Origin of the sequence: Streptomyces sp. S186, assembly GCF_051603415.1 — a bacterium.
GTDB lineage: Bacteria > Actinomycetota > Actinomycetes > Streptomycetales > Streptomycetaceae > Streptomyces.
Genome location: NZ_CP193932.1, coordinates 2,104,873 through 2,335,558, shown reverse-complemented (window position 1 = coordinate 2,335,558; position 230,686 = coordinate 2,104,873). Strand labels below are relative to the sequence as shown.

The following is a 230,686-nucleotide window of genomic DNA, read 5'->3' as shown; positions in this document are numbered from 1 at the left end:
GGCGGCGAACGCGGTCATCAGGACGCCGCCGCTGCCCGGGTGTCCCCGGTGGGCGGCGAGCAGCACCGTGGTGGTGGTCAGCCCGCCGATCCCGACGAACGCCAGACAGGTGGCCGCAGTGATCGCTCGTAGTTCCCGGACGCGGAGTACGGCGGTCAGTCCCGCTGCCGGATCCGACAGTCCCGCTGCTGGACCCGAGCGCGACGCGTCCGGGGCGGGCCCGCGGCGGGGTGGACGGGCGTCGGATCGCCGGTGTCCGGGGAACAGCCCCGGGGCCAGTCCGGCGGCGACCATCGCCACGCTGGCGAGCAGGGCCATCGCCGGCCCTGGCCCCCACAGTCCGGCGACCACGCTGACGACGGCCGGCCCGGTCACGGATGCGGCGTTGTAGACCGCGGCGTCCAGCGCGTAGGCGCGGTCGCGGGGCGGCCCCGCGGGGATCAGGGCGACTATCAGCCCCGACAGTCCTCCGGAGACCACCGGTCCACAGCTGCCGCCGATGACGGCCACGGTCAGCGTCACCGGGGCAGGGGCCCGTCCGGTGAGCAGTGCCAGCGCCGCGATGGCCGCGGCGAAGCCGCCCAGTGCCGCCATGTGGAAGAGCCGGGGGCGCCGTGTCCGCCCGGCGAGGGTGCCCACCAGGGGAGCGGCGAGGACATGCGGCGCCATCCATGCGGTGAGGACGAACGCCCCCTGGGCGGCGCCGCCCGTACGGTCGAGCGCCAGCAGCACCACCGCTACGGCCATACCCTCCTCGGCCAACCGGGCAAGCAGGGCGACGGCCAGATAGCGCAGTAATCCGGCGCGATGGTGATCGGGGTGCACGACCGGTCCCTTCCCGTCCCACGTCTTCTACAGTAACGGCTCATTGCAGTAAGCCGTTACTGTAGACGGAAGCGGGCCCGGGCTGCAGTGGAGCGAACTTGGCTGGGAACGGGTACCAGGAGCGAGAAGGCGGATGGGAATGGGAATCGGGACGGGCGGGGGAAGCGGCCATGCGGACAGCGAGGGCCCCGCGGCCCACGGGTTTCGGCCCGCGGAGCGGATGATCGATCTCGCCAATGCCGTCCGGGCGGCCCCCGAGCTGCCGCGCGAGGCTCTCGTGGCGCTTCTCGTCCGGCACGGGGAGAGTGCCGACGACCTGACCGAGGGGGCGTTCTCGGAGCGCGACGCCGACGAACTGCGTGGTGCCGCGGCCCGGATCGCCGGTCTGCTCGCCGAAACCGACACCGATCGGGCCGCCCATGCGCTCAATGAGGTGATGGCCGCCTGCGGGGCCCGGCCGCGGCTGTCCCGGCACGGTGGTCACCCCTGGCATCTGCACGTCGACCGTGGTGACGACGCGGGCTGGGGCGACTGGTTCCTGGCCTCCAGCGCCGTGGCACTGGCCCAGATCCTGACCGAGTACGGTCGCGTTCCCTGGGGCGAGTGCGCGGCCTCCGGCTGCACCACGCTCTATCTGGGCACCGGTCCGGGGAGTGCCCGTCGCTACTGTTCGACGGCCTGTGCCACCCGGGAGCGGGTCGCGGCCCACCGGCGTCGTAAGAAAGCGGGCGGGTGACGGTGCGACGGGCCGGGCGAACGCCGAAGGGGAGGCGGTTCGTTGCCGCCTCCCCTCCTCATGTGCCGTGGGCTGCATGTGCCGTCGGCTGCCTCGGGTGTCAGGCGCCCATCAGCCTGGCGAATCCTTCCGGGTCGGTGTCGAAGCCGCGCAGTACGGGCTGGAACCGCCATTCGCCCGACGCGTCGCGCGTGAACTCGGCGACCGCCGCCGCCGTCGCGTCCGGCACCCCGGCGAAGTCGTTCCGCGCCAGCTTGGTGTAACCCTCGCGCACCTCGATGAGGGTGTTCGCCACCTCGCCGAAGACCTTGCGGCCGTGTGCCTGCTGGATCACCACACCCACCACGACGCGGGAGTAGTGCTCCGACAGGCGCTCCAGCTCCAGCGTCATGACCTCGTCGTCACCGAATCCCTGGCCGGTGCGGCTGTCGCGGTTGAGGGTGATGGTCCCGTCCGGCGATCGGCTGTCGAAGTGCACCAGATAGGCCGGCTCACCGTGCGGCGCGTCCGCCGGGTATGTCGCCGCGATGAGGTCCAGGTCGATGTCCGGCTCACCGATGGGGCTGGGGTCCCATCCGAGCGCCACCACGACCTTCTCGATCCCCTTGTTGAACGTGTTCACCGGGTCCCCTTCCGTCAGCTCCCGTGGCCCAGCCCGTCCGCGTCTCCGCAGGCAACTCCCCGGGATTTCCCCGTGTTCGACCATCGTGCCACGTGGCCGTGGGCGTCGACCCGGTAAGTCCGCGGCGCTCCACGCGCGTTGACGCGCTCGCTGCAAAGCCGTCATTGCCATCGGCGCAATGTGTTTTACCGTCTCGGTGCAATGAGGTGCATTGCATCGGCCGGGCGTGATGCGGTCGATGTGCTTCCGGTCCCGGGGGCTTCACGTTGTGGATTCGCCCCACAGGTGCGTGAGGTGGTCGTCGAGGACGTCCAGTGCCTCGGTGGGGGAGAGGTGTCCGATCAGGACGTGGGTGGTCAGGCCATCGGTGAGGGCGAGAAGGGCGCGGGCGGCGCGTTGCGGGGTGGCGGTCTCGGTGGCCTCGGCGATCAACCGGGCGAAGAGGTCCTGGAGTTCGGTGTAACTGGCGCGCAGGATGGCGGCCAGGCGCGGGGTGACCGCGGCCTGGGCGGCGAAGGCCAGCCAGACGCGCGCCTCGGCTCGCCGCTGTTCCTGGAGAAGCGCGACCTCGGTCGCCGCATGCCCGAGCGTCGTGCGGGCCGACTGGGCGGGGGAGGAGGCCAGCCGGGTCGTCACACGGGCGGTGATCTGCTCACCGATGTGCGTGAGCGCGAAGACCAGCATCTCCTCCTTGGTGCGGAAGCAGCGCTGAACGGCTCCCATGGACACCTCCGCGCGTGCTGCGACGTCCCTGAGGGTCACTCCTTCCAGGCCGCTCTCGTCGGCGAGTCGGCATACGGCGTCGGCGATCCGCCGCCGCCGGCTCTCGTGGTCGACCTGTCTGGGCATCCGGGCTCCCCACTTTATCCGATGCGTTCGTATCGGTTGCAAGGTTACGATGAGGGCGTAGCGATGCGGATGCATCGGAACGTCGGGGTCGGCGGTGGGCTGTTCGCGGGCGCTCGACGACGGTGCGGCGACGATGCGACGAAATGTGACGACGACGGAACGGTGAGGTCTGACGGAGATGCGTGATGCGCTGTGGAAGATGCCGGCCCGCGCCCAGGCGGCGGCGGTGCGCACCGGGGAGGTGACCGCGGCGGAGCTGGTGGAGGCTCATCTGGCGCGGATCGACGAGGTCAATCCGACGGTCAATGCCGTCACCCAGCTGCTCGCAGACCGGGCGCAGGCCGCTGCCGCGGAGACCGACCGCAGGCGTGCCGCGGGCGTTGCGCTGGGCCCGCTGGCGGGTGTGCCGTTCACGGTCAAGGAGACCACCGCCATCGAGGGTGTGCCGACGACCTTCGGTGTCGAGCGGTTCCGCGACCTCGTGGCCCGGGCCGACGCGCCCCCGGTGGCCCGGTTGCGCGCCGCCGGTGCCATCCCCATCGGGCACAGCAACATGCCGACGATGATCCTTGCCGGAGTGCACACCCGCAGCGCGCTGTACGGGGACACCGTCAACCCCTGGAACCGCGAAGTCACCCCGGGCGGCAGCAGTGGCGGTGACGGCGCGGCGGTGGCCACCGGGATGGCGCCGTTGGGCCTGGGCAACGACTCCGGGGGATCGGTGCGCATCCCGGCGTCCTTCTGTGGTGTCGCGGGGTTGAAGCCGACCTACGGGAGGTTCGCCGCCGATCACCGCATCGGGCCGGACGATCCGTCCTTCGCCGCCCAGGTCCTCGTCACCGACGGACCGCTGGCCCGTACGGTCGGCGATCTGCGACTGGCCTACGAGGTGCTCGCCGGGGCCGACCCGCGCGACCCGAGGGCGGTGCCGGTGCCCCTGTACGGCGAGCCGTTGCCGCGTCCCCTCAAGGTGGCGGTGGTGGCCGACCCGGGCGGGCACGGCGTCCACCCGGTCGTCCGCGCGGCGGTCGAGAGCGCTGCGGGCGCCCTCCGGGACGCCGGCTACGAGGTGTGCGAGGGGATGGACGTCCCGCGGCTGGACGATGCGGTGGAGGTGTACGGGCGGCTCACCCGGAGCGAGTTCGCCACCACCTGGCCGAGGGTCAAGCCGCTGCTCGGCGAGGGCGGGCACCGCTACATCGAGCTGGGGATGGGCGACGAAGGCCCCGCGGAGCTGCCGGAGTACCTGCGGCTGACCGGCGCGCGGCTCGGTGTCCAGCGGGACTGGGCGGCGTTCCTGGACGCCTGGCCGCTGGTGCTGGCGCCGGTGTTCACCGAGCCGCCGTTCCCGCCGGGGGAGGAGTCGCGGGACGCGGAGAGCCACCGGCGGGTGCAGAACGCCATGCGGCTGTGCACCGCGACCAGCTTCGTGGGGGTGCCCGCGGTGGCGGTGCCGACGGGGGTGGTGAACGGGCTCCCCCACGGCGTGCAGTTGATCGGCCGCGCCTACCGGGAGGACCTGTGTCTGGCGGCCGCCGAGGAGGTGGAGCGCCGCCTGGGCGTACCGACGCCCATCGATCCGCTCCCGTAAGGGAGTTCGGGGCGTCGGGAAGCCGGCGCCCAGCGGTACCCGTGGCCACCGGGCCTTACCATGGCGCGGTGCTGGTCAAGTGGATTCGCCTTACCGTCGTGGACCGCCGAGGGTTCGAACGGGGGCAGCGCAAATGGGCCGGGCTCCTGGGGGAGCCCGGTTTCCGGGGACAGGCCGGGGGCTGGAGCCGGTCCCGGCCCGGCGTGGCGCACTTGATCGGCTTCTGGGAGAGCCGGGCCTTCTACGACTCCTTCATGGCGCGCTCGCACGACCGGCTGGCGGCCGCCCAGACCGGCACCTACAAGGACCCGCAAGTCCGGCTGTTCGAGCACGAATTCGACGTGAAGGTCGGCTTCCGGCCGGCCTTCGGGGACGCGGACGTGCTGCGGCTGGCGCACTGCCGGGTGCGCCCGGACCGGGTGGAGCACTTCGTGCTCATGCAGGAGAAGGTCTGGAATCCGGCGATGGCCGGTTCGCCCGGGATGCTGCGGGGGATGGTGGGCCGGGCGCCGGGCGAGGAGTTCCTCGTCCTGTCGATGTGGCAGTCGGCGGCCGAGCGCGGCAAGTACCGCCCGGAGCGGGTGGAGCGGCTGGCGCTGCGGGCCCAGATAGCCGCAGACGTCCAGGCCATCGCGGGCGACGTGGTGCAGCTCGAACCCTCCTGGACGGTGTGACGGTGTGAGCGCCGGGCTCAGTCCGCCTGCTCCGGGCGGCCCGCCGCGGTGCCGGCCGGCCGGCCGCGGGTGAAGACGCCCGCGCGGGCCGCGGCCAGCGCCGCCGCCGCGGCCTGGTCGGCGACCGCGTCGTCGATCGGCTCGCGGGTGACGAAGAGCCGGCAGAGCAGCGGGGCGGGCACGGCCCGGACCAGCGCCCCGGCATCGATGCCGGCGTCCCGGCCGGCCGCCAGTTCGCCGCGCCGCACGGCGCGTTCGACGATGGCCTCGCAGCGCGCGAACCGCTCGGTGTAGTAGGCGCGCAGCGCCGCGGCCGCCCGCTCCGACCGGAAGCCGGCCGCGATCATCGCGGAGACGGAGGCGGCCGCCGCGGTTCCCGTGAACGAGCTGACGACCTCCCGGGCGAGGGCGCGCAGATCGCCCTCCAGCGACCCGGTGTCGGGCGGCAGCCAGCTGTCCTCGCCCGCCAGGTCCAGGGCGTCGGCCACCAGTCCCTCCACGTCCCCCCAGCGGCGGTAGAGCGTCGTCTTGTGCACCCTGGAGCGCTCGGCGACGTACTCGACGGTCAGCCCGGGGTAGCCGAGTTCGGTGAGGCCGGTCAGCACGGCGTCGCGGACGGCGGCCCGGGTGCGGGCCGTGCGTCCACCGGGGCGCCGGGTGCCGGGTGTGGGAGGCGACGCGGGGGCGTCGCTCCCGGCCGGCTGCTTCTTCTCGGCCTCGCCAGTCAATTGCTGCTCCGGCTGCGTCGGGGGAGGGTGCGGCAGATTCATTGTAATGCGACTAGAGTTGCGTTTGGTTGTCCGTAGTTGCGTTTGATGGTCCGTGGTGCTGCTCCTCGATGGGGCGCCCGGCCCGCCTCGCCTGGACAAGCGGCGGTTCGGCCCTCCCGTCCACCCAGCGCTCCCGCCGTGCACGGCATGTACAGGGCAGGCGTTTTACGCTGGCCGCATGGCGCGGCCCCGACGCATCGTCCTGCTCCGCCACGGCGAGTCCGTGGGGAACGTCGACGACACCGTCTACGAGCGCGAGCCGGACCACGCGCTCGCCCTGACGCGGACCGGGCAGCGCCAGGCCGAGGAGGCCGGGCGCGCGCTGCGCGAGATGTTCGGCCACGAACGGATCTCCGCCTATGTCTCGCCGTACCGCCGCACCCACCAGACCTTCCGGAGCCTCGGCCTGGACGCGGGCCGGGTCCGGGTCCGCGAGGAGCCCCGGCTGCGCGAGCAGGACTGGGGGAACTGGCAGGACCGCGACGACGTACGGCGCCAGAAGGCGTACCGCGACGCCTACGGCCACTTCTTCTACCGCTTCGCGCAGGGCGAGTCCGGTGCCGACGTCTACGACCGGGTGGGGGCCTTCCTGGAGAGCCTCTGGCGCAGCTTCGAGGACCCCCGCCACCCGCCCAACGTCCTGATCGTGACGCACGGGCTCACCATGCGGCTGTTCTGCATGCGGTGGTTCCACTGGACGGTCGCCGACTTCGAGTCGCTGTCCAATCCGGGCAACGCCGAGTGGCGCAGCCTGCTCCTCGGCCCGGACGGCCGCTACACCCTCGACCGGCCTTTCGACCGCTGGTGTGAACCCCGGTCTTACGGCGTCACCGGTTAAAGTGCACAGCGATGACGACCCCTGACCCCCGTGACGCGGACCGCCGTACGCGGGCTCTGGCGAGCCTGCGCGGCCTCTCCGTGGGTGACGCCCTCGGATCGCAGTTCTTCGTCCCCGCCCACCACCCCCACCTCAGGCGGCGCGAGCTGCCGCCCGGGCCCTGGCGCTGGACCGACGACACCGAGATGGCCTGCTCCGTCCTCGCCGTCCTCAGTACCCACCACCGCGTCGACCAGGACGCCCTGGCCCGCTCCTTCGCCGACCGCCACGACGACGCCCGCGACTACGGCCCGGCCGTCGACCGCCTCCTGCGGCAGATCCGCGCCGGCGGCGACTGGCGCGAGCTGTCCGCCGCGCTCTTCAACGGCCATGGCTCCTGGGGCAACGGCGCCGCCATGCGCATCGCCCCCCTCGGCGCTTGGTATGCCGACGACCCCGAGCAGGCCACCCATCAGGCGGAGATCTCCGCCTACCCCACCCACCAGCACCGTGAGGCCGTCGTCGGCGCCATGGCCGTGGCCGCCGCGGCCGCCCTGGCCGCCGACCCGGCCCGCACCCCCGGCCCCCAGGAGCTGATCGACGGCGTGCTGGCCCTGATCCCGCGCAGCGCCGTACAGGCCGGCCTGCGCCGGGCCCGCGACATGCTCGACTACGCCGACCCCGGCACCGTCGCCGCCGTCCTCGGCTGCGGCCGCCGCACCACTGCCCACGACACCGTGCCGTTCACCCTCTGGGCGGCGGCCCGCAACCTCGGCGACTTCGAGGGGGCGTTCTGGACCACCGTCCGGGCCGGCGGCGACGTCGACACCACCTGCGGCATCGTCGGCGGCATCGTCGCCGCGGCCCCCGGCGGCACCCCGCCCCGCGAATGGCTCGCCCGCACCGAGCCGCTCCCCGACTGGGCGCCCACCCGCTGACCGGCCACCCCGGGATCGCCCCTCCGCGCACCGCCCGCGCCACCGCCTGCGATCACAACGGGCCGTGTCTGTCTGCCACTTCGCGTCCCGGCGGCGCTCTCCCCGGGCCCGTCCGCACCCCTCCGGCCGGCCTTCGGCGGCCGCCGCGGACCGCCGTGTCCGGCCCTCCGTCGGTGCCCGCGCACACAAGATCCGGATCCGGTGGGGACGCCGGCGCCGAATAGGCGTAATCTGGCTGGCGCCATGCCGTACGAGCCTCCCACCCATACCGTCGAGCGATCACTGCGCGCCACCACGGGCGCCCGGATCGTCGCAGGGATCGACGAGGTCGGGCGCGGAGCCTGGGCCGGCCCCGTCAGCGTCTGCGCCGCCATCACCGGTCTGCGCCGACCGCCGGACGGACTCACCGATTCCAAGCTGCTGACCCCCAAGCGCCGCGCCGAACTCTGCGAGGCGCTGTCCACCTGGGTCACCTCGTACGCCCTGGGGCACTCCTCCCCGGAGGAGATCGACACCCTGGGCATGACCGCGGCACTGCGGCTCGCCGCCGTACGCGCCCTGGAGGCGCTGCCGGTCCGGCCGGACGCGGTCATCCTCGACGGCAAGCACGACTACCTGGGCGCGCCATGGCGGGTCCGTACGGTCATCAAGGGCGACCAGTCCTGTGTCGCGGTCGCCGCGGCGTCCGTGATCGCCAAGGTGCAACGGGACGCCATGATGGCCGAACTCGGCCTGGAGTACGCCGACTTCGACTTCGCGACCAACGCCGGCTACCCCTCGCCGACCCACCGCACCGCCCTGGAGGAGCACGGTCCCACGCCGTACCACCGGGTGTCGTGGTCCTACATGGACGCCCTGCCCCGGTGGCGGCACCTCAAGAAGGTGCGCGTCACCCCTGAAGCAGCCGCTCTGGAGGCCGGTGGCCAACTCGGCTTCGACTTCTGAGCGGAGCGGGCAGGAATTCGGTACCCACTGACACGTCCCGCACCTACGTTTGATAGACATCCTTTTATGCCTCTCATCCCCGAGGAGCCTCAGATTCACGAGAGTGTCCCGGGTCCCCGCGCAACTCCGGCCGCCGGCCGCACCGCGTCGACCCCCCGTCCCGTCCCTGGTCCCGGTCCCCGCCCCGCGCCGCCGCGAGGTGCCCCCGCGTCCAGTGCCCGTCCGGGCAAGCCCGGACCCGCCGCTCCGTCGCGAGGTCAGGTCCCCGCCCCGCCGGCGCAGCGCACCGGCTCCCCGCAGCCTCCGGTCGCCCCGACCGGTGGTGCCGCGGGCGCCCAGCTCCAGCTGATCCCGGCACCCGCTGACGGAGCCATCGACGCCGCCGACGAGGCCGTCGACCTGCTCCTGGACACCGGCCGCGCGCCGGGCGAGATCCTGGTGCTGACCACCGGCGAGAACCACCCGTGGGCGGCCCACGAACTGTCCTTCGGCGAGGCGTCCTACTGGGCGCAGCACGACGCCGGCGACGATGTGTTCTACGCCGACGCCGGCGCCGAACGCCTCGGCGGACGGCCCGTCGTGGTCGTCGCCATGAACGGCGGCGACGACGAGGTCACCACTCGGGCGCTGCCCGCGGCCATGGCCCGTGCCGGGGCGCTGCTGATCGTCTGCGGCGACCCCCAGCGGATCAACGCCCTGCTCGGCGCGAACGCCTGACCGACGCCGGTCCGGCGCGGCCCGCCGGCCGTCATGGCCGAGCGGGCTCGTTCGCGCGCCCGCGTATGGCGCGATGGCCCGGGCCCGGGCCCGGCACGGTCGGCGTGCCGCCCGGTGGCGCCGCGCCTTGACCTGGCGACCGGTCCGGACGGTCCGGCGTGAGGTCGTCGGGGGCGGGCATTCCGCCTGCGGTGTCCGTGACTTGGGCCCTCGCGGGCCCGGTGGGGCCGGCGGTGCCGCCTGTCCCGGTGGCGCCGGTGGTACCGCCCGTCCCGGTGGTGCCGGTGGTCTTCGCGGGCGTGTCATGGCGGGGGCCCGGTCGCGCCGCGTCCGGCCCGCGCTCCGGCCGTCCGGGCGGGGCCGCCGTGGGGCGCCGTCCGCCCCGTCCTTCGCCCAGTACCTGCCAGCGGTCCCGGGTCAGCGCGATGAACGCGCCGCACCGGAGGCCGTGCAGCGTGCAGGCGTCACGCAGCCCCCACATCCACGCCCCGTCCGCCTCCGTCCAACGGGGGTCGCCCTCCCGGCAGTGCAACAGGACCGCCGTCCGGACCGGGACGCGCAGCCGCAGATCGTGCGGGATGATCCGGCGCAGCTGCGTCAGCAGCGCATTGCGGTACTCCCAGCCGTCGGGAGCCGCCGCCGGAGCGGTGAACGACGCGCTGGCGACGATCCGCTCCCGAGGGTCCAGCACTGCCACGACCACCGCGGACGGCCCCGGAAGATGACGGTCGTACAGATCGGCGACGACCACACGGGGATCGCGCAGCAGCGGGATTCCGGCCGACGCCCACTCCGCGAGCTCCAGTAACCGCCCCGGACGGGCCGCGGAGCCGTCCGCATCGGGGGGCGCGTCCTGCGGGGGCCGGGCGAATCCGAAGGTCATCGTCCTCCCTTCGTCTGCGCGTCCGTGCCGCGGGCCACGGCCGGGCGCGCCGGCGCACCACGGCATGACCCCGCCGGGCCGCGAACGGCCGGATACCGGGAAGCACTTGCCATTCTCGCGGGTCGTACAGGCATGCGGCAACGAGCGATTCCCGCCCGCGGCCGGAAACGCCTGGTGCCCTGCCGTTATCTCTGCCCGCCGCGACCGCCTCCGATACCCGGGTGCGCCCCCTCCCTCGCTCGCTCCCGTTCCCGCCGTCGGCGACGGGTCGCCCCCCGGGGCGGAGACCGGCAGGGGCATTCCGTGGGCGGCCCAATGCCCGTCCAGTGCCCGCCCGGTGGCCGCCGGTCCGGCCGGCGAGCGATCCGCGAACCGTTCGCGAGCGCGGGGTCACGCTGAGTGAGTTGGCTGATTGTCAGTGGCATCCGGTTGCATGGAGGCATGGACGAACGGGAGCTGCGCGCCGAAGCCGATGCCATCCTCGCCGAGCTGGTCGGTGACCCGGGGGGCTCGGCGCGGTTGCGGGAGGACCAGTGGCAGGCGGTGTCGGCCCTGGTGAAGGAGGGCCGGCGCGCTCTGGTGGTGCAGCGCACCGGCTGGGGCAAGTCGGCGGTGTACTTCGTCGCCACCGCGCTGCTGCGCCGCCGCGGCGCCGGCCCCACGGTGATCGTCTCGCCACTGCTGGCCCTGATGCGCAACCAGGTCGAGGCGGCCGAGCGGGCAGGTATCCGGGCGCGCACCATCAACTCCGCCAACCCCGAGGAGTGGGCCGCCATCCACGAGGAGGTCGAGCGCGGCGGGACCGACGTCCTCCTCGTCAGCCCGGAGCGCCTCAATTCCGTGGACTTCCGCGATCAGCTGCTGCCCCGGCTCGCGGCGACCACCGGCCTGCTCGTGGTCGACGAGGCACACTGCATCTCCGACTGGGGCCATGACTTCCGCCCGGACTACCGCCGGCTGCGGGCCATGCTCGCCGACCTCCGGCCCGGCGTGCCGGTGCTGGCCACCACCGCGACCGCCAACGCACGGGTCACCGCGGACGTCGCCGAGCAGCTCGGCACCGGCGCCGGCGAGGCCCTGGTGCTGCGCGGACCGCTGGAGCGGGAGAGTCTGCGGCTGGGTGTGGTCCGGCTGCCGGACGCCGCGCACCGCCTGGCCTGGCTCGCCGAGCACCTGGACGAGCTGCCCGGCTCCGGGATCATCTACGCCCTCACCGTGTCCGCGGCCGAGGAGGCCACCGCCTATCTGCGGCAGCGCGGCTTCCCGGTGGCCTCGTACACCGGGCGCACGGAGAACGCCGACCGGCTGCAGGCCGAGGAGGACCTGCTGGCCAACCGCGTCAAGGCACTGGTGGCGACGTCCGCGCTGGGCATGGGGTTCGACAAGCCGGACCTGGGCTTCGTGCTGCATCTCGGCGCGCCGTCCTCGCCGATCGCCTATTACCAGCAGGTCGGCCGGGCGGGCCGCGGGGTGGCCCACGCCGAGGTGCTGCTGCTGCCGGGCGCGGAAGACGAGGCCATCTGGCGCTATTTCGCCGACACCGCCTTCCCGCCCGAGGCGCAGGTCCGGCAGACCCTCGCCGCCCTCGCCGACGCGGGCCGCCCGCTGTCCGTGCCGGCTCTGGAGGCGGTGGTGGACCTCCGGCGCAGCCGCCTGGAGACGATGCTCAAGGTGCTCGACGTCGACGGCGCGGTCCAGCGCGTGAAGGGCGGCTGGACGGCCACCGGCGCCGAGTGGGTCTACGACGCCGAACGCTACGCGTGGGTGGCCCGGCAGCGCGCGGCCGAGCAGCAGGCCATGCGCGACTATGTGGGCACGTCCCGGTGCCGGATGGAGTTCCTGCGCCGGCAGCTGGACGACGAGGGGGCCGAGCCGTGCGGCCGCTGCGACAACTGCGCGGGCCCGTGGGCCGATTCCGCGGTCTCGGCGGAGACGCTGACGGCGGCGGAGAAGGAGCTGGACCGGCCCGGGACGGAGATCGAACCGCGCCGGATGTGGCCGACGGGAATGCCGGCACTGGGCATCGAGCTCAAGGGCCGCATCCCGGCCGACGAGCAGTGCGCCACCGGCCGTGCCCTGGGCCGGCTCTCGGACATCGGCTGGGGCAACCGGCTGCGCCCGCTGCTGGCGGAGAGCGCCCCCGACGCCCCCGTCCCCGACGACGTCCTGCGGGCCGCCGTCGCCGTCCTCGCCGACTGGGCACGCTCCCCGGGAGGCTGGGCGCCGAACGTCCCGGACGCCACCGCCCGCCCGGCCGGAGTCGTCGCCGTACCGTCGCTGGCCCGCCCGCAACTGGTCGGCTCGCTCGCCCAGGGCATCGCCACCGTCGGCCGCCTCCCGTTCCTCGGCACCCTGACGTACAGCGGGCCGGGCGGCGCGCACGCGGCACGCCGCAGCAACTCCGCCCAGCGGCTCCGGGCGCTCTCCGGCGCCTTCACCGTCTCCGAGGAGCTCGCGGACGCCCTGCAGCGCACTCCGGGCCCCGTACTCCTCGTGGACGACTACACCGACTCCGGCTGGACCCTCGCCGTCGCCGCCCGCCTGCTCCGCCGGGCCGGCAGCGAGCGGGTCCTCCCCCTCGTCCTCGCCGCGGCGGGCTGACGGTGCTCCCGGTCACCCGTCGTCGCCTGCCGGAGCCGCCGCGCGGGTCTGCCGGGCCAGCTCGCTGACCCTGGCCAGGGTCGGTTCCCGGACGATCCGGCCCAGGCCGGACATGAAGTCGTCCTCCGCCGCGCTGCCGACCACCTCGCGGGAGACCGCGGCCAGCATGGCCAGCAACAGCACCGAGTTGCCGCCCAGTTGGTAGAAGTCGGCGGTGTCGTCGATCTCGTCCGGCGGCACGCCCAGGGTTTCCGACCAGATGCCGGCTATCGCGGCGGCGTAGGCGTCCCTGGCGGAGCCGGTGACGGTCCGCCGGTCCCGCCGGAACGGGTCCGGCAGCGCGCGCACGTCCACCTTGCCGTTGAGGGTGTACGGGAGGCTCGCCACCACCTCCGTCGCGGCGGGCACCATGTAGGGCGGCAGCAACCGCGCCACATGGGCGTTCAGGTCCGCGACGGACACCCCGGCGGCGCTGATCACATACGCGCAGAGGGCTTTGTGCGCGGCGTCGCCGGGCTGCGCACGAGGCACCACCACGGCGGCGTCCACCGCCGGATGGGACTCCAGGGCCTGGGCGATCTCGGCCGGCTCGACCCGATGGCCGAGCACCTTGACCTGGTCGTCGCTGCGCCCGATGAACTCCAGTTCACCGGTGGGCAGGACCCGGGCGATGTCACCGGTGCGGTAGACGCGGGTGCCGTCGGCCAGCCGCACGAACCGCTCCCGGTTGAGGTCGGCACGGCCGTGGTACCCGCGCGCCAGCTGCACCCCGCCCAGATACATCTCGCCCGGCTCGCCCACCGGCACGAAACGCTGCTGTGCGTCGAGCAGGAACACCGTGCTGTTGTCCGTCGGCGCCCCTATGGGCACGGCGGGGCCGGTGTCGGCCTCGGGGGAGTAGACGTGCCGGGTCAGCACGATGGTGGCCTCGGTCGGGCCGTAGCTGTTGATGATCCGGCACTCCGGGCCGAAGACCTCCTGCGCGCGCTCGGCCACCGAACGGCGCAGCTGCTCGCCGATGACCACCACCGAACGGAACCCCTCCACCGTCAGGTCGAGCCGGCTGATCAGCTCCAGGTGCGACGGCGTCAGGAAGAGCGCGTCGGCCCGGCACCGGACGAGCAGTTCGCGCAGCAGGGTGTGGCTGACCGCGCCCGGACGCAGCACGGCCGTGCCGCCGAACACCAGCGGCAGCAGCACGGTGTTGCCGGACACGTCGAAGGAGAGCGACGACAGCAGCGGCACCCGGCTCTCCGCGCCGATGCCGAACTCCCGGGCCGCCCAGTGCACATAGTTGGTCAGGCCGCGGTGCTCTATCTGCACGCCCTTGGGACGGCCGGTCGAGCCGGAGGTGTAGATCACGTACGCCAGGTCCTCCGGGTGGATGTCGGCCTCCAGGGCCGGCGGTTCGGCGGCGTGGTCCAGCGCCTCGATCACCAGGGGGGCGCACTCCTCCGGCAGGCACTCCCGCGTCTCCTGCGTGCGCTCCATCAGACACACCGGAGCGTCGACGTCGGTGAGCACCTCGCGGATCCGGGCATCCGGGAGGTCGAGGTCCAGCGGCAGATAGGCCGCCCCCGCGCGCAGGACGCCCCAGATCGCGACCAGCGCGGAGACCGAGCGGTCGGCGAGCACCCCGACCACCGACTCCCGGCCGGCACCGAGGGCCCGCAGCTCCGCCGCCACCACCGCGGTCCGCCGGGCGAACTCCTCGTACGTGACCTCGCCTTCAGGGCCGTCCAGTGCGACCCGGCCGGGTGTGGCGGCAGCCTGGCGGAGGAACATCGCCACGATGTCGTCCTCGGACGGCAGCGGACGTGCGGTGCTGTTGCCGGGCCAGTTCCGGTGCGCGGACGGTGAGAGCTCCTCCGCGAGCCGGTCCAGCAGTGCCGCCGTCTGCCCGCCGGTTTCCGGGGCGTCCCACCAGGACAGCGTGATCTCGGTACGGCCGTTCACCTCCAGCACGGCCACGTCGGGCGCGCCGGCGGGGACCGGCCGGGACACGGAGTAGGCGGTGTGCGCGGTGAACTCCGGTGTGTGCAGGTCGGCGAGGGAGACCCGGCCCACATGGGACAGCACGGCGTTGGTCGGGAAGGCGTTCTCGCGGCAGATCTTGTCGTCCAGCGCCGTGATGGCCTCGTTGAGCTCGGCCACGGTGCGGGTGAGCAGGTCGGCGGGGGGTGCCTTGCGCGTGGCCTCCCCTTCGGAGAGCGCGCGCAGCAGCCGTTCGTGCACCGCTTCCCAGCTCTCGCCGGCCTTCACGTCCAGGTGCACGCCGTGCGACATGTTCCCGGTGGTGCGCGCCTCCGGCCGGTGGTGGCGCAGATCGACCGGGACGAAGAACCGGGCGTCGGCCAGTCCGGCAGCCGCCACCAGGGCCGTCGCCAGCTTGGCGACCATGCCCGGGTGGTTGCCCTGGACGCTGCGCCGTCCGGACACCGAGCGCGAGCGGTCGGCCGCGCCGCGCGGCCCCAGGACCGGGGGCCGGTCGTAGGCGGGCAGGGACAGCTCCTCGACGTCGGCCACTTCGGCCAGGACGTCGACGGCGTTGATCGGATCCGGTGCGCCGACGGGCGCTTCGCCACGCAGCGCACGGAACACGTCGAGGGCCCAGAGCAGCAGGCCGTTGGCGTCCATCACCGCATGGTCGGCCCGGAAGGCGAGCGTGGTGACCGGGCCGTGGACCAGCACCACTTCACAGGTCGGGGTGTCCGGGCCGGCGAGCGGGGCCTGGAGTTCGGGCAGCCGCAGCACATCCCCGGCGTCCGCACCGCTCCCGTCCACGACGTGCACGGCCGGAGCCAGGCCGGAGTCCACCCAGGTCAGCCCCTCGCGCACCAGCCGTGCGCCCGGGCAGGCCGCGGAGGCGGTCTCCACCGCCCGGGCCAGCTGCCGCGGTTCGAGACGGCCCACGCCCTCGACGAGGAACTGGATGGTGGCCGACTGGGAGTCCGGGTGGCCGACAAACCACCATTCGATCGGGGAAATCGGCCGGCGGTAGCCGCTCGGTTCGCTTCTCGACGCCGTGTGGTGCTGGGTGCCCTCCGGCATTGTTCTCCGCCTTTCCGGACGTGATGTGCGCAGTGGGGGGATACTCCTCACGGCGGTAGAACTCTGTCAACGCTCGCCAACGCCCGGACAATTCCCGGAAGTTGCCCGGCAGTTGAAAGAAATGCGTTTCCGTCTGTGCCACCGGCCGGGTGCGTGGGAGTGTCTGTGCGGACTGTGGCGGGCGCGGTCACCGGACCGCGCCACACAGCCGCCGTGCGAACTTCCGTTCCAAACTCATCATTCTTCGATGACAAATGTCATGGATGAAGTGATGGGCGATCTCACTGTTGCTCCGCCTACCGGCAAACCATCATGGTCGGCAGGTAAATGCCATCTCCCGACCGAGGCGCCGGAGGCTGGTTTGCTCAAGCTCAGCAGTGCGGTCCGCGCGGTCCGCCGACCGGAACGCGCGGGTTTCCTCAGGGGATATGGCCCCCCGACGGGATGTAGGTGCGCTCAGGTCAATCCCTGTGCGAATTCAAGCCACATTTCGGCGTACTCCTTCGCCAGGACGGCCACGGCTTCCGTACAGTGCGCCGGCACTGCGGCGGCGAGCTTCTGCATGCCCTGCTTGGCATCGGCGTTCCGCGAGAGCAGACGCAGGAGTTGCCGGCCGTCCTCTTTGAGCCGCAGGGACGGATCCCGCAGGAGTTTCTCCAGCGACGGACGCAGATCCGGACGATCCAGCCGGGTTTTTCGGCCATCCTGCGTCTCCGTATCCGGCACGGCGGCGGGGCTTTCCCGGCTCTTTTCCGCCTCCTGGGTGTCCGATTTCCGCTTGGGCACCGGCATTTCCCCCGAGGCCAGCCGCTTCCGTACGTCGCTCACCGTCGCGGCCGATATCCCCGCGAGCCGCGCCACCTCGCGCAGGGATGCCTGGGGATTCTCCAGGATCAGTGCGGCGGCCCGTTCCCGGCCCTCTACATTGCTGAGGGGGTGAACCTTTCCGTCCCTGCCGATGCGTGCCTTCGGCTGCGGTGCCGAGCCGGCCAGCCGCCGCCGGATGACCGCCACGGACTTCGCGTTCAGCCCGGAGGCATGGGCGATGGCCCGGTCGGACATCTGCGGATGGGACTTGATGATGCGCTCGACCGCGGCCCGGCGATCTGCCTGCGACAGGGGAAGGCCATGCTTCACATTGGCTTCGACGGAACGCAGAAACGCTTCCTCGGAGGTACCGTCGAAGAATTCGACATCGATCGCCTCCTGGCCTCTCAGCGAGGCGGCCATCAGGCGGTGCATACCGTCGATCACCCGCATGGTGCGCACATCGACGAGAAGGGGCGGCAGCGGCCCGTCGAATTCCGCGAGCCGCGCGACGTGCTCGGCGTCCTCACCGTTCAGACGAGGAGAATCGCCGGGCAGCAGCGACGTCAGCGGAACGGACATGATCTGTCTTTGCTGACTTCTGCCGGACGCGGCCCGTCTGGCGAAGCTGACGACCTCCCCCTCCCGTTCGGAATCGCCCAGGCGTGCGCTGTGCTGTAATGGCAAATTCATGACCGAAGTCAACTCCCCCGTCACTGGGTCATAAGGCGTGAATTTTTACGCAGACAGTCAGCAACCCTCTTGCGTGTGGGTTACAAGGATATTACCGGTGCGAAGATACTGTGGTTGATCTGGTCAGGATCGGGACGTCAGGGATTTCGCGGTCCTGGTATGCGTGGGCCCGGGCTCACGCCGTCATCACCATGGGACGTACGGCAGCAACCATGCGCGGTGGTCTGGTGTTACTCCGGGTTCGCCCCGGGGGTTTCCCGAGAGCCGTGTCGCCGGATTTGCGGGCCGCGGCCGACATCGATGTCGAGCCGGCGGCACGCGTCGTCGCCCTGGGTCTGCCCGCCGGTCCGGGGTAAGGTCCTCGCGTTCTGCGAAAGCCAGTCCGCTTGGTCACGCCGATCCCCCATTCATTCACCGGCCGCAGCCGTGTCGAGCGCGGTTTCCTCCGGAAGCTCATGACTCACTCACGACACCTGCGTCACATGGTTGCTGATCCTTCCCGGTGATGTCGAGACGTCATATCAGTGGGTTCGGTAAAGAGGAGCGGCAGGTCGGCGGACATCTCTCCGCAATCGCCGAACTCCCCGTGAAATGACTGCCGTTGAACACTGACGGTCCCGCATCGGTCACCATGCGGTTCGCCGGTTCGGTCGCAATGCGGTTCGTCGGCCCTCTCCTCCTGGAGCTAGCCGCTTCTCCTAGAGCCAGCCGCGTTCGTCGGCGACGCGTAACGCTTCCATCCGATTGCGGGTCTGGGTTTTGGTGGTCGCCGCGGACAGGTAGTTGCGCACGGTCCCTTCGGAGAGGTAGAGATTGGCGGCGATCTCGGCCACCGTGGCACCGGAGCGGGCGGCGATGAGCACATCGCGCTCCCGTGCGGTGAGCGGGGATTCCCCCGCCGCCAGCGTCGCCACGGCCAGGGCCGGGTCGACCACCCGCTCTCCCTTCATCACGCGGCGGATGGCGTCGGCGAGCACCTCGACCGGGGCGTCCTTCACCACGAAGCCGACGGCGCCGGCGTCCATGGCCCGACGGAGATAGCCCGCGCGACCGAACGTCGTCAGAATGACCACCTTGCAGGACGGCACCTGTTTGGCGAGCACCGCCGCGGCGGCCAGGCCGTCCAGGCCGGGCATCTCGATGTCCAGCAGCGCCACGTCCGGCTGGGACGTGCGGGCGGCGTCGACGATCTCGTCGCCCCGCCCCACGGAGGCGACGACGTCGAAGTCGTCCTCCAGACCCAGCAGGGCACACAGCGCCTGACGGATCAGTTCCTGGTCGTCGGCGAGCAAAAGACGGATCGTCATGGTGTGGCCACCCTCTCTTCGAGCGATACCCGCAGGCGCCAGCCCCGTGGGCTCATGGGGCCGGCCTCCACCCGGCCGCCGGCGGCCGCGACCCGCTCCCGCAGACCGGAGAGGCCGTTGCCGTCGGAGGCCGGAGCGCCCACGCCGTCATCGCGGACCTCCACCGCGGAAGCGGAGAGCATGACGGTGCACCGGCTGGCGCGGGCGTGCCGGGCGACATTGGTGAGGCCCTCCCGGACCACCCAGCCGAACAGCTCCTGGTGGGCGCCGTCGACCACGTCGGCGGCCGTGGGGAGGTCCGCGGTGACCCCCGACGCCCGGAGCAGCTCCCTGCCGCGCGCCAGCTCCGAGACCAGCGTCACGTCCCGGTACCCCGAGACCGCGGCGCGCACATCGGCGAGCGCCTGGCGGGTGAGGGTCTCCACCTCGGTGATCTCGGGCAGCGCGCGGGAGGACTCGCTCGCGGCGAGGCGCCGGGCGAGACCGCTCTTGACCGTGATGGCGGTGAGGGAGTGGCCGAGCAGATCGTGCAAGTCGCGGGCGATACGGGCCCGTTCGGCCTCCGAGGCCAGGCGGGCGACCTCGGCCCGCGCCTCGACCAGCGAGCGGTTGGCGCGGGCGATCTCGGAGAAGGCGTAGACGGTCAGGGAGGTGAAGACGATGGCGAGCGCCTGGCCCCAGCCGGGCCCCGTCCCCCACGAGCGGACCAGGCACGGGACGACGAGACTGGCCAGTGCGAAGGACGCCACCGTCAGTGCCACATGGCGGCGTACGAAGACCGCGGCCAGCGAGACGATGACCGCGCAGAGGAAGAAGGCGTCGGTCCGGGCGTACGGCAGCGCGGCGACGAACAGCGCGGTCATGATGCCGAGCATCAGCCAGAACGTCGTCCAGGCGAGTCGCGCGGCCGCGGCGCCGGCACAGGCGCAGGCGCAGCAGAAGCCGGCGACGATCGCATATCCGATGGCGGTGTCCGCGCCGCGTGTGTACGTGGGGACCTGAGCCGCCGTCACCAGAGGGAAGGCGAGCATTCCGGCCGCCAGGACCAGCCGTCGCCACCCCCTGGACCATCGCTCCGGGGTGACGGCCGACCAGTCGCCTGGCGGCCTCATGCCTTCGTACATAGCACGCTACCGTCCTCGCATTCGGATGCGCGGCCTACTACCGAGCAGTATGTCCACGGTATCCATCGCCTTTCGGCCCGGTGCCGCGGGCCCATGGGAACGATGAGGGGTCCCGCCCCGGTGCATGAATATCGGCCATGCGTAACTCCGGTGGACCGGAGGTGAGAAACGGGACGGAAAGGCATCACCTTGGTCACATCGCGCACGGGAATCCGGACGCGGGAATCCAGGGTGCGTAAAGCGAGGACGCGGAGGCGCTGACGCACCCGGCCGGCAGGTCCCACAGAGGCTGCGGGGGCAGGACCGGACGATGTCCGTCCGGCGCCGTGGGCAGCCCGAACCGCGCTGCGGCGGCGGGCCGTTCGGGGTCGGCAGCCGCCTGTCGGACCAGGGCGTTCTCCGTTCACGAAGGCCATGGTGGCGGAGCGGGCGAGGGCGGGACAGTGAGGTCCTTCATCGTTCGATCATGACTTTTGTCATGAGTGTGCGCACCGCATTTCGCTGCCGGCGAGTGGCGTGAACCGATCGGTGTACGGTGCACGGCACTTGTGCACGCCGGGCACCCTGCGCTGCTGTCGTGCACGGCGGACCGCGCCGGCAACGGGCCGGTGCGGCAGGCGTGTTCGGGTGCGGACCGCTGCCGCCCGCACAGGTGTTCAACTGCGGCGATCGCGTCAGCTGAACGCCGGCACGGCCGCTACGCACCGCCGCACGAGTCGAGCGCCGGCCCCACGTCAGAAGGACTGCCCACTCCCGCAGTTGAGCAATCCGGATCCGGTTCCTCCCGGGCCGCGGTGGCTTGAACAGCGGGGCCGGCGGTACAAACGTGCTGGATGTCGGCGCACCCGACCCTGGTACCGCCCCGGCGGACGAACACCGCAGCCCGGACAACCGGCCGCGGCGCGTATTCAGGAACGGCGCGTCGGCCCGAGACGGAATCCCCACTCAGAATTTCTGCGGAATGTGAGAGATGGTGCCGGGGGATCGGGCATTCACCTTCCCCCCCGACCATCGCCATTGACACCGTCCGGTGTGGCTCCGTAATGCTTACGGCGATTGCATATGCCCCGCGGAGCCGCCGAGTCCTGCTCTGCGGCGATGACTCGGCATACCACGACGACCCGAATACCAGCGACGTAAATATCCAGACTGGCAAGCGTTGGCGAATCACGGACTGGTGGACAAATGGCGAACGAAGACAGGCTTCGCGATTACCTCAAGCTGGTTACCGCTAATCTGCGGCAGACTCGCCGACGTTTGCGTGTGGTCGAGGAGCGCAGCCAGGAGCCCCTCGCGATCGTGGGTATGGGCTGCCGTTTCCCGGGTGGGGTGGGCACCCCGGACCAGTTGTGGGAGCTGCTGACCGCGGGCACCGACGCCATCTCGGGATTTCCCCAGGACCGGGGCTGGGACGCCGCCGGGCTGTACGACCCGGACCCCGCGGAGAGCCCCTATGCCCGCCAGGGCGGATTCCTGCACGACGTCGCGGAGTTCGACGCCGGCTTCTTCGGGATCAGCCCGCGGGAGGCGCTGGCGATGGACCCGCAGCAGCGGATGATGCTGGAGGTGTCGTGGGAGGCGCTGGAGCGGGCCGGCATCGACCCGGCGGCCCTCCGCGGCACCCAGGCCGGCGTGTTCACCGGCGCCTATTCCTCCGGGTACGGCCCGGGCACGCAGGAGGACTCCGAGAAGGTCGACGGGCATGTCCTGACGGGCACCTTGACCAGCGTCCTCTCCGGGCGGGTGGCCTATGCGCTGGGCGTGGAGGGACCGGCGGTGACGGTGGACACCGCCTGCTCGTCGTCGCTGGTGGCGCTCCATCTGGCCTGCCAGGCGCTGCGCGCCGGGGAGTGCACGATGGCCCTGGCCGGCGGGGTCACGGTGATGGCCACCCCGCAGATGTTCGCCGAGTTCTCCCGGCAGCGGGGGCTCGCCGCCGACGGGCGCTGCAAGCCGTTCTCCGCGGACGCCGACGGCACCGGCTGGGCCGAGGGCGTGGGCGTGCTGGTGGTGGAGCGGCTCTCGGACGCCCGCCGCAACGGGCACGACGTCCTGGCGGTGGTCCGCGGCAGTGCGATCAACCAGGACGGTGCCAGCAACGGCCTCACCGCGCCGAACGGCCCGTCGCAGCGGCGGGTGATCCGCGCCGCGCTGGCCAACGCCCGGGTGCCGGCGGACCAGATCGACGCGGTGGAGGCGCACGGCACCGGCACCACGCTGGGCGACCCCATCGAGGCACAGGCACTGCTCGCGACCTACGGCCAGGACCGGCCCGAGGACCGTCCGCTGTGGCTGGGATCGCTGAAGTCGAACATCGGCCACACCCAGGCGGCGGCGGGCGTCGCCGGCGTGATGAAGATGGTGCTGGCGCTCCGGCACGGTGAACTGCCGCGCACTCTGCACGCCGAGGAGCCGACCCCGCACGTGGACTGGTCGGCGGGCCGGGTGCGGCTGCTGAACGAGACGGTGCCGTGGCTGTCGGGCGACCGGCCGCGCCGGGCCGGTGTGTCGGCGTTCGGGATCAGCGGCACCAACGCCCATGTCATCGTCGAGGAGGCGCCGTCCGCCGAGGTCGCGGTGACCGACGCCGACGCCGAGGACGATCGCGAGGACGCCCGGGACGGCGGCGTCGAGCCGTCCGCCGGGGAGGCGACGGAGCCGGCCGCGGCGCCGGTGCTCTCGGGAGCCGGAGTGTCGGCGTGGCTGGTCTCCGGGCGCACCGCCGAGGCCCTGGCCGAACAGGCGGGCCGGCTCCGCGAGTTCACGCGGACACGGCCCGAGCAGGCCCCCGCGGACGTCGCCTGGTCGCTGGCCACCGGCCGGTCGACCTTCGAGCACCGGTCCGTGCTCACGGGCGCGGACCGCGACGAACTCCTCGCGGGCCTGGCCGCCTTGGCGACCGGTGAGCCTGCCCCCGGTGTGATCACCGGCGCACTGCCGTCAGGTGACGTGGGCCGGACGGTGTTCGTCTTCCCGGGGCAGGGCAGCCAGTGGCTGGGGATGGGACGTGAACTGTGCGCCGTGTCGCCGGTGTTCGCGGCGCGGCTGGCCGAGTGCGCGCAGGCGCTGGCTCCGTATGTGGACTGGTCGCTGGATGACGTACTGGCGGGCGCGGAGGGCGCGCCGGAGCTGGTGGCGGCGGATGTGGTGCAGCCGGCGCTGTGGGCGGTGATGGTGTCGCTGGCGGCGGTGTGGCAGGCGGCCGGTGTCACGCCGGACGCGGTGGTCGGGCACAGCCAGGGGGAGATCGCGGCCTCCTGTGTCGCCGGGGCGCTGTCCCTGGACGACGGTGCGCGGGTGGTGGCGCTGCGCTCGCGCGCCCTGACCGCTCTCGCGGGTCGCGGCGGCATGCTGTCGGTGGCCGAACCCGCCGACCGTGTACGGGAGCGCCTCGCCCCCTGGGGCGACCGCGTGTCGGTGGCCGTGGTCAACGGGCCGGCGGCCACGGTGGTTTCCGGTGCTCCGGAGGCGCTGGAGGAGCTGGCCGCGGTGTGCGAGCAGGAGGGTGTACGGACCCGGCTGATCCCGGTGGACTACGCCTCGCACAGCGCCCAGGTCGATGCCCTGGAGCAGGAGATCCTGGCCGCGCTGGAGGGCGTCACGCCGTCCGAGGCCCGTATCCCGATGATCTCGGCGATGAGCGGCGAGATGCTGGCCGGCCCCGAGATGGGGCCGGAGTACTGGTACGCCAGCCTGCGGGAGCCGGTGGAGTTCGACCGGGCCATCCGGACCCTGGTGGAGAACGGGCACCGGTCGTTCGTCGAGGTGTCGCCGCACCCGGTGCTGACCGCGGCGATCACCGACACCACCGAGGACACCGGTGTGCCCGCGACCGTGATCACCGGGACGCTGCGGCGCGACGACGGCGGTGCGGCCCGGCTGCTGGCGTCGCTCGCCGAGGCCCACGTCCGCGGTGTCGCGGTGGACTGGACGGCCGTGCTGGAGCAGGGACGGCGGGTCGCGCTGCCCACCTATGCCTTCCAGCGGCGGCGGTTCTGGCTCCAGCCGGCGGCGCTCAGCGCGTCCGCCGCAGGCGCCGACGGTGGCCTGGAGAGCGCCGCGGAGGCGGAGTTCTGGGCGGCGGTCGAGGCCGGCGACCCGCGCGAACTGGCGGACGCCCTGGGGCTCGACGACGAGCAACTGGGCGCGCTGCTCCCGGCGTTGGCGTCCTGGCGCCGCCGCCGGCAGGACGACGCGGCGGTGGCCGACTGGCGCTACCGCGTCTCGTGGGTGCCGATGGCCGAGCCGGCGCCGGCGGTGCTGTCGGGGACCTGGCTGGTGGTGGCCCCGGCGGGGCACGCGGAGGCCGAGCCGGTCCGGGAGACGGTGCGGGCGCTGGCCGCACGGGGTGCGCGGACCGCCCTCGTCGAGGCGGGCCCGGCCGAGGTGGACCGCGCGGCCCTGGCCGAGCGGATCACCGCGGCCCTGGCCGACGCCGGGGACACCGCGGTGGCCGGGGTGGTCTCCCTGCTGGCACTGGACGAGACGCCGCTGGCCGGCCGCCCGGTGGTGAACCAGGGCCTGGCCGCGACGCTGGGCCTCGTCCAGGCGCTGGGCGACACCGGCCTGACCGTCCCGCTGTGGGTGCTGACCCGGGGCGCGGTGGCGACCGGCCCCGCCGACGAGCCGGCCGGGCCCGTACAGGCGCAGATCTGGGGCCTGGGCCGGGTCGCCGGTCTGGAACACCCGGACCGCTGGGGCGGGTTGATCGACCTGCCGGCGACGCTCGACGAGCGCTCCGCCGCCCGCCTGTGCGCGGTGCTCGCCGACGGCGCGGAGGACCAGGTCGCGCTGCGTGGCCCGGGCGCGCTGGCGCGGCGCCTGGTGCGGGCCCAGCCCCGTACCGCCCGGCCCACCGCCTGGGAACCGCGCGGCACGGTGCTGGTCACCGGCGGAACCGGCGGGATCGGCCGCCACATCGGCCCCTGGCTGGCCGCACACGGCGCCCCGCGGGTGGTCCTCACCAGCCGCTCCGGCCCGGCCGCGGCGGGCGTCGCGGCGCTGGCCGCGGAACTGGCCGGCAAGGGCACCCGCGTCGAGGTGGTCTCCTGCGACCTCGCCCGGCGCGACGAGGTGGCGGGCCTGCTGGACCGGATCGCCACGGACGGCCCGCCGCTCGGCTCGGTCCTGCACACGGCCACCGCGTTCCATCTGACGCGGCTGGCCGACACCGACGTGGCCGGGCTGGAGCTGTCGCTGGCCGCCAAGGTGGCCGGCGCGGTGTGGCTGGACGAACTCACCACCGAACTCGGCCTGGACCTGGACGCGTTCGTCCTCTTCTCGTCGATCGCCGCGGCCTGGGGCAGCAACGAGCACGGCGCTTACGCCGCCGGCAACGCCTTCCTCGACGCGCTGGCGGAGCGCCGCCGGGCCCGCGGACAGGTCGCCACCTCGGTCGGCTGGGGCGTCTGGGACACCCGCGACTGGGACGCGGTGAACGCCTCGGTGGAGCACACACCGGGCAGCGTCACCCCGGCGCGGCTGCTGCGGCAGGGGACGCGCTTCCTGGAGCCGGGGCGGGCGCTGGCCGCACTGGAGCAGGCCCTGGCGGACGACGAGACGTACCTGGCCGTCGCGGACATGGACTGGGCGCGGTTCGCGCCGGTGTTCAGTGCAGCACGGCCGCGGCCGCTGCTGGAGCGCATCCCCGAGGCCCGGCAGGACCAGGCCGCCGAGGCCGCGGAGACGGCGGCCGCCGGCGGCACGGGAGAGCTCGCACAGCGCCTGTCGGGCCTGCCGCCGGCCGAGCGCGAGCGGGTCGTCACCGACCTCGTCCGCACCCATGCGGCCACGGTCCTCGGCCACACCTCCGCCACCGCGGTCGAGCCCGGACGGGCCTTCAAGGAGCTGGGGTTCGACTCGCTGACCGCGGTGGAGCTGCGGGAGCGGCTCAACACCGCCACCGGACTGCGGCTCCCCGCCACGGTGATCTTCGACTACCCGACGCCGGCCGTACTGGCCGGGCAGATCACCGGCCGGCTGCTCGGCGCCACGGACAGCGACGCGGCGCCCCCGGCACCGGTCCCCGCCGGCGACCCGGACGAGCCGATCGCCATCGTCGGGATGGGCTGCCGCTTCCCCGGCGGCCTGGACACCCCGGAGCGGCTCTGGGAGCTGCTGGCCGCGGGCGAGGAGACCCTCTCCGGCTTCCCCACGGACCGCGGCTGGAACATCGGCGAGCTCTTCGACCCGGACCCCGACAACCCCGGCACCTCCTACACCCGGGCCGGCGGATTCCTGCACGACGGCGCGGCGTTCGACGCGGGCTTCTTCGGCATCAACCCGCGTGAGGCCGCCGCCATGGACCCGCAGCAGCGCCTGCTGCTGGAGGTGTCCTGGGAGGCGATCGAGCGCGCGGGGATCGACCCGGAGGCCCTCCGCGGCTCCCGGACCGGCGTCTTCACCGGCGCCACCCAGACCGGCTACGGGACCGGCCACGCCGACGGCGACGGCGGCGCCGAGGGCTACCTCGTCACCGGCAACGCCGGGAGCGTGATCTCCGGGCGGGTCGCCTACGCCTTCGGCCTGGAAGGCCCCGCGGTCACCGTCGACACCGCCTGCTCCTCGGCACTGGTGGCGCTGCACCAGGCGTGCCAGGCGCTGCGCGGGGGCGACTGCACGATGGCGCTGGCCGGCGGTGTGATGGTGATGGGCACCCCCGGGCAGTTCGTGGGCTTCTCCCGGCAGCGCGGGCTGTCCGTGGACGGACGGTGCCGGGCGTTCTCGGCCGACGCCGACGGCATGGGGCTCTCCGAGGGCGCCGGCGTCCTGGTGGTCGAGCGGCTGTCGGACGCCCGCCGCAACGGGCACCGGGTGCTGGCGGTGATCCGCGGCAGCGCCATGAACCAGGACGGTGCCAGCAACGGCCTCACGGCGCCCAACGGCCCGGCACAGCAGCGGGTGATCCGCGCCGCGCTGGCCAACGCCCGGGTGACCGCCGACGAGGTGGACGCCGTCGAGGCGCACGGCACCGGCACCACGCTGGGCGACCCGATCGAGGCCCAGGCACTGCTCGCCACCTACGGCCAGGACCGGCGCGAGGACCGGCCGGTGTGGCTGGGCTCGCTCAAGTCCAACATCGGCCACACCCAGACCGCCGCCGGTGTGGCGGGCCTGATGAAGATGGTGCTGGCCCTGCGGAACAACCTGCTGCCGCGCACCCTGCACGCCGAGCAGCCGACCCCGCACGTGGACTGGTCGGCGGGCGGGGTGCGGCTGCTGAACGAGGCGGTGCCGTGGCTGCCGGGCGACCGGCCGCGCCGGGCCGGTGTGTCGGCGTTCGGGATGAGCGGCACCAACGTGCACTTCATCCTTGAGGAGGCCCCCAGCCCGGCGGAGCCGGCGGAGCCCGCCGACGTCCACAACGATGGCATTCACGACGGTGACATTCACGACGGCGACATAACGGGCAGTAGTAATAAGTCACTTGACGTCGCGTCACTTCCCATCCTCGCGCCCGGCGTCGACTCCGTGGCCTGGCTGGTGTCCGGGCGGAGCGCGGACGGCCTGGCGGCGCAGGCTGGGCGGCTGCGGGAGTTCGCGCTGGCGCGGCCGGAGCTGGACCCGGCCGACGTGGCCTGGTCGCTGGCGTTCACCCGCGCGACGTTCGAGCACCGCGCCGTGGTGACCGGCACGGGCCGGGAGGAGCTGGCCGCCGGGCTCGCCGCGGCGGCGACCGGCCGGCGCGCCCCCGGCGTGGTGACCGGCACGGCCGCCGCGGGCGGCACCGGCCGGACGGTGTTCGTCTTCCCCGGCCAGGGCACCCAGTGGCTCGGCATGGGCCGTGAACTGCGCGACACCTCACCGGTGTTCGCCGCCCGGCTGGCCGAGTGCGGCCGGGCCCTCGCCCCGTATGTGGACTGGTCCCTGGACGATGTGCTGACCGGCGCGGACGGCGCACCGGGCCTGGACACCGCCGACGTCGTGCAGCCGGTGCTGTGGGCGGTGATGGTGTCGCTGGCCGCGGTCTGGCAGGCCGCCGGCGTCACCCCGGACGCCGTCGTCGGCCACTCGCAGGGCGAGATCGCCGCTGCCTGCGTGGCCGGGATCCTGTCCCTGGACGACGCGGCCCGCGTGGTGGCCCTGCGCTCCCGCGCGCTCACCGGCCTCAACGCCCAGGGCGGCATGCTCTCCGTCGTGATGCCGGAGCCGGCCGTCCGGGAGCTCCTCGCCACCTGGGGCGACCGGCTGTCGGTCGCCGCCGTCAACGGGCCCGCGACCACCGTGGTCTCCGGAGAGCCCGAGGCCCTGACCGCGTTCGAGGCGGAGCTGTCGCGCCGGCGGGTGCTGCGCTGGCGCATCCCCGCCACCGACTTCGTGGCGCACTCGGCCATGGTGGAGGGGCTCGCGCCGGTCCTGGCCGAGTCCCTGGCCGGCATCGCGCCGGCGGCCGGGCAGGTGCCGCTGTACTCCACCGTCGAGGGCCGCTGGATGGACGGGCCCGAACTGGACGCCGGTTACTGGTACGCCAACGTCCGGCGGACCGTCCGCTTCGCCGACGCCGTCCTCGACCTGGCCCGGACCGGCCACCACACCTTCATCGAGGTCTCCGCGCACCCGGTGCTGACCTCCGCGATCGCGGAGACCGCCGAGGACGCGGGCCTGACCGTCCCGGTGACCGTCGGCACGCTGGAGCGGGACAACGGCGGGCCGCGGCGCCTGCTGACCGCCCTGGCCGAGGCCCATGTACGCGGCCTGCGGGTGGACTGGACCGCGGTGCTGGGCGAGGGCCGGCCGGTCGACCTGCCCACCTACGCCTTCCAGCGACAGCGCTACTGGCTGCGCACCACGCGGCCGCTCGCCCCGGCCGACGCCGAGGCGGCCGACGCGGCCCGGGCGGGCACCGAGGCCGAGGCCCGCTTCTGGGCCGCCGTCCAGGACGGCGACCTCCGGGAACTCTCCGACACCCTTGCCCTCGACGACCCCCGGCGCCTGGGCGAGGTGGTGCCGGCGCTGGCGTCCTGGTGGCGCCGGGAACGCGCCGACTCGGCGGTGGCGGACTGGCGTTACCAGGTGACCTGGGCGCCGGTCACCGAACCCGCGCCCACGGCGCTGAGCGGAACCTGGCTGGTCGTCCCGGCGCCCGGCCGGGCCGACGCCCCCCTCACCCAGCGGCATGTGCAGGCGCTGACCGATCGCGGCGCCCAGGTCGCCGTGGCCGCGCTCGACGCCGACGACCTCGACCGGGCGGCGCTCACCGCCCGTATCCGGCAGGCACTGACCGGCACCGACGCCACCCGCCCCGACGGCGACGCGCCGGATGAACTCCCCCCGCTCGCCGGAGTACTGTCCCTGCTGGCACTCGACGAGACACCGCTGGCCGACCACTCGGTGGTGAGCACCGGCCTCGCCGGGACCCTGGCACTCGTCCAGGCACTCGGCGACGCGGACCTCACCGCCCCGCTGTGGGTGCTCACCCAGGGCGCGGTGGCCACCGGCCCCGGCGAGGCGCCGGACGGACCGGTGCAGGCACAGGTGTGGGGCCTGGGCCGGGTCGCCGCCCTGGAACACCCCGACCGCTGGGGCGGACTGCTCGACCTGCCCCCGGTGTGGGACGACCGCACCGCCGCCCGTCTGTGCGCGGTACTGGCCGGCGGCTGCGACGAGGATCAGCTCGCGCTCCGCGCCACCGGCGTCCTGGCCCGGCGCCTCGCCCACGCCCCCCGGCTCCGCCGGACCCGGGCCTGGGCGCCCCGCGGCACCGCGCTGATCACCGGCGGCACCGGCGGCATCGGCCAGCACCTGGCCCACTGGCTGGCCGACGGCGGCGCCCCCCGCGTCGTGCTGACCAGCCGCTCCGGCCCCTCGGTGGCCGGTGCCGCCGGGCTGGCCGCCCGACTGGCCGCGGCCGGCACCCACGTGGAGCTGCTCACCTGCGACTCCGCCCGGCGCGACGACCTCGCCGGGGTACTGCACCGGATCGGCGCCGACGGCCCGCCGCTCACCGACGTGCTGCACGCCGCGGGCGTCGTCGACGACGGCGTGCTGGACCGGCTGAACACCTCCCGGCTGGCCACCACCCTCGGCCCCAAGGCCGCCGGCGCGGTCTGGCTCGACGAACTCACCACCGAACTCGGCCTGGACCTGGACTCGTTCGTCCTGTTCTCCTCGACGTCCGCCACCTTCGGCAGCGGCGGACAGGGCAACTACGCGGCGGCCAACGCCTTCCTGGACGCCCTGGCCGAGGACCGCCGCGCCCGCGGGCTCCCGGCGGTGTCACTGGCCTGGGGCCCCTGGGACGGCGCCGGCCTGGGCCAGGCCAGCGAGGGCGCCCGGCAGCGGCTGCGCCGCAACCGCTGGGAGGTCCTGATGGACCCGCAGCTCGCGGTCCGCGTGGTGGGCCAGGCGCTGCGCGACCCCGACTGCGTCACGCTCACCGTGATGGAGGTCGACTGGCACCAGATGGCCAGCGCCCCCGGCGCCGAAGACCTTCGCAGGAGCCCGTTCATGCGGGACATCCCGGAGGTCCGCAGCCTCGCTGCGGCCGCCGCCACCCCGGCCGGCGGCGAGCGCACCGACGGCGAACTCGCCCGGCAACTGACGGCCCTGCCGCCGGCCGAGCAGTCCCGCCGGCTGACCGAACTCATCCGGACCGAGGCCGCCATGGTGATGGGCTACCCCTCCCTCGACGCCGTCGAGCCGGACCGGGCCTTCAGCGAACTCGGCCTGGACTCCCTCACCTCCGTGGAACTCCGCAACCGGCTGATGACCGGAACCGGCCTGCCGCTGCCCACCACCCTGCTCTTCGACTACCCCGACCCGGTGGTCCTCGCCGCCTACCTGCGCACCCAGCTGCTGGGCGCCCCGGCCGACGAGGCCGCCACCCGCGCCCCGGCCCCCGCCGCTCCGGCGGCCGCGGACGGCGAGCCGATCGCCATCGTCGCCATGGGCTGCCGTTTCCCCGGCGGCGTGCGCAGCCCCGAGGAACTGTGGGAACTGCTCACCGCCGGAACGGACGCGATCTCCGCTTTCCCCGCGGACCGCGGCTGGGACCTGGACACCCTCTACGACCCCGACCCCGACAGCACGGGCACCTCCTACGTCCGGCACGGCGGATTCCTGCACGACGCGGCCGAGTTCGACGCGGCGTTCTTCGGGATCAGCCCCCGCGAGGCGGTGGCGATGGACCCGCAGCAGCGGATGCTGCTGGAGGTCTCCTGGGAGGCCCTGGAGCGGGCCGGCCTCGATCCGGCGGCCCTGCGCGGCTCCTCGACCGGTGTGTTCGTCGGCGGCTACATGTCGGCGTACGAATCCCTCGGCCGGCACGCCGGCGAGGGCCTCGAAGGGCATCTGATGACCGGGACCGCGACCAGCGTCCTCTCCGGCCGGGTGGCGTACACGCTGGGCCTGGAGGGCCCGGCGATGACGGTGGACACCGCGTGCTCCTCCTCGCTGGTGGCGCTGCACCAGGCGTGCCAGGCGCTGCGCGCCGGCGAGTGCGCCATGGCGCTGGCCGGCGGCGTGACGGTCATGTCCACGCCGCGGGACCTGGTGTGGTTCTCCCGCCAGCGCGGACTGGCTCTCGACGGACGCTGCAAGCCCTTCTCGGCCGGCGCCGACGGCATGGGCATGGCCGAGGGCGTGGGCATGGTGGTCGTCGAGCGGCTGTCCGACGCGCAGCGCAACGGCCACCGCATCCTGGCGGTGATCCGCGGCAGCGCCGTCAACCAGGACGGTGCCAGCAACGGCCTGACCGCGCCCAACGGCCCGTCCCAGCAGCGGGTGATCCGCGCCGCGCTGGCCGGCGCGCAGCTGACGGCCACCGAGGTGGACGTGGTCGAGGCGCACGGCACCGGCACCGAACTGGGTGACCCGATCGAGGCTCAGGCACTGCTGGCGACCTACGGCCGGGACCGGGATGCGGACCGGCCGGTGTGGCTGGGCTCGCTCAAGTCCAACATCGGCCACACCCAGGCGGCGGCGGGCGTCGCCGGCGTGATGAAGATGGTGCTGGCGATGCAGCACGGTGAACTCCCGCGCACCCTGCACGCCGACGAACCGACACCCCACGTGGACTGGTCGGCCGGGGCCGTGCGGCTGCTGACCGAGGCACGGCCATGGCTCGCGGACGGGCGTCCGCGGCGGGCCGGGGTCTCCGGATTCGGCATGAGCGGCACCAACGCCCATGTGATCGTGGAGGAGGCGCCGACCGCTGCGCCGGCCACTGCCGGGGCACCCGCCGAGGAGCCGCCGACCCGGCTGCCGGTGCTGTCCGGGGCCGCGGCGCCGGGCGGAGTGGCGGCCTGGGTCGTGTCGGGCCGGTCGGCCGCCGGACTGATGGCCCAGGCGGGCCGGCTGCGGGAGTTCACCCTCGCCCGTCCGCAGCTCGAACCGGCCGATGTGGCCTGGTCGTTGGCGGCCGCACGGTCCGCCTTCGAGCACCGGGCCGTGGTGACCGGAGCCGACCGGGACGCCCTGGCGGCCGGTCTGGCCACGGTGGCCACCGACCAGTCGGCCACCGGTGTCGTGACGGGCACGGCCGCGGCCGGCGGCGCCGCCCGCACGGTGTTCGTCTTCCCGGGACAGGGCAGCCAGTGGCTGGGCATGGGCCGCGAACTGCGCGAGAAGTCCCCGGTGTTCGCGGCCCGACTGGCCGAGTGCGCCGAGGCGCTCGCCCCCTACGTGGACTGGTCGCTGGACGACGTCCTGACGGCGGCCGAGGATACGCCCGCCCTGGAGGCCGCGGACGTCGTGCAACCGGCGCTCTGGGCCGTGATGGTGTCCCTGGCCGCCGTCTGGCAGGCCGCCGGCGTCACCCCCGACGCGGTGCTCGGCCACTCGCAGGGCGAGATCGCCGCCGCCTGTGTCGCCGGGATCCTCTCCCTGGAGGACGCGGCCCGCGCCGTGGCCCTGCGCGCCCGCGCGCTGACCGCGCTCGCCGACCGCGGCGGAATGCTGTCGGTCGCCGAGCCGGTGGACCGGGTGCGGGAGCGGATCGCGGCCTGGGGCGAGCGGCTGTCGGTGGGCGCGGTCAACGGGCCGTCCGCGACGGTCGTCTCCGGCGAACCGGCGGCCCTGGAAGAACTGGCCGCGGCGTGCGAGCAGGACGGCGTACGGGCCCGGACCGTCCGCGTGAACTACGCCGCGCACAGCGCCCAGGTCAGCGCCCTGGAGCAGGAGATCCTGGCTGCGCTGGAGGGCATCGCGCCGTCCGCGGCCCGGATCCCGATGATCTCGTCGATGACCGGCGAAATGCTGGCCGGCCCCGAGATGGGCCCGGACTACTGGTACGCCAGCCTGCGCGCGACCGTCGAGTTCGACCGGGCCGTCCGCGCGCTGATCGCGACCGGCCACCGGGCCTTCGTCGAAGTGTCGCCGCACCCCGTGCTCACCGCCGCACTCACCGACACCGCCGAGGACACCGGGACGTCCGGCACGGTGGTCACGGGCACCCTGCGCCGCGACGACGGCGGCCCGGACCGGCTGCTGGCCTCCCTCGCCGAGGCGTGGGTGCGCGGTGTCGCGGTGGACTGGACGGCCGTTCTGGAACGCGGACGGCGGATCGACCTCCCGACGTACGCCTTCCAACGGCAGCGGTACTGGCCTGAGGCGGCCGAGCCGAAGGCCGTTGCCGAGGGGACGGGTGCCGACGCCGAGTTCTGGGCCGCGGTGGAGAACGGCGAACTGCGGGAACTGGCGCAGACGCTGGAGGTTGACGACGAGCAGCTGGGCGAGGTGCTGCCGGCCCTGGCGTCGTGGCGCCGCCGTCGGCAGGACGACTCGGCCGTCGCGGACTGGCGCTACCGCATCTCGTGGGTGCCGTTGACGGACCCGGGCGCCGCGGTGCTGCAGGGGACGTGGCTGGTGGTGGCCCCGTCCGGCCGGACGGACACCGAACCGGTGCAGGGGTGCGTACGGGCGCTCGGCGAGCGCGGCGCCCGGGTCGTCGTCACCGAGGCCCTCGCGGACAAGGCGGACCGGGTGGCACTGGCCGAGCGGATCACCGCGGCGCTGCCCGACGAGGCACAGGTGACCGGCGTGCTCTCGCTGCTGGCACTGGACGAGACACCGCTGCCGGAGTTCCCGGACATCAACCGGGGCCTCGCCGGGACGCTGGGCCTGGTCCAGGCACTCGGCGACGCGGACCTCGCCGCCCCGCTGTGGGTGCTGACCCAGGGCGCGGTGACCACCGGCCCCGGCGAGGCGCCCACCAGCCCCGCACAGGCGGCGGTCTGGGGCCTGGGCCGGGTCGCCGGCCTGGAACACCCGGACCGCTGGGGCGGGTTGATCGACCTGCCCTCCGGATGGGACGAGCGCACCGCCTCCCGCCTGTGCGCGGTGCTGGCGGATGGGACGGAGGACCAGGTCGCGCTGCGCGGCGCCGGCGCCATGGCGCGGCGGCTGGGCCACGCCCCGCGCCCGTCGGGCGACCGTACGCGGTGGACGCCGCGCGGCACCGCGCTGATCACCGGAGGGACCGGCCCGATCGGCGGGCACGTCGGCCGGTGGCTGGCCGGGCGCGGCGCCGAGCGCGTCGTCCTCGCCGGCCGGAACGGCCCGGCCGCACCCGGCGCCGCGGCGCTGGCCGCGGCGCTGGCGGCGGCCGGCAGCCGAGTTGAGGTCATGGCGTGCCGGACCGCCGAACGCGCCGAGATCGCCGGGCTGTTGGGCCGGATCGCGGCGGACGGACCGGCGCTGACCGCGGTGGTGCACGCGGCGGGCGTCGGGCAGGCCACCGCCGTCGCCGAGACCACGGTGGCCGAGCAGGCCGCGGTGACCGCGGCCAAGGCCGCGGGCGCCCGCTGGCTGGACGAGCTGACCGCCGACCTGGACCTGGACGCGTTCGTACTGTTCTCGTCCATCGCCGCGACCTGGGGCAGCGGTCTGCAGCCCGGCTACGCGGCGGGCAACGCCTTCCTCGACGCGCTGGCCGAGAGCCGCCGCGCCCGCGGACTGGCCGCGACCTCCGTGGCATGGGGTGTCTGGGCAGGCGCCGAAGCGGGACCCGGCCAGGCCGGAGCGCAGTCGCGGCGCCACGGCCTGCGGGCCATGGAACCGGCACGGGCGCTCCAGGCACTGGCCCAGATCCTCGACGGCGGGGAGTCGGCGGTGACCGTCGCGGACGTGGACTGGGAGCGGTTCGCACCGACCTTCACCATGCGCCGGCCGAGCCCGCTCATCGAGTCCCTGCCGGAAGTGCGCCGGGCGCTGGCGGCCGAGGCGACGCCCGAAGACGGCCACGCGTCGGAGAACGGCCTGGTGCAGCGACTGACCGGCCGCACCCCGGCCGAGCAGCACCGCCTGCTGACCGACCTCGTCCGAACCGAGGCCGCCGTGGTCCTGGGGCACGCCTCCGCCAAGGACATCGAACCCGAGCAGTCCTTCGGCAACCTGGGCTTCGACTCCCTGACGTCGGTGGAACTGCGCAACCGGCTCAACCAGGCCACCGGGGCGAAACTCCCCGCGACCCTGGTATTCGACTACCCCACCCCCGTCGCCCTTGCCGGACACCTCCTGACGGTCCTGACCCACAGCGGCACCGAGCAGGATCTGCCGCTACTCGCGGAACTCGACAAGGTGGAATCCCTGCTCTCCGGAGCGGCTGTTCAGGGTGCCGAATCGGCCCGTATCACGGCTAGACTGGAGGCAGTTGTGGCGAAGTGGAAAGAGATCCGGGAAAGTACGGACGAGTTCGCCGTTACCGAGAAGCTCGAATCGTCGAGCGACGATGAGGTCTTCGACTTCATCGGCAAAGAGTTCGGTATCTACTGATTCAACAATTCGACGATTCGTGCTGCGCCCTTCGTGGTTCGCGGTTCGACCAGACCGCCGGCGACTCCTTCCGATGAGGTGACGTAAGTGAGCGAGGAAAAGCTCCGTTACTTTCTCAAGCAGGTAACGGCAAATCTGCACGAGACGCGCCAACGCCTGCAGGAAATCGAGTCGTCGGCGGTCGAGCCGATCGCGGTCGTCGGGATGGCCTGCCGGTACCCGGGCGGGGTGCGCAGCCCCGAGGAACTGTGGGAGCTGCTGGCCGCCGGCACGGACGCGATCGCCGGCTTCCCGCAGGACCGCGGCTGGGAGGCCACGGCCGACGGCGGCACCTCCTATGCGCGGGTGGGCGGATTCGTCTACGACGCCGCGGAGTTCGACGCGGGCTTCTTCGGGATCAGCCCGCGCGAGGCACTGGCAATGGACCCCCAGCAACGCCTCCTCCTGGAGGTCTCCTGGGAGGCCCTGGAGCGCGCGGACATCGACCCGGAGTCGCTGCGCGGGACCCGCACCGGCGTCTTCGCCGGCGCGACCCATTCGGGGTACGACGCTTTCTCGCGTCAGCAGAAGAGCGCGGAAGGACACCTGGTCGCCGGCAGTGCGATCAGTGTGCTGTCCGGCCGGGTGGCGTACACGCTGGGCCTGGAAGGCCCGGCGGTGACCGTGGACACCGCCTGCTCGTCCTCGCTGGTGGCGCTGCACCAGGCATGCCAGTCGCTGCGGGCCGGGGAGAGCACCATGGCCCTGGTCGGCGGGGTGATGGTGATGGCCACCCCCGACATGTTCCCGGAGTTCGCCAGGCAGCAGGGGATGGCCTCGGACGGCCGCTGCAAGGCGTTCTCGGCGCATGCCGACGGCACGGGGTGGGCCGAGGGTGTCGGTGTGCTGGTGGTCGAGCGGCTGTCCGACGCGCGGCGCAACGGGCACCAGGTCCTGGCGGTGGTGCGGGGTAGTGCCGTCAACCAGGACGGTGCGAGCAACGGCCTCACGGCGCCGAACGGTCCGTCCCAGCAGCGGGTGATCCGCGCCGCACTGGCCAACGCCCGACTGGCGGCCGCCGACGTGGACGCGGTGGAGGCGCACGGCACGGGCACCACACTGGGCGACCCGATCGAGGCCCAGGCACTGCTGGCCACCTACGGCCAGGAGCGTCCGGAGGGACGGCCGCTGTGGCTGGGCTCGGTGAAGTCCAACATCGGCCACACCCAGACGGCCGCGGGCGTGGCCGGGGTGATGAAGATGGTGTTGGCCCTCCAGCACGGTGAGTTGCCGCGGACGTTGCATGTGGAGGAGCCGTCGCCGCATGTGGACTGGTCGGCGGGTGCGGTTCAGCTGTTGAACGAGCCGGTGGCCTGGACGGCGGGTGAGCGTCCGCGGCGGGCGGGGGTGTCGGCGTTCGGCGCGAGCGGCACCAATGTCCATCTCATTGTTGAGGAAGCACCTGCGGAGAGGGAGGCGGGGGCGGAGACGGAGGCGCCCGTCGATGCCGACCAGTCGTCGGAGCCGGTGTTGTCGGGTGCCGGGGTGGTGCCGTGGCTGGTGTCCGGGCGTGACGCACAGGGGCTGGCGGCGCAGGCGGGTCGGCTGAGGGAATTCGCCCTCGCCCGTCCGGAGCTTGAACCAGCCGATGTTGCGTGGTCGTTGGCGGCGTCGCGGTCGGTGTTTGAGCATCGGGCTGTGGTGTTGGGTGCGGGGTGTGAGGAGTTTGGTGTGGGGTTGGGTGCGGTGGCGGTGGGGCGTTCGGCGGCTGGGGTTGTCAGTGGTGGGGTGGGTGTGGGTGGTTCGGTGCGGGTGGGGTTTGTGTTTGCGGGTCAGGGTGTGCAGCGGGTGGGGATGGGGCGTGAGTTGTATGAGGTGAGTGGGGTGTTTGCTCGGGTGTTTGATGAGGTGTGTGGGGTGTTGGAGGGGGAGTTGGGGTTGCCGGTGGGGGATGTGGTGTTGGGGCGTGTTGAGGGTGCGGAGGAGTTGGTGGTGCGGACGGTGTTTGCGCAGGCGGGGTTGTTTGCGGTGGAGGTGGGGTTGGTGGCGTTGTTGGGTGCGTGTGGGGTGGTGCCGGATGGGGTGGTGGGGCATTCGGTGGGGGAGTTTGCGGCGGCGTATGTGGCGGGGGTGTTGTCGTTGGAGGATGCGTGTCGGTTGGTGGCGGTGCGGGCGCGGTTGATGGAGGGGTTGGCGGAGGGTGGTGCGATGGCGGCGGTTGCGGTTGGTGAGGTGGAGATGCGTGAGTTTTTGGTGGGGGTTGTTGGGGTGGAGGTTGCGGCGGTGAATGGTCCGGAGTCGGTGGTGGTGTCGGGTGAGGTGGGTGCGGTGGAGCGGGTGGTGCGGGAGTGGGCTGAGCGGGGTCGGCGTGTGCGGCGGTTGAGTGTGAGTCATGCGTTTCATTCGGCGTTGGTGGAGCCGGTGTTGGGGGAGTTGGATCGTGCTGCGTCGGGGGTGGTTCATGGTGTGCCTGAGGTGTTGTGGGCGTGTGGGGTGACGGGTGAGCTGGTGGAGGAGCCGGGGTCGGGGTATTGGGCGGTGCAGGCGCGTGAGGCGGTGCGGTTCGCGGACGCGGTGGGGACGTTGGTGGAGCAGGGGGTATCGCTGTTCCTTGAGATCGGTCCGGATGGGACGTTGTCGGGGATGGGTTCGGCTGCCTTGGCTGACGAGGCGGACTCTGCGGTGTTTGTGCCGATGTTGCGCAAGGGTGTGCCGGCTGGGGAGTCGGTGCTGACGGCGTTGGCTCAGGCGCATGTGCGGGGGGCTGTGGTGGACTGGCCGGCGGTGTTGGGGCGGGGGCAGCGGGTGGAGCTGCCGACGTATGCGTTCCAACGCCAGCGGTACTGGCCCGAGGCTGCGGCGCAGGGTGTTTCGTCGGGTGCGTCTGGCGCTTCCGATGCGGCTGATACGGAGTTCTGGGCCGCTGTGGAGGGTGGTGACCTGGAAGAGCTGGCGGGCACGTTGGCGATTGATGGTGAGCGTCCGTTCAGTGAGGTGTTGCCGGCGTTGGCGTCGTGGCGGCGTCGTCAGCAGGATGATGCGGCGGTGGCGGACTGGCGTTATGGGATTACGTGGGCGCCGGTTTCGGAGCCCGTGACGTCGGTGTTGTCGGGGACGTGGCTGGTGGTGGCGCCGGCCGGGCAGGTGGATGCCGTCCTGGTGCAGGGTTGTGTGCAGGCCCTGACCGACCGGGGCGCCCAGGTGGTCATGGCTGAGGTTGCCGCGGACGAGGTGGACCGGGCCGCACTGGCAAAGCGGATCAGCGGCGTCCTGACCGGCGAGCACCCACAACTGGCCGGGGTCGTCTCGCTGTTGGCGTTGGATGACGAGGACGCGCTCGCGGAGTTCCCTGCGGTGAACCGCGGTGTGGCTGCGACGTTGGCCCTGGCCCAGGCGCTGGGTGATGTGGAGGTTGCCGCACCGCTATGGGTGCTGACCCAGGGCGCGGTGGCCACCGGCCCGGGCGAGGAGCTCGCCAGCCTGACCCAGGCGCAGATCTGGGGTCTGGGTCGGGTTGTGGGTCTTGAGCATCCCGAGCGGTGGGGCGGGCTGATCGACGTGCCCGCGACCTGGGACGACCGCACCGCAGCCCGGCTCTGCGCACTGCTTGCCGGTAGTACGGATGAGGACCAGGTCGCCCTGCGCGGTGCCGGAATCATGGGGCGTCGTCTGGTGCGCGCCCCGCGTCCGACGGGTGGCGGCGAGCAGTGGCAGCCGCGCGGCACGGTGCTGATCACCGGTGGCACGGGCGCACTCGGCGGGCACGTCGGCCGATGGCTGGCCGGACGTGGCGTCGAGCGTGTGGTCCTGACCAGCCGTTCCGGCCCGGCGGCCGCGGAGGTGGCGGCACTGGCCGCCGAACTGGCGGCGGCCGGCAGCCACATCGAGGTCGTGGCAGGCGACATCGCCCAGCGTGCCGAGACCGCGGGCCTGCTGAAACGTATCGCTGCGACCGGCCCGGCGCTGACCGGAGTGGTGCATGCGGCGGGGGTGGGACAGGCAACCCCGTTGATGGACACCACGGTGGCGGAGCAGGCGGCCGTGACGGCGGCCAAGTCGGCGGGCGCGGTATGGCTGGACGAGCTGACCGCAGACCTGGACCTGGACGCGTTCGTCCTCTTCTCCTCCATCGCCGCAACCTGGGGCAGCAGCCAGCAGCCCGGCTACGCGGCCGGCAACGCGTCCCTGGACGCACTGGCAGAACGGCGCCGGGCCCGTGGCCAGGCCGCAACCTCGGTGGCCTGGGGACTCTGGGGAGGCGAGGGCCTGGGTTCAGGCGGCGCCGGCTCACCCGCGATGCGGCATGGGCTGCGGGAGATGGCCCCGGCCCTGGCGGTTCAGGCACTTGCCCAGATCCTCGACGGCGGGGAAGCGGCCGTCACGGTCGCGGATGTGGACTGGGAGCGGTTCGCCCCCACCTTCACCCTCCGCCGCCCGAGCCCGCTGCTCGAGAACCTGCCGGAAGTGCGGCAGGCCCTGGCGGCCGGTACCGGCACAGACACCGTCACCGAAGCCGGTGACGGCGCGACGACCGCCAGCGGTGACACCGCGCTGGGACAGCGGCTCACGGGCTTGTCCCGACCCGAGCAGGACCGCATGCTGACCGACCTGGTCCGCACCGAGGCCGCCGTGGTGCTGGGCTTCCCCTCGTTCGCCCAGGTCGAACCGGGCCGCGCCTTCCGGGACCTGGGCTTCGACTCGCTCACCGCGATGGAGCTGCGCAACCGACTCAATGCGGCTACCGGGCAGCAACTGCCCGCCACCCTGGTCTTCGACTACCCCACTCCCAGCCTGCTCGCCGGATACCTGAGGACCCAGCTGCTGGGCGACGAGACGGGAAGCTCAACAGGCACCGGCACCGGCACAGGCACAGGCACCGGATCGAGTGCTCCGGGCACGGTCGACGATGAGCCGCTGGCGATCGTGGGCATGGGCTGCCGCTTCCCCGGCGGGGTGGACACCCCGGACCGGATGTGGGAGCTGCTGGCCACCGGTACGGACGCGATATCCGGCTTCCCGCAGGACCGCGGCTGGGAGACGGCGGACGACACCGGGGCGTCCTACGCCCGCGTCGGTGGGTTCGTCTACGACGCGGTGGAGTTCGACGCGGGCTTCTTCGGGATCAGTCCGCGGGAGGCGCTTGCGATGGATCCGCAGCAGCGGATGCTGCTGGAGGTGTCCTGGGAGGCTCTGGAGCGCGCCGGAGTCGATCCGTCGTCGCTGCGCGGTACGCAGACCGGAGTGTTCGTCGGCGCGTCGCCCTCCGGGTACGACGTGGGGCCGGGGCAGAAGGAGCAGCTGGCAGGGCATCTGCTGACCGGCAGCGCCATCAGCGTGTTGGCGGGGCGGGTGTCGTACACGCTCGGGCTGGAAGGCCCCTCGATGACGGTGGACACGGCGTGCTCGTCCTCGCTGGTCTCGCTGCATCTGGCCTGTCAGGCGCTGCGCGCCGGGGAGTGCTCGATGGCGCTGGCCGGCGGGGTGATGGTGATGGGCTCACCGGCGGCCTTCCTGGAGTTCGCCAGGCAGCAGGGGCTTGCCGCGGACGGGCGCTGCAAGGCGTTCTCGGCTGATGCGGACGGCACGGGGTGGGCCGAGGGTGTCGGTGTGCTGGTGGTCGAGCGGCTGTCCGACGCGCGGCGCAACGGTCACCAGGTCCTGGCGGTGGTGCGGGGCAGTGCGGTCAACCAGGACGGTGCGAGCAACGGCCTCACGGCGCCGAACGGTCCGTCCCAGCAGCGGGTGATCCGCGCCGCACTGGCCAACGCCCGGCTGGCGGCCGCGGACGTGGACGCGGTGGAGGCGCATGGAACGGGCACCAAGCTGGGTGACCCGATCGAGGCCCAGGCACTGCTGGCGACCTACGGCCAGGACCGGGACGCGGACCGGCCGCTGTGGCTCGGCTCGGTGAAGTCCAACATCGGCCACACCCAGCAGGCGGCCGGCGTGGCCGGAGTCATGAAGATGGTGCTGGCGCTCCAGCACGGCGAGCTGCCAAGGACGCTGCACGCTGACGAGCGGTCGCCGCATGTGGACTGGTCGGCGGGTGAGGTGCGGCTGCTGACCGAGGCCCGGCCGTGGCCCGCGAACGGGCGTCCGCGGCGGGCGGGTGTGTCGGCGTTCGGCGTGAGCGGCACCAATGTGCATGTGATCGTCGAGGAGGCGCCTGCGGTTGAGGAGGCGGCGGTCCCTGAGAGGCAGCTGCCTGTTCTTTCGGGTGCCGGTGCCTCGGCGTGGTTGGTGTCGGGTCGGTCGGCGGAGGGCCTGGCGGCGCAGGCTGGCCGGCTGCGGGAGTTCGCGTTGTCCCTTCCTGAGCTTGAACCGGCTGATGTGGCGTGGTCGTTGGCGACGACGCGGGCGATGTTCGAGCAGCGTGCCGTGGTGACGGGTGCGGACCGTGAGGGTCTGGCTGCCGGGCTGGCGGCGGTGGCCACCGGTCAGCCGGCTGCGGGTGTGGTGACGGGCGTCGCCGCGCCTGGCGGTGTGGGCCGAGTGGCGTTCGTCTTCCCTGGTCAGGGCAGTCAGTGGCTGGGGATGGGGCGTGAGCTGCGCGCTGTCTCGCCGGTGTTCGCGGCGCGACTGGAGGAGTGCGGGCAGGCTCTGGCTCCGTATGTGGACTGGTCGTTGGATGAGGTGTTGGACGGGGCGGAGGGTGCGCCGGAGCTGGTGGCGGCGGATGCGGTGCAGCCTGCGTTGTGGGCGGTGATGGTGTCGCTGGCCGCGGTCTGGCAGGCCACCGGAGTCACGCCGGATGCGGTGGTTGGTCACTCGCAGGGGGAGATCGCGGCGGCGTGTGTCGCCGGGATCCTGTCCTTGGAGGACGCGGCTCGGGTCGTAGCCCTGCGTTCCAAGGCGTTGAAGGCGCTTGCCGGCCGGGGCGGGATGCTCTCGGTCGCCGAGCCCGCCGACCGGGTACGGGAACGGCTTGCTCACTGGGATGAGCGGATCTCCATCGCGGCGGTCAACGGCCCGTCGGCGACCGTCGTTTCCGGCGAGCCGCAGGCCCTGGAGGAGCTGGCGGCTGCCTGTGAGGTCGACGGCGTCCGCGCCCGCCTCATCCCGGTGGACTACGCCTCCCACAGCGCCCAGGTCGATGCCCTGGAGCAGGAGATCCTGGCTGCGCTGGAGGGCATCACGCCGTCCGAGGCCCGTATCCCGATGATCTCGTCGATGAGTGGCGAGATACTGGCGGGCCCGGAGATGGATGCGGCGTACTGGTACGCCAGTCTGCGCGCCACGGTCGAGTTCGACCGGGCGATCCGCACGCTGGCCTCGTCCGGTCACCGTACCTTCATCGAGACCTCCCCCCATCCCGTCCTCACGGCCGCGATCACCGACACGCTTGAGGACGCTGGTGTGTCTGTATCCGCCTCGCTGATCACGGGCACTCTCCGGCGCGATGACGGTGGTGCGGAGCGTCTGCTGGCTTCCCTGGCCGAGGCGCACGTTCATGGCGCCCCCGTGGACTGGACGACCATCCTGGAGCCGCAGCCCGGCCGGAACCACCACCGGATCGACCTGCCCACCTACGCCTTCCAACGCCAGCGCTACTGGCCGGAGTCGGAGGAACGGGCCTGGTCCGCAACCGCCGGGGACGGGGAGACGGGCGCCGAGGCGGAGTTCTGGACCGCGGTCGAGGACGGCAATCTGCGGGAGATCGCCGAGACGCTGGTCGTCGACGAGCGGCAGCCGCTGAGCGAGCTGCTGCCTGCCCTGGCCTCATGGCGGCGTCGTCAGCAGGACGATGCGGCAGTCGCCGACTGGCGGTACCGCATCTCGTGGGTTCCGATCACCGACCCCCGCACGGCGGTGCTGTCCGGCACCTGGCTGCTCGTGGCGCCGTCCGGGCACGCGGACGCCGAGGCGGTGCAGGGCTGCGTACGAGCCCTGACCGATCGGGGAGCGACGGCCGTGCTCGTCGAGACCGCGCCGGGCGAGGTGGACCGCGCGGCGCTCGCCGAGCGGATCGCCGTTCGCCTGGCCGATGACGTCCAACTCAGCGGTGTGGTTTCCCTCTTGGCGCTGGACGAGGCACCGTTGCCGGAGGCCCCGTCGGTGAGCCAGGGGCTGGCGGGAACGTTGGGGCTCGTCCAGGCGCTGGGCGACGCGGGTGTCACCGCACCGCTGTGGACGGTGACGCAGGGCGCCGTGACGACCGGTGCCGCCGAGCCGCTGGGCAGCCCGGTCCAGGCACAGATCTGGGGTCTCGGCCGGGTCGCGGGCATCGAACACCCGGACCGCTGGGGCGGGTTGATCGATCTTCCGGCGACATGGGACGACCGCACCGCCACCCGGCTCTGCGCGCTGCTGGCCGATGCCGGTGCGGAGGACCAGCTCGCACTGCGGCCGGCCGGAGTCCTGGCCCGCCGGCTGGTGCGGGTGCCGGTCGCACCCCGCCGCACCGGCGACGGGCGCTGGGCGCCGTCCGGCACGGTGCTGGTCACCGGTGGTACCGGCGCGATCGGCGGGCGCATCGGCCGGTGGCTGGCCGGGCGCGGCGCCGAGCGCGTGGTGCTGACCAGCCGTTCCGGACCGGTGGCCGCGGGTGTTGCGGCGCTGGCCGCGGACCTGGCCGCGGCCGGCACCGACGTACGCATCGTCTCCTGCGACATCGCCCAACGTGCCGATGTGGAAGGGCTGTTGGACCACATCGCTGCCGAGGGCGGGACCCTGACCGGGGTGGTCCATGCGGCCGGCGTGGGGCAGGGCGGCCCGCTGGCGGACACCACCGTTGCGGAGCTGGCCACGGCAGTCGAGGCCAAGACCGCCGGCGCGCGCTGGCTGGACGAACTGACCACGGCCAAGGGCCTGCGGCTGGACGCGTTCGTGCTGTTCTCCTCGATCTCCGCGACCTGGGGCAGCCGGATGCAGCCGGGCTATGCGGCAGGCAACGCCTTCCTCGACGCGCTGGCCGAGAGCCGCCGCGCCCGCGGACTGGCCGCGACCTCGGTCGCCTGGGGCCTGTGGGGCGGCGGCGGAATGGGCGCCGGGGACACCGGTGAGCAACTGCAGCGCTACGGACTGCGGGTGATGGACCCCCGCCTGGCAATCCAGGCACTGGCACAGGCCGTCGACGGCGGCGAGACGACGGTGACCGTCGCCGCCGTCGACTGGGAGCGGTTCGTACCGACCTTCACCCTGCGTCGGCCCAGCCCGCTGATCACCTCCCTGCCCGAAGTGCGAACCGCACTCGCCGGTGCCGAGGCCCCGGCAGGCGAGACGGCCGCGCCGGAGTCGCGGAACGCCCTGGAGCAGCGGCTGACGGGCAGGTCCCGCGCGGATCAGGAACGTCTGCTGACCGACCTCGTACGTGCCGAGGCCGCCGCGGTCCTCGGCCATTCCTCCGCCAACGCGGTGGAACCCCAACGCGCCTTCCGCGAACTGGGCTTCGACTCCCTCACCGCGGTCGAACTCCGCAACCGGCTCAACACCGCCACCGGACTCCGACTGCCCGCCACCCTCGTCTTCGACTATCCGACCTCGATCGCCCTCGCCGAACACCTTCGCTCCGGGCTTCTGCAGGACGGAACGACCGGGACGGCATCGGCCCTTGCCGAGCTCGACCGGCTCGAATCCGCGCTCTCGGGCGTCCCGGACGACAGCGGTACGCGTACGGACATCACCCTGCGTCTGCAAGCCGTCCTGTCGAAATGGATGGCCAGTCAGGGAACTCAGGGCACTCAGGGAAACCAGGCCGACACCCACGGGCAGGCCGTTTCCGGTCGCCTCGAAACGGCGACCGCCGATGAAGTACTCAGCTTTATCGATAAAGAGCTGGGGCTGTCATGAGGCACATGAGGCATCGCTCACTTCTCCCACTTCTCCATCCGCTTGGTCCGCCCTGTTCGCGGTCCGCCAACTCGTCATCACATCGCCCCGTGTTCGGCATGAGGAGGGTCTCCCATGGCAGATGATCAGCAGCTTCTGAGCTACCTGAAGAAGGTGGCGGCTGATCTGTACGAGACCCGTGAGCGGCTGCGGCAGGTGGAGTCGGGCGAGCCGGAGCCGGTGGCGATCGTCGGCATGGGCTGTCGCTTCCCGGGCGGCGCGGACACCCCCGAGCGGCTGTGGGAATTGCTGGCGGCCGGCACGGACGCCATCGCCGGATTCCCGGAGGACCGCGGCTGGAACGTCTTCGAGGAGTCCTACGACGCACGCCTGGGCGGCACGGGAATTCCCTACGCACGACTGGGCGGATTTGTCTACGACGCGGCCGAGTTCGATGCCGGATTCTTCGGGATCAGCCCGCGTGAGGCATTGGCGATGGATCCGCAGCAGCGCGTACTGCTGGAGGTTTCCTGGGAGGCCCTGGAGCGCGCCGGTATCGACCCGGCGGGACTGCGCGGCTCCGCGACCGGGGTGTTCGTCGGCGCGTCGGCTTCCGGATACGGCGTCGGCACGCACCTGAAGGAGCAGCTGGACGCGCACCTGACCACAGGCACCGCGGTCAGCGTGCTGTCCGGCCGGGTGTCCTACACACTCGGCCTGGAGGGCCCGGCGGTGACGGTGGACACCGCCTGCTCGTCCTCGCTGGTCGCACTGCACCAGGCATGCCAGGCACTGCGCGCCGGAGAATGCACCATGGCGCTGGCCGGCGGAGTGGCCGTGCTGGGCGTCCCGGACGCGTTCATCGAATTCTCCCGGCAGGGCGGACTGGCCGCGGACGGCCGCTGCAAGGCGTTCTCGGCGGATGCGGACGGCATCGGCTGGGGCGAGGGCGCCGGCGTCGTCGTCCTGGAGCGTCTGTCGGACGCCCGTCGCAACGGACACCAGGTGCTCGCCGTCATCCCTGGCAGCGCCGTCAACCAGGACGGCGCCTCCAACGGCCTGTCCGCCCCGAACGGCCCGTCCCAGCAGCGGGTGATCCGCGCCGCACTGGCCAACGCCCGACTGACCGCGGACGATGTGGACGCGGTCGAGGCACACGGAACCGGCACCAAGCTGGGCGACCCCATCGAGGCTCAGGCACTGCTGGCGACGTACGGCCAGGACCGGGACGCGGAGCGCCCGCTGTGGCTCGGCTCGCTCAAGTCCAACATCGGCCACCCCCAGACGGCCGCGGGCGTCGCCGGCGTGATGAAGATGGTGTTGGCCCTGCAGAACGGTGAACTGCCGCGCACCCTGCACGCCGACGAACCGTCCCCGCATGTGGACTGGTCGGCGGGCGAGGTGCGGCTGCTGACCCAGGCACGGCCGTGGCCGGCGGGCGAGCGCCCGCGGCGGGCGGGCGTGTCGGCGTTCGGGATCAGCGGCACCAATGTGCACCTCATCGTCGAGGAGGCGCCTGCCGCCGCGGAAGCGGAGACTGCCGGCGAGAACGGCGCGGCGCCGGAGCCGGCGTCCCTGTCGGAGGCCGCGTCCGAGTCGGCGCCGGTGCCGGTGCTGTCGGGTGCGGCGGCGTCGGCCTGGCTGGTGTCGGGGCGGAGCGCTGAGGGCCTGGCGGCGCAGGCGGGCCGGCTGCGGGAGTTCGCACTGTCCCGGCCTGAGCTTGAACCGGCCGACGTGGCCTGGTCGTTGGCAACGGCACGGACCGCCTTCGAGCACCGGGCCGTGGTGCTGGGCGAGGACCGCGAGGCACTGGCGACGGGACTGGTCGCGGTGGCGACCGGTCAGCCGGCCGCCGGTGTGGTGTCCGGCCTGGCTTCGGCCGGCGGGGCCGGTCGCGCGGTGTTCGTGTTCCCTGGTCAGGGCAGTCAGTGGCTGGGGATGGGGCGTGAACTGCGCGCTTTCTCGCCGGTGTTCGCGGCGCGACTGGAGGAGTGTGGGCGTGCCCTGGCTCCGTATGTGGACTGGTCGTTGGATGACGTTCTGGCGGGGGTGGAGGGTGCGCCGGAGCTGGTGGCGGCGGATGTGGTGCAGCCTGCGTTGTGGGCGGTGATGGTGTCGCTGGCCGCTGTCTGGCAGGCGGCTGGTGTCGTGCCGGATGCGGTGGTCGGTCACTCGCAGGGTGAGATCGCCGCCGCCTGCGTCGCCGGGATCCTGTCCCTGGAGGACGCCGCTCGTGTGGTGGCGCTGCGTTCCAAGGCGTTGAAGGCGCTGGCGGGTCGTGGCGGGATGCTGTCGGTGGCCGAGCCCGCCGACCGGGTGCGGGTCCGGCTTGCTCCCTGGGGTGAGCGGATCTCGATCGCGGCGGTCAACGGCCCGGCGGCGACCGTCGTTTCCGGCGAACCGCAGGCCCTGGAGGAGCTGGCGGCTGCCTGTGAGGTCGACGGCGTCCGTGCCCGCCTCATCCCGGTGGATTACGCCTCGCACAGTGCCCAGGTCGATGCCCTGGAGCAGGAGATCCTGGCCGCGCTGAACGGCATCGCGCCGTCCGAGGCCCGGATCCCGATGATCTCGTCGATGAGCGGCGAGATGTTGTCCGGCCCCGAGATGGGCCCGGGCTACTGGTACGCCAGTCTGCGCGCCACAGTCGAGTTCGACCGTGCCGTCCGGCTCCTGGTCGAGGACGGCCGGCGTTCCTTCATCGAGGTGTCGCCGCACCCGGTGCTGACCGCCGCGATCACCGACACCGTTGAGGACGCCACGCGGAACGCCGGCCAGGACGAGGCCGCAGCGGCGCCCTCCACCGTGATCGGCACCCTGCGGCGCGACGACGGCGGTGCGGACCGGCTGCTGTCCTCGTTGGCCGAAGCCCATGTGCACGGCATCGACGTGGACTGGGCGGCCGTGCTGACACGCGGTCAGCGGATCGACCTGCCGACGTATGCCTTCCAGCGCCAGCGCTTCTGGGCGGAGGCGGCGGAGCGGGAGGCCGCTGCTGGGGAGTCGGGTGCCGAGGCCGAGTTCTGGGATGCGGTCGAGTCCGGCGATCTGCGGGAGCTGGCGCAGACGCTGGCGGTGGACGACGAGCGACTGGGCGAGGTGCTGCCGGCGCTGGCGTCGTGGCGCCGCCGTCGGCAGGACGACTCGACGGTGGCGGACTGGCGCTACCGCATCTCCTGGGCCCCGGTCACCACTCCGGGATCGGTGGCACTCTCGGGGACGTGGCTGCTCGTCGCCCCGGCCGGGCAGGGGGACGCCGAGCTGGTGCAGGGGTGTGTGCGGGCGCTGGCCGACCGTGGTGCCGAGGTGGTCGTTGCCGAGGTTGGTGCGGATGAGGTGGAGCGTGCGGCGCTGGCAGCCCGTATCACCACGTTGCTGACCGAGGGTGCGCAGGTGGCGGGTGTGGTGTCGCTGCTGGCGCTGGATGAGGCGCCGCTGGCGGAGTCCTCGCTGGTGAGTCGGGGTCTGGTGGGGACGTTGGCGCTGGTGCAGGCGTTGGGTGAGGTGGCTGTTGCGGCTCCGTTGTGGGTGGTGACGCGGGGTGCGGTGGTGACTGGCCCGGGTGAGGTGTTGGCCAGTTCGGTTCAGGCGCAGGTGTGGGGTCTGGGTCGGGTGGTTGGTCTTGAGCACCCGGATCGTTGGGGTGGGTTGGTCGATCTGCCGTCGGTGTGGGATGAGCGGGTGGCCGGCCGTTTGTGTGCTGTGGTGGCTGATGGTGCGGAGGACCAGGTGGCGCTGCGTCCGGCCGGCGTGATGGCCCGCCGACTGGTCCGCGCCCTTCCTCGCCGGGGGCGGCGCGATGACTGGGCGCCGCGTGGCACGGTGCTGGTCACCGGTGGTACGGGCTCGGTCGGTCGGTGCGTCGCCTCGTGGGTGGCTGAGCAGGGTGCCGAGCGGGTGGTGCTGACCAGCCGTTCAGGCCCGGCCGCGGCGGGTGTCGGGTCCCTGGCCGCGCGACTGGCGGCCGCCGGTGCCACCGTGGAGGTGGTGGCATGTGACATCGCCCAACGCGCCGAAGTGGCCGCTTTGTTGGACCACATCGCCGCTGACGGTGCGCCACTGCGCGCCGTACTGCACACGGCGAACGCCACCGACCTGGCTCGCTTGGAAAACACCGACGTGGCGGGATTGGAACTGGCCCTGGGTGCGAAGGGTGCCGGTGCGGTCTGGCTGGACGAGTTGACGACTGGCCTGGATCTGGATGCGTTTGTGTTGTTCTCGTCGATTGCGGCGACGTGGGGCAGTAATGAGCATGGTGCGTATGCGGCGGGTAATGCCTTCCTGGATGCCTTGGCGGAGGTTCGTCGTGGGCGTGGGTTGGTGGCGTCGTCGGTTGCGTGGGGTGTGTGGGATACGCGTGACTGGGATGCGGTGAATGCGGTGGTGGAGCACGGGCCGGGGAGTGTGACGCCGGCGCGGTTGTTGCGTCAGGGGATGAATTTCCTTGATCCGGCGCGGGCGTTGGCTGTGTTGGGTCAGGTTGTTGCGGATGGTGAGTCGTTCCTGGCGGTGGCGGATGTGGATTGGGGGCGGTTTGCTCCGGTGTTCGGTGCGGCTCGTCCGCGGCCGTTGCTGGAGCGGATTGCTGAGGCTCACCCGGAGCGGGCGGCGGTGTCCGTTACGGGGGCGGCGGAGGAGGCTGGAGCCGCTGGTGAGCTGGCACAGCGACTCTCGTCGCTTACGTCGGCCGAGCGTGAGCGGCTGGTGACCGAGCTGGTGCGGACCCATGCGGCGGCGGTGTTGGGGCATGGTTCGGTGGCGGAGGTGCCGGCCGGTCGGGCGTTTCGCGACATGGGTTTCGATTCCTTGACCGCGGTGGAGTTGCGCGGGCGTCTGAATGCGGCGACGGGTTTGCAGCTGCCGTCCACGGTGGTGTTCGACTACCCGTCTCCGGCCGCGTTGGCCCGGCAGATCGTCGGGGAAGTGCTGGGTGACGTGGCAGCCGGGGCGGAGACAGTGCCTGCGGTGCCGGTGCCGGCGCAGGTGGTCGACCCGGCCGAGCCCATTGCGATCGTCGGTATGGGCTGCCGCTTCCCGGGCGGGGTGGACAGCCCGGACCGGCTGTGGGAACTGCTCGTGAGTGGCGGTGACGCGATTTCCGGCTTCCCGACGGACAGGGGCTGGGACGTGGACGGCCTGTTCGACCCGGACCCGGACAACCCCGGCACGTCCTACGTCCAGGAGGGCGGCTTCCTGCGTGGTGCAGCCGAGTTCGATCCGCGGTTCTTCGGGATCAGCCCGCGTGAGGCACTCGCCATGGATCCCCAGCAGCGGCTGCTGCTGGAGGTCTCCTGGGAGGCGGTGGAGCGCGCCGGCATCGACCCGGAAACCCTGCGCGGCTCGCTGACCGGCGTCTTTGCCGGCGCCGCGACCTCCGGTTACGGACAGAACGGCGCCGGCCTGGAGGACTCGGAAACGCATATGGCCACCGCGAATGTGGCCAGTGTGATCTCCGGCCGGGTGTCGTACACCCTGGGGCTGGAGGGCCCGGCGGTGACGGTGGACACGGCGTGTTCGTCGTCGCTGGTGGCGCTGCATCTGGCGTGCCAGTCGCTGCGGGCCGGGGAGTGCTCGATGGCGCTGGCCGGTGGCGTGACGGTCATCGCCGAACCGACCGAGTTCGTGGGCTTCTCCCGCCAGCGGGCGCTGGCGGCGGACGGCCGCTGCAAGGCGTTCGCCGCCACGGCCGACGGCATGGGCCTGGCCGAGGGTGCCGGTGTGGTGCTGGTGGAGCGCCTGTCGGACGCGCGGCGCAACGGGCACCAGGTGCTGGCCGTCGTGCGGGGCAGCGCGATGAACCAGGACGGTGCGAGCAACGGCCTCACGGCGCCGAACGGTCCGTCCCAGCAGCGGGTGATCCGCGCCGCACTGGCCAACGCCCGGCTGGCGGCCGCCGACGTGGACGCGGTGGAAGCGCATGGAACGGGCACCAAGCTGGGTGACCCGATCGAGGCCCAGGCACTGCTGGCGACGTATGGCCAGGACCGGGATGCGAATCGTCCGGTACTGCTCGGCTCGGTGAAGTCGAACATCGGTCACACCCAGACGGCGGCTGGTATCGCCGGGGTGATGAAGATGGTGTTGGCGCTTCGGCATGGTGTGTTGCCGCGGACGTTGCATGTGGAGGAGCCGTCGCCGCATGTGGACTGGTCGGCGGGTGCGGTGCGGTTGTTGGACGAGCCGGTGGCTTGGGCGGCGGGTGAGCGTCCGCGGCGGGCGGGTGTGTCGGCGTTCGGGATCAGCGGCACCAACGCACATGTGATCGTCGAGGAGGCCCCCGCTACGGCGGTCGCCGCCGCCGAGGGAGAGCTGGCGCCCGTCGATGCCGACCAGTCGTCGGAGCCGGTGTTGTCGGGTGCGGGGGTGGTGCCGTGGCTGGTGTCGGGTCGCTCGGCCGAGGGGTTGGCGGCGCAGGCGGGTCGGCTGAGGGAATTCGCCCTCGCCCGTCCGGAGCTTGAACCGGTGGATGTTGCTTGGTCGTTGGCGGCGTCGCGGTCGGTGTTTGAGCATCGGGCTGTGGTGTTGGGTGCGGGGTGTGAGGAGTTTGGTGTGGGGTTGGGTGCGGTGGCGGTGGGGCGTTCGGCGGCTGGGGTTGTCAGTGGTGGGGTGGGTGTGGGTGGTTCGGTGCGGGTGGGGTTTGTGTTTGCGGGTCAGGGTGTGCAGCGGGTGGGGATGGGGCGTGAGTTGTATGAGGTGAGTGGGGTGTTTGCTCGGGTGTTTGATGAGGTGTGTGGGGTGTTGGAGGGGGAGTTGGGGTTGCCGGTGGGGGATGTGGTGTTGGGGCGTGTTGAGGGTGCGGAGGAGTTGGTGGTGCGGACGGTGTTTGCGCAGGCGGGGTTGTTTGCGGTGGAGGTGGGGTTGGTGGCGTTGTTGGGTGCGTGTGGGGTGGTGCCGGATGGGGTGGTGGGGCATTCGGTGGGGGAGTTTGCGGCGGCGTATGTGGCGGGGGTGTTGTCGTTGGAGGATGCGTGTCGGTTGGTGGCGGTGCGGGCGCGGTTGATGGAGGGGTTGGCGGAGGGTGGTGCGATGGCGGCGGTTGCGGTTGGTGAGGTGGAGATGCGTGAGTTTTTGGTGGGGGTTGTTGGGGTGGAGGTTGCGGCGGTGAATGGTCCGGAGTCGGTGGTGGTGTCGGGTGAGGTGGGTGCGGTGGAGCGGGTGGTGCGGGAGTGGGCTGAGCGGGGTCGGCGTGTGCGGCGGTTGAGGGTGAGTCATGCGTTTCATTCGGCGTTGGTGGAGCCGGTGTTGGGGGAGTTGGATCGTGCTGCGTCGGGGGTGGTTCATGGTGTGCCTGAGGTGTTGTGGGCGTGTGGGGTGACGGGTGAGCTGGTGGAGGAGCCGGGGTCGGGGTATTGGGCGGTGCAGGCGCGTGAGGCGGTGCGGTTCGCGGACGCGGTGGGGACGTTGGTGGAGCAGGGGGTATCGCTGTTCCTTGAGATCGGTCCGGATGGGACGTTGTCCGGGATGGGTTCGGCTGCCTTGGCTGACGAGGCGGACTCTGCGGTGTTTGTGCCGATGTTGCGCAAGGGTGTGCCGGCTGGGGAGTCGGTGCTGACGGCGTTGGCTCAGGCGCATGTGCGGGGGGCTGTGGTCGACTGGCCGGCGGTGTTGGGGCGGGGGCAGCGGGTGGAGCTGCCGACGTATGCGTTCCAACGCCAGCGGTACTGGCCTGAGTTGGCGGCGCAGTCGGTCGTCCCGGCGGCGAAGGACGTGGTCGGCAGTGAGGCCGATGCGGAGTTCTGGGCCGCTGTGGAGGGCGGTGACCTGCAAGAGCTGGCGGGCACGTTGGCGATTGATGGTGAGCGTCCGTTCAGTGAGGTGTTGCCGGCGTTGGCGTCGTGGCGGCGTCGTCAGCAGGATGATGCGGTGGTGGCGGACTGGCGCTACGGCATTACGTGGGCACCGGTTGCCGAGCCTGTTTCGGGGGTGTTGTCGGGGACGTGGCTGGTGGTGGCGCCGGCCGGGCAGGTGGATGCGGTCCTGGTGCAGGGTTGTGTGCAGGCCCTGACCGACCGGGGCGCCCAGGTGGTCATGGCTGAGGTTGCCGCGGACGAGGTGGACCGGGCCGCACTGGCAAAGCGGATCAGCGGCGTCCTGACCGGCGAGCACCCACAACTGGCCGGGGTCGTCTCGCTGTTGGCGTTGGATGACGAGGACGCGCTCGCGGAGTTCCCTGCGGTGAACCGCGGTGTGGCTGCGACGTTGGGCCTGGCCCAGGCGCTGGGTGATGTGGAGGTTGCCGCACCGCTATGGGTGCTGACCCAGGGCGCGGTGGCCACCGGCCCCGGTGAGGAGCCTGCCAGCCTGACCCAGGCACAGATCTGGGGTCTGGGCCGGGTCGTTGGCCTTGAGCATCCCGAGCGCTGGGGCGGGCTGATCGACGTGCCCGAGAACTGGGACGACCGCACCGCAGCCCGGCTCTGCGCACTGCTTGCCGGTGGTACGGACGAGGACCAGGTCGCCCTGCGTGGCTCTGGGATCGTGGCGCGTCGTCTGGTACGCGCCCCGCGTCCGACGGGTGGCGGCGAGCAGTGGCAGCCGCGCGGCACGGTGCTGATCACCGGTGGCACGGGCGCGATCGGTGGGAACACGGCGCGCTGGCTGGCCGGTCGTGGGGCTCCGCGGCTGGTGTTGACCAGTCGTTCCGGGTCGGCTGTGGCGGGCGTGGCGGAGTTGGTCGCCGAACTGGCAGCCACCGGCAGCCACGTAGAGGTCATCGCCTGCGACAGCGCCCAACGTGCCGAAGTATCCGGCCTGTTGGACCACATTGCCGCGACCGGTCCGGCGCTGACGGGAGTGGTCCACGCGGCAGGCGTGGGGCAGACCACTCCGCTGATGGACACCACGGTGGAAGAGCAGGCCGCAGTGGTGGAGGCCAAGACGGCCGGCGCGAAGTGGCTGGACGAGCTGACCACGGCCAAGGGCGTGGACCTGGAGGCGTTCGTGCTGTTCTCGTCGATCGCGGCGACCTGGGGCAGCGGTCTGCAGCCGGGCTATGCGGCGGCCAACGCGTTCCTCGACGCGCTGGCGGAGCGCCGCCGGGCCCGCGGACTGGCCGCGACCTCGGTTGCCTGGGGAGTGTGGGGCGGCGCCGGTATGGGCGCCGGCGAGGCCGGAACGCATCTGCAACGGCACGGCTTGCGCTCCATGGACCCCGGCCTGGGCATTCAGGCACTGGCACAGGCGGTTGACGGTGGCGATGTGATGGTCGCGGTCGCGGATGTGGACTGGGAGCGGTTCGCCCCCACCTTCACCCTCCGCCGCCCGAGCCCGCTGATCGAGAACCTGCCGGAAGTGCGGCAGGCCCTGGCGGCCGGTACGGACAGCGGCAGCGCGGCCGCGCCGGCGCAAGGCGCGTTGGAGCAGCGGCTGGCCGGCCTGTCCCGGCCGGAGCAGGACCGGCTGTTGACCGATCTGGTCCGGACGGAGGCGGCCGCGGTGCTGGGCTATTCCGGCATTGACGCGGTCGAGCCGGAGCGGGCGTTCAAGGAGTTGGGCTTCGACTCGCTGACCGCGGTCGAACTCCGCAACCGGCTCAATGCCGCAACCGGACGCCAACTCCCCGCCACGCTCATATTCGACTACCCCAACCCAACGGTGTTGGCGGATCTCCTGCGCACAGAAATGAACCAGGACGAGGCAGTGGCGTCGGTTTCCATCTTCGCCGAACTCGACCAGCTCGAACATAATCTGTCGAGCATGGCCTCGGACTCTGATATACGTGAAGATGTCACCAAGCGCCTGCGCGGCATCCTGTCACATTGGACCGAAATCCAGGACGCTGCGGAACCGGAAGGTTCCGACATCGAGTTCCACTCGGCTACGCCCAATGAAGTGTTCAACTTCCTTGACAAAGAGCTTGGGCTGTCTTGATTAACCCGCGGACCGCGGACCTGCTGAACGCCTAATTGATTAAGGGGCCTTTGATGGAGAGCCAAGAAAAACTCTTTGACTACCTCAAGCGGGCATCGGCCGAGCTCCAGGAGACGCGTAAGCGCCTGCGGAAGATGGAGGCGGCTGAGCAGGAGCCGTTGGCGGTGGTGGGGATGGGTTGTCGGTTGCCGGGTGGGGTGGGGAGTCCGGAGGGTTTGTGGGATGTGGTGGTGGGTGGGGTGGATGCGGTGTCGGGGTTTCCGGAGGATCGGGGTTGGGGTGTGGGTGTGGGTGTGGGTGGTGGGGGTTATGCGCGTCGGGGTGGGTTTGTGGTGGGGCGGCGGAGTTTGATGCGGGGTTTTTTGGGATTAGTCCGCGTGAGGCGTTGGCGATGGATCCTCAGCAGCGGTTGTTGTTGGAGGTTTCGTGGGAGGCGTTGGAGCGGGCTGGGGTGGATCCGGGTGGGTTGCGGGGTTCGCGGGCGGGTGTGTTTGTGGGGGCGTCGTCGTCGGGGTATGGGGTGGGGTTGGTTGGTGGGGTGGGGGGTTCTGAGGGTTATGTGTTGACGGGTAATGCGGGGAGTGTGATTTCGGGGCGGGTGGCGTATGCGTTGGGTTTGGAGGGTCCGGCGGTGACGGTGGATACGGCGTGTTCGTCGTCGTTGGTGGCGTTGCATTTGGCGTGTGGGGCGTTGCGGGCGGGGGAGTGTTCGTTGGCGTTGGTGGGTGGGGTGACGGTGATGGCGACGCCGGGGACGTTTGCGGAGTTTTCTCGGCAGGATGGGTTGGCGGCGGATGGGCGGTGTAAGGCGTTTTCGGCGGATGCGGATGGTACGGGGTGGGCTGAGGGTGTGGGTGTGTTGGTGGTGGAGCGGTTGTCGGAGGCGCGGCGTCGTGGTCATCGGGTGTTGGCGGTGGTGCGGGGTAGTGCGGTGAATCAGGACGGTGCGAGTAACGGCCTGACGGCGCCGAATGGTCCGTCGCAGCAGCGGGTGATTCGGGCGGCACTGGCCAACGCGCGGTTGTCGGCGGCGGATGTGGATGTGGTGGAGGCCCACGGTACGGGTACCAGGCTGGGTGATCCGATTGAGGCGCAGGCGCTGCTGGCCACCTATGGGCAGGATCGTGAGCCGGGTCGTCCGTTGTGGTTGGGGTCGGTGAAGTCGAATATCGGGCATACGCAGCAGGCGGCTGGTGTGACCGGTGTGATGAAGATGGTTTTGGCGTTGCGGCATGGGGTGATTCCGCGGACGTTGCATGCGGGGGTGCCGTCGCCGCATGTGGATTGGTCTGCGGGGGATGTGCGGTTGTTGGATGAGGCGGTGGCGTGGCCGGCGGGTGAGCGTCCGCGTCGGGCGGGTGTCTCTGCGTTCGGCATGAGCGGCACCAACGTGCACGTGATTGTGGAAGAAGCGCCTGCGGAGGTGGAGGAGGAGGCTCCCGTCGAGGAGCGTCCGGTGCCGGTGCTGTCGGGTGCGGCGGCGTCGGCCTGGCTGGTGTCGGGGCGGAGTGCTGAGGGTCTGGCGGCGCAGGCGGGCCGGCTGCGGGAGTTCGCACTGTCCCGTTCGGAGCTTGAACCGGCTGATGTGGCGTGGTCGTTGGTGACGACGCGGGCGACGTTCGAGCACCGTGCCGTGGTGACCGGCGCCGACCGTGAGGGTCTGGCCGCCGGGCTGGCGGCGGTGGCCACCGGCCAGCCGTCCGCCGGTGTGGTCTCCGGCGCGGTCCGCCCCGGCGGCCTGGGCCGTACGGCGTTCGTGTTTCCTGGCCAGGGCAGTCAGTGGCTGGGGATGGGGCGTGAACTGCGCGCCTCCTCACCGGTGTTCGCGGCGCGACTGGAGGAGTGTGCCCAGGCACTGGCCCCGTACGTGGACTGGTCGCTCGATGATGTCCTTGCGGGGGCGGAGGGTGCGCCTGCGTTGGAGGCCGCGGATGTGGTGCAGCCTGCGTTGTGGGCGGTGATGGTGTCGCTGGCCGCGGTCTGGCAGGCCGCCGGTGTCACCCCTGACGCCGTGATCGGCCATTCGCAGGGCGAGATCGCCGCCGCCTGCGTCGCCGGGATTCTGTCCCTGGAGGACGCGGCCCGGGTCGTGGCCCTGCGCTCCAAGGCGTTGAAGCCGCTGGCCGGCCACGGTGGCATGCTGTCCGTAGCCGAACCCGCCAGCCGGGTACGGGAACGGCTCGCCACCTGGAGCGACCGCGTATCGATAGCGGCGGTCAACGGCCCGTCGGCGACCGTCGTTTCCGGCGAACCGCAGGCACTGGAGGAATTGGCGGCTGCCTGCGAGGCCGACGGCGTCCGCGCCCGCCTCATCCCGGTGGACTACGCCTCGCACAGTGCCCAGGTCGACGCCCTGAAGCAGGAGATCCTGGCCGCGCTGGAGGGCATCACGCCGTCCGAGGCTCGTATCCCGATGATCTCGTCGATGAGCGGCGAGATGCTGGCCGGCCCTGAGGTGGACCCGGAGTACTGGTACGCCAGTCTGCGCGCCACAGTCGAGTTCGACCATGCGGTCCGCACCCTGGCCGACACCGGTCACCGTGCATTCATCGAGGTCTCCCCGCACCCGGTCCTGACGGCCGCGATCACCGACACCATCGAGGACGCCGGCATCACCTCCGCCCCGTTGATCACGGGGACGCTCCGTCGCGACGACGGCGGTGCCGACCGTCTGCTGGCCTCCCTGGCCGAGGCGCACGTCCATGGCGCCCCCGTGGACTGGACGACCGTCCTGGAGCCGCAGCCTGGCCAGAACCAGCACCGGATCGATCTGCCCACCTACGCCTTCCAGCACGAGCGCTACTGGCTCCAGCCCGCAGCGCCGGGCGCATCCACGGCGGGTGGCGAGGGCGCCGGGAGCGAGGCGGAGGCCAAGTTCTGGGCCGCGGTGGAGGCCGGGCGGCTGCGGGAGTTGGCGGACACGCTTGCCGTTGACGACGAGCGACTGGCCGAGCTGCTGCCGGCCCTGGCGTCGTGGCGTCGCCGGGAGCGGGACGACTCCGCGGTGGCGGACTGGCGCTACGGCATTTCGTGGGTACCGGTGAGCGAGCCCGCGACGGCGGTGCTGTCCGGCACCTGGCTGCTCGCCGTCCCCGCCGGACAGGCCGACTCCGAGCCGGTGCAGGGATGCGTACGGGCGCTGACCGCCCGCGGGGCCGAGGCGGCCGTCATCGAGGTTGCCGCGGACGAACTGGATCGCGCGGCCCTGGCCGAGCGGCTGACCTGCGCAGTGACCGAGGACGTCCGACTCTCCGGTGTGCTGTCCCTGCTGGCGCTGGACGAGGCGCCGACGGCGGAGGCCCCGGCGGTGAGCCGCGGTCTGGCGGGGACGCTGGGCCTGGTCCAGGCGCTGGGCGATGCGGACCTCGCCGCCCCGCTGTGGGTGCTCACCCAGGGTGCGGTGGCGACGGCCGAGGCCGAGGTGCTCACCAGCCCTGTTCAGGCGCAGGCATGGGGTCTGGGCCGGGTCGTCGGTCTGGAACACCCGGAGCGCTGGGGCGGGTTGATCGATCTTCCGCAGGACTGGGACGAGCGCATCGCCGCCCGCCTCTGCGCGGTGCTGGCCGACGGCGCCGAAGACCAGGTAGCGGTGCGCGGCACAGGCGTCCTGGCGCGTCGGCTCGTCCACGCCGCCCGGCCGTCGGACCAGCGCGAGCAGTGGACGCCGGCCGGCACCGTGCTGATCACCGGTGGCACGGGCGCGATCGGCGGGCACGTGGGCCGCTGGCTGGCCGGGCGCGGCGCCGAGCGCGTCGTGCTCACCAGCCGCTCCGGCCCGGCCGCGCCGGATGTTGCGACACTGGCCGCAGAGCTGGCAGCGGCCGGTACCCAGGTGGACGTGGTGGCCTGCGATATAGCCCAACGCGCTGACGTGGCCGGGCTGTTGGAGCGTATTGCCGAGGGCGGGCCGTCGCTGACCGGTGTGGTGCACGCGGCAGGTGTCGGCCATGGTGGCGCGGTGGCGGACACGACGGTGGCCGGACTGGCCACGGCAGTGGAGGCCAAGACCGCGGGTGCGGTGTGGCTGGACGAGCTGACCACAGCCATGGGCCTGGAGCTGGAGGCGTTCGTCCTGTTCTCCTCCGGTGCCGCGATCTGGGGCAGCGGTCTGCTGTCCGGGTACGCGGCTGGCAATGCGTTCCTGGACGCGCTGGCGGAGAACCGACGGGCTCGTGGGCTGGCTGCGACGTCGGTTGCCTGGGGTCTGTGGGGCGGCGGCGGAATGGTCGGCGGCGAGGCCGGCGAGCAGCTGCGGCGTTACGGGATGCGGGTGATCGAACCGGAGCTCGGCATCCGGGCGCTGGCCCAGGCAGTGGACGGCGGTGATACGACGGTCACGGTTGCGGACGTTGACTGGGAGCGGTTCGCTCCCACCTTCACTCTCCGCCGCCCGAGCCGCCTCATCGCCTCCGTCCCCGAGGCCCAGCAGGCACTGACGTCCGGCACCGAAGCGGGTGACGGCCCGTCGGCTGCGGGCGCGGACACCGCACTGGGACAGCAGCTCGCCGGCCTGTCCCGGTCCGAGCAGGACCGACTGCTGACCGAACTGGTGCGTGGCGAGGCCGCCGCCGTACTGGGCCACGCCTCCATCGAGGCAGTCGAACCGGCCCGCGCCTTCCAGGAGTTGGGCTTCGACTCGCTGACCGCGGTCGAGCTGCGCAACCGGCTCAACGCCGCCACCGGACTGCAACTCCCCTCCACCCTGGTCTTCGACTACCCCAGCGCCCTCACGATGGCCGAATTCCTGCGGGACGGGCTGCTGGGCGTCCAGGGCGGTACCGCCGCGCCGGTGGTGACGGCGGCCGCGTACGGCGAGCCCATCGCGGTCGTGGGCATGGGCTGCCGCTTCCCCGGCGGAGTGGAGAGCCCCGAACAGCTCTGGGACCTGCTGGCCGCGGGCACGGACGCGGTGTCCGAATTCCCGCGGGACCGCGGCTGGGAGACGGCGGACGGCACCGGGACCACCGGCACCTCGTACGCCCGCGTCGGCGGGTTCATCTATGACGCGCCGGAGTTCGACGCGGGCTTCTTCGGGATCAGCCCGCGTGAGGCGCTGGCGATGGATCCGCAGCAGCGGATGCTGCTGGAGGTGTCCTGGGAGGCCCTGGAGCGTGCCGGCATCGATCCCTCGTCGGTGCGCGGCTCGCAGACCGGAGTCTTCGCCGGTGCGACGTACTCGGGCTACGGCATGAGCCTCGTCGGCGGTGCCAGTGGCTCCGAGGGCTATCTGCTGACCGGCAGTCTCACCGCGGTGATCTCCGGCCGGGTCGCGTACTCGCTCGGCCTGGAAGGCCCGGCCGTGACGGTGGACACCGCCTGCTCGTCCTCGCTGGTCGCCCTCCACCAGGCATGCCAGTCGCTGCGCGCCGGAGAGTGCACCATGGCCCTGGCCGGCGGCGTCGCAGTGATGGCGACTGCCGGAGCCTTCTCCGAGTTCTCCGAACAGCAGGGCATGGCAGCGGACGGTCGCTGCAAGGCGTTCTCGGCGGATGCGGACGGCATCGGCTGGGGCGAGGGCGCCGGTGTCGTCGTCCTGGAGCGTCTGTCGGACGCGCGGCGCAACGGCCACCAGGTGCTCGCCGTCGTCCCCGGCAGCGCCATGAACCAGGATGGCGCCTCCAACGGTCTGACGGCGCCCAACGGCCCGTCCCAGCAGCGGGTGATCCGCGCCGCACTGGCCAACGCACAGCTGTCCACCGGCGATGTCGATGTCGTCGAGGCCCACGGCACCGGTACCAAACTGGGTGACCCGATCGAGGCTCAGGCACTGCTGGCGACGTACGGCCAGGACCGGGACGCGGAGCGGCCGCTGTGGCTCGGCTCGGTGAAGTCCAACATCGGTCATCCGCAGACGGCCGCCGGGGTCGCCGGCGTCATCAAGATGGTGCTCGCGCTCCAACACGGCCTTCTGCCGAAGACCCTCTACGCGGATGAGCCGTCGCCGCATGTGGACTGGTCGGCGGGTGAGGTGCGGCTGCTGACCGAGGCCCAGCCGTGGCAGGCAGGCGAGCGCCCGCGGCGGGCGGGCGTGTCGGCGTTCGGCGTGAGCGGCACCAATGTGCACCTCATCGTCGAGGAGGCGCCTGAGGCTCTGGAGGTGGAGGCTTCCGCCGAGGAGCGTCCGGTGCCGGTGCCTGTGCGGGTGCTTTCGGGTGCCGGTGCCTCGGCGTGGTTGGTGTCGGGTCGGTCGGCGGAGAGTCTGGCGGCGCAGGCGGGCCGGCTGCGGGAGTTCGCGTTGTCCCGTCCTGAGCTTGAACCGGCTGATGTGGCGTGGTCGTTGGTGACGACGCGGGCGATGTTCGAGCAGCGGGCTGTGGTGACGGGTGCGGACCGTGAGGGTCTGGCTGCCGGGCTGGCGGCGGTGGCCACCGGTCAGCCGGCTGCGGGTGTGGTGACGGGCGTCGCCGCGCCTGGCGGTGTGGGCCGTACGGTGTTCGTCTTCCCTGGTCAGGGCAGTCAGTGGCTGGGGATGGGGCGTGAACTGCGCGCTGTCTCGCCGGTGTTCGCGGCCAGGTTGGAGGAGTGCGGGCAGGCTCTGGCTCCGTATGTGGACTGGTCGTTGGATGACGTTCTGGCGGGGGCGGAGGGTGCGCCGGAGCTGGTGGCGGCGGATGTGGTGCAGCCTGCGTTGTGGGCGGTGATGGTTTCCCTGGCCGCCGTCTGGCAGGCGGCTGGTGTCGTGCCGGATGCGGTGGTCGGTCACTCGCAGGGTGAGATCGCCGCCGCCTGCGTCGCCGGGATCCTGTCCCTGGAGGACGCGGCCCGGGTCGTGGCCCTGCGTTCCAAGGCGTTGAAGGCGCTTGCCGGCCGGGGCGGGATGCTCTCGGTCGCCGAGCCCGCCGACCGGGTGCGGGGCCGACTCGCTCCCTGGGGCGAACGGATCTCGATCGCGGCGGTCAACGGCCCCTCGGCGACCGTCGTTTCCGGCGAGCCGCAGGCTCTGGAGGAGCTGGCGGCTGCCTGTGAGGTCGACGGCGTCCGTGCCCGCCTCATCCCGGTGGATTACGCCTCGCACAGTGCCCAGGTTGATGCCCTGGAGCAGGAGATCCTGGCCGCGCTGGAAGGCATCACGCCGTCCGAGGCCCGGATCCCGATGATCTCGTCGATGAGCGGCGAGATGCTGGCCGGCCCGGAGATGGATGCGGCGTACTGGTATGCCAGTCTGCGTGCCACGGTCGAGTTCGACCGGGCGATCCGCGCGCTGGCCGACACCGGTCACCGTTGCTTCATCGAGGCTTCCCCCCACCCTGTCCTGACGGCCGCGATCACCGACACGCTTGAGGACGCTGGTGTGTCTGTGTCCGCCTCGCTGATCACGGGGACTCTCCGGCGCGATGACGGTGGTGCGGAGCGTCTGCTGGCCTCTCTGGCCGAGGCGCACGTTCATGGCGCCCCCGTGGACTGGACGACCATCCTGGAGTCGCAGCCCGGCCGGAACCACCACCGGATCGACCTGCCCACCTACGCCTTCCAACGCCAGCGCTACTGGCCCGAGGCGGTCGAGCCGAAGGCCGCTGCTGGTGGGACGGGTGCCGAGGCCGAGTTCTGGGACGCGGTCGAGGCCGGCAACCTGGGCGAACTTGCGCAGACGCTGGAGGTTGACGACGAGCGACTGGCCGAGCTGCTGCCGGCGCTGGCGTCGTGGCGTCGCCGCCAGCGGGATGACTCGGCCGTCGCGGACTGGCGCTACGGCATCTCGTGGATCCCGGTGACCGACTCCGGTTCGACGATCCTCTCGGGTACCTGGCTGGTGGTGGTCCCCGTGGGGCACGCTGACGCGCCGCTGACGCGCGGATGCCTGCAGGCGCTGGCCGACCGTGGTGCCGAGGTTGTCATTGCCGAGATCGGTGGGGACGAGGTGGAGCGTGCGGTGCTTGCCGCCCGCATCACCACGTTGCTCCCCGAGGGCGCGCAGCTGGCGGGTGTGGTGTCGCTGCTGGCGCTGGATGAGACGCCACTGGCGGAGTCCTCGCTGGTGAGTCGAGGTCTGGTGGGGACGTTGGCGCTGGTGCAGGCGTTGGGTGAGGTGGCTGTTGCGGCTCCGTTGTGGGTGGTGACGCAGGGTGCGGTGGTGACGGCCGAGGCCGAGGTGCTCACCAGCCCTGTTCAGGCGCAGGTGTGGGGTCTGGGTCGGGTGGTTGGTCTTGAGCACCCGGATCGTTGGGGTGGGTTGGTCGATCTGCCGTCGGTATGGGATGAGCGGGTGGCCGGCCGTTTCTGTGCGGTGCTGGCTGACGGCGCGGAGGACCAGGTGGCGCTGCGTCCGGCCGGCGTCCTGGCCCGCCGACTGGTCCGCAACACCCGTCCGTCGGGCCGCCACGGGCAGTGGACACCGCGCGACACGGTCCTGATCACCGGTGGTACGGGCTCGGTCGGTCGGTGCGTCGCCTCGTGGGTGGCCGAGCAGGGTGCCGAGCGGGTGGTGCTGACCAGCCGCTCCGGCCCGGCCGCCGCAGAGGTGGCGGTGCTGGCCGCGGAGCTGGCCGGTGCGGGCAGCCAGGTGGACATCGTCGCCTGTGACCTGGTGCAACGCGCCGAGGTCGCCGGGCTGCTGGACCGCATCGCCGCGGACGGTGCGCCACTGCGCGCGGTGCTGCACGCTGCCAACGCCGGCCGTCAAGTCACCCTCGATGGCACGGACGTGGAGGATCTGGCGGTGGCGCTGGGTGCGAAGGGTGCCGGTGCGGTGTGGCTGGACGAGTTGACGGCTGGCCTGGATCTGGATGCGTTTGTGTTGTTCTCGTCGATTGCGGCGACGTGGGGCAGTAATGAGCATGGTGCGTATGCGGCGGGTAATGCCTTCCTGGATGCCTTGGCGGAGGTTCGTCGTGGGCGTGGGTTGGTGGCGTCGTCGGTTGCGTGGGGTGTGTGGGATACGCGTGACTGGGACGCGGTGAATGCGGTGGTGGAGCACGGGCCGGGGAGTGTGACGCCGGCGCGGTTGTTGCGTCAGGGGATGAATTTCCTTGATCCGGCGCGGGCGTTGGCTGTGTTGGGTCAGGTCGTTGCGGATGGTGAGTCGTTCCTGGCGGTGGCGGATGTGGATTGGGGGCGGTTTGCTCCGGTGTTCGGTGCGGCTCGTCCGCGGCCGTTGCTGGAGCGGATTGCTGAGGCTCACCCGGAGCGGGCGGCGGCACAGTCTGCTGGTTCGACACCCACTGACGGAGCGGCCGGAGAACTCGTTCAGCGACTCTCGGGCAAGGCCCCGGCCGAGCGTGAGCGGCTGGTGACCGAGTTGGTGCGGACGCATGCGGCGGCGGTGTTGGGTCATGGTTCGGTGGCGGAGGTGCCGGCCGGTCGGGCGTTCCGGGACATGGGTTTCGATTCGTTGACCGCGGTGGAGTTGCGTCGGCGTCTGAATGCGGCGACGGGTTTGCAGTTGCCGTCCACGGTGGTGTTCGACTACCCGTCTCCGGCGGCGCTGGCCCGGCAGATCGTCGGGGAAGTGCTGGGCGTCACGGAGGCGGAGACGGAGACGGAGGCGGCAGGGCACGCGGCGTCCGCATCGGTGCCGACGGGCGATCTGGCCGAACCGATCGCCATTGTTGGCATGGGGTGCCGCTTCCCAGGCGGGGTGGACAGCCCCGAGCGACTGTGGGAGCTGCTGGCCGGCGGCGGCGATGCGATTTCCGGCTTTCCGACGGACCGGGGCTGGGACGTGGATGGCCTGTTCGACCCGGACCCGGACAACCCCGGCACGTCTTATGTCCAGCAGGGTGGCTTCCTGCACGCGGCGGCCGAGTTCGATCCGCGGTTCTTCGGCATCAGCCCGCGGGAGGCACTCGCCATGGATCCGCAGCAGCGGCTGCTGCTGGAGGTGTCCTGGGAGGCGGTGGAGCGTGCCGGTATCGACCCGGAAACCCTGCGCGGCTCCCTGACCGGAGTGTTCGCGGGCGCAGCGCCGTCGGGTTACGGGGCCGGCCTGGCCAACCGCGACAGTGAGTCCGAGGGCTACCTGATCACCGGAAACACCGGCAGTGTGATCTCCGGACGTGTCGCGTACGCCTTCGGCCTGGAGGGCCCGGCCGTGACGATCGACACCGCGTGTTCATCGTCGCTGGTGGCGCTGCACCAGGCATGCCAGGCACTGCGGGCGGGGGAGTGCACCATGGCCCTGGCCGGCGGTGTCATGGTGGTCGCGGACCCCACGGAGTTTGTGAGCTTCTCGCGCCAGCGGGTACTGGCCTCGGACGGGCGCTGCAAGGCGTTCTCGGCCGACGCCGACGGCATGGGCATCGCCGAGGGCGCCGGTGTGGTGCTGGTGGAACGGCTCTCGGACGCACGACGCCACGGCCACCAGGTGCTGGCCGTCATTCGGGGTAGCGCGATCAACCAGGACGGTGCCTCCAACGGGCTGACCGCGCCCAACGGCCCGTCTCAGCAGCGCGTCATCCAGGCAGCACTGGCCAACGCCCGGCTGTCGACCGCCGATGTGGATGTCATCGAGGCCCACGGCACCGGTACGGAACTGGGCGACCCGATCGAGGCCCAGGCACTACTGGCGACCTATGGCCAGGGCCGGGACGCCGACCGACCGGTGTGGCTGGGCTCGCTCAAGTCCAACATCGGCCACACCCAGCAGGCGGCCGGTATCGCCGGGGTGATGAAGATGGTGTTGGCGCTTCGGCATGGTGTGTTGCCGCGGACGTTGCATGTGGAGGAGCCGTCGCCGCATGTGGACTGGTCGGCGGGTGCGGTGCGGTTGTTGGACGAGCCGGTGGCTTGGGCGGCGGGTGAGCGTCCGCGGCGGGCGGGTGTGTCGGCGTTCGGGATCAGCGGCACCAACGCACATGTGATCGTCGAGGAGGCCCCCGCTACGGCGGTCGCCGCCGCCGAGGGAGAGCTGGCGCCCGTCGATGCCGACCAGTCGTCGGAGCCGGTGTTGTCGGGTGCGGGGGTGGTGCCGTGGCTGGTGTCGGGTCGCTCGGCCGAGGGGTTGGCGGCGCAGGCGGGTCGGCTGAGGGAATTCGCCCTCGCCCGTCCGGAGCTTGAACCGGTGGATGTTGCTTGGTCGTTGGCGGCGTCGCGGTCGGTGTTTGAGCATCGGGCTGTGGTGTTGGGTGCGGGGTGTGAGGGAGTTTGGTGTGGGGTGGGGTGCGGTGGCGGTGGGGCGTTCGGCGGCTGGGGTTGTCAGTGGTGGGGTGGGTGTGGGTGGTTCGGTGCGGGTGGGGTTTGTGTTTGCGGGTCAGGGTGTGCAGCGGGTGGGGATGGGGCGTGAGTTGTATGAGGTGAGTGGGGTGTTTGCTCGGGTGTTTGATGAGGTGTGTGGGGTGTTGGAGGGGGAGTTGGGGTTGCCGGTGGGGGATGTGGTGTTGGGGCGTGTTGAGGGTGCGGAGGAGTTGGTGGTGCGGACGGTGTTTGCGCAGGCGGGGTTGTTTGCGGTGGAGGTGGGGTTGGTGGCGTTGTTGGGTGCGTGTGGGGTGGTGCCGGATGGGGTGGTGGGGCATTCGGTGGGGGAGTTTGCGGCGGCGTATGTGGCGGGGGGTGTTGTCGTTGGAGGATGCGTGTCGGTTGGTGGCGGTGCGGGCGCGGTTGATGGAGGGGTTGGCGGAGGGTGGTGCGATGGCGGCGGTTGCGGTTGGTGAGGTGGAGATGCGTGAGTTTTTGGTGGGGGTTGTTGGGGTGGAGGTTGCGGCGGTGAATGGTCCGGAGTCGGTGGTGGTGTCGGGTGAGGTGGGTGCGGTGGAGCGGGTGGTGCGGGAGTGGGCTGAGCGGGGTCGGCGTGTGCGGCGGTTGAGGGTGAGTCATGCGTTTCATTCGGCGTTGGTGGAGCCGGTGTTGGGGGAGTTGGATCGTGTTGCGTCGGGGGTGGTTCATGGTGTGCCTGAGGTGTTGTGGGCGTGTGGGGTGACGGGTGAGTTGGTGGAGGAGTCGGGTTCGGGGTATTGGGCGGTGCAGGCGCGTGAGGCGGTGCGGTTTGCGGATGCGGTGGGGACGTTGGTGGAGCAGGGTGTGTCGGTGTTTATTGAGATTGGTCCGGATGGGACGTTGTCGGGGATGGGTTCGGCCGCGTTGGCTGACAGCGCGGCTGGTGCGGGCGCGGTGTTTGTGCCGATGTTGCGCAAGGGTGTGCCGGCTGGGGAGTCGGTGCTGACGGCGTTGGCTCAGGCGCATGTGCGGGGGGCTGTGGTGGACTGGCCGGCGGTGCTGGGGCGGGGGCAGCGGGTGGAACTGCCGACGTATGCGTTCCAACGCCAGCGGTACTGGCCTGAATTGGAGGCGCAGTCGGTCGTCCCGGCGGCGAAGGACGTGGTCGGCAGTGAGGCCGATGCGGAGTTCTGGGCCGCTGTGGAGGGCGGTGACCTGCAAGAGCTGGCGGGCACGTTGGCGATTGATGGTGAGCGTCCGTTCAGTGAGGTGTTGCCGGCGTTGGCGTCGTGGCGGCGTCGTCAGCAGGATGATGCGGTGGTGGCGGACTGGCGCTACGGCATTTCCTGGGTGCCGGTTGCCGAGCCTGTTTCGGCGGTGTTGTCGGGGACGTGGCTGGTGGTGGCGCCGGCCGGGCAGGTGGATGCGGTCCTGGTGCAGGGTTGTGTGCAGGCCCTGACCGACCGGGGCGCCCAGGTGGTCATGGCTGAGGTTGCCGCGGACGAGGTGGACCGGGCCGCACTGGCAAAGCGGATCAGCGGCGTCCTGACCGGCGAGCACCCACAACTGGCCGGGGTCGTCTCGCTGTTGGCGTTGGATGACGAGGACGCGCTCGCGGAGTTCCCTGCGGTGAACCGCGGTGTGGCTGCGACGTTGGGCCTGGTCCAGGCGCTGGGTGATGTGGAGGTTGCCGCACCGCTATGGGTGCTGACCCAGGGGGCGGTGGCCACCGGCCCGGGCGAGGAGCTCGCCAGCCTGGCTCAGGCGCAGATCTGGGGTCTGGGTCGGGTTGTGGGTCTTGAGCATCCCGAGCGGTGGGGCGGGCTGATCGACGTGCCCGCGACCTGGGACGACCGCACCGCAGCCCGGCTCTGCGCACTGCTTGCCGGTAGTACGGACGAGGACCAGGTCGCCCTGCGCGGTGCCGGAATCATGGGGCGTCGTCTGGTGCGCGCCCCGCGTCCGACGGGTGGCGGTGAGCAGTGGCAGCCGCGGGGCACGGTGCTGATCACCGGTGGTACGGGTGCGATCGGTGGGAACACGGCGCGCTGGTTGGCTGGTCGTGGGGCTCCGCGGCTGGTGTTGACCAGTCGTTCCGGGTCGGCTGCGGCGGGCGTGGCGGAGTTGGTCGCCGAACTGGCAGCCACCGGCAGCCATGTAGAGGTCATCGCCTGCGACATGGCGCTGCGCGATGAGGTCGCCGGGTTGCTGGACCGGATCGCCTCAGGCGGGCCCGCGTTGACCGGAGTTGTGCACAGCGCGGGTCTGGGCGAAGCCATCCCGCTGGCGGACTTCTCGCTCGCGGACCTGGAGCGGGTGTCGGCAGTCAAGACCGCCGGTGCACGCTGGCTGGACGAGCTGACCACGGCCAAGGGTGTGGACCTGGAGGCGTTCGTGCTGTTCTCGTCGATCGCGGCGACCTGGGGCAGCGGTCTGCAGCCGGGCTATGCGGCGGCCAACGCGTTCCTCGACGCGCTGGCGGAGCGCCGCCGGGCCCGCGGACTGGCCGCGACCTCGGTTGCCTGGGGTCTGTGGGGCGGCGCAGGCATGGGCGCCGGCGAGGCAAGTGTGCAGTTGCAGCGGCACGGCCTGCGGGTCATGGACCCCCGACTGGGGATCCAGGCGCTGGCGCAGGCGGTGGACAGCCGCGAGACGGTGGTCGCGGTCGCGGATGTGGACTGGGAGCGGTTCGCCCCCACCTTCACCCTCCGCCGCCCGAGCCCGCTGCTCGACGCCCTGCCCGAGGTCCAGCAGGCCCTCGCCCCGGTTGTCGCAGCAGCTGACGGCCCGTCGGCGTCGGTCGAGGACACCGCCCTGGGGCAGCGGCTGGCCGGCCTGTCCCGGACCGAGCAGGACCAGTTGCTGACCGATCTGGTCCGGACGGAGGCGGCCGCGGTGCTGGGCTATTCCGGTATCGACGCGGTCGAGCCGGAGCGGGCGTTCAAGGAGTTGGGCTTTGACTCGCTGACCGCGGTCGAACTCCGCAACCGACTCAATGCCGCGACCGGACGCCAACTCCCCGCCACGCTCATATTCGACTACCCCAACCCCACTGCGGTCGCTGACTACTTGTGGGCCGAGGAGTTCCAGAACGAGGAAACCCATATTCCTCTCATCGATGAGCTTGATAAGCTCGAAGCCGCGCTCGCGGAGGACACTCCGGATGACGAAACGCGCGAACTGGTCGCCACTCGCCTGACGGCATTCCTCGCCAAGTGGCGTGGTAGTGACGCGCAGTCAACGAGTGAAAATGTCGCGCAGAAGATCGAGTCCGCGACGGATGACGAGATGTTCGAGTTCATTCACAAGGAGCTCGGCAGGTCTTGAGCAGAGCAGGGTGACTGCGGAAATTTCCTGAGATCCCTCTGAGATCCCAAGTAAGTGAGGTTCCGGTGGCGACCGAAGATACGCTGCGCGACTATCTGAAGTGGACGACAACCAATCTGGCCGAGGCTCGGCAACGCGTGCGTGAGCTGGAAGAACGCAGCCATGAGCCGTTGGCGGTGGTGGGGATGGGTTGTCGGTTGCCGGGTGGGGTGGGGAGTCCGGAGGGTTTGTGGGATGTGGTGGTGGGTGGGGTGGATGCGGTGTCGGGGTTTCCGGAGGATCGGGGTTGGGGTGTGGGTGTGGGTGGTGGGGGTTATGCGCGTCGGGGTGGGTTTGTGGTGGGGGCGGCGGAGTTTGATGCGGGGTTTTTTGGGATTAGTCCGCGTGAGGCGTTGGCGATGGATCCTCAGCAGCGGTTGTTGTTGGAGGTTTCGTGGGAGGCGTTGGAGCGGGCTGGGGTGGATCCGGGTGGGTTGCGGGGTTCGCGGGCGGGTGTGTTTGTGGGGGCGTCGTCGTCGGGGTATGGGGTGGGGTTGGTTGGTGGGGGGGGGGGGGTTCTGAGGGTTATGTGTTGACGGGTAATGCGGGGAGTGTGATTTCGGGGCGGGTGGCGTATGCGTTGGGTTTGGAGGGTCCGGCGGTGACGGTGGATACGGCGTGTTCGTCGTCGTTGGTGGCGTTGCATTTGGCGTGTGGGGCGTTGCGGGCGGGGGAGTGTTCGTTGGCGTTGGTGGGTGGGGGGGTGACGGTGATGGCGACGCCGGGGACGTTTGCGGAGTTTTCTCGGCAGGATGGGTTGGCGGCGGATGGGCGGTGTAAGGCGTTTTCGGCGGATGCGGATGGTACGGGGTGGGCTGAGGGTGTGGGTGTGTTGGTGGTGGAGCGGTTGTCGGAGGCGCGGCGTCGTGGTCATCGGGTGTTGGCGGTGGTGCGGGGTAGTGCGGTGAATCAGGATGGTGCGAGTAACGGCCTGACGGCGCCGAATGGTCCGTCGCAGCAGCGGGTGATTCGGGCGGCACTGGCCAACGCGCGGTTGTCGGCGGCGGATGTGGATGTGGTGGAGGCCCACGGTACGGGTACCAGGCTGGGTGATCCGATTGAGGCGCAGGCGCTGCTGGCCACCTATGGGCAGGATCGTGAGCCGGGTCGTCCGTTGTGGTTGGGGTCGGTGAAGTCGAATATCGGGCATACGCAGCAGGCGGCTGGTGTGACCGGTGTGATGAAGATGGTTTTGGCGTTGCGGCATGGGGTGATTCCGCGGACGTTGCATGCGGGGGTGCCGTCGCCGCATGTGGATTGGTCTGCGGGTGAGGTGCGGTTGTTGGATGAGGCGGTGGCGTGGCCGGCGGGTGAGCGTCCGCGTCGGGCGGGTGTCTCCGCGTTCGGCATGAGCGGCACCAATGCGCATGTCATCGTCGAGGAAGCACCATCTGCCGACGAGGACGCAGCCGCCACGGATACGGATGGAGGAGCCGAGGGCACCGCCGCCCAGGCCGCCGGGACTGCCGGGACTGCCGAGGAGCGGATCAGTCCGGTACTGCCGGTACTGTCCGACGCCGGTGTGTCGGCCTGGCTGGTGTCGGGGCGGAGCGCTGAGGGCCTGGCGGCGCAGGCGGGCCGGCTGCGGGAGTTCGCACTGTCCCGTCCGGAGCTTGAACCGGCTGATGTGGCGTGGTCGTTGGCGACGACGCGGGCGACGTTCGAGCACCGTGCCGTGGTGACCGGCGCCGACCGTGAGGGTCTGGCCGCCGGGCTGGCGGCGGTGGCCACCGGCCAGCCGTCCGCCGGTGTGGTCTCCGGCGCGGTCCGCCCCGGCGGCCTGGGCCGCAGCGTCTTCGTCTTCCCGGGCCAGGGCAGCCAATGGGCGGGAATGGGACGGGAGTTGGCGCACCGCTCGCCCGTCTTCGCGGCCCGCCTCGCCGAATGCGGGCAGGCTCTGGCCCCCTATGTGGACTGGAACCTGGACGATGTCCTGGCCGGTGCCGACGGTGCGCCCGCGCTGGAGACGGCGGATGTGGTGCAGCCTGCGCTGTGGGCGGTGATGGTTTCCCTGGCCGCCGTCTGGCAGGCCGCCGGTGTCACCCCTGACGCCGTGATCGGCCATTCGCAGGGTGAGATTGCCGCTGCCTGTGTGGCCGGGATTCTGTCCCTGGAGGATGCGGCCCGGGTCGTGGCCCTGCGTTCCAAGGCGTTGAAGCCGCTGGCCGGCCACGGTGGCATGCTGTCCGTGGCCGAACCCGCCGGCCGGGTACGGGAACGGCTCGCCGCCTGGAGTGACCGCGTATCGATAGCGGCGGTCAATGGCCCGTCGGCGACCGTCGTTTCCGGTGAACCGCAGGCTCTGGAGGAGCTGGCGGCTGCCTGTGAGGCCGACGGCGTCCGCGCCCGCCTCATTCCGGTGGACTACGCCTCGCACAGTGCCCAGGTCGACGCCCTGAAGCAGGAGATCCTGGCCGCGCTGGAGGGCATCGCGCCGTCCGAGGCCCGTATCCCGATGATCTCGTCGATGAGCGGCGAGACGCTGGCCGGCCCGGAGATGGGCCCGGAGTACTGGTACGCCAGTCTGCGCGCCACAGTCGAGTTCGATCGGGCCGTACGCACCTTGGCCGAGGCCGGACACCGTGCGTTCATCGAGGTCTCCCCGCACCCGGTCCTGACGGCCGCGATCACCGACACCATCGAGGACGCCGATGCGACGGCCTCGCTCATCACCGGCACCCTCCGCCGGGACGACGGCGGCTCCGCCCGCCTCCTTTCCTCCCTCTCAGAGGCCCATGTCCATGGCATCGCCGTGGACTGGACGGCGGTGCTGCCACGCGCGCAGTGGGTCGACCTGCCCACCTACGCCTTCCAGCACGAGCGCTACTGGCCGCAGCCCGTGCCGCCGGGCACGAGCACCGCGGAGGGGACGGGCGCGCCGGACGCGGCCGAGGCCGAGTTCTGGGCGGCGGTCGAGGACGGCAAGCTGCGGGAGTTGGCGGACACGCTTGCCGTTGACGACGAGCGACTGGCCGAGCTGCTGCCGGCCCTGGCGTCATGGCGCCGCCGCCGGCACGACGAGTCCGCGGTGGCGGACTGGCGCTACGGGATTACGTGGGTGCCGGTGAGCGAGCCCGCGGCGGCGGTGCTGTCCGGCACCTGGCTGCTCGCCGTCCCCGCCGGACAGACCGACTCCGAGCCGGCGCGGGGTTGCATAGCGGCCATGAGCGACCGGGGCGCCGAGGTCGTCCTCATCGAGGTGGCCGCCGGAGAGGCGTCCCACGCCGGTTTCGGAACGGCGCTGGCCGACCGGATCACCGCGGCTCTCCCCGCTGGCGTCCGGCTCACCGGAGTGGTGTCCCTGCTGGCGCTGGACGAGACGCCGCTCGCGGACGCCCCGGCGGTGAACCAGGGCCTGGCCGCGACGCTCGCACTCGTCCAGGCACTGGACGGCCTCGACGTAGTCGCCCCGCTCTGGGCACTCACTCAGGGAGCGGTGGCGACCAGCGAGGCCGAGGTGCTCACCAGCCCCGTGCAGGCGCAGACATGGGGACTGGGGCGGGTCGTCGGACTCGAACTTCCGGACCGTTGGGGCGGGTTGATCGACCTGCCGCCGACGTGGGACGACCGTACCGCCACCCGCCTGTGCGCGCTGCTGGCCGGCGGTGCTGACGAAGACCAGCTCGCCCTGCGCCCGAGCGGGGTCCAGGCGCGTCGGCTGGTCCATGCCTCGCTGCCCGCCGAGAGCCCTGCACCGTGGAACCCGCGCGGCACCGTGCTGATCACCGGCGGTACGGGTGCGATCGGCGGGCAGGTCGGCCGGTGGCTGGCCGGGCGTGGCGCCGAACGCGTCGTACTGACCAGCCGCTCCGGCCCGGCCGCGGCGGGCGTCGCGACGCTGGCCGCCGAGCTCGCGGCGGCCGGGACCCAGGTGGACGTGACGGCCTGCGATATCGCCCAACTCGCCCACGTGGACGCTCTGTTGCAGCGCATCACAGGGGGTGGCGCGCCGCTGACCGGTGTGGTGCACGCGGCCGGCATCGGACACGGCGGTCCCGTCACCGCCACCACGGTCGCCGAGCTGTCCGCGGCGATGGAGGCCAAGACGGCCGGCGCGCGCTGGCTGGACGAACTGACCACGGCCAGGGGCCTGGAGCTGGAGGCGTTCGTCCTGTTCTCCTCCGGCGCCGCGACCTGGGGCAGCGGTCTGCTGTCGGGCTATGCGGCCGGCAACGCCTACCTCGACGCACTGGCGGAGAACCGGCGCGCCCGTGGACTGGCCGCGACCTCGGTTGCCTGGGGTCTGTGGGGCGGCGGCGGAATGGTCGGCGGCCAGGCCGGGGAAGGGCTGCGCCGACTGGGCATGCGGGAGATCGAACCGGAGCTCGGCATCCGGGCGCTGGCCCAGGCAGTGGACGGCGGCGATGCCACGATCACGGTGGCGGATGTGGACTGGGAGCGCTTCGCCCCCACCTTCACCCTCCGCCGCCCGAGCCCCCTGATCGCCTCCCTTCCCGAGGTACAACAGCTCCGCGCCACCGACACCGCGCCGGCGGACGACTCGGAGCCGCTGAGCGAGCTGGGACGGCGCCTCGCCGGCCTGTCCCGTCCGGAGCAGGACCGAGTGCTCACCGGCCTGGTCCGCGCCGAGGCCGCCGCCGTACTGGGCCACGCCTCCGCAGACCTCGTTGAACCCGAACGCGCCTTCCGGGAGCTGGGCTTCGACTCGTTGACCGCAGTCGAGCTGCGCAACCGGCTCAACGCAGCCACCGGACTGCAACTCCCCTCCACCCTGGTCTTCGACTACCCCAGCGCCGCAGTGCTCGCCGACTATCTGCGTTCCCAACTGCTCGGCGCCGAGGCCGAAACCGCCACACCGGTGGTGACGGCGGCCGCGTACGGCGAGCCCATCGCGGTCGTGGGCATGGGCTGCCGGTTCCCCGGCGGCGTGGAAAGCCCCGAACAGCTCTGGGACCTGCTGGCCGCGGGCACGGACGCGGTGTCCGAATTCCCCCGCGACCGCGGCTGGGACTCCATGGCCGACGAGGGCACCTCGTACGCTCAGGTGGGCGGATTCATCTACGACGCGGGCGAGTTCGACGCGGACTTCTTCGGGATCAGCCCGCGGGAAGCGCTGGCGATGGATCCGCAGCAGCGGATGCTGCTGGAGGTGTCCTGGGAGGCCCTGGAGCGTGCCGGCATCGATCCCTCGTCGGTGCGCGGCTCGCAGACCGGAGTCTTCGCCGGTGCGACGTACTCGGGGTATGCGATGGGCCTGACCGGCGGTTCGACCGGGGCGGAGGGTTATCTGCTGACCGGCAGTCTCACCGCGGTGATCTCCGGCCGGGTCGCGTACTCGCTCGGCCTGGAAGGCCCGGCCGTGACGGTGGACACCGCCTGCTCGTCCTCGCTGGTCGCCCTCCACCAGGCATGCCAGTCGCTGCGCGCCGGAGAGTGCACCATGGCCCTGGCCGGCGGCGTCGCTGTGATGGCGACGCCGGGCGGCTACGTGGAGTTCTCGCGGCAGCAGGGGATGGCCGCCAACGGTCGCTGCAAGCCGTTCTCGGCCGACGCGGACGGCATCGGCTGGGGTGAGGGTGCCGGCATGGTCGTCCTGGAGCGCATGTCGGACGCGCGGCGCAACGGCCACCAGGTACTCGCGGTCATCCCTGGCAGCGCCATGAACCAGGACGGTGCCTCCAACGGTCTGACGGCGCCCAACGGCCCGTCCCAACAGCGCGTCATCCAGGCCGCACTGGCCAACGCACAGCTCTCGACGAGCGACGTGGACGTGGTCGAGGCGCACGGGACCGGCACGACGCTGGGTGACCCGATCGAGGCTCAGGCACTGCTGGCGACGTACGGCCAGGACCGGCCGGAGGAGCGGCCGCTGTGGTTGGGCTCGGTGAAGTCCAACATCGGCCATCCGCAGACGGCCGCGGGCGTCGCCGGCGTCATCAAGATGGTGCTCGCGCTCCAACACGGCCTTCTGCCGAAGACTCTCTACGCGGATGAGCCGTCGCCGCATGTGGACTGGTCGGCGGGTGAGGTGCGGTTGCTGACCGAGGCCCGGCCGTGGCAGGCAGGCGAGCGCCCGCGGCGGGCGGGTGTGTCGGCGTTCGGCGTGAGCGGCACCAATGTGCATCTGATCGTCGAGGAGGCGCCTGCGGTTGAGGAGGCGGCGGTCCCTGAGAGGCAGCTGCCTGTTCTTTCGGGTGCCGGTGCCTCGGCGTGGCTGGTGTCGGGTCGGAGCGCTGAGGGCCTGGCGGCGCAGGCGGGCCGGCTGCGGGAGTTCGCATTGTCCCGTCCGGAGCTTGAACCGGCCGATGTGGCGTGGTCGTTGGCGACGACGCGGGCGACGTTCGAGCAGCGTGCCGTGGTGACGGGTGCGGACCGTGAGGGTCTGGCTGCCGGGCTGGCGGCGGTGGCCACCGGTCAGCCGGCTGCGGGTGTGGTGACGGGCGTCGCCGCGCCTGGCGGTGTGGGCCGAGTGGCGTTCGTCTTCCCTGGTCAGGGCAGTCAGTGGCTGGGGATGGGGCGTGAACTGCGCGCTTCCTCACCGGTGTTCGCGGCCAGGTTGGAGGAGTGCGGGCGTGCCCTGGCTCCGTATGTGGACTGGTCGTTGGATGAGGTGTTGGACGGGGCGGAGGGTGCGCCTGCGTTGGAGACGGCGGATGTGGTGCAGCCTGCGCTGTGGGCGGTGATGGTGTCGCTGGCCGCTGTCTGGCAGGCCGCCGGTGTCACCCCCGACGCCGTGGTCGGTCACTCGCAGGGTGAGATTGCCGCTGCCTGTGTGGCCGGGGTGCTGTCGCTGGACGACGCCGCTCGTGTGGTGGCGCTGCGTTCCAAGGCGTTGAAGGCGCTGGCGGGTCGTGGCGGGATGCTGTCGGTGGCCGAGCCCGCCGACCGGGTGCGGGGCCGACTCGCTCCCTGGGGTGAGCGGATCTCGATCGCGGCGGTCAACGGCCCGGCGGCGACCGTCGTTTCCGGCGAGCCGCAGGCTCTGGAGGAGATGGCGGCTGCCTGTGAGGTCGACGGCGTCCGTGCCCGCCTCATCCCGGTGGATTACGCCTCGCACAGTGCCCAGGTCGATGCCCTGGAGCAGGAGATCCTGGCTGCGCTGGAGGGCGTCACGCCGTCCGAGGCCCGTATCCCGATGATCTCGTCGATGAGCGGCGAGATGCTGGCCGGCCCGGAGATGGATGCGGCGTACTGGTACGCCAGTCTGCGCGCCACGGTCGAGTTCGACCGGGCGATCCGCGCGCTGGCCGACACCGGTCACCGTTGCTTCATCGAGGCTTCCCCCCACCCTGTCCTGACGGCCGCGATCACCGACACGCTTGAGGACGCTGGTGTGTCTGTGTCCGCCTCGCTGATCACAGGCACTCTCCGGCGCGATGACGGTGGCGCGGAGCGTCTGCTGGCTTCCCTGGCCGAGGCGCACGTTCATGGCGCCCCCGTGGACTGGACGACCATCCTGGAGTCGCAGCCCGGCCGGAACCACCACCGGATCGACCTGCCCACCTACGCCTTCCAACGCCAGCGCTACTGGCCCGAGGCGTCGAAGGCGTTCGGTGCGTCTGGTGCGCCCGATGCGTCCGCCGTTTCCCACGGTGCGGCGGACAGCGCGGGCGAGGCGGAGTTCTGGAACGCGGTCGAGGACGGCAATCTGCGGGAGATCACCGAGACGCTGGCCGTCGACGAGCGGCAGCCGCTGAGCGAGCTGCTGCCGGCCCTGGCGTCGTGGCGCCGCCGTCGGCAGGACGATGCGGCCGTCGCCGACTGGCGCTATCGGGTCTCCTGGACGCCGGTGACGAAGCTGGGAGCGGCGGCGCTGTCCGGCACCTGGCTGCTCGTTGTCCCGGCCGGGCACAGGGACGGGGAGTTGGCGAAGGGCTGTGCGCAGGCGCTGGCCGACGGCGGTGCCCAGGTCGTCACGGTGGACGTTGAGGCCCAGGGCGCGGACGCGTGGGACCGGCGAACGCTGGCCGACCGGATCACCCGGGCCATGGACACGGCGCCCGCCGGCGACCGTGCGGCCGGTGTGGTGTCGCTGCTGGCTCTGGACGAGGCTCCGGTGGCGGGCGCCTCGACGGTGACCAACGGTGTGGCCGGCACGCTGGTGCTCGTCCAGGCACTGGGCGACGCGGACGTCTCCGCTCCGCTGTGGGTGGTTACGCGGGGTGCGGTGGCGACCGGTGCGGCCGAGGGGCTGAGCAGCCCGGTCCAGGCAGAGGTCTGGGGTCTGGGCCGGGTTGTGGGGCTGGAACACCCGGAGCGCTGGGGCGGGTTGATCGATCTGCCACCGGTGTGGGACGAGCGCACCGCAACCCGTTTCGGCGCGCTGCTGACCGACGGCCGCGAGGACCAGGTCGCGCTGCGTGGCGCCGGCGTCATGGCGCGACGGCTGGTACGGGCGGTTCCTCGCCGCGGCCAGGACGAACGGTGGGTGCCGCGCGGCACGGTGCTGGTCACCGGCGGCACCGGCCAGGTCGGCCCGTACCTCGCGCGGTGGCTGGCCGAGCGGGGCGCCGAACGCGTGGTGCTGACCAGCCGCTCCGGTCCGGGCGCGGCGTCAGCGGCGACACTGGCCGCGTTGGCCGAGGCCGGAACCGCGGTCAGCATGGTGGCCTGCGACCTGGCGCAACGTGCCGAGGTCGCCGGGATGCTGGACCGGATCGCCGCGGACGGCCCGCCGCTGCGCGCCGTGCTGCACGCCGCCAACGCCGGCCGCCAGGTCTCCCTCGACGGCACGGACCTCGACGACCTGACCGTGGCGCTCGGGGCCAAGGCAGCCGGCGCGGTGTGGCTGGACGAGCTGACCGCCGATCTGGAGCTGGACGCGTTCGTCCTGTTCTCGTCGATCGCGGCGACGTGGGGCAGTGGCGAGCACGCTGCCTATGCGGCGGGGAACGCGTTCCTGGATGCGCTGGCTGTGCACCGCCGCGGCCGCGGACTGCCTGCCACGTCGGTTGCCTGGGGTGTCTGGGACACCCGTGACTGGGACGCGGTGAACGCCCTGGTGGAGCACCGGCCGGGGAGCGTGACTCCGGCGCGGCTGCTGCGGCAGGGGATGCACTTCCTGGAGCCGGGACGGGCATTGACCGCGCTGGAGCAGGTGCTGCTCGACGACGAGACGTTCCTGGCCGTCGCCGACGTGGACTGGGCCAAGTTCGCCCCGGTGTTCAACGCCATGCGGTCCTGGCCCCTGCTGGACCAGATTCCGGAGGGCCGACCGCAGCAGACCGCCGTGCCGGCGGGCACGCCGGCCCCCGAGCCGTCGGAAGGGTTGGCCGCACGGCTGGCCGGTATGACGCCCGGCGAACGGGCCCGGGCCGTCACCGATCTCGTCTGCACGCATGCCGCCGCCGTGCTCGGACACACCCTGCATGGGGCGGTTCCGGCAGGCCGGGCGTTCCGGGAGATGGGCTTCGACTCGCTGACCGCGGTGGAACTCCGCAACCGGCTCAATTCCGCGACCGGACTCCAACTGCCCGCCACCGTCGTCTTCGACTATCCGACCCCCGCCGCAATGGCCGAATTCCTCATGGCGGGAATCTCCGACCAGCAAACAGACCATCCCCAAGACCATTTCCGAGACCACTCCCGAGACCGTCTTCCGGTCATGGAAGAAATCGAAAGGCTGGGCACCATCCTGTCGTCGGAACGCCACGACGACGCAATGCGACGCAGGATCGCTGCCCGGCTGGAAGTGCTCACGCAGGAGTTCCGTAACACCCCTGCGCAGGATGAGTCCTTCGACCGCGAGCTAGCCGCGGCAGAGGACGACGACGAGATGTTCAACCTCATCGAAGACGAGTTGAACACTCCCGATTTTGACTGACAACAGACGTGCACGGCATGGCCAGAGGGTGTGACGGTAGATGGAGAACGAGGAAAAGCTTCGCGATTACCTCAAGCAGATAACCGCCAAGCTGCGCCGGACCCGGCAGGTTCTGCGGGACGAGAAGGAGCGGAACCGGGAACCGATCGCGATTGTCGGCATGGGGTGCCGGTATCCGGGCGGAGTGGACAGCCCGGAGCGTCTGTGGGAGCTGCTGGCCGGCGGTGGGGACGCCATTTCGGGCTTTCCGCAGGACCGCGGCTGGGACATGACGGAGCTGTTCGACCCGGATCCCGACAATCCCGGCACGTCGTACGTCCAAGAGGGTGGCTTTCTGCACGGTGCGGCGGAGTTCGATCCGCGGTTCTTCGGGATCAGCCCGCGTGAGGCGCTGGCGATGGACCCCCAGCAGCGGCTGCTGCTGGAGGTCTCCTGGGAGGCGGTGGAGCGCGCCGGCATCGACCCGGAAACCCTGCGCGGCTCCCTGACCGGCGTGTTCGCGGGGGCCGCCTCGTCGGGGTATCTGCAGAGCAGCGCCGGGCTGCTGGGCTCGGAACCGCATCTGATCACCGGCAATGTGTCCAGTGTGATCTCCGGCCGGGTCTCGTACACGCTCGGCCTGGAGGGCCCGGCCGTCACGCTGGACACCGCGTGTTCGTCGTCGCTGGTGGCGCTGCACCTGGCCTGCCAGGCACTGCGGGCGGGGGAGTGCACCATGGCCCTGGCCGGTGGTGTCATGGTGATGGCGGACCCCGGCGAGTTCATCGGCTTCTCACGGCAGCGGGTGCTGGCCGCGGACGGGCGCTGCAAGGCGTTCTCGGCCGACGCCGACGGTATGGGCATTGCCGAGGGCGCCGGTGTGCTCGTGGTGGAGCGGCTCTCGGACGCGCGGCGCAACGGCCACCAGGTGCTCGCCGTGATCCGTGGCAGCGCCGTCAACCAGGACGGCGCCAGCAATGGCCTGACCGCCCCGAACGGCCCGTCCCAACAGCGGGTGATCCGTGCCGCGTTGGCCAACGCCCGGCTGTCCGCGAGTGATGTGGACGCGGTGGAGGCGCACGGCACCGGTACGGAACTGGGTGACCCCATCGAGGCGCAGGCACTGCTGGCGACCTACGGCCAGGGGCGGCCGGAGGAGCGGCCGCTGTGGTTGGGCTCGGTGAAGTCCAACATCGGTCATCCGCAACAGGCCGCCGGTATCGCCGGCGTCATGAAGATGGTGCTGGCGCTCCGGCATGGCGAGCTGCCGCGGACCTTGCATGTCGGTGAGCCGTCGCCGCATGTGGACTGGTCGGCGGGTGAGGTGCGGTTGCTCAACGAGGCGCGGCCGTGGGCGGCGGGTGAGCACCCGCGGCGGGCGGGTGTGTCGGCGTTCGGTATCAGCGGCACCAACGCCCATGTGATTCTTGAAGAGGCGCCGGCGCCTGGTGTTCAGGCAGATGACGGTGCCGGGACGGACGGCTCCGCGGAGTCGGCGGAGCCGGCGCAGGCTGCGGTGCCGGCGCCGTTGCCCGTGTTGTCCGACACCGGGCTGTCGGCATGGCTGGTCTCCGGACGCACCGCGGACGGCCTGGCGGCACAGGCGGGCCGGCTGCGCGAGTTCGCCCTCGCCCGTCCCGAGCTCGAACCGGCCGATGTGGCCTGGTCCTTGGCCACAACCCGCTCGACGTTCGAACACCGCGCGGTGCTGCAGGGCACCAACCGCGAGGAACTCGCCACAGCACTCGCCGCGTTGGCGACCGGCCGACCCGCTCCCGGCGTGGTCACCGGCGCCCTTCCGGCCGACGGCGCCGGACGCGGCCGGGTGGTGTTCGTCTTCCCTGGTCAGGGCAGTCAGTGGCTGGGGATGGGTCGTGAACTGTGTGCTGTGTCACCGGTGTTCGCGTCCCGGTTGGCTGAGTGTGGGCGGGCTTTGGCCCCGTATGTGGACTGGTCGTTGGATGATGTTCTGGCGGGTGCGGAGGGTGCGCCGGAGCTGGTGACGGCGGATGTGGTGCAGCCTGCGTTGTGGGCGGTGATGGTGTCGTTGGCCGCTGTCTGGCAGGCCGCCGGCGTCACTGCGGATGCGGTGGTCGGCCATTCTCAGGGTGAGATAGCCGCGGCCTGTGTGGCCGGGGCGCTCTCCTTGGACGACGGTGCTCGTGTGGTGGCGTTGCGTTCCCGGGCGCTGACCGCTTTGGCGGGTCGTGGTGGGATGTTGTCGGTGGCCGAGCCGGCTGTTCGCGTGCGGGACCGGATTGCTGCCTGGGGTGAGCGGGTCTCCGTCGCGGCGGTCAACGGGCCGGCGGCCACCGTGGTTTCCGGTGAGCCGGAGGCGCTGGAGGAACTGGCCGCCGCCTGTGAGCAGGACGGTGTCCGCGCCCGCCTGATCCCGGTCGACTACGCCTCCCACAGCGCCCAGGTCGAAACCCTCCACGAGGAGATCCTGACCCTGCTCCAGGGCATCACACCGGGTCCGGTACAGCTCCCGATGATCTCGGCGATGACCGGGGAGATGCTGGCCGGCCCCGAGATGGACCCGGCGTACTGGTACGCCAGTCTCCGGGAGTCGGTGGAGTTCGACCGAGCCATCCGCACTCTTGTGGAGACCGGGCACCGCACCTTCATCGAGGTGTCGCCGCACCCGGTGCTGACCGGGGCGATCACCGACACGACCGAGGACGTCTTCCGGGCGGCGGAGGGCGGCGAGACCGCCGCGTCCACCGTGCCCGCGTCCACCGTGTTCGGCACGCTGCGTCGTGACGACGGCGGCGCGGGCCGCCTGTTGACGTCGCTGGCCGAGGCGCACGTCCAGGGCGCCACCGTGGACTGGACGACGGTCCTGGAACACGGCCGCCAGGTCGAGCTGCCCACCTACGCCTTCCAGCACCAGCGCTACTGGCCGCAGGCCACCGAGGCCGCCGACCCGGCCGTCGCGCGGGACGCCGGTGGTGCCGAGACCGGCGCCGAGGCCCGGTTCTGGGCCGCGGTCGAGGACGGCAATCTGCGGGAGATCACGGATGCGCTGGCCGTTGACGAGCACCAGCCCCTGAACGAGCTGCTCCCGGCGTTGGCGTCGTGGCGGCGTCGGCAGCAGGATGATGCGGCGGTGGCGGACTGGCGTTATGGGATTACGTGGGTGCCGGTTGCCGAGCCTGCTTCGGCGGTGTTGTCGGGGACGTGGCTGGTGGTGGCTCCGTCCGGCCGTGCGGATGACGCGGTGGTGCGGGGTTGTGTGCGGGCGCTGGGTGAGCGTGGTGCCGAGGTGGTGCTGGTCGAGACGGGCCCGGGTGAGGTGGACCGTGTGGCGTTGGCCGGCCGGCTTGCCGAAGCCGCGTCCGGCGAGGGCGGGGTTCGGGCGAGTGGTGTGGTGTCGCTGTTGGCGTTGGACGAGGGGCCGTTGGCGGAGTTCCCGGTGGTGGACCATGGTCTGGCGGGGACGCTGGGCCTGGTTCAGGCACTGGGCGACCGCGGTATCGACGCCCCGCTGTGGGTGCTGACCCAGGGCGCGGTGGCGACGGGTCCGGAAGAGGCACCGGCCAGTCTTCGCCAGGCGCAGGTCTGGGGCCTGGGCCGTACCGTAGGTCTGGAACACCCGGACCGTTGGGGTGGGTTGGTCGACCTGCCGCTGACGTGGGACGACCGTACCGCCACCCGCCTGTGCGCGCTGCTGACCGGCGCCGGCGGCGAGGACCAGGTGGCGCTGCGCCCGGCTGGTGTGCTGGCCCGTCGCCTGATGCGTGCCCCGCTGCCGTCGGAGAGCCGTACGCCGTGGCGCCCGCAGGGCTCGGTGTTGATCACTGGTGGTACGGGTGGGATCGGTGGTCATACGGCGCGGTGGCTGGCAGGCCGGGGTGCGCCTCGTTTGGTGCTGACCAGTCGTTCGGGTCCGGCGGGCTCGGGTGTGGCCGGGCTGGCCGCGGAGTTGGCGGCGTTGGGTTCCCGGGTGGACGTGGTGGCCTGTGACATGGCGGAGCGGTCGCAGGTCGCCGGGGTGGTGGAACGGATCGCCTCCCGGGGACCGGCGTTGTGTGGCGTGGTCCACAGTGCCGGTGTGGGTGAGGCTCTGGCGTTGGCGGACGCATCCGTGGTCGATGTGGCGCGGGTGTGCGCGGTCAAGACGGCCGGCGCGCGGTGGCTGGACGAGCTGACGGCCGGCCTGGAGTTGGACGCGTTCGTGTTGTTCTCCTCCATCGCGGCGACGTGGGGCAGCAGTGCACAGCCGGGCTATGCGGCGGCCAACGCTTACCTGGATGCGTTGGCGGAGAGCCGTCGGGCCCGGGGTTTGGCGGCGACGTCGGTGGCCTGGGGGTTGTGGGGTGGCGGCGGTATGGGTGGTGGTTCGACGGGTGAGGCGTTGCGTCGTCTGGGCCTGCGGGTGATGGAACCCGCCCTCGGCACCCGTGCGTTGGCGCAGGCAGTCGATGGTGGCGACACCGCGATCACCGTGGTGGACGTGGACTGGGAACGTTTCGTCCCTACCTTTACTCTGCGTCGGGACAGCAGGCTGATCGGTTCGCTGCCGGAGGTGCGGCGTGTCCTGGCGGCCGATGCGGCACCGGAAGGCGGGAGTGGCCAGGCGCGGGGTGAGTTGGGGCAGCGGCTCGCAGGTATGCCGCGGGCCGAGCAGGACCGGGTGCTGACGGACCTGGTCCGGGCCGAAGCCGCCGCCGTCCTCGGATACCCCACCACCGACGCCGTCGAACCGGGCCGGGCCTTCAAGGAACTCGGCTTCGACTCGGTGACCGCGGTCGAATTCCGCAACCGCCTCAATACCGCGACGCAGCTGCAACTGCCTGCCACGGTCGTGTTCGACTACCCGGCGTCGGCGGTGCTCGCCGACTACCTCCGGGGCGAACTGCTCGGCGCCCGTGCCGAGTCCGGCGCCGCCACACCCGTCATGACGGCGGCGGCACCCGGCGAACCCATCGCGATCGTGGGCATGGGCTGCCGCCTCCCCGGCGGAGTGGCCACCCCGGAACAGCTCTGGGACCTGGTCGCGGCCGGCACCGACGCGCTCTCCGAATTCCCGCAGGACCGTGGTTGGGAAGCGGCCGGCGACACCGGCAACTACGCCCGGGTGGGCGGTTTCGTCCACGACGCGGGCGAGTTCGACGCCGGGTTCTTCGGCATCAGCCCGCGCGAGGCGCTGGCGATGGACCCGCAACAGCGGATACTGCTGGAGGTCGCCTGGGAGGCCGTGGAACGGGCCGGGATCAACCCGACGGCGCTGCGCGGCTCCCAGACGGGTGTGTTCGTCGGCGCGAACTTCTCCGGCTACGGATCGGGCCTGACCGGAGGGGACACCGGGTCGGAGGGATATCTGCTGACCGGTGGCGTGACCGCTGTGATCTCCGGCCGGGTCTCCTACACGATGGGCCTGGAGGGCCCGGCGGTGACCATGGACACCGCCTGCTCGTCCTCGATGGTGGCACTGCACCAGGCATGCCAGTCACTGCGGTCCGGGGAGAGCACGATGGCCCTGGCCGGCGGCGTCGCCGTCATGGTGACCCCAGGCGCGTATGCCGAGTTCTCCCAGCAGCAGGGGATGGCCGCCAACGGCCGCTGCAAGCCGTTCTCGGCCGACGCGGACGGTATCGGCTGGGCCGAGGGCGCGGGCGTCCTGGTACTGGAGCGGCTGTCGGAGGCGCGCCGCAACGGGCACCAGGTACTCGCCGTGATCCCCGGCAGCGCCATGAACCAGGACGGCGCCAGCAACGGCCTGACCGCGCCGAACGGCCCCTCGCAGCAGCGGGTGATCCGCGCCGCGCTGGCCAATGCCCAGCTGTCGACGCACGATGTCGACGCGGTGGAGGCACACGGCACCGGTACGACCCTCGGTGACCCGATCGAGGCACAGGCACTGCTGGCGACGTACGGGCAGGGGCGTGCCGAGGACCGGCCGCTGTGGCTGGGGTCGCTCAAGTCGAACATCGGTCACGCCCAGGCGGCCTCCGGCATCGTCGGTGTGATCAAGATGGTGCTGGCCCTGCAGCACGGCGAGCTGCCCAGGACGCTGTACGCGGAGGAGCCGTCGCCGCATGTGGACTGGTCGGTGGGCCAGGTGCGGCTGCTGACCGAGGCGCGGCCGTGGCCCGAGGGTGAGCAGCCGCGGCGCGCCGGGGTGTCGGCGTTCGGCGTCAGCGGAACCAATGTGCATGTGATCGTCGAAGAGCCTCCCGCCGACGTGAAGGAAGAGGCTCCCACCGGCGTGGACGAGGGGGCGCCCGCCGCGGAGCGTCAGCGTCCGGAACCGGTGCTGGCGGGCGCCGACGTGTCGGCGTGGCTGGTGTCGGGCCGGTCGGCGGAAAGCCTGGCGGCGCAGGCGGGCCGTCTGCGGGAGTACACGCTCGCCCGCCCGTCCCTCCAACCTGCCGATGTGGCCTGGTCGTTGGCGACGATGCGGGCGACGTTCGAGCAGCGGGCCGTGGTGACCGGCGAGGGTCGGGAGGCGCTCGCGGCCGGACTGGCGGCAGTCGCCACCGGCCAGCCCGCCGCCGGCGTGGTGACGGGCACCGCCGCGGCCGGCGGCGCGGGCCGGGTGGCGTTCGTCTTCCCGGGGCAGGGCAGTCAGTGGCTGGGCATGGGCCGTGAACTGCGCGAGAGCAGCCCGGTGTTCGCGTCCCGGCTGGCCGAGTGCGAGCGCGCACTGGCCCCGTATGTGGACTGGGCGCTCGACGACGTCCTGGCCGGTGCCGACGGTGCGCCCGCGCTGGAGACGGCGGATGTGGTGCAGCCTGCGCTGTGGGCGGTGATGGTTTCCCTGGCCGCCGTCTGGCAGGCCGCCGGTGTCACGCCGGATGCCGTGATCGGTCACTCGCAGGGCGAGATCGCCGCCGCCTGCGTCGCCGGGATCCTGTCCCTGGACGACGCGGCCCGGGTGGTGGCCCTGCGCTCCAAGGCGTTGAAGCCGCTGGCGGGCCGTGGCGGCATGCTCTCGGTGGCCGAACCCGCCGACCGGGTACGGGAACGGCTTGCCCCATGGGGTGAGCGGGTCTCCGTCGCGGCGGTCAACGGCCCGGCGGCCACCGTGGTCTCCGGTGAGCCGGAGGCCCTGGAGGAACTGGCCGCCGTCTGCGAACAGGACGGCGTCCGCGCCCGGCTGATCCCGGTCGACTACGCCTCCCACAGCGCGCAGGTCGACGCCCTGGAGCAGGAGATCCTCAAGGCCCTCCAGGGCATCACCCCCACCGAAGCCCACCTCCCGATGGTCTCCGCCATGACCGGCGAGACGCTGGCCGGCCCCGAGATGGACGCGACGTACTGGTACGCCAGCCTGCGCGCCCCCGTGGAGTTCGACCGGGCCGTGCGCACGCTCGCGCAGGCCGGGCACCGTACCTTCGTCGAGGTGTCGCCGCACCCGGTGCTGACCGCGGCGATCACCGACACCACTGAGGACGCCGGCCTGTCCGCCCCGCTGATCACGGGCACGCTGCGGCGCGACGACGGCGGCGCGGCCCGTCTGCTGCTCTCGTTCGCCGAGGCGCATGTCCAGGGCGCCACGGTGGACTGGACGGCGGTCCTGGAGCACGGCCGACAGGTCGAACTCCCCACCTACGCCTTCCAGCGCCGGCACTTCTGGGCGTTGCCGGCCCCCGACGGGGCGGACGACGCCGCCCCGGCCGACAAGGGCGCCGCGACCGCGGCCGAGGAGCAGTTCTGGGCCGCCGTCGAAGCGGGCGACCTCCGGGAGCTCGCGGACACCCTGGACGTCGACGACCAGCGGCTCGGTGAGGTGCTGCCCGCACTGGCGTCCTGGCGGCGCCGGGAGCGCGACGACTCGACGGTCGCGGACTGGCGGTACCGCGTCTCCTGGACGCCGATGCCCGAACCCGCCTCGGCCGTGCTCTCCGGCACCTGGCTGCTGGCCGTCCCGGCCGGACAGGCCGACACCGAACCGGCCCGGAACTGCGCGCAGGCGCTGGCCGACCGCGGCGCCCGGGTCGTCGTCGCCGAGATCGAGCCGACCGGCGTCGAGCGGCTGGACCGTGCGGCGCTGGCCGACCGGCTCGCCGAGGCCATGGCCGGCGAGGCCCGGGCGACCGGCGTGGTGTCCCTGCTGGCGCTGGACGAGGCACCGCTCACCGACGTGCCGGTGGTGAACCGCAGCGTCGCCGGCACCCTGACCCTCGTCCACGCGCTGGGCGACGCGGGCCTGTCCGCTCCGCTCTGGGTCCTCACGCGGGGCGCGGTGGCGACCGGCGCCGCCGAGGGCCTGAGCAGTCCGGTTCAGGCGCAGGTCTGGGGCCTGGGGCGGGTGGTCGGCCTCGAACTCCCGGAGCGCTGGGGCGGACTGATCGACCTGCCGCCGGTGTGGGACGAGCGCACCGCCACCCGCCTGTGCGCGGTGCTGGCCGACGGCGCCGAGGACCAGGTCGCGGTACGCCCGGCCGGGATCGTCGCCCGGCGCCTGGTCCGTGCCTCCCAGCCCCCGGCCGACCGCCGGCCCTGGCAGCCGCGCGGCACGGCGCTGGTCACCGGCGGCACCGGGCAGGTCGGCCCGTACCTGCTGCGGTGGCTGGCCGAACGCGGCACCGAGCACCTGGTGATGACCAGCCGCTCCGGACCCACCGCGGCCTCCGCGGCGCTGGCCGCCGCACTGGCCGAGGCGGGCGCCCGGGTCACCATGGTGGCCTGCGATGTCGCGGAACGTGCCGAGGTCGCCGGGCTGCTGGACCGGATCGCCGCGGACGGCCCGCCGCTGCGCGCCGTGCTGCACGCCGCCAACGCGGTGGAGCTGACACCCGTGGACGGCACCGGCATGAAGGACCTGACGCTGGCGCTGGGCGCGAAGGTGGCCGGCGCGGTGTGGCTGGACGAGCTGACCGCCGATCTGGAGCTGGATGCGTTCGTCCTGTTCTCGTCGATCGCGGCGACCTGGGGCAGCGGCGAGCACGCCGCATACGCCGCGGGAAACGCGTTCCTGGACGCACTGGCCGTGCACCGCCGCGGCCGCGGACTGCCCGCCACGTCGGTTGCCTGGGGTGTCTGGGACACCCGTGACTGGGATGCGGTGAACGCCGTGGTGCCCGATCTGCCGGGCACCATCACCCCGGCCAGGCTGCTGCGGCAGGGCATGAGCTTCCTCAACCCGGAGCGTGCGCTGACCGCGCTGGACCAGGCCCTGTCCGACGACGAGACCTTCCTGGCCGTCGCCGACGTGGACTGGGCCAAGTTCGCCCCGGTCTTCAACGCCATGCGGGCCTGGCCGCTGCTCGACGGCCTCCCCGAGGTGCGGCAGGAACAGGCGGCCCCCGCGCAGCCCGCCGTCTCCGACGAGGCCGGAGAACTGGCCCGGCGCATGGCCGGTCTGACCGCCGCGGAGCGGGAACGGGCGGTCGTCGACGTGGTCCGCAGCCACGCGGCCGCCGTCCTGGGACACGCCTCCCCGCAGGACCTGCCGGCCGGCCGGGCCTTCCGCGAAGTGGGCTTCGACTCCCTCACCGCGGTCGAACTGCGCAACCGGCTCAACGCCGCCACCGGGCTGCAACTGCCGCCCACCATGATTTTCGACTACCCCACCCCCGCAGCAATGGCCGCGTTCCTGCGGACGGAGATGTCCGCCAGGCAAACCGGCCGACTGCCGGTCATGGAAGAACTGGAGAAGCTCGGCAGCACGCTGTCGTCGGAAACCCTCGATGACGAGATGAGGCACACCATCGCAGCCCGCCTGGAATCCCTCACCAGGGAACTCCGCGCCAAGATCGCCGACGAGCCGTCGGGCGCTCGCGAGCTGGACGCGAAAACGGCCGCGGAGATGTTCGACCTCGTGGACGAAGAACTCAACGACCCCGATTTTGACTGACAACACACGTAACACACGTACCAGGCAGGCCAGAGGGTGTGACGGTAGATGGAGAACGAGGAAAAGCTTCTCGATTACCTCAAGCAGGTAACCGCCAAGCTGCGCCGGACCCGCCAGCTACTCCGCGAGGAGAAGGAACGGGACCGCGAGCCGATCGCGATCGTCGGCATGGGGTGCCGGTATCCGGGCGGGGTGGACGGCCCGGAGCGGCTGTGGGAACTGCTGGCCGCGGGCGGCGATGCGGTTTCCGGCTTCCCGCAGGACCGCGGCTGGGACATGACGGGCCTGTTCGACCCGGATCCCGACAACCCCGGCACGTCGTACGTCCAGGAGGGCGGCTTCCTCCAGGGCGCGGCGGAGTTCGATCCGCGGTTCTTCGGGATCAGCCCGCGTGAGGCGCTGGCGATGGACCCCCAGCAGCGCCTGTTGCTGGAGATCTCCTGGGAGGCGGTCGAGCGCGCCGGCATCGACCCGGAGACCCTGCGCGGCTCCCTCACCGGAGTCTTCGCCGGGGCGACGTACTCGGGCTACGGGGAGGGGCTGATCCAGGCGGACAGCGGGGCAGAGGGGTATCTGCTGACCGGCAACGCGGGCAGTGTGATCTCCGGCCGGGTCTCGTACACGCTGGGACTGGAGGGCCCGGCGGTGACGATCGACACCGCGTGTTCGTCGTCGCTGGTCGCACTGCACCAGGCATGCCTGGCACTGCGGGCGGGGGAGTGCACCATGGCCCTGGCCGGCGGGGTGATGGTGATGTCCTCCCCGGCCGAGTTCGTGGGCTTCTCGCGCCAGCGGGTGCTGGCCGCGGACGGGCGCTGCAAGGCGTTCTCGGCCGACGCCGACGGTATGGGTATTGCCGAGGGTGCCGGCGTGGTGCTGCTGGAGCGGCTCTCGGACGCGCGGCGCAACGGCCACCAGGTGCTCGCCGTGATCCGCGGCAGCGCCGTCAACCAGGACGGCGCCAGCAATGGCCTGACCGCCCCGAACGGCCCGTCCCAACAGCGGGTGATCCGTGCCGCGTTGGCCAACGCCGGACTGTCCGCGAGTGATGTGGACGCGGTGGAGGCGCACGGCACCGGTACGGAACTGGGTGACCCCATCGAGGCGCAGGCACTGCTGGCGACCTACGGCCAGGGGCGGCCGGAGGAGCAGCCGCTGTGGTTGGGCTCGGTGAAGTCCAACATCGGTCATCCGCAACAGGCCGCCGGTATCGCCGGCGTCATCAAGATGGTGCTCGCCCTGCGCAACGGGCTGCTGCCGGCCACCTTGCATGCCGGTGAGCCGTCGCCGCATGTGGACTGGTCGGCGGGTGAGGTGCGGTTGCTCAACGAGGCGCGGCCGTGGGCGGCGGGTGAGCAGCCGCGGCGGGCGGGTGTGTCGGCGTTCGGCATCAGCGGCACCAACGCCCATGTGATTCTTGAAGAGGCGCCGGCGCCTGGTGCCCAGGCAGATGACGACGCCGGGACGGACGGCTCCGCGGAGTCGGCGGAGCCGGCGCAGGCTGCGGTGCCGGCGCTGTCGGGTTCGGCGGCGTCTGCATGGCTGGTGTCGGGCCGGTCGGCGGAGGGCCTGGCGGCGCAAGCGGGCCGGCTGCGCGAGTTCGCCCTCGCCCGTCCCGAGCTCGAACCGTCCGACGTGGCCTGGTCTTTGGCCACAACCCGCTCGGCATTCGAGCACCGTGCCGTGGTCACCGGCACCGACCGGGCGGAACTCGCTGCCGCGCTCGCCGCCGTCGCCACCGGCCGGCCTGCCGCCGGTGTGACAACGGGCGTCAGCGCACCGGACGGCACGGACCGCACGGTGTTCGTCTTCCCGGGGCAGGGCAGTCAGTGGCTGGGCATGGGCCGTGAACTGTGTGCTGTGTCACCGGTGTTCGCGTCCCGGTTGGCTGAGTGTGGGCGGGCTTTGGCCCCGTATGTGGACTGGTCGTTGGATGATGTTCTGGCGGGTGCGGAGGGTGCGCCGGAGCTGGTGACGGCGGATGTGGTGCAGCCTGCGTTGTGGGCGGTGATGGTGTCGTTGGCCGCTGTCTGGCAGGCCGCCGGCGTCACTGCGGATGCGGTGGTCGGCCATTCTCAGGGTGAGATAGCCGCGGCCTGTGTGGCCGGGGCGCTCTCCTTGGACGACGGTGCGCGTGTGGTGGCGTTGCGTTCCCGGGCGCTGACCGCTCTGGCGGGCCGGGGCGGCATGCTCTCCGTCGCCGAACCCGCCGACCGGGTACGGGAACGGCTCGCCCCATGGGGTGAGCGGGTCTCCGTCGCAGCGGTCAACGGCCCGGCGGCCACCGTGGTCTCCGGTGAGCCGGAGGCCCTGGAGGAACTGGCCGCCGCCTGTGAGCAGGACGGTGTCCGCGCCCGCCTGATCCCGGTCGACTACGCCTCCCACAGCGCCCAGGTCGAAACCCTCGAACGGGAGATCCTGGAAGCCCTGGACGGCATCACGCCGGACCAGGCCCGGATCCCGATCATCTCGGCGATGAGCGGTGCCACGCTGACCGGCCCCGAGATGGACCCGAGGTACTGGTACGCCAGCCTGCGCGCACCGGTGGAGTTCGACCGAGCCATCCGCACCCTCGCACAGACCGGGCACCACGCCTTCATCGAAGTGTCGCCGCACCCGGTGCTGACCGGGGCGATCGCCGACACCATCGAGGACACCGGTACGCCCGCGCCGCTGATCACGGGCACCCTCCGACGCGACGACGGCGGCGCGGGCCGCCTGTTGACGTCACTGGCCGAGGCACACGTCCACGGTGTCGCGGTGGACTGGACGGCAGTGCTGCGGCCCGGGCGGCAGATCGGCCTGCCGACGTACGCCTTCCAGCGTCAGCGCTACTGGCCGCAGGCCACGGCGGAGCTCACGCAGCCCGAGGCACCCGCGGGCGCGGGCAGTGCGGCCGAGGCGGAGTTCTGGGCCGCTGTCGAGGACGGCAGGCTCCAGGAGCTCGCTGACACCCTGGCGGTCGACGAGGCGCGGCCGTTCAACGAGGTCGTGCCGGCGTTGGCGTCGTGGCGGCGTCGGCAGCAGGATGATGCGGCGGTGGCGGACTGGCGTTATGGGATTACGTGGGTGCCGGTTGCCGAGCCTGCTTCGGCGGTGTTGTCGGGGACGTGGCTGGTGGTGGCTCCGTCCGACCGTGTGGATGACGCGGTGGTGCGGGGTTGTGTGCGGGCGCTGGGTGAGCGTGGTGCCGAGGTGGTGCTGGTCGAGACGGGCCCGGGTGAGGTGGACCGTGCGGCGTTGGCCGGCCGGCTTGCCGAAGCCGCGTCCGGCGAGGCCCAGGCGACCGGCGTGGTGTCGCTGTTGGCGTTGGACGAGGGGCCGTTGGCGGAGTTCCCGGTGGTGGACCACGGTCTGGCGGGGACGCTGGGCCTGGTTCAGGCACTGGGCGACCGCGGCATCGACGCCCCGCTGTGGGTACTGACCCAGGGCGCGGTGACCACCGGCCCGGGGGACGAGCTGACCAGCTTGCCGCAGGCACAGGTCTGGGCCCTCGGCCGGGTCGCCGGCCTCGAACACCCGGACCGTTGGGGTGGGTTGGTCGACCTGCCGTCGACGTGGGACGACCGTGCCGCCACCCGCTTGTGCGCGCTGCTGACCGGCGCCGGCGGCGAGGACCAGGTGGCGCTGCGCCCGGCAGGAGCGGTAGCCCGTCGCCTGGTGCGTGCTGAGCCCAGGCATACCCCGGAGGGTGAGTGGCGCCCGCAGGGCTCGGTGTTGATCACTGGTGGTACTGGTGGGATCGGTGGTCATACGGCGCGGTGGCTGGCGGGCCGGGGTGCGCCGCGTTTGGTGTTGACCAGTCGCTCGGGCCCGGCGGGCTCGGGTGTGGCCGAACTGGCCGCGGAGCTGGCAGCGCGTGGCTCCCGGGTGGACGTGGTGGCCTGTGACATGGCGGAGCGGTCGCAGGTCGCCGGGGTGGTGGAACGGATCGCGTCCCGGGGACCGGCGTTGTGTGGCGTGGTCCACAGTGCCGGTGTGGGTGAGGCTCTGGCGTTGGTGGACGCATCCGTGGCCGATGTGGCGCGGGTGTGCGCGGTCAAGACTGCCGGCGCGCGGTGGCTGGACGAGCTGACCGCCGACCTGGAGTTGGACGCGTTCGTGTTGTTCTCCTCCATCGCGGCGACGTGGGGCAGCAGCGTGCAGCCGGGCTATGCGGCGGCCAACGCTTACCTGGATGCGTTGGCGGAGAGCCGTCGGGCCCGGGGTTTGGCGGCGACGTCGGTGGCCTGGGGGTTGTGGGGTGGCGGGGGTATGGGTGGTGGTTCGACGGGTGAGGCGTTGCGTCGTCTGGGCCTGCGGGTGATGGAACCCGCCCTCGGCACCCGTGCGTTGGCGCAGGCAGTCGATGGTGGCGACACCGCGATCACCGTGGTGGACGTGGACTGGGAACGTTTCGTCCCTACCTTTACTCTGCGTCGGGACAGCAGGCTGATTGGTTCGCTGCCGGAGGTGCGGCGTGTCCTGGCGGCCGATGCGGCACCGGAAGGCGGAAGTGGCCAGGCGCGGGGTGAGTTGGGGCAGCGGCTCGCAGGTATGCCGCGGGCTGAGCAGGACCGGGTGCTGACGGACCTGGTCCGGGCCGAAGCCGCCGCCGTCCTCGGATACCCCACCACCGACGCCGTGACGCCCGATGTCAGCTTCCTGGAGCTGGGTCTGGACTCGCTGACGGCGGTCGAGTTGCGGAAGCGGCTCAACACCGCCACCGGGCTGCGACTGGCGGGCACCGTGGCGTTCGACTACCCCACACCGGCGATCCTGGCGTCACAGCTGGGCTCGGAGCTGTCCGCGACGGGACTGCTCAACGCCGCCGACGGCCCGCACCACGTGGCCGACGGCGGCTACGACCGGCGTCGCTACCTCACGGCCGCGGACGCGGCGTCGGACGCCGGCGCGCTGCCGGACTCCCTCAGCGGGCTGTTCGTACGGGCCGCCGCCCGGTCCGGCGCGGCGGACGCGGTCATGGGGCAGGTGAAGGACCTGGCTGCGCTCCGTTCGACGTTTACCACCACGGCCGAACTCGCGAAGATACCTCAGCCGGTTCCGGTCTCCCGGGGTGCCGCATCACCTGGTCTGCTCTGTTTCCCGTCGTTCGCCGGGAGTTCGGACGCCCAGGAATTCGCGCGCTTTGCCGCGGGCTTCCGCGGAAGCCGGGAGGTGTCGGTCATTCCCACCCCTGGCTTTGTCGCCGGGGAGCCGCTGGCCGCCACCGCCGAGGCGCTGATCGAACTGCACACCGACAACGTCCGGAAGTCCGGATGCGCCGAACCCTTCGTACTGGTGGGACGTTCCTCGGGCGGAATGGTCGCGCACGAGGTGGCGGCTCGCCTGGCGGAGATCGGCATGCCACCGGCGGGCGTGGTGCTCATCGACACCTACTCGCCCACGGCAGAGGAAATGCCCGACGACATCATGTCCAGGCTTCCCGCAGTGGCCCTCGGCGACAGCGAACAGCAGGGAAACGCGGGCGGCGACGCCTGGTTCACCGCCATGGCGCACTACTACTCACTGGACTGGCGGGCACTGACCGCAACGGACCTGCCGACACTGCTGATCCGGGCCGCGGACGCGGTGACGGATACGCCGGAATCCGGCGAACTCCAGCGCGCCTCCTGGGAATTCTCCAGCCGCGTCACCGCCGTGGACGTGCCGGGGGACCACTTCAGCATGATGGGCGACCACGCGGACAGCACGGCCCGGGCCGTCAACGACTGGCTCACCACGCTGGATCAGCTCAGCTGACCGCACAGGGGCCACCGGGAGCCACCGGTCCGTGCGGGCCGAACACAACGATCCGAATACAACGATCCGACCGAAGCGAAACGAAATGTGATGGCGATGAGCGCTGACTACACGAACCACCGGCTCGCCATTCTGGGCGCCGGTGTCATGGGAACGAATATCGCGGCACTGGCCCTCGGGCACGGCGTCCCGGTCGTGCTGATCGACGTCAGCGCGGATGTGCTGGCCGGGGCCCGCAGGACCATCGCGCAGAAGCTCCGGCACGCCCAGCTGATGGGCTCGCTGCCGGCGGACCGGCCGCAGGGCGAGCTGACGACCGGCCTGTCCCCGCGCGATGCCGCCGATGCGACGACGGTCATCGAGGCGGTGACCGAACTGCCCGGGACCAAGGCCGAAGTGCTCGCCGAGGTATCTGCGGTCGTCCGCCCCGGCACCCTGCTGATTTCCAACACCTCGTGCATTCCGATCGACGAGATGGCCGCCTCGGTGGCTCGCCCCGAAGAGCTCGTCGGTGTTCACTTCATGAATCCCGCCTACCTCATTACGATGGTGGAAATCATCCGCGGTTCCGGCACGAGCGACCGGACGATGGAGGCGGTCACCGAACTCCTGACGGCACTCGGCCGCAAGGGCCTCGTCGTACGCGACGCTCCGGGTTTCGTCATCAACCGGCTGCTGCATCCGCTCATCAACAGCGCCGCCGCACTCGTGGCGGAGGGCGTCGCCTCCGTCGAGGTGGTGGACGGTCTCCTGGAGGGCTGTCTGGGCCACTCGACCGGCCCGCTGCGCACCGCGGACCTGATCGGAATCGACAATCTCGTCGACTCGCTCAACGTCCTTTACGAGCGCACCGGTGACGAACTCTGCAAGCCCAGCGAACTGATGCTGGAAAAAGTAAGGGAAGGAAGTCTGGGCCGTAAGACCGGCCGCGGCTTCTACGACTACGCCAGGGGGGTCTGATGACCACTGACCAGAACACCACGACGGCGCCGCCCACCGCGGAGGAAATCGAGCGCGGACTGCTCGCGTTCCTCTCCGAGCGCCTCAAGACCACGGTGACGGCGGACCAGGACATTTTCAGCGACGGCCTGGTGACGTCGATGTTCGCCATGCAGCTGGTCGTCCACCTGGAAGAGCAGTACGACATAGCCATCGTCGGCCCGGCGCTGAAACTCGACAACTTCCGTACCGTCGAGGCGATGACCGGCCTGGTCGTACAGCTCCGCGAGACCTCGGCAACCACCGATGACGCCTGACCAACTGGCCGACGAGCGCGCCCTCCTCGGCGAACTCGTCGGCGACCGGCCCGCGGCCTGGGACGTGGCCGGTGAACTCCCCCTCGACCTGCTGCGCACCCTCGGCGCCAAGGGCATCCTCTGCGCGGAGGTCCCGGCGTCCCACGGTGGCCTGGGCGCCGGCAGCCGGGCCAACGGCGAACTCACCGCCTACGCGGGCAGCCTGTGCAGTTCCCTGCGCAGCATCATGACGTCACAGGGGATCGCCGCCTCGACGATCCAGCGGTTCGGCGACCGCGAGCAGCGCAAGCGGTACCTCGCGGAGCTGACCACCGGCCGGCTGGCCGCCGTCGGGTTCAGCGAGCCGGGGGCGGGCAGCGACCTGGCGGCCATGCGGACCCGCCTCCTGCCCAGCGGCGACGACTTCGTCCTCGACGGGCAGAAGATGTGGGTGACCGGCGCACGGTACGCCGATCTGCTGCTGGTCCTCGCCCGGTACGGCGACGACGCGGCCGCCGTCGTGGTGCCGGCCGACGCTCCCGGAGTGCGCATCGAGCCGATCGCCGACCCGATGGGCTGCCGTGCCGCCGGCCACTCACAGGTCCGGCTCGACCAGGTGCGGATCCCCGCGTCCGCCGTGCTCGGCGGTGGCGGCCAGTCGCTGGCGCTGTTGTTCACCACGGCGCTGTCGTACGGCCGGATCTCGGTGGCCTGGGGGTGCGTCGGCATTCTGCGCGCCTGTCTGAGCACCGCGGCCGGGCACGCCAGAAGCCGTGAGCAGTCCGGCCGGCCACTCGCCGACCACCAGCTCGTCGCCGGGCACCTCGCCGACCTCCTCGTCGCCGAGCGGGTGTCCGCCCAGACCTGTGCCGAGGCCAGCCGGAGCTGGGAGTCGGCGTCCCCTGACATGGTGGTCGCGGCCGTGCTGGCCAAGCACGTCAGCGCCGGTCACGCGGCCCGCGGCGCCTCCACGGCGGTGCAGATCCTCGCGTCGGCGGGGGCACAGGACGGCCATGTGGTCGCCCGGGCGTACCGGGACGCGAAGCTGATGGAGATCATCGAAGGCAGCAACGAGATCTGCCGGCTGATCCTGTCGCAGCACGCCGTCGACTCCTTCTGACGTATCCCATGCCGGAGCCGTGAGCCGCCGCGGAACGGCGGTTCACGGCCAAAGGAGGCTCTTTTCCCGTGTCCGACCAGCCCACCCTTGTGAAATGCCTCGTCTGGGACCTCGACAACACGCTGTGGCGGGGCACCTTTCTGGAGAACCCGGACGTCGAACTGCCCGACGAGATCCGCGAACTGATCCACACCCTCGATTCCCGCGGCATCCTCCAGTCGATCGCCAGCAAGAACGACCACGACGTGGTGTGGCCGCATCTCGAAAAGCTCGGTATCGCCGAGTACTTCGTCCTCCCACAGATCGGCTGGGGCCCCAAATCCGCCTCGATCCTGGAGATAGCGCGGCAACTGAAATTCGCACCGGGCACCGTCGCCTTCATCGACGACCTGCCCAGCGAACGGGCCGAGGTGGCCTTCCACGCCCCCGACGTCCGCTGCTACACCGCCGAACAGGCACCGACGCTCGCCGGACTCCCCGAGTTCAGCCCCCAGAACGTCACGGTCGACGCCCGGCGCCGCCGCCAGATGTACCAGGCCGGCTTCCACCGCGACGCCGAACGGGAAGCCTTCCCGGGACCCGACGAGGAGTTCCTGCGCTCGCTGGCCCTGGAGATGACCATCAAGCGGGCCGACGAGCAGGAACTCACCCGCGTCGAGGAACTCACCCTGCGCACCAGCCAGATGAACGCCACCGGCGTGCACTACTCCGACGCCGCCCTGCGCGGACTGCTGGCCGACCCGGACCACGACGTCCTCACCGTGACCATGGCCGACCGCTTCGGACCGCACGGCGCGGTCGGCGTCCTCCTCCTCGCCTACCACCCCGGCGTATGGCACCTCAAACTGCTGGCGACCTCCTGCCGGGTGGTGTCGTTCGGGGCCGGTGCCACGATCCTCAACTGGCTGATCGACCAGGCGGCGCAGGCCGGTGTGCATCTGGCCGCCGACTTCCGCCCCACCGACCGCAACCGCATGATGGACGTCGCCTACCGCTTCGCCGGCTTCACCGATGACGCCTGCGCCTGCCTGGCCCAGGCCGGCACCGCCGGCGACCGCGGCGACATCCAGTTCCGTCACCTGGTGCCGACGCCGCGCCCCGCGCCCGTCACCATGACCCTGGAAGCGCCCGAGCCGGCCACCGACCGCGCGGCCGCCGGCCGGTGACGCCCCGCGGTGTTCAGGTGACGCAGCGCCGCAGTTGAACATCCGGCGCCGGCCCGGGCGCTCCCCGAACACCTTTACGCTCTGCGCCGGGCTCTGGAATACTCCGGCGGAATGTGAGGAACGATGCTGTTGATGTGCGGTTGAATTCCTGAATACGGGCGCAGCAGACGGGGAGAGAGAAATGCGCGGCGCCAAGCTGCGTCCGCGACCGACACCAGGCGGCCGCCCTTTCCGGGACCGGCCGCGTTCATCCCGAGCGGCAGATCACCAACGTCCGTTCCTCCGCCGCTGAGCGTTACCCCGATGTGCGGTAAACCGGTCCCCTTTCGCATACCGGCCAGGGCACATCGGGTACGCGTATCAGCCCCACGAGGCGTGGCAAACGCCCCCGCTCTCGTTGCGCGGAGCATTCGCTTACGGATTTGGAGCGAAGGATGAGCGAGTCCGAGAAGACCGGCCCGACCGAGCCGAGCGGAGCCGCCGCGGAGCCCCTGGCGGTCGTCGCCATGAGCTGCCGCTACCCCGGCGGGATCTGCTCACCGGAGGACCTGTGGCAGGTCGTCACCGACGAACGGGACGTCATCTCCGGCTTCCCCGACGACCGGGGCTGGGACCTGGACTCCCTCTACGACCCCGACCCGGCCGTCCCGGGGAAGAGCTACGTCGACCGGGGCGGCTTCCTGGAGCACGCCACCGACTTCGACGCCGAGTTCTTCGGCATCTCGCCCCGCGAGGCACTGGCGATGAACCCCCAGCAGCGCCTGCTGCTCGAAGCGTCCTGGGAGGTTCTGGAGCGGGCCGCCCTCGACCCGACCACCCTCCGGGGCAGCCGCACCGGCGTCTTCGTCGGCGCCGAACCACGCGAGTACGGCCCACGGCTCCAGGACGCCCCCGAGGGCCTGGCGGGACACCTCCTGACGGGCAACACCGCCAGCGTCATGTCGGGACGCATCTCCTACGCGCTCGGGCTGCACGGCCCGGCCGTCACGGTGGACACCTCCGCCTCCAGCTCGCTGGTGGCCATCCACCTCGCCGCCCAGGCCCTGCACGCGGGCGAGTGCGCACTGGCGCTCGCCGGCGGCGTCTCGGTGATGGCCACGCCGGGCAACTTCATCGCCTTCAGCGGGCTGCGGGCCCTGGCACCGGACGGCCGCTGCAAGGCTTTCTCCGCGGCGGCCGACGGAACGGTGTGGTCCGAGGGCGTCGGCATGATCGCCCTGGAGCGGCTGTCCGACGCACGCCGCAACGGACACCCCGTCCTGGCCCTGATCCGCGGATCGGCGGTCAACTCGGACGGAACCAGCGACGGCCTGACCGCCCCCAACGGCCAGGCGCAGGAAGCGGTCATCCGCCAGGCCCTGGCCGCCGCACACCTCACCCCGGACGCCGTCGACGCGGTCGAGGCGCACGGCACGGGCACCCGCCTCGGCGACCTGACCGAGGCCCGCTCCCTGATGGCCACCTATGGCCGGAACCGTCCGCCGGGCCGCCCCCTGCTGGTCGGATCGGTGAAGACGAACATCGGCCACACCCTGGCCGCGGCGGGTGTCGCCGGCGTCATCAAGACGGTCATGGCACTGCGCCGCGGCGTACTGCCCCGGTCGCTGCACAACGACGAACCGAACCCGGCCGTGGACTGGTCGGCGGGCGCGCTGCGGCTGCTGACCGCCCCCGTGCCCTGGCCGGCGGGCGAACGGCCCCGGCGGGCCGGTGTGTCGGGCTTCGGCCTCAGTGGCACCAACGCCCACCTCCTCGTCGAGGAGGCTCCCGCGGCCGAACCCGCCCCCGCCACCGACACCGCCCCGGCACCGGCCTGGGACACGGAACCGGAACCGCTGCCGGTGCTCTCGAACCCGGGGATGTCGGCCTGGCCGGTGTCGGGCCGCAGCGCGGCGGGCCTGGCCGCACAGGCGGGCCGGCTGCGGGAGTTCGCCCTGGCCCGCCCCGAACTCGACGCCACGGACGTGGGATGGTCGCTGGCAACCACCCGGACGCCCTTCGCGCACCGGGCCGTCGTCACCGGCGCGGACCGGGAGGAACTCGCCGCGGGCCTGGCCGCGGTGGCGACCGGCCAGCCCGCCGCCGGCGTGGTGACGGGCACGGCCGCGGCCGGCGGCGCGGGCCGGGTGGCGTTCGTCTTCCCGGGGCAGGGCAGCCAGTGGCTGGGCATGGGCCGTGAACTGCGCGCTGTGTCACCGGTGTTCGCGTCCCGGCTGGCCGAATGCGAGCGCGCGCTGGCCCCGTACGTCGACTGGTCCCTCGACGACGTCCTCGCCGGCGCGGACGGCGCACCCGCCCTGGAGACGGCGGACGTCATACAGCCCGCGCTGTGGGCGGTGATGGTGTCCCTCGCAGCCGTCTGGCAGGCCGCCGGCGTCACCCCCGACGCCGTGATCGGCCACTCGCAGGGCGAGATCGCCGCCGCCTGTGTCGCCGGCATCCTGTCCCTGGACCACGGCGCCCGGGTCGTCGCCCTCCGCGCCCGGGCGTTGAAGGCGCTGGCGGGCCGGGGCGGCATGCTCTCGGTGGCCGAGCCCGCCGACCGGGTACGGGGACGGCTCGCCGTCTGGGACGACCGGCTGTCGGTGGCTGCCGTCAACGGCCCGGTGGCCACGGTGGTCTCCGGTGACCCGGATGCCCTGGAGGAGCTGGCCGCGGCCTGTGAGGCGGACGGTGTCCGCGCCCGCCTGATTCCGGTGGACTACGCCTCGCACAGCCCTCAGGTCGCCGACCTGCGGGACGAGATCCTCCGGGTCCTGGAGGGCATCAGGCCCAACGAGGCCCGGATCCCGATCGTCTCCGCGATGACCGGCCAGATGCTGGCCGGCCCGGAGATGGACCCGGCGTACTGGTACGCCAGCCTGCGCGCCCCGGTGGAGTTCGACCGCGCCGTCCGCACTCTGGTCGCGGACGGACACCGGTCCTTCATCGAGGCATCCCCCCACCCGGTGCTGGTCTCCGCGCTCACCGACACCGTCCGGGACAGCGCGGCCACCCACCCCCGCGGCGCGCCCGCCCCGCTCATCACCGGCACCCTGCGGCGCGACGACGGCGGCCCGGCCCGCCTGCTGGCCACGTTCTCGGAGGCCCACGTCCATGGCGTCGCCGTGGACTGGGCGGCGGTGCTCGGCCACGGCCGGCGGATCGACCTGCCCACCTACGCCTTCCAGCGCCGGCGGTACTGGCTCACCAGCAGCGACCGGCCGGTGAACGGATCCGCTCCGCACCAACCGCTCGACGCCCTGGCCGAGATGCCCCTCGCCCCGGTCGAGACGGGGACGCAGCCCCTGCGGCACCGGATGACGGGCCTCTCGGAGGCCGACCGCGGACGCCTGCTGCTGGACCTGGTCCGCACGCACGCGGCCGCGATCCTCGGACACGCCTCGCCCGAGGCGGTCCAGGAGGACCGGACCTTCAAGGAACTCGGCTTCGACTCGGTGACCGCGGTGGAGCTGCGCAGCCGCCTCAACACCGCCACCGGACTTGAGCTCTCGCCCACCCTCACCTACGACCACCCCACCCCCGACGCGCTTGCCGCACAGCTGCTGGAGCACCTGGCCGAGGGGGAGACCGGCGACCTGTCCGTCCTGGACGAACTGGACCGGCTGGAGCCCGTGCTCCTCGCGGCGGGGCGGAACTCCGACAAACGGTTCAGGATCATGGCGCGCCTGGAAAGCATTGTCGAAGACCTCCGCACCGGAGCCGCGGACGGTTCGGGAATGCACCGCGAGCTCGACGAGGCCAGCGACGACGACATTTTCGCCCTCATCGACAAAGAACTGGGAACCGAACCTGCCTGAGGAATCGCCCCAGACCGGTGTTCAGCTGCCGAAATCCCGCACCTGAACAGAAGGATGAACAGAAGAAGGAACAGAAGAAGCGGACGCGGTTGCGCCGCTCAATGAATGCGGTTAGCGTGCTACGCGATCGAGCACGGTCAGATATCGAGCGCATCAGGTATCTGGCACGTCAGGTATCTGACACAGTCAAGTTCCGGATATTTGCGAGAGATTGGGGTGGCGGGCGGTGGGATACAAGTTTTCGCTGGTTCTCAACCGAGAGATAACTGACGACGAATTGGCAACCCTGAGGGAAGCGGGCTGTGCCGAAGCCGAGTTCGGGAGCGACACCCTTCCGACCAACGCCGACGTGCCCGTGACGAAGATGGACTTCGACGACACGAAGTCCGCCTCGCTGACCGAGGCGATCGAAGCGGCACTCGCGGCGGTGACCACCGTGCCGGAACTCAAGGCCCCCGGCCTCAGCGTCCCGCCCCAGCCGGCCGGCCCCGTGGCCGAGGAAGCCGCCACGGCGGACGCCTAGTTCACCGAATAGTTCACCGGAGACGACGGCCCCTGACCGTCCGTCATTCCGCACCACCCATCGCCCGCAAGGAACCGTCCGATTGGTTCCTTGCGGGCGATGGCGTGTGGCGACGCCCGACGTCACCGGCGGCGGAACCACACACCGGAACACGCCTACGCCGAAACGTCCTCACGCCCTCACGCCCCAACGCCCTCACGCGCCCATACGCACGCACGCCAAAAACGTGCTGGACCGGACGGCCTTTCGATGGCCGAACCGGTCCAGCACGCCGGGGGATACACAGTGGCTATAAGGTCCGCGGAGATCGCGGAGGTTTCCGTCGGGCCGCTACTTGGCGAACACCGACCGGAGTGTCTTGCCGTTGACGCGTGTGACGACACCGAGCAGCAGAATTCCGCACACGGCCTGCTCGATCCGGAGCCACACCGGGAAGGCACCCGGCAGCGCGACGATGACGGCAATCGCCACGACCATAATTCCGGAGGCCAGCCGCAGTCGGAGGAAGGACTTGCTGTGGCCCCGGGACGCCCGGGCGGCGAACGAGGTCATGAGCAGAGAGGTGGCGACGACGATGATCACCCGGACCCAGGCGGCATCGGTGGCGATGTCGGGGTGGTCGCGCAGCAGGATGATGGCGATGAGCGTGAGCACGCTGAGGCCGACGTAGCAGCCGACGAGCCGCTTGGTGCGGCGGAATGCCTGCCGGACGCTCTCGTCGTTCAGGCGATCCTCCGCGATGACCCGGGTTGTCATGGTGGTCCTTTCACTTCTCTGCCGGTTCTGGGGCGAAACCCATGCGGGGCGTGCGGGCCGAGGTGACCGTGAGGTCGCTGCCGCGCACCGCCCGGAATCGCTCCGTGCGATGCCGGGGATTTCCCAGCACTCTGGTCGGCCGTGCACCGTCGTTCACGAGTTCATATGGTGCTCGCCGGCGCCGTGCGCTCGACAGTGAGATCTCCCATTGTTCGCTCATGACATTTGTCATGAATTCCGGAGTGGGATCTGTAGGCGAATACCCGTGCGAGCGGAAGGTGTCCTTCTGCTGACCCTACGTCAACTTCCGTTCGTCGGGCCCCCGGTAGGCCGTAGGCCGGACCCGAACATGTCCCGATGAGGGCCCCGGCCAGGACACACAACGCCCCCCCATGGCCCCCATGGCCCCCGTGATCGGCAGCCGCGCCACCCGTCCCCGTCCCGGCCCCAGTCGGGCCGCCGGCCTCCGCCCCTCCCAGCACCCCACCCCACACCCCAGACCTCCCCCCCACACGCCGCCCCCCCACACACACACCGCTCCCGCGCATCCATCAGGGGAGGGGGCTCGTACGAAGCCGCGAACCTAGGTAAGTTGTGTCCGGGGTGCCAAAGGGGCGCCCGTTGTATGCGGTAGCAGTATTTGCGAGAAGGCGTGGCTGTTGTGTTGATGACCGGGAAGATCCTGCGGTTCGACGAGATTCGCGGTTATGGCTTCATTGCCCCCGACACGGGTGACGAAGACGTTTTCATGCATGCGAACGACCTGGTCGACGAGAAGAATTTCTACCAGGCCGGTTACGAGGTCGAGTTCTTCTTGGAGGCGGGGGAAAAGGGCCCGAAGGCGTCCCAGATCAGGCTCGTCAACAAGCCGGCGAGCCGCCAGCTCGCCCGCGGCTCACTGGCCCCGGGTGCGGTCCGCACCACGCTCGCCCAGGAGCGCCGGGTGGACGACGAACTGTGCGACGTGCTGACCGCCGCCGATCTCCGGAGCGAACTGATCGAGACCCTGGTCGCGACCGACGAGACCCTGACGGCCGCACAGATCCAGCGGATCCGTGCCGGCATCGTCGACCTCGCGCGCCACCACGGATGGGTCGAAGGCTGACCCGCGCCACCGCGCCGGAACCGTACGACCCACGGAACACGCGGACGGTGCCGGAACACCGACGACCGGCGAACTCCGCCATGACCGGCGGACTTTAACGTCTCAGGGGTGCCGCAAGTGCGCCGATGCACTTGCGGCACCCTTGTTCACTGTGTACGCCCCGACTGTTCACTGTGCACGCCCCGACGACAGCCACGGGCGGGGCCGACGAAGGGATCGACGCTCGTGACACAGAGCTCCACCGCAACCGACCCGTGGGTCCGGCGCTACCACCCCGGGCCCGCACCCACCTCCCGGCTGATGTGCTTCCCGCACGCGGGCGGCTCCGCCAGCTTCTACTTCCCGGTGTCCGCCGCACTCTCCGGCACCGTCGAGGTCCTCGCGATGCAGTACCCGGGCCGTCAGGACCGCCACAGCGAGCAGCCGATCGGGACCATATCCGCGATGGCCGACCAACTGGCCGACGCCGTGCGCCCGTGGACCGACGTGCCCTTCGCCTTCTTCGGGCACAGCATGGGCGCGGTGCTTGCCTTCGAGACCGCACTGCGCCTGGAGAAGGACGGCATCAGCCCCACCATGCTGTTCCTCTCCGGCCGCCGGGCTCCCTCGCTCTTCTACGACGAGACCGTCCACCAGCGCGACGACGACGGCCTGATAGCCGAGCTGAAGAAGCTCAGTGGCACGGACGCGCGCGTCCTGGGCGACGAGGAGATCCTGCGCATGGTGCTCCCGGCCATCCGCAGCGACTACCAGGCCATCGAGACCTACCGCTGCGAGCCGGGCGCCAAGGTCGCCTGCCCCGTGACCGTCCTCACCGGCGACAACGACCCCCGCACCACCATCGAGGACGCCCGCGCCTGGCAGGACCACACCGAGGGCCCGTTCGACCTCGCCGTCTACCCCGGAGGCCACTTCTACCTGGCCGACCACCAGGAGGACATCAACAAGCGCCTCGTCGCCCACGCCCGCTCGACCACCTGACGCCGGCCACACCCACCACGACCGCCGAGGCCCGCCTGAGCACCCCCGGGCCTCGGCGAAGCCGTTTCCAGGGGCGACCGGCACGATCGGACGTGCAGCGCAACCCACCGCTCCCGCCTGTGGAAAACCGCTCGCGCGAGTTGTCCACAGGGGTCGCGGAACGCCGCGCCGCCGCGGGATCTTCGAGCCATGAATCCGCACAACGAACCCCACGACCCCACCCCCGACGACCCGCAAACCCACGACACCGAAACCCCCGCGACCCACCCCGACGACACCGCCACGACCCCGGCCCCCGCACCGCCCCACAGCCACCCACCGACCCCCTACGACCCTCCAAGCCCCGCCCTCTTCTGCAACAGCAACACCTCATTCCCCAACGCCAACACCCAACGCCCCAACACCCAACCCCCCGACACCGCGCCCCCCTCCGACCCCGCCGCCGCAGCCGACTCCGCCCCGGCCAACCCTTCCCCGCCTCCGCCCCCACCCACCGATCCCCAAGTCATCCTCCGCGGCCCCGCCGAACTCGCCGACGCGCTGCCCTACCTCCTCGGTTTCTATCCGGACGACAGCATCGTCATGGTCGCCCTGCACGGCGAACGCACCCGCTTCGGCGGCCGGCTCCGACTCGGCATCCCCACCGACCCGTCCCACTGGCCCGACGTCAGCGACCAACTCGCCGACTGCCTGATCTCCGGCGCCCGCAAGCGCTCCGACCGCCTCGTCGGCATCCTCGTCTTCCTCTGCCAGGAGCCGTCACCGGGCGAGAGCGGCCAGGACGTCAAGGAACGCCTCCGCCCCCTGGCACAGCGGCTCCGCACCGCCTGCGGCTCCCTGGATGTGCCGGTCCTGGAAGCCCTGTGCCTCTCCAACGGCCGCTTCTGGTCCTACTGTTGCCCCGACTATCGCTGCTGTCCCGCCGACGGCACCCCGCTGTTCCTGCCCGGTACGTCCGTGATGGCCGCGGCCGCCGCCTACGCGGGCATGCAGGTGCGCGGCTCGCTCAAGGAGATGGAAGCCCGGCTGGCGCCCCGCACCGGCCCACGCGGTGCCGACCAGGAGAAGGCACTGGACGAGGCGGCCTCCGAACTCCTCCCGCGGATGCTCCGCCCGGACGGCGCCGGCACCGTCCGACGGGACACCCTCGAACAGGCCGCCGCGCTGATCCACCGCTTCCGCCGGGACACCCCCTCCGGCAGCACCCGGGCCCGGGACGCCTGCGACGACGCGCTGATCACCGACGCCGAGGCCGCCACCCTCATCCTCGGCCTCCAGGACCGCGCCACCCGGGACCGGGCCGCGGAATGGATGGACGGCCCCGACGCCGCCGCGGCCCTCCGGCTCTGGCGCGCCCTCGCCCGCCGCTGCACCGGCGGCTACGGCGAACACGCCGCGGCGCCCCTGACCCTCGCCGGCTGGGTCTGCTGGTCCACGGCCGACGGCCCCTCCGCACGCGTCGCCCTCAGCCGCGCCCTGACCGCCGACCCCGACTGCGTCTTCGCCCAACTGCTGCACCGCGCCATCAACGAGGGCCTGGACCCCGAGCCACTGCGCCGCTGCCTGCGGCAGCAACGCGAGGAGGCCGAGGCCGCCTCCGCCGGCAGCGAGGCGACCCCAACGGGCCGTCGCCGCACCGCGCAACGGTCAACCGCCCCACCGCGCCCGGGAAACTCCGCCAGGCCCCGCGGACCAAGGGGCGGCACCGGCCCCGGTTCCCGGACGACCGGGGCGCCGGGCACCCGCCGGACCGGACGGGACGGTGACCGAAGCCGGCGGTGACCGCGAGGGGCGAGGTACGGCCGGCGTGACCTGGTCGCCGGCCGCACCGTTCACCTGTATGGCGCAGTCCGTACGGAGCCCCGACCTCACCAGGGAGCACACAGCGTGCCAGGGATTGTCCCCACCACCCAGTCGCCCCACCGCCCCACCGGAGACCGACGCACCACGCCGGTCAGGCCGCCCCAGCCCCAACCCGTCCATGCAGCGCTGGTCTGCATGGCCCTGCCCTCGCTCACCGTGTCGTCCACCACGGGACAGCTCACCGGCCAGGGCCTGGACGGCAGCTACCGCGACGGCCGCCGCATCCTCTCCCGCTGCGAGCTGCGTGCCGCGGGCAGCGAACCGCTCGCCGTCCAGGGGCGGTTGACCGCCGCGGACCGCGCCCGCTTCACCGGAGTGCTGCGCAGAGCGGGTGAGCGCGGTCCCGACCCGGAGATCCGCGTCGAGCGACTGCGGTTCGCCGACGGCACCGAGTGGATCACCTTCCACAGCAGCGCCACCCGGCCCGTCCGCCTGCCCGTCGAAGTCCACCTGGGCACCGATCTCGCGGACCTCGGCGCCGTCGCCGTCGGCCTTCCCGGCCCCGAACTCCGCGCCGCCGTACACGGATCCGGCCTCCGCTGGTCAGGGCGTGGGGCCCATGCTGTGGTGACCGCCGACCCCGCACCCCAGGACGCCCTGGCCTCCGCCGGCCTGCTCCGCTGGGAACTGGAACTGCCGCCCGGGGGCAGGCGCACCATCACCCTCCACCCCCGCCTGGAACACGGCACGGGTGGCTCGCCGACCGCGCCTGGACGCGCCGCCGCGCTGGTCCCCGGCCCGCGCAACGGCCCCGCCGGCCCCCGCCCCCGCAGCGAACGGCCCCCGCGCTCCTGGTCCGACGCCCGCCTGGAGTGCGACGACCCCCGCGCCGACGCCCTCCTGGCCGGCAGCCTCGACGACCTGTACGGCCTTCTGATGCGCGACCCGGCCCTGCCCACGGACGTCTTCGTCGCCGCCGGCTTCCCCTGGCGCTGCGGCCTCGCGCCCGCCGAGGCCCTGTGGGCCGCCCGGATGCTGCTCCCTCTCGGTACCCGCCTCGCCGCCGCCACTCTGCGCACCCTGGCCCGCACCCAACAGGCCACCCCGGGGGCGGATTTCGGCCGAATCCCCGGTCCCCTCCGGGACTCCGGACCGCACGCCCCGCCCGCCTGCACCGGCATCGAAGCCACCCTCCTCTTCCCGGCGGTCCTCGCCGAGGCCCGCCGCTGGGGCTTGCCGGACCAGGAGACCGAGCGCCTGCTGCCCGCCGCCGAACGCTGCCTCCAGTGGCTCCGCACCGCCACCGACCCCCGCGGCGCGGACCGCGGCGGCTACCTCCCCGACCCTGCTCCCCACGGCCCGTACCGCTGCGAGACCCAGGCCCACGCCCACCGCGCCGCCGTCCTCGGCGCCGACCTCCTGGACGCCTGCGGAGCCCCCGGCGCCGCCGCGCTCCGCGACTGGGCAGCGGAACTGCGGGTCCGCTTCCGCACCGACTTCTGGGCCGAGGACCGCACCGGCGGCCGCCCGGCCGCCCTCCTCACCGTCGACGGCCGCCAGGTGCCCCACCTCGGCGCCACCGCCGCCCATCTCCTCGACACCGGCCTGCTCGGCGGCGGAACCTTCGCCCCCGGCCTCCTGGACGCCGCCCAGACCGACCAACTGGCCCGACTTCTCCGAGGCCCTGCCATGGACTCCGGTTGGGGCCTGCGCGGACTCGGCGCCAGGGAGAGCGGCTACAACCCGTTCGGCCACCGCGGCGGAGCGGTCCGCGTCCACGAAACCGCCGTCGCCGCCGCCGGCCTCGCCGCGGCCGGACACGAAGCCGCCGCCGGCACCCTGACCAAGGGCATCCTCGACGCCGCCGAGAGTTTCGGCCATCGCCTGCCCGAGATGTTCGCGGGTGAGCAGCGCACCGCCGGCGGCGTGCCCGTCCCGCACCCGGCGGCCTGCCGCCCCGCGGCCGTCGCGGCGGCCGGCGCGGTGCAGATGCTCATCGCTCTCGCGGGACTGCGCCCCGACGTCCCGGCCGGGACGGTCGCCGTCCGCCCCCTGGGCACCACCCCGCTCGGTGCGATGCAGTTGACCGGACTGACCATTGCCGAGCAGCCCTTCGCCGTACGGATCGGCCGGCTCGGCATGGGCATGGTCGAGGAGGCCGCGGACGGTCTGCAACTGGGGTCGTGAAGCCCGCATGACCTGTTTATCGTCAGGCGGACGACTATGATCGCGACATGCCTCCCTACGACCCGTCGGCCTTCCCGCCCTTCGCCGTCACCGTCGACCTGGTCGTGCTCACCGTGCGCCGCCACGCCCTGTGCGCGCTGGCCGTACGCCGCGGTGAGCCGCCGTTCCAGGGCCGCTGGGCCCTGCCCGGCGGATTCGTCCGCGCCGACGAGGACCTGGCGGAGGCGGCCGGCCGCGAGCTCGCCGAGGAGACCGGCCTGCACGCCTACCCGCCGGAGGGCAGCCCGCCGCCCGCGTACGGAGCGCACCTCGAACAGCTCGCCACCTACGGCGACCCCAAGCGCGACCCCCGCATGCGCGTGGTCAGCGTCGCGCACCTCGTCCTCGCCCCCGACCTGCCGGCCCCCCGGGCCGGCGGCGACGCCCACAGCGCCCGCTGGGCCCCCGTCGAAACCCTCCTGGACCAGGACGCCAACGCCCACACCCGCGAAGGCGACCTGACCGCCCCGCTCGCCTTCGACCATGCGCGCATCCTCGCCGACGGTGTGGAACGCGCCCGCTCGAAGATCGAATACTCCTCGCTCGCCACGGCCTTCTGCCCGCCGGAGTTCACCGTCGGCGAGCTGCGCCGCGTCTACGAGGCGGTCTGGGGCGTCGCCCTCGACCCCCGCAACTTCCACCGCAAGGTCACCGGCACCCCCGGCTTCCTTGTCCCCACCGGCGGCACCACCACCCGCCAGGGCGGTCGCCCCGCCCAGCTCTTCCGCGCCGGCGGCGCCACCCTCCTCAACCCGCCCATGCTGCGCCCAGAGGTCTGACGACCACCCGCGCCCGGGTAACGCCGCACAACGCCACCCGCGCCAGCACCGGCACCGGATCCCGCCCCACCCGTGACCCGCCGCAGCGGCGCGTGGCCACCCAGGGCCCCACACCGGCCACCGCTGCACGACGACCACCCCGTTTACCCCTGCCCACAGCCGCCCGCACCGTCAACATTCCGCCCCGGAACTCACCGTCCCAGGTGACTTCGCGCGCCAGGCGCCGGCAGCGCCCGCCACCCGGCTCCCCCACCAAGGCGGCCTCGCGGACCCAGACGTCCCGAGCGCACTCACCCCCAGCCGACCACCGGACCAACCGCACCCTCACACCGCCATCACACCCCCGCCGAGATCGCGACACGGTGCCCGCCAACTCCTTTGCCCCTCAGAGCAACTGGCGCCCGATCCGGCCACCACCGCGACCGGCGGCCCCACTCCCCACTGCCGCGCCCACTCACCGCACCGGGCCGGCCCTCCACCCGAGGCGCCTCGGCTGCCTTCCGGAAACGACCGAGGTGTTCCGGTCATGGCACCGCCGAGGGCTCAACCAGAAGTCACCGCAGGGGCGTTGCCCCGACGGCCCTGGGCTGCGCTTATGTGTTCAGCGTGCTAACGGGCCGGAGGCCCTGATCGGCCAAAACGTCCGCTTCCGGGCCCCGTTGTTGCGCCCCCTGTCCACAACTCACCGCCGAAAGCGCATTTCTTTCCGATAAAGCGTCAATTGCGAGATAACGGGCGATCACCCTTTCGTGTGCTTTTCACCAAAGACCTCAAGGCCGTTCGGAGTGCCGCCGACAAAGGATGCGTGAGTACCCTTGCGCACACCATGATGACCGCGGCTCGCCCCGGCGACACCGGCCTCGCAGGCCCCGGCGAGCTTGACCGCTACCCCTACGCCAACGCGGCCAACGCGACCGGCCAGGACCGCGCAGAGCGCGTCGCCCCGGTCTGGGAAGGCTCCGAGGCAGACATCGGCCGGGTCGGCCGGCGCGCGGCGGGCAGCCGCGGCCGTGGCCTCCACGGCCAACTCGTCCAGCAGCTCGGCCAGATGATCGTCTCCGGCGATCTCGGCGCCGACCGCCCGCTCGTCCCCGAGGAGATCGGCCAGCGCTTCGAGGTCTCGCGCACCGTCGTCCGCGAGTCACTGCGCGTCCTCGAAGCCAAGGGCCTGGTGAGCGCGCGCCCGAACGTGGGCACCCGAGTGCGCCCGGTCAGCGACTGGAACCTCCTCGACCCCGACATCATCGAATGGCGCGCCTACGGGCCGCAGCGCGACGACCAGCGCCGTGAGCTGTGCGAGCTGCGCTGGACGATCGAGCCGCTCGCCGCCCGGCTCGCCGCCGGCCACGGCCGCGAGGACATCCAGCAACGGCTCGCGGACATGGTCGAGATCATGGGCCACTCCGCGGCCCAGGGCGACACCATGACCTTCAACCGCGCCGACGCCGAGTTCCACACCCTGCTCCTCCAGCTCGCCGGCAACCGCATGCTCGAGCACCTCGCGGGCATCGTCACGTCCGCCCTGCAGGTCTCCGGCGGCTCCGGCGGCGGCTGCGAGCGGCCTGTCGAGACATCCGTGGGCCAGCACATGAGGGTCGTCGACGCCATCGGTTCCGGCGACGCCACCGCCGCCGAGTCCGCGATGCGTCAGCTCCTCGCCGCCCATGGCGAGACCGGCGGCCAGGGGGCCGGGACGCCGGTGGACCATGTCGTCCCCGCGCCGCGCGAGCACTGAAGGCTCGTACCCGACCGCGTGCGGACCGTAAGCACCGCGTGGCCTCGTGCCCCGTACGCCCCTGCCGAGGTCGCGCTACACGTACCGAAGGAGCGCAAGATCGCCGGATCCGGGGCATCGTCCGGATCCGGCGGAAGACTTTGAGAGGATTGCAGGGCATATGACGGGGAAGGGGTCGTTATGGGGTGTGACTCGGGCCACGCAGATTGGGCGTAACGCTCTCCCAGGAAGCGCGATGACGTAAGAGGTGATAGCCGAGGAGGGAATACGAGCGGCGTTCGTGGCGCTGTTCAACTCCCCGGTTGCCCCTGCGCCGTCGGTCCATCCCCACCGGCGGTCGTCGGCTCCGATCCACAGTGGACGGGGTCGGAAGCCGTTTCCATCGTTCCGAGAGGTTGTTCGTGTCGGCCAGCACATCCCGTACGCTCCCGCCGGAGATCGCCGAGTCCGAGTCTGTGATGGCGCTCATCGAGCGGGGAAAGGCAGATGGGCAGATCGCCGGCGATGACGTGCGTCGGGCCTTCGAGGCTGACCAGATTCCGCCAACCCAGTGGAAGAACGTTCTGCGCAGCCTCAACCAGATCCTCGACGAGGAGGGTGTGACGCTGATGGTCAGTGCCGCAGAGGCGCCCAAGCGCACCCGCAAGAGCGTCGCAGCGAAGAGTCCGGCGAAGCGCACCGCCACCAAGACCGTCGCGGCCAAGACCGCCACGGTGAAGAAGACCACCACCGCTTCCGCCACCACCACCGTGGCGGACCCGGTCGTCGGTGAGTCCGAATCCGAGTCCGCGCCTGTCAAGAAGGCCGCGGTGAAGAAGACGGCCGCCAAGAAGACGGTCGCGAAGAAGACCACGGCCAAGAAGGCCACCGCGAAGAAGGCCGCGGCCAAGAAGGACGTCGACGACCTGCTCGACGACGACCTGACCGAGGAGACCCCGGCGCCCGGCAAGGGCGAGCCCACCGACGCCGAGGCCGCAGAGAACGCCGGCTTCGTCCTGTCCGACGAGGACGAGGACGACGCGCCCGCCCAGCAGGTCGCCGCCGCCGGCGCCACCGCCGACCCGGTCAAGGACTACCTCAAGCAGATCGGCAAGGTCCCGCTGCTCAACGCCGAGCAGGAGGTCGAGCTCGCCAAGCGCATCGAGGCGGGTCTGTTCGCCGAGGACAAGCTCGCCAACAGCGACAAGCTCGCACCGAAGCTCAAGCGTGAGCTGGAGATCATCGCCGAGGACGGCCGCCGGGCGAAGAACCACCTCCTGGAGGCCAACCTCCGCTTGGTCGTCTCCCTGGCCAAGCGGTACACCGGCCGCGGCATGCTCTTCCTGGACCTGATCCAGGAGGGCAACCTCGGTCTGATCCGTGCGGTCGAGAAGTTCGACTACACCAAGGGCTACAAGTTCTCGACCTACGCGACGTGGTGGATCCGCCAGGCCATCACCCGCGCCATGGCCGACCAGGCCCGCACGATCCGCATCCCCGTCCACATGGTCGAGGTCATCAACAAGCTGGCCCGCGTCCAGCGCCAGATGCTCCAGGACCTGGGCCGCGAGCCCACCCCGGAGGAGCTGGCCAAGGAACTGGACATGACCCCCGAGAAGGTCATCGAGGTCCAGAAGTACGGCCGCGAGCCGATCTCCCTGCACACCCCGCTGGGTGAGGACGGCGACAGCGAGTTCGGTGACCTCATCGAGGACTCCGAGGCCGTCGTTCCGGCCGACGCGGTCAGCTTCACGCTCCTGCAGGAGCAGCTGCACTCGGTGCTGGACACCCTCTCCGAGCGCGAGGCCGGCGTGGTGTCCATGCGCTTCGGCCTCACGGACGGCCAGCCCAAGACCCTCGACGAGATCGGCAAGGTCTACGGCGTCACCCGTGAGCGGATCCGCCAGATCGAGTCCAAGACCATGTCGAAGCTGCGCCACCCGTCGCGCTCCCAGGTGCTGCGCGACTACCTCGACTAGCCGAAGAGCTCCGACCGCGCCGCGAGCCCGGCCCTCCACCTCTGGTAGGGCCGGGCTCGCGGCCGTCCGGGTGCGGCGCGCCCCCGTTTGGGTCACGCTGGGTGGGCGACCGCTCTCCCAGAGTCAGGAGTCCGTATGCGCCCCACCGTACGCGCCGCCCTCGGGGCCCTGGCGCTGATCCTCGCCGCGCCGGCCCCTGCGGCCGCAGACGACTCGGTGGTCGGGGGAAAGCCCGTCCGCCGCTCCCAGAGCCCCTGGACGGTCGCCCTGGCCTCGCACCAGCGGTTCGGGAACCGGCGCTCCGGACAGTTCTGCGGCGGAGTGCTCGTCGGGCACGCGACGGTGGTGACGGCCGCGCACTGCCTGGGCCGGGAAGTCCTGGGCTTGCCCTGGCAGGAGGTCAAGGACCTGCGGGTCGTCGTGGGACGCAACAACCTCACCGGCAAGGATGGCGAGGAGATAAAAATCGCCAAGGTGTGGATCAATCCGAGCTACAACAGCTGGACCAACGAGGACGACATGGCCGTCATAACCCTCCAGAAGAAGGTCCCGAACGAACCCATCCCGATAGCCGGCCCCGAGGACAGCGTCTACGAAGCCGGCAACGCCGCCACCGTCTACGGGTGGGGCGACATGACGGGGGACGGAAGTTACGCGTCGCGGCTGCGGGCAGCCAAGGTCAACGTCCTGCGTGACTCGGTGTGTGCCCGTGCCTACCCGGGCAGCGCGGATGGGACGTACAACGCGGCGTCGATGCTGTGCGCGGGGGAACCGAAGGGCGGGCGGGACGCCTGCCAGGGGGACAGTGGTGGGCCGCTGGTGGTGCAAGGGCGGCTGGTGGGGCTGGTGTCGTGGGGGACCGGCTGTGGGCGGCCAGGGAGCCCCGGTGTCTATACGAGGGCGTCCGCGCTGCTTCCGGCAGTACTGGCGCACGGCGCCGACTGAATGCGAGCGGGGACGCGGGCGCACCGGAGGGTACGAGTGCGGGCGGCCTCCCCGGTCGTACCGGAAAGACCGCCCGCCGCACGGCGCTGGGCCGCTACTCGCTCGTCGTGGATGCGATGTGTCAGCGTTCCTCGTCGGACGCAGACCTCGGAGTGGCGGTGAGCCGCTCCGTCTCGTCCTGTATTTCCGCGGCGATCTTCTTGAGTTCTGGCTCGAACTTGCGGCCGTGGTGGGCGCAGAAGAGCAGTTCTCCGCCGGACATCAGGACGACGCGCAGGTATGCCTGGGCGCCGCAGCGGTCGCACCGGTCAGCGGCCGTCAGCGGGCTCGCGGGTGTCAGAACAGTAGTCACGTCGCCTCTTCTCTAGCTCGACGAGCTGTCGTACCAGGGTCAACATCCAACCAGGCCGAAAACGTTCCCGCTCGTGCCTTTTCCCCGAAAAAACTTTCCGAGGGGGCCGGGTGTTGCCGGTGGCGGCGAATGAGCCGTATTGCGTGGTGGTCCGATTCACGTTGGTTGCTGGAGTCTGCCCTCCCCGGCTGGCTTGCCGGTTGTTGTTGAGGACGTGCCCGGAGCCTAAATGGTTCATGCCTCGAAGGGAACGTGATGTGCACGTCACTCGGACGTCACCCTATCGAGCTATCGAACGTACGAGCGAAATTCTACTACCATGGTCATGCTCACGGGTGGCGTCACATCGGCTCTACTGGGCCTCGGTACCCTCTCACCGGCGACACCGCCACAACCGAGTCCGCGGAATGCGGACTGCCAGAAATTCAGCGAGGAGCGAACCGCGTGACCGCCGAGATGTCCGTGCCGTCCACCGCAGTGCTGACCGGGGCAGACCGGGACGGTTCCAACTACACCGCGCGGCACCTGCTCGTCCTTGAGGGCCTGGAAGCCGTCCGCAAGCGCCCCGGCATGTACATCGGCTCGACGGACAGTCGCGGCCTGATGCACTGTCTGTGGGAGATCATCGACAATTCCGTCGACGAGGCGCTCGGTGGCTACTGCGACCACATCGAGGTGATCCTGCACGGCGACGGGTCCGTGGAGGTCCAGGACAACGGCCGAGGAATCCCCGTGGACGTCGAGCCCAAGACCGGGCTCAGCGGCGTCGAGGTCGTGATGACCAAGCTGCACGCCGGCGGAAAGTTCGGCGGCGGCTCGTACGCGGCCTCCGGCGGTCTGCACGGCGTCGGCGCCTCGGTGGTCAACGCGCTCTCCGCGCGGCTGGACGTCGAGGTCGACCGCAACAGCAAGACGCATGCGATCAGCTTCCGCCGCGGCGTCCCCGGCGCCTTCACCAAGCCCGGCCCGGAGGCCCCGTTCGAGCCCGCCAACGGGCTGCACAAGGGCAAGCGCATCCCCAAGACCAGGACCGGCACCAGGGTGCGCTACTGGGCCGACCGGCAGATCTTCCTCAAGGACGCCAAGCTCTCCCTGGAGACGCTGCACGCCCGCGCCCGCCAGACCGCCTTCCTGGTGCCCGGCCTGACCATCGTCGTCCGGGACGAGCGCGGCATCGACGGCGCCGGGAAGACGGAGGAGACCTTCCGCTACGACGGCGGGATCAGCGAGTTCTGCGAGTACCTCGCGCAGGACAAGGCCGTCTGCGACGTGCTGCGGCTGACCGGCCACGGCACCTTCAAGGAGACCGTGCCCGTCCTCGACGAGCGTGGCCACATGACACCCACCGAAGTCACCCGTGAACTGGGCGTCGACATCGCCCTCCGGTGGGGCACCGGCTACGACTCGACGATCAAGTCGTTCGTGAACATCATCGCCACCCCCAAGGGCGGCACCCACGTCGCCGGCTTCGAGCGCTCGGTGACCAAGACCGTCAACGAGGCGCTGCGGTCCAGCAAGCTGCTGCGCGTCGCCGAGGACGACGTCGTCAAGGACGACGCCATGGAGGGCCTCACCGCCGTCGTCACGGTGCGGCTCGCGGAGCCGCAGTTCGAGGGTCAGACCAAGGAGGTGCTCGGTACCTCCGCCGCCTCCCGGATCGTCGCCCAGGTGGTCAGCAAGGAACTCAAGGCGTTCCTGACCTCCACCAAGAGGGACGCCAAGCAGCAGGCGCGCTCCGTAATGGAGAAGATCGTCGCCGCGGCCCGTACGCGCATCGCCGCCCGCCAGCACAAGGAGGCCCAGCGTCGGAAGACGGCACTGGAGTCCTCCTCCCTGCCGGCCAAGCTCGCGGACTGCCGCAGCGACGACGTCGACCGCAGCGAGCTGTTCATCGTCGAGGGCGACTCGGCGCTGGGCACCGCCAAGCTGGCGCGGAACTCGGAGTTCCAGGCGCTGCTGCCGATCCGCGGCAAGATCCTCAACGTCCAGAAGTCGTCGGTCTCCGACATGCTCAAGAACGCCGAATGCGGCGCCATCATCCAGGTCATAGGGGCCGGTTCGGGCCGTACGTTCGACATCGACGCGGCCCGCTACGGCAAGGTCATCTTCCTGGCCGACGCCGATGTCGACGGCGCGCACATCCGGATTCTGCTGCTGACCCTCTTCCAGCGGTACATGCGGCCGATGGTCGAGCAGGGCCGGGTCTTCGCCGCCGTGCCGCCGCTGCACCGCATCGAGCTGATCAACCCCAAGAAGGGGCAGGACAAGTACATCTACACCTACTCGGACAACGAGTTGCGTCAGACGCTGCTGGAGCTTCAGCGCAAGAACGTCCGCTACAAGGACAGCATCCAGCGCTACAAGGGCCTGGGTGAGATGGACGCCGACCAGCTCGCCGAGACGACGATGGACCCGCGCCACCGCACCCTGCGCCGGATCAACATCAGCGACCTGGAGACGGCGGAGAAGACCTTCGACCTCCTGATGGGCAACGAAGTCGCCCCCCGCAAGGAGTTCATCACCAACTCCGCGGCCACTCTGGACCGTTCGCGCATCGACACCTGAGCCGGCCCCAGGCCGTTACGGGCGTCTCTCCACCTAGGGGTGGAGAGACGCCCGTCGCCATTTCCACCTGTGGCCCACCCTGGCTCCGATCCGGGCGACCGGGCTCTCTCCGTAGCGTCGGGGGCATCGACATTCCCCTTCCACGGAGGCTCGGGCCATGACCGGCTTGCTCAACATCGCTGTGCTCGTCGCGGTAGTCGCGTTCGTCTTCGGGCGGCAGTTCACCGCGCAGCGCGTCTCGTCGGAGGGCCGGAAGGGGTGGCTGATACCGGTCGTCCTGATCTTCATGGCGCTGCGGCAGCCCGACCTCCTGGATCCCGCCCATCACGCTGCCTCCACGGGCCTGCTGGTCGCGACGATCCTGATCGGCCTGGCCAGCGGCGCGGCATGGGCATGGACCACTCGCCTCTGGACGGACGAGCAGGGCACGGTCTGGACGAAGGGAACCTGGGCGGCGGCCGGCGTGTGGCTGTGCGCCATGGCCCTGCGCCTGGGCCTCATGGGCGTCGCCGCCGCGCTCGGTGTCCACCAGAGCAGTCAGCCGACCCTGCTGTCCGTAGCGGCGATGCTGCTCACCCGTGCCGGTGTGACCGCCTGGCGGGTCCGGGGACTGCAGCCGACGTACCGTGTCCCTGTCGCGGGCTGAGGTCCTGCGCCACGCACCGAAAGGACCCTACGTGCCGCCGAACGCCTTGACGAGTTGGCCGCTGCGGGAGTCGCTCTCCAAGGCGGGCCTCAGCGAGACTCGTCTGCTGATCGGCCGCGGCGTCCGCGTCGTGGTGGTCGGCGGCCTGCTCTGGGCCACCTTCGGGAGCGGGGCCTTCACCGGTTGGGGACTGGCTGCGGCGGGCGCCGTGCTGGTCGTCACCGTGCTGGCGTTCCGGGGCTTCTTCCGCATGACACTGGAACGGCGGCTCTGGCCCTCCATCGGCTTGTTCGCCGTACTGGAGGCCGCTGCCTTCGGCTTCTTCCTGATGGGCGCCCGTATACCGGCGATCGTCCTCTGGTGCGCCTGCGCCCTGACAGCGATGGAGCGACTGCCCCTGGGGGCCGCGGTGCCGTGCTCCGCCCTCGCACTCGGCGGCTTCGTCACGGTGGACAACGGCAATTGGCTGACCACTGCCGTGACTGCCGGAGGTCTTGCCCTCGCCGGCTACGTCGTGCGCCTCGACGCCGAGGCGCGCGGCAACGCACAGCGGCTGCTGGCCCAGGAGCGGGCGGCCCGCAGCGCCGAGGCGGAAACCGCGGCGCTCGCCGAACGGGGCCGGATCGCTCGCGAAGTCCACGATGTTCTCGCCCACAGCCTCAGCGCCCAACTGGTGCATCTGGAGGCGGTTCGCCAGCTGATCCAGCGCAGCAGCGATCTGGAAGCGGATCGCGAACAATTGCTGGAGCGGGTGGTGGCATGCCGTGGAATGGCGCGAGAAGGGCTTGACGGTACGCGTGAGGCTCTTTCCGCCCTGCGTGGGGAGATGGTCCCAGTCGACGACTTCCTGCACCGTCTGACGGCCGCTGAGGGCGCCCAGCTGGAGATCGTGGGAGAACAGCGCGCACTGTCCGCCGAGGCGGGACTCGCGGTCCGGAGGGTTGCCCAGGAGGCACTGACCAACGTACGCAAGCACGCCCCCGGCGCCCAGGTGCGTGTGCGGCTCGAGTACGCCGAGGACAACGTGGGTCTGGAGGTACGCGACTCCGGCGGTCTTGCCACGCCGGGTGAGCTCGCGCAGGGCGGTTCCGGGTACGGTCTCCTCGGGATGCGGGAGCGCGCCGAACTCCTCGGCGGAACGCTGGAGTCCGGCCCCGACGAGGAGGGATTTGTGGTGCGGTTGCGGGTGCCCGTATGACGGCGCGCACCACGACACGTGTGGTCGTGGCCGATGATCAGACGGTGGTGCGCGAGGGGATCGTGATGCTGCTGGGCCTGCTGCCGGGCATCGAGGTGGTCGGTTCGGCAGCCGACGGCGACGAGGCCGTCAGCCTGGTTGCCGAACTCGCTCCCGATGTCGTCCTGATGGACCTGCGGATGCCGCGCTGCGACGGTGTCGAGGCCACACGCCGGATCCGCGCGGATCACCCCGGCACACAGGTCGTGGTGCTCACCACGTATGCCGATGACGACTCGCTCTTTCCTGCCCTGCAGGCAGGCGCTCGCGGGTACCTCACCAAGGATGCCGACGGCGACGAGATCGTCCGCGCCATCGACGACGTGCTCTCGGGCGAGGCCGGGCTGTCACCGAAGATCCAGCGCCGTCTGCTGGAGCGCATCGCCGAGCCCGCAGCGTGCAGCCCTCAACCCCCCGACGGGCCTCCGGACGGGCTCACGGCAAGGGAGGTTGAGGTTCTACGTCTTGTCGCGGAAGGACAGAGCAATCCGGAGATCGCCCGGACGCTGCACGTCTCCACGGCGACGGTGAAGACCCACATCAACAATCTCTTCGCGAAGGCCGGACTACGGGATCGGGCCCAGGCAATCCGCTACGCCTACCGCCACGGGCTCGCGGAGCCTCCTGGCGCATCGGCGCGGTAATCCGGCGAGGTTGAACGGCGCTGGCGTGGAGGTTATCCACAGCCCGCGCGGTGGCGGGTTGTGTCTGCGTAGCCTCGCAGTGTCAGGTCCAAGGCCGGTAGTACGTCCATGTCGGTTGGCGGTTGACGTAGAACGTCGCGCTCGGGCGCGCGAAAAACCGGCCGTTGTGCGCGCAAGGGCAGCGTGCGAAGGGGGAGCGGGCATGTGTGTTGTGGGAGCGGTTGCCGGGGCGTCGTTCGCGGGCGTGCGGAGCAACCGGAGTCGGGCCACCGCGCTGCGAGCTGCGGGACCGGTGTTGAGTCTTGGGTTCGCGGCGACGCTGGGACTGCTGTTGGGGGTTGTGTTGGCTCGCGCCGTGGAGCCAGGCGCGGCACCGGTCGGAGGGGCACGGAACCCCGATCGAAGTGGCAAAGCGGCGGAGCCGGATCCGCCGCCGGTGTCAGAACGGCGGACCAGCGGCCGAGAAAGGCCGTCCAGCCGCAGCGCCGTCCGTGAGCGCGGTGATGGAGGCGACCGCCATTCGCGACGGTGGACCGAGCGGCGCACCACAGCTGGCGGGCGACGGAGCACCGTCGGCCCGCTGATCGACCACCACGCGCCACGCCCGCCCGTCGGCGTGTGCAACGGTGACGGTCCAACTGCGAGCGGCGTCAGCCGTCGGTCCGCCGGCAGGCGACCGTCCGTCCCGGTTCCCCGGTTCGGGCCGCATCGGGTCGGTCCCTACGACGTCGAGTGCGTCCGCGCGCCACTCCCGGATCAGCTCCCGGATCGCCAGGTCGGCGGCTTGGGCCGGGCGGTCCCACGTCGAGCGGCCCCGGCACTGGTCGAGCGTGACGAGTCCATGGCGCGCCGCTTCCACGACATCCTCGACGAGCTGAGCCGAGGCACGTCCGTAGGCGTAGCCGTAGGGGAGGACGAAGAGAGTGGGGGAGAAGCGGTGACCACCGATGTGCGTCACCTCCCAGGCCGTGGTGCTCCCGTCGGCCAGCTGGGCGGCCAGCGGTCGGCCGAGGAGGGCGCAGCAGCGATCCCGTTTGCCGTTGGTGCACACAAGCACCACAGGGTCGCCGGTGTACGGCTCCCAAAGACCGAGGTGGTCTCCGGCTCCCGCGGCGGCGAAATCCAGGTCGAGCACGGCTCCCGGGTCGGTGACGGTGGTGGTGCGGATCCAGGAGTGGCCAGGAGTGGTGTGCGCGAGGAACAGGCGGCGCCGGGGGGTGCCGTGAAGATCGGCATGACGTCCGGGGCGGCGGATGAGAGCGATGCGCACGCCAGTGCCTTCTGCCGCGGCCTCCAGGGCCCGGCCGATGTGCGGGTCGAGGTGACTGTCTGCCAGTGCCTTGGCTCCCCACGGCCCGGCTTGCTCGATCAACAGCCAGGTCCGGGCGGTGGCTGCCGTTCCGGCCAGAGGTTCGGCCGCTTCGAGGGAAGCGCTGGCGCATCTCTTCACGAAGGCGAGCCTAACCCGGAGTGTCATGTCCGGAATGCCGGGAGGGTGGCAAGGCACGCAACGACGAGTGGGGGTGGTCGGTCGTGCCTCCGGTACAGCGGAGTCGGGCCCGGAGGTCGATGGCTGCGGCGCCGTTCAGCTGTGAGGCAGAGGAGCAGGAGGCCGAGGCCGACCGCGCCCGACGTGGGCAGACAGAAGCGATAACACCGGCGCATGGGTATCGCGTGCCCCGGGAGTCGGGCGCGGGGTTTCTCGGCCTCCCGTAGGGCCAGAGCTCCGCGGTCAGCCTTGGTGTGATCTTGGTGTGGTGGGGTCGCTCGATGCGGCGCGGCTGCCAGCGGAGACCGTGGAGTGTTCGGGCTGGGCCACCGGGCCGGGTGGGAAGCGGGTCGGGGCAGGGTACGGGCGGTCCGTTACGATCGACAGCTCGTCCGCCGCTGGGCCGCGCGGCCCGCCACCCGCACCATGGAGGCGTTCTCTCTTGGCCACGCAACAGATCCCGGTCGTCGTGCTCGCGGGCTTCCTGGGGTCGGGCAAGACCACCCTCCTCAACCACCTGCTGCGCGCCGGCGACGGCACTCGCATCGGCGCGATCGTCAATGACTTCGGCAGCATCGAAATCGATGCCATGACTGTCGCCGGGCAGGTCGACTCGATGGTCTCGCTCGGGAACGGGTGTCTGTGCTGCGCCGTCGACACCAGCGAACTGGACACCTATCTGGAGCGGCTGGCCCGCCCCGCGGCCCGTATCGATGTGATCGTCATCGAGGCCAGTGGGCTGGCCGAGCCGCAGGAACTCATCCGGATGATCCTCGCGAGCGAGAACGACCGGATCGTCTACGGCGGGCTGATCGAGGTTGTCGACGCGGCAGAGTTCGAGGACACCCGTGCCCGGCACCCGGAACTGGACCGGCACGTGGGGATCGCCGACCTCGTGGTGCTCAACAAGGCCGACCGCATTGGGGACGAGGCGCGCCAGGTCCTCATCGGAACGCTTGCGGACCTGGCCCCCGGTAGGCCGGTGATCTGCACGGCGTACGGGCAGATCGATCCGGGGATATTCTTCGACCGTGGGCCGGGGGAGGACTGTGAAGCGCCGGTCCGCCAGCTGTCGTTCGAAGACCTGTTGCGGGAGGCTTCCGCCAACGGAGCACCGGGGCGGGGATTCGGCGACGGTGATGGCGACCACGACCACGAGGGCTGTCACGACTGCGATCACGGACACGCCGGTCACCTCCACGCCGGCTACGAGAGCATCGAGTTCACATCCGTCGAGCCGATGCATCCGCGCCGCCTGATGGAGTTCCTGGACAGCCGACCCGGCGGGCTCTATCGCATCAAGGGATTCGTCCACTTCGACGTGCCGGAGAGCCGCCAGAAGTTCACGCTGCACGCGGTCGGCAACTTCCTGCGTTTTTACCCCGAGCCCTGGCAGAAGGGGGAGGAACGCTGCACACAGCTGGTGATGATCGGTAGCGGCATCGATGCTCCGGCGCTGCGCAAGGAGCTGGAGAACTGCCGGCAGACCGCCCCGGCGGAAGCGGATGAGAACAGCATGTGGGGCGTGCTGAGATACGTGCCGTCGCGGGAAGACTGAGGGCGGCCGGGGCGGCAGCAGCGTGCTGAGCGCCTACCGCAAGGTGGACACGTACCCGGACGGCGGCGCCGGGCCCGGGAGTTGATGCCGTGGGCGCCGTCAGCCGCAGGCCGCCCCCCCCGAGCCGTTTCCCGGCGCACACAACAGACGCCGCCGGGGCGGTTGTTCACCACCCCGGCGGCATCGTGCGCGGTCTGTCCTGCCGCCGTCGTTACACGGGGCCGGCCAGTGCTGTCACCGGCTTGGCCAGTGCCACTCCGGAGCCGTCCCGGCGCGGGTCCGGATCCGGCAGCGGGACCGGTGCGCCCTTGGCGTCAGCGGCCCGCACCGGCGCCGGACCGACCCAGGCCATCGTCAGGCAGTCCTCGCCCTTCAGGAACCGCTGACAGCGCACACCACCGGTGGCCCGGCCCTTGCGCGGGTACTGGTCGAACGGGGTGAGCTTGGCCGTCGCCACCGAGTCGTCCAGCGTGCCGTGCGAACCGGCGACCGTGAACACCGCGGCGTCCGTGGCCGGATCGACCGCCGCGAAGGCGATCACCTTCGCGCCCTGGCCCAGCTTGATGCCCGCCATACCGCCCGCCGGCCGTCCCTGCGGCCGTACCTGCGACGCCGGATACCGCAGCAGCTGTGCCTCGTCGGTGATGAAGACCAGGTCCTCCTCGCCCGTACGCAGCTCCGCCGCGCCCACGATGCGATCGCCCTCCTTGAGAGTGATGACCTCCAACTCGTCCTTGTTGGACGGATAGTCGGGCACCACCCGCTTCACGACGCCCTGCTCCGTGCCGAGCGCGAGCCCCGGCGAGGACTCGTCCAGTGTCGTCAGGCACACCAGTTGCTCGCCGTCCTCGAGACTCAGGAACTCCGAGACCGGCGCACCACCGGCGACACTGGGCGTCGCGGAGTCCGGAAGCTGCGGCAGGTCGATCACCGTCAGCCGCAGCAGCCGCCCGAGGGACGTCACCGCGCCCACCTCGCCGCGCGCCGTCGCCGGTACCGCCGAGACGATCACGTCGTGCTTGGCGCGCTTGGCGTCGGCGTCGAACGACGTCTCCGCCGTGGTCGTACGCGCCAGCAGGCCCGTGGAGGACAGCAGCACCCGGCACGGGTCGTCGGAGACCTCCAGCGGCACCGCGGCGACCGAGGTGCCCGCAGACTCCAGCAGGACCGTGCGGCGCGGTGTGCCGTACTTCTTCGCGACCGAGGCCAGCTCACCGGAGACCAGCTTGCGCAGTTCGGCGTCCGACTCCAGGATCCGGGTCAGCTCCGCGATCTCGGCCTCCAGCCGGTCGCGCTCCGCCTCCAGCTCGATCCGGTCGAACTTGGTCAGCCGGCGCAGCGGGGTGTCCAGGATGTACTGCGTCTGCACGTCGCTCAGCGAGAACCGGGCCATCAGGCGCTCCTTGGCCTGGGCGCTGTTCTCGCTGGACCGGATCAGGCGGATGACCTCGTCGATGTCCACCAGGGCCGTCAGCAGGCCCTCGACGAGGTGGAGCCGGTCGCGCCGCTTGGTGCGGCGGAACTCGCTGCGTCGGCGCACCACGTCGAAGCGGTGGTCGACGTAGACCTCCAGCAGCTCCTTGAGGCCGAGCGTCAGCGGCTGGCCGTCCACGAGGGCGACGTTGTTGATGCCGAAGGACTCTTCCATCGGGGTGAGCTTGTAGAGCTGCTCCAGCACGGCCTCCGGATTGAAGCCGTTCTTCACCTCGATCACCAGGCGCAGGCCGTGCTCGCGGTCGGTGAGGTCCTTCACGTCCGCGATGCCCTGGAGTTTCTTGGCCCCCACCAGGTCCTTGATCTTGGAGATGACCTTCTCCGGGCCGACCGTGAAGGGGAGTTCGGTGACGACCAGGCCCTTGCGGCGGGCGGTGACGTTCTCCACCGAGACCGTGGCGCGGATCTTGAACGTGCCGCGGCCCTTCTCGTACGCGTCCCGTACACCGTTCAGGCCCACGATCCGGCCGCCCGTCGGCAGGTCCGGCCCCGGTACGAACCGCATCAGGGAGTCGAGATCGGCGTTCGGGTGCTTGATCAGGTGGCGGGCCGCGGCGATCACCTCGCCGAGGTTGTGCGGCGGCATGTTCGTCGCCATACCGACGGCGATGCCGGACGATCCGTTGACGAGGAGGTTCGGATACGCGGCGGGGAGGGCGACCGGTTCCTGCTCCTGGCCGTCGTAGTTCGGCGTGAAGTCGACGGTGTCCTCGTCGATGGACTCCGTCATCAGGGACGTCGCCGACGCCATCCGGCACTCGGTGTACCGCATCGCGGCGGGCGGGTCGTCGTTGCCCAGGGAGCCGAAGTTGCCGTGGCCGTCCACCAGGGGCAGCCGCATCGAGAACGGCTGCGCCATGCGCACCAGGGCGTCGTAGATCGACGCGTCGCCGTGCGGGTGGAGCTTGCCCATCACCTCGCCGACGACCCGGGCGCACTTCACATAGCTGCGGTCGGGCCGCAGGCTCATCTCGTTCATCTGGTAGAGGATGCGGCGGTGCACGGGCTTGAGACCGTCGCGGGCGTCCGGCAGGGCGCGGGAGTAGATGACCGAATACGCGTACTCGAGGAAGGAACCCTGCATCTCGTCGACGACGTCGATGTCGAGGATCCTCTCCTCGAAGTCGTCCGGCGGCGGGGTCTTCGTGCTGCGGCGGGCCATCGCGGCTGCGGCTCCTTCTGCTGCGTCTACTGCCGATGTGTGATCAACGCTGTTGGGTCAACGCTTCGGGCCAACGCCGGGGACCAACGTTGACCGCCCGGCCGGCGGACCGACCGGCGAGTCCGATGAGTCTGACGCGGACCATTGTGGACCGCCCCACTGACAACGCTCACCACGACTCCCCCCTTCGCGCCCCGCCGCGGACCGCGGCGCACGTTCGGGGCCCTTCCTCACGGGAACTTCGCCAGATGCCGACGCGGTTGCATACAGTGACAGAACTTCCTCGCAAGCGGATCGAAGGGACGTACATGCCCATGGGTCACACGGCCACAGAACAAGCCGGCTCCGGCGGCCTGACAGCGACCGAGCACCGGCTGGCCAACGGCCTGCGCGTGGTGCTCTCCGAAGACCATCTGACGCCGGTGGCGGCCGTCTGCCTGTGGTACGACGTCGGCTCGCGCCACGAGGTCAAGGGCCGTACGGGTCTGGCTCACCTCTTCGAGCACCTGATGTTCCAGGGGTCCGCGCAGGTGAAGGGCAACGGCCACTTCGAGCTCGTCCAGGGCGCCGGTGGCTCGCTCAACGGGACCACCAGTTTCGAGCGCACCAACTACTTCGAGACCATGCCCGCCCACGAGCTGGAGCTCGCCCTCTGGCTGGAGGCGGACCGGATGGGCTCGCTGCTGGTCGCGCTCGACGAGGAGTCCTTGGAGAACCAGCGCGACGTCGTCAAGAACGAGCGCCGCCAGCGCTACGACAACGTCCCCTACGGCACGGCCTTCGAGAAGCTGACGGCCATGGCCTACCCCGAGGGGCACCCGTACCACCACACGCCCATCGGGTCGATGGCCGACCTCGACGCCGCCTCCCTGGAGGACGCGCGGGCCTTCTTCCGCACGTACTACGCGCCCAACAACGCGGTCCTGTCCGTCGTGGGCGACATCGACCCCGAGCAGACGCTGGCCTGGGTGGAGAAGTACTTCGGCTCGATCCCGTCGCACGACGGCAAGCAGCCGCCGCGCGACGGCAGCCTGCCGGAGATCATCGGTGACCAGCTCCGCACCGTCGTCAAGGAGGACGTCCCCTCCCGGGCCCTGATGGCCGCCTACCGCCTCCCGCAGGACGGCTCCCGCGAGGCCGACGCCGCCGACATCGCGCTCACCATCCTGGGCGGCGGTGAGTCCTCGCGCCTGTACAACCGCCTGGTGCGCCGTGACCGGAGCGCGGTCGCCGCCGGCTTCGGCCTGCTGCGGCTGGCCGGTGCGCCCTCGCTGGGCTGGCTGGACGTGAAGACGTCCGGCGGCACGGAGGTGCCCGCCATTGAGGCCGCTGTCGACGAGGAACTGGCCCGTTTCGCCGATGAGGGCCCGACTCCTGAGGAGATGGAGCGGGCCCAGGCCCAGCTGGAGCGCGAATGGCTGGACCGGCTCGCCACGGTCAGCGGCCGCGCCGACGAACTGTGCCGCTTCGCCGTCCTGTTCGGCGACCCGCAGCTCGCGCTGACCGCCGTCCAGCGCGTCCTGGAGATCAGCCCGCTGGAGGTGCAGGCGGTCGCCAAGGCCCGGCTGCGCCCCGACAACCGCGCCGTGCTCGTCTACGAGCCCACCGCGCAGACCGACGCCGCCGGCACCGAGGAAGAGGAGGCGGCCAAGTGACCGACGCCACCACCCCCGCAGACGCCCCCGTGAGCACCATGGAATTCCACCCGCAGCCCCGGGGCGGCGCCCCCAAGCCGTGGGCCTTTCCCGCCCCCGAGCGCAGCCGGCTGGCCAACGGCCTGACCCTCCTGACCAGCCACCGCCCCGGCCAGCAGGTCGTCGCCGTGGAGGTCAACCTCGTCGCGCCCCTGGAGGCCGAGCCCGAGGGCCTCGACGGCGTCGCCACGATCATGGCCCGCGCCCTGTCCGAGGGCACCGACAAGTACACCGCCGAGGAGTTCGCCGCCGAGCTGGAGCGCTGCGGCGCCACCCTGGACGCGCACGCCGACCACCCCGGTGTACGGGTCTCCCTGGAGGTCCCGGCCTCCCGGCTGCCGCGCGCCCTCGGCCTGCTCGCCGACGCGCTGCGCGCCCCCGCCTTCCCGGACAGCGAGATCGAGCGGCTGGTCCGCAACCGCCTCGACGAGATCCCGCACGAGCTGGCCAACCCGGCCCGGCGTGCCGCGATGGCGCTCTCCAAGGAGCTGTTCCCGGCCACCTCCCGGATGTCGCGGCCCCGTCAGGGCACCGAGGAGACCGTGGCGCGGATCGACGCGGCCGCCGTCCGGGCCTTCTACGACGCCCACGTCCGCCCGGCCACCGGCACCGCCGTCATCGTCGGCGACTTCACCGGCGTCGACCTGGACGCGGCGCTGGCCGACACCCTGGGCGCCTGGACGGGCTCCACCGCCGAACCGTGGAAGCCCTCGCCGGTAGTCGCCGACGACACCGGCCGCGTGGTGATCGTCGACCGTCCCGGTGCCGTCCAGACGCAGCTGCTCATCGGGCGGATCGGTGCCGACCGGCACGACCAGGTATGGCCCGCCCAGGTGCTCGGCACGTACTGCCTGGGCGGCACCCTCACGTCCCGTCTGGACCGCGTGCTGCGCGAGGAGAAGGGCTACACCTACGGGGTGCGCTCCTTCGGACAGGTACTGCGCTCCACCGCCCCGTCGTCCCCGGAGGGGGCCACCGGCGCCGCCCTGCTCGCCATCAGCGGGTCGGTGGACACCGCGTCCACCGGGCCGGCCCTCCAGGACCTGTGGACGGTGCTGCGCACCCTCGCGGCAGAGGGGCTGACGGACGCCGAGCGCGATGTCGCGGTGCAGAACCTCGTCGGTGTCGCGCCGCTGAAGTACGAGACCGCCGCGGCGGTCGCCGGCACGCTGGCCGACCAGGTGGAGCAGCAGCTCCCCGACGACTACCAGGCGCAGTTGTACGTCCGGCTCGCGGAGACCGGCACCGTCGAGGCGACCGCCGCGGTCGTCAACGCCTTCCCGGTGGACCGGCTGGTGACGGTCCTGGTGGGTGACGCGGCCCAGATCGCCGAACCGGTCAAGGCGTTGGGCATCGGCGAGGCGACGGTCGTCAGCGGCTGACCCTCGGTGTGACGGGCCCTCACCCGACGGCTCGTCATCTGTCGACAAAGCGGCTCCCGTGGCAGGCACTTGCCACGGGAGCCGCTTCGCGTGTGCGTCATGTCCCGCCGGGTCAGCGGTGAGAATGACCGTGGGAACCGCGCTGCGCGGACGGTCGAGGGTGCCCGGCCGGTTGTGCCGGTTGCCCGATTCGCGTGTGGCGTGGCGCACAAAAATCCGGTTCTGTTTGCCGATCGAAAGTTGTCCCGATTAGCGTCGGTCCGGCTGTTCGTCACAAGTCCGCCACACCAGTGGCACCGGACAGTCATCGCCGAGTCCCCGTATGGCGCGAGCCAGGGGAGCCGGGGACCCACATGTCCCTTGGGGTGAATCGGGCGCCTCCCCGGAGGGGCCCGTAGGAGACCTTCCTGCTCCGAACCCGTCAGCTAACCCGGTAGGCGAGAAGGAAGGAAAGGACCAGCCCCTACATGGCGTTCACCCGTGCCACCGGGAAGCACCGCCGCGCGAGTCGCACCGCTCGCACCACCCGCAACCTCGCCGGCATAGCCACCCTCGCCGCCTCCGGTGTCGTGGCCTCCGTGGCGTCGCCCGCGCTGGCCGCCACGGACGAGCCCGCTCCCCACGACACCGGCCTCCAGCAGGCCGTCGTGATGGGTGACGAACTCGCCGTCCGGATCGAGGCCCAGGCGGACGCGCAGCAGGCCGCCGCCGAGGCCGCGGTGGCCAGGGCGAAGGCCGAGGCGGAGGCCGTTCGGCGCGCCGAGGTGGCGAAGAAGAAGGCCGACGAGGAGCGCGCGGCCAAGGAGCGCGCCGCCCGCGAGGCCGAGCGCAAGCGCCTCAACACCTTCGTCGCCCCTGTGACCGGTTCCTATGTCTCCACGGCGTACAAGGCGTCCAGCGGCCTGTGGTCCTCGGGCAGCCACACCGGCATCGACTTCCACGCCGCCTACGGCACTCCCGTTCACGCGGTCGGTTCGGGCACCGTCGTCGAGGCTGGCTGGGGCGGCGCGTACGGCAACAACGTCGTGATCAAGATGAACGACGGTACGTACACCCAATACGGTCACCTTTCGTCGATCGGGGTGACGGTCGGCCAGGCGGTCACCCCCGGGCAGCAGATCGCCCTCTCCGGCAACACCGGCAACACCACGGGCCCGCACCTCCACTTCGAGGCGCGGACCGGCCCGGACTACGGTTCGGACATCGACCCGGTCGCCTACCTCCGCGCGCACGGCGTCACCGTCTGACCCATCTGGACCTCCGCCGCAACACCGTCCCCCGGAGCCCCGGCCCGCCACCCCGGCAGGCCGGGGCTCCGCCGTATCCCGGGAAAGGCCGGCACAGGGTCCGCGGGAGTGGCCGCGCATCGGCCGAAAAGCTCCGGTGGATTCACGAGATCCCGAGGGAGAATTCCCCATGGTCGAATAGGGTCAGGGAATGTTGTCAGAGGGGCGGCGTTCCCGGGGATTACGGCGGAGGCACGGACGATGCGAGGCCATATTTCCGCGCATGCGGTGTGCACGGCGATTCGCGACGATATTGTCTCCGGCGCGCTGGCGCCGGGCAGTCGGCTGATCGAGGACATTCTCGCCGCGCGGTACGGCGTATCCAGGGTCCCCGTACGGGAAGCGCTGCGCACTCTCCAGTCCGAAGGCTTCGTCACCACCCGCCATCACGCCGGCGCCTGTGTCGCCGAACTGACCGAGCAGGAGGCCGCCGACCTCCTCGATCTGCGCGCCCTCGTGGAGCCGTTGGGCGCCGCCCGCGCTGCCGCCCGCCGCACCTCCGCCCATCTGAAGGTGCTGCGCGGCCTGGTACGGCTCGGCCGCGAGCGGGCCCGGCACGGCCACCCCGCCGACCTGCGCCAACTGGACGGCTGGTTCCACGAAACGCTCGCCCAGGCGGCCGGCAGCCCCAGCCTCACCGCGCTTCTCACCCAGCTGCGACGCAAGATCGAGTGGATGTACGTCATGGAGCCACCGTCCCGAGTCACCGCATCGTGGGACGAGCACGGTGCCGTACTTGACGCGGTGGCCCGGGGTGATGCGGAACGGGCGCGTGCCCTCATGGCGGCGCACATCGAACGGTCGCTTCCCGTGTACCGGCTGCGGCGCGCCGCTCCCGCTGTGAGGGACCCGAAACGCCCCGTCAACACGGCACGCGCCCGGGCTTAACAATGGCCCCGTATACAAAGAGGCGGAAAAGGAATTGCTTGTGTGGGTGAGGATGTCGAGAAGGCGAGGAGATGAAGGTGGAGTGCTCGTACCCGGCCCTTCACGCTCCATAATCTGCACCCGTTCCCCGTTCCTGTTTCCGTAGTCCCCGTGAGAAATGTGCGGGGCGCGGATTCTGGCTGCCGATGCCGGGTTTTCCAGCGCTTCGCCACGCCGGAAACCAGCGATTCGCTACGAGAAAACAGCCGTGCCGGCCTTTCCGGGCTCGTGTCTAATGTCCCGGTGGCCTCTTCTCCTTCTCCCCGCGAGCTTCCGGACGTCAGTGAGACGCCGGCCGTCGAGTCCGCTGCCGGGCGCGACACCGAGGGCGCTCCGGAGGGGCAGGGTCCCCGTGGAGCCGCCCCAGCGAAACGACCCCGCCGCGGCACCCGGTTGTCCCGGTCACCGCGGCGGGGCCGCGTCAGCAGAGGTGGGGGAAGGGGCACCCGGCCCCGGCGCTCCTCAGACGGTCTCGGGGAGCTCCTCAAGTCCCTCCGCGACCAGCTTCGCCAGACGGTCGAGCGCGGCCTCGGCGCCCTCGGCGTCGGAGGCCAGCACGATCTCCTCGCCACCCTGGGCGCCCAGGCCCAGGACCGCGAGCATGGAGGCGGCGTTGACGGGGTTGCCGTCCGCCTTGGAGATCGTCATCGGGACACCGGAGGCGGTGGCCGCTCGGACGAAGATCGACGCGGGGCGGGCGTGCAGGCCCTCGGCCCAACCGACATTGACGCGGCGCTCTGCCATGGTGTTGCCCTTCAAAGTCGTGACTGTTGTCTAGACCATTCTGGCATGCGGTCCGGAGTGGTCCCGAGGCTCTCCGTCCCGGGTTCCCGGCCGGGCCGCCCGGACCTCCTTCCAGGCCCCTGGTCCCGAGGCGAGGCCCGGGAAATCGAGCGTACGCACGTCGAGCCCGTTGTCGGTGCCCCGCCGTACTCTGTCCGCATGCAGACGCCGCCGGATCACGCGTACCCGACCCACTGGGAAGCCGACGTGGTTCTGCGCGACGGCGGCACGGCACGCATCCGGCCCATCACGCCCGACGACGCCGAGCGGCTGGTCTCCTTCTACGAGCAGGTCTCGGACGAATCGAAGTACTACCGCTTCTTCGCCCCGTATCCCCGCCTGTCCGACCGCGACGTCCACCGGTTCACCCACCACGACTACGTCGACCGGGTCGGCCTGGCCGCCACGGTGGGCGGCGAGTTCATCGCCACCGTCCGCTACGACCGCATCGACGACCGCGGACGGCCCGCCAGGAGCCGCGAGCACGACCAGGCCGAAGTCGCCTTCCTCGTCCAGGACGCCCATCAGGGCCGCGGTGTCGCCTCCGCCCTCCTGGAGCACATCGCCGCCGTCGCCCGTGAACGGGGCATCCGCCGGTTCGCCGCCGAGGTGCTGCCCGCCAACACCAAGATGATCAAGGTGTTCACGGACGCCGGCTACACCCAGAAGCGCACCTTCGAGGACGGCGTCGTCCGCCTGGAGTTCGACCTCGAACCAACCGAGCAGTCCATGGCCGTGATGCGCGGCCGTGAGCAGCGCGCCGAGGCCCGCTCCGTCCAGCGGCTGCTCGCCCCCGCCGCGATCGCCGTCATCGGCACCGGCCGCGCCCCCGGCGGCCTCGGCCGCACCGCGTTGCGCAACGTCCTCGACGCCGGCTTCACCGGCCGCGTCCACGCCGTCAACCACGCCTTCCCCGAGGACCTGCGCCGCCTGGAGCCCGAGGGCGTCCCCGCCGTCCGTTCGCTGCGCGAGATCCCCGAGCCCGTCGACCTGGCGGTCATCGCCGTCCCCGCGGCCGGCGTCCCCGACGTCGTCCGCGACTGCGGCGAACACGGCGTCCCGGGAGTGCTGGTCCTCTCCTCCGGATACGCCGAGTCCGGCCCCGAGGGCCGCCAGCGGCAGCGCGCCCTGCTCCGCCAGGTCCGCTCCTACGGCATGCGCCTCATCGGCCCCAACGCCTTCGGTCTGCTCAACACCGCCCCCGAGGTCCGGCTGAACGCCTCGCTCGCCCCCCGGATGCCCGGCGCCGGCCGGATCGGCCTGTTCACCCAGTCCGGCGCGATCGGCATCGCCCTGCTCAGCGGACTGCACGAGCGCGGCCCCGGCGACGGCGGTATCGCCGGCATCTCCACCTTCGTCTCGGCCGGCAACCGCGCCGACGTCTCCGGGAACGACCTCCTCCAGTTCTGGTACGACGACCCGCACACCGACGTCGCCATCCTCTACCTGGAATCCATCGGCAACCCCCGGAAGTTCGCCCGGCTCGCCCGCCGCACCGCCGCCGTCAAGCCCGTGGTCGTCGCCAAGGGGGCCCGGCACCACGGCGCCGCCCCCATGGGCCACGCCGTGCCCACCGTCCGCGTCCCCGACAGCACCGTCGCCGCCCTGATGCGCCAGGCCGGTGTGATCCGCGTCGACACCGTCACCGAACTGATCGACGCCGGACTCCTGCTGGCCTCCCAGCCACTGCCGGCCGGCCCGCGCGTCGCCATCCTGGGCAACTCCGAATCGCTGGCCCTGCTGGCCTACGACACCTGCCTCACCGAGGGGCTGCGCCCGCAGCGCCCGTACGTCCTGCCCTCCGACGCGACCCCGGAGGACTTTCGCGCCGCCCTGGCCGAGGCGCTCGCCGGCGACGGCTGGGACGCCGTCATCGTCACCGCCATCCCGTGGGTGGGGGAGGAGGGCACCGCCACCCCGGGCGGGAGCGAGGGCAACGCGCTGGCCGCCGCCCTGCGCGCCGCGGTCGCCGCCGACCCGGGCAAACCGGTCACCGTCGTCCACCTCGCCATGGACGACCTGGCCGAGACGCTCGCCGCCCCGCCCGAGCCCTACGCGCCGCACGCACCCCAGGAGCCGGCCACCGCGGCCCAGAGCCCCGCCCCCGACACCTCGGGACGCACCCCCGCCGAGCCGCCCCATGGGCCTGCCCCGGGCCGGGCTTCCACCCCGGAGGCCCGCCAGGCCGCCGCCCCCGAGGCCCCGCCCGACCCCCGCCCCGTCCTCATCCCCGCCTACCCCGCCGCCGAGCGCGCCGTCCGCGCCCTCGCCGAGGCCGTCCGGTACGCCGCCTGGCGCCGCACGGCCGCCGAACCAGGCCGGGTGCCCGAATACGACGACATCCAGGAGGCGGCCGCCGGTACCGACATCGAGCGGCTGCTCGACCGGCTCACCCGGGACGTCGCCCCCGGCCGCTCCGTCGCACTGCCGCCCGCCGACGCCGAGGCGCTGCTCGCCCGCTACGGCATCCCCATCCGCCCCGCCCTCCCGGCCCCCGACCCGGACGCCGCCGTCCGCGCCGCCGCCCGGCTCGGCTACCCGGTCGCACTCAAGGCCACCGCCCCCCACCTGCGACACCGCGCCGACCTCGGCGGCGTCCGGCTCGACATCGCCGGCGAGGCCGAACTCCGCCGCACCTACACCGAATTGACCGACTTCCTCGGCTCCCCCGAGGAGCTGTGGCCGGTCGTCCAGGCGATGGTGCCGCGCGGCGTCGACACCGTCGTCCGCGCCGCCATCGACCCCTCGGCCGGCGCGGTCCTCTCCTTCGGGCTGGCCGGTGCGCCCTCCCAGTTGCTCGGCGACATGGCCCACCGTCTGATTCCGGCCACCGACCGCGAGGTCACCGAGCAGATCCGGTCGATCCGCAGCGCCCCGCTCCTCTTCGGCTGGCGCGGCTCCCAGCCCGTGGACACCGCCGCCCTGGAGGAGCTCCTGCTGCGGGTTTCCCGGCTGGTCGACGACCACCCCGAGGTGGTCGCCGTGGACCTCGAACCGGTCGTCGTCGCCCCGCGCGGCCTGGCCGTCCTCGGCGCCTCCGTCCGGCTTGCCAGACCGCCCGCCACCACCGACCTCGGCCCTCGCCGGCTGCCCGTCTACTGAGGCTCTCGCGGCCCGGTACGCCCCGTAAGATGGACCTCATGGCTAAGACCGGTACGACGACCCAGGGGCTGCGCGCGGCGATCGAGCGCAGTGGCTATTACCCGACGCTCGTGGCCGAGGCGGTGCAGGCCGCGGTCGGCGGCGAGCCGGTGGTGTCGTACCTCGTCCACCAGGAGACGACCTTCGACGCCAACGAGGTCCGCCGCCACGTCACGGTCCTGGTACTCACCGACACCCGCTTCATCGTCAGCCACACCGACGAGCAGGCCGCCGACGCCACCTCCCCGTCCCCGTACGCCACCACCTCCACGGAGTCCGTCAAGCTCGGCCGGATCTCGTCCGTGGTGCTCAGTCGCGTCGTCGCCAACCCCGAGTCCTACACCCCCGGCCAGCTGCCCCGCGAGGTCGTCCTCACCATCGGCTGGGGCGCCGTCGCGCGCCTCGACCTGGAGCCCGCCAGCTGTGGCGACCCCAACTGCGACGCCGACCACGGCTACACCGGTTCGTCCACCGCCGACGACCTCTCCCTCCGGGTCAGCGAGGCCGGCGACGGCCCGGACTCGGTGCGCGAGACCCTCGCCTTCGCCCAGGCGCTCTCCGAGGCCACCGCGGCCACCACCAGCACCCGCTGATGGCCCACACCGCACCCGTCTGGCCGGAACCGGAACCGCTCGACCCGCTCACCGCCCCGGTGCCCCGCTACGGCACCGGCTCGCTCGCCGACCTGCTGCCCGCCATCACCACGGGCCAGGGCCTGCCCGGTGTCACGACCGGCATGGAGCTGGCTCCCGCCGACCGTGCCTGCGTCTTCCTGATCGACGGCCTCGGCTGGGAGCTGCTGCGCGCCCACCCGGGGGAGGCACCGTTCCTCACCTCCCTCCTGGACACCTCGTTCAACGGCAGTGGCCTGCCGCTCACCGCCGGCTTCCCCGCCACCACGGCCACCTCCCTCGCCTCGGTCGGCACCGGCCTGCCGCCGGGCGCCCACGGCCTGCCCGGCTACACCTGCCAGGACCCGGCCACCGGCGCGCTGATGAACCAACTGCGCTGGCGCCCCTGGACCGATCCGCACGCCTGGCAGCCCTACCCGACGGTCTTCCGGCTCGCCGAGGCCGCCGGCATCCACACCTGCCAGGTCTCCGCGCCGGACTTCGCCCAGACCCCGCTCACCCGGATCGCGCTCAGCGGCGGCACCTTCCACGGCCGGCTCTCCGGCGAGGAGCGGATGGACCTCGCCGCCGGACAACTCGCCGCTGGCGACCGCTCGCTCGTCTACACCTACTACTCCGAGGTCGACGCCAAGGGCCACCGCTACGGCGTCGACTCCGACGCCTGGCGCGGCCAACTGCTCTACGTGGACCGGCTCGCCCAGCGGCTCGCCGAACAACTCCCGCCGCGCAGCGCCCTGTACATCACCGCCGACCACGGGATGATCGACATCCCCTTCGACCCCGACTCCCGGATCGACTTCGACGAGGACTGGGAACTGCGCGCCGGCGTACGCCTGTTGGGCGGCGAGGGCCGGGCCCGGCACGTGTACGCGCACCCGGGCGCGGCCGCCGACGTGCTTGCCGTGTGGCGCGAGGTGGTCGGCGACCAGATGTGGGTCGCCGGCCGCGAGGAGGCCATCGCCGCGGGCTGGTTCGGGCCGCACGTCGACGACCGCGTCCGCGCCCGGATCGGCGATGTGGTCGCCGCCGCCCATGCCGACATGGCGATCATCGCGAGCGAGCGGGAGCCCGGGGAGTCGCAGATGGTCGGTCTCCACGGTTCCATGACCCCGGTGGAGCAGCTGGTGCCGCTCCTCGAGGTCCGCACCTGACCCGTACCACACCTGTACCGCGCCCCTCCGCACGCCCCGTACTGCCCGACCCGCACGGTCCCTCCCGTACGAGCCCGAAAGGCCCGCCACCCCCCATGCCCGAGCTGGTGTTCTTCTCCGGAACGATGGACTGCGGAAAGTCGACACTGGCACTGCAGATCGAGCACAACCGCTCGGCCCGCGGCCTGCAGGGCCTGATCTACAGTCGCAACGACCGGGCCGGCCGCGGCAAGCTCTCCTCCCGCCTGGGCCTGGTCACCGAGGCCGTCGAGGCGGCGGACGACCTGGACTTCTACGTCCATGTCGTCGACCGCCTCAGTTCCGGCGGCCGGGTCGACTACATCATCGTCGACGAGGCGCAGTTCCTCGGCCCCGGCCAGATAGACCAGCTCGCCCGGGTCGTCGACGACCTCGGGCTGGACGTCTTCGCGTTCGGCATCACCACCGACTTCCGCACCAAGCTCTTCCCCGGCTCCCAGCGGCTGATCGAACTCGCCGACCGCATCGAGGTGCTGAAGGTGGAGGCGCTGTGCTGGTGCGGTGCCCGCGCCACCCACAACGCCCGTACGGTCGACGGCCGGATGGTCGTCGAGGGCGCACAGGTCGTCGTCGGCGATGTGCGCGGCGACGCCTCCGGCGAGGCGCCGGACCGGCCGGCGGAGGTCGGCTACGAGGTGCTGTGCCGGCGCCACCACCGCCGTCGGCAGACCGCGGCGACCGCCCACGCGGCCGCGCTCTCCCCGGACGTCCTGCCGGTCGACGCGCCGCGCTAGCCGCGCCCGCCCGCCACGGCGCGTGGCACGCCTCAGTGCCGCTGGACGAGGGTGAAGACCGCGCCGTCGTTGTCGGCGACCGTCGCCAGCCGGCCGTGCGCCGAGTCCCGCGCCGGCCGCAGTACGTGGCCGCCCAGTTCGACGACCCGGCGGGCGGCGGCGTCGGTGTCGGAGACCGCGAAGTACGTCATCCAGTGCGGCCCGCGGTCGCGCGGCAGCGCGTTGCCGACGCCGTGGATGCCGGCGACCGGCTTGCCCTTGAGGTGCAGCGTCAGGTAGTCGAGGTCGGCGGAGATCACGGCCTCGGACTCGAAGCCGAAGACGTGCTCGTAGAACGGGGCGACGGAGCCCGTCTCCTGGGTGACCAGTTCGTTCCACACCGGGGTGCCGGGCCCGCCGCTGACCGCTGTGCCCAGCATCGTTCTGCCCTGCCAGACGCCGAAGATGGCACCCTGCGGGTCGGAGGCGATCGCCATCCGGCCGGCGTCGTCGGCGTCCAGTGGGCCCACGCCCACGGTGCCGCCGCAGGAGCGGATCTGCTCGGCGGTCACATCCGCGTCGTCGCTGGCCAGATAGGTGGTCCAGGCGACCGGGAGGTGCCGGTCGGCCGCCAGTTCACCGACCCCGGCCACCTCCAGGCCGTCGAGGAAGGCACGGGCGTACGGACCGAAGTGCTGCGGGCCCGGGCGGAACTCCCAGCCGAAGAGCGCGCCGTAGAACTCCTGCGTGGCGGGCAGGTTGTGTGCCAGGAGGCTCACCCAGCAGGGCGCACCGGGCATCCGCCGGGCTGCTGCCTCGGTCGTCATCGTCACACTCTCCTCGGAGCATCGGGGTGCTGGCCATGTGCGGTACGGGCGCGGGTCACGAGCAGATGCTCGCACCCTGTCACCGGGTGCGCGTCCCGGCCGCGCCGTCCATGGCGCGTTCGCGAGGGAGAATGCCCGTTTTGACGTTTCTCTTCTGTTTCGGCGGTGTGACGACGCCGTGCAACTCCGTCATACGGAGGGTGGGCGCCCGCCTTCCGTACGTAGTCATCGCTACGCAAGGATGAGTCCCATGAATGCCATCATCACCGCTACCGAACTCGCGAGCGACTTGGCCGGCCCCGACGCTCCGCTGCTGCTGGACGTGCGCTACCAGCTCGGCGGCCCGCCCGGTCGCCCCCAGTACGAGGCCGGCCACCTGCCCGGCGCGGTCTATGTCGACCTCGACGCCGAACTGGCCGGCCCGCCCGGCGCGGCGGGCCGGCACCCGCTCCCCGACCTCGCCGTCTTCACCGCCGCGATGCGGGCGGCCGGCGTCAGTGCCGGCCGCCCGGTGGTCACCTACGACGGTGGCCAGGGCTGGGCCGCCGCCCGCGCGTGGTGGCTGCTGCGCTGGGCGGGTCACCCGAACGTGCGGGTTCTCGACGGCGGACTTGCCGCCTGGCAGGCTTTCGGCGGCGCCATGAGTGTCGACAAAGCGACTCCGCGGGTCGGTGACTTCACCCCCGTGCCCGGTGCGATGCCGCTGCTCACCGCCGACGACGCGGCCGCCCTGGCCCGCCGCGGCGTCCTCCTGGACGCGCGGGCGGGCGAGCGCTACCGGGGCGAGACCGAACCCATCGACCCGGTGGCAGGTCACATCCCCGGCGCGGTGTCCGCCCCCACGACCGAGAACGTCGCCGCCGGCAGCACGGTCTTCCGTCCCGCCGCCGAACTGGCCAAGCGGTTCACGGCCCTGGGCGCCACCGCCGACACCGAGGTCGGCGTCTACTGCGGCTCCGGCGTCTCCGCCGCCCAGCAGGTCCTCGCCCTCGCCGTCGCCGGGATCCCCGCGGCGCTGTACGTCGGTTCCTGGAGCGAATGGTGCGCCGACCCCTCCCGGCCCATCGCCACCGGCCCACAGCCCGGCTGAGCGGCCGCTGAGGCCCGCGACGGGCCCGCGCAACGGCTCCGCCCGCCCCCTGCGCACAGGGAGCGGGCGGAGCCGTCACGAACAAGCAGGGCCGGAAGACCGGCCGTTCCGGGCTATTCCGGTTTCTTCCTCCGGGTACCGAAGACGATCTCGTCCCAACTGGGCACCGCGGCCCGGCGTCCGGGACGCACCCCGTCAGCCTCGGCCTGCCGGTCCGTCGTCCCGGTCAGCCGGTCGCGGTGGCCGGCGACCGCCCGCGGCATCAGCACATCGGCGTACGCCGAACCCGCGCCCGCGCTCGCCGCCGGGGCCGGCGGCTCCTCGACCTCGGTCTGCTCCGCCTCGTCCTGCTGCGGCGCCTTGGCGCTGTCCGGTACGACCATGTCGCCCCGGAAGCTGGGGACGGCCTCCAGCAGGCTCGTCAGCGAGTCGCGCTCCCGTTCACCGGCGGCCTCCTCGCTGCGCCCCTCCCGCTCCCGGTCGTCGCCGGACCGCTCGGGGGGCTGGCGGTCCAGGGTGCGGTCCAGCGGCCGGTCGCGCGGCAGCCGGGCGATCCGGGGCACGAACGGGAAGCTCGGCTCGGGGGTGTCGTCGGCTTCGCCGATCAGTGCCCGGGCCTCGTCGTCCACCGCCTGCACCAGCCGGCGCGGCGGGTCGTACGTCCAGGTCGCCGACCGGGGCTCACCCGCGACGCGGTAGACAAGCAGCACCTCCCAGGTGCCGTCGTCCCGGCGCCAGGAGTCCCACTGGGCGCTGTCCTTGTCGGCGCCGCGCAACAGCAGCCGCTCGGAGACCGCTTCGCCCAGCTGAGGACCGGTGTTCTCGCCGGGGCGGCGTACGGGGGTCTTGCGGGCCCGCTCGGCCATGAACGCCCGCTCGGCCAGCACCGGTCCTTCGAAGCGGCGCACCCGGTCCACCGGGATGCCGGCGAGTTGGGCGACCTCCTCGGCGGAGGCACCGGCTCGTATCCGCGCCTGGATGTCCCGGGGGCGCAGATGGCTCTCGACCTCGATCTCGATCTGGCCCAGCCGCGCTCTGTCGTTGCGGATGGCGGCGCGCAGCCGCTCGTCGATCGGAAGCGTGTACTCGGTGCTGTCCGCAGCCTTGAGCACCAGCCGTGTGCCGTCGTTGGAGACGGCCACGACACGCAGTTCGGGCATGGGGACCTCCCGGGTGGTGCCTGCCGACGTCACGTGCGTCGCTGCTTCCGCTAGTCGAGTGTGGCCTGCCCGGGTGCAGCCTGCCACAACATTGCCGAGTTGCCCGGCGTGTCGGGACTTGGCCCAACGGCGCCGTTATGACACGGTTACCAGTTCGCAACGCTCAGTGACCATGCCGCTTGCCCTGTCACCGATCACCCGTGCCGAGCGACGGCGCCCCAGGGAGGGTGTCACCTTCAGTGCCCCTCCCGCGGGTCCGGGCAGCCGGACGGGAACCGGGGCCAGGGCTCGCCACAGTACTCCATTCGGGCCACCGAAGTGGACCGCCGCGCCGCGGAAGTTCTTGCCGAACGGTCCGGGCAAGTCACCTTGTCGACCTCTCTACCTGCGACAAGGGTGGCGAGGTTCACAGATTCCACAGATTCGGAACTATTGAACCCACCATTTGGTCACTTCTCCATGCAAGATGGATCGAAGGGGCGATCAAAGGTAGGAGATGGACGAAAAAACCGAAGCCGACACGAAGCAAAAGGAGAAGCGGATCGACCTGAGCGTCGCCCAGGTCGCCGGCAGCGCGCTCGCCGCGGCCGTCGCCGCGTACCTCGCCGGTCAGCTCAGCCTGTACGGAACGATCATCGGCGCCGGTGTCGTCAGTGTCGTCGCCACGACCGGCGGCTCCATATTCCAGCACCTGTTCCGGCGCACCGGTGAGCAGATCAAGGAAGCAGCGGTCACCACCAGACCCAAGCCGCGCCGCGTCTCCACCCGCCGATCCCCATCCACCCCCCGATCCCAGCCCACCCCCCGATCCGAGGCCACCACCGGCACCCAGGGGCCCGCCGGCCCCACGACGGTGCTGCCCACCTTCGACAAGAAGGGCACCGAGGACCCGGTCACCTCCGTAGCGGCCCGTGACCGCGGACCCGCCACCGCCCGCACCCAGCTGATCCCGCGCGCCCAGCAGCAGCCATCCGGCCCCGACCCGGAGGCGACGCAGCTGATGGCGCGGCCCGCCGAGCGGACCATGGCGCCGGGCCGGGTCTCCCGGAGAGGCGACGACGCGACAGCGGTCCTCCCGCAGGCCGGCGCGCCCGGTGCGACGCTCCCCGGGACCGAGGAGGCCAGCGCGACCTACGGCACCCGGCTGCGCGGCTGGAAGCGGCCCGCGCTCGGCGCACTCGCCGTCTTCGTGCTCGCCATGGGCGCGGTCACCGCCACCGAGCTGATCACCGATCAGACGCCGAGCGGCGCCAAGGGCACCACCGTCAGCAACCTCATCAGCGGCAACGTCTCCCCGCACCGGCCCAGCACCCCGCAGACCCCGGACCCCGGCCACTCCACCGGCCACGGCACCGGTCGAGACGGCGGTACGCCGTCGCCCGGCCCCAGCCACTCCGGCGGCAGCGGCACCGACGGCTCCGAGAGCGGTACCGGCCGCGGCGGGCAGAGTCCGACGCCGTCCCCGAGCGACGGCGGCACCAACTCCCCGAGCCCCGGCCCGTCCTCGTCCCCCGACGCGTCGCCGCACCCCTCCGACGGGACCGACGGCGGCAAGGGCGACGGCTCCGGCGCGACCGGCGGCGGCGCCACCCCGGGCCACCAGCAGAGCGACCAGAAGTCCGGCGGCGGCCGGACCCCCGACCCCAACTCCCCCTGAAACCCCTGACGAAGGATCGCCCCCAACGGGCGGACCGCCCACCGGCGGACCACCCACCACCGCGGCCCGGTGCCCCCCACGGGACACCGGGCCGCGGCACATCAGCGGCCGGCCGGCCGCCGCTCACTCACCCAGCACCTGCCGCAGATACCCGTTGGCGAACCGGCGCTCGGGATCCAGCCGGTCGCGCAGCGCCGTGAACTCACCGAACCGCGGATAGACCTCCGCGAGGTACGCCGCGTCGCGCGTGTGCAGCTTGCCCCAGTGGGGCCGCCCCTCGTGCGCCGTCATGATGCGCTCGACGGCGCCGAAATACCCCTGGTACGGAGTTCCCCGGTACATGTGCACCGCGACGTAGACAGTGTCCCGGCCCGACGCCGTGGACAGTGCGATGTCGTCGCCCGGTGCCGTGCGCACCTCCACCGGGAAACTGATCCTGAAGTTCGACCGCTCCACCAGTGCCTTCAGCTCACGCAGCGCCTCGATGGCCGCCGCCCTCGGAAGCGCGTACTCCATCTCCACGAACCGCACTCGCCGCGGCGAGGTGAACACCTTGTAGGGGATGTCGGTGTACGTGCGTGCCGACAGTGCCCGGCTGGAGACCTTCGCGATGCCCGGTATCGCCGCTGGCACCGCCCGGCCGACCGCACACGCCACCTGGAACACCCCGTTGGACAGCAGCTCGTCCTCGATCCAGCCACTCACCCGCCCGGGCGGCGCCGCCGGGCCCTGACTGCGGTTGTTGCGCTTGGTGTTGCAGTTGCCGGTGTGCGGGAACCAGTAGAACTCGAAGTGCTCGTTCTCGGCGGCCAGTTCACCGAAGCGGTCGGTCACCTCGTCGAACGGCATCGGCTCCTCGCGGGCGGTCAGCAGGAACTCCGGCTCCACCGCGAACGTCAGCTCGCTGACCACGCCCAGCGCGCCCAGACCCAGGCGCGCCCCCGCGAACACCTCCGCGTTCTCCCCGACGGAACAGCGCAGTACCGAGCCGTCGGCGGTGACCAGTTCAAGAGCGGTGATCTGCGCGGCGATCGACGCCGAGTCCCGGCCGGTGCCATGAGTGCCCGTACTGGCGGCGCCCGAGACGGTCTGCTCCATGATGTCGCCCATGTTCGTCAGCGACAGCCCGTGCGCGGACAGCGCCCGGTTGAGGTCCTTGAGGGGAGTGCCGGCGGCCACGGTGACGGTCCCTGCCGCGCGGTCGATCCGGCGGATTCCGGTGAGCCGCTCGGGGCGGATCAGCAGCCCGTCGGTGGCGGCGGCCGCGGTGAACGAGTGACCGGTGCCGGCCGCCTTGACCGTCAGTCCGTCCGCGGCGGCGGCCCGCACGGCGGCCGCCAGCTCCTCGGTGCTCGCCGGCGCCACGGTCCGGGCCGGACGGGCGGTCACATTGCCCGCCCAGTTCCGCCAGGGCGCAGCCGAACCGCGCCCTCTCGAGCCGCCTATGACGTCGGTGACTGTCATGGTGACGATCCCTCCCTCCGCGCGGGCCGGCCGCGTGCGACCGCCGTTGGTCAGCGCATGATGCCAGCCGCCGACGCCGCTTCCAGGTGGGGTGACGGGAATCACACGCCCCCGAAAACGGGCGCAATCGCACGGCTCCCGGACATGTCGTACCGCCGGTAACACGGAAATTCGGAGGGTGCCCACAGCTGGCTCCGCCGCCCCGTTCACCGGGCGGGGAAAGCGGAGGCGGTCGACTCGCGGAGTCAACGGCACGCCTGTGAACTCACCTGCGGGGGTGGGGTGGTGGGTGCTGCCCCGTATGCCGACGCAACGGGCCCGCTGTGTGTCACCGGTGTACGGACGCCGACTTGTGCTGGCGGACTCCTGCCGTCGGGCCCCTCCCGGCAGACTCCTGCCGTCGGACTCGTACCGGCGGATTCGTGTCGACGGCGCGGACGGTGCGCAAGACGGAAGCCGACGACGTGGGTGGCGGAGCGGCGACGTGATGGTGATGGCGCAGAGGGGAGGGGTGGCCGTACCGGCGGTGTATACGGGGAGCGTCATCTCGCGGGAGGGTCACGCCGGCCCGCGGCCTCGATGTGGCAACAGCGCGCACGCGGCGCCCAGTTGGTCCCCGTCCCGTGAGGCCGCTCCCGTATGCCCCGGGTCAGCCCGCCCGGGTCTCGTCGTGGCGTTCGGCGGCCGGGGGCTCCGCGGGAGCAGGGAAGCCGGCGGCCGTGGGGGAGAGCGGGGGACGGACGGCGCGGGGGCGCAGCCAGCGGTAGCCGGCGAGCGCCACCAGGGCGGCAAGTACACCCGCGGCGAGCGGCACCAGGTAGCCACGCGCGGCACCCGCCGCGTCCACCGCCCAGCCGGCCGCCGACGAACCCAGCGCCACACCCACCGCGAGACCGGTGCTCGTCCACGTCATGCCCTCGGTCAGCTGCGCCCGCGGCACATGCTCCTCGACCAGCGCCATCGTGGTGACCATCGTCGGCGCGATCGACAGCCCGGCGAGGAACAGCGTGCCGGCCAGCAGCACCAGCGATCCGCTCAGCGACGCCGCCAGCTGCAGCGGCACCATGCTCACCGCCATCGCGGCCACCCCCACCAGCCACCGGCGCGACGGCGGCCCCGCCAGGTGCAGCAGCCCGAACACCGCACCGGCCACGCACGACCCCAGCGCGTACACCGCCAGCACCAGGCTCGCCGCGGCCTTGTGGCCCGCCTCCTGGGCGAACGCCACGGTCACCACGTCGATCGCCCCGAAGATGGCGCCGGTCGCCACGAACGTCCCCACCAGCACCCGCAGCCCCGGCGACCGCAGCGCCGACCCCTTCGTGTGCTGCTCGCGCGGATGCGGCACCGGCTCCGTCGCGCGTTGCGCGGTCAGCCAGAACACCCCCGCCGCCAGGAATACCCCGGCCAGCAGCGGCCCGGCCTCCGGGAACCAAGCCGTCGACAGCCCGATCGACAGGATCGGGCCGAGGATGAAGCACATCTCGTCGACGATCGACTCCCAGGAGTACGCGGTGTGCAGCTCCCGCGGCGCCCCCCGGTACAGCTCCGCCCAGCGCGCCCGCACCATCGAGCCCACGCTCGGCACGCAGCCCGCGCAGGCCGCGAAGGCGAACAGCGTCCAGTCCGGCCAGCGCTGCTGCGCGCTCAGCAGCAGCCCGGCGACCGCCGTCAGCGCCACCAGCGTGGCCGGCCGCAGCACCCGGCGCTGGCCGTGCCGGTCCACCAGACGGGAGATCTGCGGCCCGAGGACCGCCGCGGACAGCGCCAGCGTCGCGGACAGCGCCCCGGCCAGGCCGTACCGCCCGGTCAGCTGGGACACCATCGTGACGATGCCGATGCCCGTCATCGACAGCGGCATCCGCCCCAGCAGCCCTGCGGCGGAGAACGACTTGGTGCCGGGGCGGCCGAAAATGGCGCGGTAGGGACTGGGCAACGGGGGTGCTCCGCCGGGTGAGGAAAACGGTAAGGAATGTCTGTGGCCGATACAGCTTACGGGCGGTGAGGCGCCCGGCGCCTCCCGTTTTCCGCCCGTCTTCCCGCCGCCTCCACCGGGGCCTGCCCCCTGGCCCCGGCCCGGGAGTGGCAGGATCGGAGGCATGCCCGAACAGTGCGACCCCCACCCGTACGACGCCCTTCTCCTGCTGTCCTTCGGCGGTCCCGAAGGCCCCGACGAAGTCGTGCCCTTCCTGGAGAACGTCACCCGCGGCCGCGGCATCCCCCGTGAGCGCCTCAAAGAGGTGGGCCGGCACTACTTCATGTTCGGCGGCGTCAGCCCCATCAACGCCCAGAGCCGGGAACTCCTCGACGCCCTCCGCAAGGACTTCGCCGGACACGGCCTCGATCTGCCCGTCTACTGGGGCAACCGCAACTGGGCGCCCTACCTGACCGACACCCTGCGCACCATGGTCGCCGACGGCCACCGCCGCATCGCCGTCCTGGCCACCAGCGCCTACGCCTCGTACTCCGGCTGCCGCCAGTACCGCGAGAACCTCGCCGATGCGCTCACCGTCCTCCAGGCCGAGGGGCTGCCCGTCCCGCAGGTCGACAAGCTGCGCCACTACTTCAACCACCCCGGCTTCGTCCGCCCCATGGTCGACGGCGTCCTCGCCGCCCTCGCCGAGCTCCCCGAGGAGACCCGCGCCGGCGCCCACATCGCCTTCACCACGCACTCCATCCCCACGGCGGCCGCCGACACCTCCGGCACCCCCGACGACCACACCGACGACGGCACCGGCGGTGCCTACGTCGCCCAGCACCTGGACGTCGCCCGGGTCGTCGCCGACGCGGTACGGGACGTGACCGGCATCGACCACCCCTGGCAGCTCGTCTACCAGTCCCGCAGCGGCGCCCCGCACATCCCCTGGCTGGAGCCCGACATCTGCGACCACCTGGAGGAGCTGCACGGCGCCGGCGTCCCCGCCGTCGTCATGGCCCCCATCGGCTTCGTCTCGGACCACATGGAGGTCAAGTACGACCTCGACACCGAGGCCACCGCCAAGGCCGCGGAACTGGGCCTGCCGGTTGCCCGCTCCGCCACCGTCGGCGCGGACCCCCGGTTCGCCGCCGCCGTCCGCGACCTCCTCCTGGAGCGCGCCGCCACCGAACGCGGCACCACCCCCGAGCGCTGCGCCCTGGGCGCCCTCGGCCCCTCCCACGACCTCTGCCCCGTCGGCTGCTGCCCGGCCCGTACACCCCGCCCGGCCGCGGCCGGCGCCGACTGGACCGGCCCCACCGCCGACACCCCCGCGTAACCGCCCGCCCGAGCCCCGACCACCGCTCGTCCGAGCAAGGAGCACCGTGCCCGATCCCCGGCCCACCGACCCCGTTCACGACGAACTCCTCGCACTGGCCCTGGAGGCGGCCGACCGCGCCGCGGCCCTGCTGCGCGACGGCCGCCCCGCCGACCTGGGCGTGGCCGCCACCAAGACCAGCCCCATCGACGTCGTCACCGAGATGGACCTCGCCTCCGAGAAGCTGATCACCGACTTCATCGGCGAGCACCGCCCCGCCGACGGCTTCCTGGGCGAGGAGGGCGCCGGCAGCACCGGCACCAGCGGCGTCCGCTGGGTCATCGACCCCGTCGACGGCACCGTGAACTACCTCTACGGACTGCCCTCCTGGGCGGTGTCCATCGCGGCCGAGAAGGACGGCGAAACGGTCGTCGGCGTGGTCTCCGCCCCGATGCGCGGCGAGACCTACCAGGCCGTCCGCGGCCGCGGCGCCCACCTCAACGGCGAACCGCTCCGCCACCGGCCCGCCCCGCCGCTCTCCCAGGCCCTGATCGGCACCGGCTTCGGCTACCTCACCGAGCGGCGCGCCGCCCAGGCCGAGGTGGTGCGCACCCTCCTCCCGCAGGTCCGCGACATCCGCCGCGGCGGCTCGGCCGCCATCGACCTGTGCGACGTGGCCTGCGGCCGGCTCGACGGCTACTACGAGCGCGGCCTCAACCCCTGGGACCTGGCCGCCGGCGTGCTGATCGCCTCGGAGGCCGGCGCCCTCACCGGCGGCCGCCCCGGCCGCCCCGCCTCCCACGAACTGACCGTCGCCGCCTCCCCGGGCGTCTTCACCGTCCTCCAGCCCCTCCTGGACGACCTCGGGGCCTGGCACGACTGAGGCGCCCACCGGGCCCGCGGACGGCGTGCGGACACGGCTGCGCCCCGGCACCCTCCCTCGGTACCGGGGCGCAGCCGCTGTCCTGCGGGGCCGGGATCAGGCGTTGACGCCGTAGCGCACGCCGTGCTCGGTCGCCAGGCGCTGCAGGTCCTCGAGCTCCGCCAGCTCGACCTCGGCGAGGAACTCGTCACCCGACTCGCGGGCCCGGACCAGATCGGCTTCGGTGTTCCGTATGCGCTGCAAAATACCTGCGGTGAACGCGTCCATGGTGCGCCCCCTCGTCGTGGGTCGGTGGCACGGGGGTGTGCCGACGGGTGGGTCGATCACGGCGTGGCCCCTGCGGCGGAAAACCAGACGTGGCAAGACGCCGGTACAGGGCGTGATCGCGGGTGTGCAGACGTCCTCCCCACCGTCTCCCTCAGGGAAACCTCAAACACCCCGGAAATCCGGTCCCCGCCGCCCCGGCGCCCGCCCTCCGCCCGTCCACACCCCCCTTACCGCCGGTTTATGACTCTTCGGGGCAGGATGGAAGGGCTCCGATTGTTGTTGTGCCCTGCTCATCGCGGGCCGTAAGGAAGGACTGCGACGTGCGTGTACTCGTCGTCGAGGACGAGCAGCTGCTCGCCGATGCTGTGGCCACCGGACTACGCCGGGAGGCCATGGCCGTCGACGTGGTGTACGACGGCGCCGCCGCGCTGGAGCGGATCGCGGTCAACGACTACGACGTCGTCGTCCTCGACCGCGACCTCCCGCTCGTCCACGGTGACGACGTCTGCCGCAAGCTCGTCGAGCTGGGCATGCCCACCCGCGTCCTGATGCTCACCGCCTCCGGCGACGTCAGCGACCGCGTCGAGGGCCTGGAGATCGGCGCCGACGACTACCTCCCCAAGCCGTTCGCGTTCACCGAGCTGACCGCCCGGGTCCGCGCGCTCGGGCGGCGCACCACGGTGGCCCTGCCGCCCGTCCTGGAGCGCGCCGGCATCAAGCTCGACCCCAACCGCCGCGAGGTCTTCCGCGACGGCCGGGAGGTGCAGCTCGCCCCCAAGGAGTTCGCGGTCCTGGAGGTCCTCATGCGCAGCGAGGGCACCGTCGTCTCCGCCGAGCAGCTCCTGGAGAAGGCGTGGGACGAGAACACCGACCCGTTCACCAACGTCGTCCGGGTCACGGTGATGACGCTGCGCCGCAAGCTCGGCGAGCCCGCGGTGATCGTCACCGTCCCCGGCTCGGGATACCGGATCTGACCGGCGATGCCCTCCCTGCCCTCGTTCTCCAGCTCCAAGGCGGCACCGCCGCCGCCCCCGGTGCCGCCCAAGCCGGCCTGGGACCCGAAACCGGCCAATGTCCGGCCCTTCCCATGGCTGCGGCCCACCATCCGGATACGGCTCACGCTGCTCTACGGCGGCATGTTCCTGATGGCCGGCATCGTGCTGCTCACGATCATTTACATGCTCGCCGCGGCCGCCCTGCACGACGGCAGCGCGCTGCCGCTGAAGATCCTCGGCGGGAAGTTCCAGTCCACCAGCGACATCTGCGACCTGCCCACCGAGACCTCCGGGGCGCTGCTCCAGGAGGCCGTGAACAACTGCCTGATGCACCAGCGGGCGGTCGCCCTCAACAACCTCCTCAACCGTTCGTTGCTGGCGTTGCTGGGTTTGACGATCGTGGCGTTCGCGTTCGGTTATGCGATGGCGGGGCGGGTGTTGTCGCCGTTGGGGCGGATCACGCGGACCGCGCAGCGGGTGGCGGGTTCGGATCTGCATCGGCGGATCGAGTTGGGGGGTCCGGATGATGAGCTGAAGGAGTTGGCGGACACCTTCGACGAGATGTTGGACCGGTTGGACCGGGCGTTTGAGTCGCAGCGGCGGTTCGTCTCGAACGCTTCGCATGAGTTGCGGACGCCGTTGGCGATCAATCGGACGTTGTTGGAGGTGCAGCTGGCCGATCCGCAGGCGTCGCCGGAGGTGCAGCAGCTGGGGCGGACGTTGTTGGCGACCAATGAGCGCAGTGAGCAGTTGGTGGAGGGGTTGTTGCTGCTGGCGCGCAGTGAGAACAAGATCGTGGATCGGCGTCCGGTGGATCTGTCGGAGGTGGCGTCGCAGGCGGTGGATCAGACGCGGGAGGAGGCGCAGGCGAAGGGGGTTGCGTTGCGGGGGGTGCGGCAGCAGGTGTTCGTGCAGGGCAATGGGGTGTTGCTGGAGCGGATCGCGTTGAATCTGGTGCAGAACGCGGTGCGTTACAACGTCCCGGAGGGGGGTTGGGTGGAGGTGAGCACCGAGCCGCAGCCGGGGTGTGCGGTGTTGGTGGTGTCCAATACGGGGCCGGTGGTGCCGGCGTATGAGGTGGAGAACCTCTTCGAGCCGTTCCGTCGGTTGCGTACGGAGCGGACCGGCAGCGACAAGGGGGTGGGCCTGGGGCTGTCCATCGTCCGCTCGGTGGTCCGCGCCCACGACGGCACCATCACCGCCGAACCCCGCGAAGGCGGCGGCCTCGACATGCGCGTCGTCCTGCCCCTTTGACACCGACGACTCTGACACCGGCGACGACGGCCCTGTGCGGCCGCTGGAGGCGTCGTACGCGGCCGCCGGCAGTTCCGGCTACCCGGCGGTACGAGTGCTCGCCCGGCGGCTGTACAGCCGGATTCCGTCGACCCCTGCCCGGCTTTTCGGTTTGACGCGGCGGGGGGTCTCCGGGGATCCTTCGCCGAGTTCGCTTTGCGCGGAATTCGGCGGGTCCGCCCCACCGTCCTGACCGTGTGTGATCCCTCACAGAGGCCCTTTTCCGGCCATCTACCCTCCGTGATCGAATTGTCTGGCGGAAAGCCGGGAAAATCCGGGTTTCCGCAGGCCCAGATCACGGGAAGTACACGTGATGGGCTGCGCGAGGTGCGACTTTCGGACCGTGTACGGTCCTGATCGCCATCCAAACCGATCACCTCTTCAGGGGTGCGGTTGGGTGTCGATTGAGTAACAGACCTTGATGTGAGGCAAAATCTCCGCCTCAGGTCGGGCACAAGTCCGGCCTCTCACGCGTTACGAGCGCTGAGACACCGCAGACACCCAGAGGGGGAGAGCGACAATGGCTACGGATTACGACACTCCACGCAAGACCGATGACGACCTCAACGAGGACAGCATCGAGGAACTGAAGTCGCGGCGGAACGACAAGTCCGCCTCGGCCGTCGACGTCGACGAGTTCGAGCAGGCCGAGGGCCTGGAGCTCCCCGGCGCCGACCTGTCCAACGAGGAACTCGCCGTCCGAGTGCTGCCCAAGCAGCAGGACGAGTTCACGTGCATGAGCTGCTTCCTGGTGCACCACCGCAGCCAGCTGGCAGCCGAGGACAAGAACGGCAACCCGATCTGCCGCGACTGCGCGGCCTGACCGGCCTACGCCGTGCCAGGCGTGCACCCGTTCCGTAAGGGCCGCAAGGGCGGCGACGGTCCGGCGGCCGGCGCACGATCACGCGAGGAAACCGCGCCCGTGCCCGCCGACCCGACCGCCCACCCCGGGGAACGGACCACCGGCGGACTCCAGCGGCGGGGCCGCCCGGCCTCGCTCACGGACGCCGCCGTCCGCGGCGCCAGGAAGGGCCGGGACGGCGTACGGTCCGCGCTCGGCGTGATCGCCGACCGGATCATCGCCACCGCCCCCAGGATCCCGGTACGCGACCTCGCCACCCTGCGTGCGCACTTCCCCGGACTGACCCCCGAGGAACTCGCCGACAAGCTGGTGGCGGGCGCCTGCGCGGGCTCCGCCACCGTGGGCGCGGGCGTCGGCGCGGCCGCCATGCTGCCCGTCCCACCCGCCCTGCCCGCCGAACTCGCCGCGGAGGTCGCGGGCGTCGCCGCCGTCGAGATCAAGCTGATCGCCGAACTCCACGAGGTCTACGGTCTGCGGCCCCCGGGCAACCGCACCCAGCGCGCCACCGCCTACCTCACCTCCTGGACCGAGGAACGCGGCATCGACATCGCCAGACCCGCGTCCCTGAACGTCGCACTCGGCGGGCAGATGAAGCGCGAACTCCGCCAGCGGATCATGAAGCGGACCCTGCGCAACCTTCCCCATCTCACGCCGTTCCTGGTCGGCGCCGCGGTCGGCGCGTTCCTCAACCGCCGTGACACCAGGAAACTCGCCCTCAAGATCCGCGCGGACCTGCGCGGCCGCCAGATCCCCTGGGACGCCCTCCCCGCCGCTCAGCCGCGCGCCGACGCCAGCGCCGCCACCAGGCGCTCCGGCTCCCGCGTCGACACATAGGCGTACGGCGTCGGATCCTCGGGATCGGTGATCTCCACCCGTACCGCCGTCGGCACATAGCCGCGCAGCACCATGAAGGCGCGCGCATCGGCCTTGTACGTCCGCCACGCCAGCGCCTCGGCGCGGTCCAGCGCCTCCGCCTCGCCCAGCGCCGTCACCGGGATCCGCGCATCCCCGACGATCAGTGCCCCGCCGACCACCCGGATCCGCACCGAGCCGTACGCGCTCACCGCCACGGAGGACAGCGCCGCGCCGCCGATCAGCCCGCCGAGCATCGGCAGCGTCCCCAGGGGCAGCAGCATCAGGGCACAGGCCACACCGACGAGCGCGGCGATCAGCCACCAGGAGCGGGGCGCGGTGAGACGTTCTTCGTACGACTGCATGCCACCAGCTTGGCACGGCGGCACCCACCCCCTGGCCGCGCGGGTAGGGTCTGCACTCGTGAGTGGAACTGACCAACCCAGGACGCGCCTGACGCCACCCGAGGGCGCCACGCCCCCGGTACGGCACCCGGACGCGCCGGCCCCCGGAGAACTGCTCGGCGCGCACTACGACCGGTGCTTCGGCTGCGGCACGGGCCAGCCCCACGGGCTGCACCTGGAGGCCCGGGCCGGCGACGGCGTGTGCGTCACCGCCGAATTCACCGTCAAGGAGGCACACCAGGGCGCGCCGGGCCTGGCCCACGGCGGTGTACTGGCCACCGCGCTCGACGAGACGCTCGGCTCGCTGAACTGGCTGCTGCGGGTGATCGCGGTGACCGGCCGGCTGGAGACCGACTTCGTCGCGCCGGTGCCGCTGGGCACCGTGCTGCACCTCGAGGCGCAGGTCACCGCCGTACACGGCCGGAAGATCTACTCCACGGCGGTCGGCCGGATAGGCGCCCCGGACGGCCCGGTGGCGGTCCGCGCCCAGGCCGTCTTCATCGAGGTCAAGGTCGACCACTTCATCGACAACGGAAGGACCGAGGAGATCCGGGCGGCGATGGCCGACCCGGACCAGGTCAAGCGTGCACGTGCCTTCGAGGTGAACCCGTGAGTCAGCAACGGAATCCGGTGGACGTCCTCCTGCGGCGCCTGGACCCGGACGTTCCCCTTCCGTCCTACGCCCACCCCGGGGACGCCGGAGTCGATCTCGTCACCACCGAGGCCGCCGAACTCGCGCCGGGGGAGCGCACCGTGCTGCCCACCGGGGTGTCGATCGCGCTGCCCGACGGCTACGCGGCCTTCGTGCACCCGCGCTCCGGGCTGGCGGCCCGCTGTGGATTGGCGCTGGTGAATGCCCCCGGGACGGTCGATGCCGGGTACCGTGGAGAGATCAAGGTGATCGTGGTCAATCTGGACCCGCGCGAGAGTGTGCGGTTCGAGAAGTACGACCGGATCGCCCAATTGGTCGTCCAGCAGGTCGAGAAGGTGCGTTTCCACGAGGTGGCGGAACTTCCCGGCTCGGCGCGGGCCGAGGGGGGATTCGGGTCCACCGGCGGTCACGCGGCGGTGGACGGCTCCACGGGCGGGAATGAATACGCATCGGTCGGTGGCGACCGGGAAGGACAGTGACGTGTTCGGACGTCGCAAGAAGAACGAGGCTCCGGTGGAGCCGGCCGAGGACACGGCGCTCGCCGACGAGGTGGAGGCGGGCGAGGACGACGCGACGCAAGCGCGGCTCAACCTCCCGCCCGCGCCGCGGCCCGACGGCCCCTGGGACGTGTCGGAGGTCAAGCAGCCCGGCGAGGGCCGGGTCGACCTCGGCGGCCTCTACGTACCCGGCGTCGAGGGCATGGAACTGCGCGTCGAGGTCGCCGGGGACGCGATCGTGGCCGCCACGGTCGTCCTCCAGGACAGCGCCGTGCAGCTCCAGGCGTTCGCCGCCCCCAAGAACGAGGGCATCTGGGGCGAGGTCCGCGAGGAGATCGCCGGCGGCATCACCCAGCAGGGCGGCGTCGTCGACGAGGTCGAGGGCCCCCTGGGCTGGGAACTGCGCGCCCAGGTCCCCGTGCAGCTGCCGGACGGCACCAACGGCGTCCAGGTCGTGCGCTTCGTCGGCGTCGACGGCCCCCGCTGGTTCCTGCGCGGCGTGATCTCCGGCCAGGGCGCGGTGCAGCCGCAGGCCGCGGGCGTCCTGGAGCACATCTTCCGGGACACCGTCATCGTCCGCGGCGAGGGCCCGATGGCCCCCCGCGACCCGATCGTCCTCAAGCTGCCCGACGACGCCCAGATGGTGCCGGACGGTGTGCAGCAGGAGCAGGCCGAGGGGTCGCGCTTCGGCGGCGGCGTGGAGCGCCTGGAGCGCGGGCCGGAGATCACCGAGATCCGCTGATCCGCCGCCGCCGGGCACGGCGCGACAACGCCGCCGCAACGGCTCAATAACGACGGTCACAAGGGGTCGTACTCCCATACGAGGGGTACGGCCCCTTCGCGTTTGCGCAGGTCAGATCGAGAGGCGTAAGAAAACCGTCAACGGAACGCTAATGGCCGTAAGGGAGGCGTCAACGGCGTTCAAGCGGCGGAAGAACGACGGTTTGCTCTAGGGGTCCCATTCCGTCTGCCCATCTAGGAGCACACGATGGCCGACGTGGCCTTCGTCGTCGCCACCCTCGCGGTCTTCGCAGTGGTGGCTCTCGTCGCCAAGGGGGTGACGAAGCTGTGACCATCGAGAACATCGTCGGTCTCATCGTGGCCGTCGCCCTCCTCGGCTACCTGGTCCTCGCCCTCGTTTTCCCGGAGAGGTTCTGAGGTGTCGACAGCTGCCAACGCGGCGGGCCACATGAGCCCCGTACTCGCGGGCGTGCTCCAGCTCACGGCGCTCATCGCGGCGCTCGCCCTGGCGTACCGCCCCCTCGGCGACTACATGGCCGCCGTCTACAACTCCCCTCGCCATCTGCGCGTGGAAAAGGTCATCTACCGCTGCATAGGCGCCAACGCGGACACCCAGATGCGCTGGCCCGCCTATCTCCGCGGCGTCCTGGCCTTCTCCCTGGCCGGGGTGCTCTTCCTCTACCTGATCCAGCGACTCCAGGGACACCTGCCGCTCTCCCTCGGGTTCGCGTCCATCAGCCCCGACCAGGCCTTCAACACCGCCGCGTCCTTCGTCGCCAACACCAACTGGCAGTCGTACAGCGGTGAACAGGCCATGGGCCACGTCGTCCAGACCCTCGGCCTGGCGGTACAGAACTTCGTCTCCGCCGCCACCGGCATGGCCGTCGCCATCGCCCTCGTCCGCGGCTTCGCCCGCTCCCGCACCGGCGAACTCGGCAACTTCTGGGCCGACCTCGTCCGCGGCACCGTCCGCGTCCTGGTCCCCCTCGCGGTCATCGGCGCCGTGATCCTCGTCGCCTGCGGCGCCATCCAGAACTTCTCCGGCATCCACGGCGTCGGCCAGTTCATGGGCGGCACCCAGCAGACCAACGGCGGGGCCGTCGCGTCCCAGGAAGTCATCAAGGAACTCGGCACCAACGGTGGCGGCTACTTCAACGCCAACTCCGCCCACCCGTTCGAGAACCCCAACGCCTTCACCAACCTCTTCGAGATCTTCCTGATCCTCGTCATCCCCTTCGCGCTCACCCGCACCTTCGGCAAGCTCGTCGGGAACGTGAAGCAGGGCTACGCCATCCTCGCCACCATGGGCGTCATCTGGCTCGGCTTCACCGCGCTCATGATGTGGACCGAGTTCGCCCACGGGGGCGCGGCCCTCCAGGCCGCGGGTGCCGCCATGGAAGGCAAGGAGACCCGCTTCGGCGTGGGCAGTTCCGCGATCTTCTCGGTCTCGACCACGCTCACGTCAACCGGAGCCGTCGACTCCTTCCACTCCTCCTTCACCGCATTCGGTGGCGGAATCCAGCTCCTGGGCATGATGCTCGGCGAGATCGCACCCGGCGGCGTCGGCTCCGGCCTCTACGGCATGCTCGTCATGGCCGTCATCGCGGTCTTCATCGCCGGACTCATGGTCGGCCGCACCCCCGAATACCTCGGGAAGAAGATCGGCACCCGCGAAATCAAACTCGCGGCCTGCTACATCCTCATCACGCCGACCCTCGTCCTCGGCTTCTCCGCCGCCTCGATGGTGCTGCCCGACGCGCTCGGCTCGATGCTCAACACCAAGGCGGTCGGCGCCGGACCGCACGGCTTCTCCGAAGTCCTCTACGCGTTCACCTCCGGTGCCAACAACAACGGCTCCGCCTTCGCCGGACTCAACGCCAACACCCCCTGGTACAACACCACGATCGGCCTGGCCATGCTCCTCGGCCGCTTCCTCCCCATGGTGTTCGTGCTCGCCCTCGCCGGCTCGCTCGCCGAACAGCAGCCCGTCCCCGAGACCGCGGGCACCCTCCGTACCGAGAAGCCGCTCTTCGCCGGGCTGCTCGTCGGCACGATCCTGATCATCACCGGTCTGACCTACTTCCCGGCGCTCGCCCTCGGGCCGCTGGCGGAGGGCCTGTCATGACCGCCCCCGTGAAACCGGAGGAGTCCGGCCCCATGTCCACCGCCACTCCGACCCGCGCCCCCCAACAGGACGCCGCCGACGGGCAGCAGCCCGGCGACGGCCGCGTGGGCGGCGGTCTCTTCGACCCCAAGCAGCTGCTCGTCTCACTGCCGGACGCCCTGCGCAAGCTCGACCCGCGCGTGATGGTCAAGTCGCCCGTCATGTTCGTCGTCGAGGTCGGCTCCGTCCTCACCACGATATTCGCCTGCGCCGCACCCACCGACTGGTTCGGCTGGGCCATCGCGGCCTGGCTGTGGCTCACCGTCATCTTCGCCAACCTCGCCGAAGCCGTCGCCGAAGGCCGCGGCAAGGCACAGGCGGACACCCTCCGCAAGGCCAAGACCGACACCGTCGCCCGCCGCCTCAACGGCACCGACGAGGAACGCGTACCCGGCACCGAACTCCGCGTCGGCGACCTCGTCGTCTGCGAAGCCGGCGACATCATCCCCGGAGACGGCGATGTCGTCGAAGGCGTCGCGTCCGTCGACGAATCCGCCATCACCGGCGAATCCGCACCCGTCATCCGCGAATCCGGCGGCGACCGCTGCGCCGTCACCGGCGGCACCAAGGTCCTCTCCGACCGCATCGTCATCAAGATCACGACGAAGCCCGGTGAGACCTTCATCGACCGGATGATCAACCTCGTCGAGGGTGCCGCCCGTCAGAAGACGCCCAACGAGATCGCGCTGAACATCCTCCTCGCGTCCCTCACCATCGTCTTCCTGCTGGCCGTCGTCACCCTCCAGCCCTTCGCGATCTACGCCGGCGCCGAACAGCCCATGATCGTGCTGCTCGCCCTGCTGGTCTGCCTGATCCCGACGACGATCGGCGCCCTGCTCTCGGCGATCGGCATCGCCGGCATGGACCGCCTCGTCCAGCGCAACGTCCTCGCCATGTCCGGACGCGCCGTCGAAGCGGCAGGCGATGTATCGACATTGCTGCTCGACAAGACCGGCACCATCACCTACGGCAACCGCCGCGCCGCCGAGTTCGTCCCCGTCCGCGGCGCCACCGAGGAGGAACTCGCCGGTGCCGCGCGGCTCTCCTCGCTCTCCGACGAGACGCCCGAAGGACGCTCCGTCGTCGAGCTCGCCAAGGAGAAGTACGGCCTGGACGAGGGTGAGTTCAGCGGCGACGCGTTGACGGGCGCCGAATGGATCCCGTTCACCGCACAGACCCGCATGTCCGGCGTCGACGTCGAGGGCCGCAAGGTCCGCAAGGGCGCGACCGGCTCCGTCCTCGCCTGGGTCCGGGAGCGCGGCGGCACGCCCACCGAGGACGCCCAGCAACTCGCCGACACCATCTCCCAGGCCGGCGGCACCCCGCTGCTCGTCGCCCTGGAGGACGAGAGCGGCCCCCGTGTCCTCGGCGTCATCCACCTCAAGGACGTCGTCAAGGACGGCATGCGCGAACGCTTCGAAGAGCTGCGCAAGATGGGCATCAAGACGGTCATGATCACGGGCGACAACCCGCTGACCGCCAAGGCCATCGCCGAGGAGGCCGGCGTCGACGACTTCCTCGCCGAGGCCACGCCCGAGGACAAGATGGCGCTGATCAAGCGCGAGCAGGCCGGCGGCAAGCTCGTCGCCATGACCGGCGACGGCACCAACGACGCCCCCGCACTGGCCCAGGCCGACGTGGGCGTGGCGATGAACACCGGCACGTCGGCCGCCAAGGAGGCCGGCAACATGGTCGACCTCGACTCCAACCCGACCAAGCTCATCGAGATCGTCGAGATCGGCAAGCAACTCCTCATCACCCGAGGCGCCCTGACGACCTTCTCCATCGCCAACGACGTCGCCAAGTACTTCGCGATCATCCCCGCGATGTTCGCCGTGGCCTACCCCGGCCTGGACACCCTCAACATCATGCGGCTGTCCAGCCCCAACTCGGCCATCCTGTCCGCGATCATCTTCAACGCGCTGATCATCGTCGCCCTCGTACCGCTCGCCCTCAAGGGCGTCCGCTACCGGCCCGTCAGCGCCGACAGGATGCTCCGCCGCAACCTCGCGGTGTACGGACTCGGAGGTCTCGTCGCACCGTTCATCGGCATCAAACTCATCGACCTGCTGATCTCCCTGATCCCCGGGCTGCACTGATCGAAAGGCGTGGTGACAGCCATGAACAACTCCGTACTCAACACCGCCCGGTTGCTGACCGCGGGCCTGCGCGCGCTGCTCGTCCTCACCGTGGTCTGCGGCGTGATCTACCCCCTGGTGGTCACCGGAGTCGCCCAGGCCGCCTTCCCCGGCAAGGCCAACGGCTCCGAGGTCAGCTCCCACGGCAAGGTCGTCGGCTCCGCCCTCCTCGGCCAGCGCTACGACAAGGGCACCGACAAGAAGGGCAACCCGGTCCCCGACCTCCGCTACTTCCAGCCCCGCCCCTCGGCCGGGCTGGGCAGCAACCGGACGGCGACGCCGCCCGTCAACCCCCAGTACGACCTCCAGGTCTCCGGCGCCTCCAACCTGGGCGCCACCAACACCGACCTGATCAAGGCCGTCAAGGAACGCAAGCAGTGGGTCGCCACCACCTACGGCGTGCCTGAGTCGCAGGTGCCGGCCGACGCCGTGACCTCCTCCGGCTCCGGCCTCGACCCGGACATCTCGCCCGCGTACGCGCTCCTCCAGGCCAACCGCATCGCCAAGGAGAACCACCGGTCCGCCGGCGAGATCGAGAAGCTCGTCCAGGACCACGTCCAGGGACGTCCGCTGGGGTTCATGGGGGAGCCCCGGGTCAACGTCCTGGAGCTGAACGTGGCGCTCCGGGACCTGGTACAGGGACAGCGGTGACGTTCGGTGCCTTACTGAGACACCGCATGCGACACACCACCGCCGCACACAGGGGCGGCCTCAGGGGCGAACGTCCCCGGGGCCGCCCCTTTCGCGAACGCGACGGCGCGACAGGTGAGTTGAGCGGGTGCGGCCGAGGGTGACTTCCGGTACTGGAGGTTGACGGCCACGGGCCGAGTCCTACGGTCGCGACCCGTCAACGAGAGCGGGGGAAGCCGTCGTCGAGGACCTGCACCGCAGTTACGGACCCCCGGGCCCCGCGGGGCAGCGCCCCTACCAGACGTCCCCCTCCCGCCAATCGCACGTCAGGTCGCCTTCGAGGTCCAGCGGTGCGGATCCGGTATGGACGAAGAGGGTGCCGTCCTCGTCGGGTGTGCGTCGGATGCCGGTCGGGGTGAGGGCGGAGGAGGGGCCGCGCCAGAGCTGCCAGCCGCGGGCGGCGTAGAAGGCGGCGGCGTCGGACGCGCTGAGCGCCCCGAGGTCGTAGGCGTTGCGGATCACTCGTTCCAGGGCGTCCATCATGGCCGCGCCGTGGCCGCGTCCGCGGCGGTCCGCGCGGACGCCGACGCCCTCGACGTAGCCGCAGCGCAGGGCCCGGCCGCTGTGCAGCAGCCGGCGCTGGACGACCGCGGCGTGCCCGATCAGTACGCCGTCCTCATGGACGAGGGCGTGCAGGCCGCCCAGCGAGTGCTCCCAGTCCTCGGCGGTCATGTCGTCGAAGACGTCGTAGAGGAGGATGCGGGCGGCCTTGAGGGTGGCGTCGTCCAGGTCGGCGGTGTGGGCGAGGCGCACCTCGACCGAGCCGGTGGGGCGTTCGGCGGGGCTGGTGGTCATGGGGGGCATCGTCGCAGGGGCCGCTGGCGCGAGCGATGGTTTTGTTTCGGCCAATGGAGTGCGGGGATCGGCCACCTCTCAGAGCCGCCCGCACCCCGTGTGCCCGCCCTCCCCGCACGGGCCGCCCGCCCACGCAGGCCACTTCCCGGGCACCCGTCCACTCCTCCCGTCCACTCCCGTCCACGTCATCCCGCTCACCCCTCCCGGACTGCCCCCTCGCCCTCCACCCAGCCCCCGCACCCCTCGCCCCCACCCCCGATCGGCCCCCACCCGCACCCCGTATCAGAGTCGCGTCAAGACCCTGCGGGAAGCCGCTACCTGGGCGTTTTTTCGGTGGGACGGTCGGTAGGGTCGCTTCAGGTCCAGCCCGGTGGCTGGGCGACCTTCACGTAAGACAATGGGGCCATGGCACGCGGCAAGCTACGGATATATCTCGGCGCGGCACCGGGCGTCGGCAAGACGTACGCGATGCTTTCCGAGGCACACCGGCGTGTGGAGCGCGGGACGGACGTCGTGGTGGCGTTCGTCGAGCACCACGGCCGGCCCCGTACGGAGGTCATGCTGCACGGGCTGGAGCAGATCCAGCGCCGTGAGCTGGAGTACCGCGGTTCGACGTTCACCGAGATGGACGTCGACGCCGTGCTGGAGCGCAGGCCCGCCGTGGCGCTCGTGGACGAGCTGGCGCACACCAACGTTCCCGGGTCCCGCAACGGCAAGCGCTGGCAGGACGTCGAGGAGCTCCTGGAAGCCGGCATCACGGTCATCTCGACGGTGAACATCCAGCACCTGGAGTCGCTCGGGGACGTCGTCGAGTCGATAACGGGTGTGCGGCAGCGGGAGACGGTGCCGGACGAGATCGTCCGGCGGGCCGACCAGATCGAGCTGGTCGACATGTCGCCACAGGCGATCCGGCGGCGGATGGCGCACGGCAACATCTACCAGCCGGACAAGGTCGACGCGGCGCTGTCGAACTACTTCCGGCCGGGCAACCTCACCGCGCTGCGCGAGCTGGCGCTGCTGTGGGTGGCAGACCGGGTGGACGAGTACCTCCAGCAGTACCGGGCGGAGCATTCGATCCGTTCGACCTGGCAGGCGCGCGAGCGGATCGTGGTCGGGCTGACCGGTGGTCCGGAGGGGCGGACGCTGATCCGCCGGGCCGCCCGGATGGCGGCGAAGGGCTCGGGCAGCGAGGTGCTCGCCGTCTACATAGCCCGCAGTGACGGGCTGACCTCGGCCTCCCCGAAGGAGCTCGCCGTTCAGCGGACCCTCGTGGAGGACCTCGGCGGAACGTTCCATCACGTCATCGGTGACGACATACCGGGTGCGCTGCTGGAGTTCGCGCGGGGGGTGAACGCCACCCAGATCGTGCTGGGGTCGAGCCGCCGCAAGGCGTGGCAGTACGTCTTCGGGCCCGGTGTGGGGGCGACGGTGGCCCGGGAGTCCGGTCCTGACCTCGATGTGCACATCGTGACGCACGACGAGGTCGCCAAGGGGCGGGGGCTGCCGGTGGCGCGCGGCGCGCGCCTGGGCCGGTCGCGGATCATCGCCGGCTGGCTGGTCGGCGTCGGCGGCCCGGTGCTGCTGTCGCTGTTGCTGACAAGGTTGTCGAACGGTCCGGGGCTGGCCAATGACGTCCTGCTGTTCCTGTTCCTGACGGTGGTGGCGGCGCTGCTCGGCGGTCGGCTGCCGGCGCTGGCGTCGGCGGCGGCCGGGTCGCTGCTGCTGAACTTCTACTTCACTCCGCCCACGCACACGCTCACGGTCAACGACCCGAAGAACATCGTGGCGATCGCGATCTTCTTCGCGGTGGCGGTGTCGGTGGCGTCGGTGGTGGATCTGGCCGCCCGGCGGACGCATCAGGCGGCCCGGTTGCGGGCCGAGTCGGAGATCCTGTCGTTCCTGGCGGGCAGCGTCCTGCGCGGGGAGACCACGCTGGACGCGCTGCTGGAGCGGGTGCGGGAGACGTTCGCCATGGACACCGTGGCGCTGCTGGAGCGGCGCAGCGATGTCGATCCGTGGACGTGTGCGGGCCGCGCGGGCGGTGACGGCAGTGCGCCGCCGCTGACGCGCCCGGAGGACGCGGACGTGGACATGCCGGTGGGCGACCACATGGCGCTGGCGCTGACCGGCCGGGTGCTGCCGGCGGAGGACCGCCGGGTGCTGGCCGCGTTCGCCGCGCAGGCCGCGGTGGTGCTGGACCGGCAGCGGCTGGTGGGCGAGGCGGAGCGGGCCCAAGAGCTGGCGGAGGGCAACCGCATCCGTACGGCGCTGCTGGCCGCGGTCAGCCATGACCTGCGGACGCCGCTGGCGGGCATCAAGGCGTCGGTGACGTCGTTGCGGTCGGACGACGTGGCGTGGTCGGAGGAGGACGAGGCGGAGCTGCTGGCCGGTATCGAGGCGGGCGCGGACCGGCTCGACCACCTGGTGGGCAATCTGCTGGACATGTCCCGTCTGCAGACCGGCACGGTGACGCCGCTGATCCGGGAGCTCGACCTCGACGAGGTGGTGCCGATGGCGCTGGGCGGGGTCCCGGAGGGCAGCGTCACGCTGGACATCCCGGAGGAGCTGCCGATGGTGGCGGTGGACCCGGGGCTGCTGGAGCGGTCGGTGGCCAATCTGGTGGAGAACGCCGTGAAGTACAGCCCGGACGGGGAGACGGTGCTGGTCGCGGCCAGTGCGCTCGGCGACCGGGTGGAGCTGCGGATCGCGGACCGGGGCCCGGGGGTGCCGGACAGCGCGAAGGACCGGATCTTCGAGCCGTTCCAGCGGTACGGGGACGCGCCGCGGGGTGCCGGGGTGGGGCTGGGGCTGGCCGTGGCGCGGGGTTTCGCGGAGGCGATCGGTGGGACGTTGTCCGCGGAGGACACTCCGGGGGGCGGGATGACGATGGTGCTGACGCTGCCGGTCGCCGAGGGTCTCCCCCCGGTTCGACCTGATCTTCCGGCGCAGGCGACGACATGAGTCGTGGCCACGGCGGAGGTACCTGCGGCGGGACACGGCCGCGTTCCGGTGACGGTACGTGTCCGCCGCGTGGCCCGGGAGGGGGCCAGGACGCCGGCCGGGCGGTACCGGCCGCACTCACGACTTTGCCGGCGGGTGGGGCCCGCCGGCGACCGACACCGCGAGGAGAACGCCAGTGAACCGGGTGCTTGTGGTTGATGACGAGCCGCAGATCGTGCGCGCCCTTGTGATCAACCTGAAGGCGCGCAAGTACGAGGTGGACGCGGCCCCGGACGGGGCCACCGCCTTGAAGCTCGCCGCGGCCCGCCATCCCGATGTCGTGGTCCTGGACCTGGGGCTGCCCGATATGGACGGGGTGGAGGTCATCAAGGGGCTGCGGGGCTGGTCCCGGGTGCCGATCCTGGTGCTGTCCGCGCGGCAGACGTCGGACGAGAAGGTGGAGGCGCTGGACGCGGGGGCGGACGACTATGTGACCAAGCCGTTCGGGATGGACGAGCTGCTGGCGCGGTTGCGGGCGGCGGTGCGCCGGGCGGAGCCGACGGGGCCGGCGGACGACGAGGTGATCGTGGAGACCGAGGGGTTCACGGTCGATCTGGCGGCGAAGAAGGTCAACCGCGGCGGCCGGGACATCCGGCTGACGCCGACGGAGTGGCATCTGCTGGAGGTGCTGGTGCGCAACCAGGGCCGGCTGGTGAGCCAGAAGCAGTTGCTGCAGGAGGTGTGGGGGCCGTCGTACGGGACGGAGACCAACTATCTGCGGGTCTACATGGCGCAGCTGCGGCGGAAGCTGGAGGGCGATCCGTCGCATCCGCGGCACTTCATCACGGAGCCCGGGATGGGGTACCGCTTCGAGGGGTGAACGCGGTGGTGGGGGCGCTGGTGCGGGGTGCGGGGGCGGCCGTGCGGGCCCCGGTACGCTGGGGTTATGACTGCTGGGACCCGACCCGAAAAGCCGGCCGGCCGGTTCCGCCGGATGCTCGACAGGCTGTCGTCCTCCGAGGAGGAGCTGCAGTCCGCCGAGCTGCAGGAGGATGCGCAGGCCACGGGGTGTACCCGCATATGCGACTGCGACGACCGTCAGATAGTGAAGGTCTCCGGCACCCTGCGGCATGTCACGCTGCGACCGCGTGCCGGTGTGCCCGCGCTGGAGGCGGAGCTGTTCGACGGCTCCGCGGCGCTCGACGTGGTGTGGCTGGGTCGCCGTTCCATCGTCGGCATCGAGCCGGGCCGTAAGCTCATCGCCTCGGGCCGGATCTCGTTGAGTCACGGGCGCCGGGTGCTTTTCAATCCCAAGTACGAACTGCGACCGCTCGGACAGGAGTAGCCGGTGACGTCGTACGACCGACCGACCACTGACCCTGAGGCTTCCGCCCTCGCCGATCACCCGGGGGGCGTTTCGGCCGCCACTGGCGCGCGGGTGCCGGACGCGGGCCCGGACACCGCGGGCAGGCAGGTGACGGAGGCGGCGCTGTTCGAGGCGTTCGGTGGCGTGCGCGGCCTGGTGGAGACGGTGCTGCCGGGGCTGCTGTTCGTCGCGATCTTCACGGTCGACAAGGATCTGCACGTCTCGGCGATCGCGGCGCTGGCGGTGTCGCTGGTGCTGTGCGCGGTGCGCCTGGTGCGCAGGGACACCGTCAAGCACGCCTTCAGCGGTGTCTTCGGGGTGGCCTTCGGGGTGGTCTTCGCGATGATGACCGGCAACGCCAAGGACTTCTACCTGCCGGGGATGCTGTACACGCTGGGCCTGGCGCTGGCCTACATCGTCACCACGCTCGCGGGGGTTCCGCTGATCGGGCTGATTCTGGGCCCGGTGTTCAAGGAGAACCTCTCGTGGCGGACCCGCAATCCGGGGCGGAAGACGGCGTACGCGAAGGCCAGCTGGGCGTGGGGGCTGATCCTGCTCGGCAAGTGCCTGATCCTGTTCCCGCTGTACTGGTGGGCGGACACCACGCAGCTGGGATGGGTGCTGGTGGCGCTGAAGATCCCGCCGTTCCTGCTGGCCGTCTATCTGACGTGGGTGTTCCTGGTGAAGGCGCCGGCGCCGATCGACGTGTTCGCGGAGATGGAGGCGCAGGAGAAGGCGGAGGAAGCCCTGCGGGAGGGGCTGGCGACGCCGGGACCGGCCGTCGCGGACCGGCCGCAGGAGGGGCCGCGGCACCGCCGCTGATCCGTATCGCGTGAGACGTGGCGAGGGCCCGGGAGCCGTATGGCTCCCGGGCCCTTTGCCGTGCTTGCCGTGCCGGGGCGGTCAGCTGTCGTCGCGGCGGACCGACAGCAGGTCCTCCAGCTGTTCCTCGCGGGACTGGGCGGCGACGAAGAGGAGTTCGTCGCCGGCTTCGAGGGCGTCGTCCTTGTTGGGGGTCAGGACGCGGGTGCCGCGGATGATGGTCACCAGGGAGGTGTCCTCGGGCCAGGCGACGTCGCCGACGCGGGTGCCGGCGAGGGCGGCCTCCGGGGGGAGGGTGAGTTCGACGAGGTTGGCGTCGCCGTGGCTGAAGCGCAGCAGCCGGACGAGGTCGCCGACGCTGACGGCCTCCTCGACGAGGGCGGACATCAGCCGGGGGGTGGAGACGGCGACGTCAACGCCCCAGGCTTCGTTGAACAGCCACTCGTTCTTGGGGTTGTTGACGCGGGCGACGACGCGCGGGACGCCGTACTCGGTCTTGGCGAGCAGGGAGACGACGAGGTTGACCTTGTCGTCGCCGGTGGCGGCGATCACGACGTTGCAGCGCTGCAGGGCCGCCTCGTCGAGCGAGGTGATCTCACAGGCGTCGGCCAGCAGCCATTCGGCGAGCGGTACCCGTTCGACCGAGATGGCGGTGGGGGCCTTGTCGATGAGCAGGATCTCGTGTCCGTTTTCCAGGAGTTCGCCGGCGATGGAGCGACCCACCGCGCCGGCGCCTGCGATGGCGACCCTCATGCGTGCGCCTCCTCGGGACCCTGGGCGAATGCCGCCTCGACCTTCTCGACTTCGTCGGTGCGCATCATGACGTGCACCAGGTCGCCTTCCTGGAGGACGGTCTGGGAGGTGGGCAGCATGGCCTCGCCCAGGCGGGTGAGGAAGGCGACGCGGACGCCGGTCTCCTCCTGCAGTTTGCTGATCTTGTGGCCGACCCACGAGGGGGCGGTGTGCACCTCGGCGAGCTGGACGCCGCCGCTGGGGTCGCGCCAGAGGGGTTCGGCGCCGGAGGGGAGGAGCCGGCGCAGCATCTGGTCGGCGGTCCAGCGGACGGTGGCGACGGTGGGGATGCCGAGGCGCTGGTAGACCTCTGCGCGGCGCGGGTCGTAGATGCGGGCCGCGACGTTCTCGACACCGAACATCTCGCGGGCCACCCGGGCGGCGATGATGTTGGAGTTGTCGCCGCTGGAGACGGCGGCGAAGGCGCCCGCCTCCTCGATGCCGGCCTCGCGGAGGGTGTCCTGGTCGAAGCCGACGCCGGTGACCCGGCGGCCGCCGAAGGCGGAGCCGAGGCGGCGGAACGCGGTCGGGTCCTGGTCGATCACCGCGATGGTGTGGCCCTGGCCCTCAAGGGTCTGCGCGAGCGCGGAGCCCACGCGACCGCACCCCATGATGACGATGTGCATGCTGATTACCCCGTGCCCTGTACTAGCGCGCTGACCTGCCCAAACACCCTGCTCACTACTTTCTCTTCCGATGTGCCGGCGGCACGGAGCCGCTGTCCGCGACGGCGGCCCGGTGCGTCGGACGGGAGCGCCGGCCGCACCGTGGTCCGGTACAACCGTAGCCGTAACGGCGGCTCCGGTAGGGGGCGCGGTCGGTGCGGGGTTGTGGCGGGCGGCGTGGCGGTGCGGTGCGGATCGTGCGGTGGGCTGCGCGGGGACGGCCCGGTAGGGCACGCTACGGCGTGTGCCACAACTGCCACATCAGCCCCAACAGGGTTCTCTCGCGCCGCACATGGTGGTGTGCGGCGATGACGCGTTGGCCCACCGGCTCGCCGCCGAGCTCCGGGACGTCTACCGCGAACGGGTGACACTGCTCGTGCCGTCCACCCGGGAGCCGCACCGGCCCCGCGTCCCGCCGGCCTCCCGTGGCCTGGGCCGGGCCTCCGCTCTGCTGGGCCGGGTGTCGGCGGCGGTGGCGCGGTCCGGTCCGGGGGCGCTGCCCGGTGTGCCGCCGCCCGCGGTGGCGCGGGAGGACGGCGAGGCGCCGCCGGAGCCGATACGGGTGCAGGTGGCGGCCCAGATCGACGACGCGGCGCTGGTCGAGGCCGGTGTCGCGGAGGCGGGCGCGCTGGCGCTGGTCCATGACGACGACGAGCTGAACATCCATGCCGCGCTGCGGGCCCGCCGCCTCAACCCGCGGCTGCGGCTGGTCATCCGGCTCTACAACCGCAAACTCGGCCAGCATCTTGAGGAGTTGCTGGACCAGTCCGCGGCGGTCGCGGCGAGCGGTGATGCCGACGGTGCCGGGGAGCCGCGGGACGATGCGTCGACCACGGTGCTGTCCGATGCGGACACCGTCGCTCCGGCGCTGGTGGCCACCGCGGTGGCCGGCACCAGCAAGGTCATCGAGGCGGACGGGCTGATGCTGCGCGCCGTGGAGCGCGCGCCGGGGCAGTCCGGTCCGCCGGGGGCGCGGCGGCTGTGCACCCTGGCGCTGCTGTCGCCGTCGCCCGGCGATCCGCCCGGGGGCGCGGCCGGTGCGCCGGGTGCCGCTTCCGGTGACGAGGGCCCGGTGCTGCTGCCGGACGACGCCACCGCCGCGGCGGCCGGCGGCCGCGGCCGGGTCGTCCTGGAGACCGTCGCCTATACGGGCCGGACGCTGCGGCCGAGCCGGCTGCGCGGCCGGGGTGCGCCGCTGGCGTCGCTGTTCTCCCGGCGGCTGCGCTGGTCGCTGGCGGGCATCGTCGGGGCGGTGCTGGCGCTGGCGGTGGCCGCGTCGCTGTCGACGGGGGAGCAGCCGCTGCACGCCGCGTACCTGACGCTGCTGGACCTGTTCGCCATCAACGAGCCGGCGCTCGACGCCCCGTTGGCGCGCAAGCTGCTGCAGCTGCTGTCCGGGCTGGTCGGGCTGTTGCTGCTGCCGGTGCTGGTGGCGGCGGCGTTCGAGGGGCTGGGCACGTTCCGCAGCGCGTCGGCGCTGCGCCGCCCGCCGCGCGGTCTGTCGGGTCATGTGGTGCTGCTGGGCCTGGGGAAGATCGGCACGCGGGTGCTGGCGCGGCTGCACGAGATGCGGGTCCCGGTGGTGTGCATCGAGGCCGATCCGGAGGCGCGCGGGATCGCCCTGGCGCGGCGGTTGCGGGTGCCGACGGTGGTGGGGGACGTGACACAGGAGGGCGTACTGGAGGCGGCGCTGGCCGACCGGGCCCGCACGCTGCTGGCGCTGACGAGCGAGGACACCACCAATCTGGAGGCCGCGCTGTACGCCCGGTCGGTCAATCCGCGGCTGCGGGTGACCCTGCGGCTGTTCGACGACGGGTTCGCCGCCGCCGTGTACCGGACGCTGCGGACGGCGCACCCTGGTGCGCGGACCCGGAGCCGCAGCGTGTCCTTCCTGGCGGCGCCGGCCTTCGCCGGGGCGATGATGGGCCGCGAGATCCTGGGGGCGATCCCGGTGGAGCGGCGGGTGCTGCTGGTCGCCCGGGTCGAGGTGCGGGGCCATGCGGCCCTGGAGGGGCGGTCGGTGGGCGAGGTGCTGCGGCCGGGGCGGCTGCGGGTGCTGGCCGTCGACAACTCCGCGCCCGACGAGCCGCCGGTGGAGCCCGCGGCGGGCGCGCCGCCGACCGGTGACGGGCCGGCGCCGGCGCATCTGGCGGACGAGTTGGACGGCTATGTCCTGCGGCCGCAGGACGTGGTGCTGGTGGCGGCGACCCGGGAGGGGCTGGGCGATCTGCTGTCCCGCCGGCCGCGCCCGGCGGCGCGCGAGGAGTGAGCCCGCGCCCCACGGCACACCGGTGCGCGAGCCGAGTGCCGGGGTGCCCGCGCGCGACACGCCCGGACTCCGTGACATCCGCCACGAAGTCCGGGCCCGCGGGGTTCCCTGCAACGACGGCGCCACCGTGTGCGTACGGTGCAGATGCTGTGGAGGTGCCGCGTAGTTGATGGGTGGCCGGGTCGCTCTGTGCATGGTGGCGCATCCGGGTGGCGATACCCATCCGGGTGGTGGGTGGGCGGGAGCCTTGACGAACCCTTAGCATTCCCGGGTGTCCAAACTGACCGACGTGCCCAAACGGATCTTGATCGGGCGCGCACTGCGCAGCGACAGGCTGGCCGAGACCCTCCTCCCCAAGCGCATCGCACTCCCCGTCTTCGCCTCCGACCCGCTCTCCTCCGTGGCCTACGCGCCCGGCGAGGTGCTGCTGGTCCTGTCCGTGGCGGGAGTCTCCGCGTACAGCTTCAGCCCGTGGATCGCCGTCGCGGTCGTGGTGCTGATGTTCACCGTCGTCGCGTCGTACCGGCAGAACGTCCACGCCTACCCGAGCGGCGGCGGCGACTACGAGGTCGCCACCACCAACCTCGGCCCCAGGGCGGGCCTCACCGTCGCCAGCGCCCTGCTGGTCGACTACGTCCTGACCGTCGCGGTCTCCATCTCCTCCGGCGTGGAGAACCTCGGCTCCGCGATCCCCTTCGTCGTCGAGCACAAGACGTTCTGCGCGATCGCCATCATCGTGCTGCTGACCTTGATGAACCTCCGCGGCGTCAAGGAGTCCGGCAAGCTCTTCGCGATCCCCACCTACGTGTTCGTGGCCGGGGTCTTCATCATGATCCTCTGGGGCGCGATCCGCGGCCTGGTCCTCGGCGACACCATGAAGGCCCCCACCGCCGACTACAGCATCCACGCCGAACAGGGCGGCCTCGCCGGCTTCGCCCTCATCTTCCTTCTCCTGCGCGCCTTCTCCTCCGGATGCGCCGCGCTCACCGGCGTCGAGGCGATCTCCAACGGCGTGCCCGCCTTCCGCAAGCCGAAGTCGAAGAACGCCGCGACCACCCTCGCCCTCATGGGCGGGCTGGCCGTCACCATGTTCTGCGGCATCATCGCGCTGGCCATGACCACCCACGTCCGGATGGCCGAGAACCCGGCCACCGACCTCCTGGACCACGGCCGTCCGCTCGGCTCCGGCTACACCCAGAACCCGGTCATCTCACAGGTCGCCGAGGCGGTCTTCGGCAAGGGCAGCTTCCTGTTCGTCGTGCTGGCCGCGGCCACCGCGCTGGTCCTCTTCCTCGCCGCCAACACCGCCTACAACGGCTTCCCGCTGCTCGGCTCGATCCTCGCCCAGGACCGCTACCTGCCGCGCCAGCTGCACACCCGCGGCGACCGGCTGGCCTTCTCCAACGGCATCGTCCTGCTGGCCGGCGCCGCCACCGTCCTGGTCCACCTCTACGGCGCGGACTCCACCCGCCTGATCCAGCTCTACATCGTCGGCGTCTTCGTCTCCTTCACCCTCAGCCAGATCGGCATGGTCCGGCACTGGAACCGCCATCTGCTCACCGAGAAGGACCCGGCCAAGCGCCGCCGGATGCACCGCTCGCGCGCCATCAACGCCTTCGGCGGCTTCTTCACCGGCCTGGTTCTCGTCGTCGTCCTCCTGACGAAGTTCACCCACGGCGCCTGGGTGGCCCTCCTCGGCATGGTCATCTTCTTCGTGACCATGACCGCGATCCGCCGCCACTACGACCGGGTCGCCGACGAGATCGCCGCCCCGGAGGCCCCCGACGACGACGTGGTCCGGCCCTCCCGCGTCCACGCCATCGTCCTGGTGTCCAAGCTGCACAAGCCCACCCTGCGCGCCCTGAACTACGCCAAGCTGATGCGCTCGGGCACCCTCGAAGCGGTCAGCGTCGACGTCGACCAGGCCGACACCCGGGCCCTGCGCGAGGAGTGGGAACGGCGCGGCATCGACGTCCCGCTGAAGGTCCTCGCCTCCCCGTACCGCGAGATCACCCGGCCGATCATCGACTACGTCAAGTCGCTGCGCCGGGAGAGCCCCCGCGACGCGGTCTCCGTCTACATCCCCGAGTACGTCGTCGGCCACTGGTACGAGCACCTGCTCCACAACCAGTCCGCGCTGCGCCTCAAGGGACGCCTCCTGTTCACCCCCGGCGTCATGGTCACCTCGGTGCCCTGGCAGCTGGACTCCTCCGAGGCCGCCAAGCAGCGCGCCCGCAAGCGCGCCGAGTGGAACGCCCCGGGCTCCGTCCGGCGCGGCCCGGTCACCGCGGCGAAGAAGGAGTCCGCGGCCACCAGGAAGTGACCGCGGCCGGCGCGCGGACCGGCGCATCGCACCGCACCCCGTAAAATGGACGGTCGGCCTTCTCCCGAAGGCCGGCCGTCACGGTCTTGATCCCCCTCTCCCCAGGAGCTCCCCGCCATGCAGCCGGACACGCCGCCGGAATCCAGGAAATCGCTGGTCGGCGAGGAGTACGAGGTCGAGGTCGGCCCGGTCGCGCACGGCGGCCACTGCATCGCCCGCACCGAGGCCGGTCAGGTCCTCTTCGTCCGGCACGCGCTGCCCGGCGAACGGGTCCGCGCCCGCGTCACCGACGGCGAGGAGGGCGCCCGTTTCCTGCGTGTCGACGCCGTCGAGATCCTGGTGGCCTCGAAGGACCGGGTCGAGGCGCCCTGCCCGTTCTCCGGCCCAGGCCGGTGCGGTGGCTGCGACTGGCAGCACGCCGCGCCCGGCGCCCAGCGCCGTCTCAAGGCCGCCGTCGTCACCGAGCAGCTCGCCCGGCTGGCCGGCTTGACCCCCGACGAGGCCGGCTGGGACGGCACCGTCGAACCGGCCCCCGGCGACAAGGTCGCCAAGGGCGAGGTCCCGGCCTGGCGCACCCGCGTCCAGTACGCCGTGGACGCCGAGGGCCGCGCCGGCCTGCGCAAGCACCGCTCGCACGAGGTCGAGCCGGTCACCCACTGCATGATCGCCGCCCCCGGCGTCTCCGAACTCGGCATCGAGCGGCGCACCTGGCCGCAGATCGCCACCGTCGAGGCGATCGCCGCCACCGGCTCCCACGACCGCCAGGTTGTCCTCACCCCCCGCCCCGGCGGCCGCCTCCCGATCGTCGAACTCGACAAGCCGGTCTCGGTCCTCCGCATCGGCGAGAAGGACAAGGCCGTCCACCGCGTCCACGGCCGCCCCTTCGTCCGCGAACGCGCCGCCGGCCGCACCTGGCGGGTCGGCAACGGCGGCTTCTGGCAGGTCCACCCCAAGGCCGCCGACCTCCTCGTCGAGGCCGTCATGCAGGGCCTGATGCCCAAGAAGGGCGACATGGCCCTCGACCTCTACTGCGGCGTCGGCCTCTTCGCCGGCGCCCTCGCCGAGCGCGTCGGCGACCAGGGCGCCGTCCTCGGCATCGAATCCGGCAAGCGCGCCGTCGAGGACGCCCGCCACAACCTCGACGACCTCGACCGCGTCCGCATTGAACACGGCAAGGTCGAGACCGTCCTCCCCCGCACCGGCATCACCGACGTCGACCTCGTCGTCCTCGACCCGCCCCGCGCCGGCGCCGGCAAGGCCACCGTCCACCACCTCGCCACCCTCACCCCCCGCCGCATCGCCTACGTCGCCTGCGACCCGGCCGCCCTCGCCCGCGACCTCGCCTACTTCCGCGAGACGGGCTACACCCCCCGCCGCATGCGCGCGTTCGACCTCTTTCCTATGACCCATCATGTGGAGTGCGTGGTGATTCTGGAACGGGCCGCAAAGGGCATCTGACCTGCGGGTTTATACATGCGCATTATGTGCGGTGTGGGCGTTACGGGCGGTATCTTGACGCTGAAATGACGCTCGTGACGCTCATTTGACGCTCGTCCTGATGGGCTGTCAGGCGCCTTGGGCGCTGCTGGTCGGGTGCCCAGCGTCCAGGTCGCGGAAGCGGACGGTGGGCGCTGGCGCGAAGCGCTGGCCGGCCTCGTCGACCGGCGGGTGTGCGGCTGCAGACCCTGGCTGAGGTCATCGACCATCTCGGCGCGAGCGGGAAGACCGAGATCGTCGACGGCACTGAGGTTCTTTCCGCTGGCTGTCAGTCGGCTGCAAGGACCGGCACACGTTCCTCTCCGGCAAGAGCAAGTAGAACGCCGCCACGTCCTTGGTGATCAGGTGGAGATCCTCGCTGATGCCCGCAACGAGGGCCTGGGCGCGCAGACCGGAGCGCCACGGCCGTTCGAGTGGCGCCCGGGGCAGAGCAGCCAAGATCAGCCTTCGGCGCCAATGCAGTTCTGTAGGGCCGGTGGAGGGCTGTCGGGAATACGAGTCTGCTACGAGATTGACCGGATGAGCGTGGGCTGCAGCCGTCGGCGGTGGCCAACGAGTGGCTGCAGCCGTGGTCGGCCGAGGGGGTTCGCAGCCAGCCGCAGATGCCGAGCCTGTCCGGCACAAGCTCGCCCTCGCCGGCCCGTCCGGCCGGGGTGACCGATGCGCGGTTACGGTCTACCAGGCCAACTGGGTGCAGGATCATTTCGGGGGAGGGCGTGCAGGGCGACGAACTGATCGCGGACATACGGCAGGTATGGCCGCACACTGTGGGCTGGAAAGTGCCACGATGTCTTCCAGCGGTGCCGGGGCCGGGTCAACGGCCATAGGCGCAGATGAGTTTGTTGTCGAAGACGGCCAGGGCGGCGCCGGTGGCCGAGTAGAAGGGGCCGAAGACCTTCCGGTCAGAGGTCCAGGTATTGCCGTCCCAGGTGGTGACCCAGAGGCTGGTGTCGGTACCGCCACCGCGGTGGGCGCAGTACAACCTGTCCTGATAGACGGCGACTCCCTGCGCACCCATGGTTTCGACGTTGGGGATGAGGACAGGTTTGCTCCAGTGCGAACCGTCCCACGTGCGGTACTTCAAAGAGAAATCTGAGCTGTTGTGGAAGCAGAACAGCTTTTGTTGGAAGACGACCAGCGCGGGGGCATGCTCAGAGGCATGGTCGTCCATCAGCGTGTCCTTACTCCAGCCGTTGCCTTCACGAGTCGTGTACCACAGGTGTGAGTCATTACCGCCCCGGTGGACGCAGAACAGCTTGCCGTCGTAGGAGGCGAGGGCAGGACTGAGTCCGTTGTCGACTCCTGGGACGTGTTGGTCTTGCGTCCATTCGTCGCCATTCCAAACCGTGGACCACAGCTCCTTCTTTTCGTGGAAGCCCCGGTGGAGGCAGAAGAGTTTGTTCTCGTGCGCTGCCAGAGCCGGACCGGCTGCCGAGTCAGCACCTGGACGGATCCTTGCGGGGGCACCCCAGCCGTTACCGGACCACGTGACGTACCAGAGCCGCTCGTCATTGCCGGTACCACGGAAAACGCAGTACAGCATGTCGTTGTAGACGGCCAGAGCCGGGCGGTCGCCCGAGGGAACCGGAGCGCAGACGAATTCGGTTCCGAGAATTCCCGCCTCCAGCCGTCCGAAGCGCTTCCCTTGGGCGTCCCGCACTCGGACGGCCGCCTGCTCGTCGAAGAACGTGCCGCCCTCGCCCGGTGTGCGGAGCTCTGCCGTTTGCAGATATCCCTTCTGCACCGTGGATACGGAGGTGACCTGAAGCCTGGGGGCACGCACCTGAACCGTGGTGGTCAGATAGTGGGTGACCGTATGCCCCGAGGTGGTGAACGTGGCCCGGAGATAGAACGTGGTGTCCTTCTCCAGTAGCTGCTTCTCCTTGAGGTCCTTGCTCCTGACCAGCGTGACGTCCTCGCCGCCCGTCGGGCCGCCGTCCCAGAAGAGCTCGTACTTCGCCCCCTCGGAGGCGGTCCAGTGAAGGGTGACGGGGTTTCCGAGTTCGATCACCGGGCTCGGCACCAGCGTGCCGTTTTCGTCCCGCGCCGCGTAGAAGTCCGAGAACCTGAAACCGCTGGGGTATTTGACGATCGGTACCTGCGTAGTGGCGGACGGTGCCTCCGTCGTCTTGGTCTCGCCCGTCCACTCCTCGATCCGCAACGGCGTGACACCCCGCTCGGTGTTGACCACCACTCCATCGAACTCGACCGAGATCGAGGCGTCCTTGACCTTCACCGGCAGGCCGTCCTTGGGACTGACCATGAACGCCTTGTTCACATACTCGACCTGCCACACCCCAGGAGGGTGAGGAACGCTGGGCAGAATCGACCCCAGGTCTTTGGACAACTCGGCCTCACTACGCCCCTCTTTGAAGGTGAAACGCAGTCCCGAGCAGGACAGTTCCTTCCCCGCGTTGGGCGTCACCAGCACGGTGAGATAGGAGGAGACCCCATTCCGGCTGCCCTTGGGGGTGACGCCCAGCGGCGTGGGCACGGTGGTCACGGTGTAGGTGAACTGCGCGTCGCTCATGGTTGCCTGCCGTTCAGCGGTCGAGGGGGCCGCCACGGATCAGGCGGCCGTTCTGGGCGATGGGAGAGGTGGTGGCGGCGTGTCCCTGGGGGGCGAGCGGCAGCGGATCCCCGGCCCCCGCTGGATGCCAGGTCCAACTGCCGTGCCGGGTGCTGGGCCGAGGCACGGCGAGCGCAGGGATATGCGGCCCGGAAGGGTGATCGGGGTCGGTGGCCGGCACCGTACCGGCCAGCAGCGGCCCCGCCCGGAAGGAAACCCGCAACCGCCGCAGGCCGGGCTCGACGAAGACCGCCGGAATGCTGAGGGCGGTGGCCGGCAGCAGATCGGTGACGGCGTGCACCGCCGCCCGGGGGTCGACCAGCAGGGTCACCGTCTGCCGACAGCCCTTGCCCGAGGCGTCCTGGAAGGCCAGCCGGAAGCCCCGATCGATCCGGATCACCCGTTGCGAGGTGGAATCCAGCGGTTGATGCACGGTGTACAGGCGCGAGTAGTCATCGCCTAGGAAGCAGCCGATCAGCCCGTCGTCCTGATCGGCCAGCGAGCCCAGGCGGATATACCAGGGATGAGTGAGGAACTCCGCAGACTCCGGCTCGCCCGCCGGATCATGCCGCCAGGTCTCCTGGCCAGGATTGATCAGCGGCGGTCCTTCCAGTTCGAACCACAGCCTCGCGTGCACCAGGGCCAGCGGACGGCCGGCCAGCACCGCCATCGAGAGGTCGTCCCAGCCGCCCAGTGGGTTGACGGTGAACAAGGTCTCGTCAATGGTGGCGCGCAATGCGGCGAAGTCGGTCTCCGCCGCATACTCATCGAGCATCTCCTGGAGCATCGCGCCCAGTTGCCCGGGGAACTCCTCGTCCGCCGGATCCCGGTACGGTGCGTCAGGCGCCGCGTCCCAGGCCAGCCCACCGCCCGAACCCTTGCCCAGCATCGCCGGGCGCAGCTCGCCCAGCGCCCGCCCGTCCGGGGCGAACACCTGGAGCGCCGAGTCGAGGTGGTTGGGCAGCAGCCAGCCGCAAACCGGGTCGGCGCCCGGTCCGATCGCCGAGCCGTCCGGAGTGAGTGGCTCGAAGCGCAGCCTGGCTCCCTGCACCAGACGGGGACGCAGCTCCGCGAACGTGTGCCGGGTGGTGTGGGGCAGCACCGGCTGCTCGGGGCGCACGCTGTTGGCGAGAATCAGCTCTTTGGCGAGGCTGTCGCTGGGACCGCCGGTGCCCACCGGGTTGATCACATCGCAGACCTGGCCGAAGCGGTCCACGATGGCCAGCCGGTTGAAGCGGAACTGGCCCGCCCGGAGGGGGGAGAAGGAAGCGTCGGGCAGCGGCACGGTCTGGTGCTCATGGCCGATCAGGGCCGCCAGTTCGTTGCCATGCGGCTGGGGGTGGATGCCGATGCCGCGGGCGGCTACCCACTGGGTGAGACCGTCCAGGGACTGGCTGAGCACATCCCAGGTGGCCACCTCTTCGGCGAGCGTGGTCAGTGCCTTGCCCAGCTCGGTGCCGGATGCGGCGGCCGGGTGGACGCGCTGGTACTCGCGGAGCCGGCCGCTGAGGTTGAAGGTGGCGTGCGGGGTGAGGTGGATCCGCCCCCGGCAGGTGCCGAAGTCCAGGGGACCGGGCCCGGACTTGCCGTTCCACTGGTAGCGGGAACCGTTGAACTCCCAGGGGTCACCGTGCTTCTGGTGGTAGGGAATCGCGAAGTAGCGCACCTCATAGAGGAGATATAGAGGCTGCCAGGGCTGCGCCCAGGGCGTCAGCCCGTAGTGCGGTGGGATTCCGTTCGCACCCTGGGAGACCGGTGTGTGACGGAGAGCGTCGAGGTCGTTCGCTGCTGTCGAGCTCACCAGGCTGAACTCGTCAACCAGTTCCCGTAGCGCCTGCGGCTCGGGCAGATGCTCGGTGGGCACCGCGAGGGGCGGCCTGTGGACGGGGCCGGTGGCCTTCAGGGTGTCCGCGGGGAAGCGGCAGGGCAGCGGCGCGCCCGGGGCGGTGGTCTTGGGCGCGCCCGCTCCGCTGAGCAGCACCACCGGGTCCGCCGGGGTGTGGAACTCGGCGAGGGGCACCCGCTTCAGTTGACGGCCCTGCCAGGGCGTGTCGGCGAACCGGCAGAGGTAGTCGGCCGCCCTGGCGGTCAGCTCCGCCGTGGTGGCGCCCCAGGGGATCGCTTCCTGGTGGAGGTGCTCGCCGGCCAGGTCGCGCCGCCTTCCGAGATCCTTCTCCACCGAGCTGATCCGGCCGGCCAAGGAGCCCCGAGCGCGCTCGAAGGCGAGCCGGTCCTGCTGCGAGAGGCCGGCGTCGCGGTTGAGCCACCAGAGGGCATAGAGCCTCCAGCGCAGTTGCGCCAGTTCGCGCATGGCGGCGTCATGGGCTGCCTGGCGGCTGTTGAGTTCCGCCAGCAGCTCGCGCTCGGCCCGGCGTTGCTCCTCGCCGACCACTACCGCCTTCTTGCCCGGGGCGTCCACCGCCTCCCAGGCGTAGCCGCCGGGGCTGGTGCCGAACCAGGAGCGGTGGATGGCGTGGTCCACCGACTCATGCGCGGTGTCGTCCAGGCCGTTGAGCAGCCCATGCTGCAGGGCTTCGAGAAGGGCCGCGTTGCCGTGGTCCATGCCGCCGGCGATCAGCAGGCCGGAGAGCGCGTCCACCGAGCTGTTGCCCACGGCCACCTTCACCTGGGTGCCCCGCGGCCGTTGGGAAGCCGGTGCCGTGCCTTTGGGCTGCCAGGGGAGCCGGAGGACATAGCCGGTGTAGAGCGACCGGGTGGGCCGGTCCGTGGCCTTGCCGTCCGGCGGCACCCAGTTGAGGGCGTGCGGATCGCCCTGGGCGATGGCCAGTGGGTCCACAGCCTTGTCGGAGTGCCAGCCGATCACCTGGTAGGCGAGGACAGCGTCGAGCGTGCCCAGGTCGGCCGCGGTGTCATGCAGCGACAGCACATTCTCGTTGTACGGCTGATAGGCGGAGAAGGTGAGCAGTCCCGGGCCCAGGGCGTCCAGCGCCACCGACTCGCCGGATCCCTCCTCCCGCCAATCGGTGAGCTTGACCCGGCGGCCGATCCGGACCGCCTTCGGGATTCCGCCGTCGTCCCGGAGAAAGGCGCTGCCGCCCGGCTCATCGGCGCCATTGACATGGTCGCTCTCCACCACCCAGGCCACAGGTTCCTCGGCGGTGTCACAGCGGCGGCGGATGACCAGCCAGCGGTTGGGGATCTGAGGGAAGGCGGTCTCCCCGGTGGCGGCGTCATGCTTGCCGTGGCGCAGCGTCTGGGGAAGCTGCCAGTGCAGATAGACGCCATTGGCGTCGGGCTGGCTGTCCCAACGGGCGGCGTCGTTGTTGGTGAACGGCTGCGGTTCGGGTGAGGAGCCGAGGGACAGCCGGTGGTAAACGGCTGTCCACCGTTCGAAGGGGACGCTGTAGCGCACCTCGTCGTTGACGACGAGGGCGTCCACCTCGATCGGCACGATCAGGGGCTCGTCGCTCACGAGGTCCCCTCCTGCTTCTTGAAGGTGATCTGCTGGGCGGACTTGATCATCTGGATCGCCATCCCGGCCGCGCCCAGGGCGGCCTTTCCGGAGTGCTTGCCGAGCTTGCTGCTCAACTCCGCGCGGAGCCCCATGACATCGAGTACGCGCCGGGCGTCGAGGAACCCGGCGAACGGAATGGTGGCCCCGGAGACCGGTTCGCCGATCTCCGTCTCCCTGAGGGAACGCAGCTGGATATAGGGATCCTCGTTCCTGTCCAGCTCATAGCCGAAGTGCAGCCCCTGCGGTGGCTCGGCGATCACCAGCTTGTCGATCACTCCGTCCACCAGCATCAGCAGCAGATCAGGGCCGAGGGCGGCACAGCGCAGCACCTTCAGCTGCCGGTTGCCCTGGTAGCACCGCACTCGTAGCGCGGGCCAGCCGGGGACCAGCGCCGAGCGCACCAGAAAGCCGGAGGCGCTCCCGGTCAGCTGGGGTAGTTTCCGGATGCGCCGGCGGAGGCCCTGGGTGAGCTCGCGGTCCAGGGAGCAGGCCAGGCCGATGCTGAGCGCCCCGTCGAGCAGGGCCAGTTGCCAGTCATGGTCGAGGTGGAAGAAGCGCAGGCTTTCCGGTGGCAGCATCTCCGGGCGCGGCACCAGGTGGTCAAGGGGAACCCGGCGGAGCAGGGCCAGGCCGGAGAGCCACTGCTCCAGCGCGGTGGCTTGGTGGTCGGCTGCGGTATGGATGGCGGCCGTCTGGGCAGCGTCGGCCAGGCGGGCGCGTACGGCCTGGGCCGGCGGCGCATGGCCGGGCGTCGTGGGGGTGCGGTCCGGGTGGGGTTCCTGTTGGAGGGCGGTGGCGAAACCGCCTTGTTTCACCGCCTCTTCGAAGTGGCGGTTGCCCACGGCGGCGCCCAGCACACCGGCCCCGGCGAGGCTGCCGTGTCCGGCCACCGCGCTCTTGCCGTCGTGGGTGCCGCCGCTGAGCCGTCCCGCCGCGCGGCGTACCACCTGCCGCCAGCGCATCAGCGCGGGTCCGAACTCGGGGTCGGCCAGGGCCAGGGCCCTCCCCATGGTCCAGGCGGCCGCATAGCTGATGTCGAAGATCCCGTGCTCCTCAAGGAAGATCATCCGGGCGTCTGCCGCGTACCACACCGGTGCGTCCGTCCCCAGCGGCACCGACTGGTTGGGTACCGCGGTGAGCGGGCCGCGATACCAGGCGAAACTGCTCTCCCCGGTGGGCAGGGCATGGACGACCGGTACGTATCCGGCGTGCAGCCGCTGCCGTGCCGGGTCGGCGGGCTGGTCGCCGTAGTCCTGACCCCAGCGCAAGGTCAGCCGGTCCGGGTGGCCTGCGCCGTGCTGGGCCAGGCCCTCCACCAAGGTGGCGAAGTGCGGGCCCAGATCGGGCAGTGAGCGGAACGACCAGCTGTGCAGGGAGACCATCCGCAGCCTCGTGCCGGACTCGCCGCTGTCCAGGTCTTTCCGGTCTTTGGGCAAGTGGTGCAAGAAGCCTTCCAGGGAGACCAAATGGGCCACATACTGCCCGCCGTGTGGTGAGGGGAAGCGGTTGCCGACCACCACCGCGTGCCGGTCGTCCGGTACGGCGGAGCCGGCCGCCTGGTGAGTACGGGCCGAGTCGGCGGCATCCGCACCGCGCCGTACGTGGGCGAGATAGGAGAGTTCGGTGCGCAGTGGAGCCACCCGGGCGAAGAGATCAGCGGGGATGTCCACCGTTTGGCAGGTCAGCCGCTTCTGGTCGGATGGCAGCCCGTCCAGTTCGGGGTGGATGACGTTCTTCGGTGCGGGCCCGGCCAGCTCGGAGACCGGGCGGGAGGCCGTCTTGCCCACCGCCTCGGGGTCGTCCGGCAGCTCTCCGGCGGTGAACAGCAGCAGCGCCAGCCAGGGGTCGGGAACGGGAGGATGGCTGCTGCCCACTTTGATGTCCCAGGGCAGTGACATCCGGTCCAGGGCGATATGTGGCACCACCTGGTCAAAGGTGCCCGTAGCGCCAGGCACCGGGTAGGCGGCGTGCACGGTGCCCGGCGGCAGGACGAACCGGGGCCCGCGTACCTCCAGCAGCTGGGTCTTGCGCGGGGTGAAGTACTCCTGGTCGGCATAGGCATCGATGGAGTGGGCGACGCTGATCTGATAGGTCCCCTCGGTGAGGGAGGGCTCCTTCGCATCCAGGAATTCCAGGGCCCTTGACATACGACATCAGCCTCCCGCCGGGACGTACAGCGGCTCCGCGGTCAGATAGCGATCGATCTCCATGTCATAGGTGTCGGGGCTGTCGTTGGTGTCCGGTGCGCAGCCCAGTTCGCACAGCGTCTGGTAGAGCTGGACGCGCCTGGCGTCGGTCCGGGGATTCATCGCCTTCTGCTTGATCCGGCAGACCGCCTCATCGGTGCGCAGGGGTACCGGGCCCCACGCGCCGACGGCTGGGTCCAGCGGCCGGGGCCCGTCCTTGATGGAGATGGTGTCCAAGGCGCCGGGAACGGTGGCGAGTTGCTCCCCCTTGCTGCTGGGACCCGGGACCCGCACCTCCATGCCCACATACTGGTCTTTCACCAGTCCGTCGCCCTCGGCGCTGCCTGTCGCGCCACGACCCCAGAGTGCCTGGGGACCGCTTTCCCGTACCGGCTCGATCTCCCACTTGCCGTAGTCGACTTCGGCCCCGACGGTGACCACTCCGGACTTCCGAGTGGCCTGCTTGACCAGGACCGTATGGCAGGCGACATGCCCCTTGGGACCGTTCGGCGCACGGTTGCTCGGATCGGTGATCGGCCGGATGTACAGCTTCTCGGGCGCGTTCTCCGGCGGTGGTTTGTTGGCGCCCTGCTCGCCGAGCGTCAGGACGGTGGCCGGGACCGCGGAACGGCTGGCGAAGGTGAAGCCATGGGTGCCGACGTACCACACGGTGTCATCATCACCGGGCGGCGTTGGCTGCCGACCGCTGACCGCGTTGAGCGTCAGCGACTTCTGCGGCGGCGGCAGTTGCTTCTCGAAGTCCTTCCAGGCCACCGCGCGCTGCGGGGGACCGTCGGAGCCGAAGTGCAGGCTGAAGGAGATGAACCACAGGTGCACTCGGGCCGTGCCGCCCAGCGGCGGGCCGTACATATGGACATCGACGCCCACCTCGACACTGACCGTGATGTGTGCGAACAGCACCTTTACCGAGGCCGATACACCCATGCTGATGCCCAGAGAGACATCGTAGGTTCCCGAGCACCAGTCGATCAGCGTGTCCAGATGCGCGGTCAGCCAGGCTCGCAGCGCTCCGCTGGAGTAGGTGACCGACAGGGAACCGCCGAGCATAAAGGCATGGGGCGTGACGGTCGCATAAGCCTGCGCCCGGAGCATCACCTCATTGCTGATCGCCCAGTCGATCCCGATTCTGGGTACGGCCGGATAGCGGGCTGGTTTGGTGAATCCGGGATGGTAACCGCCCACGCTGAAGACGAAGTCGCCCGCATAGGGGCTGGGAGCCAGCCAGACACAGGCAGCGAGACCGCCGACCGGTTTGCATTCCTTGGTCACCACATAGGAGTTGGAGGTCAGCTGGGCGGTCAGCGACATCAATCCCTGCCGGTGGGAGTACTGGGCCTCGGCCGCGATCTCCACCAGGGTCACCGGGTCCTGGCCTGGACTGCGGACCTTGGGGAAGGTGAAATCCCCTACCCCGAGCAGGGAGACCAGCAGGTCGTCACCGAACTCCACCAGCGCGACCGCCTTGAAGTCGGCGTACTCGAAGGTCGTCCAGTGCAGCCCGGCCGCGAACCAGTTCTCCCCTCGGCGGGGAACGATAAAGGCGTCGAGTGCCTGAAGCGCCTTGGCCGGGTCCGGCGGTGTCCCAGCGCCCAGATCCGACAGCCGTTGTGCCCCCGTCACCAGGGGGAAGCTGGTCACCTGGTCCAATCGGGGAAGTTTCACCTGGGTGTTGTAACCCCCGCCCAGGCTGATTCCCTTCACCCGGAAAGGCGGTGGACCGAATCCGCCCGTGGGCCCTTCCGCGGAGGCGCTGCCGAAAATGAACATCGAGGTGAGCGAGGTGTTGTTCGTGGTCGTCCTGGCGTATCGCCCCATCAGTGACACACTCACCGCCGGGGTGGTCAGCAGGGCCAGACCTTCGTACTTCTCCTTGTCCCCGCCGAACGCACCGGTGTGCAGGAGTGCGCCGTCGAGCGCGATGCCCTTGGCGGGGAGTGCCAACCCCAGACCGATTCCCCGGATATCGATGCCAACATCCGTCGGATCGGCCGGGTTGATCTTCAAACCCAGCCCCATCGCGGTCAGGGTCAGCCCGGAGACGGTCAGACTCACATCCGCTGCCGCCTCGATCCTCCCGCCCTGCAGTGCCAGTCGGATTCCGCCCAGCCTCAGGGGACCGCTGGCCCGCGGGGTGGCCGGCTGCTCGGAGCCGGGGCGTGGCGTGGGGGCGACGGACTCGGGTGGTGCGCCCTTGTTGGCAGGAAGGTTCTGGTTGAATTGCTGCGAGCTCTTCCCCAGCAATATCAGCGCAGACTCCGGTGGCAACGTGCCGAGCTGATACCGCAGCCGCCCATTGACCCCACGTTCCAACCCCTTGCCGGCCAGCGCTTCGCCAAGTCCACCCAGCGGCAGCTTCACCTCCGCGAGCAGGCCGCTCGCGGTGTTCAACTGGGTCGGAGTCATCTTGGCGGTGCAGTACAGCAGCTGTGCCTCGGTGATGGTGAAGTCGAAGCCAGGCGGGACCAGCTCACCGACCAGCGGGATCTCGGTGAGGCTGATTTTGGGATCAACCTGGACCACGAGAATCCGGGCCATGGGCCCTCCTCAAGCACGTCGTTCTTGAGATCGTTTTCCGGGTAATCAAGGAATCCGAGGAGGCAGCCTACCCGGGACGGTCGATAAAGCACTCCTGCGGAATCGATTCAGCAGCAACATTGTCCAAAAATGCCGGGGATCAGGCGCAGGCAGGGACCCGGACAAGATGAATCCGAGCGTGCCCCTCCGGGCGCCGGTGGAATCCGCATGGTTCTTGAGATCCGGCCATCTCTGCTTTGGCCTGAGATGGTCACAACCTGCTGCGTTTCGGCGGAACCCGTAACTCCGCGGCGCGTTACGGACACATCCGGCTGAGGCTTCAATCTTGTACGGTTGACGGGTGGCCCAGAGTGCCTTGAAAGTGCATTCCATGAAGTCCTCGGTCATGGGAATTTCTGCGGCCCTTGTGATGAGTGCGTCCTTGTTGACGGGTGGGGCACCCGAGGCGAATCAGCCGCCCCAGCAAGCCCCGGTCGGTATCGAGGCGAAGAACTGGGCGGGCAGTTACTGGGCGACTGCTAGCCAACAGGATCGGGCCAAGCTGAGTCCAAGGATCCGTATCGCTGAAACGCGGATGTATCGATTCTGGCAGCGCAGGAGCACTATCCAAGACGCCTATGTCTTCCCCCAGGGAGGCCCTCAGGGTATCCGCATACGTCGGCAGTGGTACCAAGCCTGGAACTTCCTCAAAGAACCAGGCAACATCCCGTGGCCGTTCGCGCCGCCAGGGCAGAAGAGCGTTTACCTGTCAATCGGGATGCGCAGTCCCGCAACCAACCACCTGCGACCGGCGGACCCGCAGAAGAGCGGATGGGCTTCGGTTGGTGGTGCGGAGTTCGGGGGAAAGACGGATAGGAACTGCAACACAAGGACAGGGAGCTACGGCAGCACGACCCACAATCCCGGCAACTCCAGCCAGATCTTCACACGCACAACCAACGATTTCCGTGAATATGATGCAGACGCGGAAGCGTATGGGTTGGATCAAAATGTCAATCCGCCTGTATGGAGAGCGCCCCTTCGCGGCTCCCTTCGGATCATCGCAGAACTCCGTCACGGTACCCACCAGTTGGTCCAGGCGTGGTTGACCCGAGACCACTACTGCACCTTCCAGAAGATACCCTAGAAATCATGAAACGCGTGGACGGAGACGACCATGGCTGATCCTCCGGACAAGTTCCGGGTAGCCGACAAGGATGTTCCGCTCGCGGTGGATAAGCTGCCGGACGGGCGGTGGCAGGGCACGGCGAGTTGCCCACCCGCCGTCTACACGGCATTCCCTGCCTGGCTGTCATCGACATATGGGGTGACCATCCCGGACGAGATCTCAAAGCTCACCCTGCAGACCCTGGAAGTCCAGGTCACCGGCTCCCCAAAATCGGATTCCTGGGATGTCGCCTTCGAACTGGGCGTGGAATTTCCCTTGGGCGGCGTGGAAGCCGCGCTCTTCATCGATATCGCCTGCTCGCACCAGAAGGGGTCCCCAGTCAAGAAGGCCGCCACATCCTTCGAAGCGTACGGTCAGCTCACGGTGGAAAGCCCCGATGGCCCAAGCCTCACGCTCCAGCTGACTGCCGCCTACTCCCCCGAGGAGAAGCTGAGCCTCTCCGCCGGCTTGTCGGACAATGAGTCCACGTTCGCCGATATCACCCGTCTCTTCGGGCTCGGCAACGCCCTGAGAGATCTGGGCGACTTCGCCGGGACCGGCGGTTCCGAGAACGTGTCGCTTGGCTTGATCCTGGTCTACCACTCGAAGGACAACGCCTGGGCGGTATCCGCTACCGTCGGCCCCGCGACAGCGGGCATCGCATCGGTTCCCGTGTCCGCTACCGGGGCACGGCCAAGGCACATGTCCAGCACGAGCTGACCGTGATTGTCGTCAACATCGAACGCCTCAGCACGCAGGAACCTGCCCACTCCACCTACCGGCCTTGCCCGTCCATGGCATTCCAGCCGTACCTCGACACCCACGAACTGCCCCGCCCCCGATAGCGGCGCCAAGGCACATGACCTTGAACATCCAAGATCCCCGACAGAGTCATGGCGTCGGCCTTTCCGAGAGGCTCGTCGAGGGTAGGCGCTTAGAAGGCGCCTGCTCTGTTCTGTCGGTTTCGGGCATCCAGGGCAAGTCGTTAGTGGGTGTCGGGCGACTGGAAATGCGTGATGCCCTCGCGGCTCTGGCGGCGTCGTGCTGATTCGCTGACGGCAGACACTTTCAGCCCGGCGCGGGCTGGAATGCAGCGGCGAAGCAAGTCAACCTAGACCGGTCCTGGGAAACGGTGGCAGTTTGGCTCTCTCGGTGTATCGGTGTGGATGCTGTCAGTGAAGGAGGCGGCGAAATATAGCCGACGATCCCCGGTTACCGAAACCGGGGATTCTATGGAGTATTGATCTCGCCAGGGGACGCCACGCGTCTCGATGCCTTGCGTTAGGAGCCGAGTAACTTGTCGCAGTCGGCAATAGATGAATCGTCCTTGCTCTCTGTCGAGCACATCCGTGCCCTACTGGGGTGGGTCCAGGAACACACTGAGGTGCCGGGGGCGGTGTTTCCTTTCCTCGCCTCCATGGTGGGGGCAGCCCTGCTTCCCGGTGAGGCGGCCGCGGTCCGAGTTGACGACGCGGAGCTTCCGGAAGGTGAGTTCGGCGCGCTGCTGGTCCGTGCCGGCGAGGTCCGGAAGGTTCCTGTGACTCCGGAACTTGCCGGTGTGCTACGGGAGTGGATCGGTAAGGCAGGCTTGGAGCCGGGCGACCTGCTATTCCCTGGCGAGCGAGGCGGGTCGTTGTCGTCTTCGGTGTACCGGCGGGTGTGGAAGCAGGCGCGTCAGGCCGTGCTGAGTCCGGGCGATGTGGAGGCGCGTTTGGGGGAGCATGTGACCGGCCTGCGCGATTCCTGCCTGGACCTGTGGCTCAAGAAGGGCGTTCCGGTGTGGGTCGTTGCTGAGTGGGCTGGTGTGAGCGCGAGTTCGCTTGCGCTGCGCTATCCGCATCGCTTTCGCCTCGAAGATGTCGAGCTCGACTGGGGGCACCTGGCCGAGGTCATGGCCCTTCCGGGCTCGTCCAAGCGGGTAGATCCGGGCCCGCGCTCTGCCGCGGCTCAGAGCAGGGGCTAATCCGCCACGCCTCTTGAACTTTGGCGGTCCGCACCTTGACGACGTCATCACATGATCAACCCTTCCGTGATGTGGTCCCACTGCCCTGACGGGGCTGGTTGACCTTCGTCCTAGCCCGCCTGACGGCCCGGCTGAACCGAATCGCCGGCTGCCTCCCCCTCACCTTTCTCAAGGACTCACCCATGCCTGCGCGTTTGCTGTCCATCCCCGTTGTCGCCGCCGCGTTGGACGTCGACCGGCGCACCGTCTACCGCTTCATTGCCGCTGGGGAATTGCCCGTCGTTGACCTGCGCACGGGAACGGGTCGCTCCCGGGTCCGTGTCCCAGCTGCCGGTCTGGAGGAGTTCATCACCAGCAGGTCGGTCGCTTCCCCGCAGATTCGCCGCTGACCTGTTGTCTTCAGTTCGGCCCTCCCGTACCCGCAAAAAGGAGTAGTACCGCGTACCTGCGAAAGTTGAAGTCCGGCAAGTGGCAGGCGACCGTACGCAACCGGACAGGCGACCGGTTCAGCGAGTCGTTTCCCCTCAAGGCCCAGGCGCGTGCCTGGGGCATCGATATGGAGACCCAGTTCGCCCGCGGGGGCATGCGCGACCCGCGGGCCGGCGAAGCGTCCTTCCGTGAATGGCACGACCGATGGTGGAACGCCCGTGTGGTCGAGCCCCACACCCTGCGGGGAGACGCCTCAAGTATCAAGAACCACGTCATGCCCTACTGGGCCGACTGGGAGATGCGGGCCATCACCCGCATGGACGTCCAGAGCTGGATCCGTGCCCTGGTCGAGAAGGGTGCGGGCGCCGCCGCCGTCAAGCGGGCCTACAACCTGACGTCCTCCATCATGCGCGCGGCCGTCGACGACGACGTGATCACGGTGAGCCCTTGCCGCAGCATCGACCTGCCTCAGATCGCGGTCAAACCGCCGCAGTGGTTCACGCTCGATCAGGCGCAGAGCGTGCTGGACGAACTCCCCATTGTGTGGCAGACGATGTGCCTGCTCGGCTTCTACACTGGGCTGCGGTGGGGCGAACTCTCCGGCCTTCACCGTCATCGCATCGACCAGCGTCGCTCACGCCTGTTCGTGGTGGAGGTCAACACCAAGAGCGGCATCAAGGAGTACCCGAAGAGCTCCAAGAGCCGCCGGGAGGTCCCGCTTCCGCCCCATGTCCTGGAGGCACTCGAACGCCACATTCACCGGCTCGACCGCGATGCCGTGGTGTTTACCACCATTACCAAGGGGCGTGCAGGACGCCTCCTGGACGACGGCAACTGGCGTCGGCAGACCTGGTGGCCGGCTGTCGACGGGGCTTACTACTTCGACAGCGACGGTGAGCAGCAGCTCGTCCCGCACTACCCGCCGCACTCCATGCGTCACACCTGTGCGTCGTGGCTGGTCCAGAAGGGAGTCTCGCTCTACGAGGTCCAGCACCTCCTCGGCCACGAGAGCTTCCAGACCACCCAACGTTACGCGCACCTCCAACCGGACGCTCACAAGGCCGTGCTCGGCGCCTGGCAGCGTTTGGATGCTCCGCTGACCATCGCTGCATAAACGTTCCTTCGCCCTGTCTTCCGTGGACAGGGCGAAGGCGTTGTGTGGGCGATGCCAGGGTCACGGGTGCGAGTCTGCCGGAATGCCTTCGGAGTGCGTCCAGCGGCCCTCGGCGTCAAACGGCCACGGGTGGGCGTAGACGTCGACCTTTAACACGTCGCGCAGAGCGTCACGACTGGTCGGAGGGTCCGGCGGCATCCGCAGGGGGCTGCGGAGGGGGTCGAGCTGTGCTGCATACGCCTCGGCCCATCGGAGCCATTCCAGCTCGTCCACCGGAATCGATGCGTCATCGGCTCGTTCACGGGCAGCGTGGCAGAAGGAGCGGATCTCCACAGCCCGATGCCACGCCCGTACCTGCTCGATCAGGACCTTAGCCCGGTGCTGCTCGACCTGTTGCTTGCGTGCCTGCGCAATGGCCACGTACCACCGGCGCCGCTCCTCGGCCTCGCGGAGCTCCTTCTCCCGTTTCCGGCTTTCGGCTTCGGCCGCGAGGTCTTCGAGATCGCGCAGAAGGCGCCCCAGCCGGGACTCGAGCGTCCATCGGGCACCATCACTGTACGAGTAGGAATACTGGCACCAGCTTCCGGCGGGCGCGCCGATCGTGAGCCGTCCGTTGAACTCCTCGTCGTACTTGGGCAGACGTGTCCAGGGGGTGCGCTGCTGCCGGCGGATCTCCTGTGGGGTCGGTTCGTGTGGGACCTTGGCCGTTCGCTCAGTGAGGGCGAGCGGGAAGGTCCGACCCCGGATGACGATGGCCAGAGTGTGCACGGCTTCACCACGATGGAGGTCGGTCCGGGTCTCCACCGTGTAGCCGCGGTTCTCGGCCTCGGTCAGGAGTGCGTGCATGATCCGCAGGGCGCGGTCGACGAGCGGACGTGACAGGTACAGGGGAATGACCCCGGGTCTGCCACGGGTGTCGACCACGCTCTGGGACGTCCCGAGGGCCTTGCGTGTCACGCGGACCAGGCGGTGAGGGCGGTCCACACTCCCAGGTACGTCGATGGCCGGCGCCGGGGGAGGCTGGGCCGCCTTCTCGGCCGCCTCGTCGACCAGCGTGAAGACGCAGTCTCCTCGCTGCCTACCGGACCACCGCAGCTTGTGGCCTTCCGGAACATGGCCGTGGTGGAGTGCGTTGTAGTAGGCAGCCCGCCACCGCCCCCGGGTCTGAGGGGCGGGATCAGAGACGATGATCTTCCCCGAAGCGGATCGCAACCGAGAGATCAGCTCGGTTCCGTCGGCAGGGGCACGCGCGGCTTGCTCGACGTCTCCTTCCAGACGCTCCTTCTCCGCCTGCACCTTCCGAGGGTGTTTGCCGTGCTTGAGGTAGTAGCGGCCGGCCGCGGTGACGACCGCGACGTGCCTGCCCCCGCGCCAGGTCCTCTTGATCAGCCCGCGCTTCTCCAACGCCGAAGCTGTATGAATACCGCGAGGTGGGACGGCCACGGCATCGGACGCAGCCGCGATCTCTCGAAGCATGGCGGCCTGCTTCTCCGTCAACGCGTACTTCACGGCTCCGGCCTCCACTCGACGAGCTGCGGGCGGACGGCCAAGATAGGGCGAGCGAGCATCACCGGCACGGTGCACGTCCGCCGTATGGGTTTCTCCGCCCGACCTGGAGATGCCGAGGACCGCCGTTCTTTGTGGGTGGCGAGCCGTCATGTTCCGGCCGACCGAGGCAGCGCGTGCGTGGACCGTGACGCTCATTTGACGCTCTGGGCCACTGGCAGCCCGCCCGCTGAGCCGAAAAACCCCGCCTGACCTGCAACTTCTCCCGGCCTCGGCCGCCGTGACGTGTTTGCTATGACGCATCATGTGGGGCGCGTGGTGATCCTGGAACGGGCGAGGCAGGGGCGCCCGCGCCCTCGCCCCGCCCAGAGACGCACACCCCGTCGTCAGGCCCCGCCCCCACCGCCGACGCCCGGACGACGCACCTCCGGCCGACGGCACCGCCATGCCCTCGGTGCCGCTCGGCGGGGGCGGACGAGGCATGGGTGGGGTGTGCGTTTCCGGTTCCCGACCTGGTTCGGCGACGGCGTACCGCTCGTCGTTGGCAGGAAGCCCGTTCTCTGAGATCGTTGTCACTGATCGCGGCCCGACGGGCTTCCTGACGAGGACATGCCCCCACCCGCACGAGTCACTCGTGTCCTGGGGGAACCATCTCGTGTCCATGCTCCTGCTGAAGTTGTCGGCGGAGGATCTGCTCACTCTCCATTTCCGTCGTCGCATGGTGCCGCATCTCGCCGCTCGGTGGCGGCATTTCCGGGGAGCGGATGCTTCGGTGACGGAGCGTGCCGCGTGGGCGGAGAGCCTGGTGAGTCTGGCGAACGACCTGGTCGCCGCGGGCCGCGGGAGAGTGGAGATGATCGTCGAGTGCGCCGCCACTCTTGACGAGCACGAGCGCCCCGGTGACCCCCGACTCATAGACGTCGTCCTGGTCGGCCGCCATCCGCAGGGGGGTTGCCCGTCCGTACAGCTCGTCGAGTTGAAGCGCTGGTCGACAGTGACCCGGATCGAACAGGCCACCGCGGAGTTGGTGAGCGTACCTGGTATGGGCAGCAAGAAGCATCCGGCCCTTCAACTACGCGAGTACTACGAGGCGTTCACCGGCGACCGGGGCCCGTTCCAAGGGCTCGACTTCGAATGCGGCGGCTTCGCGTACCTGCACAACGCCACGGACGAATCCGTGCGCCCACTGCTCGAGCTGGATGCGCCGACGGGTGCTTACGCCCGGGTGTACACGAGTGATGGGCGTGCGCAGTTGCTGTCCGACCTCAGGGCGAACTTCGCGGAGGAAGGCGGCGCCTCGGCAGCTGAAACGATGCTGCGCGGCATGGGTCTGCGCAACACGCCTTTGCTCGATGCCATGATCTGGTCCTGCGGGGACGACACCGTCTTCACTCTGCGAGGGCGCCAGAAAGTGGTGGCCGACCAGATCCTGGAGGCGGCCTCCAAGGTTCTTCCGGACCCCCGGTGTCCCGCCCTCATCCCGGACGAGCGGCGTGTCGTCTTCCTGGTCACGGGCGGTGCCGGCACGGGGAAGAGCGCCATCGGCCTGCAGCTCAAGGCGGAACTGGAGGCCCAGGGCCGGACGGTCAAGTACGCCAGCGGCAGCAGGGCCTTCAACGCAGCGATGCAGGAGCATGTCGGCTACGGAGACCGGCAGTTCAGGGAGACCTTCACCTACTTCAGCAACTTCGTCACGCCACCGGTCCCCCCTCTGGACGTGCTCATCTGCGACGAGGCACACCGCCTCCGTGACCGCTCGACGAGCCGGTTCTGGAAGCCCGAGGAGCAGGGCACTCGCCCACAGGTGGACGAGCTCCTCGACGCGTCCCGTCTGACGGTGTTCTTTCTGGACGAGGGGCAGTCCGTGCGGCCGAACGAAGTCGGTACCGTCGACCTCATCGAGGATGCTGCCGCACGCTTCGACGCCCGGCTCGTTCGGTACCGTCTCCGGGAGCAGTTCCGCTGCGGCGGCAGCGACGCGTACATCCGCTGGGTGCGTGCCGTGCTCGGGGTGTCGGACGAAGTGCCCGAGCGGTGGTGCCCCGATGGACTCATGCACATCGAAGTGGCGGACACCCCGAAAGAGCTCGAGCAGATCATCCGTGGCGAAGCCACGGCCGGGGCCTCCGCGCGCATGGTCGCGGGCTACTGCTGGCCTTGGACGGAGCCTCTCGGCAAGGAGAAACGACTCGAGGCCGACGTCCGCATCGGCGACTGGCACCGGCCGTGGAACGCGAAGAGCGACAGCTTCTGCGAGGGCGGTGCACCTCCCTCGGGCATCTGGTCGGTCCACGAGAACGGGGTCGGCCAGATCGGCTGTGTGTACACGGCGCAGGGCCTCGAGTGGGACTGGTGCGGCGTGATCATGGGCGAGGACATGGTGCGTCGCGACGATCGGTGGGTGTTCCGCCGGGGCAAGGAACGCAAGGATGCGGAGTCGAACGTCAAGCGCGTGGCCGAACCCGGGTCGTTCGATCCGAAGGTGAGCGCCGGCAGCGTTGACGACGACGAGTTCGCACGGCTGATCCGGCACGCCTACCACGTGCTGATGACCCGGGCCAGCCGCGCGACGGTGCTCTACTCCACCGATGAGGAGACCCGCTCCTACCTCAGGGAACTCGTCGGCGAGGTCGAGATCCATGGGCTTCGCCCTACGTGGGGAAATCTGCCGAAAGAGGCGCGGATACCTCACCTGCCCCGGCCGGGCAGGGGACGGCGCAGGAACGGGCGACGAAAGACTTCTGGGGCGCAGGGGTCTGACCTGAAGCTGTTCTGACGGGCGCCGTCGCGGTTGTGGTGTGGCGGGCTCTCCGGACCCGCCACACACCTGCGTCAGAAGAGCAGGCTTGCCATCGCGTCCAAGGCCGTTACCACGAGGTGGGAGACGACTCCGGTAGCGATGCCGATCAGGATCTCGCGAATCCAGTCACGACGCGCGGGCTTGTACTCGACAGAGGTCATGTGGCCACTCCTTAGGCAGTGAGATCGGAATGGCAGGGGGCCGCCCTACCGGGCAGCCACGCTCACGTCATGTGTCACCACACGACGGGCACAACCACTCTTCACCCACGACCTGTTGGGCTGCACACATGGACCGCAGCTCGTACCCTCCGGGAAGGTGCGCGGCGGAATGATGGTAACTCCTGCGCCGCTTCCGTGAGTCCGCATGGGGGCGTTCGCTGCGAGGGTGTCCATTTTCCCCGAAGGACACGCCAGGCACGTCGGCGTCTCAAGTTGCCGACGGGACAAGTGAACGGAGTTTTTCGCGGGTTTCGGCATCCGTCGAGTAGACGACCGTTCCGACCATTCCCCGGGTGAGCAGCACTTTGTAGGTGTTGCGGATCAGCAGGTCGACGTCGTCGTCCGGTGTGGTCTTGGTGAAGGAAGGATCCTTCGACGCCGAGCGGTCCACCACCCACCGGTCGGTCCGCCAGACCAGGTCTGGCCCCATGATCACGCCCGACCAGTCGTACTCGAAGCCCTGAGCGGTGTACACGCACCCGACCTGACCGAAGCCCGCGGGGTCGGTCGCCCAGAGCGGGGCCGGCGGCGCGCCGAGAAGCGCGCGGTCCCCATACAGATTCCACGGCTTGGACCAGTCGCCGATCACCACATCGGCGGGGAGAGCGGTCAGCCCCGGAGCGATCTTCTTGGTCCACTTCCAGCAGTAGCCGGCCGTCATACGGGCGCTGTACCTCTGGGCACGCTTGTCACTCAGGAAGTCTTCCAGCTCCCGCGGGTTGTTCACGGTCAGCAACTCCACCTTCCCGTCCGGCTCCCACTCGGTGGGCCCGTTGCCCTCCAACCCCAACAGGCTGGTGACCCAGTGCAGATAGGCGTCACTGCCGCCACAGCGGAATTGGCTGTCCAGTTCCACCAGCGTGCAATCCACGCCCTGTTCGGCCGCAGCGTGACGGATCTGCTCCACCGTCCCCATCTCTCCCGGACGAACCACCTGGTGCTGGTCGAGCAGGAACACCGGTACGCGGGCGGCGTCGATCAGTTCGCTCACCTGCGGGCGACCGGTGCGCAGGGCTGCCCTGGTGTAGCGGTTGGCGGAAGTCCTGCGGAGCCGGTGAGCCTCGTCGCAGACGAGCACGTCGAGGTCGTTGGGCTCCGCCTCCATGAAGCTGTTGAAGTATCGGAAGAGACGTTGGACCTCGGGCTTCCGTGCGCCGGCCACCTTGCGCATCGTCTTGGTGAACGACTGTGAACCTGTGGCGTGGATGGCCGACACGCCGCGTCGGTACAAGTCGCCGAGCAGGGAGAGGGCGATCACGCTCTTGCCGGATCCCGGGCCGCCGGCCACGACGATCACCTGCTTGTGAGGAGACCTTCGTGCCTTTCGGACCGCCGCCATGACCGTCTCGTAGGCGAGCCGCTGCTCGTCCAGGAGCACGAACTGCTCCCGCTCCCTGACCTCTTCCGCGGCGACGGCCATCAACTGCTTCGAGGGGCGCACCTTGGCTTGCAGCAGGTCGTCGGCGGCGCCGGCTCCCGGCTTCGGAGCCAGCCTCGCACGCAGGTAGTCGAGGAACGCGCCGCGCTGGTCTCCGGTGAACATCCGTCCCCGGTCGTCCTCAGTGACTTCACGCAGTCCCGCGACCCCGAACTCAGTCGCGTTGTGGAGGTACGCCACGCCGGTGACGGACCGGGGGTCCCGTTCCAATGCCCCGTTGAACGAGACCAGATAGTCGCAGTAGCCCCGCACCTGCTCGATCGGATTGAGAACGGGCTCCGGATAGGAGGGAACCCGACAGCGCAGTGGATCTCCTTCCTCCGGGTATGCCTCGCTCCACTGCTTGAGTTCCACGACGACGTACGAGGGCGTGCCGGAGGAGGGATGCACGCCGGCCAGTATCACGTCAGCCCGTTTGCTGGTCAGTGGCAGACCGTACTCCAACAGCATCTCCACCCCGCCGAGCCCGGCTTCGACCACCGCGTTCGCGAGCGCCGGAATGCTGCGCTCCCAGGCACGGACTTCCGAGGGGTGCGGCCCATGTCCATGCCTGTGGAAGAAGTTCTCGGTCAGGAGCTCCGCCAGCCGGCCCTCGAGGTGGGTGCGGTTGGCCACGGATGCCGCGGACTCACGGAACAGCAAGAAAACGCCCCCAGGCAGCACGGAGTAGCTCGTGCGGGTGGGGGCATGTCCTTCGATTCCACAGAAGTGGAGCGGAAGCCCGTCGGGCCGCTGAGATGGTCTCCGACATTTTAGGCCAGGACATGGATCATGCCGCAGGGCGTCGCCATCGACGGTGATCCCCAGGGCCCTCGTTCCCGGGCTCGACCGGTGGATGTCAGCGGTACCCTCCACGATGGGGAGTCCGGACTCGCCGAGATGTTGCGGAGAAGCCGGTAGGCGTGCGCAGGGTCCCACCGGAGATGTTCCGGTTCTCCGTGGTGGAGAGGTCCGACCCGTACAGGGCGGTGCTGGACGCGTTCGAGGTGAACGGCAAGCACCTGGAGACAGTGCGCTGGGTTCGCACGACATCGGCTGCGGAACCTCAACCCCCTGTGCGCGCACGCCTGACGGGCCGTCCCGAGACGGCCCGTCAGGTCCAGCTGTCCCCGCTCCTCCTCCCTCAGTTGACCGACGACCACGTCCCCAGTGCCATTTCGGCGGTGATGCCGGGGCCGAAGCCGGCCAGCAGGCCGCGCTGTCCCTCCTCGGCCGATGCCTCGTCGAACATGCGGGCCAGGGCGTCGAGCACCACCGCGCTGGCGATGTTGCCGTACTCGGTCAGCGTCGCCCGGCTGAACCGGAACGCCTCGTGAGGTACGCCCAGGAAGCGACTGAGGTCGTCGAGGATGCGCGGACCGCCCGCGTGGACGATGTAGAAGTCCAGGTTCCCGGCGTCCCATTGGTGCTCCTCCGCGAGGGAGCGGAGCGCCGGTGCGAGCGGTTCCATCGTGCCCGGGACCCGCTTGTCGAGCTGGAAGTGGAATCCCGTGGAACGCACCGCGTAGGAGATCCAGTCCTCCGTGTGCGGTATCAGGTACGAGGCGTTCCGCTCCAGATGGACGCCCCTGCCGCCCTTGCCGCGCATCACGGCCGCCGCCACCGCGTCCCCGAACAGGCCGTTGGACAGCAGCGATCCGACTCCCACGTCCTCGGGCTGGTAGCACAGCGAGCAGAACTCGCAGGCGACGATGAGGACGTTGGCGTCCGGGTACGCCTGGCAGAAGTCGTGCGCGCGATTGATCGCGGCACCGCCCGCGGCGCACCCGAGCTGGGCTATCGGAACCTGCCGGGTGTCCGACCGGAACCCCATGTGGTTGATGAGCCACGCCGTCAGCGACGGCATCATGAAGCCGGTGCACGACACGTAGATGATCAGGTCGATCTCGCGTGGCTCCAACTCCGCCTCGTCGAGGGCCTTGCGCACCACGTCGGGGACGCGTGCCTTGGACTCCTCTTCGTAGATGGCGCTGCGGGCGTCGAATCCGGGGTGTTCCAGCACCTTGTCGATCGGCTGGATCAAATGCCGTCGTACGACGCCCGTATGCTCGATCAGTCGCAGCACGAGATTCAGCTGTGCGTGGTCGGCGTGCAGCTGTCGTGCCAATTCGAGGGTGTCGTCCCTGGTGATGATGTATTCAGGGACCGCGATTGCCGGCTTGCACAAAACGGCCATCGGTGCACTCCTTGCAGACTGTGGTCCGCTCAGTGCCGAATTCGCTCTGCATTTCGCGTCGTTGTCTCTTCCGTTGTCGGCCGGTGGAATCTCCGGCGATTCCGTCGGCCTGATGATACAGACCCTGGAAGGACGCGAGCGGGCCATCCGTCGAAGAATGAACTCTCCCCGTGCAGATGGGTCGTTCTTAGACCGTACGCCAGGGGAGTGAGTTCCGCATGCCGCCGGTCGGGGCCGCGGATTTACCGCGGCCCCGATGACTCACCACACCACCGGCAAAGCCAGCGGATAACGCCAGATCGCCGTCGTGTTCCAGCGAACTTCCTCGGCCGGCTTCGCCAGCCTCAGTTCGGGGAACCGCTTGAGCAGGGTGCTGAGTGCCACCTGCATCTCCGTGAGGGCCAGCGGGGCGCCCAGGCAGTGGTGCCCGCCCCAGCCGAACGTCATGTGGCCCGTGGGCTCACGCGAGAGGTCCAGCTCGTCGGGCCGCTCGAACTTCCCGGCGTCCCGGTTGGCCGTCAGATACGAGACGTGCACGATGTCGCCGGCCCGGATCGTCACCCCGCTCAGCTCGACGTCCTCCAGCGCGACGCGTGGGATGCCAACTCCCTTGCGGAACGGGATGAACCGCAGCATCTCCTCCATCGCCTGTGGCAGCGCCTCGGGGTTCTCGCGCAGCATCGCCAGGTCCTTGGGCCGGGTCAGCAGCGTGTACGAGAGGTTGCCGATCTCGTAGGTGGTGGTGTCCTGGCCGGTGATGAGGAGCACCATCGCCATGACGGTCAGCTCCTTCGGGTCGAGGACCTCGTCCCCGACGCGGGCCGTCGCCAGCGCGCTGATCAGGTCGTCGCCCGGGTCCCGCCGGCGCCGTGCGGTCAGTTCCGCGAAGTACTCCCGCATCTCGGCCTTGGCGCGGATGGCGTTTTCCTTGTTCTCCAGGCTGACGTTCATCATCGTCCGGGCGTGGCCGCGCAGCTGCGCGCGCTCGTCCTCCGGGATGTCCAGCACCTCGCAGATGGTCGTCAGCGGCAGCGGTGACGCGAGGTTCTCCATGAGGTCGCCCGGCGCCCCGTCCTCGAGCATCCGGTCCAGCAACTCGTCCACGACGTGCTGCGTACGCGCCCGCATGCGCTCCACCTGCTTCGGGGCGAACGCCTTGGACACCAGGCTCCGCAGCCGGCTGCTCGCGGGCGGGTCCATGACGTTGATCGCCTCGTCCTGCACGATCGGTTCCGGCGTCATCCGCGGAAAGTCCCGCCCGACGATCGCGTGGCGGCTGAACCGCCGGTCGGTCGTCACCGTTCGCACGTCGTCGTACCGTGTGACCAGCCACGCCCAGCCCTCTCCATAGGGGAGCCGAATACGTGCGACCGGTTCTTCGGTCATGATCCGCCTGAGCGTCGGATCGAACTCCAGCGCCTCGGCGTAATCGAATGGGCAGTTCCAGACGGTGCTGTCGGTTTCCTGTGCCATTCCGAACTCCCGGAGTGAGAAGGACGGGGTGGGTTGGGTGGATGAGGTGGGTGGGGTGGATTTCATCGGAGATTTGAATTGCTGCGAGCGCTGAGCGAATTTCCGCTCGCGGACGCGGGCGGCCGGAAGATGCGCACGCCCTCGCTAACAGGTCAGAAAGGCGCTATTCATCCCGGTTATCGTACGCACCCGACTGCCGCCGCGCGCTCACCATCCGCGTCCGGAACCGGCGGCTGCCAGGCACCACGGACCCGCTTTGCCGGTTACTTTCCGGGCGGTGTACGGCCGGCTGACGGGGAGGGGTTGCTACGCCGAATGGGTGAGTGGGTGGGGGTGGTCCGTCCTGGTCGGCTGGGACGGGGGACGAGAGGCGGGGGCGGGGTCGGAGGTCGGCTGAGGGGGAGGGGCGCCTTGGAGGGGCGGGCTTTGCGCTCCATTCGCTGGGGAAAGGGACGCTGAATCGGCCTTTCCTCAGTCTCTGGAGGGCTCAATCTCTTGAGTCCTAGCTGTTACTCGCCTGGTCGTAGTGGGAATAAGGCGGGCCCCGCCTGGGCTGGGCGCCGTCCGGAGACGGAGTGGAGCGCAATGAACCGGTTGCGGAGCGTCCCCGGTGGCTTGGGGCCTGCAGGGCGGCGGTGGCCTGGTGCTTGGTGGCGTTCCTTGACGGCTGAGTCCGGCACTGCCGCTCTGCGGTTCCCGGTGCTTGGCTGCAGACCGTCTCGGACCCTCCCACAGTCATCCGGCGATCGGGGCGATCGGGGCGATCGGGGCGATCGCGGTGATCGCGGTGATCGCGGAGACGGTGGTGATGTCGTGATTGATTGCGACGGAGGACGGGGTGTTGCGGGTCGCGGACGACTAGAGCAGATCAGTGCCAGGCCGGCTGCCCTAGTCGTGGGGGCCGAACTGCGATGCCGGGTGGCCTTCTATGACCGGCCCCGAAATATCAGCGGTGTCTGGCACGACGTCTGCAGCTGCGGCAACGCCGCCACCAACCTGCGCGTGTACCGAGCACGCCAGCGAGTACAACGCGCCTGGTCTCGGGCAAGGACGGCATACGGCCAAGTCCTCTGGCCCGCCCGTATAGCGCTCACTCCGTCTGGTGTGCGTCCCGGGCTGCGTCCACGAACTGCTCCAGCGTCTTCCAGAAGGTGCTGTATGCGGCGTTGAACTGTTCCTGGCAGTCTGTGCCGTCGGCCAGGCCCGCCCTGAGCGCCTCGTAGAAGGGCCGGGTCGCCTTCTGGAGGGCGAGCGCCGCGGCTGCGGCCGAGGGTGGGCCCTCCAACTCCACGACCCGCGCACAGCGGCGGATCTTTGCGTACTCCGCCACCTCTCGGTCGAGCAGCGCATCGAGCCTGGCGGTCCGTGTTTCCGACGCCGGCTCCCTTAGCTCTGCGGAGACCTCCCAGTACAACTCGCCGATGCGGTGGGTCTGTTCGATGAGATCGAGATAGGCGGCACGCCTGCTCACCCGCAGCCTTTCCGCGCGTTGCGATCGAGCTGCCGTCTCTGCCTGGATCTTGGCGGCCTGCGTACTGCCGCGACTGGTCACCCAGCTGGCCAGTACCGCCGTACCACCGGTCAGCGCCGCGATTGCCAGAGTCCACACCGTGCTGTCGCCCACGCGGCGCCACGATACCCATCTCGTGCCCCACGATCGGCCGCACCGGCGACCTCGACACCGCCTCGCGCACCATCACGTCCCCCGTCATCTTTCGTCCTCCCCGTTTCCTCGGTTCCTTGTGTCTGTATGTGTTGTGCTTCGTTTCCTCGGGCCCTTGGGTTCTCGGATTGCCGTTCCCGGCTCCCTGGACTTCCTTCTCTTCCTTTCCTTCTTTCTCTTCCTGCTTTCTTCGCCTGGCCGCAGCCTCCCGCTTCCTGACTGAACTGTCCCCGCGTCCGCCCTCGCTCACCCCCTCACCAACCCTGATCCGTCCCCGAGACGTCCTTGACCTCAACCCGAACGTCGTCCCCGACTCCCTAACCAGGGTGTGTGGCGCCCAAGCCGCCCGTCGAGTTCCGCCATGGCGGCTCAGAGCGATCTCCTTCCGGCGGCGGCCGTGCGACTGGATGCACCGGTTCGGGTCGCCTGGCTGATGACCCCCGGTTGACTGTCGCCTTCCTGCTGGCCCGGTTCACGCTTCTCCGCTATGCCTTCTTGACGGAGCGTCATGTTCTCTTGTGTGGCGACCGTGCCGGCGATTGTGCTGAGTGCCGTCGGACAGCCGTCCTCAGTAGTGGTTGCCGTAAGCGCCGTCCTGTTGGGCGGCATGTGCGGCGCGCTGCCCACCTTTGCCGCCCCTGAACTAAGCGCATCACCGGCAACTACACCGTCTCCATCGGTGACTTCGCACCGCGGGTTAGCGGAAGACGCTCAGCGCCTGGTCCACAGCCTCGGTCAGGTAATTCCGGTCCGCCGCCTTCTCCATCACCCGCAAACCTTGGGTGAAGGTGACCAGGAACCGCGTCACACGCTGCACATCCGTGCCGGGTGCGAGCTCCCCGTTGGCGCGGGCCCGCAGGAGCAGGGCGGAGTAGGCGTCCTCCATTCCCCGGAGCGCGGCGCGGAGCTGCGCGGTGGCCTCGGGGTCGGCGGGAACGCGTTCCATCACCCCATGGGTGACCAGGCAGTCGTTGCGCTCCGGATCCGTCAGAGCGGCGTCCACGTAGGACAGCAGGAAGGCCCGCAGCGCGGGCAGCGCCGGACCGCCACCGGCCAGGTCGGCCTCCGCCTTGGCCTTCTCGTTCGCGCTGTAGCGCTCCAGGGCCTTCAGGTAGAGGTCGTGTTTGGAACCGAAAGCGGCGTACATACTGGAGCGATTGATTCCGAGCGCGTCCACGAGATCCTGTACGGACGTTCCCTCGTACCCCCGGCGACGGAACGTCTCCATCGCCACTCGGAGCGCCGTGTCCGGATCGAACTCCTTGGGCCACCGGTCCAGCCGCGGGCCAGTACCCCTGGCCGGCCCGCTTCCTCACCCTGCTTTTGCGTTTCACCGCCCTGCCAAGCCTCTCAGTCAGAGCTAAAGTCGACATATGGCCACTGGGGACTTCCCCGACGAGCTGACCGACGTTCTGGCCGGTATCCAGCGGCTGATTCGCCGGCGGCTCCTCCCTGGCCTGCCGGCCCCCCGGCTGCGCGGTGCAGAGGTCGAGCTGCTGCGGCTGGTCGCCGCCCGGCCCGGCATCCGCGTCTCCGTCGCCGCGAGAGAGCTCTACCTGGCGGGCAACTCGGTCTCCACTCTCGTCAACCGGCTCAGCCGGGCCGGCTATCTGGCCCGGGAGACCGACCCGGCCGACCGACGCTCTGCCCAGCTCTTCCCCACCCAGGAGGCCCAGACCCGGCTGCACCACTGGGAGACGCGCCGCAGCGCCCTCGTACGCGAACAGGTCGCGTGCCTCCCCGAGGCCGACCGGACGGCTTTGGAGGCCGCCCTTCCGGCGCTGCGTCGACTGGCCCACAACCTGCACCAGCAGACGGAGGGACCATGACCAGCGAAGACCCAGGCCGACCGGTCCCGGTGACCGCCTCCGACGAGCCCCCGCCTACCGCTGTCCCACCGTCCAATGGCACGGCGGCCCCGGCTCCGGAACGAGCCCCGGCACCGGGTGGAGCCCCGGTTTCCGGCGCGATTCCAGGGCCCGACGCCCTCACCTGCCATGCTCTCCGCTACGCCTTCGGCGAGACCCGGGCGGTGGACGGAGTGGATCTGGCCGTCCGCCCCGGCGAGGTCTTCGGTCTGCTCGGCCCCAACGGCGCGGGCAAGACCACCGCCATCCGCTGCATCACCACCCTCCTGCCCGTCCCCAAGGGCATGGTGCGAGTCTTCGGTCATGACGCGGCGCGGGAACAGATGGCCGTCCGGCGACTCCTCGGCTATGTGCCGCAGCAACTGTCCGCCGACGCCGGCCTGACCGGGCGGGAGAACGTCGCGCTCTTCGCCAGGGTCTTCGACGTCCCCCGCCGCGAGCGCGCCGCCCGCGTCACCCAGGCACTGGAGGCCGTGGGCCTCACCGAGGCCGCCAACCGGCTCGCCAACACGTATTCCGGCGGCATGATCCGCCGCCTGGAACTCGCCCAGGCACTGGTCAGTGCCCCCCGTCTGCTGATGCTCGACGAACCGACCATCGGCCTCGACCCGATCGCCCGCACCACGGTCTGGGAGCACATCAACACCGTCCGCGCCGCCACCGGCATGACCGTCCTCGTCACCACCCACTACATGGACGAGGCGGAGCAGTACTGCGACCGCGTCGCCCTTATGCACCGCGGCCGGATACGCGCGCTCGGTACGCCCGGCGAACTCCGCTCGGCCCTACGCGCCCGTCGCTCACACGCCGCCCGCACCACGACGACCGCGTCCGCGACCCTCGCTTCTCCCTCGCCCGACACGGAGCCGACGCTGGAGGACGTCTTCCGGGACGTCGCCGGCACCGGCCTCGACGAGCAGTCAGGAGGCTTCCGCGATGTCCGAAGCACCCGCCGCACCGCAGCCCGGGTCGGTTGAGAACGCCGCTGCCGCCCGCCACTTGGACCTGCTGCTCAGCCCACCGCGCGCCCGCACCGGCTGGCGGGTGCTGCCCGCCAGAGTCGTCGCGATGTGCGTGGTCGAGTTGCAGAAACTCCGCCACGACCGCACGGAGCTCTACACTCGCGCCGTCCAACCCGCCCTCTGGCTCGTGGTCTTCGGCGAGACCTTTACTCGTATCAAGGCCATTCCCACTGGTGGTACCCCCTATATCGACTATCTGGCGCCCGGAATCATCGCCCAGTCCGCCATGTTCATCGCGATCTTCTACGGCATCATGATCATCTGGGAGCGGGACGCCGGGATCCTCACCAAACTGCTGGTCACCCCCACCCCGCGGTCCGCCCTGATCGCGGGCAAGGCGTTCGCCGCCGGATTGAAGGCGTTGCTCCAAGCCGTCGTGGTGATCGTCATCGCCGCCCTGCTGGGTGTGTCCATGACCTGGAATCCGCTACGCCTGCTGGGTGTGGCCGTCGCCGTGATCCTCGGCTCCGCCTTCTTCTCCTGTCTGTCGATTTCGATCGCCGGCATCGTGCTGACCCGTGACCGCCTCATGGGCATCGGCCAAGCCATCACCATGCCGCTCTTCTTCGCCTCCAACGCCCTCTACCCGGTGGCCGTGATGCCGGGCTGGCTACAGACCGTCAGCAAGATCAACCCCCTCAGCTATCAAGTCGATGCCCTCCGCGGACTGCTCCTCGGCACCCCCTCTCACCTGGCCCTCGACTACCTCGTCCTCACCGCCGCCGCGGTCGCCGGTATCACTGTCGCCTCCTCGCTCCTCGGCCGACTGGCCCGCTGACCGCCCTCGACGGGCACTCTTCGTACTCATGCACCTACCGTACGAGGTGGCACTGACAATGCCTCCGACCAGCGCAAATTCCGGAACTGCCACCTCGGTTGCGGTACTCACGCCGATCGAGGGGCTGTTGGGTCGGCCCCCGTGCGATGGTGGGTTGGATGGGGGCGCCCCGTGACCTACACCTGCGCTGCCGCACCAGACTTGACCCGCACCGGACTTGACCCGTGCCGGGCCGCGGGGCGTGGGTCCCTCGGCTTCGCTGTCCGTCTCGGTCTCGCCCGCAGTCGTGACAAACGCCACGTCACCCGTCTTGGCGTCGCCTGCCGCCCGCCCGTGTGGTCGCGCGCCGCGCGCCCTGTCCGTGGGTAAGAGCGGCTCGCGCGTGCTCAGCGGCGCCGGTCCGCCCGAAGGTGAAGTCCCGTCAGTTAGTTGGCCATCGAGGCCCGGGAGCCCAGCCGGGCCTTCGTCGCAAGAGAGGATGAACAGGCATACAGAAACTCGACCCGGCGGATCTGCCCAGGTGTCTGCACTGGTCAGGGCTATGAGGCAGGATGGGAGCGGCTGCAACGCCGCGTGTGTCGCAGTCGGCGACGTTTGTAGGTTTATCTCTAGAATCGTGCGATGCATATACCGCAGAAAGCCAGCGCTCCTCTGGGTGAGGTGATTCGGTGAACGGCCCCGATGCCACCGACGAGCAGTGGGAAGGGCTCGCCGAAGTCGTACCGCTACGTGGCGGCAGCGAATGGCCCTCGTGGCCCGACCATCGCGCGCTCCCCGACGACGAACCGACGGAGGAGACGCGACGGTTCATCGTCATCCGCGTTCAGACCTTCGCGGACGCCCGGGAGGTGGCCGAGTACCTCATGGCGCAGCTGCCGGTCCTGCTGGACCTCAGTAGCGCGGACGCCGATGTCGCCAAGCGCATCCTGGACTTCGCCAGTGGGGTCGTCTTCGGCCTCGGCAGCGGCATGCATCGCGTGGACACCAATGTGTTCCTGTTGGCGCCGGTCGGCACCGAGGTTGCGGAGCCGGCGGCGGGCGCCGTCCCCCATTCGTAGGAAGAGCAGTCGGGCGTAACGGTTCTCCGTGCGCGCGACTGCATAGCGTCCCCGCATGGATACCGGCAGTGTGCGTCCGGCCGTCATCGAATTACGGCTGTCCGCCTTCAAGACCCATCGCGGCGTCATCTTGCCGCTCGGCCCGTTGACGCTGCTCAGTGGGGACAGCGGAAGCGGCAAGTCCAGTGTGTTGCAGGCGTACGAGATCCTCGCCCGGCTTGGCAGCGGGGACTCTCTCAAGCGGGCGGTGGGGGTGGTGGCGGGCGGGGCCTCCGCTTGCGTGCCGGTTGGCGCGCGCCCCGATGAGCAGGGGCGGCGCGGCTTTCGCATCGGCTGTACGGTCGATGGCCCGGTCGGTCCCGTCGACCTCGATCTCGCGGTCCAGGCCGAGCCCGAACTCCGCATCGTCGGCGAGCGGTTGACGGGGTGCGGGGAGACGCTGCTCACCACCGCCCTAACCGACCCCACCCGATCCGCTGTTCAGGCCGCATGGCACACCGCGGGAGCCGCCCCGGTGACCCGTGCGCCGCTGCCCGACGACCGGCTGGCCACCTCCCTCCTCCCGTTGCGGGTCGCGGGCAAGACGGAGGGGCAGCGCCTTGTCCTGGCCGCCGCGGAACAAGTCGTGGTCGCGCTGCGTTCAGCCTTTGTGTGTGATCCGCGGCCGGAGGTCATGCGAGGCCAGGCGGCGGAGGGCGTCGAGGGTGACGGCGGTACGGAAGGCGGCGCGTCCGGCGGGGGAGGCGCGAGGCGTGCGCGCGGGGGCGGCCGAGGCGGAGGTTCGGGCCGCTCGGGGAAAGGCGAGGGAGCCGGGAGCTCCAGTCGGACGACGGGGGCGCGGGGACGTAAGGACGTCCGGAACGGGGGTGAGGCCAGCGGTTGGGCCCACGACGACGAACGCGACGAGGGGCGACTCCGGTCGTCCTGCGACAACCTCGCTGCTGTGCTGGAGCGCACCAGCCGCGAATGCTCCCGACGGCACGCCGTCCTGGTGGCAGCCGTCCGGGAGGCATGCTCCGGGCCGGTCGAGGGGCTGCGTGCGGTTCCCCGGCAGCCGGATGCGGCGACGGCAGGGGATGCTGGAGGAGGCGTCGGTGGCGCGGTGCCGGGTGGTCAGGCGGCATCGGGCCCGCAGGCCCTGCGAACGGTTCTCGACCGCGGCTCCATGGGGGAGATGCCCGTCGAGCTGCTCGGTGACGGCGAGCTGCGGTTCCTCGCGCTGGCACTGGTGCTCCTGACCGGGCCCGGTGTGCTCGCCATGGACCCGGCCGGGGAGATCCCGTCGGCGCTGCAGCAGATGACGGTGATGGCGGACGGCATGGATCGCTGTATGGACGGGCGGCAGGCCCGGGAGCTGGTCTCGCTGGCCGTACGGATGGCCGAACGTGGACATGTCCGGCTGCTGGGCACGGTACGGGATCCGTCGGTCGCCGAGGGGCTGCCCGACGTACAGGTGCTACACCTAGGGGTATGAGTGAGGATCTTCATGCCCTGCAGCGACGCCTGTCCGACTTCGCGGCCGCCCGGGACTGGCAGCAGTACCACACCCCCAAGAACCTGGCCGCGGCGCTGAGTGTCGAGGCCGCGGAACTGGTCGAGATCTTCCAGTGGTTGACCCCGGAGGAGTCGGCCAAGGTCATGACCGATCCGAAGTCGGCCGGCCGGGTGGAGGACGAGGTCGCGGACGTTCTGGCCTACCTGCTCCAGTTCTGCCAGGCACTAGGGATCGACCCGCTCGGTGCGCTCGCCGCGAAGATCGAGCGCAACGAGACGAGGTTCCCGGCGGTCCGGCAGGCGCCGCCGGACCGGCCGCGGGACGGCGAGTGACGGTCGGACGGGGAAGCGCCGGGCGTCGTGCGGGGGAGTGATGCCGGCGGGGCGGGGCGGGAGCCCTTGCCCCGCCGGCTTTTTGGTGCCGGTCGAGGGGCGCGATTCGGTGGTCGCTGCGCACCGGTTCCGGCGCTGACTTGTCGGCTGTGACTGTGACTGTGGCGGTCGTTGTCGCTCTCGGTGTCGCTGCCGCTCTCGGTGTCACCGTCCCCGCCGTTGGGTGGCGAGCGGCGTGATACATGCGGCTTGAGTGGTGAGCCGAACGGCGCGGATCGCAGTGACTGGTGTGTTGAAAGAGCTTTGAGCGGCGTCTGTGGTGCCATTCATGCTAGGTGGCGGTCGGGGGCGCAGTGACGCACGAGGGAGTCAGTAGGGCCGGGAGCGCTGCCGCAACCGTTCCGAATCCGCCTCTTGTCACTCTATGGAGTCATGGATCTTTCCACAGCGCCTTGGTTGTCCACAGATTTGCGAATTCCTCTGGCGTTTTTGGCTGTTGACCCTCACTCTGGGTAGTGGAAGGAGAGCGGGGTGAATGCGCATGACGAAGGAAGGAGGGACACAGATGGACGCGGTGCGGATCATCGCGGACGGCCGGCGCGGTCTGGCGCAGGCGAACACGGTTCACGGCGTGCTCGTCGAGGCGTGGCAGGCGCAGGCCCTGGCGGAGGCGATAGGCAGCCATCTCGCGATATTCGGTCCGTACGAAGTGCGGTCCAGAGCCCGAGGGTTGGGCGACGCGAGCGGGCGGTTCAGCGGGGGACTGCTGTGCTCGACAGCGACCACCGGCGGGCTGCGGGCGGCTCAGCTGACCGAGATACGTGACGTGAAGGCGGCTTTAATCGGCCTGTGTCAACTGCTCCGAGAGGTGTGTGAGGCGCTCGTGGGAGTGGTGATCTCGGCCGAGGAGGAGGGGATGTACTGGACGTGCGTGGAGGCGATGGACACCGCGGACGAGTCCAGGGACCACGCCGTCGGCATATTGGAGAAACTGGAGGTACGCGACCGGCACCTTGCCTGACGGAGGGCGGGCCGCCACCCGACCTGCCCTCTGCCACCAACGTCGGCCCGGCTGTCACCCCATGCCGGCCGACCGTCTCGACCGGCTTGCTCGGGCAGAGGCACACCACCCCCTGTGCCCCTCGCCCGCGGTCCTCAGGGCTGGTACCCGTCTGTGCCGCTTCCGCCCGTGGTTCCTCTCCTTCCTTCCTCGCTTCGTTCGCCTTCGGCTCTGTTGTGTCGGCTCGCTGGTGAGCGTCTGACGTGTGCCCCGCAGCCGCCCAGACGTGAGACGCCCGGCCGCTGGGCTCCGGCCGGCGTCGTGGGCTCGGCCACCTGTCTGCTTTGGCCGAGCACACAGGCTCACTCACCCCCCCGATGCCGCCTTCGCCGCTCCGACTACGCGCATCCCGCACGAGAGGAACGCCGAGCACGACGCACTTCAGTGCGACGCGCCTCAAGTACTACGCAGCCCGAGCACTACGCACCCAAGCACTATGCGCCCCACGCGCGACCTGGATCGGGTGCAATGCGCGATGCATATGCCGGAACGGGATCGCCCCGTACGGCGGTAGGCACCGGCGGTTGATTCGCCGGAGGCCGTGCAGGATGGAGGTATGGATCTACGCATCTTCACCGAGCCCCAGCAGGGGGCTTCCTACGACACCCTTCTGAAGGTCGCCAAGGCCACCGAGGACCTCGGGTTCGACGCCTTCTTCCGTTCCGATCACTACCTGCGGATGGGGAACGTCGACGGGCTGCCCGGACCGACGGATGCCTGGATCACGCTGGCCGGCCTGGCCCGCGAGACCAAGCGCATCCGGCTCGGCACTCTCATGACGGCCGGTACTTTCCGCTTGCCGGGCGTGCTGGCCATCCAGGTCGCACAGGTCGACCAGATGTCCGGCGGGCGGGTCGAACTCGGCCTCGGCGCAGGGTGGTTCGAGGAGGAACACAAGGCGTACGGCATTCCGTTCCCCAAGGAGAAGTTCGCGCGGCTGGAGGAGCAGCTGGCGATTGTCACCGGCCTGTGGGCCACGGAGGTAGGAAAGGAGTTCTCTTACGACGGGAGGTACTACCAGCTGGAGAAGTCGCCCGCGTTGCCCAAGCCCGCCCAGGGCAAGGTACCGGTGCTGATCGGGGGACACGGTGCGACGCGCACTCCGCGGCTGGCGGCGCAGTACGCCGATGAGTTCAACATTCCCTTCGCCTCGCTCGAAGACAGTGAGCGCCAGTTCGGACGGGTGCGGGCGGCTGCCGAAGCCGCTGGGCGCAAGGGTGGCGACCTGGTGTACTCCAACGCGTTGGTCGCCTGTGTGGGTAAGACCGATGCCGAGGTGGCGCGACGGGCTGCGGCTATCGGTCGTCAGGTGGACGAACTCAAGGCCAACGGCTTGGCGGGCTCGCCGGCGGAGGTCGTGGACAAGCTCGGTCGGTACTCCGCCATCGGCTCGTCCCGGGCCTACCTGCAGATCCTGGATCTTGATGATCTGGATCATCTGGAGTTGATCTCGGCACAGGTGCAGTCGCAGTTGAGTTGATTGTTCGTAGCTGGGCTGCGCTTGGGTGAGCTGAGTTGAGCTGCGCTTGGCTGGGCTGCGCTGGGCTGGGCTGGGCAGGTTGAGCTGGGCTGGGTCAGGTTCTCGGGTGGCCGGGTGGTAGGGGCGTGCTCGGCGTTGGGGTTGCTGCGGCGTCGGGTGGCTGTGGTGGCCCGCCCGGCCGGGGTCCGTTGTCGGGCTGTCGGGCTGTTGAGCTGTCGGGGACCTGGGGCACCGGACCCGAGGTGCGCCGGGTTCCCGGGCCGGGTGCGTCAGGTTCCAGAGTCGGGGTGCGTCAGGTTCACGGGGACCGGGGGCGGCAGGTTTCTGGGATGGGTGTGCCGGGTTTCCGGGCTGGAGTCGGGTGGGGGAGGTGTGGGGGTGGTGGGAGGGCGGGGGCGGGGGAGGGGGGAAACGAGGCGGGGCCTGGGAAAATCGTTAGGAAAAGCGCACCCCGCCCACCGATACTCAAGTCGTGTTTCTCACCATTTCCACCACCGGTACTGCCGACCGTCCCGCGACCGACCTCGGGTTTCTGCTGCACAAGCATCCCGAGAAGGCGCAGCGGTTCTCGACGTCGCACGGCACCGCGCACGTCGTCTACCCGGAGGCCGACGCGGAACGGTGCACGGCGGCGCTGCTGTTGGAGGTCGATCCCGTTGCCCTGGTGCGCCGTGGGAAGGGGAAGGGCCGTGGCGGGGCGCCGGACGCGGCGCTCGGACGGTATGTGAACGACCGGCCGTATGCGGCGTCGTCGCTGCTGGCGGTGGCGTTGCGGAGCGTCTTCGCGAGCGCGATGAGGGGGCAGTGTGCGGCTCGTCCGGAGCTGGCGAAGCAGCCGCTTCCGCTGCGCATCGAGGTGCCTGTGTTGCCCGCGCGGGGTGGTGCGGGGCTGGTGGAGCGGCTGTTCGGGCCGTTGGGCTGGTCGGTGCGGGCGGAGCCGCTTCCGTTGGATGAGACCTTTCCGGAGTGGGGCGACTCGCGTTATGTGCGGCTCGTCCTGGAGGGGGAGTGCGAACTCTCCCGCGCGCTACGGCACTTGTATGTACTTCTGCCGGTACTGGACGACGCCAAGCACTACTGGGTGACACCTGACGAGGTCGACAAGCTGCTGCGAGCCGGCGAGGGCTGGCTGGAGCATCACCCGGAGCAGCGGCTCATCGTCGGTCGCTATCTGGCCCGCCGCTGGTCGCTGGCCCGTGAGGCGATGGCACGGCTGGAACTGGAGCGGCTCGCCGACGTGGACGACGTGGCCGTCGAAGAGATCGACAACGCGGTGGACGAGGAGACCGACACCGAGCAGAAGCCGGTCCCGCTCGCCGTGCGGCGGCGTGCGGCGATCCTCGATGTGCTGCGCTTGTCCGGAGCCACCAGGGTCCTCGATCTGGGCTGTGGACAGGGGCAGTTGGTCGGCGCGCTCCTCAAGGAAGGGCAGTTCACCGAGATCGTCGGCATGGACGTGTCGATGCGGGCGCTCCATGAGGCCGGGCGGCGGCTCCGTCTCGACCGGTTGCCCGAGCGTCAGTCGCGGCGCGTGCGGCTCGTCCAGGGGTCGCTGGCGTACACGGACGACCGGCTCAAGGGTTTCGACGCGGCGGTGCTCAGCGAGGTCGTCGAGCATGTCGATCCGGAGCGGTTGCCGGCGCTGGAGTACGCGGTGTTCGGGGCGGCCAGGCCCCGGACGGTTGTGGTGACCACCCCGAACGTCGAGTACAACGTGCGCTGGGAATCGTTGCCCGCCGGGCGGGTGCGGCATGCGGACCACCGCTTCGAGTGGACGCGGGAGGAGTTCCGGCGCTGGGCGGAGGAGGTCGCGGCGCGGCACGGCTATGCGGTGACGTTCGGCCCGGTGGGGCCGGAGGACCCGGAGGTCGGGCCGCCCACCCAGCTCGCGTGCTTCGCCCAGGAGGGGAATGGCAGTGGTAGTGGCAGCGGCGATGGGCGTCGTGACGCCGACGGTGACGCCGACGGTGGTGCTGGTGCTGGTGCTGGTGCCGGCGGTGGCGGGCGTGGGGAGGGGAAGAAGGGTGTAAACCGTAATAGAGGTGTGAGCGGTGGTAGTGGTGCGCAGATGAGTGTGGATGTGGGTGTGAGTGTGAGTGGCACTGAAGGGTCCGGGAAGGGCCGGGCGCGTGGAAGGAATGGGGCGGCGGCATGAGTGACGTAAGGCCGTCCTCTGTGGCCCCTCGGGCGGCGTGTTCGCTGGCTGTGCCCGATCTGTCGCTGGTGGTGCTGGTCGGAGCGACCGGCTCCGGTAAGTCGACGTTCGCCGCCCGGCATTTCAAGCCGACCGAGGTGGTCTCGTCGGACTTCTGCCGGGGGCTGGTCAGCGACGACGAGAACGATCAGTCCGCCAGTGGGGACGCGTTCGAGGTGCTGCACTTCATCGTGGGCAAGCGGCTCGCGGCCGGGCGGCTGACGGTGGTCGACGCCACCAACGTGCAGGCGGAATCGCGTGCGCAGCTGGTGCGGCTGGCGCGCGAGCACGATGTCCTGCCGGTGGCGATCGTGCTGGACGTGCCCGAGCAGGTTTGCGCCGAGCGCAACGAGGCGCGCTCCGACCGGGCCGGGCTGCCGCGCCGCGTCATCCAGCGGCACCAGCGCGAACTGCGTCGTTCGTTGGGCAGGTTGGAGCGCGAGGGCTTCCGCAAGGTGCACGTCCTGCGCGGCGAGCGGGAGATCGAGGCCGCGGAGATCGTCCGGGAACGGCGGTTCAACGACCTGCGGCACCTCACCGGGCCGTTCGACATCATCGGTGACATCCACGGGTGCCGCTCCGAGCTGGAGACGCTGCTCGGCCGGCTCGGCTACGAACTGACGCGCGACGAGCGGGGGCGGGCCGTGGACGCGGTGCACCCCGCGGGCCGTACGGCGGTCTTCGTCGGCGACCTCGTCGACCGGGGGCCGGACAGCCCCGGTGTACTGCGGTTGGTGACGGGAATGGTGGCCTCTGGTCACGGATTGTGTGTGTCCGGGAATCACGAGAACAAGCTCGGACGTTATCTGAATGGTCGGGCTGTTCAGCACACGCACGGACTCGCCGAGACCGTCGAGCAGTTGGAGAAGGAGGAGGAGGAGACGTTCCGCGCGGGGGTCGCGGAGTTCATTCGGGGACTGGTCAGTCACTACGTCCTGGACGGGGGTGGATTGGTGGTGTGCCATGCCGGGCTGCCGGAGAAGTACCACGGCCGTACGTCGGGCCGGGTGCGGTCGTTCGCGCTGTACGGCGATACGACGGGCGAGACCGATGAGTTCGGCCTGCCGGTGCGGTACCCGTGGGCGGAGGAGTACCGCGGCCGCGCCGCCGTCGTCTACGGCCACACGCCCACCCCGCGTGCCGGCTGGCTCAACAACACCATCTGCCTGGACACCGGCTGTGTCTTCGGCGGAAAGCTGACCGCGCTGCGCTGGCCGGAGCGCGAACTGGTGGACGTCGCGGCGGAGCGCGTCTGGTACGAGCCCACCAGGCCGCTGGCCACGGAGGCGCCGGGCGGGGCGGACGGCCGGCCACTGGATCTGGGCGACGTGGCCGGCCGGCGGGCCGTGGAGACGCGCCACATGGGCCGCCTCGCCGTGCGGGAGGAGAACGCCGCCGCTGCTCTGGAGGTGATGAGCCGCTTCGCGACGGACCCGCGGTTGCTGCCGTATCTCCCGCCGACCATGGCGCCCTGCGCCACCGCCCAGGAGGGCGAGACCGACGCGCGCGGCGAGGGCTTTCTGGAGCATCCGCGGGAGGCGTTCGCCGAGTACCGGGCGGCCGGCGTCCGGGAAGTGGTGTGCGAGGAGAAGCACATGGGTTCCCGGGCGGTGGTGCTGGTCTGCCGGGACGAGGCGGTGGCCCGTGAGCGGTTCGGGGTGACGGAGGGAGGGGTGTCGGGTGCCCTGTACACCCGCACCGGACGGCCGTTCTTCGACGACCGGGAGACGACCGAGCGGATATTGCAGCGGGTCCGCGACTGCGTGGGCGTGGCCGGACTGTGGGCGGAGCTGGACACTGACTGGCTGTTGCTGGACGCCGAGTTGATGCCGTGGTCGCTCAAGGCGACGGGGTTGCTGCGTACGCAGTACGCGGCGGTCGGGGCGGCGTCCCGGGCGGTGTTTCCAGGAGTGCTGGGCGCGCTGGAGGCGGCGGCCGCCCGTGGGGTGGAGGTGGCCGAGCTGCTCGACCGGCAGCGGAGCCGGGCCGCCGACGCCGCGGTGTTCACCGACGCGTACCGGCGCTACTGCTGGCGGGTGGGGGAGCCGGCGCCGTCCGAGGAGCCGGTGTCGGCTGGGGATGCCGCGCAGGGTGGCCGGCCGGGGGACTGGCCGGGTGGGGCGTCCTTGCCGGGGTTCGCCGGGTTGGCCGGGATGCGGCTCGCGCCGTTCCAGATACTCGCCGTCGAGGGCCGCAGCCTGGCCGATCTGCCGCACACCGGGCAACTGGCCCTGATCGACCGGCTGATAGCGGCTGAGCAGGCGCTTCCGGTGGCGGAGGACGGGGCGGCAGCTTGCCGTTCTGCTGCTGAAGGGCCGGAGGTGTCTGAGGCGTCCGAAGTGTCTGGGGTGACTGGGGCATCTGGGGCGCTCGAAGCGTCCGAAATACGGTTGCTGGCGCCGACCCGGCGGCTGGTCGTCGACACCGAGGACGAGGCTTCGGTCGAGGCCGGTGTGGCGTGGTGGCTGGATCTCACCGCCGACGGCGGTGAGGGCATGGTCGTCAAGCCGGTCCAGGCGCTGGTCCGGCAGCCGGACGGCCGGCTCGTCCAGCCGGGCATCAAGTGCCGTGGCCGGGAGTACCTGCGGATCATCTACGGTCCGGAGTACACCCGCCCGGAGAACCTTCGGCGGCTGCGCGTGCGCCACCTCGGTCACAAGCGTTCGCTGGCCCTGCGCGAGTACGCGCTGGGGCTGGAGGCGCTCGACCGGCTGGCGGCCGGGGAACCGCTCTGGCGGGTGCACGAGGCCGTCTTCGCGGTGCTCGCGCTGGAGTCGGAGCCGGTGGATCCGCGGCTGTAGGGGCGGGGCGTGGCGGACGAGAGCGTGGCCCGCGCCGTCGGTTCCGGCGGCGCGGGTGGTGCCGGTCGCGTCAATGGTCCCGAAGGGTCCGACGACTCCGAGGGGGCCGACGGCTCCGATGGTGCTGTTGGTGTCGTCGGCGGCTTCATGCCACCCGTGCCGCCCGGTATGTGCGTCGGTAGTCGACCGGAGGTACGCCCATCGCGCGGGTGAAGTGGCGGCGGAGGTTGGCGGCCGTCCCCAGGCCCGCGATCTCCGCCACCCGGTCCACGGGCAGGTCGGTGCTCTCCAGCAACTCCCGGGCCCGTGCGATCCGTTGGGACTGCAGCCACTGCATCGGCGTGGTTCCGGTCGCGGCGTGGAAGCGCCGTACGAGGGTGCGTGGGCTGGTGTGCGCGTGGCGGGCGAGATCGGCGACGGTCAGCGGCTCGCGGAGCCGTTCGGTGGCCCAGTGCAGGACCGGCGCGAGGGAGTCGTCGCGGCGCTCCGGCAGCGGCGTCTCGATGTACTGTGCCTGGCCGCCGGGGCGGTGCGCGGGTGCGACCAGCTGCCGGGCGAGGGAGTTGGCGACCTCCGTACCGAAGTCCTCCCGGATGAGGTGCAGGCAGACGTCGGTGGAGGCGGTGGCGCCGGCGCCGGTGAGCACGTCGCCGTGGTCGACGTAGAGCACCGCCGGGTCCACGCTCACCGCCGGATAGCGTTCGGCGAGCAGCGCCGCGTACATCCAGTGCGTGGCGGCGGTCCGGCCGTCGAGCAGCCCGGCCGCGGCGAGGGTGAAGGCGCCCGAGCAGAACGAGACCACGCGTGCGCCACGTCGGTGGGCCTCGCGCAGGGCGTCGACGAGTTCGTCCGGCGGGTCGCCGTGGACGTCCGCGGAGGCCGGGACGATGACCGTGTCGGCGGAGACCAACTCCGGGACGCCGTACGGGGTCCGGGCGCTGAACCACGCGCCGGCGAGGTTCGCTTCGCCTTCCCGGCCGCCGACCACGCACACCCGGAGGTCGTACCAGTCCGGGGGCGGCCGGAGGCGGTCGAAGCCGAAGATGTGGCAGGGCACGGCGAGTTCGAAGAACGGCATTCCGGCAGTGACGGCGATCGCGAGCGAAGGCATGGCGTGAGTGTTGCAGAGTGCGTGGCAGAAATGTAGCGGGTGGTGGCAGTGCTGCCACTCGTGGTGGGGGAGCGTCCGGTCGATGCTTGATCGACATGACCACTCCTCATTCGGGCGGCCGGGGGACGAGTACGCCCGCGGGCGCGGGCCCCGCTCCCCACCCCACCGCCACCACGAGCACCACCGCCACCGACGATGCCCCCCACCCCCGTCGCTGGCTGATCCTGGCGATCGCCTCCGCGGCGCAGTTCCTGGCCGTACTCGACCTGATCGCGGTCACCATCGCCTTCCCGGCGATCGGCCAGGACTTCGCGCCGGCGCCGGCCTCCGCGCTCTCCTGGGTGCTCAACGGCTACACCGTCGTGCTCGCCGCGCTCCTGGTGCCCGCCGGCCGGCTGGCCGACGAGGCCGGGCGGCGGCGCTGCTTCCTGATCGGCATGGTGCTCTTCGGCCTCGCCTCGGCTGCCTGCGGCGCGGCCCCCACGCTCGCGCTGCTGGTCGTGGCCCGGGTGGTGCAGGGCGCGGCCGCCGCGGTCCTGATCCCCACTTCGCTCTCCCTCGCGCTGCCCGCCTTCCCGGCCCGCGAGCGGGCCACCGCGGTCGGCGTGTGGACGGCGGTCAGCGCGGTGGCGGCGAGTTCCGGGCCGGTGCTCGGCGGGCTGCTCGCCGCCGTCGACTGGCGGCTGATCTTCCTGATCAACGTTCCCGTGGTGCTGCTCGCGGTCGGCGCGGGAGGCCGGCTGCTGCCCCGGGCGGCGCGCGGACCGCGGCAGGCGCTCGACCTGCCGGGGACGGCGCTGGTGCTGGTGTGCGTCGGCGCGCTGGTCACCGCGTTCGTCGAGGCCCCGGAGTGGGGGTACACGGCTCCCGCCACGCTCGCCGTCCTGGCCGCGGGTGTACTGGCGGGCGTACTGGGCGTCCGCCACGTCCGGCGGGTCGAACAGCCCGTCGTGCACCCGGTGCTCTTCCGTACACCCGGCTTCACCCCGGCCACCCTGGGGCTGCTGAGCTACTTCGTCGCCTACGGGGCGATGATGCTCGCCGCGAGCCTGCTGTTCACCGACGTCTGGCACTACTCGGTGCGGACGGCGGGGCTGGCGATGGCCCCCTGGCCGCTGACCGTACTGGTGGTCTCGGCGGTCTCGGGCCGGATCGTCGGGGCGATCGGCGGCCGGGGGACGGCGGTGATCGGAGCGCTGTGCTTCGTGGCGGCGGCGCTGTGGTGGATCGTGCTGGCCGGCGACGGGAGCGGGGGGACGCACTACGCGGTGCGGTTCCTGCCCGGTTTGATCTTCGCCGGGTTCGGCACCGGGCTCTACCAGCCGGTGATGTTCGCCGCCGCGGGGTCGCTGCCGAGCAGCCAACTCTCCCTCGGCTCGGGTGTGTTGATGGTGTCCCGGCAGGCCGGTACCGCGCTCGGTGTCGCCGTCCTGGTCGCCACCATGGGCGGCCGGCCGCACCCGGATCTGGGGGCGCTGCGCGGCGGCTGGATCATCGCCGTGGTGACCTCGGCGGGCGCGGTGGCGGCGGCGCTGGCCCTGCGGCGGGGCGGGGCGGGGCGCGGGCAGACCGGGGCGGCGGGTGAGAGCTGACGGGTGGAGGTCCCGACATCCCCCCCGAGTCCCGACGTCCGGCCGTCGGAGCCGACAAGATGCCGTCGGAGCCGACAAGATGGGGAGATGGGATTCCATGTCGACTCAGAGGCCGGGCGGCTGCGCCGGGTGATCCTGCACCGCCCCGATCTGGAGCTGAAGCGGCTCACCCCGTCCAACAAGGACACCTTGCTCTTCGACGACGTGCTGTGGGTGCGGCGGGCGCGGGCCGAGCACGACGGGTTCGCGGACGTGCTCCGGGACCGGGGCGTCGAAGTGCACCTCTTCGGGGATCTGCTGGCCGAGAGCCTGCAGGTCCCCGAGGCCCGCACGCTGGTCCTGGACCGGGTCTTCGACGAGAAGGAGTACGGTCCGCTGGCGACCGACCACCTGCGGGCGGCGTTCGACGAGCTGCCGGTGCCCGAACTCGTCGAGGCGCTGGTCGGCGGGATGACCAAGCGCGAGTTCCTGGAACGCCACCCCGAACCCACCTCGGTCCGCTTCCATGTGATGGACCTGGACGACTTCCTGCTGGGCCCGCTGCCCAATCACCTCTTCACCCGCGACACCTCCGCCTGGATCTACGACGGGGTGTCGATCAACTCGATGCGCTGGCCCGCCCGGCAGCGCGAGACCGTGCACTACGAGGCCATCTACCACCACCATCCGCTCTTCCGTGACGAGTCCTTCCATGTCTGGTCGGACGGCCAGGCGGACTTCCCCTCGACGATCGAGGGCGGCGACGTCCTCGTCCTGGGCAACGGCGCGGTGCTGATCGGCATGAGCGAACGCACCACGCCCCAGGCGGTGGAGCTGCTGGCCCGGGGGCTGTTCGCGGCGGGCTCCGCGCAGACGATCGTGGCGCTGGACATGCCCAAGCGACGGGCGTTCATGCACCTGGACACCGTGATGACCATGATCGACGGGGACACCTTCACCCAGTACGAGGGCCTGGGCATGCTCCGCTCGTACACCATCGAACCGGGCGCCGGCGCGCAGGACCTCAAGGTCACCGACCATCCGCCGGAGCACATGCACCGCGCCATAGCGTCCTCCCTCGGCCTCGCCGACATCCGGGTGCTCACGGCGACGCAGGACGTGCACTCGGCCGAGCGCGAGCAGTGGGACGACGGCTGCAACGTGCTGGCCGTGGAGCCGGGCGTCGTGGTCGCCTACGAGCGCAACGTCACCACCAACACCTTTCTGCGCAAGCGCGGCATCGAGGTGATCACGATCCCCGGGAGCGAGCTGGGCCGGGGCCGCGGCGGACCGCGTTGCATGAGCTGCCCGGTGACGAGGGACGCGGTGCCGGGCGTGGGGTGAAACCGGGACGGTCCGGGGCGCGCGGAGCAGAGCCGGCGGGCTCACCCAGGATGTCCGTATAGAGTGGCGGGTTCGTATAGAGATGCGGATGTTCGTATATAATTCCAAGCAGGCGCTGGATGTGCGCCGACTCACCGACCACCGCCACGCAGCCGACCTCCACCACCTCACCGATCCACCCGCCCCCGCACGACCCCCACCCGCCGCGAACGAGGAGCTCACCCCATGGCGATAGACCTCACGGGCCGCCACTTCCTCAAGGAGCTGGACTTCAGCGCCGAGGAGTTCCGTCGACTTGTCGATCTGGCCGCCGAGCTGAAAGCGGCCAAGCGCGCCGGTACCGAGGTCCGCCGCCTGAACGGCCGCAACATCGCCCTGATCTTCGAGAAGACCTCGACCCGGACCCGCTGCTCCTTCGAGGTCGCCGCCGCGGACCAGGGTGCCTCGACCACCTACCTCGACCCGTCCGGCTCGCAGATCGGGCACAAGGAGTCGGTCAAGGACACCGCCCGCGTCCTGGGCCGGATGTTCGACGCCATCGAGTTCCGCGGCAGCCGCCAGGCCGACGTCGAGGAACTCGCAGCGCACGCCGGGGTGCCCGTCTACAACGGGCTCACCGACGACTGGCACCCGACCCAGATGCTCGCCGACGTCCTGACCATGATCGAGCACGGCGGCGGCCGCCCCCTGACGGACACCGCCTTCGCCTACCTCGGCGACGCCCGCAACAACATGGGCAACTCCTACCTCGTCACCGGCGCCCTGCTCGGCATGGACGTACGGATCGTGGCGCCCCGGCAGCTGTGGCCCGAGGACTCCGTCGTCGCCCGGGCGCGGGCGCTCGCGGAGACCAGCGGGGCCCGCATCACCCTCACCGAGGAGGTCGCCGAGGGCGTCCGGGGCGCCGACTTCGTCGCCACCGACGTCTGGGTCTCCATGGGGGAGCCCAAGGAGGTCTGGGACGAGCGGATCGCGCTGCTCGCCCCGTACGCGGTCACGATGGACGTGCTGCGCGCGACCGGTAAGCCCGGCGTGAAGTTCCTGCACTGCCTGCCCGCCTACCACGACCTCGGCACCGCGGTCGGCCGGGAGATCCACGCCCGGCACGGCCTGACGTCGCTGGAGGTCACCGACGAGGTCTTCGAGTCCGCGCACTCCGTGGTCTTCGACGAGGCGGAGAACCGGATGCACACCATCAAGGCGGTGATGGTGGCGACGCTGGGCCGGCGATAGCGTCGGCCGGCCGACGTGGCCCCCGCGCCGCCCGGCCGTCCGCCCCGCACAGCCATACGGGCCGCCGAGCGGCCGGGATCGTGCGAACCGCCGGTTACCATCGAGCCGCACACGGGGCCCGGACCCACCGTCCGGGCCCCGCTCCGCGCCCGGCCCACCCGCGCCGCGCGCCTCGCACCACCAGAGAGAGAACCGCCCCATGCCCCGCCCTGGCGCGTCCGGACTGCGCATCAAGTCCCCCGACCTGCTCATCGCCGAATCCGGAGCGGATCTCCACGGCCACGGCCTGCGGCGCAGTATGGGCCTCTTCCAGCTCATCTGCTTCGGCGTCGGCGCCATCGTCGGCACCGGCATCTTCGTCGGCCTCTCCGACACCGTCGCCCAGTCCGGCCCCGCGGTCGTCGTCTCCTTCGTGCTGGCGGCCGTCACCTGCGTCTTCACCGCCTTCTCCTTCGCGGAGTTGGGCGGCGCGATCCCGGTCTCCGGCAGCTCGTACTCCTACGCCTACGCGACCCTGGGCGAGCGCACCGCCTTCCTCGTCGGCTGGTGCCTGCTGCTCGAATACGGCGTCTCGGTCTCGGCGGTCGCGGTCGGCTGGGGCCAGTACCTCAACCAGCTGCTCGGCAGCCTGACCGGCTGGCAGCTGCCCGCGGCGCTCGCCAACCCGCCCGGCGAGGGCGGCGTCGTCAACCTCCCGGCCGTGGTCGTGGTGGTGCTGGCCGCGGTGCTGCTGGTCCGCGGGGTCCGGGAGAGCGCCCGCGCCACCGCCGCCATGGCGGTGCTCAAGCTGGCGGTGCTGGTGCTGTTCTGTGTGATCGGCTTCGGCGCGTTCCGCAGCGGAAACCTTTCCCCGTTCGCCCCGGAGGGCCTGGCCGGGATCACCTCCGGCGCCTCCGTCGCGTTCTTCTCGTACATCGGCTTCGACTCGATCACCACCGCCGGTGAGGAGGCGCGGAACCCACGCCGGGACGTCCCCGTCGCGATCCTGGTCTGCATCGGGGTGGTCACCGTCCTGTACTGCCTGGTCGCGCTGGCCGCCATCGGCGCGCTCTCCGCCGACCAGGTCGCGGGCCGCCCCGCCGCGCTGTCGCTGATCGTCGACCGGGTCACCCACTCCGCTATCGGCGGCACCGTGATCGCCTTCGGCGCGGTCGTCGCCATCGCCTCCGTCGTCCTGGCCGTGCTGTACGGCCAGACCCGCATCCTGATGTCGATGGCGCGGGACGGGCTGGTCCCCGGGGTCTTCGCACGGGTCTCGCCCCGGACGGCCACGCCCGTCGCCAACACCTGGATCGTCGCCGCCGTCTTCGCCGTTCCGGCCGCGGTCGTCCCGCTGGACATGGTGATGAACCTCAGCAGTGTCGGCACCCTGGCCGTCATGGCGGTGGTCAATGTCAGCGTGCTGGTGCTGCGCCGCACCCGGCCCGCCCTGCCGCGCCGCTTCCGCGTCCCGCTCTTCCCGCTCAGCCCCCTGCTCGGCGTCGCTTTCTGCGGCTACCTCGTCTACGGCACCGGCCCGGCCACCTGGCTCCAGTTCGCCGGCTTCCTCGCCGTCGGGCTGGTGCTCTACGCGGTCTACGGACGCCGGCACTCGCGCCTCGGGGCGGGAGCCGGGGCGGGAGTTGAGGCCGGGGCCACCGGCACGGAAGCACGTTCCACCGAGGCACCCGCCACCGAGGCACCCGCCGTCACGGCAACCGGCGCTCCCTGACCGTCCGCGCCCCGGGCCCCTGACCGTCCGTGCCCCGGGCCCCGGACGGTCACGCCCACCGCGCCCCGCCACCGGTGCCAAATATCGCGCCCTCATGACGACAGTCACAAACGAGTGATAGCTTCGAAGGGCATTTCGCGCGTCCCGCACCGCCACCGCATCCGCGGCCACCGCACGCACCAGCCGTCCGGCTGAAGGGGGCAGGCAGACCGATGAGCCCGTTCGCAGGATCCGCCCGCAGTACCGGCGCATGGCAGCACATCCGGGTCACCAGAGAGGACGGCGTCGCCACCGTCACCCTCGCCCGCCCCGAGAAGCTCAATGCGCTGACCTTCGAGTCCTACGCCGACCTCCGCGACCTGCTCGCCGAACTCTCCCGGGAACGCTCCGTGCGCGCCCTGGTCCTGGCCGGCGAGGGCCGCGGCTTCTGCTCCGGCGGCGACGTCGAGGAGATCATCGGCGTCACCCTCGGCATGGACACCGCCCAGCTCCTGGACTTCAACCGGATGACGGGGCAGGTCGTCCGGGCCATCCGGGAGTGCCCCTTCCCGGTCGTCGCGGCCGTCCACGGCGTGGCCGCCGGCGCCGGCGCGGTGCTCGCCCTGGCCGCCGACTTCCGGGTCGCCGACCCCTCCGCCCGCTTCGCCTTCCTCTTCACCCGGGTCGGCCTCTCCGGCGGCGACATGGGCGCGGCCTACCTCCTGCCCCGCGTCATCGGCCTCGGCCACGCCACCCGGGTGCTGATGCTCGGTGACCCGGTCCGCGCCCCCGAAGCCGAACGCCTCGGCCTGATCAGCGAGTTGGCCGAGGAGGGCCGCGCCGACGAGCGGGCCGCCGCGCTCGCCCGCCGGCTCGCCGACGGCCCGGCCCTCGCCCACGCCCAGACCAAGGCACTGCTCACCGCCGAACTCGACATGCCGCTGGCCGCCGCCGTCGAACTCGACGCCAACACCCAGGCACTGCTGATGAACAGCGCCGACTACGCCGAGTTCCACGCCGCGTTCACGGCGAAGCGGCCGCCCGAGTGGCAGGGGAAGTGACCGCGCCCACGGGCCCCGGCCGGCGTCCGCTGAAGGTCGCCGTCCTCGGCGGCGGCCCCGGCGGGCTCTACGCCGCGGCCCTCCTCAAGCGCCTCGACCCGGACCGCGAGATCACCGTCTGGGAACGCAACGCCCCCGACGACACCTTCGGCTTCGGCGTCGTCCTCTCCGACGAGACCCTCGGCGGCATCGAACACGCCGATCCGGTCGTCTACGGCGCGCTGCAGGCGGAGTTCGTGCGCTGGGACGCGATCGACATCGTGCACCGCGGCCGCACCCTCACCTCCGGCGGCCACGGCTTCGCAGCCCTCGGCCGCCGCCGGCTGCTGGCCGTCCTCCACGACCGCTGCCGCGCGCTGGGCGTCCGGCTGGTCTTCCGCACCGAGGCCCCGCCGGCCGCCGAACTCGCCCGCGACCACGACCTGGTGATCGCCGCCGACGGCGTGCACAGCACCACCCGCACCGCCCACGCCGACATCTTCCGCCCCCGGCTCACCACCCACCGCTGCCGCTACATCTGGCTCTCCGCCGACTTCGCCCTGGACTCCTTCCGCTTCGAAATCGTTGACACGGGTCATGGCATCGCGCAGCTCCACGCCTATCCGTACGCCCGCCCGTCACCCGGCCACCCCGGCGCACCCCGCGGCGGCGCCAGCACCGTCATCGTCGAGATGCGCGAGGAGGTCTGGCGCGCCAACGGCCTGGACGCCCTGGACGAGACCGCCTCGGCCGCCTGGTGCGCCGAACTCTTCGCCGGCACCCTGCGCGGCCGCCCGCTGCGTACCAACAACTCCAGCTGGATCGCCTTCCGCACGGTCGTCAACGAGCGCTGGTCGCACGGCCGGATCGTGCTGCTCGGCGACGCCGCGCACACCGCCCACTTCTCCATCGGCTCCGGCACCAAGCTCGCCGTCGAGGACGCCCTCGCCCTCGCCGCCTGCCTCCGCGAACAGCCCACCGTCCCGGATGCCCTGGCCGCCTACGAGGCCGAGCGCCGCCCCGTCGTCGCCTCCACCCAGCGCGCCGCCCGCGCCAGCCTCGCGTGGTTCGAGGACCTCGCCACCTACACCGGCCAGCCGCCCCACCAGTTCGCCTTCAACCTGCTCACCCGCAGCCGCCGCGTCACCCACGGCAACCTGCGGCTGCGCGACGCGGAGTTCACCGACGCGGTGGCCGCCGAGGCCGGTGTCCCCGACGGGACGCCGCCGATGTTCACACCCTTCCGGCTGCGCGGACTGACCCTGCGCAACCGGGTCGTGGTCTCCCCGATGGACATGTACTCCGCCGCCGACGGCACCCCCGGCGACTTCCACCTCGTCCACCTCGGCTCCCGCGCGCTCGGCGGCGCCGGCTTGGTGATGACGGAGATGGTCTGCGTCAGCCCCGAGGGGCGGATCACCCCGGCCTGCAGCGGCCTGTACACACCCGAGCACGAACGGGCCTGGCGCCGCGTCGCCGACTTCGTCCACACCCAGGCGCCCGGCACCGCCCTCGGCGTCCAGCTCGGCCACTCCGGCCGCAAGGGCTCCACCCGGCGCATGTGGGAGGGCATCGACCAGCCGCTCCCGGACGGCAACTGGCCGCTGGTCGCCCCCTCCGCCCTGCCCTACCGTCCGGGCGTCAACCAGACCCCGCACGCCCTGACCGCCGCCGAACTCCGCGCCGTACGCGAGCAGTTCGCCGCCTCCGCCGCCTCCGCCGCCCGCGCCGGCTTCGACCTCCTCGAACTCCACTGCGCGCACGGCTACCTGCTCTCCGGCTTCCTCTCCCCGCTCACCAACCACCGCACCGACGCCTACGGCGGCGCCCTCGCCGGCCGGCTCCGCTTCCCCCTCGAAGTCTTCGACGCGGTCCGCGAACAATGGCCGGCGGACCGCCCGATGACCGTCCGGATCTCCGCCACCGACTGGGCGGAGGGCGGCACCACCCCGGACGACGCGGTGGCCATCGCGGCCGCCTTCGCCGAGCACGGCGCCGACGCCATCGACGTCTCCACCGGCCAGGTCGTGCCGCACGAACGCCCCGACTTCGGCCGCTCCTACCAGACGCCGTTCGCCGACCGGATCCGCAACACCCTCGGCATACCGGTCATCGCCGTCGGCGCCATCTCCTCCTGGGACGACGTCAACTCCCTGATCCTGGCCGGCCGCGCGGACCTGTGCGCACTGGCCCGCCCCCACCTCTACGACCCGCACTGGACGCTGCACGCCGCCGCCGAACAGGGCTACACGGGCCCGGGCGCCCCCTGGCCCCTCCCTTACCGCGCCGGCAGCCGCACCCCGCCCACCGGCCGCACCGACGCCCCGAAACCCCGCCTCACGCTGAACTGACGGACGCCGCAGTGTTCGGGCGGGGTGCGGGCCGCCCCGTGTCGTGGGGTGGTCAGCCGGCCGGGACCTGGGCCGGTGCCGGGATCCCGGCGGCCGCGACGCTCTCCGAGGCGGCCGGCAGCAGTCCCCACAGTCCGGTGACCGCCTCCGTGTCCCACCAGGTCCGGTCGCTGCCGCCCAGGTGCAGCAGGCCCACCACGATCGACGTCATCAGCTGGGCGGTGCGGCGGGGTTCGGCGTCCGAGGAGTGCGAACCGGGGAGGCCGCCGGCCGGCCCGCCCGTGCCGCAGGTCACCGCCTTGTCGAGGAAGAGCGCGTACCAGCGGTGCTCCAGGGCGCGGATGTCCAGTCCGGGCGCGGTCTCCGGGCGCAGCCGCAGCCCGGCGCGCAGCACCGCGTCCGACTGCACCCGGCCGAAGAGTTCGAGGGCGAAGTCGCGGACGGCGGCGGTCAGCGGCTCGGGGGAGCGCAGGAAGCTCTCCTCGATCTCGTTGAGGGAGGCCGTGGCGGCGTCCCGCACCGCGAGGGTCAGGTCGTCCTTGGACGTGAAGTGGAAGTAGAGGGCGCCCTTGCTGAGTCGGGCCCGCCGGCTGATCTCGACCATGCCCGCGGCGGGCACTCCCTTTTCCAGGAAGGTCTCTGCGGCCGAGCGGATGAGCGCCTGACGGCTCTGGATGGCGCGATGCTGCGTGGGCACGGTGTCCGTCCCGTCTCTCGTACGACTGCAACGTCTTTGCAGTCTACAGAGAAAACCAACCATGCGGTTCGCTTTTGTGCGCGGGAATGGCTGGATCTGCCCTGCCCTGTCGGGAAGTGATCGCTCGTTCCGAGGGCCGTATCCGACCGCCGTCGGGCGCCTCGGCCAGAGCCTGCCTGGTTCCTCGGGGGTCGACGCCGAGTGTCAGGGAGGGGCTAAGGCGCATTGACAAACAGCGCAGGCGGTTTTTAAATCTCCGAAGGCGGTAAACGGGACGATCCCTTCCGAGCCGCCGCCCCGACGGTCGCGCACCGCCCTTGGACAGCGGTGCGCCACGGCGAGACCGCCTCTGCCGCCACAGTCGTCGACCACAGGCCCGCCCGACCAGCTGAGCCCGTCCAGTCACCCGAGCCCCCGCACCCATCGGAACCCGGAAAGGTCCCCAGCCATGCGCGTATCAACGGAAGTCGGCGAACGTCCTGTGAGAGGTGCGCGGAGCGCCGGCGGCGAGGCGCTCAGGGCCGCTGTCTTCGATCTGGACGGCACCCTCGCCAACACCCTGCCCGCGATCAGCAAACTGCTGATCAAGGTGGCCAAGGAGCAGGGCTGCTCGGTGACCTCGCGGCAGGCGGCCGCGGCCATCGGCAAGCCCCCGGCCGCCGCGTTCGGACGCCTGCTGGGCCGGCCCGAGGACGACGGCCGGGTCCAGGCCGCCATCTCCCGCTACCGTGAGCTGTTCTCCTACGAGGTCCTGTGCCAGGGGCCGCAGTTGCTCTATCCCGGTGTGACGGCCGGGCTGTCCGCGCTGCGCGCGCACGGCGTCGAACTCGCCGTCGCCACCTCCAAGACCACCCGCAGCGCCGAGTCCCTGCTCGAGGTGATGGGCATCCGCGACCTGGTCGGCCCGGTCGTCGGCCAGGACATGGTCCGGCGCGGCAAGCCGCACCCGGAGCTGGTGCTGCGCGCGGCCGGCCGGCTGGGGGTCCCGGCCTGGCAGAGCGCCTATGTCGGGGACACCGTGGGGGACATGCGGATGGCGGTGACCGCGCGCATGGAGCCGGTCGCGGTCACCTACGGCAGCGGAACCTTCGGTGAACTCGCCGCGGTGGCCGGGACGCGGATGTGCAGCTCCTTCAAGGACGTGGTGTCGGTGATCGCCGCCGCCCGGCCGCGGCCGTCGACCGCCGCCGGTCCGGTCGTCCGGCAGCGCCGGGCCGCCGCCGTCCCGGTGGGCGCACAGCAGCGGCGGCGACGCCTGCCCTAGGGCGTGTCCGATGGGTCAGGGTCGGATAGGCCGGGGCGTCTGGTGCGGTGCATCGCAAGGCGCCGGAGCGTCTTGATAGCGGAGCTATCGGGACGATTCGGCAACGCGGCGAGGTGCTGTGCCAGGCGTCGCGGCCCCGGCCCTGCCCCATCGGACACGCCCTAGGGCACGGGAGAGTGCCCGCGGCCCAGGGGGAACACCGGGGCCGCGGGCCGGAGGCGATGGCGCGGGACGTACGAGGACATGGCGGGCCGCCCGCCCGGTGGACCAGGCCGGGAGCGGGGAGGGTCAGCCGGCGTCCTGGGTGCGGTGCGGCCCGGCCATCGCCTCGTGTACGTAGCGGGCACCGGCGTCCCGCAGCCGGGCGTGCAGCCGGGCGAACACCTCCGCCGCGCGGCCGCCGGGCCAGTTCGCCGGCAGCAGGTGCGGGGGCAGGCCGGGATCCGCGTAGGGCAGGCGCCGCCAGGCGTCCAGGGCCAGCAGATAGTCGCGGTAGGCGGCCTCGGGGGGCAGTGTGCGGCGCCGGGTCCAGCGGGACAGGACCGGTTCGTGCACGGTCAGGAAGGCGCGGTGCCGCGCGGCCAGGGCGTCCAGGTCCCACCAGCGCGCCACGGCCTGCGCGGTGGGTGTGAAACCGGCGTGCTCGCCCGTGAACAGGTCCGCGTAGTCGGCCAGTTGCAGACGTTCCAGGGTGTGCCGGGTCTCCTCGTAGAGGTGCGCGGGGGCGATCCACACTCCGGGGGCCGCGGTGCCGAAGCCCAGCCGGGCCAGCCGGGAGCGCAGCAGATGACGCTTGTGCCGCTCCGCCTCGGGGACGGAGAAGACGGCCAGAACCCAGCCCTCCGGCCGGCCCGCGGGCCGGCCGAATATCCGGCGGTCGCCGTCGGCCAGCAGCTGGTGTCCCGCGTCGGAGAGCCCGTACGCGGCGGCGCCGGCGAGGGTGCGCTCCGGGACCAGCAGTCCGCGGCGCTTGAGCCGGGAGACCGCCGAGCGCACCGACGGCGGGTCCACGCCGAGCACGCCGAGCAGCCGGATCAGCGCGGCCACCGGCACCGGGCCGGGCGCACCGCCGGAGGTCTCCGCCCCGCCGCGTCCGTAGGCCCCGTACAGGGTGACGATCAGGGACCGCGGAGTGGCCTGGGCTTGCTCGTCGTTCACCGGTTCAATCTACTTCCCCCTCGCGCAGCCGGAAGCGCTGGAGCTTGCCGGTCGGGGTGCGCGGCAGCGCGGTGTGGAAGACCACCTCGCGCGGGCACTTGTAGGGCGCGATCCGGGACTTGACGAAGGAGCGCAGCGCGGCGACGGTTTCCTCGCCGGCGGGCACGCCGTCCCGCAGCACCACATGGGCGACGACGACCTCGCCGCGGTCCGCGTCGGGCCGGCCGACCACCGCCGCCTCGGTGACGTCCGGGTGCCGCAGCAGGGCGTCCTCCACCTCGGGGCCGGCGATGTTGTACCCGGCCGAGATGATCATGTCGTCCGCGCGGGCCACATAGCGGAAGTAGCCGTCCCGGTCCCGGACGTAGGTGTCGCCGGTGAGGTTCCAGCCGTCGCGGACGTAGGCGGTCTGCCGGTCGTCGGCGAGGTAGCGGCAGCCGGTCGGGCCGCGGACCGCGAGCAGCCCCGGTGCGCCGTCCGGCACCGGCCGGCCGTCCGGGTCCACCACCCGCGCCTCGTAGCCGGGCACCGGCAGCCCCGTCGTCCCCGGCCGTATGGCGTCGTCGGCGGCGGACAGGAAGATGTGCAGCAGTTCGGTGGCGCCGATCCCGTTGATGATCCGCAGGCCGGTCGCCTCGTACCAGGAACGCCAGGTGGCGGCGGGCAGGTTCTCGCCGGCCGAGACGCAGCGGCGCAGCGAGGACAGGTCGTGGCCGTCGAGTTCGGCCAGCATCGCCCGGTAGGCGGTCGGCGCGGTGAACAGCACCGAGATCCGGTGGGCCGCGACGTCGCGGAGCAGCCGCCGGGGCCCGCCCCAGTCGGCCAGGTACGCCGAGGCCCCGGCCCGCAGCGGGAACACCACCAGCCCGCCCAGCCCGAAGGTGAAGCCGAGCGGCGGGCTGCCGGCGAACACGTCGTCCGGGCGCGGCCGCAGCACCTGCGCCGAGAAGGTGTCCGCGACGGCCAGCACGTCGCGGTGGAAGTGCAGGCACCCCTTGGGGCGGCCGGTGGTGCCCGAGGTGAAGGCGATCAGCGCGACATCGTCGGAGGCGGTCGGCACCGCCGGGTACGGTGCGCCGCCGGGCCGCGCGCGGCGCGCCAGGTCGTCCGGGCCGTCGCCCCCGTACGTGGTGATCCGCAGCGCCGGGACCTCGGCCCGGACCAGATCGCCGACCGCCGCTGCGTCGCACAGCGCGTGCCGGACCCGGGCGATCCGGCAGATCGTGGCGAGTTCGTCCGGCCGGTGCGCCGCCAGGACCGTCACCGCCACCGCGCCGGCCTTCATGACGGCGAGCCAGCAGGCGGCCAGCCAGGGCGTGGTGGGGCCGCGGAGCAGTACGCGGTTGCCCGGGACGAGGCCCAGCGGACCGGTGAGGACATGCGCGATGGCGTCTGCCCGCGCCCGCAGCTCCTCGTAGGACCACACCTGGCCGTGGGCGTCGCGGACCGCGGGCCGGTTCCCGCCCAGCCGGGCGATGGTCGCGTCGAGGAGTTCCGCGCCGCAGTTCAGCCGGTCGGGATAGCCCAGGTCTGTGAGGTGCGGCCACTGCTCGGGCGGGGGCAGCCGGTCGCGGGTGAAGGTGTCGGTGTGGGCCGAGGACCGTAGCTCCATGCGGGTGCGCCCCCTTGCGCCGGGTGGCCGCCGGGCGGCCGGGGAGGGGTGGAGGTGTGGGGGAGAGGACCGGGAGGACTGCCGTACGGATGCCCGTCAGCGTAACGTCTTCGTGACGGCAGTCAACAGACCGCGATATCCGGTCGCCGGACCGTCGCCGCGTCCGGTACCGCTACCAGGGAGCCGCCTCGTGACCGCATTCGCACTGGGACCGGAGCAACAGGAGTGGTGCGCCCGGCTGCGCGCCCGCACGGCCGAACGCCTGCGCCCCCTGGCGGAGAAGGGGGAACCGGGCCGGATCAACCGCCCGCTGGTCGCCGCCCTCGGCGAACTCGGCCTGCTGGAGCGGCTGTTCCCCGACGGCGGCAGCCCGCGGGCGCTCGACCTGTGCCTGCTGCGGGAGTCGCTGGCCCAGGAGTGCACGGAGGCGGAGACCGCCCTGGCGCTCCAGGGGCTGGGGGCCGGCCCGATCGTCCAGTCCGGGACGGCGGCCCAACGGGCCCGCTGGCTGCCGGAGGTGACGGCCGGCCGGGCGGTCGCGGCCTTCGCGCTGAGCGAGCCGGGCGCCGGCTCGGACGCCGCGGCGCTCGCCCTGGCCGCCGCGCCCGACGGCCCCGGCCGCTGGCGGCTGTCCGGTGAGAAGTGCTGGATCTCCAACGCACCCGAGGCCGACTTCGCCACCGTCTTCGCCCGCACCGGCGGCGCCGACGGGGCCCGCGGCATCACCGCCTTCCTCGTCCCCGCCGACCGCCCGGGGCTGACCGGCGCACCGCTGGACATGCTCAGCCCGCACCCCATCGGCACCCTGGTCTTCGACGGCACACCGGTGACCGCCGACGACGTGCTCGGAGAGGTGGGCGGCGGCTTCGGCGTGGCGATGCGCACCCTGAACCTCTTCCGGCCCAGCGTCGGCGCGTTCGCGGTCGGCATGGCGCAGGCCGCGCTGGACGCCGCGCTGGCGCACGCCGGCACCCGCACCGCGTTCGGCGGACCGCTGAAGGACCTCCAGTCCGTCGGCCACCGGCTCGCCGAGATGGCCACCCGTATCGAGGCCGCCCGGCTCCTGGTGTACGCGGCCGCGGCCGCCTACGACCGCGGCGCCCCGGACATCGCCCGCCGCTCGGCGATGGCCAAGCTCCTGGCCACCGAGACCGCGCAGGACGTCGTCGACGCCGCCGTCCAGATCCACGGCGCCCGCGCCCTGTGCCGCGGCCACCTCCTGGAGCACCTCTATCGCGAGGTCCGCGCCCCGCGCATCTACGAGGGCGCCACGGAGGTCCAACGGTCCCTGATCGCCAAGGAGTTGTACCGCGAGGCGGGGCGCCGGCCGGCCGGGTCCGGCGGCTGACCGGCGCCGCGCGGGGCGCCCGCGCGGCGGGCCGCGGCGTCACCGCTCGCGGGCGGTGC

Annotated in this window: 124 protein-coding genes, 5 pseudogenes and 1 riboswitch (2 of these 130 running past the window's edge); of the genes and pseudogenes, 90 read left to right on the top strand and 39 right to left on the bottom strand. The window is 71.2% G+C overall.

All coding sequences use genetic code 11. From position 1 onward, the window contains the following. Positions 1-825: the 5' portion of an MFS transporter gene (locus ACRAS8_RS09525; protein WP_438485507.1), read on the bottom strand. 468 nt of this gene lie to the left of the window's left edge; only the first 825 of its 1,293 coding nucleotides appear in the window; its start codon is at positions 823-825; its stop codon lies off the left edge, out of view. A 220-nt stretch (positions 826-1,045) separates the two neighbouring features. Between ACRAS8_RS09525 and ACRAS8_RS09520 the strand changes: the two genes are divergently transcribed. Next, positions 1,046-1,561, top strand: coding sequence for a CGNR zinc finger domain-containing protein (locus tag ACRAS8_RS09520; RefSeq protein ID WP_438490403.1), 516 nt, complete (start codon positions 1,046-1,048; stop codon positions 1,559-1,561). Positions 1,562-1,661: 100 nt separating this feature from the next. On the opposite strand, the gene ACRAS8_RS09515 is transcribed toward ACRAS8_RS09520, so the two are convergent. Both ACRAS8_RS09515 and ACRAS8_RS09510 read right to left on the bottom strand, forming a co-directional pair. Continuing rightward, entirely contained in the window at positions 1,662-2,183 is a 522-nt protein-coding gene (locus ACRAS8_RS09515; RefSeq protein WP_438485506.1) for a TerD family protein, read from the bottom strand. A gap of 261 nt (positions 2,184-2,444) precedes the next feature. Beyond that, a complete protein-coding gene (locus ACRAS8_RS09510; RefSeq protein ID WP_438485505.1) occupies positions 2,445-3,032 on the bottom strand; it encodes a TetR/AcrR family transcriptional regulator in 588 nt (195 codons plus the stop codon). Between the two features lie 178 nt (positions 3,033-3,210). Between ACRAS8_RS09510 and ACRAS8_RS09505 the strand changes: the two genes are divergently transcribed. Together ACRAS8_RS09505 and ACRAS8_RS09500 are read left to right on the top strand one after the other, a co-directional pair. Further along, complete coding sequence (locus ACRAS8_RS09505; protein ID WP_438485504.1) at positions 3,211-4,623, top strand: amidase; 1,413 nt, start codon at positions 3,211-3,213, stop codon at positions 4,621-4,623. A gap of 68 nt (positions 4,624-4,691) precedes the next feature. After that, positions 4,692-5,297: a YdbC family protein gene (locus ACRAS8_RS09500; RefSeq protein WP_438485503.1), complete on the top strand. Its 606-nt coding sequence runs from the start codon at positions 4,692-4,694 to the stop codon at positions 5,295-5,297. Between the two features lie 17 nt (positions 5,298-5,314). On the opposite strand, the gene ACRAS8_RS09495 is transcribed toward ACRAS8_RS09500, so the two are convergent. Continuing rightward, entirely contained in the window at positions 5,315-6,025 is a 711-nt protein-coding gene (locus tag ACRAS8_RS09495) for a TetR-like C-terminal domain-containing protein (RefSeq protein WP_438485502.1), read from the bottom strand. 220 nt (positions 6,026-6,245) lie between these two features. On the opposite strand from ACRAS8_RS09495, the gene ACRAS8_RS09490 reads away from it, so the two are divergent. The 4 genes from ACRAS8_RS09490 (at position 6,246) to ACRAS8_RS09475 (ending at position 9,484) form a co-directional block, all read left to right on the top strand. After that, entirely contained in the window at positions 6,246-6,905 is a 660-nt protein-coding gene (locus ACRAS8_RS09490) for a histidine phosphatase family protein (RefSeq protein WP_438485501.1), read from the top strand. Positions 6,906-6,916: 11 nt separating this feature from the next. After that, entirely contained in the window at positions 6,917-7,822 is a 906-nt protein-coding gene (locus tag ACRAS8_RS09485; protein WP_438485500.1) for an ADP-ribosylglycohydrolase family protein, read from the top strand. A 243-nt stretch (positions 7,823-8,065) separates the two neighbouring features. Further along, complete coding sequence (locus tag ACRAS8_RS09480) at positions 8,066-8,767, top strand: ribonuclease HII (protein ID WP_438485499.1); 702 nt, start codon at positions 8,066-8,068, stop codon at positions 8,765-8,767. Between the two features lie 66 nt (positions 8,768-8,833). Continuing rightward, positions 8,834-9,484: a hypothetical protein gene (locus ACRAS8_RS09475; RefSeq protein ID WP_438485498.1), complete on the top strand. Its 651-nt coding sequence runs from the start codon at positions 8,834-8,836 to the stop codon at positions 9,482-9,484. 307 nt (positions 9,485-9,791) lie between these two features. On the opposite strand, the pseudogene ACRAS8_RS09470 reads toward ACRAS8_RS09475, so the two are convergent. Continuing rightward, a pseudogene (locus tag ACRAS8_RS09470) lies at positions 9,792-10,367 on the bottom strand (hypothetical protein); the annotation flags it as partial. A 441-nt stretch (positions 10,368-10,808) separates the two neighbouring features. On the opposite strand from ACRAS8_RS09470, the gene ACRAS8_RS09465 reads away from it, so the two are divergent. Beyond that, positions 10,809-12,968, top strand: coding sequence for a RecQ family ATP-dependent DNA helicase (locus ACRAS8_RS09465; RefSeq protein WP_438485497.1), 2,160 nt, complete (start codon positions 10,809-10,811; stop codon positions 12,966-12,968). Between the two features lie 12 nt (positions 12,969-12,980). Here the strand turns inward: ACRAS8_RS09465 and ACRAS8_RS09460 are convergent, their stop codons facing one another. From ACRAS8_RS09460 to ACRAS8_RS09445, 4 genes are all read right to left on the bottom strand, one after another. Continuing rightward, entirely contained in the window at positions 12,981-16,019 is a 3,039-nt protein-coding gene (locus ACRAS8_RS09460) for a non-ribosomal peptide synthetase (RefSeq protein WP_438485496.1), read from the bottom strand. Between the two features lie 456 nt (positions 16,020-16,475). Further along, positions 16,476-17,408 (bottom strand): transcriptional regulator, encoded by a 933-nt coding sequence (locus tag ACRAS8_RS09455; RefSeq protein ID WP_438485495.1) that lies wholly within the window; start codon positions 17,406-17,408, stop codon positions 16,476-16,478. Positions 17,409-18,217: 809 nt separating this feature from the next. Further along, a complete protein-coding gene (locus ACRAS8_RS09450) occupies positions 18,218-18,826 on the bottom strand; it encodes a response regulator transcription factor (RefSeq protein WP_438485494.1) in 609 nt (202 codons plus the stop codon). Further along, positions 18,823-19,938 (bottom strand): sensor histidine kinase, encoded by a 1,116-nt coding sequence (locus tag ACRAS8_RS09445; protein WP_438485493.1) that lies wholly within the window; start codon positions 19,936-19,938, stop codon positions 18,823-18,825. Before ACRAS8_RS09445 ends, ACRAS8_RS09450 begins: the two co-directional genes overlap by 4 nt. A gap of 1,152 nt (positions 19,939-21,090) precedes the next feature. Between ACRAS8_RS09445 and ACRAS8_RS09440 the strand changes: the two genes are divergently transcribed. The 14 genes and pseudogenes from ACRAS8_RS09440 (at position 21,091) to ACRAS8_RS09375 (ending at position 102,883) form a co-directional block, all read left to right on the top strand. Then, positions 21,091-35,661, top strand: coding sequence for a type I polyketide synthase (locus tag ACRAS8_RS09440; RefSeq protein WP_438490401.1), 14,571 nt, complete (start codon positions 21,091-21,093; stop codon positions 35,659-35,661). A gap of 96 nt (positions 35,662-35,757) precedes the next feature. After that, positions 35,758-45,429 (top strand): annotated as a pseudogene (locus ACRAS8_RS09435) (type I polyketide synthase); the annotation flags it as partial. A gap of 114 nt (positions 45,430-45,543) precedes the next feature. Further along, positions 45,544-55,275, top strand: a complete 9,732-nt coding sequence (locus ACRAS8_RS09430; protein ID WP_438485492.1) for a type I polyketide synthase — start codon at positions 45,544-45,546, stop codon at positions 55,273-55,275. Between the two features lie 53 nt (positions 55,276-55,328). Beyond that, a pseudogene (locus ACRAS8_RS09425) lies at positions 55,329-69,690 on the top strand (type I polyketide synthase). A gap of 65 nt (positions 69,691-69,755) precedes the next feature. After that, a complete protein-coding gene (locus tag ACRAS8_RS09420) occupies positions 69,756-70,265 on the top strand; it encodes a beta-ketoacyl synthase N-terminal-like domain-containing protein (protein WP_438485491.1) in 510 nt (169 codons plus the stop codon). Continuing rightward, a complete protein-coding gene (locus ACRAS8_RS09415) occupies positions 70,259-79,513 on the top strand; it encodes a type I polyketide synthase (protein ID WP_438485490.1) in 9,255 nt (3,084 codons plus the stop codon). Before ACRAS8_RS09420 ends, ACRAS8_RS09415 begins: the two co-directional genes overlap by 7 nt. A 40-nt stretch (positions 79,514-79,553) precedes the next feature. Further along, positions 79,554-89,297, top strand: coding sequence for a type I polyketide synthase (locus ACRAS8_RS09410; RefSeq protein WP_438485489.1), 9,744 nt, complete (start codon positions 79,554-79,556; stop codon positions 89,295-89,297). A gap of 48 nt (positions 89,298-89,345) precedes the next feature. After that, a pseudogene (locus tag ACRAS8_RS09405) lies at positions 89,346-95,003 on the top strand (type I polyketide synthase); the annotation flags it as partial. 132 nt (positions 95,004-95,135) lie between these two features. After that, a complete protein-coding gene (locus ACRAS8_RS09400; RefSeq protein ID WP_438485488.1) occupies positions 95,136-95,999 on the top strand; it encodes a 3-hydroxyacyl-CoA dehydrogenase family protein in 864 nt (287 codons plus the stop codon). Continuing rightward, positions 95,999-96,295: an acyl carrier protein gene (locus ACRAS8_RS09395; protein ID WP_438485487.1), complete on the top strand. Its 297-nt coding sequence runs from the start codon at positions 95,999-96,001 to the stop codon at positions 96,293-96,295. The genes ACRAS8_RS09400 and ACRAS8_RS09395 overlap by 1 nt, the downstream gene beginning before the upstream one ends. Next, complete coding sequence (locus tag ACRAS8_RS09390; RefSeq protein WP_438485486.1) at positions 96,285-97,394, top strand: acyl-CoA dehydrogenase family protein; 1,110 nt, start codon at positions 96,285-96,287, stop codon at positions 97,392-97,394. Before ACRAS8_RS09395 ends, ACRAS8_RS09390 begins: the two co-directional genes overlap by 11 nt. Before the next feature lie 68 nt (positions 97,395-97,462). After that, positions 97,463-98,560 (top strand): HAD-IIIC family phosphatase, encoded by a 1,098-nt coding sequence (locus tag ACRAS8_RS09385; RefSeq protein WP_438485485.1) that lies wholly within the window; start codon positions 97,463-97,465, stop codon positions 98,558-98,560. Positions 98,561-99,045: 485 nt separating this feature from the next. Further along, positions 99,046-102,360, top strand: a pseudogene (locus ACRAS8_RS09380) (type I polyketide synthase); the annotation flags it as partial. A 349-nt stretch (positions 102,361-102,709) separates the two neighbouring features. Continuing rightward, positions 102,710-102,883, top strand: a complete 174-nt coding sequence (locus ACRAS8_RS09375; protein WP_438485484.1) for a hypothetical protein — start codon at positions 102,710-102,712, stop codon at positions 102,881-102,883. Positions 102,884-103,213: 330 nt separating this feature from the next. On the opposite strand, the gene ACRAS8_RS09370 is transcribed toward ACRAS8_RS09375, so the two are convergent. After that, entirely contained in the window at positions 103,214-103,639 is a 426-nt protein-coding gene (locus ACRAS8_RS09370; protein WP_438485483.1) for a hypothetical protein, read from the bottom strand. A gap of 667 nt (positions 103,640-104,306) precedes the next feature. Here ACRAS8_RS09370 and ACRAS8_RS09365 point away from each other — a divergent pair. The 8 genes from ACRAS8_RS09365 (at position 104,307) to ACRAS8_RS09330 (ending at position 115,171) form a co-directional block, all read left to right on the top strand. Then, the gene (locus ACRAS8_RS09365) at positions 104,307-104,744 is read left to right on the top strand and encodes a cold shock domain-containing protein (RefSeq protein ID WP_438485482.1); all 438 of its coding nucleotides are present in this window, start codon (positions 104,307-104,309) and stop codon (positions 104,742-104,744) included. A 225-nt stretch (positions 104,745-104,969) separates the two neighbouring features. After that, positions 104,970-105,725, top strand: coding sequence for a thioesterase II family protein (locus ACRAS8_RS09360; protein ID WP_438485481.1), 756 nt, complete (start codon positions 104,970-104,972; stop codon positions 105,723-105,725). A 189-nt stretch (positions 105,726-105,914) separates the two neighbouring features. After that, a complete protein-coding gene (locus tag ACRAS8_RS09355; RefSeq protein WP_438485480.1) occupies positions 105,915-107,507 on the top strand; it encodes a DUF4192 domain-containing protein in 1,593 nt (530 codons plus the stop codon). A 216-nt stretch (positions 107,508-107,723) separates the two neighbouring features. Beyond that, positions 107,724-109,715, top strand: a complete 1,992-nt coding sequence (locus tag ACRAS8_RS09350; RefSeq protein WP_438490400.1) for a glycogen debranching N-terminal domain-containing protein — start codon at positions 107,724-107,726, stop codon at positions 109,713-109,715. A 47-nt stretch (positions 109,716-109,762) separates the two neighbouring features. After that, positions 109,763-110,533 carry an NUDIX hydrolase gene (locus tag ACRAS8_RS09345; protein WP_352293435.1) on the top strand — a complete coding sequence of 257 codons (771 nt, stop codon included), beginning with the start codon at positions 109,763-109,765 and terminating at the stop codon, positions 110,531-110,533. A gap of 751 nt (positions 110,534-111,284) precedes the next feature. Further along, entirely contained in the window at positions 111,285-112,268 is a 984-nt protein-coding gene (locus ACRAS8_RS09340; RefSeq protein ID WP_438485479.1) for a FadR/GntR family transcriptional regulator, read from the top strand. Positions 112,269-112,663: 395 nt separating this feature from the next. Further along, positions 112,664-114,226, top strand: a complete 1,563-nt coding sequence (locus ACRAS8_RS09335) for an RNA polymerase sigma factor (RefSeq protein ID WP_438485478.1) — start codon at positions 112,664-112,666, stop codon at positions 114,224-114,226. Positions 114,227-114,361: 135 nt separating this feature from the next. After that, positions 114,362-115,171, top strand: coding sequence for a serine protease (locus ACRAS8_RS09330; protein WP_438485477.1), 810 nt, complete (start codon positions 114,362-114,364; stop codon positions 115,169-115,171). 121 nt (positions 115,172-115,292) lie between these two features. Here the strand turns inward: ACRAS8_RS09330 and ACRAS8_RS09325 are convergent, their stop codons facing one another. Beyond that, positions 115,293-115,523: a DUF7455 domain-containing protein gene (locus tag ACRAS8_RS09325; RefSeq protein WP_438485476.1), complete on the bottom strand. Its 231-nt coding sequence runs from the start codon at positions 115,521-115,523 to the stop codon at positions 115,293-115,295. A gap of 444 nt (positions 115,524-115,967) precedes the next feature. Here ACRAS8_RS09325 and ACRAS8_RS09320 point away from each other — a divergent pair, with 444 nt between their 5' ends. The 4 genes from ACRAS8_RS09320 (at position 115,968) to ACRAS8_RS09305 (ending at position 120,615) form a co-directional block, all read left to right on the top strand. After that, complete coding sequence (locus ACRAS8_RS09320) at positions 115,968-118,088, top strand: DNA gyrase/topoisomerase IV subunit B (RefSeq protein WP_438485475.1); 2,121 nt, start codon at positions 115,968-115,970, stop codon at positions 118,086-118,088. 157 nt (positions 118,089-118,245) lie between these two features. Continuing rightward, positions 118,246-118,734: a DUF1453 domain-containing protein gene (locus ACRAS8_RS09315; protein WP_438485474.1), complete on the top strand. Its 489-nt coding sequence runs from the start codon at positions 118,246-118,248 to the stop codon at positions 118,732-118,734. Between the two features lie 31 nt (positions 118,735-118,765). After that, on the top strand, positions 118,766-119,932 hold the full coding sequence (locus ACRAS8_RS09310) for a sensor histidine kinase (RefSeq protein ID WP_438485473.1): 1,167 nt from the start codon (positions 118,766-118,768) through the stop codon (positions 119,930-119,932). Further along, positions 119,929-120,615 carry a response regulator transcription factor gene (locus ACRAS8_RS09305; protein WP_438485472.1) on the top strand — a complete coding sequence of 229 codons (687 nt, stop codon included), beginning with the start codon at positions 119,929-119,931 and terminating at the stop codon, positions 120,613-120,615. Before ACRAS8_RS09310 ends, ACRAS8_RS09305 begins: the two co-directional genes overlap by 4 nt. A gap of 439 nt (positions 120,616-121,054) precedes the next feature. Here ACRAS8_RS09305 and ACRAS8_RS09300 read toward each other — a convergent pair whose 3' ends face one another. Further along, entirely contained in the window at positions 121,055-122,065 is a 1,011-nt protein-coding gene (locus tag ACRAS8_RS09300) for a sucrase ferredoxin (RefSeq protein ID WP_438485471.1), read from the bottom strand. 481 nt (positions 122,066-122,546) lie between these two features. On the opposite strand from ACRAS8_RS09300, the gene ACRAS8_RS09295 reads away from it, so the two are divergent. Beyond that, positions 122,547-123,662, top strand: coding sequence for a CobW family GTP-binding protein (locus tag ACRAS8_RS09295; protein WP_438485470.1), 1,116 nt, complete (start codon positions 122,547-122,549; stop codon positions 123,660-123,662). A gap of 211 nt (positions 123,663-123,873) precedes the next feature. Here the strand turns inward: ACRAS8_RS09295 and ACRAS8_RS09290 are convergent, their stop codons facing one another. Further along, on the bottom strand, positions 123,874-126,318 hold the full coding sequence (locus ACRAS8_RS09290; protein WP_438485469.1) for a DNA gyrase/topoisomerase IV subunit A: 2,445 nt from the start codon (positions 126,316-126,318) through the stop codon (positions 123,874-123,876). Between the two features lie 314 nt (positions 126,319-126,632). Between ACRAS8_RS09290 and ACRAS8_RS09285 the strand changes: the two genes are divergently transcribed. The 4 genes from ACRAS8_RS09285 (at position 126,633) to ACRAS8_RS09270 (ending at position 131,568) form a co-directional block, all read left to right on the top strand. Continuing rightward, positions 126,633-127,973 (top strand): M16 family metallopeptidase, encoded by a 1,341-nt coding sequence (locus ACRAS8_RS09285; RefSeq protein WP_438490399.1) that lies wholly within the window; start codon positions 126,633-126,635, stop codon positions 127,971-127,973. A gap of 38 nt (positions 127,974-128,011) precedes the next feature. Beyond that, positions 128,012-129,394, top strand: coding sequence for a M16 family metallopeptidase (locus tag ACRAS8_RS09280; protein WP_438490397.1), 1,383 nt, complete (start codon positions 128,012-128,014; stop codon positions 129,392-129,394). 298 nt (positions 129,395-129,692) lie between these two features. Next, a riboswitch (cyclic di-AMP (ydaO/yuaA leader) is annotated at positions 129,693-129,848 on the top strand. Positions 129,849-129,861: 13 nt separating this feature from the next. After that, positions 129,862-130,641: a M23 family metallopeptidase gene (locus ACRAS8_RS09275; RefSeq protein WP_438485468.1), complete on the top strand. Its 780-nt coding sequence runs from the start codon at positions 129,862-129,864 to the stop codon at positions 130,639-130,641. A 240-nt stretch (positions 130,642-130,881) separates the two neighbouring features. Further along, complete coding sequence (locus ACRAS8_RS09270) at positions 130,882-131,568, top strand: GntR family transcriptional regulator (RefSeq protein ID WP_438485467.1); 687 nt, start codon at positions 130,882-130,884, stop codon at positions 131,566-131,568. Positions 131,569-132,069: 501 nt separating this feature from the next. On the opposite strand, the gene ACRAS8_RS09265 is transcribed toward ACRAS8_RS09270, so the two are convergent. Then, positions 132,070-132,351, bottom strand: coding sequence for an HPr family phosphocarrier protein (locus tag ACRAS8_RS09265; protein ID WP_026247283.1), 282 nt, complete (start codon positions 132,349-132,351; stop codon positions 132,070-132,072). 198 nt (positions 132,352-132,549) lie between these two features. On the opposite strand from ACRAS8_RS09265, the gene ACRAS8_RS09260 reads away from it, so the two are divergent. The 4 genes from ACRAS8_RS09260 to ACRAS8_RS09245 all read left to right on the top strand — a co-directional run bounded on the left by ACRAS8_RS09260 (position 132,550) and on the right by ACRAS8_RS09245 (position 138,087). Next, positions 132,550-135,492 (top strand): bifunctional acetate--CoA ligase family protein/GNAT family N-acetyltransferase, encoded by a 2,943-nt coding sequence (locus ACRAS8_RS09260; RefSeq protein ID WP_438485466.1) that lies wholly within the window; start codon positions 132,550-132,552, stop codon positions 135,490-135,492. A gap of 38 nt (positions 135,493-135,530) precedes the next feature. After that, entirely contained in the window at positions 135,531-136,124 is a 594-nt protein-coding gene (locus ACRAS8_RS09255) for a DUF5998 family protein (protein WP_438485465.1), read from the top strand. Further along, entirely contained in the window at positions 136,124-137,314 is a 1,191-nt protein-coding gene (locus ACRAS8_RS09250; protein ID WP_438485464.1) for an alkaline phosphatase family protein, read from the top strand. Before ACRAS8_RS09255 ends, ACRAS8_RS09250 begins: the two co-directional genes overlap by 1 nt. Before the next feature lie 95 nt (positions 137,315-137,409). Continuing rightward, entirely contained in the window at positions 137,410-138,087 is a 678-nt protein-coding gene (locus tag ACRAS8_RS09245; protein WP_438485463.1) for a thymidine kinase, read from the top strand. A gap of 32 nt (positions 138,088-138,119) precedes the next feature. Here the strand turns inward: ACRAS8_RS09245 and ACRAS8_RS09240 are convergent, their stop codons facing one another. Continuing rightward, positions 138,120-138,893 (bottom strand): VOC family protein, encoded by a 774-nt coding sequence (locus ACRAS8_RS09240; protein ID WP_438485462.1) that lies wholly within the window; start codon positions 138,891-138,893, stop codon positions 138,120-138,122. Between the two features lie 250 nt (positions 138,894-139,143). Here ACRAS8_RS09240 and ACRAS8_RS09235 point away from each other — a divergent pair, with 250 nt between their 5' ends. Beyond that, positions 139,144-139,983 (top strand): sulfurtransferase, encoded by an 840-nt coding sequence (locus ACRAS8_RS09235; protein ID WP_438485461.1) that lies wholly within the window; start codon positions 139,144-139,146, stop codon positions 139,981-139,983. A 113-nt stretch (positions 139,984-140,096) separates the two neighbouring features. On the opposite strand, the gene sepH is transcribed toward ACRAS8_RS09235, so the two are convergent. Next, positions 140,097-141,143 (bottom strand): septation protein SepH, encoded by a 1,047-nt coding sequence (gene sepH / locus ACRAS8_RS09230; protein WP_438485460.1) that lies wholly within the window; start codon positions 141,141-141,143, stop codon positions 140,097-140,099. Positions 141,144-141,639: 496 nt separating this feature from the next. Here sepH and ACRAS8_RS09225 point away from each other — a divergent pair, with 496 nt between their 5' ends. After that, positions 141,640-142,800, top strand: a complete 1,161-nt coding sequence (locus ACRAS8_RS09225) for a hypothetical protein (protein WP_438485459.1) — start codon at positions 141,640-141,642, stop codon at positions 142,798-142,800. A 123-nt stretch (positions 142,801-142,923) separates the two neighbouring features. Here ACRAS8_RS09225 and ACRAS8_RS09220 read toward each other — a convergent pair whose 3' ends face one another. Further along, positions 142,924-144,264 (bottom strand): D-arabinono-1,4-lactone oxidase, encoded by a 1,341-nt coding sequence (locus ACRAS8_RS09220; protein WP_438485458.1) that lies wholly within the window; start codon positions 144,262-144,264, stop codon positions 142,924-142,926. A gap of 649 nt (positions 144,265-144,913) precedes the next feature. After that, on the bottom strand, positions 144,914-146,200 hold the full coding sequence (locus tag ACRAS8_RS09215; RefSeq protein WP_438485457.1) for an MFS transporter: 1,287 nt from the start codon (positions 146,198-146,200) through the stop codon (positions 144,914-144,916). A gap of 163 nt (positions 146,201-146,363) precedes the next feature. Here ACRAS8_RS09215 and ACRAS8_RS09210 point away from each other — a divergent pair, with 163 nt between their 5' ends. Both ACRAS8_RS09210 and ACRAS8_RS09205 read left to right on the top strand, forming a co-directional pair. After that, the gene (locus tag ACRAS8_RS09210) at positions 146,364-147,518 is read left to right on the top strand and encodes a ferrochelatase (RefSeq protein WP_438485456.1); all 1,155 of its coding nucleotides are present in this window, start codon (positions 146,364-146,366) and stop codon (positions 147,516-147,518) included. Positions 147,519-147,564: 46 nt separating this feature from the next. Further along, complete coding sequence (locus ACRAS8_RS09205; protein WP_438485455.1) at positions 147,565-148,380, top strand: inositol monophosphatase family protein; 816 nt, start codon at positions 147,565-147,567, stop codon at positions 148,378-148,380. Between the two features lie 96 nt (positions 148,381-148,476). Here the strand turns inward: ACRAS8_RS09205 and ACRAS8_RS09200 are convergent, their stop codons facing one another. Beyond that, positions 148,477-148,647, bottom strand: coding sequence for a hypothetical protein (locus ACRAS8_RS09200; RefSeq protein ID WP_018538301.1), 171 nt, complete (start codon positions 148,645-148,647; stop codon positions 148,477-148,479). 320 nt (positions 148,648-148,967) lie between these two features. Here ACRAS8_RS09200 and ACRAS8_RS09195 point away from each other — a divergent pair, with 320 nt between their 5' ends. The 4 genes from ACRAS8_RS09195 (at position 148,968) to ACRAS8_RS09180 (ending at position 152,631) form a co-directional block, all read left to right on the top strand. Further along, positions 148,968-149,621: a response regulator transcription factor gene (locus tag ACRAS8_RS09195; RefSeq protein WP_016576171.1), complete on the top strand. Its 654-nt coding sequence runs from the start codon at positions 148,968-148,970 to the stop codon at positions 149,619-149,621. Positions 149,622-149,627: 6 nt separating this feature from the next. Beyond that, positions 149,628-150,896, top strand: a complete 1,269-nt coding sequence (locus tag ACRAS8_RS09190; RefSeq protein WP_438485454.1) for a sensor histidine kinase — start codon at positions 149,628-149,630, stop codon at positions 150,894-150,896. Between the two features lie 559 nt (positions 150,897-151,455). Then, on the top strand, positions 151,456-151,758 hold the full coding sequence (locus ACRAS8_RS09185) for a DUF4193 domain-containing protein (protein ID WP_016575747.1): 303 nt from the start codon (positions 151,456-151,458) through the stop codon (positions 151,756-151,758). Between the two features lie 99 nt (positions 151,759-151,857). Further along, a complete protein-coding gene (locus ACRAS8_RS09180) occupies positions 151,858-152,631 on the top strand; it encodes a hypothetical protein (RefSeq protein WP_438485453.1) in 774 nt (257 codons plus the stop codon). Here ACRAS8_RS09180 and ACRAS8_RS09175 read toward each other — a convergent pair. Then, on the bottom strand, positions 152,571-153,014 hold the full coding sequence (locus ACRAS8_RS09175) for a DUF3093 domain-containing protein (protein WP_438485452.1): 444 nt from the start codon (positions 153,012-153,014) through the stop codon (positions 152,571-152,573). The genes ACRAS8_RS09180 and ACRAS8_RS09175 overlap by 61 nt on opposite strands. 58 nt (positions 153,015-153,072) lie before the next feature. Here ACRAS8_RS09175 and ACRAS8_RS09170 point away from each other — a divergent pair, with 58 nt between their 5' ends. From ACRAS8_RS09170 to kdpC, 7 genes are all read left to right on the top strand, one after another. Further along, positions 153,073-153,666 (top strand): PaaI family thioesterase, encoded by a 594-nt coding sequence (locus ACRAS8_RS09170; protein ID WP_438485451.1) that lies wholly within the window; start codon positions 153,073-153,075, stop codon positions 153,664-153,666. Then, complete coding sequence (gene dut / locus ACRAS8_RS09165) at positions 153,663-154,184, top strand: dUTP diphosphatase (RefSeq protein ID WP_438485450.1); 522 nt, start codon at positions 153,663-153,665, stop codon at positions 154,182-154,184. The genes ACRAS8_RS09170 and dut overlap by 4 nt, the downstream gene beginning before the upstream one ends. Before the next feature lies 1 nt (position 154,185). Beyond that, a complete protein-coding gene (locus ACRAS8_RS09160; RefSeq protein WP_438485449.1) occupies positions 154,186-154,944 on the top strand; it encodes a DUF3710 domain-containing protein in 759 nt (252 codons plus the stop codon). A gap of 326 nt (positions 154,945-155,270) precedes the next feature. Further along, positions 155,271-155,360, top strand: coding sequence for a K(+)-transporting ATPase subunit F (gene kdpF / locus ACRAS8_RS09155; protein ID WP_016575741.1), 90 nt, complete (start codon positions 155,271-155,273; stop codon positions 155,358-155,360). A gap of 31 nt (positions 155,361-155,391) precedes the next feature. Further along, positions 155,392-157,068 carry a potassium-transporting ATPase subunit KdpA gene (kdpA, locus tag ACRAS8_RS09150; RefSeq protein ID WP_438490396.1) on the top strand — a complete coding sequence of 559 codons (1,677 nt, stop codon included), beginning with the start codon at positions 155,392-155,394 and terminating at the stop codon, positions 157,066-157,068. Between the two features lie 32 nt (positions 157,069-157,100). Next, positions 157,101-159,206 (top strand): potassium-transporting ATPase subunit KdpB, encoded by a 2,106-nt coding sequence (gene kdpB, locus ACRAS8_RS09145; RefSeq protein WP_438485448.1) that lies wholly within the window; start codon positions 157,101-157,103, stop codon positions 159,204-159,206. Positions 159,207-159,227: 21 nt separating this feature from the next. After that, entirely contained in the window at positions 159,228-159,896 is a 669-nt protein-coding gene (gene kdpC, locus ACRAS8_RS09140) for a potassium-transporting ATPase subunit KdpC (protein ID WP_438485447.1), read from the top strand. Between the two features lie 273 nt (positions 159,897-160,169). Here kdpC and ACRAS8_RS09135 read toward each other — a convergent pair whose 3' ends face one another. Then, positions 160,170-160,730: a GNAT family N-acetyltransferase gene (locus ACRAS8_RS09135; protein WP_438485446.1), complete on the bottom strand. Its 561-nt coding sequence runs from the start codon at positions 160,728-160,730 to the stop codon at positions 160,170-160,172. Between the two features lie 405 nt (positions 160,731-161,135). Between ACRAS8_RS09135 and ACRAS8_RS09130 the strand changes: the two genes are divergently transcribed. The 4 genes from ACRAS8_RS09130 to ACRAS8_RS09115 all read left to right on the top strand — a co-directional run bounded on the left by ACRAS8_RS09130 (position 161,136) and on the right by ACRAS8_RS09115 (position 165,858). After that, complete coding sequence (locus tag ACRAS8_RS09130) at positions 161,136-163,691, top strand: ATP-binding protein (RefSeq protein WP_438485445.1); 2,556 nt, start codon at positions 161,136-161,138, stop codon at positions 163,689-163,691. A gap of 175 nt (positions 163,692-163,866) precedes the next feature. Then, positions 163,867-164,550, top strand: coding sequence for a response regulator (locus ACRAS8_RS09125; protein ID WP_016570936.1), 684 nt, complete (start codon positions 163,867-163,869; stop codon positions 164,548-164,550). Between the two features lie 66 nt (positions 164,551-164,616). Beyond that, positions 164,617-165,015: an OB-fold nucleic acid binding domain-containing protein gene (locus ACRAS8_RS09120; RefSeq protein ID WP_199788106.1), complete on the top strand. Its 399-nt coding sequence runs from the start codon at positions 164,617-164,619 to the stop codon at positions 165,013-165,015. 3 nt (positions 165,016-165,018) lie between these two features. Beyond that, positions 165,019-165,858: a DUF3159 domain-containing protein gene (locus tag ACRAS8_RS09115; RefSeq protein ID WP_438485444.1), complete on the top strand. Its 840-nt coding sequence runs from the start codon at positions 165,019-165,021 to the stop codon at positions 165,856-165,858. Between the two features lie 81 nt (positions 165,859-165,939). Here ACRAS8_RS09115 and ACRAS8_RS09110 read toward each other — a convergent pair whose 3' ends face one another. Together ACRAS8_RS09110 and ACRAS8_RS09105 are read right to left on the bottom strand one after the other, a co-directional pair. After that, positions 165,940-166,611 (bottom strand): potassium channel family protein, encoded by a 672-nt coding sequence (locus ACRAS8_RS09110; RefSeq protein WP_018537027.1) that lies wholly within the window; start codon positions 166,609-166,611, stop codon positions 165,940-165,942. Beyond that, the gene (locus ACRAS8_RS09105; RefSeq protein ID WP_221911176.1) at positions 166,608-167,276 is read right to left on the bottom strand and encodes a potassium channel family protein; all 669 of its coding nucleotides are present in this window, start codon (positions 167,274-167,276) and stop codon (positions 166,608-166,610) included. Before ACRAS8_RS09105 ends, ACRAS8_RS09110 begins: the two co-directional genes overlap by 4 nt. A gap of 331 nt (positions 167,277-167,607) precedes the next feature. On the opposite strand from ACRAS8_RS09105, the gene ACRAS8_RS09100 reads away from it, so the two are divergent. The 3 genes from ACRAS8_RS09100 (at position 167,608) to ACRAS8_RS09090 (ending at position 173,365) form a co-directional block, all read left to right on the top strand. Further along, positions 167,608-169,584: an NAD-binding protein gene (locus ACRAS8_RS09100; protein WP_438490395.1), complete on the top strand. Its 1,977-nt coding sequence runs from the start codon at positions 167,608-167,610 to the stop codon at positions 169,582-169,584. 271 nt (positions 169,585-169,855) lie between these two features. Continuing rightward, on the top strand, positions 169,856-171,907 hold the full coding sequence (locus ACRAS8_RS09095; protein ID WP_438485443.1) for an APC family permease: 2,052 nt from the start codon (positions 169,856-169,858) through the stop codon (positions 171,905-171,907). Between the two features lie 117 nt (positions 171,908-172,024). Beyond that, on the top strand, positions 172,025-173,365 hold the full coding sequence (locus ACRAS8_RS09090; protein WP_438485442.1) for a class I SAM-dependent RNA methyltransferase: 1,341 nt from the start codon (positions 172,025-172,027) through the stop codon (positions 173,363-173,365). Between the two features lie 853 nt (positions 173,366-174,218). Here ACRAS8_RS09090 and ACRAS8_RS09085 read toward each other — a convergent pair. Genes ACRAS8_RS09085 through ACRAS8_RS09070 form a run of 4 tightly spaced genes read right to left on the bottom strand, consistent with a single transcriptional unit; the run spans position 174,219 to position 184,190 of the window. Next, positions 174,219-175,934, bottom strand: a complete 1,716-nt coding sequence (locus tag ACRAS8_RS09085) for a hypothetical protein (RefSeq protein ID WP_438485441.1) — start codon at positions 175,932-175,934, stop codon at positions 174,219-174,221. Between the two features lie 13 nt (positions 175,935-175,947). Beyond that, complete coding sequence (locus tag ACRAS8_RS09080; RefSeq protein ID WP_438485440.1) at positions 175,948-179,406, bottom strand: hypothetical protein; 3,459 nt, start codon at positions 179,404-179,406, stop codon at positions 175,948-175,950. Next, positions 179,403-181,595 (bottom strand): hypothetical protein, encoded by a 2,193-nt coding sequence (locus ACRAS8_RS09075; protein ID WP_438485439.1) that lies wholly within the window; start codon positions 181,593-181,595, stop codon positions 179,403-179,405. The genes ACRAS8_RS09080 and ACRAS8_RS09075 overlap by 4 nt, the downstream gene beginning before the upstream one ends. Before the next feature lie 6 nt (positions 181,596-181,601). Continuing rightward, positions 181,602-184,190 (bottom strand): DUF6603 domain-containing protein, encoded by a 2,589-nt coding sequence (locus ACRAS8_RS09070; protein WP_438485438.1) that lies wholly within the window; start codon positions 184,188-184,190, stop codon positions 181,602-181,604. Between the two features lie 1,156 nt (positions 184,191-185,346). Here ACRAS8_RS09070 and ACRAS8_RS09065 point away from each other — a divergent pair. The 4 genes from ACRAS8_RS09065 to ACRAS8_RS09050 all read left to right on the top strand — a co-directional run bounded on the left by ACRAS8_RS09065 (position 185,347) and on the right by ACRAS8_RS09050 (position 188,843). Then, positions 185,347-186,057 carry a hypothetical protein gene (locus tag ACRAS8_RS09065; RefSeq protein WP_438485437.1) on the top strand — a complete coding sequence of 237 codons (711 nt, stop codon included), beginning with the start codon at positions 185,347-185,349 and terminating at the stop codon, positions 186,055-186,057. Positions 186,058-186,664: 607 nt separating this feature from the next. Further along, positions 186,665-187,300, top strand: a complete 636-nt coding sequence (locus ACRAS8_RS09060; RefSeq protein WP_438485436.1) for a tyrosine-type recombinase/integrase — start codon at positions 186,665-186,667, stop codon at positions 187,298-187,300. A gap of 182 nt (positions 187,301-187,482) precedes the next feature. Then, positions 187,483-187,689 carry a helix-turn-helix domain-containing protein gene (locus tag ACRAS8_RS09055; RefSeq protein WP_438485435.1) on the top strand — a complete coding sequence of 69 codons (207 nt, stop codon included), beginning with the start codon at positions 187,483-187,485 and terminating at the stop codon, positions 187,687-187,689. Between the two features lie 65 nt (positions 187,690-187,754). After that, on the top strand, positions 187,755-188,843 hold the full coding sequence (locus ACRAS8_RS09050) for a tyrosine-type recombinase/integrase (protein ID WP_438485434.1): 1,089 nt from the start codon (positions 187,755-187,757) through the stop codon (positions 188,841-188,843). Between the two features lie 60 nt (positions 188,844-188,903). Here ACRAS8_RS09050 and ACRAS8_RS09045 read toward each other — a convergent pair whose 3' ends face one another. Beyond that, on the bottom strand, positions 188,904-190,352 hold the full coding sequence (locus ACRAS8_RS09045) for a hypothetical protein (protein WP_438485433.1): 1,449 nt from the start codon (positions 190,350-190,352) through the stop codon (positions 188,904-188,906). A 658-nt stretch (positions 190,353-191,010) separates the two neighbouring features. On the opposite strand from ACRAS8_RS09045, the gene ACRAS8_RS09040 reads away from it, so the two are divergent. Beyond that, the gene (locus tag ACRAS8_RS09040) at positions 191,011-193,125 is read left to right on the top strand and encodes a DUF2075 domain-containing protein (RefSeq protein ID WP_438490394.1); all 2,115 of its coding nucleotides are present in this window, start codon (positions 191,011-191,013) and stop codon (positions 193,123-193,125) included. A gap of 56 nt (positions 193,126-193,181) precedes the next feature. On the opposite strand, the gene ACRAS8_RS09035 is transcribed toward ACRAS8_RS09040, so the two are convergent. The 4 genes from ACRAS8_RS09035 to ACRAS8_RS09020 form a co-directional block, all read right to left on the bottom strand. Beyond that, entirely contained in the window at positions 193,182-193,310 is a 129-nt protein-coding gene (locus tag ACRAS8_RS09035) for a DUF6408 family protein (protein ID WP_438485432.1), read from the bottom strand. 268 nt (positions 193,311-193,578) lie between these two features. Next, positions 193,579-195,450, bottom strand: coding sequence for a DNA/RNA helicase domain-containing protein (locus ACRAS8_RS09030; RefSeq protein WP_438485431.1), 1,872 nt, complete (start codon positions 195,448-195,450; stop codon positions 193,579-193,581). Positions 195,451-195,931: 481 nt separating this feature from the next. Beyond that, positions 195,932-196,984, bottom strand: a complete 1,053-nt coding sequence (locus tag ACRAS8_RS09025; RefSeq protein ID WP_438485430.1) for a type III polyketide synthase — start codon at positions 196,982-196,984, stop codon at positions 195,932-195,934. A 261-nt stretch (positions 196,985-197,245) separates the two neighbouring features. Then, a complete protein-coding gene (locus tag ACRAS8_RS09020) occupies positions 197,246-198,457 on the bottom strand; it encodes a cytochrome P450 (RefSeq protein WP_438485429.1) in 1,212 nt (403 codons plus the stop codon). A gap of 813 nt (positions 198,458-199,270) precedes the next feature. Between ACRAS8_RS09020 and ACRAS8_RS09015 the strand changes: the two genes are divergently transcribed. Then, entirely contained in the window at positions 199,271-199,627 is a 357-nt protein-coding gene (locus tag ACRAS8_RS09015) for a CGNR zinc finger domain-containing protein (protein WP_438485428.1), read from the top strand. Here the strand turns inward: ACRAS8_RS09015 and ACRAS8_RS09010 are convergent. Together ACRAS8_RS09010 and ACRAS8_RS09005 are read right to left on the bottom strand one after the other, a co-directional pair. Then, complete coding sequence (locus ACRAS8_RS09010; protein ID WP_438485427.1) at positions 199,548-200,081, bottom strand: hypothetical protein; 534 nt, start codon at positions 200,079-200,081, stop codon at positions 199,548-199,550. The two genes, ACRAS8_RS09015 and ACRAS8_RS09010, sit on opposite strands and share 80 nt — an antisense overlap. 736 nt (positions 200,082-200,817) lie before the next feature. Further along, on the bottom strand, positions 200,818-201,348 hold the full coding sequence (locus ACRAS8_RS09005; protein ID WP_438485426.1) for a TetR/AcrR family transcriptional regulator: 531 nt from the start codon (positions 201,346-201,348) through the stop codon (positions 200,818-200,820). 145 nt (positions 201,349-201,493) lie between these two features. On the opposite strand from ACRAS8_RS09005, the gene ACRAS8_RS09000 reads away from it, so the two are divergent. From ACRAS8_RS09000 to ACRAS8_RS08955, 10 genes are all read left to right on the top strand, one after another. After that, positions 201,494-201,949: a MarR family winged helix-turn-helix transcriptional regulator gene (locus tag ACRAS8_RS09000; RefSeq protein WP_438485425.1), complete on the top strand. Its 456-nt coding sequence runs from the start codon at positions 201,494-201,496 to the stop codon at positions 201,947-201,949. Continuing rightward, complete coding sequence (locus ACRAS8_RS08995) at positions 201,946-202,965, top strand: ATP-binding cassette domain-containing protein (protein WP_438485424.1); 1,020 nt, start codon at positions 201,946-201,948, stop codon at positions 202,963-202,965. The genes ACRAS8_RS09000 and ACRAS8_RS08995 overlap by 4 nt, the downstream gene beginning before the upstream one ends. After that, positions 202,925-203,788 (top strand): ABC transporter permease, encoded by an 864-nt coding sequence (locus ACRAS8_RS08990; RefSeq protein WP_438485423.1) that lies wholly within the window; start codon positions 202,925-202,927, stop codon positions 203,786-203,788. The genes ACRAS8_RS08995 and ACRAS8_RS08990 overlap by 41 nt, the downstream gene beginning before the upstream one ends. Positions 203,789-204,456: 668 nt before the next feature. After that, the gene (locus tag ACRAS8_RS08985; protein WP_438485422.1) at positions 204,457-204,846 is read left to right on the top strand and encodes a cell division protein SepF; all 390 of its coding nucleotides are present in this window, start codon (positions 204,457-204,459) and stop codon (positions 204,844-204,846) included. Between the two features lie 55 nt (positions 204,847-204,901). Further along, positions 204,902-206,320, top strand: coding sequence for a biotin transporter BioY (locus ACRAS8_RS08980; RefSeq protein ID WP_438485421.1), 1,419 nt, complete (start codon positions 204,902-204,904; stop codon positions 206,318-206,320). After that, on the top strand, positions 206,317-206,673 hold the full coding sequence (locus ACRAS8_RS08975; RefSeq protein WP_438485420.1) for a nucleotide pyrophosphohydrolase: 357 nt from the start codon (positions 206,317-206,319) through the stop codon (positions 206,671-206,673). The genes ACRAS8_RS08980 and ACRAS8_RS08975 overlap by 4 nt, the downstream gene beginning before the upstream one ends. Before the next feature lie 565 nt (positions 206,674-207,238). Continuing rightward, entirely contained in the window at positions 207,239-207,694 is a 456-nt protein-coding gene (locus ACRAS8_RS08970) for a DUF6099 family protein (RefSeq protein WP_438485419.1), read from the top strand. A 595-nt stretch (positions 207,695-208,289) separates the two neighbouring features. After that, positions 208,290-209,213 (top strand): LLM class F420-dependent oxidoreductase, encoded by a 924-nt coding sequence (locus ACRAS8_RS08965; RefSeq protein WP_438485418.1) that lies wholly within the window; start codon positions 208,290-208,292, stop codon positions 209,211-209,213. A 472-nt stretch (positions 209,214-209,685) separates the two neighbouring features. Continuing rightward, positions 209,686-211,368, top strand: a complete 1,683-nt coding sequence (locus tag ACRAS8_RS08960; RefSeq protein ID WP_438485417.1) for a 3' terminal RNA ribose 2'-O-methyltransferase Hen1 — start codon at positions 209,686-209,688, stop codon at positions 211,366-211,368. Further along, positions 211,365-214,208: a polynucleotide kinase-phosphatase gene (locus ACRAS8_RS08955; RefSeq protein ID WP_438485416.1), complete on the top strand. Its 2,844-nt coding sequence runs from the start codon at positions 211,365-211,367 to the stop codon at positions 214,206-214,208. Before ACRAS8_RS08960 ends, ACRAS8_RS08955 begins: the two co-directional genes overlap by 4 nt. A 145-nt stretch (positions 214,209-214,353) precedes the next feature. Here ACRAS8_RS08955 and ACRAS8_RS08950 read toward each other — a convergent pair whose 3' ends face one another. Then, positions 214,354-215,319 (bottom strand): GlxA family transcriptional regulator, encoded by a 966-nt coding sequence (locus ACRAS8_RS08950; protein ID WP_438485415.1) that lies wholly within the window; start codon positions 215,317-215,319, stop codon positions 214,354-214,356. 95 nt (positions 215,320-215,414) lie between these two features. On the opposite strand from ACRAS8_RS08950, the gene ACRAS8_RS08945 reads away from it, so the two are divergent. The 7 genes from ACRAS8_RS08945 to ACRAS8_RS08915 all read left to right on the top strand — a co-directional run bounded on the left by ACRAS8_RS08945 (position 215,415) and on the right by ACRAS8_RS08915 (position 224,548). Beyond that, complete coding sequence (locus ACRAS8_RS08945) at positions 215,415-216,911, top strand: MFS transporter (protein WP_438485414.1); 1,497 nt, start codon at positions 215,415-215,417, stop codon at positions 216,909-216,911. 87 nt (positions 216,912-216,998) lie between these two features. Next, entirely contained in the window at positions 216,999-218,234 is a 1,236-nt protein-coding gene (locus ACRAS8_RS08940) for an arginine deiminase (protein WP_438485413.1), read from the top strand. A gap of 88 nt (positions 218,235-218,322) precedes the next feature. Next, on the top strand, positions 218,323-218,469 hold the full coding sequence (locus tag ACRAS8_RS08935; RefSeq protein ID WP_438485412.1) for a hypothetical protein: 147 nt from the start codon (positions 218,323-218,325) through the stop codon (positions 218,467-218,469). After that, a complete protein-coding gene (argF, locus tag ACRAS8_RS08930; RefSeq protein ID WP_438485411.1) occupies positions 218,460-219,467 on the top strand; it encodes an ornithine carbamoyltransferase in 1,008 nt (335 codons plus the stop codon). The genes ACRAS8_RS08935 and argF overlap by 10 nt, the downstream gene beginning before the upstream one ends. A gap of 199 nt (positions 219,468-219,666) precedes the next feature. Then, complete coding sequence (locus ACRAS8_RS08925; protein WP_438485410.1) at positions 219,667-221,178, top strand: amino acid permease; 1,512 nt, start codon at positions 219,667-219,669, stop codon at positions 221,176-221,178. Between the two features lie 212 nt (positions 221,179-221,390). Next, on the top strand, positions 221,391-222,218 hold the full coding sequence (locus ACRAS8_RS08920; protein ID WP_018537001.1) for an enoyl-CoA hydratase family protein: 828 nt from the start codon (positions 221,391-221,393) through the stop codon (positions 222,216-222,218). Continuing rightward, positions 222,215-224,548, top strand: coding sequence for a bifunctional salicylyl-CoA 5-hydroxylase/oxidoreductase (locus ACRAS8_RS08915; protein WP_438485409.1), 2,334 nt, complete (start codon positions 222,215-222,217; stop codon positions 224,546-224,548). The genes ACRAS8_RS08920 and ACRAS8_RS08915 overlap by 4 nt, the downstream gene beginning before the upstream one ends. A gap of 52 nt (positions 224,549-224,600) precedes the next feature. Here the strand turns inward: ACRAS8_RS08915 and ACRAS8_RS08910 are convergent, their stop codons facing one another. Next, entirely contained in the window at positions 224,601-225,245 is a 645-nt protein-coding gene (locus ACRAS8_RS08910) for a TetR family transcriptional regulator (protein ID WP_438485408.1), read from the bottom strand. A gap of 448 nt (positions 225,246-225,693) precedes the next feature. Here ACRAS8_RS08910 and ACRAS8_RS08905 point away from each other — a divergent pair, with 448 nt between their 5' ends. Continuing rightward, positions 225,694-226,509 (top strand): HAD family hydrolase, encoded by an 816-nt coding sequence (locus ACRAS8_RS08905; RefSeq protein WP_438485407.1) that lies wholly within the window; start codon positions 225,694-225,696, stop codon positions 226,507-226,509. A 288-nt stretch (positions 226,510-226,797) separates the two neighbouring features. Here the strand turns inward: ACRAS8_RS08905 and ACRAS8_RS08900 are convergent, their stop codons facing one another. Both ACRAS8_RS08900 and ACRAS8_RS08895 read right to left on the bottom strand, forming a co-directional pair. Further along, entirely contained in the window at positions 226,798-227,667 is an 870-nt protein-coding gene (locus ACRAS8_RS08900) for a PaaX family transcriptional regulator (protein WP_438485406.1), read from the bottom strand. 4 nt (positions 227,668-227,671) lie between these two features. Beyond that, positions 227,672-229,279 (bottom strand): AMP-binding protein, encoded by a 1,608-nt coding sequence (locus ACRAS8_RS08895; RefSeq protein WP_438485405.1) that lies wholly within the window; start codon positions 229,277-229,279, stop codon positions 227,672-227,674. 190 nt (positions 229,280-229,469) lie between these two features. Here ACRAS8_RS08895 and ACRAS8_RS08890 point away from each other — a divergent pair, with 190 nt between their 5' ends. Next, complete coding sequence (locus tag ACRAS8_RS08890; protein ID WP_438485404.1) at positions 229,470-230,627, top strand: acyl-CoA dehydrogenase family protein; 1,158 nt, start codon at positions 229,470-229,472, stop codon at positions 230,625-230,627. A gap of 39 nt (positions 230,628-230,666) precedes the next feature. On the opposite strand, the gene ACRAS8_RS08885 is transcribed toward ACRAS8_RS08890, so the two are convergent. Beyond that, a protein-coding gene (locus ACRAS8_RS08885) for a helix-turn-helix transcriptional regulator (RefSeq protein WP_438485403.1) crosses the window boundary here: on the bottom strand, positions 230,667-230,686 show its final stretch. 718 nt of this gene lie beyond the right edge of the window; 20 of the gene's 738 nt are visible here — the last part of the coding sequence; the start codon falls outside the window, past its right edge; its stop codon occupies positions 230,667-230,669.

Bases quoted from the DNA above. Each gene is read 5' to 3' on its own strand.
- ACRAS8_RS08975 (WP_438485420.1), top strand. From the start codon at position 206,317: ATGAGTGAGGATCTTCATGCCCTGCAGCGACGCCTGTCCGACTTCGCG.
- ACRAS8_RS09370 (WP_438485483.1), bottom strand. From the start codon at position 103,639: ATGACAACCCGGGTCATCGCGGAGGATCGCCTGAACGACGAGAGCGTC.
- ACRAS8_RS09275 (WP_438485468.1), top strand. From the start codon at position 129,862: ATGGCGTTCACCCGTGCCACCGGGAAGCACCGCCGCGCGAGTCGCACC.
- ACRAS8_RS09130 (WP_438485445.1), top strand. From the start codon at position 161,136: ATGGCACGCGGCAAGCTACGGATATATCTCGGCGCGGCACCGGGCGTC.
- ACRAS8_RS08925 (WP_438485410.1), top strand. From the start codon at position 219,667: ATGCCCCGCCCTGGCGCGTCCGGACTGCGCATCAAGTCCCCCGACCTG.
- ACRAS8_RS09315 (WP_438485474.1), top strand. From the start codon at position 118,246: ATGACCGGCTTGCTCAACATCGCTGTGCTCGTCGCGGTAGTCGCGTTC.
- ACRAS8_RS09190 (WP_438485454.1), top strand. From the start codon at position 149,628: ATGCCCTCCCTGCCCTCGTTCTCCAGCTCCAAGGCGGCACCGCCGCCG.
- ACRAS8_RS09270 (WP_438485467.1), top strand. From the start codon at position 130,882: ATGCGAGGCCATATTTCCGCGCATGCGGTGTGCACGGCGATTCGCGAC.
- ACRAS8_RS09395 (WP_438485487.1), top strand. From the start codon at position 95,999: ATGACCACTGACCAGAACACCACGACGGCGCCGCCCACCGCGGAGGAA.
- kdpB (WP_438485448.1), top strand. From the start codon at position 157,101: ATGTCCACCGCCACTCCGACCCGCGCCCCCCAACAGGACGCCGCCGAC.
- ACRAS8_RS09110 (WP_018537027.1), bottom strand. From the start codon at position 166,611: ATGAGGGTCGCCATCGCAGGCGCCGGCGCGGTGGGTCGCTCCATCGCC.
- ACRAS8_RS09090 (WP_438485442.1), top strand. From the start codon at position 172,025: ATGCAGCCGGACACGCCGCCGGAATCCAGGAAATCGCTGGTCGGCGAG.
- ACRAS8_RS09020 (WP_438485429.1), bottom strand. From the start codon at position 198,457: ATGGCACAGGAAACCGACAGCACCGTCTGGAACTGCCCATTCGATTAC.
- ACRAS8_RS09025 (WP_438485430.1), bottom strand. From the start codon at position 196,984: ATGGCCGTTTTGTGCAAGCCGGCAATCGCGGTCCCTGAATACATCATC.
- ACRAS8_RS09135 (WP_438485446.1), bottom strand. From the start codon at position 160,730: ATGACCACCAGCCCCGCCGAACGCCCCACCGGCTCGGTCGAGGTGCGC.
- ACRAS8_RS09055 (WP_438485435.1), top strand. From the start codon at position 187,483: ATGCCTGCGCGTTTGCTGTCCATCCCCGTTGTCGCCGCCGCGTTGGAC.
- ACRAS8_RS09210 (WP_438485456.1), top strand. From the start codon at position 146,364: ATGCCCGAACAGTGCGACCCCCACCCGTACGACGCCCTTCTCCTGCTG.
- ACRAS8_RS09345 (WP_352293435.1), top strand. From the start codon at position 109,763: ATGCCTCCCTACGACCCGTCGGCCTTCCCGCCCTTCGCCGTCACCGTC.
- ACRAS8_RS09505 (WP_438485504.1), top strand. From the start codon at position 3,211: ATGCGTGATGCGCTGTGGAAGATGCCGGCCCGCGCCCAGGCGGCGGCG.
- sepH (WP_438485460.1), bottom strand. From the start codon at position 141,143: ATGCCCGAACTGCGTGTCGTGGCCGTCTCCAACGACGGCACACGGCTG.
- ACRAS8_RS09105 (WP_221911176.1), bottom strand. From the start codon at position 167,276: ATGCACATCGTCATCATGGGGTGCGGTCGCGTGGGCTCCGCGCTCGCG.
- ACRAS8_RS09260 (WP_438485466.1), top strand. From the start codon at position 132,550: ATGCAGACGCCGCCGGATCACGCGTACCCGACCCACTGGGAAGCCGAC.
- kdpC (WP_438485447.1), top strand. From the start codon at position 159,228: ATGAACAACTCCGTACTCAACACCGCCCGGTTGCTGACCGCGGGCCTG.
- ACRAS8_RS09120 (WP_199788106.1), top strand. From the start codon at position 164,617: ATGACTGCTGGGACCCGACCCGAAAAGCCGGCCGGCCGGTTCCGCCGG.
- ACRAS8_RS09410 (WP_438485489.1), top strand. From the start codon at position 79,554: ATGGAGAACGAGGAAAAGCTTCGCGATTACCTCAAGCAGATAACCGCC.
- ACRAS8_RS09350 (WP_438490400.1), top strand. From the start codon at position 107,724: ATGGCCCTGCCCTCGCTCACCGTGTCGTCCACCACGGGACAGCTCACC.
- ACRAS8_RS09225 (WP_438485459.1), top strand. From the start codon at position 141,640: ATGGACGAAAAAACCGAAGCCGACACGAAGCAAAAGGAGAAGCGGATC.
- ACRAS8_RS09400 (WP_438485488.1), top strand. From the start codon at position 95,136: ATGAGCGCTGACTACACGAACCACCGGCTCGCCATTCTGGGCGCCGGT.
- ACRAS8_RS09465 (WP_438485497.1), top strand. From the start codon at position 10,809: ATGGACGAACGGGAGCTGCGCGCCGAAGCCGATGCCATCCTCGCCGAG.
- ACRAS8_RS09305 (WP_438485472.1), top strand. From the start codon at position 119,929: ATGACGGCGCGCACCACGACACGTGTGGTCGTGGCCGATGATCAGACG.
- ACRAS8_RS09085 (WP_438485441.1), bottom strand. From the start codon at position 175,934: ATGAGCGACGCGCAGTTCACCTACACCGTGACCACCGTGCCCACGCCG.
- ACRAS8_RS09520 (WP_438490403.1), top strand. From the start codon at position 1,046: ATGATCGATCTCGCCAATGCCGTCCGGGCGGCCCCCGAGCTGCCGCGC.
- ACRAS8_RS09250 (WP_438485464.1), top strand. From the start codon at position 136,124: ATGGCCCACACCGCACCCGTCTGGCCGGAACCGGAACCGCTCGACCCG.
- ACRAS8_RS08970 (WP_438485419.1), top strand. From the start codon at position 207,239: ATGGACGCGGTGCGGATCATCGCGGACGGCCGGCGCGGTCTGGCGCAG.
- ACRAS8_RS09040 (WP_438490394.1), top strand. From the start codon at position 191,011: ATGCTCCTGCTGAAGTTGTCGGCGGAGGATCTGCTCACTCTCCATTTC.
- ACRAS8_RS09285 (WP_438490399.1), top strand. From the start codon at position 126,633: ATGGGTCACACGGCCACAGAACAAGCCGGCTCCGGCGGCCTGACAGCG.
- ACRAS8_RS09070 (WP_438485438.1), bottom strand. From the start codon at position 184,190: ATGGCCCGGATTCTCGTGGTCCAGGTTGATCCCAAAATCAGCCTCACC.
- ACRAS8_RS09490 (WP_438485501.1), top strand. From the start codon at position 6,246: ATGGCGCGGCCCCGACGCATCGTCCTGCTCCGCCACGGCGAGTCCGTG.
- ACRAS8_RS09100 (WP_438490395.1), top strand. From the start codon at position 167,608: ATGGTGGTGTGCGGCGATGACGCGTTGGCCCACCGGCTCGCCGCCGAG.
- ACRAS8_RS08905 (WP_438485407.1), top strand. From the start codon at position 225,694: ATGCGCGTATCAACGGAAGTCGGCGAACGTCCTGTGAGAGGTGCGCGG.
- ACRAS8_RS09075 (WP_438485439.1), bottom strand. From the start codon at position 181,595: ATGTCAAGGGCCCTGGAATTCCTGGATGCGAAGGAGCCCTCCCTCACC.
- ACRAS8_RS08990 (WP_438485423.1), top strand. From the start codon at position 202,925: ATGTCCGAAGCACCCGCCGCACCGCAGCCCGGGTCGGTTGAGAACGCC.
- ACRAS8_RS09430 (WP_438485492.1), top strand. From the start codon at position 45,544: ATGGCAGATGATCAGCAGCTTCTGAGCTACCTGAAGAAGGTGGCGGCT.
- ACRAS8_RS08995 (WP_438485424.1), top strand. From the start codon at position 201,946: ATGACCAGCGAAGACCCAGGCCGACCGGTCCCGGTGACCGCCTCCGAC.
- ACRAS8_RS09220 (WP_438485458.1), bottom strand. From the start codon at position 144,264: ATGACAGTCACCGACGTCATAGGCGGCTCGAGAGGGCGCGGTTCGGCT.
- ACRAS8_RS08950 (WP_438485415.1), bottom strand. From the start codon at position 215,319: ATGCCTTCGCTCGCGATCGCCGTCACTGCCGGAATGCCGTTCTTCGAA.
- ACRAS8_RS09290 (WP_438485469.1), bottom strand. From the start codon at position 126,318: ATGGCCCGCCGCAGCACGAAGACCCCGCCGCCGGACGACTTCGAGGAG.
- ACRAS8_RS09175 (WP_438485452.1), bottom strand. From the start codon at position 153,014: ATGCAGTCGTACGAAGAACGTCTCACCGCGCCCCGCTCCTGGTGGCTG.
- ACRAS8_RS09365 (WP_438485482.1), top strand. From the start codon at position 104,307: ATGACCGGGAAGATCCTGCGGTTCGACGAGATTCGCGGTTATGGCTTC.
- ACRAS8_RS08935 (WP_438485412.1), top strand. From the start codon at position 218,323: ATGTTCGTATATAATTCCAAGCAGGCGCTGGATGTGCGCCGACTCACC.
- ACRAS8_RS08980 (WP_438485421.1), top strand. From the start codon at position 204,902: ATGGATACCGGCAGTGTGCGTCCGGCCGTCATCGAATTACGGCTGTCC.
- ACRAS8_RS08945 (WP_438485414.1), top strand. From the start codon at position 215,415: ATGACCACTCCTCATTCGGGCGGCCGGGGGACGAGTACGCCCGCGGGC.
- ACRAS8_RS09355 (WP_438485480.1), top strand. From the start codon at position 105,915: ATGAATCCGCACAACGAACCCCACGACCCCACCCCCGACGACCCGCAA.
- ACRAS8_RS09000 (WP_438485425.1), top strand. From the start codon at position 201,494: ATGGCCACTGGGGACTTCCCCGACGAGCTGACCGACGTTCTGGCCGGT.
- ACRAS8_RS09445 (WP_438485493.1), bottom strand. From the start codon at position 19,938: ATGAGGCCGCCAGGCGACTGGTCGGCCGTCACCCCGGAGCGATGGTCC.
- ACRAS8_RS08920 (WP_018537001.1), top strand. From the start codon at position 221,391: ATGAGCCCGTTCGCAGGATCCGCCCGCAGTACCGGCGCATGGCAGCAC.
- ACRAS8_RS09450 (WP_438485494.1), bottom strand. From the start codon at position 18,826: ATGACGATCCGTCTTTTGCTCGCCGACGACCAGGAACTGATCCGTCAG.
- ACRAS8_RS09330 (WP_438485477.1), top strand. From the start codon at position 114,362: ATGCGCCCCACCGTACGCGCCGCCCTCGGGGCCCTGGCGCTGATCCTC.
- kdpA (WP_438490396.1), top strand. From the start codon at position 155,392: ATGAGCCCCGTACTCGCGGGCGTGCTCCAGCTCACGGCGCTCATCGCG.
- ACRAS8_RS08940 (WP_438485413.1), top strand. From the start codon at position 216,999: ATGGGATTCCATGTCGACTCAGAGGCCGGGCGGCTGCGCCGGGTGATC.
- ACRAS8_RS09185 (WP_016575747.1), top strand. From the start codon at position 151,456: ATGGCTACGGATTACGACACTCCACGCAAGACCGATGACGACCTCAAC.
- ACRAS8_RS08955 (WP_438485416.1), top strand. From the start codon at position 211,365: ATGAGTGACGTAAGGCCGTCCTCTGTGGCCCCTCGGGCGGCGTGTTCG.
- ACRAS8_RS09035 (WP_438485432.1), bottom strand. From the start codon at position 193,310: ATGACCTCTGTCGAGTACAAGCCCGCGCGTCGTGACTGGATTCGCGAG.
- ACRAS8_RS09240 (WP_438485462.1), bottom strand. From the start codon at position 138,893: ATGACGACCGAGGCAGCAGCCCGGCGGATGCCCGGTGCGCCCTGCTGG.
- ACRAS8_RS09255 (WP_438485465.1), top strand. From the start codon at position 135,531: ATGGCTAAGACCGGTACGACGACCCAGGGGCTGCGCGCGGCGATCGAG.
- ACRAS8_RS09510 (WP_438485505.1), bottom strand. From the start codon at position 3,032: ATGCCCAGACAGGTCGACCACGAGAGCCGGCGGCGGCGGATCGCCGAC.
- ACRAS8_RS09485 (WP_438485500.1), top strand. From the start codon at position 6,917: ATGACGACCCCTGACCCCCGTGACGCGGACCGCCGTACGCGGGCTCTG.
- ACRAS8_RS09200 (WP_018538301.1), bottom strand. From the start codon at position 148,647: ATGGACGCGTTCACCGCAGGTATTTTGCAGCGCATACGGAACACCGAA.
- ACRAS8_RS09265 (WP_026247283.1), bottom strand. From the start codon at position 132,351: ATGGCAGAGCGCCGCGTCAATGTCGGTTGGGCCGAGGGCCTGCACGCC.
- ACRAS8_RS09390 (WP_438485486.1), top strand. From the start codon at position 96,285: ATGACGCCTGACCAACTGGCCGACGAGCGCGCCCTCCTCGGCGAACTC.
- ACRAS8_RS09455 (WP_438485495.1), bottom strand. From the start codon at position 17,408: ATGTCCGTTCCGCTGACGTCGCTGCTGCCCGGCGATTCTCCTCGTCTG.
- argF (WP_438485411.1), top strand. From the start codon at position 218,460: ATGGCGATAGACCTCACGGGCCGCCACTTCCTCAAGGAGCTGGACTTC.
- ACRAS8_RS08965 (WP_438485418.1), top strand. From the start codon at position 208,290: ATGGATCTACGCATCTTCACCGAGCCCCAGCAGGGGGCTTCCTACGAC.
- ACRAS8_RS09005 (WP_438485426.1), bottom strand. From the start codon at position 201,348: ATGGAGACGTTCCGTCGCCGGGGGTACGAGGGAACGTCCGTACAGGAT.
- ACRAS8_RS09235 (WP_438485461.1), top strand. From the start codon at position 139,144: ATGAATGCCATCATCACCGCTACCGAACTCGCGAGCGACTTGGCCGGC.
- ACRAS8_RS09280 (WP_438490397.1), top strand. From the start codon at position 128,012: ATGGAATTCCACCCGCAGCCCCGGGGCGGCGCCCCCAAGCCGTGGGCC.
- ACRAS8_RS09480 (WP_438485499.1), top strand. From the start codon at position 8,066: ATGCCGTACGAGCCTCCCACCCATACCGTCGAGCGATCACTGCGCGCC.
- ACRAS8_RS09245 (WP_438485463.1), top strand. From the start codon at position 137,410: ATGCCCGAGCTGGTGTTCTTCTCCGGAACGATGGACTGCGGAAAGTCG.
- ACRAS8_RS09475 (WP_438485498.1), top strand. From the start codon at position 8,834: ATGCCTCTCATCCCCGAGGAGCCTCAGATTCACGAGAGTGTCCCGGGT.
- ACRAS8_RS08895 (WP_438485405.1), bottom strand. From the start codon at position 229,279: ATGGAGCTACGGTCCTCGGCCCACACCGACACCTTCACCCGCGACCGG.
- ACRAS8_RS09460 (WP_438485496.1), bottom strand. From the start codon at position 16,019: ATGCCGGAGGGCACCCAGCACCACACGGCGTCGAGAAGCGAACCGAGC.
- ACRAS8_RS09065 (WP_438485437.1), top strand. From the start codon at position 185,347: ATGGCTGATCCTCCGGACAAGTTCCGGGTAGCCGACAAGGATGTTCCG.